187 protein-coding genes, 1 tRNA gene and 1 pseudogene (2 of these 189 running past the window's edge) are annotated in these 230686 nt (G+C 66.6%); 98 read left to right on the top strand and 91 right to left on the bottom strand.

The window, feature by feature from the left end:
• The 5 genes from CAL28_RS12035 to CAL28_RS12015 form a co-directional block, all read left to right on the top strand.
• Positions 1 to 51: the end of a lysine N(6)-hydroxylase/L-ornithine N(5)-oxygenase family protein gene (locus tag CAL28_RS12035; protein ID WP_094841600.1), read on the top strand. It extends 1251 nt beyond the left edge of the window; only the last 51 of its 1302 coding nucleotides appear in the window; its start codon lies beyond the left edge, outside the window; its stop codon occupies positions 49 to 51.
• 20 nt (positions 52 to 71) lie between these two features.
• The gene (locus CAL28_RS12030; protein WP_094841599.1) at positions 72 to 1613 is read left to right on the top strand and encodes a diaminobutyrate--2-oxoglutarate transaminase; all 1542 of its coding nucleotides are present in this window, start codon (positions 72 to 74) and stop codon (positions 1611 to 1613) included.
• A gap of 55 nt (positions 1614 to 1668) precedes the next feature.
• Complete coding sequence (locus CAL28_RS12025; RefSeq protein WP_254926101.1) at positions 1669 to 3903, top strand: TonB-dependent siderophore receptor; 2235 nt, start codon at positions 1669 to 1671, stop codon at positions 3901 to 3903.
• A 7-nt stretch (positions 3904 to 3910) separates the two neighbouring features.
• Positions 3911 to 4891, top strand: a complete 981-nt coding sequence (locus tag CAL28_RS12020; RefSeq protein WP_094841598.1) for an alpha/beta hydrolase — start codon at positions 3911 to 3913, stop codon at positions 4889 to 4891.
• A 192-nt stretch (positions 4892 to 5083) separates the two neighbouring features.
• Entirely contained in the window at positions 5084 to 5809 is a 726-nt protein-coding gene (locus CAL28_RS12015; protein WP_141218181.1) for a putative adhesin, read from the top strand.
• Between the two features lie 64 nt (positions 5810 to 5873).
• Here the strand turns inward: CAL28_RS12015 and CAL28_RS12010 are convergent, their stop codons facing one another.
• The 8 genes from CAL28_RS12010 to CAL28_RS11975 all read right to left on the bottom strand — a co-directional run bounded on the left by CAL28_RS12010 (position 5874) and on the right by CAL28_RS11975 (position 49145).
• A complete protein-coding gene (locus tag CAL28_RS12010; protein ID WP_094841596.1) occupies positions 5874 to 22040 on the bottom strand; it encodes a non-ribosomal peptide synthetase in 16167 nt (5388 codons plus the stop codon).
• 4 nt (positions 22041 to 22044) lie between these two features.
• A complete protein-coding gene (locus CAL28_RS30000) occupies positions 22045 to 31131 on the bottom strand; it encodes a non-ribosomal peptide synthetase (RefSeq protein WP_254926100.1) in 9087 nt (3028 codons plus the stop codon).
• Positions 31131 to 39083 carry a non-ribosomal peptide synthetase gene (locus CAL28_RS12000; protein WP_094841594.1) on the bottom strand — a complete coding sequence of 2651 codons (7953 nt, stop codon included), beginning with the start codon at positions 39081 to 39083 and terminating at the stop codon, positions 31131 to 31133. The genes CAL28_RS30000 and CAL28_RS12000 overlap by 1 nt, the downstream gene beginning before the upstream one ends.
• A 76-nt stretch (positions 39084 to 39159) precedes the next feature.
• The gene (locus CAL28_RS11995) at positions 39160 to 42561 is read right to left on the bottom strand and encodes an amino acid adenylation domain-containing protein (RefSeq protein ID WP_176463970.1); all 3402 of its coding nucleotides are present in this window, start codon (positions 42559 to 42561) and stop codon (positions 39160 to 39162) included.
• A 17-nt stretch (positions 42562 to 42578) separates the two neighbouring features.
• Positions 42579 to 47120 carry a condensation domain-containing protein gene (locus tag CAL28_RS11990; RefSeq protein WP_094841592.1) on the bottom strand — a complete coding sequence of 1514 codons (4542 nt, stop codon included), beginning with the start codon at positions 47118 to 47120 and terminating at the stop codon, positions 42579 to 42581.
• On the bottom strand, positions 47117 to 48109 hold the full coding sequence (locus tag CAL28_RS11985) for a TauD/TfdA family dioxygenase (RefSeq protein WP_094844572.1): 993 nt from the start codon (positions 48107 to 48109) through the stop codon (positions 47117 to 47119). The genes CAL28_RS11990 and CAL28_RS11985 overlap by 4 nt, the downstream gene beginning before the upstream one ends.
• Before the next feature lie 71 nt (positions 48110 to 48180).
• Positions 48181 to 48921 (bottom strand): thioesterase II family protein, encoded by a 741-nt coding sequence (locus CAL28_RS11980; RefSeq protein WP_094841591.1) that lies wholly within the window; start codon positions 48919 to 48921, stop codon positions 48181 to 48183.
• Positions 48921 to 49145: an MbtH family protein gene (locus CAL28_RS11975; protein ID WP_094841590.1), complete on the bottom strand. Its 225-nt coding sequence runs from the start codon at positions 49143 to 49145 to the stop codon at positions 48921 to 48923. The genes CAL28_RS11980 and CAL28_RS11975 overlap by 1 nt, the downstream gene beginning before the upstream one ends.
• A gap of 196 nt (positions 49146 to 49341) precedes the next feature.
• Here CAL28_RS11975 and CAL28_RS11970 point away from each other — a divergent pair, with 196 nt between their 5' ends.
• The 6 genes from CAL28_RS11970 to CAL28_RS11945 all read left to right on the top strand — a co-directional run bounded on the left by CAL28_RS11970 (position 49342) and on the right by CAL28_RS11945 (position 54971).
• Positions 49342 to 49857, top strand: coding sequence for a sigma-70 family RNA polymerase sigma factor (locus tag CAL28_RS11970; protein ID WP_094841589.1), 516 nt, complete (start codon positions 49342 to 49344; stop codon positions 49855 to 49857).
• Positions 49854 to 50858, top strand: a complete 1005-nt coding sequence (locus CAL28_RS11965) for a FecR family protein (protein ID WP_094841588.1) — start codon at positions 49854 to 49856, stop codon at positions 50856 to 50858. Before CAL28_RS11970 ends, CAL28_RS11965 begins: the two co-directional genes overlap by 4 nt.
• A gap of 270 nt (positions 50859 to 51128) precedes the next feature.
• Complete coding sequence (locus CAL28_RS11960) at positions 51129 to 53546, top strand: TonB-dependent siderophore receptor (protein WP_254926098.1); 2418 nt, start codon at positions 51129 to 51131, stop codon at positions 53544 to 53546.
• A 46-nt stretch (positions 53547 to 53592) separates the two neighbouring features.
• Entirely contained in the window at positions 53593 to 54114 is a 522-nt protein-coding gene (locus CAL28_RS11955; RefSeq protein ID WP_094841586.1) for a sigma-70 family RNA polymerase sigma factor, read from the top strand.
• An 88-nt stretch (positions 54115 to 54202) separates the two neighbouring features.
• Positions 54203 to 54508, top strand: a complete 306-nt coding sequence (locus tag CAL28_RS11950) for a DUF2513 domain-containing protein (protein WP_094841585.1) — start codon at positions 54203 to 54205, stop codon at positions 54506 to 54508.
• A complete protein-coding gene (locus tag CAL28_RS11945; protein WP_094841584.1) occupies positions 54486 to 54971 on the top strand; it encodes a GNAT family N-acetyltransferase in 486 nt (161 codons plus the stop codon). The genes CAL28_RS11950 and CAL28_RS11945 overlap by 23 nt, the downstream gene beginning before the upstream one ends.
• Before the next feature lie 66 nt (positions 54972 to 55037).
• Here CAL28_RS11945 and CAL28_RS11940 read toward each other — a convergent pair whose 3' ends face one another.
• The 3 genes from CAL28_RS11940 to CAL28_RS11930 form a co-directional block, all read right to left on the bottom strand.
• On the bottom strand, positions 55038 to 56894 hold the full coding sequence (locus tag CAL28_RS11940; RefSeq protein WP_094841583.1) for a phosphoenolpyruvate carboxykinase (GTP): 1857 nt from the start codon (positions 56892 to 56894) through the stop codon (positions 55038 to 55040).
• A 367-nt stretch (positions 56895 to 57261) separates the two neighbouring features.
• Positions 57262 to 59799, bottom strand: coding sequence for an arylsulfatase (locus CAL28_RS11935; RefSeq protein ID WP_217906563.1), 2538 nt, complete (start codon positions 59797 to 59799; stop codon positions 57262 to 57264).
• Positions 59800 to 59860: 61 nt separating this feature from the next.
• Complete coding sequence (locus CAL28_RS11930) at positions 59861 to 60640, bottom strand: hypothetical protein (RefSeq protein WP_094841582.1); 780 nt, start codon at positions 60638 to 60640, stop codon at positions 59861 to 59863.
• A gap of 266 nt (positions 60641 to 60906) precedes the next feature.
• Between CAL28_RS11930 and CAL28_RS11925 the strand changes: the two genes are divergently transcribed.
• The 6 genes from CAL28_RS11925 to CAL28_RS11900 all read left to right on the top strand — a co-directional run bounded on the left by CAL28_RS11925 (position 60907) and on the right by CAL28_RS11900 (position 66508).
• Positions 60907 to 61752 (top strand): DeoR/GlpR family DNA-binding transcription regulator, encoded by an 846-nt coding sequence (locus CAL28_RS11925; RefSeq protein WP_440588380.1) that lies wholly within the window; start codon positions 60907 to 60909, stop codon positions 61750 to 61752.
• Positions 61749 to 63347 (top strand): glycerol-3-phosphate dehydrogenase/oxidase, encoded by a 1599-nt coding sequence (locus tag CAL28_RS11920; RefSeq protein WP_094841581.1) that lies wholly within the window; start codon positions 61749 to 61751, stop codon positions 63345 to 63347. Before CAL28_RS11925 ends, CAL28_RS11920 begins: the two co-directional genes overlap by 4 nt.
• A gap of 139 nt (positions 63348 to 63486) precedes the next feature.
• Positions 63487 to 64485 carry an aldo/keto reductase gene (locus CAL28_RS11915; protein WP_094841580.1) on the top strand — a complete coding sequence of 333 codons (999 nt, stop codon included), beginning with the start codon at positions 63487 to 63489 and terminating at the stop codon, positions 64483 to 64485.
• Positions 64454 to 65035: a YbaK/EbsC family protein gene (locus CAL28_RS11910; protein WP_094841579.1), complete on the top strand. Its 582-nt coding sequence runs from the start codon at positions 64454 to 64456 to the stop codon at positions 65033 to 65035. Before CAL28_RS11915 ends, CAL28_RS11910 begins: the two co-directional genes overlap by 32 nt.
• Before the next feature lie 8 nt (positions 65036 to 65043).
• On the top strand, positions 65044 to 65808 hold the full coding sequence (locus CAL28_RS11905; protein WP_094841578.1) for an NRDE family protein: 765 nt from the start codon (positions 65044 to 65046) through the stop codon (positions 65806 to 65808).
• Positions 65809 to 66085: 277 nt separating this feature from the next.
• Positions 66086 to 66508 carry a carboxypeptidase-like regulatory domain-containing protein gene (locus tag CAL28_RS11900; protein WP_094841577.1) on the top strand — a complete coding sequence of 141 codons (423 nt, stop codon included), beginning with the start codon at positions 66086 to 66088 and terminating at the stop codon, positions 66506 to 66508.
• Positions 66509 to 66579: 71 nt separating this feature from the next.
• On the opposite strand, the gene arfB is transcribed toward CAL28_RS11900, so the two are convergent.
• Positions 66580 to 67002 (bottom strand): alternative ribosome rescue aminoacyl-tRNA hydrolase ArfB, encoded by a 423-nt coding sequence (gene arfB, locus CAL28_RS11895; RefSeq protein ID WP_094841576.1) that lies wholly within the window; start codon positions 67000 to 67002, stop codon positions 66580 to 66582.
• Between the two features lie 184 nt (positions 67003 to 67186).
• Here arfB and CAL28_RS11890 point away from each other — a divergent pair, with 184 nt between their 5' ends.
• Complete coding sequence (locus CAL28_RS11890; protein ID WP_094841575.1) at positions 67187 to 68224, top strand: LLM class flavin-dependent oxidoreductase; 1038 nt, start codon at positions 67187 to 67189, stop codon at positions 68222 to 68224.
• A gap of 123 nt (positions 68225 to 68347) precedes the next feature.
• Positions 68348 to 68737, top strand: coding sequence for a thioredoxin (trxA, locus tag CAL28_RS11885; protein WP_094841574.1), 390 nt, complete (start codon positions 68348 to 68350; stop codon positions 68735 to 68737).
• Positions 68738 to 68742: 5 nt separating this feature from the next.
• On the opposite strand, the gene CAL28_RS11880 is transcribed toward trxA, so the two are convergent.
• The 3 genes from CAL28_RS11880 to CAL28_RS11870 all read right to left on the bottom strand — a co-directional run bounded on the left by CAL28_RS11880 (position 68743) and on the right by CAL28_RS11870 (position 72430).
• Positions 68743 to 69345, bottom strand: a complete 603-nt coding sequence (locus tag CAL28_RS11880; protein WP_094841573.1) for an IMPACT family protein — start codon at positions 69343 to 69345, stop codon at positions 68743 to 68745.
• A gap of 1 nt (position 69346) precedes the next feature.
• Complete coding sequence (locus CAL28_RS11875; RefSeq protein WP_094841572.1) at positions 69347 to 70663, bottom strand: MFS transporter; 1317 nt, start codon at positions 70661 to 70663, stop codon at positions 69347 to 69349.
• A gap of 162 nt (positions 70664 to 70825) precedes the next feature.
• Positions 70826 to 72430: an ABC-F family ATPase gene (locus CAL28_RS11870; RefSeq protein WP_094841571.1), complete on the bottom strand. Its 1605-nt coding sequence runs from the start codon at positions 72428 to 72430 to the stop codon at positions 70826 to 70828.
• Between the two features lie 407 nt (positions 72431 to 72837).
• Here CAL28_RS11870 and CAL28_RS11865 point away from each other — a divergent pair, with 407 nt between their 5' ends.
• A complete protein-coding gene (locus CAL28_RS11865) occupies positions 72838 to 73629 on the top strand; it encodes an enoyl-CoA hydratase-related protein (RefSeq protein ID WP_094841570.1) in 792 nt (263 codons plus the stop codon).
• A gap of 20 nt (positions 73630 to 73649) precedes the next feature.
• Here CAL28_RS11865 and CAL28_RS11860 read toward each other — a convergent pair whose 3' ends face one another.
• The 5 genes from CAL28_RS11860 to CAL28_RS11840 all read right to left on the bottom strand — a co-directional run bounded on the left by CAL28_RS11860 (position 73650) and on the right by CAL28_RS11840 (position 78510).
• Entirely contained in the window at positions 73650 to 74882 is a 1233-nt protein-coding gene (locus CAL28_RS11860; protein ID WP_094841569.1) for a cation:proton antiporter domain-containing protein, read from the bottom strand.
• A 105-nt stretch (positions 74883 to 74987) separates the two neighbouring features.
• Positions 74988 to 75887: an LD-carboxypeptidase gene (locus tag CAL28_RS11855; RefSeq protein WP_094841568.1), complete on the bottom strand. Its 900-nt coding sequence runs from the start codon at positions 75885 to 75887 to the stop codon at positions 74988 to 74990.
• Positions 75884 to 76333 carry a tRNA adenosine(34) deaminase TadA gene (tadA, locus tag CAL28_RS11850; protein ID WP_217906610.1) on the bottom strand — a complete coding sequence of 150 codons (450 nt, stop codon included), beginning with the start codon at positions 76331 to 76333 and terminating at the stop codon, positions 75884 to 75886. Before tadA ends, CAL28_RS11855 begins: the two co-directional genes overlap by 4 nt.
• Before the next feature lie 52 nt (positions 76334 to 76385).
• A complete protein-coding gene (locus tag CAL28_RS11845; protein ID WP_094841566.1) occupies positions 76386 to 77234 on the bottom strand; it encodes an HAD family hydrolase in 849 nt (282 codons plus the stop codon).
• A 163-nt stretch (positions 77235 to 77397) separates the two neighbouring features.
• Positions 77398 to 78510, bottom strand: a complete 1113-nt coding sequence (locus tag CAL28_RS11840) for an extracellular catalytic domain type 1 short-chain-length polyhydroxyalkanoate depolymerase (RefSeq protein ID WP_094841565.1) — start codon at positions 78508 to 78510, stop codon at positions 77398 to 77400.
• A gap of 176 nt (positions 78511 to 78686) precedes the next feature.
• On the opposite strand from CAL28_RS11840, the gene CAL28_RS11835 reads away from it, so the two are divergent.
• Entirely contained in the window at positions 78687 to 79769 is a 1083-nt protein-coding gene (locus CAL28_RS11835; protein WP_094841564.1) for a flavodoxin family protein, read from the top strand.
• A gap of 58 nt (positions 79770 to 79827) precedes the next feature.
• On the opposite strand, the gene CAL28_RS11830 is transcribed toward CAL28_RS11835, so the two are convergent.
• Together CAL28_RS11830 and mdtD are read right to left on the bottom strand one after the other, a co-directional pair.
• Positions 79828 to 80364 carry a hypothetical protein gene (locus CAL28_RS11830; RefSeq protein ID WP_094841563.1) on the bottom strand — a complete coding sequence of 179 codons (537 nt, stop codon included), beginning with the start codon at positions 80362 to 80364 and terminating at the stop codon, positions 79828 to 79830.
• A 91-nt stretch (positions 80365 to 80455) separates the two neighbouring features.
• The gene (gene mdtD / locus CAL28_RS11825) at positions 80456 to 81826 is read right to left on the bottom strand and encodes a multidrug transporter subunit MdtD (protein WP_094841562.1); all 1371 of its coding nucleotides are present in this window, start codon (positions 81824 to 81826) and stop codon (positions 80456 to 80458) included.
• A gap of 194 nt (positions 81827 to 82020) precedes the next feature.
• Here mdtD and CAL28_RS11820 point away from each other — a divergent pair, with 194 nt between their 5' ends.
• Entirely contained in the window at positions 82021 to 83169 is a 1149-nt protein-coding gene (locus CAL28_RS11820) for a hypothetical protein (protein WP_369597667.1), read from the top strand.
• 19 nt (positions 83170 to 83188) lie between these two features.
• Here CAL28_RS11820 and CAL28_RS11815 read toward each other — a convergent pair whose 3' ends face one another.
• The 5 genes from CAL28_RS11815 to CAL28_RS11795 form a co-directional block, all read right to left on the bottom strand.
• A complete protein-coding gene (locus tag CAL28_RS11815) occupies positions 83189 to 84613 on the bottom strand; it encodes a lytic murein transglycosylase (protein WP_094841561.1) in 1425 nt (474 codons plus the stop codon).
• A gap of 99 nt (positions 84614 to 84712) precedes the next feature.
• Positions 84713 to 85246, bottom strand: coding sequence for a cupin domain-containing protein (locus CAL28_RS11810; RefSeq protein ID WP_094841560.1), 534 nt, complete (start codon positions 85244 to 85246; stop codon positions 84713 to 84715).
• Positions 85243 to 85953: a GNAT family N-acetyltransferase gene (locus CAL28_RS11805; RefSeq protein ID WP_094841559.1), complete on the bottom strand. Its 711-nt coding sequence runs from the start codon at positions 85951 to 85953 to the stop codon at positions 85243 to 85245. Before CAL28_RS11805 ends, CAL28_RS11810 begins: the two co-directional genes overlap by 4 nt.
• A gap of 52 nt (positions 85954 to 86005) precedes the next feature.
• Positions 86006 to 86809: a DUF72 domain-containing protein gene (locus CAL28_RS11800; protein WP_094841558.1), complete on the bottom strand. Its 804-nt coding sequence runs from the start codon at positions 86807 to 86809 to the stop codon at positions 86006 to 86008.
• An 18-nt stretch (positions 86810 to 86827) separates the two neighbouring features.
• A complete protein-coding gene (locus tag CAL28_RS11795; RefSeq protein WP_094841557.1) occupies positions 86828 to 87121 on the bottom strand; it encodes a hypothetical protein in 294 nt (97 codons plus the stop codon).
• Between the two features lie 172 nt (positions 87122 to 87293).
• Here CAL28_RS11795 and CAL28_RS11790 point away from each other — a divergent pair, with 172 nt between their 5' ends.
• Positions 87294 to 87629, top strand: coding sequence for a thioredoxin family protein (locus tag CAL28_RS11790; RefSeq protein WP_094841556.1), 336 nt, complete (start codon positions 87294 to 87296; stop codon positions 87627 to 87629).
• A gap of 18 nt (positions 87630 to 87647) precedes the next feature.
• On the opposite strand, the gene CAL28_RS11785 is transcribed toward CAL28_RS11790, so the two are convergent.
• The 3 genes from CAL28_RS11785 to CAL28_RS29500 all read right to left on the bottom strand — a co-directional run bounded on the left by CAL28_RS11785 (position 87648) and on the right by CAL28_RS29500 (position 90716).
• On the bottom strand, positions 87648 to 88631 hold the full coding sequence (locus CAL28_RS11785) for a tripartite tricarboxylate transporter substrate binding protein (RefSeq protein ID WP_254926097.1): 984 nt from the start codon (positions 88629 to 88631) through the stop codon (positions 87648 to 87650).
• A gap of 83 nt (positions 88632 to 88714) precedes the next feature.
• Positions 88715 to 89671, bottom strand: a complete 957-nt coding sequence (locus CAL28_RS11780; RefSeq protein ID WP_094841555.1) for an alpha/beta hydrolase — start codon at positions 89669 to 89671, stop codon at positions 88715 to 88717.
• Between the two features lie 130 nt (positions 89672 to 89801).
• On the bottom strand, positions 89802 to 90716 hold the full coding sequence (locus CAL28_RS29500) for a LysR family transcriptional regulator (protein WP_176463969.1): 915 nt from the start codon (positions 90714 to 90716) through the stop codon (positions 89802 to 89804).
• Between the two features lie 130 nt (positions 90717 to 90846).
• Here CAL28_RS29500 and CAL28_RS11765 point away from each other — a divergent pair, with 130 nt between their 5' ends.
• The 3 genes from CAL28_RS11765 to CAL28_RS11755 all read left to right on the top strand — a co-directional run bounded on the left by CAL28_RS11765 (position 90847) and on the right by CAL28_RS11755 (position 93666).
• Entirely contained in the window at positions 90847 to 92313 is a 1467-nt protein-coding gene (locus CAL28_RS11765; protein WP_094841554.1) for an MFS transporter, read from the top strand.
• A 61-nt stretch (positions 92314 to 92374) separates the two neighbouring features.
• Positions 92375 to 92773, top strand: a complete 399-nt coding sequence (locus tag CAL28_RS11760) for an I78 family peptidase inhibitor (RefSeq protein ID WP_094841553.1) — start codon at positions 92375 to 92377, stop codon at positions 92771 to 92773.
• A gap of 47 nt (positions 92774 to 92820) precedes the next feature.
• On the top strand, positions 92821 to 93666 hold the full coding sequence (locus CAL28_RS11755; protein ID WP_094841552.1) for an aldo/keto reductase: 846 nt from the start codon (positions 92821 to 92823) through the stop codon (positions 93664 to 93666).
• A gap of 9 nt (positions 93667 to 93675) precedes the next feature.
• On the opposite strand, the gene yddG is transcribed toward CAL28_RS11755, so the two are convergent.
• The 5 genes from yddG to CAL28_RS11730 all read right to left on the bottom strand — a co-directional run bounded on the left by yddG (position 93676) and on the right by CAL28_RS11730 (position 97732).
• Positions 93676 to 94569, bottom strand: coding sequence for an aromatic amino acid exporter YddG (yddG, locus tag CAL28_RS11750; protein WP_094841551.1), 894 nt, complete (start codon positions 94567 to 94569; stop codon positions 93676 to 93678).
• A 189-nt stretch (positions 94570 to 94758) separates the two neighbouring features.
• Positions 94759 to 95556, bottom strand: a complete 798-nt coding sequence (locus CAL28_RS11745) for a transporter substrate-binding domain-containing protein (protein WP_094841550.1) — start codon at positions 95554 to 95556, stop codon at positions 94759 to 94761.
• Positions 95557 to 95620: 64 nt separating this feature from the next.
• Positions 95621 to 96349, bottom strand: coding sequence for an amino acid ABC transporter ATP-binding protein (locus CAL28_RS11740; protein WP_094841549.1), 729 nt, complete (start codon positions 96347 to 96349; stop codon positions 95621 to 95623).
• Positions 96333 to 96983 (bottom strand): amino acid ABC transporter permease, encoded by a 651-nt coding sequence (locus CAL28_RS11735; protein WP_440588379.1) that lies wholly within the window; start codon positions 96981 to 96983, stop codon positions 96333 to 96335. The genes CAL28_RS11740 and CAL28_RS11735 overlap by 17 nt, the downstream gene beginning before the upstream one ends.
• On the bottom strand, positions 96983 to 97732 hold the full coding sequence (locus CAL28_RS11730) for an amino acid ABC transporter permease (RefSeq protein WP_094841547.1): 750 nt from the start codon (positions 97730 to 97732) through the stop codon (positions 96983 to 96985). The genes CAL28_RS11735 and CAL28_RS11730 overlap by 1 nt, the downstream gene beginning before the upstream one ends.
• A gap of 461 nt (positions 97733 to 98193) precedes the next feature.
• On the opposite strand from CAL28_RS11730, the gene CAL28_RS11725 reads away from it, so the two are divergent.
• Both CAL28_RS11725 and umoC read left to right on the top strand, forming a co-directional pair.
• On the top strand, positions 98194 to 99003 hold the full coding sequence (locus tag CAL28_RS11725) for a 2OG-Fe(II) oxygenase (RefSeq protein ID WP_094841546.1): 810 nt from the start codon (positions 98194 to 98196) through the stop codon (positions 99001 to 99003).
• Positions 99004 to 99261: 258 nt separating this feature from the next.
• A complete protein-coding gene (gene umoC / locus CAL28_RS11720; protein WP_094841545.1) occupies positions 99262 to 99696 on the top strand; it encodes a lysozyme inhibitor LprI family protein in 435 nt (144 codons plus the stop codon).
• Between the two features lie 6 nt (positions 99697 to 99702).
• Here umoC and CAL28_RS11715 read toward each other — a convergent pair whose 3' ends face one another.
• Positions 99703 to 100599 carry a LysR family transcriptional regulator gene (locus CAL28_RS11715; protein ID WP_094841544.1) on the bottom strand — a complete coding sequence of 299 codons (897 nt, stop codon included), beginning with the start codon at positions 100597 to 100599 and terminating at the stop codon, positions 99703 to 99705.
• Between the two features lie 51 nt (positions 100600 to 100650).
• Here CAL28_RS11715 and CAL28_RS11710 point away from each other — a divergent pair, with 51 nt between their 5' ends.
• From CAL28_RS11710 to CAL28_RS30190, 5 genes and pseudogenes are all read left to right on the top strand, one after another.
• Positions 100651 to 105210, top strand: a complete 4560-nt coding sequence (locus tag CAL28_RS11710; RefSeq protein WP_094841543.1) for a DEAD/DEAH box helicase — start codon at positions 100651 to 100653, stop codon at positions 105208 to 105210.
• Positions 105211 to 105316: 106 nt separating this feature from the next.
• Positions 105317 to 106576 (top strand): ABC transporter substrate-binding protein, encoded by a 1260-nt coding sequence (locus CAL28_RS11705; protein WP_094841542.1) that lies wholly within the window; start codon positions 105317 to 105319, stop codon positions 106574 to 106576.
• 105 nt (positions 106577 to 106681) lie between these two features.
• Positions 106682 to 108616, top strand: coding sequence for an ABC transporter permease (locus CAL28_RS11700; RefSeq protein ID WP_094841541.1), 1935 nt, complete (start codon positions 106682 to 106684; stop codon positions 108614 to 108616).
• Positions 108613 to 109365: pseudogene (locus tag CAL28_RS30195) on the top strand (ABC transporter ATP-binding protein); the annotation flags it as partial. The gene CAL28_RS11700 and the pseudogene CAL28_RS30195, both read left to right, overlap by 4 nt.
• 75 nt (positions 109366 to 109440) lie before the next feature.
• Positions 109441 to 110100: an ABC transporter ATP-binding protein gene (locus CAL28_RS30190; protein ID WP_369597693.1), complete on the top strand. Its 660-nt coding sequence runs from the start codon at positions 109441 to 109443 to the stop codon at positions 110098 to 110100.
• Between the two features lie 60 nt (positions 110101 to 110160).
• Here CAL28_RS30190 and CAL28_RS11690 read toward each other — a convergent pair whose 3' ends face one another.
• The 6 genes from CAL28_RS11690 to CAL28_RS11665 all read right to left on the bottom strand — a co-directional run bounded on the left by CAL28_RS11690 (position 110161) and on the right by CAL28_RS11665 (position 118285).
• Positions 110161 to 111435, bottom strand: a complete 1275-nt coding sequence (locus CAL28_RS11690; RefSeq protein ID WP_094841540.1) for a cation:proton antiporter — start codon at positions 111433 to 111435, stop codon at positions 110161 to 110163.
• 125 nt (positions 111436 to 111560) lie between these two features.
• Positions 111561 to 113675 (bottom strand): acetate--CoA ligase family protein, encoded by a 2115-nt coding sequence (locus CAL28_RS11685; protein WP_094841539.1) that lies wholly within the window; start codon positions 113673 to 113675, stop codon positions 111561 to 111563.
• An 81-nt stretch (positions 113676 to 113756) separates the two neighbouring features.
• Complete coding sequence (locus CAL28_RS11680) at positions 113757 to 114752, bottom strand: acrylyl-CoA reductase family protein (protein WP_094841538.1); 996 nt, start codon at positions 114750 to 114752, stop codon at positions 113757 to 113759.
• Complete coding sequence (locus CAL28_RS11675) at positions 114739 to 115941, bottom strand: acyl-CoA dehydrogenase family protein (protein WP_094841537.1); 1203 nt, start codon at positions 115939 to 115941, stop codon at positions 114739 to 114741. The genes CAL28_RS11680 and CAL28_RS11675 overlap by 14 nt, the downstream gene beginning before the upstream one ends.
• A 78-nt stretch (positions 115942 to 116019) precedes the next feature.
• Complete coding sequence (locus tag CAL28_RS11670) at positions 116020 to 117003, bottom strand: Bug family tripartite tricarboxylate transporter substrate binding protein (protein ID WP_094841536.1); 984 nt, start codon at positions 117001 to 117003, stop codon at positions 116020 to 116022.
• 115 nt (positions 117004 to 117118) lie between these two features.
• The gene (locus CAL28_RS11665; protein WP_094841535.1) at positions 117119 to 118285 is read right to left on the bottom strand and encodes an acyl-CoA dehydrogenase family protein; all 1167 of its coding nucleotides are present in this window, start codon (positions 118283 to 118285) and stop codon (positions 117119 to 117121) included.
• Positions 118286 to 118487: 202 nt separating this feature from the next.
• Between CAL28_RS11665 and CAL28_RS11660 the strand changes: the two genes are divergently transcribed.
• The 4 genes from CAL28_RS11660 (at position 118488) to CAL28_RS11645 (ending at position 122271) form a co-directional block, all read left to right on the top strand.
• On the top strand, positions 118488 to 119282 hold the full coding sequence (locus tag CAL28_RS11660) for an IclR family transcriptional regulator (RefSeq protein WP_094841534.1): 795 nt from the start codon (positions 118488 to 118490) through the stop codon (positions 119280 to 119282).
• Positions 119275 to 120057, top strand: a complete 783-nt coding sequence (locus CAL28_RS11655) for an IclR family transcriptional regulator (protein WP_094841533.1) — start codon at positions 119275 to 119277, stop codon at positions 120055 to 120057. Before CAL28_RS11660 ends, CAL28_RS11655 begins: the two co-directional genes overlap by 8 nt.
• Positions 120058 to 120287: 230 nt before the next feature.
• Entirely contained in the window at positions 120288 to 120704 is a 417-nt protein-coding gene (locus tag CAL28_RS11650) for a DUF1398 domain-containing protein (RefSeq protein ID WP_094841532.1), read from the top strand.
• Positions 120705 to 120777: 73 nt separating this feature from the next.
• The gene (locus tag CAL28_RS11645) at positions 120778 to 122271 is read left to right on the top strand and encodes a carotenoid oxygenase family protein (protein WP_176463968.1); all 1494 of its coding nucleotides are present in this window, start codon (positions 120778 to 120780) and stop codon (positions 122269 to 122271) included.
• Between the two features lie 124 nt (positions 122272 to 122395).
• On the opposite strand, the gene CAL28_RS11640 is transcribed toward CAL28_RS11645, so the two are convergent.
• On the bottom strand, positions 122396 to 122785 hold the full coding sequence (locus CAL28_RS11640; protein ID WP_094841530.1) for a DUF4260 domain-containing protein: 390 nt from the start codon (positions 122783 to 122785) through the stop codon (positions 122396 to 122398).
• Positions 122786 to 123015: 230 nt separating this feature from the next.
• Entirely contained in the window at positions 123016 to 124020 is a 1005-nt protein-coding gene (locus tag CAL28_RS11635; protein WP_141218178.1) for a hypothetical protein, read from the bottom strand.
• A 527-nt stretch (positions 124021 to 124547) separates the two neighbouring features.
• On the opposite strand from CAL28_RS11635, the gene CAL28_RS29495 reads away from it, so the two are divergent.
• Both CAL28_RS29495 and CAL28_RS30305 read left to right on the top strand, forming a co-directional pair.
• Positions 124548 to 125558, top strand: a complete 1011-nt coding sequence (locus tag CAL28_RS29495) for a hypothetical protein (protein ID WP_141218177.1) — start codon at positions 124548 to 124550, stop codon at positions 125556 to 125558.
• A gap of 369 nt (positions 125559 to 125927) precedes the next feature.
• Positions 125928 to 126197 carry a hypothetical protein gene (locus tag CAL28_RS30305; RefSeq protein WP_440588378.1) on the top strand — a complete coding sequence of 90 codons (270 nt, stop codon included), beginning with the start codon at positions 125928 to 125930 and terminating at the stop codon, positions 126195 to 126197.
• A 28-nt stretch (positions 126198 to 126225) separates the two neighbouring features.
• Here CAL28_RS30305 and CAL28_RS11630 read toward each other — a convergent pair whose 3' ends face one another.
• Both CAL28_RS11630 and CAL28_RS11625 read right to left on the bottom strand, forming a co-directional pair.
• Complete coding sequence (locus tag CAL28_RS11630; protein ID WP_141218176.1) at positions 126226 to 126582, bottom strand: hypothetical protein; 357 nt, start codon at positions 126580 to 126582, stop codon at positions 126226 to 126228.
• A 173-nt stretch (positions 126583 to 126755) separates the two neighbouring features.
• A complete protein-coding gene (locus tag CAL28_RS11625) occupies positions 126756 to 127175 on the bottom strand; it encodes a hypothetical protein (RefSeq protein WP_094841527.1) in 420 nt (139 codons plus the stop codon).
• A gap of 290 nt (positions 127176 to 127465) precedes the next feature.
• Between CAL28_RS11625 and CAL28_RS11620 the strand changes: the two genes are divergently transcribed.
• Entirely contained in the window at positions 127466 to 127648 is a 183-nt protein-coding gene (locus tag CAL28_RS11620; RefSeq protein WP_094841526.1) for a hypothetical protein, read from the top strand.
• A gap of 315 nt (positions 127649 to 127963) precedes the next feature.
• Here CAL28_RS11620 and CAL28_RS11615 read toward each other — a convergent pair whose 3' ends face one another.
• The 7 genes from CAL28_RS11615 to CAL28_RS11585 all read right to left on the bottom strand — a co-directional run bounded on the left by CAL28_RS11615 (position 127964) and on the right by CAL28_RS11585 (position 136025).
• Positions 127964 to 128494 (bottom strand): hypothetical protein, encoded by a 531-nt coding sequence (locus CAL28_RS11615; RefSeq protein ID WP_094841525.1) that lies wholly within the window; start codon positions 128492 to 128494, stop codon positions 127964 to 127966.
• 339 nt (positions 128495 to 128833) lie between these two features.
• Positions 128834 to 129304, bottom strand: a complete 471-nt coding sequence (locus CAL28_RS11610; RefSeq protein ID WP_176463967.1) for a DUF6527 family protein — start codon at positions 129302 to 129304, stop codon at positions 128834 to 128836.
• Complete coding sequence (locus tag CAL28_RS11605; RefSeq protein ID WP_094841524.1) at positions 129304 to 130485, bottom strand: ThiF family adenylyltransferase; 1182 nt, start codon at positions 130483 to 130485, stop codon at positions 129304 to 129306. Before CAL28_RS11605 ends, CAL28_RS11610 begins: the two co-directional genes overlap by 1 nt.
• The gene (locus CAL28_RS11600; protein WP_094841523.1) at positions 130460 to 131209 is read right to left on the bottom strand and encodes a multiubiquitin domain-containing protein; all 750 of its coding nucleotides are present in this window, start codon (positions 131207 to 131209) and stop codon (positions 130460 to 130462) included. The genes CAL28_RS11605 and CAL28_RS11600 overlap by 26 nt, the downstream gene beginning before the upstream one ends.
• Before the next feature lie 84 nt (positions 131210 to 131293).
• Positions 131294 to 134680 (bottom strand): UvrD-helicase domain-containing protein, encoded by a 3387-nt coding sequence (locus CAL28_RS11595; RefSeq protein WP_094841522.1) that lies wholly within the window; start codon positions 134678 to 134680, stop codon positions 131294 to 131296.
• Between the two features lie 2 nt (positions 134681 to 134682).
• Positions 134683 to 135249, bottom strand: a complete 567-nt coding sequence (locus tag CAL28_RS11590) for a hypothetical protein (RefSeq protein WP_094841521.1) — start codon at positions 135247 to 135249, stop codon at positions 134683 to 134685.
• Entirely contained in the window at positions 135249 to 136025 is a 777-nt protein-coding gene (locus CAL28_RS11585) for an RNA polymerase sigma factor (RefSeq protein WP_094841520.1), read from the bottom strand. Before CAL28_RS11585 ends, CAL28_RS11590 begins: the two co-directional genes overlap by 1 nt.
• Positions 136026 to 136510: 485 nt before the next feature.
• On the opposite strand from CAL28_RS11585, the gene CAL28_RS11580 reads away from it, so the two are divergent.
• Genes CAL28_RS11580 through CAL28_RS11575 form a run of 3 tightly spaced genes read left to right on the top strand, consistent with a single transcriptional unit; the run spans position 136511 to position 138116 of the window.
• Positions 136511 to 137140, top strand: a complete 630-nt coding sequence (locus CAL28_RS11580; RefSeq protein WP_094841519.1) for a nucleotide-binding protein — start codon at positions 136511 to 136513, stop codon at positions 137138 to 137140.
• Positions 137137 to 137580 (top strand): hypothetical protein, encoded by a 444-nt coding sequence (locus tag CAL28_RS29490; RefSeq protein ID WP_141218175.1) that lies wholly within the window; start codon positions 137137 to 137139, stop codon positions 137578 to 137580. Before CAL28_RS11580 ends, CAL28_RS29490 begins: the two co-directional genes overlap by 4 nt.
• Positions 137580 to 138116: a restriction endonuclease gene (locus CAL28_RS11575; protein WP_094841518.1), complete on the top strand. Its 537-nt coding sequence runs from the start codon at positions 137580 to 137582 to the stop codon at positions 138114 to 138116. Before CAL28_RS29490 ends, CAL28_RS11575 begins: the two co-directional genes overlap by 1 nt.
• A gap of 311 nt (positions 138117 to 138427) precedes the next feature.
• Here the strand turns inward: CAL28_RS11575 and CAL28_RS11570 are convergent, their stop codons facing one another.
• From CAL28_RS11570 to CAL28_RS11560, 3 genes are all read right to left on the bottom strand, one after another.
• Entirely contained in the window at positions 138428 to 138718 is a 291-nt protein-coding gene (locus CAL28_RS11570) for a HigA family addiction module antitoxin (RefSeq protein ID WP_094841517.1), read from the bottom strand.
• Positions 138719 to 138860: 142 nt separating this feature from the next.
• Positions 138861 to 139562, bottom strand: a complete 702-nt coding sequence (locus CAL28_RS11565) for a potassium channel family protein (RefSeq protein ID WP_176463966.1) — start codon at positions 139560 to 139562, stop codon at positions 138861 to 138863.
• 69 nt (positions 139563 to 139631) lie between these two features.
• Positions 139632 to 139952 (bottom strand): thioredoxin family protein, encoded by a 321-nt coding sequence (locus tag CAL28_RS11560; RefSeq protein ID WP_094841515.1) that lies wholly within the window; start codon positions 139950 to 139952, stop codon positions 139632 to 139634.
• A gap of 249 nt (positions 139953 to 140201) precedes the next feature.
• Here CAL28_RS11560 and CAL28_RS11555 point away from each other — a divergent pair, with 249 nt between their 5' ends.
• Complete coding sequence (locus CAL28_RS11555) at positions 140202 to 141206, top strand: Bug family tripartite tricarboxylate transporter substrate binding protein (protein ID WP_094841514.1); 1005 nt, start codon at positions 140202 to 140204, stop codon at positions 141204 to 141206.
• 28 nt (positions 141207 to 141234) lie between these two features.
• Here CAL28_RS11555 and CAL28_RS11550 read toward each other — a convergent pair whose 3' ends face one another.
• Complete coding sequence (locus CAL28_RS11550) at positions 141235 to 141972, bottom strand: GntR family transcriptional regulator (RefSeq protein ID WP_094841513.1); 738 nt, start codon at positions 141970 to 141972, stop codon at positions 141235 to 141237.
• 152 nt (positions 141973 to 142124) lie between these two features.
• Here CAL28_RS11550 and CAL28_RS11545 point away from each other — a divergent pair, with 152 nt between their 5' ends.
• The 3 genes from CAL28_RS11545 (at position 142125) to CAL28_RS11535 (ending at position 144503) form a co-directional block, all read left to right on the top strand.
• Positions 142125 to 142562, top strand: coding sequence for a carboxymuconolactone decarboxylase family protein (locus CAL28_RS11545; RefSeq protein WP_094841512.1), 438 nt, complete (start codon positions 142125 to 142127; stop codon positions 142560 to 142562).
• Between the two features lie 10 nt (positions 142563 to 142572).
• On the top strand, positions 142573 to 143433 hold the full coding sequence (locus tag CAL28_RS11540) for an amidohydrolase family protein (protein ID WP_094841511.1): 861 nt from the start codon (positions 142573 to 142575) through the stop codon (positions 143431 to 143433).
• Between the two features lie 92 nt (positions 143434 to 143525).
• Positions 143526 to 144503 (top strand): Bug family tripartite tricarboxylate transporter substrate binding protein, encoded by a 978-nt coding sequence (locus tag CAL28_RS11535; RefSeq protein WP_094841510.1) that lies wholly within the window; start codon positions 143526 to 143528, stop codon positions 144501 to 144503.
• Between the two features lie 59 nt (positions 144504 to 144562).
• Here the strand turns inward: CAL28_RS11535 and CAL28_RS11530 are convergent, their stop codons facing one another.
• A complete protein-coding gene (locus CAL28_RS11530) occupies positions 144563 to 145378 on the bottom strand; it encodes a siderophore-interacting protein (RefSeq protein WP_094841509.1) in 816 nt (271 codons plus the stop codon).
• 23 nt (positions 145379 to 145401) lie between these two features.
• On the bottom strand, positions 145402 to 146091 hold the full coding sequence (locus tag CAL28_RS11525; RefSeq protein ID WP_254926096.1) for a PadR family transcriptional regulator: 690 nt from the start codon (positions 146089 to 146091) through the stop codon (positions 145402 to 145404).
• A gap of 181 nt (positions 146092 to 146272) precedes the next feature.
• On the opposite strand from CAL28_RS11525, the gene CAL28_RS11520 reads away from it, so the two are divergent.
• Positions 146273 to 146695 (top strand): VOC family protein, encoded by a 423-nt coding sequence (locus tag CAL28_RS11520; protein WP_094841508.1) that lies wholly within the window; start codon positions 146273 to 146275, stop codon positions 146693 to 146695.
• Between the two features lie 4 nt (positions 146696 to 146699).
• Here CAL28_RS11520 and CAL28_RS11515 read toward each other — a convergent pair whose 3' ends face one another.
• A complete protein-coding gene (locus tag CAL28_RS11515) occupies positions 146700 to 147665 on the bottom strand; it encodes a tetratricopeptide repeat protein (RefSeq protein ID WP_094844564.1) in 966 nt (321 codons plus the stop codon).
• A gap of 308 nt (positions 147666 to 147973) precedes the next feature.
• On the opposite strand from CAL28_RS11515, the gene imuA reads away from it, so the two are divergent.
• The 3 genes from imuA to CAL28_RS11500 are packed head-to-tail and all read left to right on the top strand — an operon-like array spanning position 147974 to position 153404.
• Positions 147974 to 148732: a translesion DNA synthesis-associated protein ImuA gene (gene imuA / locus CAL28_RS11510; protein ID WP_094841507.1), complete on the top strand. Its 759-nt coding sequence runs from the start codon at positions 147974 to 147976 to the stop codon at positions 148730 to 148732.
• Entirely contained in the window at positions 148662 to 150122 is a 1461-nt protein-coding gene (locus CAL28_RS11505) for a Y-family DNA polymerase (protein ID WP_094841506.1), read from the top strand. Before imuA ends, CAL28_RS11505 begins: the two co-directional genes overlap by 71 nt.
• A gap of 30 nt (positions 150123 to 150152) precedes the next feature.
• On the top strand, positions 150153 to 153404 hold the full coding sequence (locus CAL28_RS11500) for an error-prone DNA polymerase (protein WP_254926095.1): 3252 nt from the start codon (positions 150153 to 150155) through the stop codon (positions 153402 to 153404).
• A gap of 13 nt (positions 153405 to 153417) precedes the next feature.
• Here the strand turns inward: CAL28_RS11500 and CAL28_RS11495 are convergent, their stop codons facing one another.
• Positions 153418 to 154740 (bottom strand): tetratricopeptide repeat protein, encoded by a 1323-nt coding sequence (locus CAL28_RS11495; RefSeq protein ID WP_094844563.1) that lies wholly within the window; start codon positions 154738 to 154740, stop codon positions 153418 to 153420.
• Between the two features lie 223 nt (positions 154741 to 154963).
• Here CAL28_RS11495 and CAL28_RS11490 point away from each other — a divergent pair, with 223 nt between their 5' ends.
• Complete coding sequence (locus CAL28_RS11490) at positions 154964 to 155158, top strand: hypothetical protein (protein ID WP_094841504.1); 195 nt, start codon at positions 154964 to 154966, stop codon at positions 155156 to 155158.
• A 171-nt stretch (positions 155159 to 155329) separates the two neighbouring features.
• Here CAL28_RS11490 and CAL28_RS11485 read toward each other — a convergent pair whose 3' ends face one another.
• Positions 155330 to 156577, bottom strand: coding sequence for a D-amino acid dehydrogenase (locus CAL28_RS11485; RefSeq protein ID WP_094844562.1), 1248 nt, complete (start codon positions 156575 to 156577; stop codon positions 155330 to 155332).
• A 245-nt stretch (positions 156578 to 156822) separates the two neighbouring features.
• Here CAL28_RS11485 and CAL28_RS11480 point away from each other — a divergent pair, with 245 nt between their 5' ends.
• A complete protein-coding gene (locus CAL28_RS11480) occupies positions 156823 to 157713 on the top strand; it encodes a LysR family transcriptional regulator (RefSeq protein ID WP_094841503.1) in 891 nt (296 codons plus the stop codon).
• Here CAL28_RS11480 and CAL28_RS11475 read toward each other — a convergent pair whose 3' ends face one another.
• On the bottom strand, positions 157714 to 158430 hold the full coding sequence (locus tag CAL28_RS11475) for a 4'-phosphopantetheinyl transferase family protein (RefSeq protein ID WP_094841502.1): 717 nt from the start codon (positions 158428 to 158430) through the stop codon (positions 157714 to 157716).
• A gap of 131 nt (positions 158431 to 158561) precedes the next feature.
• Here CAL28_RS11475 and CAL28_RS11470 point away from each other — a divergent pair, with 131 nt between their 5' ends.
• The 19 genes from CAL28_RS11470 to CAL28_RS11380 all read left to right on the top strand — a co-directional run bounded on the left by CAL28_RS11470 (position 158562) and on the right by CAL28_RS11380 (position 174762).
• Positions 158562 to 159338, top strand: a complete 777-nt coding sequence (locus CAL28_RS11470; protein ID WP_094841501.1) for a beta-ketoacyl synthase chain length factor — start codon at positions 158562 to 158564, stop codon at positions 159336 to 159338.
• Positions 159335 to 160138, top strand: a complete 804-nt coding sequence (locus CAL28_RS11465; protein ID WP_094844561.1) for a lysophospholipid acyltransferase family protein — start codon at positions 159335 to 159337, stop codon at positions 160136 to 160138. The genes CAL28_RS11470 and CAL28_RS11465 overlap by 4 nt, the downstream gene beginning before the upstream one ends.
• Positions 160119 to 160379: a phosphopantetheine-binding protein gene (locus CAL28_RS11460; protein ID WP_094841500.1), complete on the top strand. Its 261-nt coding sequence runs from the start codon at positions 160119 to 160121 to the stop codon at positions 160377 to 160379. The genes CAL28_RS11465 and CAL28_RS11460 overlap by 20 nt, the downstream gene beginning before the upstream one ends.
• 18 nt (positions 160380 to 160397) lie before the next feature.
• Positions 160398 to 160670 carry an acyl carrier protein gene (locus CAL28_RS11455; protein ID WP_094841499.1) on the top strand — a complete coding sequence of 91 codons (273 nt, stop codon included), beginning with the start codon at positions 160398 to 160400 and terminating at the stop codon, positions 160668 to 160670.
• Complete coding sequence (locus CAL28_RS11450) at positions 160667 to 161305, top strand: hypothetical protein (RefSeq protein ID WP_217906562.1); 639 nt, start codon at positions 160667 to 160669, stop codon at positions 161303 to 161305. Before CAL28_RS11455 ends, CAL28_RS11450 begins: the two co-directional genes overlap by 4 nt.
• Positions 161306 to 161316: 11 nt before the next feature.
• On the top strand, positions 161317 to 163035 hold the full coding sequence (locus CAL28_RS11445) for an AMP-binding protein (RefSeq protein WP_094841498.1): 1719 nt from the start codon (positions 161317 to 161319) through the stop codon (positions 163033 to 163035).
• The gene (locus CAL28_RS11440; protein ID WP_094841497.1) at positions 163032 to 163787 is read left to right on the top strand and encodes a glycosyltransferase family 2 protein; all 756 of its coding nucleotides are present in this window, start codon (positions 163032 to 163034) and stop codon (positions 163785 to 163787) included. Before CAL28_RS11445 ends, CAL28_RS11440 begins: the two co-directional genes overlap by 4 nt.
• The gene (locus tag CAL28_RS11435; RefSeq protein WP_094841496.1) at positions 163784 to 164713 is read left to right on the top strand and encodes an LpxL/LpxP family acyltransferase; all 930 of its coding nucleotides are present in this window, start codon (positions 163784 to 163786) and stop codon (positions 164711 to 164713) included. The genes CAL28_RS11440 and CAL28_RS11435 overlap by 4 nt, the downstream gene beginning before the upstream one ends.
• A complete protein-coding gene (locus tag CAL28_RS11430; RefSeq protein ID WP_094841495.1) occupies positions 164706 to 165131 on the top strand; it encodes an acyl-CoA thioesterase in 426 nt (141 codons plus the stop codon). Before CAL28_RS11435 ends, CAL28_RS11430 begins: the two co-directional genes overlap by 8 nt.
• A complete protein-coding gene (locus tag CAL28_RS11425; RefSeq protein WP_094841494.1) occupies positions 165128 to 165748 on the top strand; it encodes a LolA family protein in 621 nt (206 codons plus the stop codon). Before CAL28_RS11430 ends, CAL28_RS11425 begins: the two co-directional genes overlap by 4 nt.
• Positions 165732 to 168113, top strand: coding sequence for an MMPL family transporter (locus CAL28_RS11420; protein WP_254926094.1), 2382 nt, complete (start codon positions 165732 to 165734; stop codon positions 168111 to 168113). Before CAL28_RS11425 ends, CAL28_RS11420 begins: the two co-directional genes overlap by 17 nt.
• 4 nt (positions 168114 to 168117) lie before the next feature.
• Positions 168118 to 169395, top strand: coding sequence for an NAD(P)/FAD-dependent oxidoreductase (locus CAL28_RS11415; RefSeq protein WP_094841492.1), 1278 nt, complete (start codon positions 168118 to 168120; stop codon positions 169393 to 169395).
• A gap of 48 nt (positions 169396 to 169443) precedes the next feature.
• Positions 169444 to 170001: a hypothetical protein gene (locus tag CAL28_RS11410; RefSeq protein ID WP_141218174.1), complete on the top strand. Its 558-nt coding sequence runs from the start codon at positions 169444 to 169446 to the stop codon at positions 169999 to 170001.
• Complete coding sequence (locus tag CAL28_RS11405; RefSeq protein ID WP_094841490.1) at positions 169998 to 171197, top strand: beta-ketoacyl-ACP synthase; 1200 nt, start codon at positions 169998 to 170000, stop codon at positions 171195 to 171197. Before CAL28_RS11410 ends, CAL28_RS11405 begins: the two co-directional genes overlap by 4 nt.
• Positions 171194 to 171712, top strand: a complete 519-nt coding sequence (locus CAL28_RS11400; RefSeq protein ID WP_094841489.1) for an ApeP family dehydratase — start codon at positions 171194 to 171196, stop codon at positions 171710 to 171712. The genes CAL28_RS11405 and CAL28_RS11400 overlap by 4 nt, the downstream gene beginning before the upstream one ends.
• Positions 171709 to 172476, top strand: a complete 768-nt coding sequence (fabG, locus tag CAL28_RS11395) for a 3-oxoacyl-ACP reductase FabG (RefSeq protein ID WP_254926093.1) — start codon at positions 171709 to 171711, stop codon at positions 172474 to 172476. The genes CAL28_RS11400 and fabG overlap by 4 nt, the downstream gene beginning before the upstream one ends.
• Positions 172476 to 173702 (top strand): beta-ketoacyl-ACP synthase, encoded by a 1227-nt coding sequence (locus tag CAL28_RS11390; protein ID WP_094841488.1) that lies wholly within the window; start codon positions 172476 to 172478, stop codon positions 173700 to 173702. The genes fabG and CAL28_RS11390 overlap by 1 nt, the downstream gene beginning before the upstream one ends.
• 32 nt (positions 173703 to 173734) lie before the next feature.
• Positions 173735 to 174175: an excinuclease gene (locus tag CAL28_RS11385; protein WP_094841487.1), complete on the top strand. Its 441-nt coding sequence runs from the start codon at positions 173735 to 173737 to the stop codon at positions 174173 to 174175.
• Positions 174176 to 174300: 125 nt separating this feature from the next.
• Positions 174301 to 174762 (top strand): GatB/YqeY domain-containing protein, encoded by a 462-nt coding sequence (locus tag CAL28_RS11380; RefSeq protein ID WP_094841486.1) that lies wholly within the window; start codon positions 174301 to 174303, stop codon positions 174760 to 174762.
• Positions 174763 to 175427: 665 nt separating this feature from the next.
• On the opposite strand, the gene CAL28_RS11375 is transcribed toward CAL28_RS11380, so the two are convergent.
• Positions 175428 to 176483 carry a LacI family DNA-binding transcriptional regulator gene (locus tag CAL28_RS11375; protein ID WP_094841485.1) on the bottom strand — a complete coding sequence of 352 codons (1056 nt, stop codon included), beginning with the start codon at positions 176481 to 176483 and terminating at the stop codon, positions 175428 to 175430.
• Between the two features lie 230 nt (positions 176484 to 176713).
• On the opposite strand from CAL28_RS11375, the gene CAL28_RS11370 reads away from it, so the two are divergent.
• The 8 genes from CAL28_RS11370 to CAL28_RS11335 are packed head-to-tail and all read left to right on the top strand — an operon-like array spanning position 176714 to position 184567.
• Positions 176714 to 178015, top strand: a complete 1302-nt coding sequence (locus CAL28_RS11370; RefSeq protein WP_094841484.1) for an ABC transporter substrate-binding protein — start codon at positions 176714 to 176716, stop codon at positions 178013 to 178015.
• A gap of 2 nt (positions 178016 to 178017) precedes the next feature.
• Positions 178018 to 178749, top strand: a complete 732-nt coding sequence (locus tag CAL28_RS11365; RefSeq protein ID WP_094841483.1) for an SDR family NAD(P)-dependent oxidoreductase — start codon at positions 178018 to 178020, stop codon at positions 178747 to 178749.
• Between the two features lie 4 nt (positions 178750 to 178753).
• Complete coding sequence (locus CAL28_RS11360) at positions 178754 to 179623, top strand: carbohydrate ABC transporter permease (RefSeq protein WP_094841482.1); 870 nt, start codon at positions 178754 to 178756, stop codon at positions 179621 to 179623.
• 8 nt (positions 179624 to 179631) lie between these two features.
• Complete coding sequence (locus CAL28_RS11355) at positions 179632 to 180444, top strand: carbohydrate ABC transporter permease (protein ID WP_094841481.1); 813 nt, start codon at positions 179632 to 179634, stop codon at positions 180442 to 180444.
• Positions 180445 to 180501: 57 nt separating this feature from the next.
• Positions 180502 to 181476, top strand: a complete 975-nt coding sequence (locus CAL28_RS11350) for an alcohol dehydrogenase catalytic domain-containing protein (protein WP_094841480.1) — start codon at positions 180502 to 180504, stop codon at positions 181474 to 181476.
• A 6-nt stretch (positions 181477 to 181482) separates the two neighbouring features.
• Positions 181483 to 182577: an ABC transporter ATP-binding protein gene (locus tag CAL28_RS11345; RefSeq protein WP_094841479.1), complete on the top strand. Its 1095-nt coding sequence runs from the start codon at positions 181483 to 181485 to the stop codon at positions 182575 to 182577.
• Positions 182574 to 183518 carry a PfkB family carbohydrate kinase gene (locus CAL28_RS11340; protein WP_094841478.1) on the top strand — a complete coding sequence of 315 codons (945 nt, stop codon included), beginning with the start codon at positions 182574 to 182576 and terminating at the stop codon, positions 183516 to 183518. Before CAL28_RS11345 ends, CAL28_RS11340 begins: the two co-directional genes overlap by 4 nt.
• 2 nt (positions 183519 to 183520) lie before the next feature.
• A complete protein-coding gene (locus CAL28_RS11335) occupies positions 183521 to 184567 on the top strand; it encodes a tagatose 1,6-diphosphate aldolase (RefSeq protein WP_094841477.1) in 1047 nt (348 codons plus the stop codon).
• Here CAL28_RS11335 and dinB read toward each other — a convergent pair.
• Positions 184558 to 185652, bottom strand: coding sequence for a DNA polymerase IV (dinB, locus tag CAL28_RS11330; protein WP_440588377.1), 1095 nt, complete (start codon positions 185650 to 185652; stop codon positions 184558 to 184560). The genes CAL28_RS11335 and dinB overlap by 10 nt on opposite strands.
• A 76-nt stretch (positions 185653 to 185728) precedes the next feature.
• On the opposite strand from dinB, the gene CAL28_RS11325 reads away from it, so the two are divergent.
• The gene (locus tag CAL28_RS11325; protein WP_254926092.1) at positions 185729 to 186169 is read left to right on the top strand and encodes a PaaI family thioesterase; all 441 of its coding nucleotides are present in this window, start codon (positions 185729 to 185731) and stop codon (positions 186167 to 186169) included.
• A gap of 34 nt (positions 186170 to 186203) precedes the next feature.
• Here CAL28_RS11325 and CAL28_RS11320 read toward each other — a convergent pair whose 3' ends face one another.
• Positions 186204 to 186644, bottom strand: coding sequence for a BPTD_2524 family lipoprotein (locus CAL28_RS11320; RefSeq protein ID WP_094841475.1), 441 nt, complete (start codon positions 186642 to 186644; stop codon positions 186204 to 186206).
• A gap of 169 nt (positions 186645 to 186813) precedes the next feature.
• Between CAL28_RS11320 and CAL28_RS11315 the strand changes: the two genes are divergently transcribed.
• Positions 186814 to 188715, top strand: a complete 1902-nt coding sequence (locus CAL28_RS11315; RefSeq protein WP_440588431.1) for an alpha/beta hydrolase family protein — start codon at positions 186814 to 186816, stop codon at positions 188713 to 188715.
• Between the two features lie 59 nt (positions 188716 to 188774).
• On the opposite strand, the gene CAL28_RS11310 is transcribed toward CAL28_RS11315, so the two are convergent.
• Positions 188775 to 190019 carry an MFS transporter gene (locus CAL28_RS11310; RefSeq protein WP_094841473.1) on the bottom strand — a complete coding sequence of 415 codons (1245 nt, stop codon included), beginning with the start codon at positions 190017 to 190019 and terminating at the stop codon, positions 188775 to 188777.
• A gap of 127 nt (positions 190020 to 190146) precedes the next feature.
• Here CAL28_RS11310 and CAL28_RS11305 point away from each other — a divergent pair, with 127 nt between their 5' ends.
• Positions 190147 to 190956, top strand: coding sequence for an AraC family transcriptional regulator (locus tag CAL28_RS11305; protein WP_094841472.1), 810 nt, complete (start codon positions 190147 to 190149; stop codon positions 190954 to 190956).
• 139 nt (positions 190957 to 191095) lie between these two features.
• Complete coding sequence (locus CAL28_RS11300; protein ID WP_094841471.1) at positions 191096 to 193708, top strand: penicillin-binding protein 1A; 2613 nt, start codon at positions 191096 to 191098, stop codon at positions 193706 to 193708.
• Positions 193709 to 193782: 74 nt separating this feature from the next.
• On the opposite strand, the gene CAL28_RS11295 is transcribed toward CAL28_RS11300, so the two are convergent.
• Entirely contained in the window at positions 193783 to 194496 is a 714-nt protein-coding gene (locus CAL28_RS11295) for a metallophosphoesterase (protein ID WP_094844558.1), read from the bottom strand.
• 145 nt (positions 194497 to 194641) lie between these two features.
• On the opposite strand from CAL28_RS11295, the gene CAL28_RS11290 reads away from it, so the two are divergent.
• On the top strand, positions 194642 to 195505 hold the full coding sequence (locus CAL28_RS11290) for an NAD(P)-dependent oxidoreductase (protein WP_094841470.1): 864 nt from the start codon (positions 194642 to 194644) through the stop codon (positions 195503 to 195505).
• Positions 195506 to 195517: 12 nt separating this feature from the next.
• On the opposite strand, the gene CAL28_RS11285 is transcribed toward CAL28_RS11290, so the two are convergent.
• Positions 195518 to 196819, bottom strand: a complete 1302-nt coding sequence (locus tag CAL28_RS11285) for an amidase (RefSeq protein WP_094841469.1) — start codon at positions 196817 to 196819, stop codon at positions 195518 to 195520.
• Between the two features lie 218 nt (positions 196820 to 197037).
• On the opposite strand from CAL28_RS11285, the gene CAL28_RS11280 reads away from it, so the two are divergent.
• On the top strand, positions 197038 to 197928 hold the full coding sequence (locus CAL28_RS11280) for a LysR family transcriptional regulator (protein ID WP_176463965.1): 891 nt from the start codon (positions 197038 to 197040) through the stop codon (positions 197926 to 197928).
• Here CAL28_RS11280 and CAL28_RS11275 read toward each other — a convergent pair.
• On the bottom strand, positions 197925 to 198905 hold the full coding sequence (locus tag CAL28_RS11275) for an aldo/keto reductase (protein WP_094841467.1): 981 nt from the start codon (positions 198903 to 198905) through the stop codon (positions 197925 to 197927). The two genes, CAL28_RS11280 and CAL28_RS11275, sit on opposite strands and share 4 nt — an antisense overlap.
• Positions 198906 to 199044: 139 nt before the next feature.
• On the opposite strand from CAL28_RS11275, the gene CAL28_RS11270 reads away from it, so the two are divergent.
• A complete protein-coding gene (locus CAL28_RS11270; RefSeq protein WP_176463964.1) occupies positions 199045 to 200892 on the top strand; it encodes an ABCB family ABC transporter ATP-binding protein/permease in 1848 nt (615 codons plus the stop codon).
• 12 nt (positions 200893 to 200904) lie between these two features.
• Here CAL28_RS11270 and CAL28_RS11265 read toward each other — a convergent pair whose 3' ends face one another.
• Entirely contained in the window at positions 200905 to 201576 is a 672-nt protein-coding gene (locus CAL28_RS11265; protein WP_440588376.1) for a nucleotidyltransferase family protein, read from the bottom strand.
• A 117-nt stretch (positions 201577 to 201693) separates the two neighbouring features.
• Here CAL28_RS11265 and CAL28_RS11260 point away from each other — a divergent pair, with 117 nt between their 5' ends.
• Complete coding sequence (locus tag CAL28_RS11260; RefSeq protein ID WP_094841465.1) at positions 201694 to 202239, top strand: (2Fe-2S)-binding protein; 546 nt, start codon at positions 201694 to 201696, stop codon at positions 202237 to 202239.
• Entirely contained in the window at positions 202236 to 204551 is a 2316-nt protein-coding gene (locus CAL28_RS11255) for a xanthine dehydrogenase family protein molybdopterin-binding subunit (RefSeq protein WP_094841464.1), read from the top strand. The genes CAL28_RS11260 and CAL28_RS11255 overlap by 4 nt, the downstream gene beginning before the upstream one ends.
• Before the next feature lie 40 nt (positions 204552 to 204591).
• Here CAL28_RS11255 and CAL28_RS11250 read toward each other — a convergent pair whose 3' ends face one another.
• The 3 genes from CAL28_RS11250 to CAL28_RS11240 all read right to left on the bottom strand — a co-directional run bounded on the left by CAL28_RS11250 (position 204592) and on the right by CAL28_RS11240 (position 206306).
• Entirely contained in the window at positions 204592 to 204837 is a 246-nt protein-coding gene (locus tag CAL28_RS11250; protein WP_094841463.1) for a hypothetical protein, read from the bottom strand.
• A 126-nt stretch (positions 204838 to 204963) separates the two neighbouring features.
• Positions 204964 to 206088 (bottom strand): AGE family epimerase/isomerase, encoded by a 1125-nt coding sequence (locus tag CAL28_RS11245; RefSeq protein WP_094841462.1) that lies wholly within the window; start codon positions 206086 to 206088, stop codon positions 204964 to 204966.
• Positions 206085 to 206306 carry a hypothetical protein gene (locus CAL28_RS11240; protein ID WP_094841461.1) on the bottom strand — a complete coding sequence of 74 codons (222 nt, stop codon included), beginning with the start codon at positions 206304 to 206306 and terminating at the stop codon, positions 206085 to 206087. Before CAL28_RS11240 ends, CAL28_RS11245 begins: the two co-directional genes overlap by 4 nt.
• 90 nt (positions 206307 to 206396) lie before the next feature.
• On the opposite strand from CAL28_RS11240, the gene hpaI reads away from it, so the two are divergent.
• Together hpaI and CAL28_RS11230 are read left to right on the top strand one after the other, a co-directional pair.
• Positions 206397 to 207206 (top strand): 4-hydroxy-2-oxoheptanedioate aldolase, encoded by an 810-nt coding sequence (gene hpaI / locus CAL28_RS11235; protein WP_094841460.1) that lies wholly within the window; start codon positions 206397 to 206399, stop codon positions 207204 to 207206.
• A 39-nt stretch (positions 207207 to 207245) separates the two neighbouring features.
• Positions 207246 to 207626, top strand: a complete 381-nt coding sequence (locus CAL28_RS11230; protein ID WP_094841459.1) for a hypothetical protein — start codon at positions 207246 to 207248, stop codon at positions 207624 to 207626.
• On the opposite strand, the gene CAL28_RS11225 is transcribed toward CAL28_RS11230, so the two are convergent.
• Together CAL28_RS11225 and CAL28_RS11220 are read right to left on the bottom strand one after the other, a co-directional pair.
• Entirely contained in the window at positions 207623 to 207838 is a 216-nt protein-coding gene (locus CAL28_RS11225) for a hypothetical protein (protein ID WP_094841458.1), read from the bottom strand. The genes CAL28_RS11230 and CAL28_RS11225 overlap by 4 nt on opposite strands.
• Positions 207839 to 208415: 577 nt before the next feature.
• The gene (locus tag CAL28_RS11220; protein WP_254926275.1) at positions 208416 to 208562 is read right to left on the bottom strand and encodes a glycine zipper 2TM domain-containing protein; all 147 of its coding nucleotides are present in this window, start codon (positions 208560 to 208562) and stop codon (positions 208416 to 208418) included.
• Positions 208563 to 208913: 351 nt separating this feature from the next.
• Here CAL28_RS11220 and CAL28_RS11215 point away from each other — a divergent pair, with 351 nt between their 5' ends.
• The 4 genes from CAL28_RS11215 to CAL28_RS11200 all read left to right on the top strand — a co-directional run bounded on the left by CAL28_RS11215 (position 208914) and on the right by CAL28_RS11200 (position 212980).
• On the top strand, positions 208914 to 210341 hold the full coding sequence (locus CAL28_RS11215; protein ID WP_094841456.1) for an ATPase domain-containing protein: 1428 nt from the start codon (positions 208914 to 208916) through the stop codon (positions 210339 to 210341).
• A 34-nt stretch (positions 210342 to 210375) separates the two neighbouring features.
• Positions 210376 to 210738 carry a response regulator gene (locus CAL28_RS11210; protein ID WP_094841455.1) on the top strand — a complete coding sequence of 121 codons (363 nt, stop codon included), beginning with the start codon at positions 210376 to 210378 and terminating at the stop codon, positions 210736 to 210738.
• A 320-nt stretch (positions 210739 to 211058) separates the two neighbouring features.
• Positions 211059 to 212153 (top strand): porin, encoded by a 1095-nt coding sequence (locus CAL28_RS11205; protein WP_254926091.1) that lies wholly within the window; start codon positions 211059 to 211061, stop codon positions 212151 to 212153.
• 227 nt (positions 212154 to 212380) lie between these two features.
• Positions 212381 to 212980 carry a hypothetical protein gene (locus CAL28_RS11200; protein WP_094841454.1) on the top strand — a complete coding sequence of 200 codons (600 nt, stop codon included), beginning with the start codon at positions 212381 to 212383 and terminating at the stop codon, positions 212978 to 212980.
• A gap of 169 nt (positions 212981 to 213149) precedes the next feature.
• Here the strand turns inward: CAL28_RS11200 and CAL28_RS11195 are convergent.
• From CAL28_RS11195 to rpmI, 7 genes are all read right to left on the bottom strand, one after another.
• Positions 213150 to 213226: transfer RNA gene (locus tag CAL28_RS11195), tRNA-Pro, on the bottom strand.
• 42 nt (positions 213227 to 213268) lie between these two features.
• Entirely contained in the window at positions 213269 to 213751 is a 483-nt protein-coding gene (locus tag CAL28_RS11190; protein ID WP_094841453.1) for a MerR family transcriptional regulator, read from the bottom strand.
• A 59-nt stretch (positions 213752 to 213810) separates the two neighbouring features.
• The gene (locus CAL28_RS11185) at positions 213811 to 214140 is read right to left on the bottom strand and encodes an integration host factor subunit alpha (RefSeq protein ID WP_094841452.1); all 330 of its coding nucleotides are present in this window, start codon (positions 214138 to 214140) and stop codon (positions 213811 to 213813) included.
• A gap of 33 nt (positions 214141 to 214173) precedes the next feature.
• On the bottom strand, positions 214174 to 216591 hold the full coding sequence (pheT, locus tag CAL28_RS11180; RefSeq protein WP_094841451.1) for a phenylalanine--tRNA ligase subunit beta: 2418 nt from the start codon (positions 216589 to 216591) through the stop codon (positions 214174 to 214176).
• 13 nt (positions 216592 to 216604) lie between these two features.
• Entirely contained in the window at positions 216605 to 217627 is a 1023-nt protein-coding gene (pheS, locus tag CAL28_RS11175; protein ID WP_094841450.1) for a phenylalanine--tRNA ligase subunit alpha, read from the bottom strand.
• Positions 217628 to 217728: 101 nt separating this feature from the next.
• The gene (gene rplT, locus CAL28_RS11170; RefSeq protein ID WP_066634744.1) at positions 217729 to 218088 is read right to left on the bottom strand and encodes a 50S ribosomal protein L20; all 360 of its coding nucleotides are present in this window, start codon (positions 218086 to 218088) and stop codon (positions 217729 to 217731) included.
• A 19-nt stretch (positions 218089 to 218107) separates the two neighbouring features.
• Entirely contained in the window at positions 218108 to 218305 is a 198-nt protein-coding gene (gene rpmI / locus CAL28_RS11165; protein ID WP_006387997.1) for a 50S ribosomal protein L35, read from the bottom strand.
• A gap of 890 nt (positions 218306 to 219195) precedes the next feature.
• On the opposite strand from rpmI, the gene CAL28_RS11160 reads away from it, so the two are divergent.
• Positions 219196 to 221493 carry a phosphocholine-specific phospholipase C gene (locus tag CAL28_RS11160; protein WP_094841449.1) on the top strand — a complete coding sequence of 766 codons (2298 nt, stop codon included), beginning with the start codon at positions 219196 to 219198 and terminating at the stop codon, positions 221491 to 221493.
• Positions 221494 to 221591: 98 nt separating this feature from the next.
• On the opposite strand, the gene hpaH is transcribed toward CAL28_RS11160, so the two are convergent.
• The 5 genes from hpaH to CAL28_RS11135 are packed head-to-tail and all read right to left on the bottom strand — an operon-like array spanning position 221592 to position 225518.
• Positions 221592 to 222374, bottom strand: a complete 783-nt coding sequence (hpaH, locus tag CAL28_RS11155) for a 2-oxo-hept-4-ene-1,7-dioate hydratase (RefSeq protein WP_094841448.1) — start codon at positions 222372 to 222374, stop codon at positions 221592 to 221594.
• 10 nt (positions 222375 to 222384) lie between these two features.
• Positions 222385 to 223251: a fumarylacetoacetate hydrolase family protein gene (locus tag CAL28_RS11150; RefSeq protein WP_094841447.1), complete on the bottom strand. Its 867-nt coding sequence runs from the start codon at positions 223249 to 223251 to the stop codon at positions 222385 to 222387.
• Positions 223248 to 224120 (bottom strand): amidohydrolase family protein, encoded by an 873-nt coding sequence (locus CAL28_RS11145; protein ID WP_094841446.1) that lies wholly within the window; start codon positions 224118 to 224120, stop codon positions 223248 to 223250. Before CAL28_RS11145 ends, CAL28_RS11150 begins: the two co-directional genes overlap by 4 nt.
• A 5-nt stretch (positions 224121 to 224125) precedes the next feature.
• A complete protein-coding gene (locus CAL28_RS11140) occupies positions 224126 to 224512 on the bottom strand; it encodes a RidA family protein (RefSeq protein ID WP_094841445.1) in 387 nt (128 codons plus the stop codon).
• A 34-nt stretch (positions 224513 to 224546) separates the two neighbouring features.
• Positions 224547 to 225518, bottom strand: a complete 972-nt coding sequence (locus tag CAL28_RS11135) for a Bug family tripartite tricarboxylate transporter substrate binding protein (RefSeq protein ID WP_094841444.1) — start codon at positions 225516 to 225518, stop codon at positions 224547 to 224549.
• Positions 225519 to 225797: 279 nt separating this feature from the next.
• Here CAL28_RS11135 and CAL28_RS11130 point away from each other — a divergent pair, with 279 nt between their 5' ends.
• Positions 225798 to 226502, top strand: a complete 705-nt coding sequence (locus CAL28_RS11130) for a flavin reductase family protein (RefSeq protein WP_094841443.1) — start codon at positions 225798 to 225800, stop codon at positions 226500 to 226502.
• On the top strand, positions 226499 to 227371 hold the full coding sequence (locus tag CAL28_RS11125) for an IclR family transcriptional regulator (protein WP_094841442.1): 873 nt from the start codon (positions 226499 to 226501) through the stop codon (positions 227369 to 227371). The genes CAL28_RS11130 and CAL28_RS11125 overlap by 4 nt, the downstream gene beginning before the upstream one ends.
• A gap of 86 nt (positions 227372 to 227457) precedes the next feature.
• Here the strand turns inward: CAL28_RS11125 and CAL28_RS11120 are convergent, their stop codons facing one another.
• From CAL28_RS11120 to CAL28_RS11110, 3 genes are all read right to left on the bottom strand, one after another.
• On the bottom strand, positions 227458 to 228972 hold the full coding sequence (locus CAL28_RS11120; protein ID WP_094841441.1) for a YifB family Mg chelatase-like AAA ATPase: 1515 nt from the start codon (positions 228970 to 228972) through the stop codon (positions 227458 to 227460).
• Positions 228973 to 229113: 141 nt separating this feature from the next.
• Positions 229114 to 230091, bottom strand: coding sequence for a Bug family tripartite tricarboxylate transporter substrate binding protein (locus CAL28_RS11115; protein WP_094841440.1), 978 nt, complete (start codon positions 230089 to 230091; stop codon positions 229114 to 229116).
• Between the two features lie 22 nt (positions 230092 to 230113).
• Positions 230114 to 230686, bottom strand: partial view of an Ldh family oxidoreductase gene (locus CAL28_RS11110; RefSeq protein ID WP_094841439.1) — the 3' portion only. The gene runs 498 nt beyond the window's last position; 573 of the gene's 1071 nt are visible here — the last part of the coding sequence; its start codon lies off the right edge, out of view — the gene reads right to left on this strand; its stop codon occupies positions 230114 to 230116.

The following is a 230686-nucleotide window of genomic DNA, read 5'->3' as shown; positions in this document are numbered from 1 at the left end:
CCGGCCGCCCCGCCGCTTCCCCGGACGGCACGCGCCGTCTCGATCTCCTGACCTTGTGCGAGGCACAGACCATGGCTTGCCTGCCCCCGCTGGAACAGACGGAAGCAACGGAAACCGAACTGGCCCGGCGTCATGACGCCCTGTCGCAGCCCTATCAACTGACGGACAACGCGCTGCTGCGCTACCAGGCCGGCCGCGAGTCCAACGCCCGCAGCTATCCGCGGCGCCTGCCGCTGGCCCTGCGGCGCGCCAAGGGCGTCTACGTGGAAGACGTGGAAGGCCGCGTATTCATCGATTGCCTGGCCGGCGCCGGCGCGCTGGCCCTGGGCCACAACCACCCCGCCGTGCTCGAAGCCATCCACGGCGCGCTGCGCGACGACGCGCCCATGCTGACGCTGGACCTGACCACGCCCGTGAAGGACCGCTTCATGCGCGATCTGTTCGATACGCTGCCGGCGGCGTTCGCCCGCGACGCCCGCGTGCAGTTCTGCGGTCCCGCCGGCACCGATGGGGTCGAAGCCGCGCTGAAGCTGGTAAAGAGCGCGACCGGGCGCGCCGATATCCTGGCCTTCCAGGGCGCGTATCACGGCATGACGCAGGGCGCGCTGCAGTTGATGGGCAACCTGCAGCCCAAGCGCTCGCTGAACACGCCGCTGGCCGGGGTGCAGTTCCTGCCCTATCCCTACGACTATCGCTGCCCCTTCGGACTGCACGGCGACGCCGGGGTGCGCGCGGGCCTGCATTACATCGGGTCGGTACTGCGCGATCCGGAAAGCGGCGTGCCGCGGCCCGCCGGCATGATCCTGGAGGCCGTGCAAGGCGAAGGCGGCGTGATCCCCGCGCCGGCCTCATGGCTGCGCGGCGTACGCGCCCTGACGGCGGCGGCCGAGGTCCCGCTGATCGCCGACGAAATACAGAGCGGATTCGGCCGCACCGGCAAGCCCTTCGCTTTCGAACATGCGGACATCGTGCCCGATGCGGTCGTGCTGTCCAAGGCGGTGGGCGGCGGACTGCCCCTGGCCGTGGTCGTCTATCGCAAGGAGCTGGACCTCTGGAGCGGCGGTACCCATGCGGGCACCTTCCGCGGCAACCAGCTGGCCATGGCGGCGGGCTCGGCCACCATGCGGCTGCTGCGCGAAGCGGGGCTGGCCGATCACGCGGCGGCGATGGGCCTGCGCCTGCTGGGGCTATTGCGGCAGCTGCAGCGGGACGTACCGGAACTGGGCGACGTCCGCGGACGGGGGCTGATGCTGGGCGTCGAGCTGGTGCAGCCCGGCGCCGACGGCGGGCGGGCCCCACTACCGGGCATCGATATGGCCGGCGCCGAATCGGCGGGAACGGCGGGGACGGCGCTGCCGGCCAACCCCGCGCTGGCCGGCGCCGTACAGGCCGAATGCCTGCGGCGCGGACTGATCGTCGAACTAGGAGGTCGCCACGGCAGCGTGGTGCGCTTCCTGCCGCCGTTGATCATTACCGAAGCCCAGATCGATCGGGTCTTCGACATTTTCTCCCTCTCCGTACGCGCGGCGCTTTCGGCCCAAGCGGACGCGAAGGGGTCACCGGGCCCGGCGCATATCGCCGCCGGTCCTCCGGCACTCGCACCCGCGGTCTGATGCCGGCCTGTCCGGCCTCGCATTGCCCAAGGGGATTCTTCACGCTACGACCATTATGAAAAACCAAAACAACACGCTGCCTACCGGAGTTCTGCCTCACCCTTTGCCCCGGCCCTTGCTCGGTACCTTCCTGATGTTCGGCCTGGCGCTCGCGGCCGGTGCCCAGGCGCAGCAGGCCCAGTCCACGCAACAAACGCCACAAGCGCAGCCCGCGCAACAGGCGCAGCCCGGACAATCCGCGCCGTCCGATACGGCCGCCACGACGACGCTGCCCACGGTCAACGTGACGGGCACCCAGCAGAATCCCGTGACCGGTCCGACCAGCGGCTACGTCGCCACCGACGCGCTGACGGGCGCCAAGACCGACACGCCGCTGCGTGAAATCCCGCAGTCCATATCCGTGGTCACCCAGCAGGAGATGCGCGACCGCAATGACCTGAGCGTCCCGCAGGCGGTGCAGTACGTGCCCGGCGTCCAGGTCAACAATTTCGGCGGCAACGATGTGCGCAATGACTGGATCGTGCTGCGCGGCTTCGATGCCAAGCTCTCCGGCGACTATCGCGACGGCCTGAGCCAGATGCCTTACGACCAGATCCGCATGCGCATGGATCCCTACGCGCTGGAACGCATCGACGTGATCCGCGGACCGTCGTCCGTGCTGTACGGCCAGGTCGCGCCCGGCGGTATCGTCAACCGTGTCACCAAGCGGCCCACCGCCGAACCCTTCGGCGACATCGGCGTCCAGTTCGGCAGCTGGGACCGGCGGCAGGCGCAGTTCGACCTGGGCGGCCCGGTCGACAAGGACGGCAAGTACCTGTACCGCCTGACCGGCATCTGGCGCGATGCCGGTACCCAGGACAAGTATGGTTCCGGTCACCGCTACCCCGACGACCTGGCCTACATCGCGCCGGCCTTCACCTGGCAGCCGGATGCCGATACCTCTTTCACGCTGCTGCTGAACTACCAGCACGATCGCACCGGCGGCGAGTCGCGCCCGGTCTATCCCACGCATACGCTGGTGGGCGACTACGATTTCAATAAATACGATCGCGAGCAGTACTCGATCGGCTATCAGTTTTCGCACCGTTTCAATTCTTCCTTCACGGTGCGCCAGAACGCCCGCTACCAGAAAGGCTGGCTGGATCAACGCGACCTGTACGCCCTGCGCGTGCTGCCCGACGGCCATACCATCAGCCGCTATGCGCTGGTGTCCAAGGAAAGCGCCGACAGCTTCGTGATCGACAACCAGGCAGAATTCAAGTTCCAGACCGGCCTGGCCGCGCACACCCTGCTGGCCGGTATCGATTACCAGTTCCTCGACGGCCAGCAGGATTACCGCCAGGGCACCGCCCCCAACCTGGATCTGGATAACCCGCAATACGGCCTGAACATTCCCTATCCCTCCGCGGCCGGGACCATCATCGATCAGAAGCAGGTCAACCGCCAGCTGGGCGCCTATCTGCAGGACCAGATCAAACTCGACAAATGGCTGCTGACGCTGGGCGGACGGCAGGACTGGGCGCGCAGCGACAGCCGCGACCGGCTGGCCGGCGACACCACCAAGCAGAACGACGACGACTTCACCACGCGCGCGGGCCTGGCCTATCTGTTCGACAATGGCGTCACGCCCTACGTGAGCTACAGCACATCCTTTCTGCCGCAAGCCGGCGTCGCCAAGGACGGCACGCCGTTCAAGCCCACCAAGGGCGAGCAGTACGAAGTCGGGATCAAGTACCAGCCGCCGGGCGGCAAAAGCTATGTGGCCGTGTCGGTCTATGACCTGACGCAGAAGAACGTGCTGACCACCGACCCGACCGATGTCAATTTCAGCGTACAGACCGGCAAGATCCGCGCGCGCGGCATCGAACTCGAAGGCAAGGCCAACCTGACGCGGAATCTGGACGTGCTGGCGTCCTATACCTTCAACGACATTCGGGTCAAGAGCAGCAACAACCCGATCGAGGAAGGCAATATCCCCATCGTGACGCCGGAACACATGGCATCCGCCTGGCTGAACTACACGCTGCCGTCCGGCCTGCTGCGGGGTCTGGGCATGGGCGCGGGCGTGCGCTATATCGGGACGACCTACGCCAACGTCGCGAATACCATCACCAACGATTCCGCCGTCCTGTTCGATGCCGGACTGCACTACGAGATCCGCGGTTGGCGGCTGGGATTGAACGTGATCAACCTGTTCAACAAGGAGACCGTGGTATGCCGCAACAACACACTGAACTGCCGCTACGGGCAGGAACGCACGGTCGTCGGCACCTTGTCGTACAGCTGGTAGCGTGAGCATGCTGCAGCCCGATCTGGCGGCATTCCTGGACATGGTGGCGGCGGGCAACGCCCGCCCCATGCACCAGTCCACGCCGGCGCAGGCACGCGCCGACTACGATGCGGCGACGCCGGTGCTGGACGCGCCGGGATCGCGGCGCGTCCAGGCGCGTCCGCTGGAGATGCCGCGGCGCGATGGCGGGCGCCTGGCGCTGCGCCTGTACCGGCCGGCCGATGCCGCGGCGCCGCTGCCCCTGGTGGTGTTCTTTCACGGCGGCGGCTATTGCGTGGGCAGCCTGGATTCGCACGATTCCCTGTGCCGCGACCTGGCGGAGCTCGTGCCCTGCGCGGTCCTGGCGGTGGATTACCGCCTGGCGCCGGAACACCGCTTTCCCGCGGCGGTCGAGGACGCCTGGGATGCCTATCGATGGGCGCTGCGGCACGCCGCATCGTGGGGCTGCGATGCGGCGCGCGTGGCGGTCTGCGGCGATAGCGCGGGGGCGACGCTGGCCACGGGCCTGACCATCGCCGCGCGCGACGCCGGCATGCCGCAACCCATGGCGCAGGTGCTCTTGTATCCCTGCGCCAGTGCCACGGACGACTTCGAATCGCGGCGGCGCTACGCCACGGGACATCTGCTGGAGGCCGCCACGCTGCGGTGGATGGTCCGGCACTACCTGGGCGACGAGGGCAATGCGCGCGACTGGCGTTTCGCCCCTTTGGAATGTGGCGACCTGGCGGGGCTGGCGCCCGCCCATATCCTGCTGGCCGAATGCGACATGCTGACCGATGAAGGCCTGGCCTATGGCCAGCGCCTGCGCGATGCCGGCGTGTCCTGCGCATGGGCGGTCTATCCCGGGATGGTGCATGACTTCGCGCGGCTGGGCAACATCGTTCCCGACGCGATGCGGCTGCGCCGCGATATCGCGGTGCGCCTGGCGAATGCGTTCGGGATGGGCACCGGCCTCTCTCCCCATCACGCGGCATGGCCGACCCCGTGATTGACGACGGCTGACGCGGCGGCGGGCCGCGGATTCCGCGCATCAGAGTTTTCGCCTTATCGCGAGATCCGGAATTGTGTGTAATTTGAGGAGAACGCGCGCATCGACGCGCCTTCCCTGGACGCGCACGTTCGCCAGGCATCGGTCCCTTGGCCCCCGGCCCTGGCGGTAGCCCATTCTCGAGTCATCGATATGCCGAATTTCTTATCCACTCGCCGTTATTCCGATCCGTCGGCGGACGGCAGGTCGTCACGGCGGCCGCTTGAAGGCGATCACCAGTTGCCGGAACTCGAGGCGCCACCGCGGCCGTCCGAGCACTTCTCCCGCCTTACCGATATTTCTTCGCGCTTCCCACTTTTGCCGGACGAAGGGCCCTATCGGCATGATCGCCTGGTCTATGACAAATACATGCTGTGGCGGATGAAGGGAAGGAAGAGCACGGAGCTGATTATTTCGTCTCATGGCGGTCAATTGCTGGGGCGTCGAACGATGGTGCCCCCGGGAACGGCCTTCCATTTTTACGGACCGAATCACGCCCCGCTTCTGACCACGGATATCTATCTGGGCTTCGTGTACCTTGACTTGGACGAGCGCCCATACGAAATCATGCGCAGTGGGCAGTTCTGTTCGGATTTCGCGCTGGCCGAGTATCAAGATACATACGAGAATTACGACGATGTCTGGCGCTGCATGCGGGAGCGCCAGCCTTACACCGACGTCGTGACGATACGCGGGAAGGCGCACGGGAATGGCTGGCAGGACAGGGTGCTATTTTCCGAGCTTCTGGCGGACCTGCGTGCCAAGAACCACAGGTATTCCAAAATACACTGCATCTTTTGCCGGAATTTTGCCAAGGGCACGGTTGATACGTATCCCGCGCTGGAGCCGTATGTAAAGCCACCCTATGCCGCGCGTTAGCCCGCATTTGCCATCCAGCGCGGATAGGCGCCGAGATCGGCCCCCGGCGCCGCGCCTGTTTCCGCTATCCCTGCATTCCCACATCCTCGACCAGCGACGCTTCGGTTGACACTTCAGCGCGGGCGCCCTCTTCCATCGCCGATAGCGCGCCCGCCACATGCTCCAGCAGAACGCCGTCACGGATAATGGCGTAATGATCCGCGGCCAGCGTGCGATGGGTTTCGCCGGCGGCATGGCCCAGTTGCGCCGCCAACGCGCGCCGCTGGGCCTCATCGCGGCCGGCTCGCCACCAGCACCAGGGCCGCGCCCGCAGCTTGCCCATCGGCCCCGCCTGCAGCGAGAGCACCTGGAGATGGCGAGCCACCAGGAAGATGCGCGCCAGTTCGCAAACGTCCAAGCCCGCCGGGCTCGCCGTCGCGCCGCCCAGCAAGCCGGCCAGGCGGGCTTCCACCGCTTCCTGGGTCAATGCCGGTGTGTCGGGCAGCGCTTCGGTGCGCCCGGCATTCGCCGGCCGCGGGTCGACGGCGGCATACGCGGCCCGCTGGGTCTGCGCCGCCGCGTCGATGCGCGCGGATGGAATGTCCGGCGCCATCAAACGCGCATAGCCCGGCAAGTCCTCGCGCCAATCGCGCTGCGCTTCCTGCTCCAGGCCGCTGATATAAGGATCCACCAGCCCCAGGAAGCCCACCTCGCGGCCATCCGCCTCCAGGCGCTGCGCCATCATCGCGGCCAGCGTGCCGCCCAGCGACCATCCCAGCAAATGGATGGGGCCTCGCGGCTGCGCGGCCGATACCATGGCGCTGTAGTCCTCCGCCATTTGCGCCAAGGCGCGGTCTTCATGCCCGGCGTCGAGCAGCATGCGGCAAGGCAAGCCATAGACCGGCCGGATACCGTCGAACCGCCTGGCCATCGTCTGGTAGTCGTAGAGCGTGCCCATGCCCGCATGCACGCAGAACAGGGGCGCGCCGGCCCCTTGGCCGCTGTTCAAGGGCACGGGCGCGGCGGCGGCGGGTTGCTCCAGGCCCAGCAGGCCGGCGATCGTGGGACGCTGCATCAGGTCCCGCAGGGTGAATGACAGCTCCGGCCGCTCCAGCACGCGCACGCGGCTCAACATCTTCAGGCTCAGCAGCGAATCGCCGCCGAGTTCGAAGAAGTTGTCGGTTTGCCCCACGCGCGGCACGTTCAGGATTTCCTGCCAGACGGCGGCAAGCTGGCGCGCCGCATCCGTGGACGGCGCCACGAAGTCCCGCTGCGCCGCCGCGCTGGGCGCCGGCAGCGCCTGCCGGTCCAGCTTGCCGCTGATCAGGCGCGGCAGGCGCGGCAGCACGGTAATGGACGCGGGCACCATGTAGTCGGGCAGGCGCGCGGCCAGCAGCCCGCGCAAGTGCGACGCCAGGCTGATCGGGCCGCCCGGGCCGGTATCGGCGCCGGCGGCCGGTACCGCGCGCGATGCCGATCCCGCAACGGGGTAAAGCGTCGATGCCGCCTTATCGCCCACGCCGATGTACGCCGCCAATTGCGCGCCGGAAGACGCCTGGTGGAAGACCACCGCGGCCTCCTCCACGCCGGGCAAGCCCAGGACGCTGGCCTCGACTTCACCCAGTTCGATGCGGAAGCCGCGGATCTTCACCTGGCTGTCGCGCCGGCCGATGTATTCGATATTGCCATCGGCCAGCCAACGCACCAGGTCGCCGCTGCGGTACATGCGCGAGCCCGCGTCGCCGAAGGGATCGGCGACAAAGCTTGCCGACGTCAGCGCCGTGCGGCCCAGATAGCCTCGCGCCACGCCGTAGCCGCCGATGTACAACTCGCCGACGTGGCCGATGGGAACCGGGCGCAGGTCCGCATCCAGCACGTACAGCCGGCGTTCCCCCACTGCCTTGCCTATGGGCGCATAGGCGCAGTCGAAGCCCGCGTCCGCCGCGGTCTTCCATATCAGGGGAGTGACGACGGTTTCGGTGGGACCATAGCCATTGATGTAGCAACGGGCGGGAAGGTAGCTGCGCACGCGCTCGTAAACGGCGCGCGGCATCGCCTCGCCGCCGAACACATACAGATCCATCGGCGGCGGGTTGCCATGCTGGGCGGCATGGTCCGCCATCTGCGCCAGGTAGGCGGGCGGGAAAGCCGCGTTGGTGATGCCATAGCGGTGCAGGGCCGCCAGCGACTCCTGCGCGGTCCACAGCTCCGCGCCACGCACGGCCAGGCTCGCGCCGGTGGTCAGCGCGGTCAGCCAGCGTTCGTGCGCCCCGTCGAAAGAGAAGGACATGAACAGCAGTTCCCGCGATTCGCGCGTCATGCCGTAGATGCGGGCGGTTGCCTGGCAATGCATGGCCAGGGGCCCATGGGTCACCGCCACGCCCTTGGGCTTGCCGGTGGATCCGGAGGTATAGATGATGTAGGCAAGGTTGTCCGGCGACAGGCGAACGCCGGGATCGGTGGCCGGCCCGTCGTTCGCGGCCGCCTCGTCGCAGACCAGCACCGGCACGCCAAGGCGGGACAGATGCGCCGGGCCCGAAGCGGACGCCAGCAGCAGGGCCATGCCGCTGTCGCGCGCGATATACGCCAGCCGGTCCTGCGGATGGTCCAGGTCCAGCGGGACGTAGGCCCCGCCTGCCTTCAACACCGCCAGGAAGGCGACCACGGTATCGAGCGAACGCGGCATCGCCACGCCCACGCGTCGTTCCGGCCCGATGCCGGCCTCGATCAACCGATGGGCCAGGCGGTTCGCGGCCGCGTCCAGCTCGGCGTAGGAACGGCTGTCGCCGTCCATGACCAGGGCCAGCGCATCGGGCCGCTGGCGCGCATGGGCAGCGATCAGACGATGCACGTAGCCGGGCCCCGCCGCGCGGACCTGCCCCGCATCGCGCCCCCACGCGCGCAGCACGTCAAGGGCCTGTTCGTCCAGCCACCCCAGATCGCCCACCGGGGCGCGCGCATCCCGCGTGATTTCGCGCAGCAGCTGTTCCATCTGGCGCCGCAGGTCCAGGACCATCGGCTCGGGCAGATGCGCGGTGCTATAGCAGTATTCGAGTTCGATTTCATCGGTGGCGACTACCTGGATATCCATGACGTAGCCGGTCAGGCCGCCACCCTGGCTTTCCCCGAAACGCAGCCCGTAGCGTTCGCGGTCTTTCAGCGTGCGGTCCACGGGGTAGTTCTCGAACACGACGATGCTGTCGAACAACGGCCGTCCGGACGATCCGGCCCAGCGCTGGATATCGGCCAGCCCGGCATGTTCATGTTCGCGCAGACGCAGGTTCTCTGCCTGCAGGTCGCGCAGGAAATCGCCGACGGCACGCGACGGCGCGGCGCGCACGGGAACCGGAATGGTATTGATGAACAGGCCCAGGATGTCTTCCACGCCGGATAAGGTGGCGGGGCGGCCCGAAACGGTGGCGCCGAACACCACCGTATCCTTGCCCGCGCACCGCTGCAGCAGCAGGCCCCAGGCGGCCTGTATGACGGTATTGAGCGTCACGCGCTGCGACCGGGCGAACTCGCGCAGGTGGATGGTCCGGGCGGCGTCCAGGCGGGTGTAGATGCGCGCGTAGGCTTCCGTGCCCGGCGCCGCATGCGCGCCGGGACATTGCGCCAGCAAGGTGGGGCCGTCCAGCGCTTTCAGCGATTCCTTCCAGAAGCGTTCGCTGGCGGTGCGGTCCTGTCGGCCCAGCCAGCGCACGTAGTGGCCGTAGGCGGGGCCGGCGGCCGGCAATGACTCGCCGCCATACGTGCGCAACCACTCGCCGACCAGCCGCGACGCGCTCCAGCCGTCGAGCAACAGGTGGTGATGCGTCCAGATCAATTGATGGGTATCCGCATCCAGGCGGATCAAGGCCAGCCGGGACAGCGGCGCGCGCGCGACGTCGATGCCCAGGGATTGTTCTTCCGCGAAGGCCGCGAGGTGTTCGGCCTGCTTGTCCCGTCCACGCCAATCCAGGATCGTGACGCCAGGATCGACGCTGCGGTGGACCAGCTGGAGCGGCTTGTCCATGCCGGCCCGCCATAGATAGGACGTGCGCAGCGTCGCATGGCGCGCCACCATGGCCGACCACGCGCGCGCCAGCCGCGCCGCGTCCGCGCCCTGCATGCGTACGCTGATCTGATTGACATACAGCCCCTTGCCCGGCGCTTCCAGGGTGTGGAACAACATGCCTTCCTGGGTGGGCGACAAGGGGTGCACGTCTTCGATATCGCTGTCGTCCAGCGCCAGGGCCGCGGCGGCGGGGGCGTCGGGATAGTCCGCCAGGCTTTGAGGGCCGGACGCGGGGGTATCCTGTCCTCCCCGATCTTGTTCCGCACGATCCTGTCGCGTCCTATCCTGTGCGCCCGGGTCTCGCGTAGCGCTATCCGGGAACGCGCCAGAGCCCGGCTGTCCGTCCGCCTGCACGCGCGTGGCGACTTCCGCCAGGGCCGCCACGGTCTGGCGCTCGAACACCTGGCGCGGGCTGATTTGCCAGCCCGCCTGGCGCAGCCGCGCCACGATCTGCAGGCTCAGGATAGAGTCGCCACCGACTTCGAAGAAGTTATCGTGGCGGCCAATTTGCTCCACGCCCAGGACTTCGCGCCAGATGCCGGCCAGGGTTTCCTCGAGCCCGCCTTGCGGGGCTTCGTAGGTTTGCGCCGAAGCGAACTGCGCCTGCGGCAGCGCCTTGCGGTCGAGCTTGCCGTTGGCCGTGATGGGCAAGGCATCCAGTGTGACGATGGCCGACGGCACCATGTACGCCGGCAGGCTGCGTTCCAGCGCCTGGCGCAGCATCGCCGTGTCCAGGCTTGCCGGGGTTACGTAGGCGACCAGTCGCAGGCTGGCCTGCGCGCTACCGGAGGAACCTTGCGCATCCAGGCCTTGGGGGCCGCTCGATCCGTCTTGCCCTGCTCCAGCAACCGCCAGCCCCTTCTGCGCCAGCACCACGGCCTGCTTGACGCCGTCCTGCGCCAACAGCTGCGCTTCGATCTCACCCAGCTCGATGCGCTGGCCGCGCAACTTGACCTGGTAATCCAGCCGGCCCAGGTATTCCAGCTGGCCTTCTCGATTCCAACGTGCCAGATCACCGGTGCGGTACAGGCGTTCGCCCGTGCCGAATGGGTCGGCCACGAAGCGTTCCGCGCTCAGGCCCGGCCGGCTCAAGTAGCCACGCCCCAGCCCAACGCCGCCCAGGTAGAGCTCGCCGCCGACACCGGGCGGGACCTCGTTCAGTTGGGCATCCAGCACATAGGTACGCAGTCCCGCGATCGGGCGCCCGATCGGCACGCCTGTTGCGGCCGGCCGCGCGCAGTCCCAATGCGTCACGTCGATCGCCGCTTCCGTCGGGCCGTACAGATTGTGCAGTTCGATCCCCGGGAACAGCGCATAGACCCGCGCGCACAACTCTGCCGGCAAGGCCTCACCACTGCAGAAGACGCGGCGCAGCACCTTCCTGGCCGCCGACAGCGCCGCACTGTCCTTGCGCGATTCGCAGTGCGCCACGAAGGCGTGCAGCATCGAGGGCACGAAGTGCAGCGTGCTCACCTGCTGCGCCACGATGCGCCCCAGCAACCGTTCCGCGTCGCGATGCTCGCCGACCGCGGCCAGCGCCAGGCGCGCGCCCGCCATCAGCGGCCAGAAGAACTCCCAGACCGAGACATCGAAGCTGAAAGGCGTTTTCTGCAGCACCGTATCTTGCGGTCCCAGACCATACGCCTGTTGCATCCACGCCAGGCGATTGCTCAATCCGGCGTGGCGGTTGGTCGCCCCCTTCGGCTTTCCGGTCGAGCCCGATGTATAGATCACGTAGCATGCCTGTTCTGCATGGACCGGAAGGTCCGGTACGCGAACCGGGTCCGATGCGTGAACTGAAGGATCCGATGCGTGAACCGGGAGCTTCGAGACCTGGATCGCGACATTCGACCCGTCGGCCACGCCGGCCGATTCGGCAGTCACGCCAGCAGACGCATCCAGCATGTCGATCTCCAGCAGCGGCACGGCACCCTGCTGCCGTGCCCCACCCCCGATCCACTCGCGTACACGCGCCGACAGCCACGACTGGGTCAGCACCAGCGCCGGTGCGCTGTCCTCGATCATGTACGACAGGCGATCGTCCGGATACTCCGGGTCCAGCGGCACATACGCCGCCCCCGTCTTCAGCACCGCCAGCAACCCCACCACCAGCGACGGATGCCGATGCGCCGCGATCGCCACCCGACGCTCCGGACCGACGCCCAGCGCCAGCAGCCGCTGCGCCAGACGGTTCGACTGGCGTTCCAGCTGCGCATACGTCAGCGTCAGCGCCGATCCCGTCAACGGGTCGGATACCCCATCGGCCGCCAGGGCCGGATCGGTCTCCATGATCACCGCCACCGCATCGGGCGTGCGTGCCGCCTGCGCCGATATCACCGCATGCACAGGCCTGTCCCGCCATTCCGCCATCGCCTCGCCCAGCGGCGAACCGTCGGTCCAGGACCGCAGCAGGTCCTGCTCGCCGGGGATCAACAAGGACAGCGTGCCCGATCTTTCCGGCGTTTCCGCCGCCAGCCGCTGCAAACCCTGCAACAGCCGCTGGCCCAGTGTCTCGACGGTGGCCGCCTCATAGTTGGCACGGTCATAGCTGATCCTGAGATGCAGCTCGCCGCGCTGCGAAACCACCAGCGTCAACGGATAGCTGGTCGGGTCCGTCGTCGCCAGACCGCTGAACCGCGCGCCGTCCGGCAGCGATTGTCCCAGCGCCTCGTCCACCGGATAGTTTTCGAAGACCACCAGGGTGTCGAACAGCGCCCGGCCACCCTGCCCGGCCCAGCGCTGGATGTCGTACAAGGGCGTATGTTCGTGCTCGCGCGCCGCCACGTTGCTTGCCTGCAGATCGCGCAGCCAGCTTCCCACTGGCTGCGTGGCCGGCAGCCGCACCACCACCGGCAAGGTGTTGATGTACAGCCCCAGCACGCGGTGCAGGCCCGGCAGGTCCTCGGGACGTCCCGCTGTCGTCGCGCCGAATACCACCGTGTCCTGACCGGTATGCAACGCGAGCACCAGCGACCAGGCCCCCTGCATAAGCGTATTAAGGGTTACACGTTCCCGGCGCGCATACGCCATCAGCGCCTGGGTCTGGGCCGCGTCCACATCGATCGCCCACTCGCCGTAGGCGGACTCATGCGCGACACGTTCCGGCGCATCGCTTTCCCGAGCGCCAGCGGCCGGGGCGGGCATTGCCTCGGCCAACAGGGTCGGGGCTTCCAGCTCCCGCAGCCGCTCCATCCAGTAGGCCTGCGTGGCCTGCGCATCGCGCCCGGCCAGCCATTGCAGATAGTCCCGATAGCGGCCCGCCGGGCGTGTCACCGCCCCGCCCGCGTAGTCGCTCAGTACCTCTCCCAGCAACTGCGACGTGCTCCAGCCGTCCAGCAGCAGATGATGATGCGTCCAGATAAAGTGGTCATACGCGTCGTTGACCCGCACCAGCAGGCAGCGCATCAGGGGAGGCACCAACAAATCGAACCCCGCCGCGCGTTGCGCCGCGGCCAGGGCGTCCAGCCGCGCGGCCACTTCCCCGGCATCGCCCCTGACCTGTTGCCGTTCGAACGGCAGCCGCGCCTGGCGTGCCACCCATTGCAGCGGCGCGTCCGCCCGCGCGATGAATCCCGTGCGCAGCACATCGTGCCGCGCCACCGCCGATTCCCACGCAGCCTGGAAACGCCGCGCATCCAGGCCTCGCACATCCACCCGAAGTTGGTTGATGTACGGCTGGACGGCCAGACCCGCAACGTCTTCCGTGACGCCCGATACGTCCTCCCGCATAGAGGCTTCGTCCCTTTCCGTATTCGAACGAAGCCCCATCGGCGCGCCATCGCCTGCTGGCGACCCGGCGACGGCATCCTGACCGTAGATGGAATGGAACAGCATCCCTGCCTGCATGGGCGTGACGGGGTAGACATCCTGCCACTGCCCCATCGGCTGGCCGATCGGCAAGGCATCCACTTCGGATTGCGTCAAGCCGGCAAGCGGGAAGTCCGATGGCGTTACCCCCTGCGCGCCGCCGGTGCAATGCCCGATCACCGTGGACAGCGCCTCGGTCCAGCGCGCCGCCAGCTCCCGCATCGTCGCCTCGTGCCACTGCGCGCCGCTGTAGCCCAGCGACAGCGATAGCTGGCCGTCGTAGACCCGTCCGTTCACGGTCAGCGCATGCGACAGGGGCGCGTCCTCCCATTGGCCCGAGCCCACGTCTTCCTCGGCCACGCGCCAGTCCCCGCCGCCCACGCCCGCGTCGAATTGGCCCAGGTAGTTGAACAGGATCGGCGAGGCCGGCGCGCCGGACAAGGCCTGCCGCACCGAGGCATCGCCCCAGCGGCCCAGCACCCCATAGCCCAAACCGTGCCGCGGCACGGCGCGCAAGCGCTCCTTCACGTCCCGAATCAGGTCGGCGGCTTCGCCATCCGTTTGCAGTACCACCGGATAGACCGTGGTGAACCAGCCCACCGTGCGCGTGACATCCAGGCCCAGCGCATCGGCCTCGCGTCCGTGTCCTTCCAGGTCGATGCGGATCTGCCGCAGCCCGCGCCATTGCCGCAACGCCAGGGCCAGCGAGGCCAGGAGCAAGTCATTGACCTGCGTGCGATAGGCCGACGGCGCTTGCCGCAGCAAGGCCTGCGTCTGCGCGGGTGTGAGATTGACCTCGACCCGGCGCAGGTCGCCCACGCGGGCCGGCCCATCCGCCCGGTCCGGCGGCGGCAAGGCGCCGGCCGGCAAGCCTGTCCAATACGGTTGCTCCTGGGCATGCATCGCTGCCTGCCGGCGCAGACCGCGCGCCCACGCGCCATAGCTGGCCGTGCGCGCGGCCAGGCGCGGCGCTTGACGCCGGCGCGCCTGCTCGTAAGCCTGGCGCAGGTCCTCCAGCAGGATGCGCCAGGAGACCCCATCCACCGCCAGGTGGTGGATCACCAGCAGCAAGCGCCAGCTACCGTCGGCCACCCGCATGCGCGCGGCGCGCAGCAACGGGCCATGGGTAATGTCCAGGCTCGCCTGCGCGCGCGCGCAGTGTGCTTCGATCTCGGCCGCGTCTACCGCCGTCAGGTCCCAGATTCCTACGTCGGAGGAATCCGGGGCTGCCTCATCCTGAGAGGCAATACGATCCGCATCGTTTTGAACGGTATGGATATCCGAAGAAGCCTGAACGGTATGGATATCCGAAGAAGCCTGAGCGATATGGATATCCGAAGAAGCCTGAGCGGTAGGGATATCGGCAGATGCCTGAACAGGATTGACATGGGTAGATGCCGGAGCAGTATTGATATCCGCGTACGCCTGAATCCATTGACCATCCTCGCCACGCCGGTAGCGCAGCCGCAGCGCGTCGTGATGCGAAACCACCGCCGCGAGCGCCGCGCGCAAGGCCTGGATATCCACTTCCGCGTCGCTGCGCAGCAGCACCGCCTGGTTCCAGTGGTTGTGCGTGGACAAGGGCAGCGACAGGAACTGCGCCTGGATCGGCAGCAAGGGCACTTCCTGGCCTGCTGGAATGTCTTCCTCGCCCGCTTGAGTATCTTCCCGGCGCGCTACGGGGTCCTCCTGACCCGCCGCGACATCTCCTTCGCCTGCCGGCTCCTGTGCCGCAGGATTGCCCGAGGCACCCTGCGCGGATGCGCCATCGCGGAACTGGCCGTTCGCCTGCACGCGCGTGGCGACTTCCGCCAAGGCCGCCACGGTCTGGCGCTCGAACATCTGGCGCGGACTGATCCGCCAGCCGGCCTGGCGCAGCCGCGCCACGATCTGCAGGCTCAGGATCGAATCCCCGCCAACCTCGAAGAAATTATCGTGTCGCCCAATTTGCGCCACACCCAGGACTTCGCGCCAGATGCCGGCCAGGGTTTCCTCCAACTGGCCTTGCGGTGCTTCGTAACTTTGCGTCGAAGCGAACTGCGCCTGCGGCAGCGCCTTGCGGTCGAGCTTGCCGTTGGCCGTGATCGGCAAGGTATCCAGCGTGACGATGGCCGACGGCACCATGTACGCCGGCAGGCTGCGCTCCAGCGTCTGGCGCAGCAGTGCGGTGTCCAGGCTTGCCGGGGTCACGTAGGCGACCAGGCGCAGGCTGCCCTGCCCATCCTGCCCCGCCCCGGCCAGCGCCGGCCCCGCCTGCGCCAGCACCGCGGCCTGGGTCACGCCTTCCTGCCCCAACAGCTGCGCCTCGATCTCGCCCAGCTCGATGCGGAATCCCCGGATCTTCACCTGGTGGTCCAACCGGCCCAGATACTCGAGCTGGCCATCGTGGGTCCAGCGCGCCAGGTCGCCGGTGCGGTACAGCCGCGCGCCATTGCCGTCGGGATGCGCGACGAAGCGTTCGGCGCTCAGGCCGGGCCGATTCAGATACCCGCGCGCCAATCCCGCGCCGCTGACATAGAGCTCGCCAGGCACGCCTATCGGCGCGGGCGCCATCTCTTCGTCCAGCACCGCCAGGCCCAGATCGGGAATACCGATTCCTATGGGGCTGCTGCCGGAATCCAGGTCGGCTTCCGTAATGGGCCGGTAGGTCACGTGTACCGTGGTTTCGGTAATCCCATACATGTTCACCAGGCGCGGCGCCTGGTCGCCAAAGGCGGATATCCACGTCCGCAGCGCACGCGGTTCCAGCGCCTCGCCGCCGAATATCACCACGCGCAATGCGAGGCCATGGCCGTCCTGCCGCGCATGCAGCGCCGGCACCTGCATCAACTGCTGGAATGCCGACGGCGTCTGGTTCAGCACGGTGACGCGCTGGTCGCGCAACAGCGCCAGGAATTCATCGGGGGACCGGCTGACGGCATAGGGCACCACCACCAGCTTGCCGCCGGTGCACAGCGCACCGAAGATTTCCCAGACGGAAAAGTCGAACGCATACGAATGGAACAGCGTCCAGACGTCGCCCGGCCCGAAGCCGAACCAGGCGTCGGTGGACGACAGCAGGCGCAGCACCTGGCCATGGCACAGCTGGGCGCCCTTGGGACGTCCCGTCGAACCCGACGTATAGATCACATACGCCAGGTTGGCCTCGCTCAGGCGCACGTCCGGATCGTGCGTCGGCTCATCGCCACCCGGCGCGGCCGGCAGGCCGCCGGCATCGAACTCCACCACCTGGGTCCCGGCCGGCAAGGCCGCGGCCAGCCAACCCATGCGACCGGCCAACTGCGTCTGCATCATCAGTTGCGTCATGCCGCTGTCCCGCGCCGTATAGCGCAGCCGTTCCTCCGGATAATCCGGATCCAGCGGCACATAGGCGCCGCCGGCTTTCAGAATGGCGAGCATCGCGACGATCATGCCGGCGGACCGCTCCGCGACCAGGCCGACCCGGACCTCCGGCCCGACGCCCTGCGCGCGCAAGCGATGCGCGAGCCGATTGGCGCGCGCATTGAGCTCCGCGTAATCGATGACGGATGCGCCGCAGGCCAGGGCCGGCGCATGCGGATGGCGGCGGACGGCTTCCTCGAATCGGCGATGGATGCCGGACGCGCCTGGAATGGCAGGCATGGCGCGTTGCGCCCCCCAGGCGGCAAGCCGGCCGCATTCGGCGTCCGTATTCAGCGGCACCCGCCCGACGGGGACCTGCGCATCCACGGTCAACTGCTCCAGCATGGCCAGATAATGCCGGCCGAACTGCTCGATGGCGCGCGGATCGAACAGCCCGCCCGCGTACACCAGGTTCACGGAGATGCGGCCATCGGGCAGCTCGGCCGTATTGCAGGTCAACTCGAACTGCGCGGCCTGCCCGCCTATGGCGTAGTCCGCCACCTCCAGCCCCGGCAGCTCGCGCAAGGCCGCGTAGTCCGGCCGTTGATGATTGAACATGACCTGGAACAGCGGGGTCTGTCCGACCGCGCGGTCCGGCTGCAAAGCTTCGACCAGATGCTCGAAGGGCAGGTCCTGGTGCGCCTGGGCCTCGCGCGCGGCATCGCGTGTCTGCGCGAGCAGTTCCGCCAGGGTGGTGCCGGCCGCGATCGTCGCCCGCATGACTTGCGTATTGACGAAGAAACCAATGATCTGTTCGGTGCCCGCGCGATGCCGGTTGGCGATCGGCACGCCCACGCGGATATCGGATTCCCGGCAATAGCGGTGCAGCAGTGCCTGGAAGGCGGCAATCAACCCAGCATACGCGGTCGCGCCGTGCGCGCGGGCCGTTTGCCGCAAGGCTTGCGCGAGTCGCGGCGGAAGATCGAAGCCATGGGTTCGCGCCGGGTAGGCGCCGTCGGTACGGCGCGGCGCGTCCGCGGGCAGATGCAATACCGGTTGTTCGCCCGCCAGCCTGTCCACCCAATAGGCAAGCTGGCGCCGGCCTTCGCCCTGTTCCAGCCAGGCGCGCTGGCGCGCCGCGTAGTCTCCGTAATCCCCGGCAACGGGCGGCAGCGACGGCGCGCGGCCCTGTACATACGCGCGGTACAGCGTGGAGAACTCGTCGACCAGGATCTGCATGGACCAGCCATCGGACACGATATGGTGCATGACGAGCACCAGGACGTGTTCGGCATCGTCAAGCTTGATCGTGCCTACCCGCAACAAGGGGCCGGCTTCCAGATCGAAGGATTCCGCGACCCAGTCGCGGGCCACCGCGCGGGCGCGTGCATCGCGCTGTGCCCGCGCGATGCGGGTCAAGTCGCAATCGCGGATCGCGACCGGCCGCGCCGGCTGGACCTCCGGCAATGCGAGGCCGTCCGGCGTCGGCCGGAAGCAGGTCCGCAAGCCCGCGTGGCGTTGCGCCAGGGTATCGAAGCTGCGCGCCAGCGCATGCCGGTCCAGCGGGCCGCGCAGGTGCATGGCGCCCGAGACGTGATAGGCGGAACTCGCGGGGTCCATGCGCCAGAGAAACCACTGGCGCTGCTGCGCATAGGACATCCGCGGCGGCGGGGGCTCGGACGCCGCCGGACCCGGCTGCATTCCGGCCGGCGGCGCATCGTCCCCCGCCGCCGCGGCGATGGCGGCGGCCAGCGCCCGCAGCGTCTGGTGGTCGAAGATCAGGCGCGGCTCGATGCGCAGCTTGTGCCGGCGGGCCCGGGCCATCACCTTCAGGCTGAGTATGGAATCGCCGCCCAGCTCAAAGAAATTGTCCTCGCGGCCCACACGCGGCACGCCCAGCACCTCGGCCCAGATGACGGCAAGGACTTCCTCGACCGGCCCCACCGGCGCATCGTGCGCGGCGGGCGCCGAGCGCCGCGGTTCTGGCAAGGCACGGCGGTCCAGCTTGCCGTTGGCCGTTCTCGGCAGCGCGGGCATCAGGGTGAATGTGGCCGGCACCATGTATTCCGGCAGCCGGGCGGCCGCGTGGCGCCGCAGCGCCTCCACGTCCGGCGCGCCATCCCGGGACATTTCCGAGGGAGCCACATAGGCATGCAGTTGCAGGCGTCCGTCCGGTTCCGCGCGCGGCAACACCGCGGCGTCGGCGATGCCTGGCGCGGTCCGCAATACCGCTGCGACCTCGGCGGGTTCGACGCGGTAGCCGCGTATCTTTACCTGGTCATCGACACGGCCCAGGAAGGACAAGGCGCCATCGCGCAGGACCCTGACACGGTCGCCGGTGCGATACATGCGTTGCCCGGGCAGATGCGGCGACGCCACGAAACGCTCCGCCGTCTGGCCCGGGCGGCCCTGATAGCCGCGCGCCACCGCGGGGCCGGCGATGTACAGCTCGCCCTCCGCGCCGGGCGGGACCGGATCCAGATTGCCGTCGAGCACGCACAGGGACATATTCGGCAGTGGCCTGCCCACCGGCACGGTGTCCCCCTGGCGCGCCGCGTCCGGCGTCACCGCCTGGGTCACGGCGCCAACGGTGGTTTCGGTGGGACCATAATGGTTCAGGACGCGGCACGCCGGCGCCAGGCTGGCGATGCGGTCGTACAGCGCCCAGCTCGCCGCTTCGCCGCCCAGCACCAGGACGTGGCGCGGCAGGACATCGGCGGCGCGCGAGGATTGCAGCAGGGCCTGCAGATGGCCGGGAACGATCTTGAGCACGCCGATGCGATGTTCCGCCATATAGGCGGCAAAGCCGTCCGGATCGAACGCCCGAGCGGCCGCAACCATATGCAGGGTACGGCCCGCGCAGAGCGCGCCGAACAGCACCGTATGGCCCAGGTCCGCGGCGACGGTCGAGACCATGGCCATGCTGTCCGCCTCTTCCGGCAAGGCCAGCCGCCCGAGCACGCCCTGCACATAGTTGTTCAGCGCGCCACGGCTGACGATCACGCCCTTGGGCATGCCGGTGGAACCGGAGGTGTAGATCAGGTAGGCCGCCTGCGCGGGATGCATGGCAAAAGGCGGGTGGCCCGGCGCCAGGCCGCGCGCGTCGGTATCGTCCGGCCGGCCAGCGGCGGCCGCGTCGGACGCGCCGTCGACCGGCGGCGTATCGGCCTCGGCGTTCTGCATGCTCCAGGCCAGGCCGATGCGCGGCAAGCCGCCGATCCAGGCGGCCGCCCCGACAGCGTCGTCGCTGAGGACCGCGCAGGCCGCGCTGTCGCGCAACAAATGCGCCAGCCGGTCCGGCGGCAAGGCGGGGTCCATGGGGACGCACGCCGCCCCTGTCTTCAGGATGGCGAGCAGCCCCGCCACGAAGCCGCAATCGCGGCCGGCGTGCAGGGCCACGCGGGACTCCGCGCCCACGCCGGCGGCCGCCAGGCGCAGGCTCAATCGGTGCGCCGCGGCGTCCAGGTCGCGATAGCCGATGGCCCGCGCATCGTCGCGCACGGCGATGCGGTCGCCGCGCCGCGCCACCTGTTGCGCCCACAACTCAAGCACGTCGCGGGCGGCGTAGGCGGCATATTCGCCGTCGATATCCGGCACGATGCCGGGCAGCGGAAGCCGGTTCAGCGCCTGGCCGGCATCCTGCGCGACGGCTTGCGCGTAGGCTGAAAACGTGGCCGCCAGGCCATCGATCGTCGCGGCATCCCATATGTCCGTGGCATAGGTCAGCGAGCACGCGATGGTGTCGCCGTCGACGGAGTAATCCAGGCTCAGATCGAAATGCGCCGATTCGGACAATGCCGGCACACCGCGCAGGACGAGATCGCCGAAGCGGCCGCGTGCCATCGTCTCCAGCGACGCCTGTTCGGTGCACTTCACCTGGAACAAGGGATTGACGCCGGGCTCGCGCGCGCCCGCCAGTTCGGACACCAGCAGGTCGTACGGGCAATCCTGGTTCGCCTGCGCATCCAGCACCGTGCTCCGGACGGCATCCAGCAATGCGCGGAAGTTCTGCCGTGTATCCACGCGCGTGCGCAGCACGGTCATGTTGGTCAGGTAGCCGATCAGGCCGTGGGTTTCGGCGCGCATGCGGTCGGCCACCGGCGAACCCACCACGATATCGTCCTGGCCGCAGTAACGCGACAGCGTCAGCTTCAGCAAGGCCAGCATGCACATGTAGACCGACGCGCCGGCGTCGCGCGCGTGGCGGCGCAATCCGGCCGCGGTCGCCAGCGGCAATGCGAAGCGCAGGGTGGCCCCCTCGCCGGCCCGCTGCGGCGGACGCGGACGGTCCAGCGGCAATCGCAATGGTTCCATGTCGGCGCCCAACGCCGATTTCCAATAGGCCAGTTGGGCGGGCAGGCGGCTGGCGGCGTACCATTCGCGCTGCCATATCGCGTAATCGCCGAACTGGATGGGCAAGGGAGCGAGCGTGGCCGCCTCGCCCGCGACGCGGGCGGCATAGCAGTGCGCCAGGTCCTGCAGCAGGATATCCTGCGACCAGCCGTCGGCCAGGATGTGGTGGATGACGATGGACAGCCAATAGCTTTGCGCATCCAGCCGGATAAGCGCGACGCGCCATGCCGGCGCGGCGGCCAGATCGAACGGCTGTCCGGCAAAGTCCGAGGCGATTTGGCGCGCCCGCGCCTGGCGTTCGTTCGCCGGCAGACCGGAGACATCGAAGTCGCTGAACGCATCGAAAGACGGCCCGGCCGCTTGCCGGACATATTGCATGGGCTGGTCCTGCTCTTCGACGAATACGGTGCGCAGCACCGCATGGCGCGCCGCCAGATCGGACAGTGCCCGCACCAGGGCCTGGCGGTCCAACAGCCCCTCCAATGCCAGAAGGCCCGCCATGTTGTACGCGGAGGAGCCCGGCGCCATGCGCCACGTCAGCCACAAGCCCTGCTGGGCATAGGACAAGGGATAGCGGTCGGTTTGCGGAAAAGGGACGATGGGCAACGTGGCAATGTCGACGCCCTGCTCCGCCAGCCTCTTCAGCAGATCGGCGCGCGGCTGCGGGTCGAGCCTGGCGATGCGCTGGGCGAGTTCGCGCGGATCGTATGCCATGTGTCTACATCTCCAATTCGTTCAATAGGGAATCGATGGCCGCCAGGTCGTCGCGTCCGCCGCCGGACGCATGCATCGCGTTCAATAGCGGAGAACGCGCCAGGGTGGCGATGTCGCGGGCGTCGAACAGGGCACGCAGGCCCACTGCCACGCCGTGGCGCTGCCTGAGCAGGGCGGAGACCTGCATCACCGAAATCGAATCGCCGCCCAGTTCGAAGAAGTTGTCGTGCCGGCCGACCTGCGCCACACCCAGGACTTCGCGCCAGATGCCGGCCAGGGTTTCTTCCAGCTGGCCTTGCGGGGCTTCGTAGGTTTGCGCCGAGGCGAACTGCGCCTGCGGTAGTGCCTTGCGGTCGAGCTTGCCGTTGGCCGTGATCGGCAAGGTATCCAGTGTGACGATGGCCGACGGCACCATGTACGCCGGCAGGCTGCGTTCCAGCGCCTGGCGCAGCATCGCCGTGTCCAGGCTTGCCGGGGTCACGTAGGCGACCAGGCGCAGGCTGGCCTGCGATCCGGCGGACGAACCTTGCGCATCCAGGCTTTGGCGTCCGGCCGGTTCGCCCAGTCCTCTCGACACGCTGAATCCATTCTGCCCAATCGGGCCACCCAGGCCGTCCGCATCGGTCGCTTCGTTCGGTCTTGGTCCAGCAACTGCGGCAAGTGCCGGCCCCGCCTGCGCCAGCACCACGGCCTGCTTCACGCCGTCCTGTGCTAACAGCTGCGCTTCGATTTCACCCAGCTCGATGCGCTGGCCGCGCAGCTTGACCTGATGATCCAGCCGGCCGAGGTATTCCAGCTGGCCTTCCTGGTTCCAACGGGCCAGATCGCCCGTTCGGTACAGGCGTTCTCCGCTACCGTAGGGGTCGGCCACGAAGCGCTCCGCGCTCAAGCCCGGCCGGCTCAAATAGCCACGCCCCAGCCCAACGCCGCCCAGGTAGAGCTCGCCGCCGACACCGGGCGGGACCTCGTTCAACTGGGCATCCAGCACATAGGTACGCAGTCCCGCGATCGGGCGCCCGATCGGTACTCCTGTTGCGGCCGGCCGCGCGCAGTCCCAATGCGTCACATCGATCGCCGCTTCCGTCGGGCCGTACAGATTGTGCAGTTCGATCGCCGGGAACAGCGCATGGACCCGCGCGCACAACTCTGCCGGCAAGGCCTCACCACTGCAGAAGACCCGGCGCAGCACCTTCCTGGCGGCCGACAGCGTCGCGCTATCCTCCTGCGATTCGCAGTGCGCCACGAAGGCGTGCAGCATCGAGGGCACGAAGTGCAGCGTGCTCACCTGCTGCGCCACGATGCGCCCCAGCAATCGTTCCGCGTCGCGATGCTCGCCGACCGCGGCTAGCGCCAGGCGCGCGCCCGCCATCAGCGGCCAGAAGAACTCCCAGACCGAGACATCGAAGCTGAAAGGCGTTTTCTGCAGCACTGTGTCCTGCGGTCCCAGACCATAGGCCTGTTGCATCCACGCCAGGCGATTGCTCAATCCGGCGTGGCGGTTGGTCGCGCCCTTCGGCTTGCCCGTCGAGCCCGAGGTGTAGATCACATAGCACGCTTGCTCGGCATGGACAGGAAGGTCCGGCGCGGAAACCAGCGTATCCGGCGCGTGGACCGCGAAGTTCGGTGCGTGAACTGGGTCCAAGGCGTAACCTGGTTCCGATGCGTGGACTGTGCCCGATGCGCGAACGGGAAGGTCCGAGGCCAGGATCGCGACATTCGACCCGTCGGCCACGCCGGCCTGCGCATCCGGCGTGTCGATCTCCAGCAGCGGCACGGCACCCTGCTGCCGTGCCCCACCCCCGATCCACTCGCGCACACGCGCCGACAACCACGACTGGGTCAGCACCAGCGCCGGCGCACTGTCCTCGATCATGTACGACAGGCGATCGTCCGGATACTCCGGATCCAGCGGCACATACGCCGCCCCCGTCTTGAGCACCGCCAGCAACCCCACCACCAGCGACGGATGCCGATGCGCCGCGATCGCCACCAGACGCTCCGGACCGACGCCCAGCGCCAGCAGCCGCTGCGCCAGCCGGTTCGACTGGCGCTCCAGCTGCGCATACGTCAGCGTCAGTACCGATCCCGGCAACGGGTCGGATACCCCATCGGCCGCCAGGGCCGGATCGGTCTCCATGATCACCGCCACCGCATCGGGCGTGCGCGCCGCCTGTGCCGATATCACCGCATGCACAGGCCTGTCCCGCCATTCCGCCATGGCCTCGCCCAGCGGAGAACCGTCGGTCCAGGACCGCAGCAGGTCCTGCTCGCCGGGCATCAACAAGGACAACGTGCCCAGCTTTCCCTGCGCATCCAACGTCAACCGCCTCAAGACCTGCAACAGCCGGCGCGCCAAAACCTCGACCGCGGCACTTCCGTAGTGCGCGCGGTCATAGCTCATGTGCACATGCAAGCCTTCTTTGCGCGACACGACCAGCGTCAGCGGATAGCTGGTCTGCTCCCTGTTGACCAGACCGCTGAACCGCAGGCCATCCAGCCGCGATTGCCCCAGCGCCTCGTCCACCGGGTAGTTCTCGAAGACCACCAGGGTGTCGAACAGTGCCTGGCCACCCTGCCCGGCCCAGCGCTGGATGTCGTACAAGGGCGTATGTTCGTGCTCGCGCGCCGCCACGTTGCTTGCCTGCAGATCGCGCAGCCAGCTTCCCACCGGCTGCGTGGCCGGCAGCCGCACCACCACCGGCAAAGTATTGATGTACAGGCCCAGCACCTGCTGCGAACCGGCAAGCACGTCGGGACGACCCGAAGTCGTCGCGCCGAACACCACCGTGTCCCGGCCTGTGTGCAGTCCCAGTACCAGCGACCAGGCACCTTGTATCAGCGTATTGAGGGTTACGCGTTCCCTGCGCGCATACGCCACCAGTGGCTGGGTCTGGACCGCGTCCAGATCTATCGCCCACTCGCCATACGTACCGCCGTGCGCGGCGCCACCCGCCAGGTCGGGCGTCAGGCATTCATCCGCTGGCGCGCGCTGTAAGGCACTTCGATGCCTGGGATCTTCAAGCGTGGATCCCTCATGCGGATAACCTTCATGCGTAGCGCTTGCACGCAACGCAATGCCGGAGGCGGGCATCGCCTCGGCCAACAGGGTCGAGGCTTCCAGCTCCCGCAGCCGCCCCATCCAGTAAGCCTGCGTGGCCTGCGCATCGCGCCTGGCCAGCCATTGCAGGTAGTCCCGATAGCGGCCCGCCGGGCGCGCCACTGCCCCGCCCGCGTAGTCACTCAATACCTCTCCCAACAGCTGCGACGTGCTCCAGCCGTCCAGCAGCAGGTGATGATGCGTCCAGATAAAGTGGTCATACGCATCGTTGACCCGCACCAGCAGGCAGCGCATCAGAGGAGGCACCAACAGATCGAACCCTGCCGCGCGCTGCGACGCGGCCAGGGCGTCCAGCCGCGCGGCCACTTCCCCGGCATCGCCCCTGACCTGTTGCCGTTCGAACGGCAGCCGCGCCTGGCGCGCCACCCATTGCAGCGGCGCGCCCGCCCGCGCGATGAACCCCGTGCGCAGCACATCGTGCCGCGCCACCGCCGATTCCCACGCAGCCTGGAAACGCGATTCGTCCAGGCCATGGATATCGACCCGCAATTGGTTGATGTAGGGCTGATCGTCCCGCCCGGTATCCTGCCGGCCCGCATCCGGATCCTTGCCTACACGCGTGACGGCATCGGCATCATTTCCATAGATCGCGTGGAACAGCATCCCTGCCTGCATCGGCGTGACGGGGTAGACATCCTGCCACTGCCCCATCGGCTGGCCGATCGGCAAGGCATCCACTTCGGACTGCGTCAAGCCGGCAAGCGGGAAGTCCGATGGCGTCACTCCCTGCGCGCCGCTGGTGCAATGCCCGATCACCGTGGACAGCGCCTCGGTCCAGCGCGCCGCCAGCTCCCGCATCGTCGACTCGTGCCACTGCGTGCCGCTGTAGCCCAGCGACAGCGACAGCTGGCCGTCGTAGACCCGTCCGTTCACGGTCAGCGCATGCGACAGCGGCGCGGCCTCCCATTGGCCCGAACCGACGTCTTCCTCGGCCACGCGCCAGTCCCCGCCGCCCACGCCCGCGTCGAATTGGCCCAGGTAGTTGAACAGGATCGGCGAGGCCGGCGCGCCGGACAAGGCCTGCCGCACCGAGGCATCGCCCCAGCGGCCCAGCACCCCATAGCCCAAACCGTGCCGCGGCACGGCGCGCAAGCGCTCCTTCACGTCCCGAATCAGGTCGGCGGCTTCGCCATCCGTTTGCAGTACCACCGGATAGACCGTGGTGAACCAGCCCACCGTGCGCGTGACATCCAGGCCCAGCGCATCGGCCTCGCGTCCGTGTCCTTCCAGGTCGATGCGGATCTGCCGCAGCCCGCGCCATTGGCGCAACGCCAGGGCCAGCGAGGCCAGGAGCAAGTCATTGACCTGCGTGCGATAGGCCGACGGCGCTTGCCGCAGCAAGGCCTGCGTCTGCGCGGGTGTGAGATTGACCTCGACCCGGCGCAGGTCGGCGACGCGGGCCGGACCATCCACCCGGTCCGGCGGCGGCAAGGCGCCGGCCGGCAGGTTTGTCCAATACGGTTGCTCCTGGGCATGCATCGCTGCCTGCCGGCGCAGACCGCGCGCCCACGCGCCATAGCTGGCCGTACGCGCGGCCAGGCGCGGCGCTTGTTGCCGGCGCGCCTGCTCGTAAGCCTGGCGCAGGTCCTCCAGCAGGATGCGCCAGGAGACCCCATCCACCGCCAGGTGGTGGATCACCAGCAGCAAGCGCCAACTGCCGTCGGCCACCCGCATGCGCGCGGCGCGCACCAACGGGCCATGGGTAATGTCCAAGCTCGCCTGCGCGCGCGCGCAGTGCGCTTCGATCTCGGCCGCGTCGGCCGCCGTCAGGTCCCAGATGCCTGCGTCGGGGGCATCCGGGGCTGCCTCATCGTGAGAGGCAATACGATCCGCATCTCCCTGGACGGTATCGATATTTGAAGAAGCCTGGACGGCATCGATATCCGAAGAAGCTTGAACAGGGTCGATATCCGAAGAAGCCTGAACGGCATTGAAATCCGAAGATGTCGGAACAGGATCGATATCTCCATACGCCTGGATCCATTGGCCATCCTCGCCGCGCCGGTAGCGCAGCCGCAGCGCGTCGTGATGCGACACCACCGCCGCAAGCGCCGCCTTCAAGGCCTGGATATCCACTTCGGTGTCGCTGCGCAGCAGCACTGCCTGGTTCCAGTGGTTATGCGTGGACAGGGGCAGCGACAGGAACTGCGCCTGGATCGGCAGCAAGGGCACTTCCTGCCCCGCCGAGATCTCTTCCTGGCCCGCTGCGGTGTCTTCCTGGTCCGGTTCGGCATTTCCCTCGCCTGCCCGCGCCTGTCCCGCAGCATTGCCCGAGGCATCGTGCGCGGATGCGCCCTGGTAGGGCTGGCCATCCGCCGCGACGCGCACGGCCACTTGCGCCAGGGCCGCCACGGTCTGGCGCTCGAACATCTGGCGCGGACTGATCCGCCAGCCCGCCTGACGCAGCCGCGCCACGATCTGCAGGCTCAGGATCGAATCCCCGCCAACCTCGAAGAAATTATCGTGTCGCCCAATTTGCACCACACCCAGGACTTCGCGCCAGATGCCGGCCAGGGTTTCCTCCAACTGGCCTTGCGGTGCTTCGTAACTTTGCGTCGAGGCGAACTGCGCCTGCGGCAGCGCCTTGCGATCGAGCTTGCCGTTGGCCGTGATCGGCAAGGTGTCCAGCGTGACGATGGCCGACGGCACCATGTACGCCGGCAGGCTGCGTTCCAGCGCCTGGCGCAGCATCGCCGTGTCCAGGCTTGCCGGGGTTACGTAGGCGACCAGTCGCAGGCTGGCTTGCGCGCTACCGGAGGAACCTTGCGCATCCAGGCCTTGGGGGCCGGCCGGTTCGCCCGGTCCTCTCGACACGCTGAATCCATTCTGCCCAATCGGGTTACCCAGGCCGTCCGCATTGGTCGCTTCGTGCGGTCCTGATCCAGCAACTCCGGCAAGTGCCGGCCCCGTCTGCGCCAGCACCACGGCCTGCTTGACGCCGTCCTGCGCCAACAGCTGCGCTTCGATCTCGCCAAGCTCGATGCGTTGGCCGCGCAGCTTGACCTGGTGATCCAGCCGGCCCAGGTACTCCAGCTGGCCTTCCCGGTTCCAACGCGCCAGATCGCCGGTGCGGTACAGGCGTTCGCCCGTGCCGAACGGGTCGGCCACGAAGCGCTCCGCGCTCAAGCCCGGCCGGTTCAGGTAGCCACGGCCCAGGCCGATGCCGCCCAGGTAGAGTTCGCAGCCCACACCGGGCGGCACTTCGTTCAATTGGGCATCCAGCACATAGGTGCGCAGTCCCGCGATCGGGCGCCCGATCGGCACGCCTGTTGCGGCCGGCCGCGCGCAGTCCCAATGCGTCACGTCGATCGCCGCTTCCGTCGGGCCGTACAGATTGTGCAGTTCGATCCCCGGGAACAACGCATAGGTCCGCGCGCACAACTCTGCCGGCAAGGCTTCACCGCTGCAGAAGACCCGCCGCAGCACTTTCCTGGCGGCTGACAGCACCGCGCTATCCTCCTGCGATTCGCAGTGCGCCACGAAGGCGTGCAGCATCGAGGGCACGAAGTGCAGCGTGCTGACCTGCTGCGCCACGATGCGCCCCAGCAATCGTTCCGCGTCGCGATGCTCGCCTACCGCGGCCAGCGCCAGGCGCGCGCCCGCCATCAGCGGCCAGAAGAACTCCCAGACCGAGACATCGAAGCTGAAAGGCGTTTTCTGCAGCACCGTGTCCTGCGGTCCCAGACCATAGGCCTGTTGCATCCACGCCAGGCGATTGCTCAATCCGGCGTGGCGGTTGGTCGCGCCCTTCGGCTTGCCCGTCGAACCCGATGTATAGATCACGTAGCATGCCTGCTCCGGGTGGACCGGCATGTCCGGTGTATGAACAGAAACGCTCGGTTCATGAACGGCGTTCAACGCGTGATCCGGAAGCGCCGAGCTGTGAACCGAATCCGAGGCGTGAATGGGAAGGTCCAAGGCCCGCACCGCGACATTCGACTCGAAGGTCTGGCCAGTCGTTGCGTCAGCCGCGCCAGCCGGCGCATCCAGCGTGTCGATCTCCAGAAGCGGCACGGCACCCTGCTGCCGTGCCCCACCCCCGATCCACTCGCGCACACGCGCCGACAGCCACGACTGGGTCAGCACCAGCGCCGGTGCACTGTCCTCGATCATGTACGACAGGCGATCGTCCGGATACTCCGGATCCAGCGGCACATACGCCGCCCCCGTCTTGAGCACCGCCAGCAACCCCACCACCAGCGACGGATGCCGATGCGCCGCGATCGCCACCCGACGTTCCGGACCGACGCCCAGCGCCAACAGCCGCTGCGCCAGACGGTTCGACTGGCGCTCCAGCTGCGCATACGTCAGCGTCAGTACCGATCCCGGCAACGGGTCGGATACCCCATCGGCCGCCAGGGCCGGATCGGTCTCCATGATCACCGCCACCGCATCGGGCGTGCGCGCCGCCTGTGCCGATATCACCGCATGCACAGGCCTGTCCCGCCATTGCGCCATGGCCTCGCCCAGCGGCGAACCGTCGGTCCAGGACCGCAGCACTGCCCTGTCCTCCGCCGATAACAAGGGCACGTCCGCCACGCGCATGCCCGGCGTCGTCGACATCGCGTCCAGCACCGCCCCATACGCCTGCAACAGCCGCCGCATGGTCGCCGGTTCGTATCGGTCCCTCGCGTAGCGCAACGTCAGCACGATGCGTCCGTCGGCATGTTCCACCGTATCGCACTGCAGATCGACAGGCAGCGCCGCCACGCCCAGCGGATACGGGGCGCACGCCAGTCCGGGCGGCATCCTGCCGGCGGCGCCGTCGGACTGCTGATGATTGAACAGGATCTGGAACAGCGGATTCCGGTCCAGGCTGCGCTCCGGACGCAGGGCATCGACCAGGCTATCGAAGGGAAGGTCCGGATACGCCTGCGCGCCCAGCACGGCCGCGCGCGCCTGTCCCACCGCGTCCTCGAACGTGGAATCATCCTGGAAGCGCGCGCGCAATACCTGGGTATTGACGAACAGGCCCACCACGTCCTGGGTTTCGGCGCGGTGCCTGCCCGCCGCCGGCACGCCCAGGCGGATATCGTCCTGGCCCGTATACCGATACAGCAAGGACTGGAAGGCCGCCAGCAGCAGCATGAACATCGTGTCGCCGCGCCCGCGCGCCAGCGTCCGCAGGCGCGCCGCCGTGGCCGCCTCCAGATCCAGCGCCACCTGTGCCGCCACTCGGGCGCCTGGCCGCGGCGCATGGTCGCAGGCGATCTGCAGGACGGGATGCTCGTCGCCCAGCGCATTGCGCCAATAGGTCAGTTGCCTGTCATGCTCGCCCGCGTCGAGCAGGTCGCTCTGCCAGCCCGCGTAGTCCGTATACGCGATGGAGGGCGCTGGCGGCAGCTGCGCGGTGCCGCCCGCCCGCACCGCCTCGTAGGCCGCCGCGAAATCCGCCATCACCAGGCGCACGGACCACCCGTCCGCCACGATATGGTGCATGACGATCACCAGCAGATGCTCGTCGTCGGCCAACCGGACCAGGCCGGCGCGCAAGAGCGGACCGGCCGTCAAATCGAAGGGCTGCTCCAGCCATGCGCGCGCCACCTCGCCGGCCCGCCCTTCGCGTTCGTCCCCGGAATGGACACGCGCATCGTGGAAGTCGACACGCATGGAAGCATCGGCGTCGACCACCGGCATGGCCAGCCCCGCATCGTCGGCGACGAAACGCGTACGCAGCGCGGCATGCCGCGCGCGGACCGCTATAAGCGCGGCACGCACGGCCTGCACATCCAGCGCGCCTTTCAGGCGCAGCGCGCCCGGCAGGTGGTAGGTGGCATCCATGGGATCCAGCCGCCAAAGAAACCATAGCCGGCGCTGCGCGTGGGACAAGACCGGTGTCGTGGCGCGTGGCAGGATGGGCAGCTGGGCGGCCTCCATGCCGGTCTCGACCATCTGCCGGTACGCCGCGCGGCGCTGTGCCGGCGCCAGCGCCATGAATTTGGCGGCGACGCGGCGCGTCAGGGTCTGGTCCATTACATCGCCTCCAGCGTATCCAGGAAATCGTCCATGCGCCGCAGCGCCTGGTCGCGGCCGGCCGCCGCCGTCGCCGCCTCCGCCACCCGGCCGGCGAACGCGGCCAGGGTCTGTGCCTCGAACAGGGCGGTCAGCGGCACGTCCACCTGCCATTCGCGCTGGATGCGCGCGACCACCTGCATCACCATCAGCGAATGCCCGCCCAGTTCGAAGAAGCTGTCATGCCGGCCCACCCGCGGTACCCCCAGCACCTGCGACCAGATCCGCGCCAGCCGCTGCTCGTTGTCGTCGGCCGGCGCGACATACGCCTGGCTCGCGTCCTGGGGTTCCGGCGCCGGCAGGGCCTTGCGGTCCACCTTGCCGTTGCGGCTCAGCGGCAAGGCCGCCAACGCCACCCATACCGCGGGCACCATGTACGCCGGCAATGCCTGCGCCAGGGCCGCCCGGACATCCGCCAGCCAACGCACGCGCCCCTCGTCGCTATCGACCTGCGCCGGCTCCCGCGCGACAACGTAGGCGACCAGGCGATGTCCGCCCTGCCCGTCCTCCCTTACCACGGCGACAGCCTGCCGCACCGACGCGATGCGCGCCAACTGGGCATCGATCTCGCCCAGTTCGATACGGAAGCCATGCACCTTGACCTGGTGGTCCACGCGCCCCAGGTACTCCAGGATGCCGTCCTCCCGGAAACGCGCCAGATCGCCCGTGCGGTACATGCGCGCCCCCGGCGAGCCGGGCATGGGATCGGCCACGAATCTTTCCGCGGTGATCGTGGGCCGATGCAGATAGCCGCGCCCGACGCCGACACCGGCGACGCATAGTTCGCCCACCACGCCGGCAGGCAGGGGCGCCAGGTTCGCATCGACCACGTACAGGCGGTTATGGTCGGTGGCCTGGCCGATGGCCAGTATCGATCCCGATGCGTCGTCCGCCGCCATCGCGGGCAAGCGGTACAAGGCGACATCGTCGGCGCATTCGGCGGGACCGTAGGCATTCACCACCCCGATGTCCGGATAGCGCGCCTGCCAGGCCCGTGCCAGGGCCATGGACGTGGCTTCCCCGGTCGGCATCAGCCAGCGCAGGCGCGGCAGCGGCACCGGGTCGCGCAGCAGCATGCCCTGAATCAGGGTCGGCACGCATTCCAGTACGGTGATGCCATCCTGCCGCACTTGTTCCAACAGGGCGCCGGGATCGCGGGCGACCTCGTCGGGAACGATGTGCACGCACGCCCCGCACAGCAGCCCCGCCAGCAATTGCCATACGGAAATATCGAAACTCTGCGACGCGGTCTGCGCGATCGCATCGTCCGGCCCCAGTCCCAGGTAGGGAATCTTGCTCAGTTGATTGTTGAGCATGCCGCGCGCGGTCACCACGACACCCTTGGGCTCGCCGGTCGATCCGGAGGTAAAGATGACGTAGGCAGCCTGGTCCGGCCGGGCCGCGCCGCGCGGATAGGTCCTGGGTTCGTCGCCGTCGAAGGCCGGGCCGGGCACCACCCGTATCGACGCGGGCAGCGCGGCCAGGCCGTCGCCCAGGGCGGCGGCCACCGGCGCCGATACCACCAGCGTCCGCACGCCCGCCAGTTGCAGGACCTGCGCGATGCGCCGCGGCGGCAAGGACGGATCGAGCGCCAGATAGGCCGCATTCAGCTTGAACGCGCCCAGCACGCTGGCCAGCATCTCCAATCCCCGCTCGGCCAAAATAGCCACCACATCGTCGCGCCCCACGCCATGCGCGGCCAGCACATGCGCGTGGCGCTCGGCGCGCCGGTTCAACTCGCCATACGTCAGGCAGCCTTCGCGGGCACGCACGGCCGTGCGCTCCGCATGATGCGCGGCCGTCCTCTCGAAAAGGCTGGCATAGCCGGCGTCCAGCGGATACGCGGGCGCCGCGCCGCATCCCAACGCGCGCAGGCGCTCGCGTCCGGCTTCGGGCAGCAGGTTCACGTCGGCCAGCACCGCGTCGGGCCGCCCGGCCAATTCCATCACGATGTGCCGCAGGCTATGCAGCAGGCCATCGATCTCGGATCGCCTGAACAGGGTGGCGTCATAGGTGATCTGCAGGCCCAGTTCCGGGCCGGGCTTCGCCACCAGGGTCAAGGGGTAGTTGGTATGCGTGCGCGCGCCATCGGCGGACAGGCCCAGTTCCTCGGCGTCGGCCAGCATCGCGCTATCCAGCGGCGCGTTCTCGAAAACGAACAGGGTGTCGAACAGGTTCATGCCGCGCGGCAGATCGCCGGCCAGGGCCTGGATCTCCGCGAGCGACAGATGCTCGTGTTCGCGCATGACGGCGTTGACCGCCTGTATGTCGCGCAGCCACGCCGCGGCCCGCGCCGTCGCCGGCACCGCCAGGCGCAGCGGAAGCGTATTGATGAACAGGCCTACGGTATCGTGCACGCCATCCAGCTCGGTCGGCCGCCCCGCCACGGTCACGCCGAACAACACCTCGTCCATGCCGGCGCAGCGCGCCAGCAGCAAGGCCCAGGCGCCCTGCACATAGGTATTGACGGTCAGTTGCGCCCCTTGCGCCGCGTGCTGCAAGGCAGCCGTATCGGATGCCGGCAGGCGCAGCAGCGCGTCGGCGGCCTCGCCGCCGCCCGCATCGGCGTCCGCGCTGGACGTGCTCGTGCCGGACGCGTTGATGGCAGGCAGCGGCAACGGCGTCACCGTCGAATATCCCGCCAGCGCGCCGCGCCAGTAGCTTCGCGCCGCCCCTTTGTCCTGGCGTCCCAGCCACGCGATGAAATCCCGGTACGGCCGCGTGCTGCCCAGGCGCGGCTCGCCGCCGTCGCGGAAGGCCTTGTAGGCGTGGAAGAAATCCGCCAGCAGCACGGAACGGCACCAGGCGTCCATCAGGATATGGTGATAGCTCAGCACCATGCGGTCCGCATCCGCCAGGCGAAACAACCTGACCCGCCACAAGGGCGCGCGGCTCATGTCGTAGCCGGCGGCCAGTTCGCCGCGCAGCATGCCTTGCATGCGCTCCAGCGCCACCGCGGTGTCGTCCCGCCGCCAGTCCAGGATGTCGACGGGCGTGCCGACGTCGTAGTGGATAAGCTGCATGGGGGCTTCTCCGCTGCGCCAGGCAAAGCCGGCGCGCAGCGCCTCGTGGCGTTGGCCCAGCAACCGCCACGCCCGTTCCATCGCGTGAGCATCGATGCGGCGGTCGAAGCGGTAGCGATCCTGCATCAGGTATATCCCCGAAGCGGGCTTCATCAGCGTGTGCAGCAAGAGCCCCTGCTGCAAGGGCGTCGCCGGATAGATATCCGCCACCACGGCCGGATCCGGCGCCAGGCGGTCCAGCTGCGCCTGGTCCAGGCCGGCCAGCGGAAAGTCGGACGCCATCGGCGCGACGGCCGCGGAAGCCGCGCAGGCTTCCGCCAGCTCGCGCAGATGGGCCATGTAGCGGTGCGCGAGCGTCTCGATGGCCGCATCGTCGAAGATGGCGCCGCTGTAGGTCCAGGCCACATGCAGGGCACCGTCGCGCACCGATGCGCCCACGTCCAGCCAGGTGCGCCGGGGGCTGTCGGGATGCCGCTCCGCGCCCGCGGATTCCGCCGCCCAGGTCCAGCCGCGCAGCGTGCCGTCCAGCCGGCCCAGGTAATTGAACGTGAGGCGCGGCGACGCCAGCCCTTGCAGGCCCGCGCCGCCATGGCGCAGCGCGCCGTAGCCCAATCCCTTGTCGGGGATGGCGCGCAGCTGGGCCTTGACGGCGGCCAGCGCCTGCACTGGCCCCCCGCTGCCCGGGGCCAGCCGCACGGGATACAGGGCGGTAAACCAACCGACGGTACGCGAAACATCGAGGTCCGCCACCACGTCCTCGCGGCCATGGCCTTCGATTTCCACCAGGACACTGTCGCGGCCGGTCCACTCGCGCAGCGCCAACGCCAGCCCGGCCAGCAGGGTTTCGTGGGCCTGCGCGCGATGGTCCCGGGCGGCGCGCGCCAGCAGGGCTTCGGTCGTCTCCGCCTCAAGGACGGTGTGCACGGTGCGCGCCATGCGCACGGTATTGCCGCCGGCCGGATCGCGTGCCGGCAAGGGCGGTTCGTCGTGGCCGCACAGCGCGCGCCAGAGCTCGCGTTGCGCCTGCGTGGCGGCGCGATCGCGGTAGCCTTCCAGCGCGGCGGTCCAGGCGCCGTAGCTGACGCCCACGGCGCCCAGGCAGGGCGCCTGCCCCAGCCTGGCCTGCTCGTAGGCGGTCTGCAGATCGTCCAGCAATATCTGCCACGACACCGCGTCCACGACCAGGTGATGCGCCACCCAGAGCAGGCGGCCGGGCCGGCCGGCGCCCAGATCCAGCCAGGCGGCCCGCGTCACCGGGCCGGCCCCCAGATCCAGTCCCCGCTGGACTTCCTCCGCGGCGGCGCCGATGGCCTGTGGCACATCCTCGGCCCGCGACAGATCGACAACAACCCAGTCATCCGGCGGCGTGGCAGGCGGCGCATAGCGCTGTACCCACGACCCATCCCCTTGCGGCGCATAGCGCAACCGGAAGGCATCGTGATGCGCCATCACCGCGCGCACGGCGGCCTGCAATGCCGGCAGGTCGATCGCACCCGCCGGCTGCAACAGGACGGACTGGTTCCAGTGTTCGCGCGCCGGCATGGGCGTATCGAAGAACCAGCGCTGGATGGGCGCCAGCGCCGCGCGACCCGCCGCCGCCGCGCCGGATACAGCACCCGATACAGCACCCAAAGGCCGGGCGGCCGCGGCCAACGCGGCCACGGTCTGCCGTTCCATGACATCGCGCGGGCTGATGGCCCAGCCCGCCTTGCGCATGCCGGCCACCACCTTCAGGCTCAGGATGGAATCCCCGCCTATCTCGAAGAAGTTGTCCAGCCGTCCCACGCGCTGTACACCCAGCACCCCGGCCCAGACGGAGGCCAGCAGCGTTTCCAACGGCCCGTGCGGCGGCTCATGGGATGCGCCGGCCACGAAGTCCGGCGGCGGCAGCGCCTTGCGGTCTATCTTGCCGTTGGCGTTCAGGGGCAGGCCGGGCAGCACCATGATAAGGGCCGGCACCATGTAGTCCGGCAGCTGGCCGGCCAGCGCTTCCCGCAGCGAGGCGGGATCCGGCGCGCGTTCCCCCGCCGCCACATAGGCCACCAGTTGCGTGGCCGCGTGTCCGGCATGCGCCACCGCCACCGCTGCCGTCACGCCGGGCTGCGCCAGCAGGCAGGCTTCCACCTCGCCCAGTTCCACGCGCAGGCCGCGTATCTTCACTTGATGGTCGGTACGGCCCTGGTAGACGATCCGTCCTTCCGCGTCCCAACTGGCCAGATCGCCCGTCCGATACAGGCGCGTGCCCGGCGCCCCGAAGGGATCGGCGACGAAACGATCCGCGGTCAACCCCGGCCGCCGCGCGTAGCCGCGCGCCAATCCGGCGCCGCCCAGGTAGAGTTCGCCCAGAACCCCGGGCGGCACGGGCTTCAGGCCGCCGTCCAATATCCATGTCTGCAGGCCGGCGATGGGCCGCCCGATGGGGACATTGCCGGTATCCGACGCGGCGCAGGTCCAATGGGTGACGTCGATGGCGGCCTCGGTGGGCCCGTAGAGATTGTGCAGGCAGGCCCAGGGCATCTCGCGCGAAACCGCGTCGCGCGCATCGCCGGGCAACGCTTCGCCGCTGCACAGGATGCGGCGCACGCCGCGGCAATGGGCGGCTTGTCCATCGGCCAGGAATGCCCGCAGCATCGAAGGAACGAAATGCAGCGTGGTCACGCCGTGGCGCACGATGCATGCGGCCAGGCGGGCGGGATCGCGGTGATCGCCCGGCGCAGCCATGACCAGGCGCGCGCCCGTCATCAGCGGCCAGAAGAATTCCCACACGGACACGTCGAAACCGAATGGCGTCTTCTGCAGCACCGCGTCGTCCGGCGTCAGCCCGTATTCGCGCTGCATCCACGCGATGCGGTTGGCCAGGCCGCCGTGGCGATTGGCGGCCCCCTTGGGGCGGCCCGTCGAACCGGATGTGTAGATGACGTAGGCCAGGTTCTCGCCATGCAGGCGGACCGCCGGCGGCCGCGCATGCGTCGCCGCCGCGTCCCGCGCCAGATCCACCACCGCCATGCCGGGCGGAATGGACAGCGCGGCCGGCGTGGCGCCTTTCAGCAGCAGCAGGCGGCTGCCGCAGTCCTCCAGCATATAAGCCAGCCGCTGCGCCGGGTACTCCGGGTCCACGGGCACATAGGCGGCACCGGCCTTCAGGATGCCCAGCAAGCCGACCACCATCTCGACGGAACGTTCCAGCATGATGGCGACGGGCACATCCGGCCCCACCCCCAATGCGGCCAGGCGATGCGCCAATGCGTTGGCGCGGCCGTCCAGCTCCGCATAGCTCAGGACCGCATCGCCCATTTCCAGCGCGGGCGCGCGCGGCGTGCGCCGGGCCTGTTCCGCGAACGCGACGTGGACCGGCGGCAAGGGGGCCAGGGCCGGCCCTCCCCGGCTCCAGTCCCGCAACCGCTCCGCTTCATCGGGCAGGACGATGTCCACGTCGGCGACCCGCGACTGCGGGCGTTGCACCACCTCGGCCAGCACGGCCAGGAAGCGCGCGGCCAGGCGCCGCGCGGTGGCGTCCGTGAACAGCGCGGTGTTGTATTCGAGGCGGCCAAGCACGGCGCTCTCGCCGCCACGCGGGTCCGCCCACCCTGCCTCGTTCAACAGGAAGTCCAGCGACAGCTCGAATTTCGCGGCGCGCTCGGGCAAAGGCAGTCGCGTCGACGACAGGTCCTTCAGCGCGAGTTCCGGCGCGCCGTCGGTGGCCTGCACGCCGAACATCACCTGGAACAAGGGATGGCGGCCGGGCTCGCGGGCGAGATGGCGCCGTTCCAGCAAGAGTTCCAACGGCAGGTCCGCGTGATCCATCGCGCCACGCGCAAGGTCGCGTACGCGGCGGCACACCTGCTCCAGGGTTTGCGCGGCATCGATATCCGCCTTGAAGACCTGGGTCTGCACGAAGAAGCCCACCAGCTCCTGTGACATCGGCAGCGAGCGCCCGGAAGACGGTACGCCGATGGTGAAGCTCTCCTGCCCGGCATAGCGCGACAGCAGCACCTGCCACGCGGCGAACAACACGACGAAGGGTGTGCAGCGCAGGGCGGCGCAATGGGCCCGCAGCGCGCGCGCCAGGTCCGGCGGCACCTCGAAGTAATGGGATGCCCCCGCGAAACCGATGTCGGCGGGACGCGTGCGATCGGTGGGCAGGACCAGGGCCGGCGCGTCGGTGCCCAGGTGCCGGTCCCAATAGTCGATACTTTGCGCCCATGCGCCCCGCGCGGCGCGCTCCTCCTGCCATGCCGCGAAATCCACGTACTGCCGGGCCAGGGCGGGCAAGGCCACCTCGCCCTCCCGCGCCAGGGCCTGTCGATAGGCTTGCGCCAGATCCCGGGCGAAGACCGGATTGGACCAGGCATCCGACGCGATATGGTGCAGGCACCACGCCAGGACATGCGTATCCGCGTCCAGACGCATCAAGGTCGCTACCAGCGGGAAGTCCGCCTCCAGATCGAAGACATGGCCCGCCAGCGCCGCCAGCCGCGCCTCGCGCGCCAGCTCGCGATCGGCGGGCGCCAGCCCGGACAAGTCGTGCCAGGCCAGCTCGCATCGGCCATGAGGATCGACGCGCTGCATCGGCACGCCGTCGATCTCGCCGAAGCGGGTACGCAGGATGGCATGCCGCCGCACCAGGGCGTCGAAGCCCCGCCGCAGCGCATCGGCGTCCAGCGGTCCGCGCAACAGAAACGCGCGCGGCAGGTTGTAGGCGGTCGACGACGGCGCATAGCGATGCAGGAACCACAACTGGCGCTGTGCCGGCGACACCCCGGCCCAGCCCTCCGTGTCGAGCACCGCGCGAGGCATGGCATCGACGGAGGCCGCGCCAGCCGCGCGCTCGCCATCGTCCTCGTCATCGGCCAGCAGGGCCCGCAACAGATCCAGTCGGCTATCGGTCATGCCTGATCCCCGCTGCAAGGGTTCGGTCGGATACGGTCATGCTTGATCCTCGCTGCAAGGGTTCGGTCGGACACGGTCATGCGCGCTCCTCGATGCCGGCCGCCAGCGCGGCGCGTTCCCGCGGCGTCATGCGATCCAGGGCCACGCGCGATTCGGCGATACGCGCCAGGGCGGATGGATCCTCGGCACGGCGGCGCAATTCGGCCGCCAGCGCCGCCGCGGTCGGATGATCGAACACCGCGCCGGGCGGCAACTCCAGCTTCAGCGCCTTGCGCAGCCGCGTCACCAGCCTGATGACCAGCAGCGAATGCCCGCCCATCGCGAAGAAGTCGTCATCGATACCCAACGAGGGCTGCCCGAGCAACTCGGCCATGCGGCTTGCCACGACAGTCTCCAATGCGTCGCGCGGCCGCGCCTGGCCGACGTCCTGTTCGACATGGCCGCGCGCGCGCGCCGCCAGGGCCTGCCGGTCTATCTTGCCGTTGGCCAGGCGCGGGAAGGCGGGCAAGCGCAGGAACCGGGCCGGCACCATGACGTCCGGCAGCATATCGGCCAGGGCGCGGCGCCAGGCCGCGATCCGCTCGTCGCCGCCGCGGGCGGGCTCCGATCCGTCGGCCGCGATGCCCACCGCATCCGGCATTTCCGTGTCCACCACGAACGCCGTCAACGCCACGCCGCCGGCCGCCGGGACCGCGATGACCGCGGCCTGCCGTATATCCGGCAAGGCCAGCAGGCGCGCCTCGATTTCGGCGGGTTCGATGCGGTGGCCGCGTATCTTGACCTGGTGGTCCACGCGTCCCGCCAGGCGAATCGCGCCGTCCGGCAGCACGCAGGCCAGGTCGCCGGTGCGGTACAGGCGTTCGCCTGGCCGATGGGGATCGGCCACGAAGGCTTGCGCCCCTTCCCCGCCCAGATAACCGGCGCACAGCTGCGCGCCGCCCAGATAGACTTCGCCGGCCGCGCCCAGCGGCGTCGGCGACAGATCGGCGTCCAGCACATACACCCGGCAATTGCCCAGGACGCGGGTCAGCGGCAGCGTGGACCCGTAGCCGGGACCCGCCGCGCCATCGGCCGCGATAGGGGCCTCGTCCATCGGCGTATCTCCGCACCATGCGTCCACCGGGTGGATCATCACGCCGACCGTCGCTTCGGTGGGACCGTAATGGTTGTAGAGCGCGCATCGCGGCGACAGGGCGAAAATGCGGCGCACCAGCGCGGCCGACGACGCTTCGCCGCCCAGCACCACACGCGCAGGCACGCGGGCGTGCTCGTGGTCGAGCAAGGCTTCCAGATGCGAGGGAACCATCTTTATTCCGTCGATACGATGCGCCGCCAGAAAGGCGGCGAAGGTGGCGCCATCGCGCATATCGTCCTGCGCGGCAACGATCAGGGCGCTGCCCTGGGATAAAGCGCCGAACAAGGCGGTGTTCCCCAGGTCCGCCGCGACCGTGCCCGTCAAGGCCCAGCGGCGCGACTGCCCCAGGTCCATCGCGCGGGTCGCCGCGGCTACGTAGTTCAATAACTGCCGATGCGCGATAGGCACGCCTTTGGGTTCGCCCGTGGAGCCCGACGTGAACAGGACGTAAGCGACATCGTCCAGGACGGAGGAATCGACATCGTCCCGCGTCGGCATATCGCTATCGCCCCGCGCGCAAGCATCGCCGCGATCCGCGGGGGCCACCCTGCCGCCCTGCCCCGGCGTGCCGGGACGCGCGTCATCCGGCGCCACCTCCAGACGCGCCGACGCGAACAACGGCACACCCTGGGCCCACGCTTGCGCGCGTGCAGCCAACGTCTCCGAGGCGACCAGTACGCATGACGGCATCGCCGCGCGCACGATCGCGGCGCAGCGGGCATCCGGCCAGTCCTCTTCCATGGGCAGATAGGCCGCGCCGCAACGCCATGCCGCGAGCATCGCCACCACCAGGCCGGCGTCGCGCGGCAGCCGCAATGCCACGATGGCGCCCCGGCGCACGCCCAGGCGCCGCAACCCGGCCGCCGCCGCCGCCACGCGGCGCTCCAGGCCCGCGTAGGTCAATTCCTCGCGGGTGTCGCGCAGCGCCAGGGCCTCCGGCGTATCCCGCGCCCACCGCGCGATCAGGGCAGGCAGCGCCTGGGGCCCCGCGTCCAGCGCCTCGCCCTGGCGCGCCAGCAGGGACTGCCGCTCCGCCTCATCCATCACTTGCAGCTTATCCAGCGGCGTGTGGGGCGCGCGCGCGACGTTAGCCAGCAGCGCGACGTACTGTCCCAGCAAGGCCTGGGCTGCCCACAGCGGATGGCGCGCGGGCGCATACGCCAGGGTCAGCCGCGCGCCATCCGCCCGCATGCCCACCTGCATGGCCAGGGCGAACGCGCGCGCCGGCCCCGGCATTTGCCGCACGGTCCATTGCAGCGACGCCTCCGTCAACGACGCTTCGTCGACATACTGGAACCCGGCCTCCAGATGCGCCGTCGACGGCGGCGCGTCGACCTCCCAATACTCCTGCGCCTCGATATGCCGCCCCAGCGTATCGGCCAGCCGCGAGGCGCAGTCGGCAAACGCGGCCCCCGGCTCCCAGTCCAGCACGACCGGCAGGATCTTCTCGTAGACGCCCACCGCGCCGGACAACATGTCGTAATCACGGCGGCAGTCGTGCTGCCAGCCGCCCAGGAAATTCCAGCCGCCGGCAATACGTCCCAATACGGCCCACCACGCGGCCTGCAACAGCACAGGCATGGGCAGGTCCAGGCGCCGCGCGGTGTCCCGCAATGCAGACAGCCTGTCCGCCGCAAGGTCCACGGCCATATCCATCGCGGGCGGAACCGCGGATGCGCCGTCCCGCGCGGACGCCCCCAGCTGGCGCAGCGCGGGGCCGCCCCAGGCCGCATGCGGCGCCATGTATCCAGTCCAGTAGCCGCGCGCGGCCGGGGCGTCCTCGTCATCGTCCAGTTCGCGGCGCCACAGGATGTACTCGGTATACGCGAACGTCTCTTTGTCCCATGCGGACGTCGCGCCATAGCCGCGCGCCAGGTCGTCGATCATGATGCGCAGCGATCCGCCATCGGCTGCCAGCGCCGGCACGGCCAGGGCCAGCAACGCGCCGCCCGTGCCGCTACGCCACAGCGCCGCCCGCAGCGCCGGACCGGCGGCGCGCCACGACGCCAGCCGCGCCGCGATACCCCGGTCCACCACGCCGTGCGCCACGTCGTGCTCCGCATCTGCCTGCGCATCCGGATCGGCTTCTTCCCATTGCCAACCCGGTGCGGTGTCGGCAAGCAGGCGCAGGCCGCGATAACCCGGCACGGGGCCATAGGCATGGCGCAGGCTGCCATGATGCATCGCCAGCCGGTCAAGCGCCGCGCGCATCCGCGATTCGTCCACATGCCCGGCCAGCGCCACCAGGGCGATGTGCACGCTTTCCGCTTCGCCCGCCGCCACGACGGCGCGCTGCTCCGGGCTCAAGGGCAAGTGCTCCCCCACGACGCGCGTGTCGGTCATTTCGATATCCATGCGCCTCACCCCCTGTCCGGCACCGATGCCAGCGCGGCGCGCTCGAACATGGCGCCCATGGCGACCACGACCTTGCGCGGCTCCTCGTACGGGTCGCGCGCATGCGCGGCCAGCATGTTGTCCAGCATGACCACGTCGCCCTGCACCCACTCGAAGCGCACGGCGCATGCTTCATAGGTGCGGCCGACGATATCCATCATCGACGCCGGTATGGTCCCGCCATCGCCGAAATAAACCTGGCGTGGCATCCGCTCGATACCCGCGATACTGAGCAGGTCGGCGCGGACTTCCGGTTCCAGGCAGTGGATGTGATGCAGCTGGACCTGGTTGAAGAAGGCACGCTCGCCGGTGTGCGGATGCGCGATGACGGCCGGGCAGCGCGTGCGCGTCTGCAGCGTGTTGTCGTCCAGCCAACGGAATTCCGTGCCCGCGCGGCGCAGCGTGGCTTCGACGGCCTGGCGATCGTCCGTGCCGAAGAAATGCTGCCAGCTGACATCCAGGCGTTCTGTGAAAGTGCGCACGTACAGCAATCCCCGCCGCTCGAAGGCCTGCACGATGTCCGCCGGCAGCCGGCGCAGCATTTCGCGGCAATCGACGATGGGTGTCGCGCCGCCGACCCGCGCCGGCAGCTCGCAGAAGAACAGCTGCTTGCGCGGCCAGCGTTCCAGATGCGCGCTTTCGTTGTGGTACAGGATCATCTGCTTTTCGGGATAAGGCGTGGAGCGGTAGGTGTTGCGCCCGCCCTCCTTCTTCGGCAGATCGCCGTAGCCGCCGTACAGCGAGGGTTCGATCGCCTCGGCAAAGGCCTCGAACTGCTGCGGCGTGCGCAACGCGAAATCGCGGAACAGGATCCCGCCGTGCCGTTCCAGCAAGGACTCGATCTGCGCGCGCTGCGCCGCCGCCCAGGCGACCGGATCCAGGTCCGGGTCCGTGGCCTGGATCACCAGCGGGAAAGGCCGATCGGCCGTCAGGGGCGCCATGCGGATGGGCGCCTGCGCCGGGCGGCCGAGCGGGCCGGTACGGCGGGCGGATAGCCGATCCAGCTTGGCGCGCCTGGACGAAGCGGGCGCCACGGACGGCATGGATGCGGTGACGGTCGGGGCAGTCATGTCGAACTCCGATAGCGGGGGAATGTCGGCGGCGGACCAGGACCGGCCATCGTCGGCGGCGATTTGGTGCAGGACCTCCGCCCAGATCGCCGCCATCCGCTCGACCGCGGCGGGCGCGAACAGCGCGGTGTCATAGGTCCATTCGATTTCCAGTTCCCGGGCCTGCTCGTGCACGAAGACGGCCAGCTCGAAGCGGGCATGCGAGGCGGGCAGCGGCAAGGGCCGCGCGGCGATACCTGGCAGGTCCAGGGACAGGCGCAGCGTGTTCTGCATGACGAACAGGACCTGCACCAGCGGATTGCGCGCACGGTCCCGCGCCGCGCCCACGGTGTCGACGATGCGGTCGAACGGCACGGCCTGGTGTTCCAAGGCATCCAGCAGCGTCGCCCGCACGCGCGCCAGCCAGGCCGGGAAAGGCGCGCCGTCCAACGCGCGGGAACGAATGGGAAGCAGGTTGACGAAAAAGCCGATCAGCGGCGACAACGCGGGATCTTCCCTGCCCGCCGTATCCGTGCCGACGACGATATCGTCCTGGCCGGCATGGCGATGCAGGGTCATCAGGAACACCGTCATCAGCGCCTGGAACAGCGTGGCCTCGTGGCGCCGGGCCAGGTCCGACAGGCGGCGCGCGAGGCTTCCCGGCACGGTCTGCCTGAACGTCGCCGCGTTCGCGGCATGGTTTCCCGCCCGTTCGCCAGCGTCGCGGCCCGCGGCCGGCGACGACAGCGCCGGGGCATGCGCCAGGTTTTCCCGCCAGTAGTCCAGGCTGCGCGACCAGGCGCCACGCGCTTCCGCGCGGGCGCCGGCGCGGGCATAGTCCGCATACTGCAAGCGTGGCGGCGCGGATTCCCGGCCCGCGTAGTGGGCGCTAAACTCGTCCACGAACACGCCCGCCGACCAGCCGTCGAAAACGATATGGTGCACGACGAGCAGCAGCAGATGGCGATCGGCGGCCAGCCGCAGCAAGCGCGCGCGCAGCAATGGACCGGCGCTCAGATCGAAGGGCTCCTCCGCGTAGCCGGCGGCCATGCGCGCCACCGCATCGTCGGTGCCGACCAGACCGTCACCCTGCCCGGCCACGTCGACCACGGGAACATCGATCCGCAACTCGGACGCGACGCAGGCAAGTGGATTGCCGTCCTCATCGTCCGGATAGGTCGTGCGCAACACCGCATGCCGGGCGACGATGGCCTGGATCGCGGCTTGCACCCGCCCGGCATCCAGCTCGCCATCCAGGTAAAAGGCCACGCCAAGGTTGTAGCGCGCCCGCGCGTCGTCGTCGGCGGCCATGCGGTCCAGCAGCCACAAACGGCGCTGGACCGGCGCCAGCACGCCCTGCGCGGCCGGGTCCGCGCTCTCCATGGCATCCATGGCACCATCCATGCCGTCCGCCGCGCGTGACGCGTTCATCGCATCGATATGCGCGGCGCACTCGGCCAATACCGGATACGTGAACACATCCCGCATGCTCGCCGCGACCCGCCAGCGCATCCTGATGCCCGCGGCCACCCGCACCGCGGATAAAGAACTGCCGCCCAGCTCGAAGAAACGCGCCGTCCTATCGTCGACCACGCATCCCAAGGCCTCGGACCAGATCGCCGCCAAGGCCGCTTCCGTTCCATCCCTGGGCGGCATCGCGGCGGCGTCGCCCGCTTCGCCGCGCACGAAGCGGCCGTGCTCCCGTATCGCGTAGGCGCGCAAGGTCCCGTTGCGCCATCCCGCCCGGGTCGCCGCGCGCTGCAACTTGCCGCTGGATGTCTTGGGCAGGGTGCCGGGCTCCAGCAGCACCGCCACCGACAGGGGCTCGCCGCAGGCCAGCGCCACGGCGCGGCCCAGCGCGCGCGCCAGATGGCCCGGCGTATGGTGCTTGCGCTGCAAGGGCGCGATTTCCACCGCCAGCCCGATGCCCTCGCCGTCCGGCGTTTCCACCGCGAAGGCCGCGACGCGCCCCTTGCGTGCCTGGGGGACTTCCGCCTCGACAACGGCCTCGATGTCCTGCGGATACAGATTGCGCCCGCGCACGATGATCAAGTCCTTGAGGCGGCCGTTGACGTACAGTTCGCCGTCATGCAGGAAACCCAGATCGCCGGTACGCAGCCAGCGCTCGCCATCGCGCGTCGCCAGCGACCGTTCGGTCGCCGCCCGGTTGGCCCAATACCCTTGCGCGATGCTGGGACCGGACGCCCATATTTCTCCCTGGCGGCCATCCGGCATGGGACGCAGCGATTCCGGATCGACAATCGCGACGCGATGCCGGGGCGCGGGCCTGCCGCAGGCGACCAGCCGCCGGCCCTGCGCCGCGGGCCGCGCCCGCCCCGCCGCCAATGCGGCCTCATCGAACACCGTGCATATCGGCGGCTTCGCGGCTTCGCCGCCGGACACGAATAGCGTGGCCTCGGCCAACCCGTAGCACGGGTACAGCGCGGCCGCCGCCAGGCGCGCCTCCGCGCACAGGCGCGCGAATGCGGCCAGCGTGTCCGGATTCACGGGCTCGGCCCCTGAAAACGCAATGCGCCAACTGGACAGATCGAGTCCGCGCAGCTGGTCCGGGCGGATGCGCTCGACACACAGGCGGTAGGCGAAGTCCGGTCCCCCGCTGAAACTGCCCCCGTGACGCGATATCGCCTGCAGCCAGCGCAAGGGCCGTTCCAGGAAATACTTCGGCGACATCAGCACCACGCGCGTGCCCAGGTACAGGCCCTGCAGCAAGCCGCCGATCAGGCCCATGTCGTGATACAGCGGCAGCCATGACACGCACACATCGGACACGCGCGTCCCCATGCCCTCGTGCATGGCCCGCTCATTGGCCATCAGGTTGGCATGGCTGACCATGACGCCCTTGGGGTCGGCCGTCGATCCGGAGGTGTACTGGAGGAATGCGATGCGTCCGGGATCCGATCCCGGTTCCTCGGTCGCATCGAACGCAGCAGATCCATCGGGCCCGTCGATCGCCAGCAAAGGCACGCCATCGAACCACGCCAGCGCATCCGCCAGCACGGCCGCGACGTTCGCCGTGGTCAGCACGCAGCCCGCCTCGCAATCCCGCGCGATCACCTGCAGGCGCCGCAATTCCTGCTCGCGCGCCGGATCCGGCGGAAAGGCGGGCACCGCGATCATGCCGGCATACAGGCAGCCGAAGAAAGCCACCGCATAGTGCTGGTCGTTATCCAGCATCAACAACGCGCGGGCGCCGGGGGACAGCCGCGCTCGCAGCACGGCGGCCAGCCCGCGCGCCGCCGCGTCCAGTTCGGCATAGGTCAGCGATAGCGTCCCGTCGGCATGCTCCACGATCAGCGCGGTGGCATCGCCCCGCGTCCGCGCGTAGTGGCGCAGGCGCGCGTCCAGGCTCGCCGCGTCGGCGCTGCCCTCCGGGAAGGCGCAAGCCGCCATGGACACGTCCGGATGGGACACCACTGCGTTATCGGCGCTGCCGTTCATGCGGCCGCCGCGTCGGTGAACATCAGGGTGCCGTGCGGCTGGGCCATGGCGACCACCACCTTGCGTGGACCGCGGTAAGGCCTGCGCGCGTGGGCCGCCAGCATGTTGTCCAGCATCAGCACATCTCCTTCCTGCCAGGGAAACACCACGGTCTCGGCCTCAAGGGCCGCGCGTATCTCGTCGAACACGCCATCGTCGATCGCCGACCCGTCGGAGTAATAGACATTGCGGGGCATGTGATCCGGTCCCAGCAATTCCTCCAGGGATTCGCGCACATCGGCATCCAGGGCGGACACATGGAACAGATGCGCCTGGTTGAACCAGACCAGCTCCCCGGTCACCGGATGGCGCTCCACCCCCTGGCAGCGCTGCCGCGTGCGCAGACCGTCGTCCGGCAGCCATTCCAGTTCGATGCCCGCGCGGCGGCAATAGGATTCGACGCGCGCCGGGTCGTCCGTGTTGAAGACCTGCTGCCACGGCACATCGAATTCGCCGAAGTTCCGCACGTAGACCAGGCCCCGCGCGAAACGGTCCCGGATCCCGGCGGGAATGCGCCGATAGATCGCGCGGCTGTCGGCGATGGGCGTCTCGCCGCCGGACGGCGCGGCCTGCACGCAGTGGAACCAGATTTTCATCGGCCACTCGCGCGTATAGGCCTGCTCGTTGTGCAGCGGAATATGCTGGTGCGCCGGGTATTCCGTGCTCGTATAGATCCCGGACGACACCGCGCTGCGCGGCGTGGACGCGAATTCGTAGGACAGCAGGGGATGGCCGAAGGCCGCCGCGAAATGCCTGAAGGCCTCCACCGAGCCGACCTCGAAGCCGCGCAGCAGCACGCCGCCAGCGCGCGGCAAGGCCGCATCGATGCGCGCTTGCAGCCAGGGCCAGGCCTGCATCAGCGCTTCGCCTTCATGCCGGGGCGATATCACCACCGGCAATCCGCCATCCGCCGGCCCGGTACGTACGTCTCGTTCCATGATGGATTCCATCGATTCAAAGCGGCGACGCGCCGCCTCGCGGCGCGATCGCATCCGCCAGCCGCGCCGCGACGGCGGCGCGGTCAGGCAAGCGCGGCGGCAAACCCGTACCGCGTCAGCCCCGCATAAGGCCGCAAGGATTGGTCGACCAGCGCCAGGACTTCCTCTTCCCGATGCTTGACGAAGAAATGCCCGCCGTCGAACCACACCTGCCGCGCCTCGGCGTCGGTCTCCTCGCGCCATGCGGCGATCGCGGACGGCGCGATGTCATCGTCACGGCCCGCCAGCACCAGCAGGGGCAAGGCCAGCCGCGCCCGCGGCGTGTGGCGATAGGCGCGGCACATGGCATAGTCGGCCGCCAGGGTATCCAGGGCAAAGCGGCGCAGCCCGCGGCTGCCAAGGACGGCCTCCGGCGTTCCACCCTGCTTGCGCAGATCGGCGACCAGCGCCTGGTCGTTATCCATGCCATCGAAACGCGACGGATCGCGATGCGCCGGCGCGGGACTGCCGGATACGATCAGCAGGCGCGGCGACGGCCGGCCTTGTTCACCGGCGCGCACGGCCATGTGATACGCGATCAAGGCGCCCATGCTGTGGCCGAACAGCGCATAGGGCCCTGCCATATCGGCCGCATGCTCGTCGACCAGGCGGGCGGCGAGCGCCTCGACATCCGCGGCATGCGGCTCGTCCATGCGCACGCCGCGCCCGGGAAGCTCCACCGGCACGATGCGCAGCCAAGGTTCGAGCCGACGCCGCCAGCGCAGGTACATCGTGGCGCTCGCGCCCGCGCAAGGCAGGCATAACAGGGAAACCGCCGGGGACATCATTCCACCGCCGCGGCTTGTTCATCCATGAAGCGGCGCAGCGACAGCGGCCGCATATCGGTCCAGACCTTTTCGACATATGCCAGACATGTCTGCTTGTCACCCTGTATGCCGGTGTCGCGCCAGCCCGCGGGGACGGCCTTGAAATCCGGCCACAACGAGTACTGCTCCTCGTCGTTGACCAGCACGCGCAGGATTGCACCTTCACGATCGAAGCAACTCATGATTTTCCATCCGTGTCGATTGCAGGAATGAGGCGGTCCTGCCCAAGACAGGATTAGCTCTCATTTCCATTGACGAACGACGGGCCGGGGAATTTAGCGGCGGCGGTGCCTGCCGGCACAACGCATTATGAAAACTAAGTGATAAACGTTATCATTACCAAAATCAATCTTCTGATCCCCTTGCGGAGGCAGTCCCATGTCTGGCGACGAGCTGAGCGTGCATCAACGAACGGAAGCGCTGTACTCCCAGCATCAACCCTGGCTCGCGGGTTGGCTCCGGCACAGGATGGGGGGCGAGGACGCCGCCGTCGACCTGGCGCAGGACACCTTCGTGCGCATCCTCACGGCCCGCGACCTGCCGGCCTTGGCCGAACCCCGTGCGTTCCTGGCCACCATCGCGCGTCGGCTGCTGGCCAATCACTACCGGCGCAACGCCATCGAGCGGGCCTATCTGGACGCGCTGGCGCTGGTCCCCGAGGAATACGCGCCGGATCCCGAACAGCGCAAGCTTGTCCTCGAACAACTATATGCCGTCGATGCCGCGCTGGACGCCCTGCCCGCCAAGGTGCGGGAGGCCTTCCTGCTCGCGCAGCTGGAAGGCATGAAGTACGAAGAAATCGCCGCGCGCCTGGGCGTCACGACCCGCACGGTGGGCAACTATATGGTGCGCGCCGTGCAAGCCTGCTTTTTCCTGCAAGAGGGTGCGCGATGAGCCGCGGCGCGCAGCATCCCACCATTCTGTATGCCGGCGGGATACCGCTGGATCCGCGCGTCGCGGAAGAGGCCGCGCGCTGGTACGTGCTGTTCTCGTCGGGACGGGCCACGGACAAAGACCGCCAGGCCTGGGTCGCATGGTGCGCCGCCGATGCCGATCACCAGCGCGCCTGGGCCCAACTGGCCTACGTGGACGACCGTATGAATGCGATCCGCAGCAGGCCCGCCTACGAGGCCCTGAGTCGGGAGCGGCGCAAGGATGCCCGCCGCCGGCTGCTGCGCGGCGCCGCCGGGCTTGCAATCCTGGGCATTCCCACCTTGTGGCTGGTGGACCGCATGCGCCTGCTGCGGATCACGCCGGACTACACCGCGCGCATCGGCGCGCGCCGCGAGATCCTCCTGCAGGACGACAGCCGCGTCGTGCTCAACACGGGCAGCGGCATCGACGTCAATTTCAGCGAGGCCGGGCGCATCGTCACACTGCGGCGGGGCGAAGCCTTCTTCACCACCGGACACGAGCCGGCCTACAGCCGAATTCCCTTCCTGGTGCATACCGTCGCGGGCACCATCCGGGCGCTGGGCACGCGCTTCAATGTCCGCCTGGATGACGACCGCGCCACCGTGGCCGTCTACGAAGGCCAGGTCAGCGTGAACGCCGGCAACGGCGCGCAGCCCGCCTATCTGCAGGCCGGCCGCATGGCCACCTTTTCTCGTGCCGGGCTGGGCCCGGTACGCGGCGTCGCGCCGGGCACCGATGCCTGGCTGCAGGGCCGGATCGCGGCGGACAACGTCAGCCTGGCGGACTTTCTCGCCGAACTCAGCCGCTATCGCCACGGCTACATCACCTGTGATGCCGCCGCCGGGCGCATGCGCCTGTCGGGCCTTTTTCCCACGGACGATACCGACCGCGTGCTGGATGCGATCAGCGGCCTGCTGCCCATCGCCATCACGCGACGGACGCCCTACTGGATAGAAGTCTCCGCGCGCCGTCCCGCATAAGGACACGCCCCGGCCGTTCCTCGGCAAAAAGATCGCCCTCACGCGGCGCCGGCAAGCCCGCTCGCTGCCCGCCGGGGGCTTTTTTGCCGTGGGGCGGCCCGACGGCAAAAAAAAACTGCTGGCACTTTCCGGTTTTCGGATGGCCGCGTGTCCTCTATGCACGGACGGCCCGGAATCGGGTCGACAACGGAACCTGACGTCATGACGAGGAGAGGCGATGCACAGTCTCGCTACGGGAAATCCTGGCCGTATTCCGCCCTGGACCGGCTCGTGACCGCTGCCCTGATCGCCGGGCTGGCCTGGGCCGGCCCTTCCGGACGCGCGCACGCCCAGGGCCTGCCTCCGCAGGATGGCGCCCGCCCCGTGGACGGCGCATCCGCTGGACATCGTCCGGCCACGCCGGAAGCCACCGGACTTCGCCCGGCCGCCCCGGCCAGCCGGCGCTTCGATGTCGCGCCGGATCGCCTGGCGCGCGTCCTGCAGGACATCGCCAGCCAGGGCGGCGTATTGCTCTACTTCGATCCGGCACTCGTCGGCGACGCGCGCAGCGACGGCCTGCAAGGCCGCTACACCCTGGACCAGGCGTTCGCCGCGGTCTTGCTGGACCGCGGGCTGGAAGCGCGCCAGGAGCCGCCCGGCAGCTACCACATCGTCCGCATCCCGACGAACACCGCCGCGGTGCTGCCCACCGTCATCGTGCAAGCCAGCACGTCGACCGACGCCGACCCTTTCGTCGCCAGGCAGACCGCCACGGGCACGAAAACCGAGACCAGCCTGCTGGCCAACCCGCAATCCGTTTCGGTCATCACGCAACGTGAAATGCAGGCGCGCAATAGCGGTTCGGTGGTGCAGGCGCTGCAGTACACGCCGGGGGTCCAGATCAACAACTACGGCGGCAATGAAATCCGCAACGACTGGATCGTGCTGCGCGGCTTCGATGCCAAGCTCAGCGGCGATTACCGCGATGGCCTGAGCCAAATGCCGTACGACCAGATCCGGCCACGCCTGCCGGTCTACGCCCTGGAAAGCATCGAGGTGCTGCGTGGGCCGTCGTCCTCGCTCTACGGCCAGGTCTCCGCCGGCGGCCTGGTCAACCGCACGACCAAGCGTCCGCCCGACCAGCCCTTGCACGAGGTCGCCGTGGAAGTCGGGTCCTACGATTACCGCCAGGCCTACCTGGACCTGGGCGGTCCCATCGATGCGCAAGGGTCGTCCCTGTATCGCCTGACCGCCACCGGCCGCGAAGCCGGCACCCAGGACGAATACACCAGCGGCCACCGCTACCGCGACAATCTGGCCTACGTGGCGCCGGCCTACACATGGCGGTCGGCCAATACCTCCCTCACGCTGCTGCTGAACTACCAGCACGATCGCAACGACGGCGAATCGCGCGGCTATTACCCCCGGCGCACGCTGGTGGGCGACTACGCCTACGACGACTACGACCGCAACCTCGCCAGCATCGGCTATCAATTCGAACACCGCTTGAACCGCGCATGGACGGCACGCCAGAACCTGCGCTACCAGCATGGCGACATGACGCTGCGCAACCTGTACCCGCTGGCGCTGCAGCCCGACGGCAAGACCTTGTCGCGCTATCTGGTCGACGCCCGCGAATCCATGCATGGCCTGGCGGTGGACAGCCAGCTGGAAGGCCGCTTCGACGACGCGGCGCAAGGCAGCCATACCTTGCTGCTGGGCATCGATTATCGGCGGGTAGTCGGCTGGCAGACCTACAAGCAAGGCCCGGCCCCCGACCTGGACCTGGACGATCCCGTCTACGGGCTGCATTTGCCGCTGCCCGGTACGCTCGCGACCTTTCTGGACATGAAGCAGACCAGCACGCAATGGGGCCTCTACGCCCAGGACCAGATCCGCTACGGCGACTGGACGGTGACCTTGTCCGGCCGCCACGATCGCGTGGACAACGACACGATCGATCATTTCCAGGGGACCCGTACCGCCCAGAACGATAGCGCCTACACCGGCCGCGCGGGACTGGCCTACGAGATCGTCCCCGGCGTATCGCCCTACGTCAGCTACGCCACGTCCTTTTTGCCGCAGCTTGGCGCGGACTACGCCGGGACGCCCTTCACGCCGGCCAGGGCCGCGCAGGTCGAAGCGGGCGTGAAGGTTCAGCCGCCCGATATGGATGCGCTGTACACCCTGGCGGTTTTCGACCTGCGCCAGCGCGATGGGCTGACCGCCGACCCGCTGCATGACGGATTCGAGGTACAGACCGGCGAAGTCCGCTCGCGCGGCCTGGAATTGCAGGGCAAGGCGACGCTGGCGCGCCGTTGGGACGTGCTGGCCGCCTACACCTACAACGATGTCACCACCGTGCGCAGCAACGACGGCGGCCAGGGGAAGACGCCGATCGTCACTCCGCGCCACATGGCGTCACTGTGGGTGCAGCACCGCTTTACCGACGGCTACGCCAAGGGCTGGCGAGCCGCGCTGGGCGTGCGCTACGTCGGCTCCACCTGGATCGACGTGCAGAACACGATGAAGAACTCGGCCGCCACGATGCTGGATGCGTCGCTGGGCTATGAAACCGGCCGATGGCGCTTCTCTATCGATGCAACGAACCTGACGAACAAAGAAACGGTGGTCTGTCGCAACGACCGGCTCAATTGCCGATACGGCATAGACAGAACGGTCATGGCCACCGCGGCCTACCGTTACTGACCCGTATCGCGAGCCGGCAAACCGAGCCTATCCGCAAGGAGTATCCATGCAGAAAGAGACACCGGCCGCCGAATCGCTGGCGGCGCTGTACATGGTCCATCAGCCCAGGCTGCTGCGCGCCGCGCTGCGCATCCTGGGCTCGACGGAATTGGCCGATGACGTGGTCCAGGACACCTACCTGAAACTGCTCGAAGGCCCTCCCCTATCGACCATACGCGAGCCCGTCGCCTACCTGTTCCAGACCGTCCGCCACCTTGCCATCGATTACCACCGCCGCCGCGCGCTGGAACACCGCCTGTTCACCGAAGAAGGGGACGGCGAGCACGTCACCACCACCGACGGCGCCGACAACATCGTGATCAGCCAGCAGGCGCTGTCCATGGCCAGCGCCGCGCTCGCGGGCCTTTCGGCGCGCACGCGGCGCGCCTTCGAGCTATACCGCATCGAAGGACATACGCAGCGCGATATCGCCCGCGACCTGGGCGTATCGGCCACGCTGGTCAATTTCATGATCCGGGACGCGCATCTGGCACTGACATCCTGCAGGGAGTGCCTGCTGCCCGGCTGACGCGTGCCGCGTGTGACATCCCGACGACAGCGCATCTGTTAACGTTGAGGGTGCGCCGTTACGGCGCTCCAACATACGAGGTGTCGCCATGCAACGCAATTTCGATCTGGTCGTAACCATCCTGGGCGCGTTCCGCGATGCGGAAGCGTCGGCGCTGAGCGGCCGCGACGTGACGGCCGCCGTACAGGAGCTCGATATCGATGACGCCACGCCGGAGGAAGTCAGCCATCATCTGGAGCTGCTTGCCGATGCCGGCCTGATCAAGAAGCTGACGGAAAGCACCACCGGCCAGGACGCCATCTGGCGTATCACCTGGAAGGGCTACGACGCGCTGGAACAGGACGAGGAAGACGAAGAGGACGAAGAGGACGATGACGTCGACCTGGACGACTGACCTCGCGGCCATCGCTCTGGAATCGCCACGCCAGCACGATGTGCTGGCGCTGCTCGCGCAGGCCGATGCCTACCTGCACGGGCTCTACCCGCCGGAAAGCAATCACATCCTGGATCCGGGCGCGCTGGAGCAACCGGGCATCGATTTCTTCGTGGCCCGCCGCGATGGCGCCGCGCTGGGATGCTGCGCCCTGGTGCCCGCGCTGGACGGCAGCGCGGAAATCAAGCGCATGTTCGTCGCGCCGGAAGCGCGCGGCGCCAAACTGGGCCGCCGCCTCCTGCAACGCCTGGAAAGCCGGGCCCGCGAGCGCGGTATTGCAGTCCTGCGTTTGGAAACCGGCATCTACCAGCCGGAAGCCCTGGGCCTGTACCGGTCCGGCGGCTACCGCGACATCGCGCCTTTCGGCGACTACCTGCCGGACCCGCTCAGCGTCTTCATGGAAAAATCGCTGGGCCCGGACTGACAACGCACGCGGGGCCTCGCACCTTCCGGTTGCGAGGCCCCGCGTCCTGTCGATACCGCGGCCCGGTCAGGCGGCCAGACGGTTCTCGATACGCTGCTTGGTGTCCGGCAGAGACTTGGGCAGGCGATAGGCCAACTGCTTGAACAGCTCATCGTGCAGCGCCAGCTCGTCGCGCCATGCATCCGCGTCGATCGACGACACCAGCTCGTACTTGCCGGCGCCGAACTCCAGGCCGTTCCAGTCCAGGTCCTCGTAGCGCGGCGACACGCCGAAGACATGTTCCTGGCCATCGGCCTTGCCTTCGATACGCTGCAGCATCCACTTCAACACGCGCATGTTTTCGCCGAAACCCGGCCAGACGAACTTGCCGTCCGGTCCCTTGCGGAACCAGTTGACGCAGTAGAAGCGCGGCAGCGTCGCGCCGGTCTTGCGCAGCTTTTCGCCCAGGTCCAGCCAGTGCTGGAAGTAATCGCTCATGTTGTAGCCGCAGAAGGGCAGCATGGCGAAGGGATCGCGCCGTACGACGCCCTGCTGGCCGGCCGCGGCCGCGGTGGTCTCCGACCCCATGGTGGCGGCCATATAGACGCCCTCTTCCCAATTGCGGGCCTCGGTCACCAGCGGCACGGTCGTGGACCGGCGGCCGCCGAAGATGAAGGCATCGATAACCACGCCCTGCGGATTCTCCCATTCGGAATCGATGGAAGGACACTGCGAAGCCGGCGCCGTGAAACGTGCGTTCGGATGCGCCGCCTTGCGGCCGGTTTCCTTGGCGATCTGCGGGGTCCAGTCATTGCCCTGCCAGTCGATCAGGTGCGCGGGCGCCTGTTCGGTCATGCCTTCCCACCAGACGTCGCCGTCGTCGGTCAACGCGACGTTGGTGAAGATGCAGTTCGCCTTCAGCGTCGCCATGGCGTTGGGGTTGGTCTTCTCGCCCGTGCCGGGCGCCACGCCGAAATAGCCGGCTTCCGGGTTGATGGCGTGCAGCTTGCCGTCCTTGCTGGGCTTGATCCACGCGATATCGTCGCCGATGGTGGTGACCTTCCAGCCGTCCAGCCCTTGCGGGGGAATAAGCATGGCGAAGTTGGTCTTGCCGCAGGCCGACGGGAACGCCGCCGCGACGTGATGCTTCTTGCCTTCGGGCGAAGTCACGCCCAGGATCAGCATGTGCTCGGCCAGCCAGCCTTCGTCATGTCCCATGGTGGACGCGATGCGCAAAGCGAAGCACTTCTTGCCCAGCAGCGCGTTGCCGCCGTAGCCCGAGCCGTAGCTCCAGATTTCGCGGGTCGCGGGGTAATGGACAATGTATTTGGTCGGGTTGCAAGGCCAGGGCACATCGGCCTGGCCGTGGGCCAGGGGCGCGCCCACGGTATGCACGCAGGGCACGAACTCGCCGTCGTCGCCCAGGATGTCGTACACCTTGCTGCCCATGCGCGTCATGATGCGCATGCTGACCACCACGTACGGGCTGTCGGTCAGCTCGACGCCGATGTGCGAAATCGGCGATCCGAGCGGTCCCATGGAAAACGGCACGACATACAAGGTGCGGCCGCGCATCGCGCCGTCGAACAGCTTGTTCAGCGTCGCGCGCATGTCGGCGGGCGCCGCCCAGTTATTGTTGGGACCGGCATCGGCCTTGTCCTCGGTGCAGATGAAGGTGCGATCCTCCACGCGGGCAACGTCGCCGGGATCGGACCACGCCAGATAGGAGTTCGGCCGCTTCTCCGGATTCAGGCGGCGCAGCGTGCCGGCCTGGACCATCTGCTCGCACAGCCGGTCGTATTCCTCTTGCGAACCATCACACCAGACCACGCGATCGGGCTTGGCCAGCGCCACGAATTCGCCGACCCAATCGACGAGTTTACGGTGCCGCACATAAGCCGGCACATCGAGTGCGGCTACGAGTCCATCGAGCGGTCGGTTCATACTCTATCTCCTGATTTATTGATGAATCGTCAATCTTTCGCGGCGCCGTTGCACCGATAGGCGCCGTCATCGGCGCGTCATGAAAAACGCGCATGCCGGCGCTCGTTTATCCGTCGATCATACCCGCCCGGGGCATGGCCTAGTCAACCCGACCACATGGCCGAAGGAAGAAGCCAGGAAGGATACGAGGCCTGCCAGCCGGCGTTCGTCTCTGGAAGTGTCAAATTGAGGCGAGGAGTCACACAGTGACCGGACGGCAGCGTGGTCGGCCAAGCGGCGGAGGATGCGCACCGGTGCCCCCCAATGCCAGGACCAGGGGTAACACCGGGCGACGCCAATAGCGGCCTGGCCGGCCGCCCTATCCGCCCTATCGGCTGGCGGCTGCCCGCTGCTGCGCCTCCCGCAGACGCTGCTCGTCCGCGGCCGTCAGCCTGGGCGGGTCGAGGGTGACGGTCACCTTGCCGATGGTGCCGGTAAAGCGGAACGGCACCTGATAGTCCTGGTCCACCACCGGCGTGCCCGTATCGGACCCGATGTCGAAGGTTTCGTCCCAAGGCAGGGTCATGGGAACGGTTTTCTGCATCGCGTGGGTGGCGACGGTCTTCCCGTCCACGGAAAACACCCCCGTGCCGGATCGGCCGACACCGCTCAGATCGTTGAACGCCAGGGTCCCGTATCCGAGTCCGTCGTAACGGAAGTCGTATTCCAGCCTGTGCTTGCCCGGCGCAAGGACATCCGGCGCCTCCCAGCGCACCGTCTCCAGGCCGAGCAGGTTCCATACGAAAACCGGCCTGCCCCGCAGCAGGTACATCCCGTAGCCGCCGAAGCGCCCGCCGTCCGTGACGATGACGCCCTCCGCGCCGCCCGCCGGCACGTCGACCTCGGCCACGATGGTGTACGAGGTATTCAGTACGCTGGGCGCCGTGCCCCGGGGCAGGCCCGTCAGCGGCGCCGCGACGGTGAAGGAACGCCGCCCGCCGGTCACGGACGGCCGCGGCTCCACCATCCGGGTGACCACCGACGCATCGAGCGGCAATACCTGATAACGGGCGAATTCCGCGAACATCAGGTCTTTCATCTCGCTGACCTTGTCGGGATGCGCGGCGGCGACGTCATGGGCCTGCGACCAGTCCTTGCTGGTGTCGAACAGCTCGAAACGATAGGCACTGGCCGGATTCTGGATAGACGTGCCGACCAGGTTCCACGGCGGCCGCGTCGGGACCGCGCTGAGCATCCAGCCGTTGTCGTACAGCCCCTGCACCCCCATCATCTCGAAGTATTGCGTGCGGTGAGGCGACCGCGCGCCGGCGTTGGCCTTGTCGAAGGCGTACATCATGCTGACGCCTTCGATAGGCTTCTGCGCGATCCCGTCCACCATTACCGGCGCGGGAATGCCGCTGGCCTGCAGCAGTGTGGGCACCACATCGATGACGTGATGGAACTGGTTGCGGACACCGCCCTTGTCCTTGATGACGCGGGGCCAGGAAACCGCCATGCCCTGGCGCGTGCCGCCAAAGTAGGACGGTACCTGCTTGGTCCAGCGGAACGGCGTATCGAAGGCCCAGGCCCAAGGTACCGCCATGTGGTTGTACGTGTACTGCGAACCCCAGGCGTCGTAGTACTTCATCTGCTCGGCCACCGGCACCTCGACGCCATTGAACTGCAGTATTTCGTTGGGCGTGCCGTTGGGCGATCCTTCCGCCGACGCGCCGTTGTCGCCGCTGATGTAGATGATCAGCGTATTGTCCAGCCGGCCCGATTTGTCGACCGCATCGATCACCCGGCCGATTTCGTGATCGGTATAGGCCAGATAGGCCGCGTAGACCTCGGCCTGGCGGATATACAGTTTTTTCTCTTCGTCCGAGAGGCCGTCCCAGCGTTTGAGCAGATCGTCCGGCCAGTCGGTCAGCACCGTATCCGCGGGAATGACGCCGAGTTTTTTCTGGTTCTCGAAGATCTGCTCGCGCAGCGCGTTCCATCCTTTGTCGAACAGATGCATATCACGGATCCTGGCGATCCATTCCGGCGTCGGATGATGCGGGGAATGCGTGCCGCCGGGAACGTAGTAAAGGAAGAACGGCATCGCGGGATTGATGGCATCGAGCTGGGACAGCCATTGGATCGCCTCGTCGGCCATCGCGGTGGTCAGGTTCCATCCCGGATGTCCCACATAGGGATAGATCGCGGTGGTATTGCGGAACAGGTTGGGTTCCCACTGGCTGGCATCGCCGCCGACGAATCCGTAGAAATAGTCGAATCCCATGCCGATCGGCCACTGGTCGAACGGGCCGATCGCGCTGGCCGTCCAACTGGGCGTATTGTGGTCCTTGCCGAACCAGGATGTGCGATAGCCGTTGTCGCGCAGGATGCGGCCGATGGTGGCGCTGTCCCTGCCGATCACGCTGTCATAGCCTGGGTATCCCGACGCGCCCTCCGAAATGACGCCGAAACCCACCGAATGGTGATTGCGGCCCGTAATCAACGCGGCGCGCGTGGGCGAACACAGCGCGGTCGAATGGAAATTGGTGAACCGCAGGCCGTTGTTCGCGATGCGGTCCAGCGCCGGCGTGGGGATGACACCGCCGAAAGTGGACGGCGCGCCGAAGCCCACGTCGTCGGTCATGATCAGCAGGACATTGGGCGCGCCCTGCGGCGGCACGACGCGCGCCGGCCACGCGGGGGTCGACTGCGCGGCATTGAGCTCGATGCGTCCGCCGAACTTCGGCGGCGGCGGCGGCAGGTAGCGTCCATCGATGGTGGTCGTCGCGTCCGGCGAACCCGGCTCGGCGCCAGCCGCTTCCCGATTGGATTCGACCGGAGACCCGATCTGCTGGGCGCCCGGCTGTCCGGCCATGCCCGCCGCCAGAACGACGGCCGCGGCATACAGGAATTGGCGAGTTTTCATGTCAGCCTCCCGGACCATGCCGGACGCGGCCAATAAGGATCGGAACCGTATCCCCAAGGGATCAGAACCGTATCCCCAAGCCCAGGAACAACCCCGCGGTCTTCGCGTTGTACAGAAACTTGTCGGACTCGTACTTCATGCTGATGATCCGATAGCCGAACTTGCCCACCAGGGACTTGGAAAACTCGTAGTTGGTGCCGGCAAGGACCTGCCAGGAATAATCGCCGCCGCCGGTACCGGCATCCGCGTATCCCACCAGGGACCATTTGTCGGTCAGGGCATAGGACGCGCGCACGCCGACGAATCCATCGACCCAATCGACGTTGCCGCTGCGCGAAGGCCCGGCAGGCAGAAGCCGGCTTTTCGAGAAATCGAGGTCGCCGTCCAGATAGGTGTAGCGCGCGCCGGCCAGGATATCGACCGGCGTCTTCGGGCTATCGAACACCCGGTAGGCGCCAGCCGCCTGCAGTATGGTCTGCTGCAGGGTCGTATCGACGGTGCCCAGCGCGCCCCGCGCCAGCGGCTCGCTGCGCTGGCTGACTTTCACGTAGAACGCGTCGAACAGGATGCCCCAGCGTCCCTTGCGCGCCTCGAACGTGCCCATCGCGCCGAAATCCAGGTGATCCCAGATCTGCGAAAAGTCCGTATCGAAGCGCACGGTAGGGGTGCGGGCGCCGACACGGCCCCAACCGCTCATCCCCGCCGCCCAGAAATAAGGCGTCGCTTCGAACTTCCAGGTATCGGCCGACGGTGCCGCGTCGTCGGCGAAGACGGCCCCGGCGCCGGCACACAGGCAGGCGCCGGCAAGCCGGGCCGCGCGTGCGGAAGAGTTGCCCTTCATCGCTCCGCCTCCCATTGTTGCAATGTTCTTTTGCAAGGCTTGGCGCCGGGGCATGTCGATGGGTTCTCCATGCGACGCCCGTGGCGCATAAACCGGGGGACAGCTTGTCGGATGCCGGAGCGTCGTCATTGCGCTGCGGGTACGCGTGGATCCGGCAGGTAAGGCAGGCAAAAGTGTAGAAGGCCCGCCGCGGTCCAGGTAACGCGCGTTTACCCAGCTTTAGGCTTTACGGCTGAGCGGCGGTGCGCTCCGAAGCGATGACGGCCATGCGCGGATTCGTTCTTTTACTTTCGTTTAAGTTCGTTTATGATGCGTTTATGGACATGAACCCACGCCAGATCGCGCTTGTCGAAGCGGTTCGCGAGGACGGCACGGCTTCGATAGAAGCCCTGGCGCAACGCTTCGGCGTAACGCTGCAGACGGTGCGCCGCGACGTCACCCTGCTGGCGGGCGCCGGCCTGCTCGCCCGCTTCCACGGCGGCGTGCGCGTGGCCGCCTCTTCCACGACGGAAAACATCGCCTACCAGCAGCGCAAGGCGGTCAACGCCGAGGGCAAACGGCGCATCGCCCAGGCCGTGGCCGCGCAGGTCCCCGAAGGCTGCTCGCTGATCCTTAATATCGGTACCACCACCGAAGCGATCGCCCGTGCGCTGCTGAACCACCGCGGCTTGCGCGTCATTACCAACAATCTGCACGTGGCCGACATCCTGGCGGCCAATCCCGACTGCGAGGTCATCGTGGCCGGCGGCCTGATGCGCGCCAGCGATCGGGCCATCGTGGGCGACGCCGCCATCGATTTCATTCGCCGCTTCAAGGTCGATATCGGCTTGATCGGCATATCCGGCATCGAAGCCGACGGCACCCTGCGCGACTACGACCTGCGCGAAGTCAGCGTGGCGCGCACCATCATCGAACAGTCGCGCGAGGTCTGGCTGGCGGCCGACCGCAGCAAGTTCGAACGCCAGGCCATGGTGGAAGTCGCCCACGTGTCCCGCATCGACCGCCTGTTCACCGACCAGCCCATCCCCGAAACCATCGCGCGCGTGCTACGGGAGTCCGGCGTGCGCTGCGAGATCACTGCCCATCCGCCTTCCGACCAGGCCCTGCCATGACAACTTCCGCCACCGTTACGCCGCCCTCCCGCGAACGCCTGCTGACGCAACTCGATTCCGCCCAGCCGTGGGACGTGATCGTCATCGGCGGCGGCGCGACGGGATTGGGTACAGCGGTCGACGCCGCGGCCCGCGGTTATCGCACACTGTTGATCGAAGCCGCCGATTTCGCCAAAGGCACGTCCAGCCGCGCCACCAAGCTGGTGCACGGCGGCGTGCGCTACCTGGCGCAAGGCAATATCAGCCTGGTCCGCGAGGCCCTGCACGAGCGGGGACTGCTGGGACGCAATGCGCCGCACGTGGTCTGGCCGCTGGGTTTCGTCGTGCCGTCCTACAACCTGCTCGACCAACCGTTCTACGGCATCGGCCTGAAGATGTACGACATGCTGGCGGGCCGCCTGAACCTGCGGCCCAGCCGGCTGCTGTCGCGCTCGCAGGTACTGGCCGACGCCCCCACCCTGGCCACCGCCATCGACGGCCACCGGCTGCGCGGGGGCGTGCTGTATTACGACGGCCAGTTCGACGACGCGCGCCTGGCCACGACGCTGATGCGCACGTTGTTCGACCTGGGTGGCGTGGCGGTGAACTACATGAGCGTCACGGGACTGAACCAGAGCAACGGACGCATCGACGGCGTCACGGCGCGCGACGGCCTGAGCGGCACGACCTTCGTCCTGAACGCCAAATGCGTCATCAACGCGACCGGCGTGTGGGTCGACGCAATCCGCCGCATGGAGGACCGTTCCGCGATGGGTATCGTCGCACCCAGCCAGGGCGTGCACCTGACGCTGCCGCGCGATTTCCTGCCCGGCGACAAGGCCATCCTGATTCCCAAGACCGACGACGGGCGGGTCCTGTTCGTGGTGCCCTGGAACGGACACACCATCATCGGCACCACCGACACGCCGCGCGCCGACCTGCCCCTGGAACCGGATGCCGGCCGCGAGGATGTCGACTTCATTCTCGCCACGGCGGCCCGCTACCTTAGCCGCAAGCCCACGCGCGCCGATGTCACCAGCGTATGGAGCGGCCTGCGCCCGCTGGTCAAGGCCAGCGGCGTGGGAGCCACCAAAACGCTATCGCGCGAGCACACCATCCTGATGTCCAACGCGGGGTTGATTACCGTCACCGGCGGCAAATGGACCACCTATCGCCGCATGGCGCAGGACGTCATGGACCTCGCGGCGCGCGAACACATCCTGCCCCACGCGCCCTGCCGCACCGAAAGCCTGCCCTTGCACGGCGCCCCCGGCGCGCCGGCCAGCCTGGCGCAACCCGGCACGCCGGATGCCTATTACGGCAGCGACCTTCCCCAGCTGCGCGCGCTGCCGGGCGCGGACCGCATGCTGGTGGCGGCCAGCGGCCTGAGCGAAGCCCATGTGCGCTTCGCGGCCCGCTTCGAATTGGCGCGCAGCCCCGAGGACGTGCTGGCGCGCCGCAACCGCGCCCTCTTCCTGGACAGCGCCGCCGCGCTGCGGGCGGCGCCGGAAGTCGCGCGCATCCTGGCCGAGGAACTGGACCACGACGCCGCCTGGCAGCGCCGCGCCGTGGCGGACTTCGAGCACACCGCGCAGCAGTACCGCCTGGCCGCCTAGCGTCGACGCGGGCGGCGACATCGCGGTACTTCGGGCGTAGAATCGTCGCGGTTCATCAGATCCACCGGCGCCGCGAGGCGCCGCTTGCTTGCACGATTCTGAACGCGCCGGCGCGGCGCGCCTTCACGGAGAACTCGCGATGACCATTCCCAAGATCCAGTTCGGCCGCACCGGCCTGAAGGTATCCCGGCTGGCGCTGGGTACCATGACCTTCGGCCTGCAGACCGACGAAACCGTTGCCGGCCGCATCCTCGACAAAGCCAGCGACGCCGGCATCAACTTCCTCGATACGGCCGACGTCTACCCCTTGGGCGGCACGCCCGACACCGCCGGCCGCACCGAGGAAATCGTCGGCCGCTGGCTGACGGGCAAGCGCTCCAGCTTCATCCTTGCCACCAAGGCCGTGGGCGTGATGGGCCCGCAGGACTGGGACCGCGGCGCCTCGCGCAAGCACCTGCTCGATGCCATCGATGCATCGCTCAAGCGGCTGCAAACCGATTACGTCGACCTGTACCAGCTGCATTCGGATGACGACACCACGCCGCTGGACGAAACCCTGGAAGCCCTGGACGTCATCGTCAAGTCGGGACGCGCCCGCTATATCGGCGTTTCGAACTTCCTGGCCTGGCGCCTGGCGACCGCCCTGGGACGCTCGGACGTGCGCCACTTGACGCGCGTCGCGTCGGTGCAGCCGCGCTATAGCCTGCTGTTCCGCGAAATCGAACGCGAGTTGCTGCCGCTGTGCGCGGCCGAAGGCCTGGCCGTCATCCCTTACAACCCGCTGGCTGGCGGCCTGCTGACCGGCAAGCACAAGCCCAACGCCAAGCCGCCGGAAGGCACGCGCTTTACGCTGGGCACCGCGGGCAGCCGCTACCAGGACCGCTACTGGAACGAACGCTCCTTCGAAACCGTCGCGGCCCTGCGCGACATCGCGCAGGAAGCCGGCGTATCGCTGACGACGCTGGCCATGGCATGGGTGCTGGCCAATACGGTCATTACCGCGCCGCTGCTGGGCGCGAGCAAGCCGGAACAACTGGACGACACGCTGGCCGCGGTCGACTACAAGCTCACGCCGGAACTGAAATCCAGGCTGGACACGCTGACGCATGAATACCGATTCGGCGATTCCGTCCGCTGACGCCCGCACGCGCGACGACGCGGGGCCGGCCGGAGCATCCGTGCACGAGCGGTTGACGGCGCTGCTGGACGAATCCGGCATCGCCTACCGGCTGCTGCGCCACGCCGCCGAGGGCCGGTCCGAAGCGGTGGCGGCGATTCGCGGCACGGCGGTCGGCCAGGGCGCCAAGGCGCTGGTCTGCCGCGTCAAGCTATCTTCCACGCAACGCGCCCACGTGCTGGCGGTGTTCCCGGCGGACCGGCAGGCCGACCTGGAGGCCATCGCGCGCGCCGCCGGCGGCAAGAAGGCATCGCTGGCGTCGCGCGACCTGGCGCGCGAACTCACCGGCTGCGAAATCGGCGCGATCCCGCCTTTCGTGTTCGACGATGCCCTAACGCTGCTGGTCGACGAAACGCTGGGTACCCGGCATGCGGAAATCGTCTTCAATGCGGGGCGCCTCGATGCGTCGATCCTGATGAGCGCGCGCGATTACCTCGCGCTGGTGCGCCCGCGGACGGCCGCGTTCACGCGCGATGCCGGCGACTCGCCGTCCGCCGCGCCCGCGGCTTAAGGCGCACCATGTGCCTGGCCGTCCTCGCGATCGACACGCTGCCTGGCGTACCGGTGGTCATCGCCGCCAATCGGGACGAATACCATGCCCGCCCCACCGCCGCGGCCGCCCCCTGGAAGGACGATCCGCGCGTCATCGCGGGGCGCGACCTGCAATCCGGCGGCTCGTGGATGGGAATGACGCGCGGCGGCCGCTATGCGCTGGTCACCAACTACCGCGATCCCATGAGCATCCGCCCGCATGCGCCCTCCCGGGGCATGCTGGTGCAGGACTTCCTGCGCGGCGATGCGGCGCCGGCCGACTACGCCGCCCAGGTCGCCGACAAAGGCGCGGACTACAACGGTTTCAATCTTGTCGTGGGCGACCGCGAGCACGCCGCGTACTACAGCAACCGCGGCGGGCCGCCACGTTTACTGGCGCCCGGAATCTACGCGCTGTCGAACCACTTGCTGGACACGCCCTGGCCCAAGCTGGCCCGCACCAAGGCCGCCTTCACCGACATCCTGCGCGCCGCGCCCGCCCCGGACGTGGAGGCGCTGTTCGACGCGCTGGGCGACCGTTCCATCGCCCTGGACGCGGAGCTTCCCGATACCGGCATCGGCCTGGAGCGCGAACGCTTCCTGAGCAGCGCCTTCATCGTGGGCCTGACCTATGGCACGCGCTCGTCCACCGTCATGATCCTGGGCGAGCGCCATTGCTCGCTATATGAACGGCGTTTCGCGCCGGACGGCTCCCCGGCGGGCCGCTCCAGCTGGGACGTGGCATCGTCCTGACCGCGAACTGACAACACCCGAAACACAGGCGATGGCCGCCTCGGTGCGGCAAGCGAAGACGCTGCGGGGACCCCGCCCGCCGGCTTTTGATCTCCGTCATCGAGACTTCCCGTGGATAAGGTATGTTGCCGTATACAGCCGTATTTGCGGACATGCAGAACTTCAACGCCAGGCCCACGCTCAAAGCATATGCACGCGGGTATGGGGCCGGCCGCAAACCCGCTGCGCGCCCGTTCCCTCGCTAAGGGATACTTTGTCCTATGTTCATAGGAGCAGAATGATGAAAACAATCCGTTTTCGCCGCACGCTTGCCGCGATGCTGGTGTTCGGCGCCGGGCTCTCCGTCGCATATGCCGACATGCCGCCCCTGCAGCGCCAGGGCAATATCCAGTTCGTGACCGGCGGGGTCGGCCTGGATGAATCGAATTCCATGAAGGCCTCGGAAAAAGACTACTCTCTGTCCATGGTCTTCGCGCAACGCGAGGGCGGGCAGAGCGTCTACACCGCCGATGTCCCGGTCACCATCACCGACAGCAAGGGCGCGACGGTCCTGCAGACGACCACCAATGGCCCCTACCTGCTCGTCCAGCTGCCGCCCGGTTCGTACACGATCTCTTCTACCTACAACGGCAAGAAGATCGTGCGCCAGGCGACCATCGCAAAGGGATCGCACAACCGCGCCGTTTTCGAATGGCAATAAGGGCGGCCGCGCGCAGCTGTCCGATCGTCATCCGGACAGCGGCCGACCGCCCGTAAACGGGCGCGCTGTCCTCACCCGGCGTCGCCGCCTATTTTTCCTCGCATCAGCTTGATCTGGCCGTGACGGACCTTGCGCTGCACGCGGCGCTGCTGCGAGGCGCGGGTGGGCCGGGTCGGCTTGCGTGGCGTCACGGGACGCGCGGCGGACGCGATCATCGCGGCCAGGCGCTCGATCGCCTCGGCGCGGTTCTTATCCTGGCTGCGATGCGTCTGTGCCTTGATGATCGCCACGCCATCCTTGGTAATGCGCCGGTCGCCGCTGCCCAGCAAGGCATGCTTGACATCGTCCGGCAGCGACGACGCGCGGATATCGAATCGCAGATGCACCGCGCTGGACACCTTGTTGACGTTCTGTCCGCCCGCGCCTTGCGCGCGGATCATGCTGAACTCGACTTCGCGCTCGTCCAGCATCAGGTTGTGGGAAATGGGGATCATGAGCGCGAGTCTACCCGCATCGCGCCGCCCTCGTCCGGCGTCGCCGTGGCGCCGTCGCCCTGCTCTGCCGCCCCGCGCGCATCCTGGATAGCCGCCCCATACAACCCGTCCGGCGGCAAGGTTGCTCGGCTCCATGGTTGAAATCGCCGATACACTGCCCCATGTATATGGCGTGAGGAAAACCATGAAGCCCTTGTCAGAAATTCCGTTTTCGGTCCTGGACCTGGCGCCTATCGCGCAAGGCAGCACCGCGGCGGACGCTTTCCGCAATACCGTCCAGCTGGCCCGCCATGTCGAGGCACTCGGCTACAACCGGTTCTGGCTGGCCGAACATCACAACATCAACGGCATCGCCAGCAGCGCCACCGCCGTGCTCATCGGGCATGTGGCCGCGAATACCCGCACCTTGCGTGTGGGCTCCGGCGGCGTCATGCTGCCCAACCACGCGCCGCTCATCATCGCCGAACAGTTCGGCACACTGGAATCGCTGTTTCCAGGACGCATCGATCTGGGCCTGGGCCGTGCCCCCGGCAGCGACGGCGCGACACAGCGCGCGTTGGGACGCGATCCCCGAAGCGGCATGAACTTCCCGCACCAACTGGAAGAACTGCGCGCCTATTTCCAGCCGGCGCATCCCACGCAGGCCGTGCGCGCCATTCCCGGCGAAGGCTTGAACGTCCCCATCTGGCTGCTGGGATCCAGCGATTTCAGCGCGCAGCTCGCGGCGGAACTCGGCCTGCCCTTTTCCTTCGCGGGCCACTTTTCGCCGGAAGGCATGGCCGCCATGCAGCTATACCGGCGCCGTTTCAAGCCATCGGACGTGCTGGACAAGCCGTATTCCATGATAGGCGTGCCCGTCATCGCGGCGGACACCGACGAGCAGGCGCGGCGCCAGGCGACGACCCAGCAGCAGAAATTCCTGTCGCTGGTGCGCGGCCATCGCCTGCAACTGCAACCGCCGGTCGACGATATGTCCTCGGTATGGAACGAATGGGAGAAAGCGGCCGTGCAGCAGCGGTTGGGCGCATCCATCGTCGGTGGGCCGGACACGGTCAAGCGCGAACTAGAATCGCTGGTAGCCCGTACCGAAGCCGACGAGATCATGATCGTGTCGGACTTCTACGATCCCGCCGACCGCCTGCGTTCCTACGAAATCGTGGCGTCGCTCAAGCAGGCCGAAGCGCCGCGCGAGCCGCGGGCCGGTACGGCCGTCGCGCAATGAACGTGGAACGCCCGCGCCGCGCGTTTATCATGAAGGCATCACCGCGCCATCCGGTGCGGCCAAATCCACCCAGGGTCTTCACGGCCCGCAAGCGCCGCGCAAGACACGGCAAGGATGTATCGAATGAGCATCGTCGAACTGAACAAGGATTCCTTCCAGGAAGCCATCTCGCCGGAAGGGACGCTGATCGTCGACTTCTGGGCGCCATGGTGCGGCCCGTGCCGCGGCTTCGCGCCGGTCTTCGAAAAGGCCGCGGCGGAACATCCCGACGTGACTTTCGCCAAGGTCAATACGGACGTCGAGCAGGAGCTCGCGGGCGCCCTGGGCATCCGCTCGATTCCCACCTTGATGGTGTTCCGCGAACAGGTGCTGCTGTTCTCGCAGCCGGGCGCGCTGTCGGCCGGCCAGTTGAACGAACTGCTGGCCAAGGTCAAGGAACTGGACATGGAAAAAGTCCATCAGGACATCGCCGACGCGCAAGCCAAGCAGGACGCCGAAGGCGGCCAGGCTTGAGGCGGTCAGATGCCGGACGGGCCTTCGCCCGTCCGCAATGACGACCGCCCGCGGCTGAAGTTGACCAGCCACGCGTCCAGCGCTTCCAGGCTTTGCCGCGGCACCGATAAGGTCAGCACGACACCCTCGGCTTCGAACGCCTCGTGCGTGATCGTCGCCCCCGCCTGCGCCAGGCGCGCCTTCAGGTGCTGCAGCTCCGTGTAGGAACACGCGCAGGTCGCGTTGACGGTGTCGATGATCTCCACGCGCGGCGCCAGCCGCAGGCAATTCGCCGCGGCGCCGCCGTAGGCGCGCGCCAGCCCGCCGGTACCCAGGTTGATGCCGCCGTACCAGCGGGTCACCACCACCGCGACCCGGTCGCAATCCTGGCCGTCGATGGCCTGCAGCATGGGACGGCCCGCGGTACCGCCCGGTTCGCCGTCGTCGCTGAAGCGGTACGCGGCGCCGATGCGGTAGGCCCAGCAATTGTGGGTGGCGCCGGCATCCGAATGCGCCGCGATAAACGCCATTGCCGCGTCCACATCGGCCGCCGGGCCGGCATGCGCCAGGAAAACGCTTTTCTTGATCGTTTCCCGGTAGATGTTGGGCCCGGCCAGCGTACTGGCCACGTCAGTCGCCGCCCGCCGGCACAGGCGAGCCGCCGACGGCGGACTGCACGCCGGGTATCGCGGGTCCGCCGCGGGTCGACGCGGGCGCCAGGGGGGCGCCGTCGCGGGGCGTGGACCGCCCGGCCATGGATGCGGAAGCTGCCGTCCGCTGCAGCGCCCAGGCGATCGACACCGCGATCGCGGCCGCAAGCGAGGCGAACAGGAAAATCGCCGAATAGCCGAAACCGCTGACGATCAGCCCCGCGACAGGTCCGGTGATGCCCAGGGACAAGTCGAAAAAAGCCGAATACGCGCCGAGCGCGGCGCCGCGATTGGCGGCCGGCACGCGGCTTACCGCTTCCACGCCCAGCGAGGGAAATACCAGCGAGAAACCGGAGCCGGTCAGCGCCGCGCCGACCAGCGCCATCGCGGGCGAACCCGCCAGCCACAGCAGCAGCAGGCCCAGGATCTCTACGCCGATGGACAGGATGGCAACACGGAAACCGCCCAGGCGTTCGATCGTCCTGCCCAGCAGCAGGCGCGTGCCGACGAAAAAGGTGCCGAATATGCTCAGGGACAGGGCGGCGCCCGACCAGTGGTGCGACGCGTAGTAAAGCGTGACGAACGCGGCGATGGAGCCGAACCCCACCGAGGCCAGTCCCAGGGCCAGGCCGTGCGGCAGCACGCGTGCCACCACCTGCGAAAACGCCATGCGGACGCCGCCCACCACGGCGACCTTGGCGCGCGGCGCGGCCAGCGCCAAACCCAACACGCCGGCGGCCAGCACGGCAGCGCCCACGGCACCGAAACCCCAATGCGTCTGCAGTTGCACGCCCAGCGGGGCGCCGATCGCCAGCGCGCCATAGGTACAGATCCCGCTCCAGGAAATCACCTTGGCCGTATGCGCCGAACCCACGCGGCCGATTCCCCACATGATGCAGCCCGTGCCGACCCAGCTCTCACCGAAGCCCAGGACCAGGCGGCCGGCCATCAATGCGGCCAAACTGAGCGCGGGCATGTGGGACAAAAGATTGGCTACGAGCATCAAGCCGCCGCTGGCGGTGCACGCGGCCAGGCCGATCATCGCCGTCTGCTTCGGGCCGACGGTATCGGCCATGCGGCCGGCATGGGAGCGGCTGAGCAGCGTCGCAACGTACTGGATACTGATCACCAGGCCGGCCAGGACGGATCCATAACCCAGGTCGCCATGGACATAGCCGGGCAGGACCGCCATCGGCAGGCCGATCATCAGGTAGCACAGGAAGGTGAAGACCACGATGGAGATCACCTGCAAGGTAATCGCCGCGGGATGGGACGGCGCGGAACGGGAAACGGACATGAGAAAAAAAGCGACGCTTGACTAAGGGTTTTCCCTAGTGTAGCGCAGCCGGCCGAAAATCTGGTGCGGCGCACCAGATTTCACATTGTGATGTTGCCGGCATGCCGCGCCCGACGCCCTGGCGTGCCACACCGTCATCCCGGCCCCAGCGCAATCCGCGGTTCAGGCCTGGACGCCGCGCGACTCCAGGTAATCCTCGTAGCCGCCGCGGTAGTCGACGATTTCACCATCGGGCAAGATCTCGATGATGCGGGTGGCCAAGCCGGATACGAATTCCCGGTCATGCGACACGAAGAACAGCGTGCCTTCGTACTTTTCCAGCGCGAACTGCAGCGATTCGATCGACTCCATATCCAGGTGGTTGGTCGGCTCGTCCAGCAGCAGCACGTTGTGCCGGCCCAGCATCAGCCGGCCGAAGGTCATGCGGTTTTTCTCGCCGCCCGACAGCACCTTGGGCGCCTTGGGCAGGTCATCGGACGAAAACAGCAGGCGCCCCAGGGCGGAGCGGACCGACTGATCATCATCGCCCGGCTGCCGGTAGTCGGCCATCCAGTCGAACAGGTTGATATCGGTCTGCTGGAATTGATCCGACACGTCCTGCGCCATATAGCCGGCGTCGGCGTTCTCCGACCACTTGATCGAGCCGGAGTCCGGTGCCAGATCGCCCGCCAGCATGCGCAGCAGCGTGGTCTTGCCCACGCCGTTCGCGCCCACGATGGCGATTTTCTCGCCCGCATCGACCATCGCGGAAAAACCGCGGATGACCGGCGCGTCATAGGACTTGGATATGTTGTCCACGGTCACCGCAACGCGGTGCATGACCTTGTTCTGCTCGAAGCGGATATACGGGTTCTGGCGCGAGGAGGGCTTGACCTCTATCTGGTCCGCCTTGATGCGATCGATCTGCTTCATGCGCGACGTGGCCTGGCGCGCCTTGGATTTGTTGGCGGAGAAGCGGCGCACGAAGTCCTGGAGTTCCGCGATGCGTTCCTTGGCCTTGGCATTGGTGGCCGACACGCGCTCCCGCGCCTGCGTGGAGGCGAGCATGTAGTCGTCGTAATTGCCCGGATAAACGCGGATCTCGCGATAGTCCAGGTCGGCCATGTGGGTGCACACCTGGTTCAGAAAGTGCCGGTCGTGGCTGATGATGATCATCGTGCTCTGGTAGCCGTTCAGGACGTCTTCCAGCCAGCGGATCGTGTTGATGTCCAGGTTGTTGGTCGGCTCGTCCAGCAACAGCACATCGGGGTTGGAGAACAGCGCCTGCGCCAGCAGCACGCGCAGCTTCCAGCCCGGGGCGATCTCGCGCATGGGCTGGTTGTGCTGCTCGACGGCGATACCCAGGCCGAGCAGCAGCTCGCCCGCGCGGGCCTCGGCCGTATAGCCGTCGTACTCGGCGAACTTGGCCTCCAGGTCGGCCGCCCGCATGTAGTCCTCTTCGGACGCGTCGGCGTTGGCGTAGATGGCGTCGCGCTCGGTCATGGCGGCCCACATGTCGGTGTGGCCCATCATGACGACGTCCAGGACACGGTAATCCTCGAAGGCGAACTGGTCCTGGCGCAGCTTGCCCAGCCGCACGCCCGGCTCCAGCGACACGTTGCCCGAGGAGGCCTCCAGGTCGCCGCCGATGATCTTCATGAAGGTGGACTTGCCGGATCCGTTGGCCCCGATCAGTCCATACCGGTTGCCGTCCCCGAACTTGACGCTGACGTTCTCGAAAAGCGGCTTGGGGCCGAACTGGATGGTGAGATTGGCGGTGGATATCACGTTTGAGTCGAATTAGGCGAAGCGAAAACCCATCAGTGTACCCGTTGCGGTACGGATGGGCGCGGACCCGATGAAGACGCCGATGACCGGATGAAGATGGACGCGGGTCGGGCGAGACGCCGCGGAGCCGATGAAGAAGCGCGACAGCGCCCCGACAGAAAGGCGACAGCGCCCTTGCAACGGGCTCATCCGGCGGACGGTGACGTTTGGATTAGTCCGCATCCGCTGATTGTCAAGCTACGGCAACGAGGATGTAATGCGAGCAGAGCGCGACGGATCGATGCGACGCAAACCGTCCGATCGCCGCACGCCGCGAGGCCCCGGGAACGACGCCCGCAAGCGCCTCGCCCGTCCAGCTGCGAGGCCGCCGGCGCGGGGCTGCCAGGCACCGACGAGGAAAACACATCATGCTGCAAACGCTGGAAATCGAACACAAGCCACAGGCGGCGCTGGTCTGGTTGTCGAGACCCGATGTACGCAATGCCCTGGATGCGCAAATGGTCCAGGAGCTGACGGAAGCTTATGCGTCCCTGTCCAACGACAGCCAGGTCCGCGCCATCGTGCTGGCGGCCCGCGGCATCGCCTTCTGCGGCGGCGCGGACGAGACATGGCTGCGCCAGAGCGCACAGGCGGGCGAGATGTCCGTGCGGGCCGATACGGCGGCCTGCGCCGCCATGCTGGAGACCATATACCGCTGCCCCAAGCCGACCATCGTGCGGCTGCACGGCGTCTGCATGGGCCTGGGCATGGGACTGGCATCGGCCTGCGATATCGCGATCGCCTCGTCGCAAGCGACCTTCGCGCTGCCGGAAACGCGGCTGGGGCTGATCCCCTCGATCATCGCGCCCTATGTCCTGCGCGCCATGAGCGCGCGCGACGCCACGCGCTGGTTCCTGACGGGCGAAACCTTCAGTGCCGCCGAAGCCTGGCGCATCGGCTTCGTGCATGGCTTGTCCGAACCGGACTCCCTGGATATGCGCATCGCCGCGCTGGTCGACACCTTCATGCTGACCGCGCCCGACGCGGTCGCCGCCACCAAGACGCTGGTCCATGAGGTACCCGGGCGGGCGGCGGCACATTGCGATACGGATAGTCTCGCGGATTGCGGCATCCTGGCCGGCAGGAATCCGGCATCGCCGGAAAGCGACGGCGGCCCGGGCCGCGGTCCATCCTGGATGACCGGGATGCTGGGCGCCTGAAACGGCCCCCTGCCCACGCCCTACACGCCAGGATCCGGCTCTTCCGGCCGGATCCGCACCCGCTCCAGGTTGGCCCGATAGCGGTCCAGCGCGTTGAACAGCAAGGGATTCACCAGGATGGAGAGAATGGCGCCGGCCAGGATCAGGTCTTGCCCCGCCTTGGGCAGGATTTCCTGCATCACGCCCAGGCCGGCCAGGATGAAAGAGAACTCGCCGATCTGCGCCAGGCTGGCGGAAATCGTCAGGGCCGTGAGCTTGGGATGGCGGAAGGCGCGCACGATCAGGTAAGAGGCGATCGACTTGCCGACCAGGATGATCAGGAAGGTGCCCAGCACGCCCCATGGATCGCGCACCAGCACCATCGGGTCGAACAGCATCCCGACCGATACGAAAAACAATACGGAGAACGCATCGCGCATGGGCAGGGATTCGTCCGCGGCGCGCTGGCTGAATTCCGACTCGGCCATCACCATGCCGGCAAAGAAGGCGCCCAGCGCGAACGACACGCCGAACAGCGCGGTCGCGCCATAGGCGATACCCAGCGCGCAGGCCAGCACCGCCAGGCGGAAGAGTTCCCGGTTGCCGGTGTACACCACGCGTTCCAGCAGCCACGGAATGACGCGCCGCCCGATCACCAGCATCAGGGCGACGAAGGCCGCCACCTTGACGGCGGTCAGGCCCAATATCGCCCACAGCGATGCGCCGCCGTTATCCTGTTCCCGGCCGCCCAGCGCGCCGGACAGGGCGGGAATCAGCACCAGCGCGGCGACCATGGCCAGGTCCTCGACGATCAGCCAGCCGACCGCGATGCGGCCTTCGTTGGTATCGACCAGGTTGCTGTCCTCCATGGCCTTGATCAGGACGACGGTACTGGCCACCGACAGGGCCAGTCCGAACAACAGCCCCGCGCCCACGTTCCAGCCCAGCATCCATGACAGCCCCAGGCCCATCGCCGTGGCGACGGCGATCTGCGCGATGGCCCCCGGCACGGCGATGTGCTTGACCGACAGCAGGTCGCGCAGCGAAAAATGCAGCCCTACCCCGAACATCAGCAGGATGACGCCGAGTTCGGCCAGCTCGTTGGCGAGGTGGCTGTCGGCGGTGAAGCCCGGGGTATAGGGCCCACAGAGGATGCCCGCGCACAGATAACCGATCAGGGGGGGCAGCTTCAGGCGCACCGCGATGGCGGCAAGTACAAAGGCCAATACCAGACCGCCCACAATCGTCGTAATGAGCGGTGTGGAATGAGGCATGCAGGCTCCAGGAAATAAAGTTGGGGGCGCCAGGGCGCCATTCTGAATAATCGCTGAACGCGTTCAACGCTCGGAGGATATCACGGCCCCGGCGGACGACCGCGGTCAGTGATCGTGCTCGTCCAGCACCAGATGCACCATGCCCGGCTCGGTGGCCAGGCCGACTTTCTTGCCCACCGGCAGCGTCGCCTTGGAGGCGATGTGGCCATACGGCAGGCCCGTCAGCACCGGCACCTTCACGGTCTTGCGCAGCCAGGCGAGCACGGCCGGCATATCGAAGCCCGCATCATGGGGCGCCAGGCGGTAGTTGGTGAAGTATCCCAGCAGGATCGCCTTCTGCTTCTGCAGAATACCCGCCTGCCAGAGCTGCGTCAGCATGCGCTCGACGCGATACGGGTGTTCGCCGACGTCCTCCAGGAACAGGATGCCGCCCTTGATGCCGGGCATATATGGCGTCCCCACCAGCGAGGCGACCATGGCCAGCGTCCCGCCCCACAAGATACCGCGGCAATCCACCGGATCCGCATCCGGCGTTTCGAAACTGAGGATTTCCAGCTCGCCGCGCATCAGCTCGCCGAACAGGGCGGCCGTCAGGTCGTCCATGTCGTCGCCGCCGAAATCCGCGACGGCGGTCGCGCCGCTGTAGCTGATCGCCCCCGTCTGCGCCAGCAGTGCCAGGTTGAACGCGGTGAAGTCGCTGTGCCCGACGAAACGCTTGCCGCTATCGGCCACCGCCTTCCAGTCGATCATCGGCAGCAGGCGCCCCAGCCCGTAGCCGCCGCGCGTGGCCATGACGATCGGGTGCTTCTGCTTGAGCGCGCGCGACAGCGCCTTCAGGCGTTGCGCATCCGTGCCGGCAAAGCGCTGGTGCGTGGCGGCCGCGGCGCGGTCGATCGCCGTCTTGAAGCCTTCGGCCTCCAGCCGCTGCCGCGCGCGTTCCAGCGTGGCCGGATCCTGTACCGCGGAGGAAGGAGAAAACAGATAAATGCCTTGCTTGCTGCTCATTGGGGGTTTTCCTTGATGCGACGCGCGCGGAAAAACTGCCGCAGGATTTCGCCGCAGGGTTCGGCCAGGACGCCGCCATGAAACGACGTATGGTGATTCAGTTGCGCCACCGCGCCGACATCGAGCACGCTGCCGCAGGCGCCCGTCTTGGGATCGCTGGCACCATAGCAGACGCGCGCCAGCCGGGCATGCAGCATCGCGCCCATGCACATGACGCACGGCTCCAGCGTGACGTAGAGCGTCAGCCCCGGCAAACGGTAATTGGACAGCCGCCGCGCGGCCGCGCGCAGGGCGACGATTTCGGCATGCGCGGTGGGGTCGGCGTCGATGATCGTACGGTTGTAGCCGGCGCCCAGCACCTGCCCCTGGGCATCGACCACGACCGCGCCCACGGGCACTTCGCCCGCCTGCCCGGCCTCTTGGGCCTGCCCCAGCGCCAGCGCCATCATGGCCGCGTCGAACTGCGCCTGTTCGCCGGCCGTCCTGGCGGCGATCGCTTCAACCACGGTACACCCGGGACTTCAAGGCGATGCGATGCGCCAGGCTGCTCACGGCCTCTTCCAGCAGTTGATAGAGCTCTGCGTCCTCGTCGTAGCGGGCGTGGTTCAGATTGGACACGCGGCCCTGTTCGATGAACCCCCAGGCCCGGCTGCGCTTGTCGCGGTGACGCGGATCCCATACGCCGAAGGCGATGCCGCCCGCGCCGCGGATCAGCGAAAAGCAAGGGATATCGGTATAGCCATCGCCGACGAACACCATCTGGTCGAAGGGCACCCGCAGGCGGTCTTCCGGCACCTTGCGATTGACCTCGAAGGGCTTGTTGTGGAATTCGCGGCCGATGATGCCTTTCTGGATATGGAACAGATAGCGCGTCTTGTCGGTGAAGCTGACGACGCGGCGCGGGAAGTCGATGCCGCCGTCTTCGCCGTAGACGAATTCGGACGCCCAGATTTCCGTGAACTCGGGGGCGATCGCGGTGGACCGGACGACGTCGCCGATGCCGCTGGAGATCAGATAGAACTCCAGCGATACCTGGGGTTGCGCTTCGCGCACCGCATCGCGCAGGCGCTGGAACACCGTCGTCACGCCGTCATGCAAAGGCAGTTGACGCCCCCAGTCCCGCAAGCGGTCGCGCGTGATCAGGCCATGCGAGCCGCCGCGCGACAGCTGGATCATGCGATACAGGTAAGCCGGGACCGGGTCCCAGTCCTGTTCGAACAACAAGGGATCCACCTGCTCTTTCCAGAAGCCGGCCGTGTCCACGCCGATGCTCGCCAGAAAGCCCGACGTGCTGTCAGGCGCGAGCGTATCGTCGAAATCGAATATCAGGGCGATAACGTCGGACATGGAAAAAGCGTGCGCGGGAAATAGCCGCCATTTTGCCTGATTTCGCCTGGCCTACCCTGGCGCAGCCTCCGGGCTGGATTTCAACGCGCCCCCATGCGGGTCGGTTGCCGCGTATGGGTCCCCTGGCGGCCGCCGCAAACGGCAGGCCGCGGCGGATCGGTCATTACCCGGCGGCAGCGGCCACCGGAAGACGGCGGCGCGTCTTGAAGAACTGCCACATCAGGCGCGACGCGTCGGGTCCCTGGCGCGCGTGAAAGCGCACGCGGGCGTCGCCGCCGCTCCAGGCATGTCCCAGACCGGGCACTTCGCACAGGCTGACGACGGCGCCCCGCCCGGGCGGCACATCGGTGCGCAGATAGTGGCGCGGGGTGCCCTCGGCCTCAGGCTGGGGGGCGGCGGCGGCCACCTTCAGGCCGTTGGCCCATGCCAGTTGCGCCAGCAACTGCGCGCCGTTGCGCCGGTCGACGACGGTGTCGCGATCTCCCTGCAGGATGATCGCAGGCATGCCGGGAAACGCGGCGCGGTCCGGCAGCAGCGGGGCCAGGGCCGTCTCCGGCGGCTCCGAGGCCCCATGCCGCATGGCGCGCAGCCCTTCGCCGGCGCTGCGCGCACTGCCGAGCACCGCCCCGGAATGCATGGCCAGCGCGGCGAAGACGTCCGGATGTCGCAAGGCGGTCAGCGCCGCCATGCTGGCGCCGGCGGACAGTCCGGCGATATAGATCCGCGCCGGATCGGCGTGGTAGTCCTCCACGGCGGCGCGCGCGATGCCGGCGATCGCATCGGCCTCCGCATATCCGTGCGCGGCGTCGGGCTGGTACCAATGCCAGCAGCGATGCCGATGGCCGCGCAGCGGCTGTTGCGGATACACCAGCAGCAAACCCTCGCGATCGGCCAGGCGGTGCATGCGCGTGCCCACCGCGAAATCCAGGGCGCTCTGTTCGCACCCATGCAGCATGACCAGCACGGGACCACCCTTGCGCAGCTTCGGAGGCATATAGACGAAATAGGACAGGCGCACCGGCCAGGCGCCCGGCACGGGCGGCGTGCGGTAGACGCGGGCCTTCCAGGTTCCGGCGAAATCGGCGCTGTCGAACTCGGGCGCCGCGTCGGCGGCCAGGGGCTTGCGCGCCGAGGGCCCCTTCGCCGGGCGGGACCGCGGCCGTTGCGTGGCCCTTTCGTCGAAGAGCCCTGGCATACCCAGCCGCCACGCGGTCCGCTGCAGGCGCGCGACCTTGCGGGCGGTAGAAAAGAATAGCGTGGACAGCTTGCTTCGCATTGCGATTGGCCTGGCGGGTAAGTCCCGGTCTTTGCATTAAACCCCTTATGCTGCATCGCAGCAACCCAGAATGCGCGCCGGCGTGCCAACCGCAACAAGCTCCCCCTCATACGGCCGCCCTGCCTGTCGGTACAGCACTTGCGTCGAACCGGCGCGATCCGTCACCGAGGCCTGCCATGTCCTCTTCCCCTCTCCCCGTCCGCAAGGGCCAGGCGCCCGAAAAACTATCCCGCGAACAATTTCGCCAGCGCTTCATGCGCCGTTTCTACGACCCGGCCTTCCGTCCCGAACAGGCGGCGATCGATCGCCTGGAGGCGATTGCCTGGGATGGCTACCGCAACAGCCGCAAGGCGCCGGTCACGGAAAAAGCCGGCCCCGGTGCCGCCGACCCGAACTACGACGTCTCCGTCGAATGGAAGGCGGCGGCGGCGCGCCTGCGCGAGGCGGCCCGGATCCAGGCCCGGCCCGACACGCCCTCCCGCGTGCTGCTGATCGCGGGCGCATCCCGCAACGACGGCACCTGTCCCGGCGAAATGTCCAAGACCTGGCGCCTGACGAACATCGCCCGTGCCGAGCTGGATGGCGCGGGCATGGAGACCGAGGTGCTGGACCTGAGCCGGCTGACCTCCGAGTACGAGCGTGTCATCCATCCCTGCAAAGGCTGCGTCTCGACGGCCATGCCGCTTTGCCATTGGCCGTGCAGCTGCTATCCCAATCATTCGCTGGGGCAGGTCAACGATTGCATGAACGAGATCTACGAACAGTGGGTCCGCGCCCACGCCGTGATCCTGCTGACACCCACCTATTGGTATCAATCGCCCAGCCCCCTGAAGCTGATGATGGACCGGCTGGTTTGCGCGGACGGCGGCAATCCGGATCCGTCTTCCACCTCGGGCAAGGATGCCGCGAAGGCGAAGGCGCTGGAGCTGGCCGGTTGGCCCTATCCCAAGCACTTGGCGGGACGTGCCTACGGGCTGGTCGTGCACGGCGACGTGGCGGGAATCGAGGGACTACGGCGCGCGCTGAGCGACTGGCTGGACTGGATGGGGCTGGTCGATGCAGGCGCGACCGCGCGACTGGACCGCTATATCGGCTATTACCAGCCCTACGCCACCAGCCACGATGAACTGGACAGGGATCGCGCCGTGCAGGACGAAGTGCGTAACGTCGCGCGCGCGGTGGCGGCGGCGGTCGGACAAATACGCGAGGGCCGGCTGTGCCGGCCCGACGCGGGATTGAGGGACCCGCGGCCCAAATAGACTTGCCCTGGCGAAAAAGCCCGAGCGGCCCGCCCGGGCCGCTCGCTGCCGCGCGTACTTATTGGCGGGGCATCGTACCGCCGTAGGGCGCGGGCGTACCGTAGCCGCTGGGCGGAACGGCCGGCGGCGGCGCCACGGGCGTGGCGGGTTGCGAATACCCCGGTTGCGTATAGCCGGGCTGCATGGTCCCCGCCGGGGCGCTGTCGGGCGTGCCGGCCGGTACCGGGATAACGGTTTCACGCAGGACGCCGCCCCCCGAGACACTGCCCTGCACGGTGGTATTGCCCTGTCCGGACATCTGGATCATGCAATCCTGGCGCTGATTCGCCGGTAGCGCATTGCAGCGCGCCATGGCATTGCTTTGGGGATCGGCCGGCGTGCTCAGGCCATTGCGCCGGCGCTCCACCAGCGAGGCACCGGCTTCGCGCATGCAAGCCGCCTGGTCCTGCCCGCTGGCCCCGCTCTTGCATCGGGCCACGTCTTCACGGTATTGCGCGTCCGGGCCGGACGCAGACCATGCCGGCGCCGCGGCGCCCAGCACGCCCGCGGCGCAGAATGCCAATCCCATTGCCGACAATTTGATTCGATGCGTCATGCTTGACCTCCCAGTCGATGGCTGCCGTGGGGGCAGCGCGTTCGTAAAGCCATGGTCCAGCAAGTGCCGTGCCCACGGATGAGCATAACCTTCAGGCACTGCCACGCACCGTATCGACGTCCAGCCTCTTGAAGATCAGGGTCGACAGCAGCGTGACCCCGCCCACGCACAGGAAGGTCCAGCGGAATCCCCAGGCATCGGCATGGACGCCATGGGAGAACATGCCAACCAGGCCGCCGCTCAGGCTTACGCCCAGGCTGAGGGCCAGCATTTGCACCATGGAGAACAGGCTGTTCCCGCTGCCCGCGTCCTCGACGCTCAGGCCCTTCAGGGTGACGCTGTTCATCGCGGCGAACTGCATGGAATTCGCGCCGCCGAAGATCGCCAATTGCACGATCTGCAATGCCAGCGGCCATCCCGGCGCGATCAGCGCGAACGACATAATGGATACGCCCACCACGACGGTATTCACCGAGAGGAAGGTCTCATAGCCATAACGCCGCACCAGCGGCGCCACCCAGCGCTTGGTGATCAAGGCCGCCAGGGCGGTCGGGAAAATCATCATCCCCGCATAGAAAGGTTCGTAGCCCAGCTGCAATTGCAGCAGCAGGGGCAGCAGGAAGGTGACGCCGCTGCTGCCGATGCGCGAGACCAGATTGCCCACCAGGCCGATGCTGAAGGTTTCGTCGCGAAACAGGCCCAGCCTGAACAAGGGCCGCGGCCGGCGGCGGGCATGGGCGATATAGACCATCACGGTAAGCGCGCTCAAGCCCAACAGGCCCGCGGTATAGGCGGCCCGGCCGGGGCCGTCCGTGCCTTCCATGGCGAACGAGAACGCCACCATGCAGGTGGACAGGAGGGTGAAGCCGACGAAATCGAACGCGGGCGGAGACGCCGCGGATTCGGGCGGGATGTAGCGCCGCACGGCGGCCAGCCCGAGGATGCCGATGGGGATATTGATCAGGAATATCCAATGCCAGCTGAGTACCTGCACCAGCCAGCCGCCGGTCATGGGACCGATCATCGGCCCTACCTGCCCGGCGATGGAAATCAACGCCAGCGCCGCGATGTACGACTCGCCGCGCACCGAGCGCAGGATGGCCAGGCGGCCGATGGGCAGCAACATCGAGCCGCCCACGCCCTGGACCACACGAGCGATGACCAGTTGCGACAGATTGGCGGCCATGGCGCAGAACAGCGAGCCCAGGACAAAAATCAGGATGGATGTGAAATAGACGCGGCGCGTACCGAAACGGTCGGCCAGCCAGCCCGAAGCGGGCGTCAGCATCGCCATCGATAGCGAGTATGCGACGATCACCGGCCGCATCGCCAGGGGCAGCTCGTGCAGGCTGTCCGCCATGGCCGGCAAGGCCGTGTTGACGATCGTGGCATCCAGGGACTGCATAAAAAATCCCGCGGCGACGACCCAGAGCATGCCGCGGTGCGACGAACTTTCCTTCATTTCCCCTCTCTATGGGCGGGGTGGCCGCGTCATGCGCGACACCTCGTGCACCCGAACGTCGGCAATCATAGGCCGATCGCCTATGATCGCGAAATCGACCGCGAGAAGGCCGCGCAACCCGGCCATTTACGGCGTACCGTTCAGAAATTCGTCAGCATCGCGCACTGTCGCGACGGCCCCAGGGAGGCCTTTTCGTGAATCGAAATACCCCATTTTCCGCGCGTGCCCGCGCAATAGGCGTGCAGGTGTTCGGCCAGGCCGCGGATCACGGCGAAACGGCGCGCCGCATGACGGCCTACCTGGCGGATCTGGGGTTGGAAGAATCGGTCGCGATACAAGCGTGGCGGGACGAGGACGACCCCGTATCGGCGTTCCGCCTGACGGACGCCGCGGCCGAACGCTGGACGCCCGGTCACGACACCACGCGGCTGGCCGCGGCATTGGCCGAGCGCTACCCGGACGACAGCCGCAACCTGGAACGCGAAGTGGTACTGGCCATGCTGGCCGCGCCGGTGCCCTTTCGCTATCCCAGCCACGACGAATTCATTTCCGCGGTGCGCATCAAGCTGAACATCGTGCATGCCGCCAGCCTGACCGAACTGGCCTTCGATACGGAACACGCCGAACGCCCGGAAGACTACTGGACCTACGACGAAGCGCGCGGCTTCACCATCCTGCCGGGCAAGTCCCTGATCGACGGCCTGATCAAGGCAACGCAGCCGGAAGCCTCCGGCAAGCTGTATTCCTTTTCCTGCTACCGCGCCACCGAATACGTCACCCTGCTGGGCATCGCGCAAGAACTCGCGCTGTGCAATCCGGCGTTGCTGGACCAGCTACAGCGCCACTGGGAACAGCGCGCCATCATGTCCGGCCTGTTCCATGACGTCTTCCTGCGCGAGTACGGGTCGATGGAAGAGCCGTTGCCGCCGCGCTTCTACGTGCCGGGCGACCGCCTGTGGTTTCGCAACCCGGACGAACGCTCGTCCAATGTCGAAGGCTTCGAGGGCTCCTGGGTGTTCTACCTGGGCGGCGGCATGTTCAACAACTTCTGGAAGCACAAGCAACCCTTCAGCCTGACCGCCAAGTGCGTGGAGATCTACCACTGGCGCCATGGCGTTTATACCGATGACAAGGGCATGCTGCGGCTGGACGAAACGCGCGTGGACGCGCGGGTACGGGAATCGATGGCAGATCCGGCGGAGGTCGAGCGCATCCTGAAGCAGATGGTCAGGCTGCGCGAGCCGCGCGGCGTGTATATCGACGGCGGCTGCATCGATACCACGCGCGAATGCGTGCGCTGGGTCAGGCCGGGCACCGCGGACCTGGTGCTGCCCGCGCTGTAGCCGGCCCGGCCACGCATTTTTACTTGGCGCTTTGTAGCGCGCTATAGATCTTGTAGCCCACCCTGCCGTCCTGCGGCAGGCCCAGCCGCTGCTGTTCCGCCGCGACGGCCTGGCGGGTCTTGCTGCCGGGGATGCCGTCCGGTGTACCGATGTCATAGCCGCGGGCGGCAAGCAGCCCCTGCAATTCCTTGATCTGCGCGCGCGACAGGCCCGGATCGTCGGTCGGCCACGCCGCGATCAGCCCCGGGCCGTCCTTCAGCCGGTTCGTCAACAGGCTGACGGCCAGGGCATATTTGTGCGACTGGTTGTAGTGCAGGATCGCATCGAAATTGCGCGTGGCCAGGAAAGCCGGACCCTGCGCCCCGGTGGGCGCGAACAGATAGGCCTGCACGGATGCCCAGGGCTGCGACAGCGGGACGGTGGACAGCGGCGTACCGTCGGCGCGGGTCACGCCCGCGTCGCTCCATTGCGACAGCGACCGGCGGTCGTCCCGATTCATGATTTCGTTGTCCGGCGAAGGAGGCAGGGTCGCGGCCATCGCCGGCGGCAGGCGTACCTCGATGACGGCCGGCATGCCGCGCGTCCAGGTGGCCTTGCGCTTGAGCAAGTGATTCGCCGTCGACGCCAGCGCATCCGGCAGGGATCCGTACAGGTCGATACGGCCATCGCCATCGCCATCGGCGGCCAGCTCGTAGAAGGATGTCGGGATGAACTGCGTCATGCCGAAGGCGCCGCTCCACGAGCCGATGAAGCGGTCGCGCGTGACGGTACCGTCGCGCAGCAGCCGCACGGACGCATAGACGTTCTTCACCCACAATGGCTTTTGCTCGGTGCACGCGCGCGTCAGCCACGCATTCAGTACGTCCACTTTGCCTAGCTGGGAACCATAATTCGTCTCGATGCCGAAGATCGCCACCAGCGGTTCGCTGTCGATCTTGTAGCGATCGTCGATTGCCGCCAGCGCGTCATGCGATTTGGCCAGGACGGCCTTGCCGTCGGCCACGCGCTGGTCGTCCACCGTCTTGGCGATGTAGTCCCACCAGGTTTCCTGGCCTTCGGGCTGCGCCTTGGCCGCCGCCACCGTCACGGCAAGCAAACGCGTGTCCCGCGTATAAAGGTCGAAGTCCGCGACACTGACGCCATTGGCGGGTGCCGATGCGCGCAGCGTCGCCAGGCATTGCGCGGGATCGCGATCCTGTTGATCGGCCGCGCCGCCCGGGGACGACACCGGGTTCGCCATGGGTGCATTCGGCGATGGCACGGTCGTGGATGGCGTACCCGCGGCCGGCGCCATGGCCTGTGCCGAGGCGCTCGTGGACGGCTGCGCGCATCCCGCGATTCCCGCCCCCGCCAGCAAGGCCGCGGGCAACCACCGGGGAATCAGCCGGTGGCGGCGCGGAGAGCGGGACGTGAGGGACGAGCGGGCATGGCGAGACGTGAGCATATCGATATCGGCGCGGATGGAATGCGGAAGACCCGGGTATGGTACCGCGTGAACCCATCGATGCGACCGGACAGGCGCCCGGCTTGCCGGATCCCGGACTCAATCCGATCGCGGCGACAGTCTTTTCACCAGGTCCCGATGTGCCGGGTAATCCGCGGCGAGGCGGTCCGCGTCGGCCAGTTCGAACTCGCTGAACTCGAAGCCCGGCGCCACCGTGCAGCCGGCCAGGGTGTAGCGGTCCGCGCGGACGCGCTCCGCGGCGAACCAGCAGCCGGCCGGCACCACGGCCTGGAAGACGCAATCCGCGTCCTCGATGGCATTGCCCAGCCGATGCGTGGCCAGGCCCCCTCGCCCGTCCAGCACGTGCACCAGCAACGGCCCCCCGGCATAGAAATGCCAGATCTCATCGGACCTGATGCGATGCCACGCGGAAAACGCATCGCCGCTCAGCAGGTAATAGATCGCCGTGCTGGCCGCGCGATCCGCGGCCTGGCCAGTGCGATGCACGCGTTCCGGCGCACGGTAGGTCTCGCGGTAATAGCCGCCCTCGGGATGCGGCTGCAGGCTCAAGCGCCGGATCAGGCTGGCCGCTTCCGCCCGGTCGGCCGCGGCGACATCCGTACCGGCAGTCATGCCCGCCCCATGCACGCCGCCAGGGTACGCCGCTGCCGGCCCTGGGCGTCGAAGTTGTCCGGCGCCAGCCAGGCCTCGTAGCCGGCGCGCAAAGCCGGCCATTCGCCATCGATCATGGAGAACCACGCCGTATCGCGGGTGCGCCCCTTGTAGACAATCGCCTGGCGGAATATGCCTTCGAAGGTGAAGCCGTAGCGGATCGCCGCCTTGCGCGAGGGCTCGTTCAGGCTGTCGCACTTCCATTCGAAGCGGCGATAGCCCAATTCCTCGAACACACGCTTCATGAACAGGTACTGCGTCTCCGTGGCGTGCGCCGTCCGCTGCAGCAAGGGCGAATAGCTGACGTGCCCCACTTCGATCACGCCGTTGGCGGGATCGATACGCATCAGCGCGGCCGTACCGATGGCCTTGCCCGAAGCCAGGTCCACGATGGCGTGATGCATGGGGTCCGTGCTGGCCGCCGCCTTGGCCATATAGGCATCGAAGGCCGCGGCATCGGCAAAGGGCTCGCTCGACAGGTACGTCCACAGCCGCCCGTCCGGCGCCTGGCTGTAGGCGTGGAACAGGTCCGCGGCGTGGCGGGCGGGATCGAGCGGCTCGATGCGGCAGAAGCGCCCCTGCATGGACGTGGCGGGGGGGCGCTGGCGCGGCGTCCATCCCGGTAGGGGATCGCCGATGGGTTGTCCGTATTCGTTGGTGCGCGTCATGATGGTTGTCGGAGTACGAGGGTATGCAAGCCTGGGGATGTCGACGATGGGTTCAAGCCAGCTGCTCCAGCAACGCCTGCGCCGCGGCGGGCGCCTTTTCCTTATGGCCGTTGATGAAAAAGATAAACACGTCCCTGCCCTTGGCGCGCGCCTTGGTCCTGGCGGCATCGACACAGGGCAAATCGTCGGGTTGTCCGCCGGCCGCCCATGCGTGGGCGCGGGCGGCCCAGGCCCGCAAGTCCTTGGGCGGGTAGCCGGCACGGTTGTCCGGGCTGGAGCGCATCAGCCTCGCATAGGCGAAGTCGGCGGTCAGGTCGGCGAAGGACGGATACTTGTCGGAGTCGGTATAGACGGTCGCCACCTTGTACTTGCGCGCCAGCTTCAGATAGACCGGGTCCATGAAGCTGTCGTGCCGCACATCCATGACGTGGCGCAGCCGGCGGCCGTCGACGCGGTCCGGCAGCAGTGCCAGGAAGGCCTCGAAGTCCTCCGCGTCGAAGCGCTTGGTGGGCATGAACTGCCACAGGATGGGCCCCAGCTTGCCGCCCAGCTCGCTGATCCCGCTGTCGATGAAGCGGTGCACGGAATCCCCGGCCTCGGCCAGGACGCGGCGGTTGGTGGCGTAGCGCGTCGCCTTCAGGGAAAACACGAAATCGTCGGGCGTCTCGTCGCGCCAGCGCGCGAAGGACGCGGGCTTCTGGGTACTGTAGTAGGTGCCGTTTATCTCGATGGCCGTGACCTGGCGGCTGGCGTATTCCAGCTCGCGGCTGTGCGGCAGCCCTTCGGGATAAAAGGTTTTGCGCCACGGCTCGAATGTCCAGCCGCCGATGCCCGTGCGTATCCGACCTTCCGCCATGTGCGTTCTCCCGGTGCCTTAGCCGATCAAGGCGCCCAATACCAGTACGGCCAATATGGCCCAGAACAGGAATCCCAGTATGGATCGCCGCAGCAAGGCGCGTATCGCGGCGAGCAGCAGCAGTACGCCAAGGATAAGCACGGCGAAATTGAACAGATTGGGGCTCATGCCCATGGCGTGCGCCACGCCTTCCGAAAACTGGCTGATCGCCCGGCCGATGCCGCCCAGCAGGTAGCGCAGCACGCCGACGATGGATCGGATGATTTCGCCCAGGACGCTGCCCAGGGATTCAAAGAAACTGTTCGATTGCATGTCGCCTCGGGGGGATGCCGGTTCCGTGTATCTTAACCACAGTCGGCCGCCACGATGGCGGGCGCCCCGCCGCCAGGCCTTTGAAGGCCCACGACCGTCGCGGCTTTGCCGCGGCCCTACGTTGCACCGCGCTAAGATGCCCGGTATCCGCCTGCCTTCATATGCGATCCCGATGGAACAGATAGAACTGAATGACGGCACGGCCGACCGCTTCCTGCTGGATGCGCCCGGCCTGTCGCTGCTGGTGTTTCATAGCCTCACGTGCGGCAATTGCCGGCAGGCGCGCGAGCGCCTGCCCGGGATGGACTTGCCGGTGCAACGCCTGTGCTGGGTGGATGCCGGCGATAACGGCGGGCTGGTCGAACGCTACGAAGTCTTCCACCTGCCCGCCATGTTCGTCATCCGCGACGGCGCCTTCCATGGCCCGGTGCAGGCCAGGCTGGAGGAATGGGATATCCGCCAGCAGATCAGCCTGGCGCTGGACGGCTACCCGGCGATCCTGCCATAAGCGTTCCGCCCTGGCGTATCAGTTGACCGTCGCGCCCGTATCGCGCACGACCTTGCCCCACTTGGCCGATTCCGATTTCAGCAACGCTTCGAACTCGCTTTCGCTGCTCAGGCTCAGCGTCAGCCCGGCGGTGGCCAGCGCCTTGGCGGCTTCCGGTCCCTTCATGACCTTGGCCGTGGCGTCATGCAGCTTGTCCAGGATAGGCTTGGGCGTGCCGGCCGGCGCCAGCAGTCCCAGCCAGATGTTGGCTTCGTAGCCTTTCACGCCGGCCTCGTCCAGGGTCGGCACGTCGGGCAGATCCGCCGAGCGTTCGCGCGTCGTGACGGCCAGCGCGCGCAGCCGCCCGGCCGCGATCTGCGGCAAGGCCGCCGTCACGCCCAGGAAACCCATCGACACCTGGCCGCCGATGATGTCGCTCAAGGCCTGCCCGCTGCCGCGATACGGTACATGGTTGATCTTGACATCGGCCATGGTGGCGAACAGGGCCGCGGCAAGGTGCTGGCTGCTGCCGTTGCCCGACGACGCATAGTCCAGGCGGCCGGGCTTGGCCTTGGCCAGCGCGATCAGTTCACCGACGGTCTTCACCGGCACTTTGGGATTGACGACCAGGACATAGGGGCTGTCCACCAGTTTCGTGATCGGCGCGAAACTCTTGATGGCGTCGTAGGGCAGCTTCTTGTACAGCCACGGGCCGATGACATGCGTGGTGGAAACCAGCACCAGCGTATAGCCGTCCGGCGCCGCCTTGGCCACGAAATCCGTGCCTATGGTGGAGCCCGCGCCCATGCGGTTTTCCACCACGACGGGCTGGCCCAGTTCGGGGGTGAGTTTTTCCGCCAGCATGCGCGCCACCACGTCGGTGAAACCGCCGGGCGCGAAAGGCACGATCAGCTTGATCGGCGCGCTGGGATAGGTGTGGGCATCGCCCTGCGCCCAGGCGCCGGTCATGCCGGCCGTGCCCAGGGCAAGCGCCGCCATGATGCCTGCAAATCGATGTCGCATCGTTGTCTCCTCCTTTTTCTATTTATGGAAGGCGCGGCCCGGTGTTCCGGGCTCGCGCATCGCGCCGCCGGGGCGCACCGCCGTCAGCGATACACGGGGTCGGGCTGCGTAAAGAATGCGTGCAGGATGTGATAGACCATCTTGTAGTTCTTCTGCTGGAAGCTGGCGTGCGAAATACCCTGCATGACGGTGAACTGCTTGAAGGTGTTGGGCAGCCGCTTGAAGAATTCCGCCAGGTCGTCGAAGGAAGCGATGCCGTCGTATTCGCCGCGCATGACGATGGTCGGGACGCGCAGCTGTTCCGGATCGATCAGGGGCAGCTTGCTGCACATGTCGACATAGGTACCGGTGGGCATGGAGTTATCCAGCGACAGGATGGCATCGGCGAAGGCGGACACCGTCTTCTCGTCGGCGCAGCCGGGATGGTCGCGCGAGAAAATGCTTTCGACGAAGGCCCGGTCTATGGGCCGACGGTTCTTGGCCAGGAATTCCGGCAGCTTCAGCTTGCGCTGCGCCAGCGTGGGACTGCCTTCGCCGGTCCAGACGAACGCGTCCAGGGCCGCGCGGGCGACGCGCTCGGGATGCTGCTGGGCGAACAGCGCGGCCTTCAGGGCCCCCGACGAAATGCCGTAGACCATCAGCTTGTCGTCCTTGGCACGCTTCAGGATGTATTCGCTGCCGGCGGCCAGGTCGAGCGCGCCATTGGGAATGTCGAAGTTGATCGGCCGATGCTTGCTGGAGCGGCCATAGCCTTCGTTATCCATGCACCAGGTATCGAAGCCGCGCGCGGCGAACCAGTCCATGACGGAGGAATCGGGCCGGCCCGGCACGCTGAGGTCGAAGGTGGGCTGCGAGGCCATGGAAGACCCGTGCACGAACAGCACCGTGCCGGCGTGGGGAACGCCGGCGGCGGCCGGCTTATGCCACATGAAAAGCCTGATATCGCCGTCGCGCTGGATCCAGTGTTCCTGGCCTCCCTGCCAGGTGACGGCGCCCGTGCCGCTCAAGGACGGGTCCTGGGACGATGCTGCTTGAACCATGCTGTCTTCCTATGAAGTGTCATCTACAGAGGAAAACATGGTGAACGCCCGGCTCGCCCGATTCAACAGGGTTCCGTGAAAAGATTGTTCACGAAGCGGGGCCCGGATTGTTCACCGCGCTTCGGTCGACTCACCCGGCCAGCCCCTGGTCCCAGTAAGGCCGGTCGCCGAAATACTCCCCCAGGAAACCGACGAACAGGCGCGTGCTCTGTGCCATGGTCGGATTGGGCAGGTAGGCCGCGTACAGGCCGCGTTCCGGCAGCCCGTATCCCGGAAGCACACGCACCAATTGGCCGCTGCGCAGCGCGTCGCCGGCCGCGAAGGTGGGCACCACGCCGATGCCCAGGTGGCCCAGCGCGGCATTCAGGACGGCATCCGCGCTGTTGGCCTTGAAATTGCCCTTGGGCCGCACGGGATGCGCGCCGGTCGCATCGGTGAACGACCATTCGCCCTTGCTGTTGACGAAATACACCAGGCAATTGTGCGCGGCGAGGTCCGCCGGCACGCGCGGCGCGCCATGCCGGGCCAGGTACGCCGGGCTGGCGCAGGCAACCCAGCGTACCGGCGCCAGGCGCCGCGCCACCAGCGACACCAGCAAGGGTTCGTCCGCCTGGCGTATCACCACATCGGCGCCCCCGGTGATCAGGTCGGGAAACTGCTGGCTAAGGTCCAGGTCGATGGAGATATCGGGGTACTGCTCCAGAAAGCGCGTAATCGCGGGCACCAGATGGCGGCGCCCGAACGCCATGGCCGAGCTGACGCGGATCAGGCCGCCCGGCGCGCTGCGGAACTGTTCGATCTCGTGACGGGCGTCCTCCGCATGGGCCACCAGTTGGCGGCAGCGCTCGTAGAACAGCGCGCCGGCCGTGGTCAGCCCGATCTTGCGCGTGGTGCGATGCAGCAATTTGACGCCCAGGGCGTGTTCCAGGTCGGCCACATGCTTGCTGGCCAGTGCCTTGGAGATACCTAGCTTTTCCGCGGCGCGCGAAAAGCTCTTCTCTTCCGCGATCACCGAAAAGGTCAGGAACTCATTCAGGTCGAGCATCGGGCGTCTGCGCCGCGGCGCCGCGGCGTGTCTCCATTGGTATCCGTCAAAAGGATTTTGACACGCCCGCGGAACACCGCGCGCCCTCACACTCCGGGAAGAATCACTGAACCGCCCCTTTATCCGCGACATGAGCGTCATCCAGAGCGACATCCCCGGCCGGCTCGACCGCCTGCCATGGTCCGGTTGGCACACCCGCGTCGTCCTGGCGCTGGGCGTGGCGTGGGTGCTCGACGGACTGGAAGTGACGCTGGTCGGCTCGCTGGGCAGCGTGCTCGAACGCCCGGACACGCTGGGGCTGGACGCGATCCAGGTCGGCTGGTCCGGCTCGCTGTATATCGCCGGCGCGGTGGTGGGTGCCCTGGTTTTCGGCCGGCTGGCCGACCGCCTGGGACGCAAGAAACTCTTTCTGATGACGCTGGCGCTCTATATGGCCGCCACGCTGCTGACGGCGTTCTCCACGAACTTCGTTTTCTTTTCGATTTGCCGCTTCGCCACGGGGCTGGGAATCGGCGGCGAATACGCCGCCATCAACTCGGCCATCGACGAACTGATCCCGGCACGGGTGCGCGGGCGCGTCAGCCTGGCCATCAACGGCAGCTTCTGGCTGGGAGCCGCGCTGGGCGCGGCCGTCAGCCTGGTCCTGCTCGACGCGCGCGTACTGGGTCCGGAATACGGCTGGCGGGCCGGCTTCGCCCTGGGGGCGGTGCTGGCCCTGGCCATCCTGCTGGTGCGGCGCCATGTGCCGGAGAGCCCGCGCTGGCTGTTGTCGCACGGCCGCGAAGCCGAAGCCCTGCGCATCGTCGAAGACATCGAGGCCCAGGTCGCCGCCCGCGAAGGCGGCCTGCCGCCGGCGGCCGGCAGCGTGACCTTCAACCGCCAGGCCGTGCCGACGGTGCGGCAGGTGGCGCATGTCCTGCTGCGGCGGTATCGCAAGCGCAGCGTGGTCGCCCTGTCGATGATGATTTCCCAGGCCTTCTTCTACAACGCGATTTTCTTTACCTATTCGCTGGTGCTGACGCGCTTCATGGACGTCCCGCAGGGACGGGTGGCGCTATACATATTTCCCTTCGCCGCCGGCAATGTGCTGGGACCGCTGCTGCTCGGCCCGCTCTTCGACCACGTGGGCCGGCGCCGCATGATCGCGCTGACGTATGTCTCGGCCGGGATCGCGCTGGCATTGACCGGCTGGGCCTTCATGGCGGGCTGGCTGAACGCCGGCACACTGGCGCTGTGCTGGTCGGCGGTGTTCTTCCTGGCGTCGGCCGCGGCCAGTTCCGCCTACCTGACGGTCAGCGAAGTTTTCCCCCTGGAAACCCGCGCGCTGGCCATTTCCATTTTCTACGCCGTCGGCACCGGCGCCGGCGGCTTCGTCGGCCCGGTGCTGTTCGGCACGCTGATCGAAAGCGGCAGCCGCGACGCCGTCGGCGCCGGCTATGCGATCGCCGCCCTGCTCGTCATCGCGGCCGGCCTGCTGGCCCTGCGCCATGGCGTGGACGCGGAACGCAAGCCGCTGGAGGAGGTCGCCACGCCGCTGGGGGCGGAAGACAACGCGCCCGCGCCGCCGCGAACGCAAGCCGTTCGCACTGAACTATGATGTATGGGTCATTCCTGCAAGGGCGCCCAGGCGCCATATCAACGCCGTTATAGGGGTACGCATGATCAGTAAGCTCATCCCGCTCGTTCTCGTCGCCAGTCTCGCCGCCTGCGCCCCCACGGGCCGGCAGGCGTCATCGGCCGGCGCGGACGGCACGACATCATCCACGGCCTCCGGCACCACGGACAGCACGACCGCCACGGAAGGCTCCACGGATAGCGGCGGTGGCGGCTACACCCCATCCTATGCGGCCAGCCAGGACTGCGACGCCCAGCCGGTGCAAAAACTGATCGGCACCAAGCTGACCACTTCGGTGGAAAACCAGATCAAGCAGGCCTCTTCTTCCAGCAAGACCCGCGTGCTCAAGCCTGGCGAAGTCATGACGATGGAATACGACCCGCGGCGCATCAATCTGATCCTGGACGAACAGGGAGCCCTGACCGCGCTGCGCTGCGGCTGAACACCCGCCACGGCTTGCGGGCCGCGGCATACAACGGAGGGCCCGCCATGACGACCACGCGCCGAACCGTCGCTTTTCCGGATGGACGATCCCTCTGTGCCCTGGGCCAGGGCACCTGGTTCATGGGCGAATCGGCCACGCGCGCCGCGGCCGAAATCCGCGCGCTGCAAGCCGGCATCGACCATGGGCTGACCCTGATCGATACCGCCGAGATGTATGCCAATGGCGGCGCGGAAGAGATCGTCGGCCGCGCCATCCAGGGCCGGCGCGACGACGTTTTCCTGGTCAGCAAGGTATTGCCGGGCAATGCGTCGCGCCGCGGCGTGGCGCGCGCCTGCGAGGCCAGCCTGCGCCGCCTGGGCGTGGACTGCATCGATCTTTACCTGCTGCACTGGCGCGGGCCATATCCGCTGGGCGAAACGATAGAAGCCTTCGAGGCACTGGTCGAGCAAGGCAAGATCGCCGCTTGGGGCGTCAGCAACCTGGACCTCGACGAAATGAAGGAAGTCAGCGCCCTGCCCCGCGGCGATCGGGCACAAACCGATCAGGTGCTGTACAACCTGGGGCGGCGCGGCATCGAGTTCGACCTGCTGCCGTGGTGCCGCGAGCGGCGGATACCGATCATGGCCTACTCGCCGATCGAACAAGGCCGCCTGTTGCATGACCCCACGCTCAAGCAGATAGGCGAACGCCACGGCATCACCCCGGCGGCGGCGGCGCTGGCATGGGTACTGCGCGACCCCGGGGTCATCGCCATCCCCAAGAGCGCATCGCGCGAACACCTGAAGCAAAACCTGGCGTGCCTGGACGTGACGCTGACCGACCAGGACCTGGCCGAACTGGACCAGGCCTTTCCGCCGCCCAAACGCAAGCTGCCGCTGGAAGTGCTTTAGGGCATTCCGCTACCGGCGGGCGATGGTCGCCACCACGGAGCCGCCGATGATCAGCAGCGCCGCCATCAGCAGCGACAGCGTGGCGGGCGTTTCGCCCGTCAGGACCAGCAAGAGTGTCGAAAGCAGCGGTGCCAGATACGACAAGGGGCCCAGCAAGGCCAGATGCCCGTGCTTGGTGGCATAGTCCCAGGCCAGGAAGGCGAGGCCCGTCGGCCCCAGCCCCAGCAGCACGATCGCGCCCCACTGCGCGCCGCTGACCGGCACGGTGGTTTCCAGCGCGGCGTGGCAGGCGGCCCCGGCCACCGCCACCAGTCCGCAAACGCCCACCATCATGCTGCTGGGCGCATTGGCGTAGCGGCGGTTCAGCACCGAATAGCCCGACCAGATCAGCGCGCAACCGAAGGCGGCGGCAATCCCGGCGACCGGCCACGCGGCATCGGCGGCCCCCGAGCGATCCAGCGCGATCAGCGCGGTACCGGCCAGGCCCAGCACCGCGCCCAGCACATGCCGGCCTTGCAGCCGCCCGCCGGGCGCCAGCGCGGAGAACAGCACGATGAACAAGGGCCACAGGTAGGCGATCAGGCTGGCTTGCGCGGCCGGCGCGTGGGATAGCGCATAGAAGTACAGGGCGTGATAGCAGAAGATGCCGCCGAAGCTCAGCAGCCAGGGGCGCAGCGGCTGGCGCATTTCCGCCAGCGCCGCGCGCCCGCGAGGCAACAGCGCGCAAACGCCGCCCGCGAACGCCACGCCGAAACTCAGTGTCAGCAGCTGGAACGGCGGCAGCGCGCCGGCCCGGACGGTCAACAAGGCCAGCGCGGCCCACAGCAGAATGGCGAGTACGCCTATCCCGGTCGCGCGGGCGGCGCTTCCCGCGCCCTTGCCGGATTGCGTCAACGCAGACACTGCATCACCCCCCGTTTCATCCCCGCGTGCTCCCGTTCGGATCCCGGTGCGGGATGGCGCGCATCTGTCGCCTCGCCCGCATCGAAGCCGCCCAGCATAACGAAAAACCGGCGCCGGCGCGCAGGCTTTGCCTGCACGCCGCACGCCGGTGGCCTCAGCGCACGTCCGCGCTAGGTATCGGGGCGGGCCTTACCCCGCCTGCGTGATGCGCGTGGGCAAATCGCGGCCGTGATACTTCTTGTAGATCGCGTTCAGCTTGCCGTTTTTCATATTCTCGCGGATCCAGTTGTTGACCCAGTCCTTCAGCGCGGGCTGGCCCTGCTGCAGGGCGATGCCCAGGTCGAAATCCTTCTGCCCGAACTTCATTTCGATGTTGCGCTGTGGCGCGCGCTTCTGGATTTCCGCCAGATTGGAGGGCGTGCTGGAGAAGATATCGATCTGGCCGGTCACCATCGAGGTGATCAGCGTGGCATCGTCCTCGTAACGCTTGATGTCCGCGCCCTTGGCCAGTTCCGTGGTGATGCTGTCGTTCACGGTCGCGCGCGTCAGGCCGATGGTCTTGCCGTTCAAGTCGGGATAGCCGGTGATCTTGATGTTCTTGGGCCCGCCCACGATCAGGGAAATCACCGCGTAAGGCACCGAGAAATCCACCACCTTGGCGCGTTCCGGCGTGATGGACAAGTCCGCCACCACGAGGTCGGCGCGCTTGGCCTGCAGCGTCGGCACGCGCGCCGCGTTGGTGACCTGCACGATATCCAGCTTCACGCCCAGGTCCTTGGCCAGCAACTGCGCGGTCTCGACGTCGGAACCGACGGGCTTCAGATTGTCGTCCACATAGCTGTACAGCGGGGTACCCATGGCGATGGCCACGCGGATCTTGCCGGCCTTCTTGATATCGGCCAGTTCGTCCGCGACGGCCGCGTGCGCGACACCGGCCAGCAACAGCGCGGCGACGCCGCCGCGCAGGAATAGAGGTTTGAGTTTCAAGAATGTCTCCTCGTTGAGGTTTGTGTTGATCGAACTGCCTTGAAAAAAACCTGGATCGCGCGGATCAAAGCCCGTTGCTCAGAAAGGCACGCAGTTCGGGCGTGCGGGGCGCGTCCAGCATGCCGCCGTCGCCCACCTCCCAGACCTTGCCCTGGTGCATATAGATGATGCGGTCGGCCACGCGCTTGGCGAAGGCCATCTCGTGAGTGACCAGGATCATCGTCATCCCGCCGGCCGCCAGGTCTTCCATGACGCGCAGCACCTCGCCCGTCAATTGGGGATCGAGCGCGGAGGTGACCTCATCGAACAGCATGACCTTGGGCGACATGGCCAGCGACCGTGCGATCGCCACGCGCTGCTGCTGCCCGCCGGATAACTGTTCCGGATAGGCCGCCGCCTTTTGCGCCAGGCCCACCTGCTCCAGCACCGACATCGCGATGCCGCGCGCCTGTTCGCGGCTGTGCTTCTTGACATGCCGCAGCGCCAGCATGATGTTTTCTTCCACGGTCAGGTGGGCGAACAGGTTGTAGCTCTGGAACACGATGCCCACTTCCAGCCGCAACTGCCGCAGATCCACGTCCGGCCCGTCCACGCGAATGCCGCACACCTCGATACTGCCCTGGTCTATGGTTTCCAGGCGGTCGATGCAGCGTAGCGCGGTGCTCTTGCCCGAGCCGCTGGCGCCGATCACGGCGATCATCTCGCCCTTCGCCACCTCGAAGGAAACACCCTGCAGGACCTGGTTCGAGCCGAAGCGCTTATAGACATCGTCGAGCTTAACGATTGCCGACATTGAGCTTGTTCTCCATCGATTGGCTCCAGCGCGACAGCGGGTAGCACAGCACGAAATAGAAAGCGGCCACCAGGCCGAATACGAGGAAGGGTTCGAAAATGGAGTTGTTGATGATCTGGCCGGCGCGGGTCAGCTCGATGAAGCCGATCACCGACGCCAGCGAGGTCATCTTGATCAGCTGCACCAGGAAGCCGACCGTGGAAGGCAGTGCCAGCCGCACGGCCTGCGGGATGATGACCAGCCGCAGCGTCTGCCAGCGGGTCATGGCCAGGCATTCGGAGGCTTCCCATTGCGGCGTGGGCATGGCCTGCACGCAACCGCGCCAGATGTCGCCCAGGTAGGCGCTGGTGTAGACCATCAGGGCCAGGCCGGCCGCCACCAGCGACGGCACTTCGTAGCCATAGACCGACAGGCCGAAATAGACGATGAACAGCAGGATCAGCAACGGGATGCCCTGGATGATTTCGATATAGACCAGGGCCGATACCCGCAGCCAGCGGCGCGGCGAAATCCGCGCCAGCATCACACCGAACCCGCCGATGCTGCCCAGCACGAACGCCAGCGCCGACAGCACCAGCGTCCAGCCGATCGACTGCACCAGATACCAGAAGTGCGCCATCGAAAAACCGTGCATCACGCGGCCTCCCGCTTGATGGCCGCCGATACGCTGGCCCGCGCGGGCGGCGCCTTGCCGGCCCGCACCGCGGCGAGGCGGATCGCGCGACGCCGCTTGAAGGCATACTCGCCCACCGCCCATGCCAGCAGCTTGATCAGCAGGGACAGGATCAGGTACAGCGCTGCGACCACGATATAGGTCTCCAGCGAGCGGAACGTGTCGGATTGCACGGTGTTGGCGACGGCCGTCAGTTCCTCCGCCGAAATCTGCGATGCCACGGCCGAGGCCTGCATCATCAGCAGGAACTGGCCGGTCAGCGATGGATATACCTTCTCGATGGACGGCTGCAGCATCACGTGCCAGCCGATGCGCCACTTCGGTAACCCCAGGCATTCCGCGGCCTCGATCTGGCCGCGCGGCACGGCTTCGAGGCCCGCGCGGATGATCTCCGCCGCATAGGCGCCGATGTTGACGATCATGGCCAGCACCGCCGCCGTGAATGTCGGCAGATGGATGCCCGCGCTGGCCAAGCCGAAGAACAGCAGGAATATCTGGACCAGGAAAGGCGTGTTGCGCACCGCCTCGATATAAACGGCGCAGGCACGGGCCAGCAGGCGATAACGGCTGCGCTTGGCGAACGCCACCAGCGTACCGAGGATGACGCCGAAGAAAATCGCGACGGCGGTCATTTTCAGGGTCAGCCACGCGCCCTTGAGGAAGACCGGCCAGTAGGGCCAGAGACTACTGAAATCCAGGGAAAAGCTCATCGCGCGCTAGTCTCGTTCTTTATCGGGGCGGTGCTTGTGGCCCACCCCTCTTTTCTTGGATATCGCGGTGCCGGTTCGGCGGAGCGGCACCGGCCTACGCTGGCGCAGACTATATCATCGATGTACGACAACGTACATGGTGCAAATCCCTACGGGCTAGACCTGGAATTCTGTCTCATAGCTGAATGCCGGGACAGATGCGTGAAAGCTGGGGGCACGTTATATGACAACTGATGAGAACTGCATCGAAGAAGTGGCTCAATACACCACGGGCCCGCGACAGGCCACGCTGCAGGCGGTACGGGTCGCCGGCTGAGTCCCGCCATCCGGGAAGTGGCGCGCGCGCCGCTCCCGACCCATGTCCGCGCAACATCCGGAGTGCGATCGGAACGTGGACAGGCCTAGACTGGAACCGTCATTCACACAGTCCAGTTAACGCCGCGCCCGCGGCAAGGCCCCGCATGTCCTCATCCGAGCATCACGCCGCGCGCCAGACCACGGCGGGCGTCGACACCCCCAGGCGCCCGCCCGCCCGCGCCGCGCAACCGTCCACCCTCGAATTGGACACGCCGCCCGTCGGCCTGGCCGGACAGGACTGGGCCGAGGTGGCCCGGGCGCTGGACGATGAAGGCTGCGCCGTGCTGCCCGGGCTGCTGTCCGACGCCCAGTGCGACGCGTTGGCGGCCTGCTATGACGACAACGCGCGCTTTCGCAGCCGTATCGTCATGAGCCGTCATGGCTTCGGACGCGGCGAATACCAGTACTTCGCCTATCCGCTGCCCGGCCTGATCCAGGCCTTGCGCGAACAGACCTACGCTTACCTGGCCCCTATCGCCAATCGCTGGAATGCCGCCATGGGCAATCCCGTGCGCTATCCGCCGACGCATGCGGGCTTTCTGCGCCGCTGCCACCAGAGGGGCCAGGCGCGCCCCACCCCGCTGCTGCTGCGCTATGGCCCGGGGGACTACAACTGCCTGCATCAGGATTTGTACGGCGAACACGTATTCCCGCTGCAAATCGCGATATTGCTTTCCCGGCCGGGTCGCGACTACGCCGGCGGGGAGTTCGTGTTGACCGAACAACGGCCGCGGATGCAATCGCGCGTGGAAGTCGTGCCACTCGATAAGGGCGATGCCGTGGTATTCGCCGTCAACGAACGTCCGGTACAAGGCACGCGCGGCGTCTATCGCGTCAAGCTGCGCCACGGCGTCAGCCGCCTGCGCGAAGGCCGCCGCCATGTGATGGGCGTGATCTTCCACGACGCCGCGTAGGCGCGAGCGGCACGTTGGCACGGCACACGCCCACGCCCAGGCACTGCGGCACGCCGGTGCCGCATGCAGGACGATACGAGAGCCGCCGCGCCGCCCGCATCCGGGGACCGTTGTTTCCGTGCATGGTTTTTTTTGGAAGCACGCACTATCTTGCCGATTCAATGCCTATTCCATGCCCCGGACCGCTCGCCGCGCGCGTCCTGCCTACAATCGTCCGCAGTGTTATTCCGCACACGCCGTTCGATCAAGGAGTAGGCAATGAAACCGACCATCCTGCGTACCACTATCGCTTGCGCGGCGATGTCGGCCGCGCTGCTGGGCGTGGCCGCCGGCGCGCGGGCGGCCGACGCATCGACCGCGGCCAGCGTCCTGAATACCTGCGAAACCGCCATCGGCAATCAACCGCGCACCGCCATGCAGGGATGCCTGAAGACCCGGTTGAAGACCGCGCAGCAGACGATGCGCGCCGCGTATGCCCAGGTGGAATCCGGCCTGAAGAAAATCGATTCGGCCGCGACACCCGAAGCGCTGCGCACACTGAAACACTCGCAGGACAGCTTCAATAGTTTCATGCACAAGGAATGCCGGCGCCAGGGTGCCGCCATGCTGGGGGGATCCGGCGCGGGCGACATGGAGCTGGCATGCCAGGTCGCGCTGGCGCAATGGCGGACAGCGCAGTTGCGCCAGCAATAAGGCCGGTCAGTCCCGCATCTCGCCCATCTGCCCGGCGACGTAGTCCAGGAAGCACGCGATTCGCGATGCCAGCTGGGTATTGCGGTAGTACACCGCGTGCACGGGCTGGCGCGTCTCCACGGTATCGCGCGCCAGTACCTGCACCAGGTCGCCGCGGCGGCGATCCTCGCGTGTCATGAAATCCGCCAGGCAGACCAGGCCCTGCCCGGCAAGCGCCAACTGGCGCAGGGTTTCGCCACTGGACGCCGACAGCGTGGGCTGGATGGGCAGGCTGTCTCCCGAGGCGTGACGCAGCGGCCAGTGGTTCAGCGTTTCCGGCTGCGTGAAACCCAGCAGGCTGTGGCGCGCCAGGTCGTCGGGACTGCTCGGCTTTCCCCGTTCGGCCAGATACGCGGGGCTGGCCAGGATCCGCAGCGCATTGCTGCCCAACGGCCGCGCGTGCAGCGTCGAATCGCGCAAGGGGCCGATGCGGATGGCGATGTCGGTGCGCTGCTCCAGCAAATCGATGATCTGGTCGCTGGTATGCAGCTCCAGGGTAATTTCGGGGTATCGCTGGCGAAAGCCGCCGACCAGCGGTACGACGACGTGCAGCATGAAGGGCGATGCGGCATTGATGCGCAACAGGCCCGAGGGCACGTGGCGGCGCACGGCCATCTGCTCTTCCATGGTGTCCACGGATTCGACGATGCGCCGGGCGTCGGCCAGGAAGTGCCGGCCCTCCTCCGTCAATGCGAGCCGGCGCGTCGTGCGCTGCAGCAGGGTGGTGTCCAGCTTGCGTTCGAGGCGGCCCAGGGCGCGGCTGATGGCGGATACCGTCTGGCCCAGCCGCGCCGATGCCGCGGTGATGGAACCGCTATCCACCACGGCGATGAAGGTCTGCATTTCGTCGAGGGTTGTCTTCATGGGGCAATGTTAGCCGTTGACTTCGGCTTCGGCGCCCCGATATAAGAAGGCATGACCGCTTCCCGTGCCGGCGCCGATGCGCTGGACGCTTTCCATCCCGCTGTCGCCGCCTGGTTCCGTCACGCTTTTCCGTCGCCCACCCCGGCACAGGAGGCCGCGTGGCCCCTGATCGGCGAGCGCCGCCCCGTGCTGATCGCCGCGCCGACCGGTTCGGGCAAGACCTTGACCGCCTTCCTGGCCGCCATCGATGAACTGGTGCGCGCCAGCGTGGCGGCCGGCGGGACCCTGCCCGACGCAACCACGGTCGTCTACGTCTCGCCCCTGAAGGCGCTGTCCAACGATATCCAGGTCAACCTGGAGGCCCCCCTGGCCGGCATCGGCCAGGAGCTGCTGCGCCTGGGACTGCCCGATCATGGGATCCGCACGGCCGTGCGCACCGGCGATACCACCCAGCAGGACCGCGCGGCGATGCGCAAGCGCCCCCCGCACATCGTGGTGACGACGCCCGAATCCCTCTACGTCCTGCTGACCTCCGCCAGCGGCCGCGCAATGCTGGCGACCACGCGCACGGTGATCGTGGACGAAATCCATGCCGTGGCCGGCACCAAGCGCGGCAGCCATCTCGCGCTGAGCCTGGCGCGGCTGGATGCGCTGTGCGGCGAAGCGCCCGCGCGCATCGGGTTGTCGGCCACGCAAAAACCGCTGGACGCGGTGGCCCGCTTCCTGGCCGGAACGGGCCGGGGTAACGATTGCGCCATCGTCGATGTCGGCCATACCCGCCGGCGCGATCTGGCAATCGAACTGCCGCCCGTGCCGCTGGAAGCTGTCATGGCCAACGATGTATGGGAGCTGGTGTACGACCGCATGGCGGTGCTGGCGGCGCAGCACCGCACGACGCTGGTGTTCGTGAATACCCGGCGCATGGCCGAACGCGCCGCCCGGCATCTGGCGCTGCGCCTGGGCACGGAAGCGGTGGCCGCCCATCATGGCAGCCTGTCCAAGGAACACCGCCTGGACGCGGAACAGCGCCTGAAGCGCGGCCACCTGCAGGTGCTGGTGGCCACTGCCTCGCTGGAATTGGGCATCGATATCGGGGATGTGGATCTCGTCTGCCAGGTCGGTTCGCCGCGCGGGATCTCGGCGCTGTTGCAGCGTGTCGGGCGCGCGGGACACCATGTGGGCGGCGTGCCCAAAGGGCGCCTGTTCCCCACTTCGCGCGACGACCTGATCGAATGCGCGGCGCTGCTGGATTGCGTGCGGCGCGGCGAACTGGATCTGCTGCGGATTCCGCGCGCGCCGCTGGATGTACTCGCGCAGCAGATCGTCGCGGACGTCTCATGCCGCGAATGGGGCGAAGACGAACTCTTCGACATGGTGCGCCGGGCCGATCCCTATGCCGGCCTGCCACGCGAACGCTTCGACGCCGTGCTGCGCATGCTGGCCAGCGGCTACGTGGGCCGCAATGGACAGCGCGGCGTCTACCTGCACCGCGACGCGGTGGCGCGCACGGTGCGAGGCAAGCGCGGAAGCCAGCTGACCGCGATGACGTCCGGCGGCACCATCCCGGACAACGCCGATTACGCGGTGATCCTGGAGCCGCAGGGCCTGAACATTGGCACGGTGAACGAAGACTTCGCCGTCGAAAGCCTGGCCGGCGATGTCTTCCAGCTTGGCAATACCTCGTACCGCATCCTGCGCGTGGAGACCGGCAGGGTGCGCGTCGAGGATGCGCACGGCATGGCCCCCAGCATTCCCTTCTGGATGGGAGAAGCGCCGGGACGCAGCGATGAACTATCGGCCGGCGTGGCGCGGCTGCGGGAACGCGTGAACGCCCTGCTGGGCGCGACGCCCGCCCCGGACGCCGCGGCCGGCGGCGCCATGGCGTTGCGCAGCGATACGCCTGACGACCTGGACCGGGCATCGGCCGCCGGGCTGCCCGCCGGGAGCCAGGCCGTGCTGGACCATGCGGCCGAAGCGCTGGCCGACGAGACCGGCATCGATCTGTCGTCCGCCCGCCAGATCGTGGAGTACCTGGCCCGCGCGCGCACCGCCCTGGGCGAGCTGCCCACGCAGGACACGCTGATCCTGGAACGCTTCTTCGACGAATCGGGCGGCATGCAACTGGTGCTGCATGCGCCCTTCGGAAGCCGCGTGAACCGCGCGTGGGGCCTGGCCCTGCGCAAGCGTTTCTGCCGGCGTTTCAACTTCGAATTGCAGGCGGCCGCGACCGAGGACGCCATCGTGCTTTCGCTATCGGACTCGCACAGCTTCCCGCTGGAGGAAGTCTGGAGCTACCTGCGCGCGGCGACGGCCGAACATGTGCTGGTCCAGGCCCTGCTCGACGCGCCCCTGTTCAATGTGCGATGGCGCTGGACCGCCGGTGTCGCGCTGGCGCTGCCGCGGTTCTCCGGCGGCCGGAAGGTACCGCCGCAGATCCAGCGCATGCGCAGCGACGACCTGCTGGCCGCGGTGTTCCCGGACCAGGCCGCCTGCCTGGAAAACATCCAGGGCGAACGCGAGGTGCCGGACCATCCCCTGGTCGGCCAGACGCTGGACGATTGCCTGCATGAAGCCATGGACAGCGCTGGATGGCTGGACGTCCTGCGCCGCGTCGAGCAAGGCCAGTGCCGGTTGCTGGCGCGCGACCTGCCCGCGCCTTCGCCGCTGGCGATGGAGATCCTTAGCGCAAAACCCTATGCCTTCCTGGACGATGCGCCGCTGGAAGAACGCCGTACCCACGCCGTCATGGCGCGCCGCTGGACCGATCCGGCCAGCACCGACGACCTGGGCGCGCTGGATGCCGACGCCATCCAGCGCGTGCGCGACGAAGCCTGGCCCCAGCCGCGCGATGCCGATGAAATGCACGAGGCGCTGAACGAACTGGCCTTCATCACCCCCACCGAGGCGGACGCGGGGGAAAACTGGAATACCTGGCTGCAGGCATTGATGCGGGCCGGGCGCGCCTGCCGCCTGTATTTGCCGGCGGCACTGCCGGACGGGACATTGGCATCGCAACCGGCGCCGGCGTCTTCGACCGCACCGGCATCCGCTTCCGATTCCGTGCGATGGGTGCCGCTGGAGCGCCTGGGGGCCCTTCTTGCCGCCTACCCCGGTGCCCGCGCCGAACCGGTGCTAAGTCCGCTGCCCGGCGATGCGGACTGGGAAGCGGACAACGCCCAGGTAGAGGTCCTGCGCGCGCGCCTGGGGGCCGCCGGCCCCATCACGGCCGCCGCGCTTGCCAGCCTGTTATGTTGGCCCGCATCCAGCGTCGCCATTGCGCTGGCGCGGCTCGAAAGCGAAGGCAGCGTCATGCGCGGCCGCTTCAGCCCCGGCGCCCGCGAAGAAGAATGGTGCGAGCGCCACCTGCTCGCCCGCATCCATCGCTACACGCTGAAGCGCCTGCGCAGCGAAATCGAACCGGTCTCGCGCCAGGACTTCATGCGCTTCCTGTTCGACTGGCAGCACCTGTCCGCCGAGGGACGCCTGCGCGGCCCGCACGCGCTGCCCACCGTCCTCGACCAGCTGGAGGGCTACGAAGCCCCCGCCGGCGCCTGGGAAAGCGAACTGCTGGCCGCGCGCATCGCCGACTACGCGCCGGACTGGCTGGACGAACTGTCGCGGGCAGGCAAGATCGCCTGGACGCGCCTGTCCAACCCGGTCCACGGCGCCGGCGTCCGTCCGGGCGCGGGACCGGTCCGCGCCACGCCCATGGTGATTCTGCCGCGGCGGCATCTGCGCATATGGCAATCGCTGCCGCATCTGGAAGCGCCGGTAGAGATCTCTCCCCGCGCGCAGCTGGTACTCGCCGCCCTGCTGGACGGCGGCGCCATGTTCTTCGACGAGCTCGCCGCGGAAACGCGCCTGCTGCCGGGCCAGCTGGAAGAAGTGCTGGGAGAACTGGTCGCCGCCGGCCTGATCGCGGCCGACAGCTTCGCCGGCTTGCGCGCCCTGCTCGTGCCGGCGTCCAAGCGCACCGCCCACGCCGCGCGCCGGCGGCGCGGCGCCATGCCGGACCCGCTGGAAGCCGCGGGACGCTGGGCGCCCGTGCGGCGTCCCCGGGAAGCCGCGACGGCCACGATGCCGGCCGCCCCGCCCGCAAGCGGCGCGCGCGCCGCGGTCGCGCCCGACACCCTGGAACACATCGCCCGCGTGCTGCTGCGCCGCTACGGCGTGGTCTTCTGGCGCTTGCTGGACCGCGAACCGGGCTGGCTGCCGCCGTGGCGGGAATGGCTGCCCGTCCTGCACCGCATGGAAGCGCGCGGCGAAATCCGCGGCGGGCGCTTTGTCGACGGGCTGGCGGGCGAACAGTTCGCCCTGCCGGAAGCCATCCCCCTGCTGCGTGAAGTCCGCCGCCGCCCGCTGGATGGCGCCCTGGTTCGCCTGTCGGCGGTCGATCCGCTGAACCTGTGCGGCAGCCTGCTGCCGGGCGATAAAGTGCCCGCCCTGGCGGGCAACCGCATCCTGTTCCGCGATGGCGTGCCCGTCGCCAGTTGGATCGCGAAGAAGCCCCACTACGATCACGGCCTGGAAGGCGCCGAACGCGAACGCCTGCTCCGCGTGCTGATCGCCGGAGAACCGCAAAGCCTGGAGACCGCGGACACGGACGCCTGATGCCGATTGCGCCCTATGGCTGATGGCCGGCGCCTGTCGGAGCCGGGACCTGACGGGAATTCCCATTACTATTGGCGATCATCGATCTGTATTCAGAGGGGAAGTCATGGACAGTCAAGAAGCCGCGCGGAAACCAAGCGCCGCCGGTCGCCTGTTTCGCGCAGCCGCGCTCACTGGCATCGGCGTTACGTTCACGTTGACGGGCCTGTCCTTTTCAGCCCCGGCGGCCGCGCAGGGCAATACGCTGAAAATCGGCGAAATCAACAGCTATAAAGCGCAGCCGGCCTTCCTGGAGCCCTACCGCAAGGGCATGGAACTGGCCGTGGAGCAGGTCAACGCGGCGGGCGGCATCGACGGCAAAAAGCTGGAATTGATCACCCGCGACGACAACGCCAACCCGGGCGATGCCGTGCGCGCGGCCGAAGAACTGCTGTCGCGCGAACGGGTCGACGTGCTGATGGGTTCTTTCCTGTCCAACATCGGCCTGGCCTTGACGGACTTCGCCCGCCAGAAGAAAGTCTTCTTCCTGGCCAGCGAACCGCTGACGGACAAGATCGTCTGGCAGGACGGCAACCGCTATACGTTCCGGCTGCGCGTCTCCACCTATATGCAGACCGCCATGCTGGTGCCGGAAGCGGCCAAGCTGCACAAGAAGCGCTGGGCCATCGTCTATCCGAATTACGAGTACGGGCAGTCGGCCGCCGCCACCTTCAAGGCCTTGATGAAGAAGGCGCAGCCCGATGTCGAGTTCGTCAACGAGCAGGCCACGCCGCTGGGCAAGATCGATGCCGGCAGCGTCGTGCAGGCCCTGGCCGACGCCAAGCCGGACGCCATATTCAACGTCCTGTTCGCCGCTGACGTCGCCAAGCTGGTGCGCGAAGGAAATACGCGCGGCCTGTTTCCCAAGACGCCCGTCGTCAGCCTGCTGAGCGGCGAACCGGAATACCTGGATCCGCTGAAGGACGAAACCCCCGCCGGCTGGATCGTCACCGGTTATCCCTGGTATTCCATCCAGACGCCCGAACACGCGGCCTTCCTGAAGGCCTACCAGGACCGGTTCAAGGACTACCCGCGCCTGGGCTCCATCATCGGCTATAGCTCCGTGATATCGATGGCCACCGGCATGAAGAAAGCCGGCGGCGCCGATACGGAAAAGCTGATCGCGGCCTTCGAAGGCCTGAAAGTCGGCACGCCCTTCGGGCCGATCGAGTACCGTGCCATCGACCACCAGTCCACCATGGGCGCCTTCGTGGGCAAGCTCGCGCAGAAGGACGGCAAGGGCGTCATGGTCGACTACCGCTACATGAATGGCGCGGATTTCCTGCCCTCCGACGAGGAAGTCAGGAAGCTGCGCCCGGCGCGCTAGCCGACCGCGCCAAGGACAGGCGGCGGACATGCGCGCCGGTATTGCCACCCAGGCAATACCGGCGCATGCCCCGCGCGCGTCACGCCTGCTTCGCGGATTTTCCAGATGAACGTCAACGCATTACTGGTCCAGCTGCTCAACGGCCTGGCCGAAGCCTCTACCCTATTCCTGGTGGCCGCCGGCCTGTCGCTGATATTCGGCGTGACCCGCATCGTCAATTTCGCGCATGGGTCGCTGTACATGCTGGGCGTATATATCGCGTACAGCCTGACCGAAACCTTCGGCGCCACGGGCCTGGGATACTGGGGCGGCATCCTGCTGACGGCCCTGGCGGTGGGCGTCCTTGGCGCCGCCATCGAAATGCTGCTGCTGCGGCGCGTCTACCAGGCCCCGGAACTGTTCCAGCTGCTGGCGACCTTCGCGCTGGTGCTGGTCATCAGCGACGCGGCGCTCGCCCTCTGGGGACCGGAAGACCTGCTGGGCCGGCGCGCGCCCGGCCTGGGCGGGGCGGTCGACATACTGGGCCGGCAATTTCCCACCTATAGTTTGGTGCTGATCGCCATCGGCCCGGCGGTGCTGCTGCTGCTCTGGCTACTGCTGTCGCGCACCCGCTGGGGCACGCTGGTCCGCGCGGCCACGCAGGACCGGGAAATGCTCGGCGCCCTGGGCGTGAATCAGGCATGGTTGTTCACCGGCGTATTCGCCCTGGGCGCCGCGCTGGCCGGCTTGGGCGGCGCGGTGCAATTGCCACGGGAGCCAGCCAGCCTGGGGCTGGACCTGCGCACCATCGGCGACGCCTTCGTCGTCGTGGTGGTCGGCGGCATGGGCTCCATCCCGGGTGCTTATCTCGCCGCATTGTTGATCGCCGAAATCAAGGCCCTGTGCATAGCCCTGGGCACCGTCAACGTGGCCGGACTGGAAATTTCGCTCTCGTCGCTGACCCTGGTCGCGGAGTTCCTGGTCATGGCGGTCGTGCTGGCAATACGGCCCTGGGGCCTGCTGGGCCGTCCCGCCGTCACGGCGCGCGCCGCGGCCGCCATCGAATCCCCGCTACGGCCATCGTCGCGCGCGCTGCGCGGCTTCGCCCTGGCGATACTGGCCCTGCTCGTCCTGCTGCCGCTAGCCGGCGACCGTTTCCCCTATGCCACCATCCTGCTCACCGACATCCTGACCGCGGCCCTCTTCGCCACCAGCCTGCACTTCATCATGGGCCCGGCCGGCATGCACTCGTTCGGCCATGCGGCGTATTTCGGCCTGGGGGCATATGGCGCGGCCCTGCTGCTGAAGAACCTGGCGCTGCCCATGGAGGCGGCGCTGGCGCTCTCCCCGCTTGCCGCGGGCCTGGGCGCGCTGGTTTTCGGCTGGTTCTGCGTGCGGCTGTCCGGGGTCTATCTGGCCATGCTCACATTGGCCTTCTCGCAAATCGTCTGGTCCGTGGTCTATCAATGGGATGGGGTGACGGGCGGGTCCAACGGCATCACCGGCTTGTGGCCGTCGGCCTGGCTGTCGGCCGGTTATGCCTATTACTACCTGACGCTGGTCCTGGCGGTCGCGGGCGTCCTGCTGCTGCGCCGCGTGCTGTTCTCGCCCTTCGGCTACGCCATGCGGGCGGGACGGGATTCCCCCCTGCGCGCCGACGCCATCGGCATCGACGTGCGCCGCGTGCAATGGGCCGCTTTCGTCGTCGCCGGCCTGTTCGCGGGACTGGCGGGCGCGCTGTATGCGTTTTCCAAGGGCAGCATCGCGCCCGACGTCATGGCCGTCGGCAAATCGGTCGACGGGCTGGTGATGGTGCTGCTGGGCGGCATCCAGACCTTGGCCGGCCCGGTGGTCGGCGCCGCCGCCTTCACCTGGCTGCAGGACAACGTCATGCGCGCCACCGATTACTGGCGCGCCACGCTCGGGGGTGTGATCCTGCTGCTGGTGCTGGTCTTTCCGCAGGGCATCGCCGGCTTCGCCCGTCAATGGGCGGACCGCCGCCAATCGCGTGGCCGGGCCGCGAAGCCATCCAACGCCGGCGCGATCGGGAGATCCTCGTGAGCCTGCTGCAAGTCCGCAACCTCAGCAAGCACTTCGGCGGCATCGCGGCGGTCGACGGTATCGACTTCGACGTCGCGGCCGGCGAACTGCTGGCGCTGATCGGGCCCAACGGCGCGGGCAAATCCACGACCTTCAATATGGTCGGCGGACAGATCGAACCCAGTGCCGGGTCCATTACCCTCGATGGAAAAACGCTGACCGGATTGCATCCGCGCGATATCTGGCGGCTGGGTGTGGGCCGTACCTTCCAGATCACCGAAACCTTCGCGTCCCTGTCGGTGGTCGAGAACGTGCAGATGACGCTGCTATCGCACCACCGGCGGATTTTCGCGGGATGCAGGCCCGCATCGCCGCAATACCGCGCGCGGGCGCTGGACCTGCTGGAGCAGGTCGGCATGGCGGACCAGGCGCACCGTCCTTGCAGCGAACTCGCCTACGGCGACGTCAAGCGCGTCGAGCTGGCCATGGCGCTGGCGAACGACCCCAAGCTGCTGCTGATGGACGAACCCACGGCGGGCATGGCGGCGACCGAGCGCAACGCCCTGATGTCCCTGACCAAGCGGCTGGTCGTCGAACGCGGCATGGCCGTCCTGTTCACCGAACACAGCATGGACGTTGTCTTCGCGCACGCCGATCGCATCATCGTGCTGGCGCGCGGCAAAGCGATCGCCGAGGGCAGCGCCGCCGAAGTGCGGGCGGATCCGAAGGTACGAGAGGTGTACTTTGGCTCGGGGGCGACCTTCGAGCGCGAACATCGTCCGCCCGCCGAAGAACAGCCATCCATCGAACCGCAACCCGCCACGCAACCCGAAGCGCTGCTTCGCGTGCGGGACCTGAACGCCTGGTATGGCGCCGCCCACATCCTGTACGACATCAACCTGGAAGTCCGCCGTGGCGAAGTCGTCGCCCTGATGGGCCGCAATGGCGCGGGCAAATCCACGACGTTGAAAGCCATCGTCGGCTTGCTGGAAAAACGCCGCGGCCAGGTGGAGTTCATGGACCGGGACATCTCGCGCAAGGCTCCGCATCAGATCGCCAGGGCCGGCCTTGGGTTCGTCCCGGAGGACAGGCGGATTTTCGCGGACCTGACGGTGCAGGAAAACCTGGAAGTCGGCCGGCAAGCGCCAAGAGCGTGGCCCGATGGCGGGCCCGCCCCGGCGTGGACCACCGACCGGCTCTATGCCTTGTTCCCCAACCTGCGCGCCATGCAGAATCGCCCGGGAGGCCGCATGAGCGGCGGCGAGCAGCAGATGCTGACCGTCGCGCGCACCTTGATGGGCAATCCCTATCTGGTGCTGCTGGACGAACCCTCGGAAGGCGTCGCCCCCTTGATCGTCGAACAAATGGCGCGGGCGATCATCGAGCTGAAGCAGCAAGGCGCCAGCGTGCTTCTGTCCGAACAGAACCAGCGCTTCGCCGAAATGGTCGCGGACCGGCAATACGTGCTTGAAAAAGGGGAAATCACGGGTTCCGGCACGGTCTGACACCCTGGCCATTCGCACCATCGCGCGCGTGCGACGAGGCGAAGTCCAACGCAGGCCCGGTCATGGACGGACGGCACCGTGCGTCGGCCGGGATGTATCGACATCCTCGATCTCGCGTTGATGCTCCGGCGCGGAACCATCCAAGGCGCCGATCGCCTTCGCGTACCGAGCGATGCCAGGCAGTGCCGTCAGGCCATGAGCAACGATGCTGAGCAGAACCGTCGCCATGGCCGTCAGCTTGATCGTCTGCTCGCCGGGAAGATGGGTGGCCCCATCCAGGTAGACCAGTCCAAGGACGATCGACGCCAATCCTCTTGGACCGAACCATCCCATGAACAGGACGGTCGACCGGCTCATGCGCGTGCCCCGCAGCGCGATCGCCACCGGCACCATGCGGATCAGCGTCAGGCTCAGCACCGCATAGGCCACGATGGCGGCATCGAATTGCGTCCAGACACCGGCAACGAACAGGCCGAACATGAAGAACACGAAGTAGTTCAGGAATTGTCCCCAGTCCTCGGCGAATTCGACGCTGTGCCGGCCCACATCGCCGAAGCCCCGTTGCGTCGCCAGGCCAGCCACGAAGGCCGCGATGAACATGCTCGCGCCACTGGCCTCGGACGCCACGACGCACCCCAGCGGCAACGCCATAACGCCCAGCTGCGCGATGTTCTCCGCCATCCACGCCTTGCGTTGCGCCACCCCCAGTGCCCAGCCGCCCAGCAATCCGACGCCGAGTCCGACCAGTGTCCCGTAGCCGAGCTGCTCGATCAGGAAGCGCGTCAGCACCCCGCCCCCCTGGCTCGTCTCCGTCGCTTCGGCCAGTGCGATGAAAAACATCAGGAAAGGAACCGAAAGCCCGTCGTTCAGGCCCGCTTCCACGTTCAAGGCCTGCCGGATCCGTTGCGGCACCTGGGTACTGTTCACGATGACCTGTCCCAGCCCGGCGTCGGTCGGCGCCAGGATAGCGGCCAGGATGCCCGCCTCCCACCAGCTCAGGGTCCGGAACACCACCATCGCCAGCAGTACGCCCAAGGCGATAGTCAGCAGCATGCCGGTGCTCAGCAGCCGCACGGGCAGATTGGTGTCGCCCTTCAACATGCGCGGGCTGACCCGCGACGCGTCGCTGAAGAGGGTCATCACCAGGCCGAGCTCCGCAATGAGCAGCAGATCCTTGCGATCGAGCGCCAGTTCGGCCACGGCTTCATGCGAAGCGGACATCAGCGCGCCGACCGCGGTGAACACAATGGGCGCGGTCAAAACGGTCCGCTCCAGTCGCCGCGACACCAGGCTGTAGAAAAAGACCGTCGAGATAAATACCGCGATGATCAGCATCTGCCATCTCCCGCGAGCGAAGGCGGCCACCGTGCTTATCAGACTGCCGATCTTTCGCCGGGGGTTTGACGCAAATCAAACCGGTATGTCGCCCCTATTCCCGCCCGTTCGGGTGCGGCATCACGTCAGGGACGCGGCGCGATGACCGCGTCCAGGGCAACCACCCCCTGGCCGCGCGGGCGTGCCAGCAAAGGATTGATCTCGACCGACCCGATGGATGCGCGATGCCGGTACGCGAAGCGCGATAGCGCCACCAGGACATCCGCGATGGCGTCGATATCGCAAGGCGGCTCGCCGCGCGCCCCTTGAAGCAGCGTGTAGCCGCGGATCTCCCGGATCATCCCCAGCGCCTGGTCGCGGCCGAACGGGGCCAGCCGGAAACTGACGTCCTTCAGCACCTCCACGAATACCCCGCCCAAGCCGAACATGACCACGGGGCCGAAAACCGGGTCCAGGTGCGCGCCGGCGATGCATTCCACTCCGCCGCGCAGCAGCGGCGCGACGAGCACGCCGTCGATGCGCGCGTCGGGCCGCCGGCCGCGCACGGCGGCCAGGATGCCGGCATAGGCATCGCGCACGGCCGGTTCCCCCGCGACACCGACCTTCACGCCGCCGACGTCGCTCTTATGGGCGATGTCGGGCGAGACGATCTTCAGCACGGCCGGGCCTTGCAAGGCCGCGGCGGCGGCCACGGCCTGGTCGGCGCTGCCCACCAAAGCCAAGGCGGGCGCCGGAATACCGGCCTGCCGCAGGATATCCATGGCCTGCACCTCGTTGCATCCCCCCGCGGGCAGGTCCAGCGTGGCAACGGCATCATCGAGTGCCTCCGGCGCCGGGTGGGCGGACAGCGTATCCGCGAAAGCGGATGCGATGACGCCCAGGGTACGGATGGCCGCGCTGGGATCCGCGAACACCAGGCAACCCTGCTGCTCCAGCTGCCGTTGCCGTTCCACCGGGAACAGCGCGCAGATGGCGGCAGGCACCTCAGGAAATTTGTCGCGCAGCCCCTGCGCGAATGCCTCGAAGGTGGGCCAAAGCGCGGGCGACGACCCGGCCGCCGCCAGGAACACCGCCACGGCGTCATACTGTCCATCGCCCAGGACGTCCTGGGCCGTCGCCCAAAGCAGGCCCGGCTCGGTCACGGCCTGCCCGGTAACGTCGATGGGATTGCGCGCGCTGGCGAACGGCACATGCTGCAGCAGTCTGGCCTGGGCCGCGGGTGCGGGCTCGGGCAACCCCAGGCCGGCATCGCTGGCCTCGTCCGCCATCAAGGCACCCACACCGCCCGAAATGGAAAGGATCGCCAGCCGCTTGCCGCGCGGGTAGTGGCGCAGGGTATCCAACGCGTAGCCCAGGTTGAAGAACTCCTCGATGGTGCGCGCGCGCAGTGCCCCATGCTGACGGAAAAGCGCGTCATAGACGGCATCGTCGCCCGCCAGCGCGGCCGTATGCGAGGCCGCCGCCCGCGCGCCGGCCTGGGTGCGGCCGATCTTGGTCACGACCACCGGCTTGCCCGCGTCCCGCGCCGCGTCCAGCGCCCGACGTAGCTTCCCGCCGTCGCGGCACCCTTCCATGTAGGTCATGATGACCCGGGTACGCGGGTCCCCTGCCAGCCAGGCGATGCAGTCGGCAACGTCGATATCGGCTTCGTTGCCGGTACTGATCCAATACGACAGGCCCAGGCCGCGCGCCTGCGCCATGCTGTAGGCGTAGGCGCCGAAGGCGCCGCTCTGGGACACCATGCCGATACCGCCTTCGCGCGCGGCATCGCGTGCCGCGGCAGGCGTGAACGTCGCATACACGCGGTCGCGCACATTCATGAAGCCCAGGCAGTTGGGCCCCAGCAGCCGGATGCCGAGGGAACGGGCCACGTCCACCAGGCGCTGCTGCGCCGCCCTGCCCGGCTCGCCCGCCTCCGCAAACCCGGATGTAAAGACGACGGCGCCCGCCGCCTGGCCGGGGCGTGCGTGGGCCAGCGCGTCGGCCGCGTGCTCGGCCGGCACCGCAAGCACGATCAGGTCCGTTTCGCCGTCCAGGGCCGCCAGATCGGGATAGGCCGGCAGGCCCTGCACGGTGTCCGCGCGCGGATTGATGGGGATGATCCCGCCGTCGTAGCCATGCTGGCGCAGCAGCGTAATCGGCATGGCGCCTATCTTCCCCGGCGTGGCCGATGCGCCCACGACGGCGATGCTGCGCGGATGGAACAGGCGCGATAGCGAGGATTCGGAATTTGCGGACATGGTGTGTGCTCGAAGCGTAGTAAGCCCGAAAGCGACGCCAACAGGCGGCGGGCAGATGCCCGACCGCGCTATGGACGGCGATCAGGAAAAGCGCACGACCGTGCGGCCGATATGGCCCCGATCGAGCAGGGATTGCAGTGTCGCGGGAAGCTGCGGCAGGTCGATGACCCGTGCCATGCGGTCGCTATGCCGCGGCCGGTATTCGCGCGCCAGCTTGCCCCATACCTCGCGGCGCAGCGGCATGGGACTGTTGGCATTGATACCGAGCAGCTTGACCCCGCGCAGGATGAAGGGCATGACGGTGGTCGGCAGTTCGCCGCCGCCGGCGTTACCCAATGCCGCCACCACGCCTTCGGGCTTCACCGCGGCCAACGCGTGCGCCAGCATGGCGCCGCCCACCGAATCGATCACGCCGGCCCAGCGCGCGCTCGCCAGGGGACGGCTGGCGCCGGCCAGGTCGGGCGGCGCTTCCACAACATGAGCGCCGATCCCGCGCAGATAATCGTGCGCGGCGGGTTTTCCGCTCATCGCGCACACCGTGTATCCGCGCCCGTCGAGTATGTCGATGGCGACGCCGGCCACGCCGCCGGTGGCGCCCGTGACCAGCACCGGCCCTCGATCCGGGGCCAGTCCGCAATGCTCCATCCAGTGCAGCGACAAGGCGGCGGAATAGCCGGCCGCGCCGATTGCCGCGGCTTCGCGCAGGCCGATGCCCTCCGGCAGGGGCATGACCCACTCGTGGCGCACCCGCGCGTAGTGGGCGTAGCCGCCGTCGTGGTCCACGCCGATGCCGAAGCCATGCACGGCCACTTCCTGGCCGGGCCGCAGGCCGGGGTCCGCCGAATGCACCACCGTGCCGCTCAGGTCGATTCCACCGATACGCGGATAGTCGCGAACGATGCGGCCGATGCCGGCCATGGCCAGCGCGTCCTTGTAGTTCAGGCCCGCGTAGGCCACTTTCACCAGGGTGTCGCCGGGCGACAGGTCCTCGACCCTGATCTGTTCGACGCGGCCCTCCGGCCGCCCGCCGTCCACGCCGGCATGCAGCCGGTAGGCCGGGAATTCATTGATCGTCATGGGCGTTCTCTCGTGCGGCACGATGCCGGGACAGCAGGCGGCGCGCCAGCGTCGCGCGGTGCAACTCATTGGCGCCGTCGTAGATGCGAAACGCGCGCAGCTCCTGCCAGATCTGGCCGACGGGGGTATCGTCGGATACGCCGAGTGCGCCCATCATCTGCACGGCACGGTCGGCCACCCGGCCCACGGCTTCCGACACGAAAACCTTGGCCATGGCGCTGCTCTCCTTGACCGGCTGTCCCAGGTCCATGCGCGCCGCGCAATCCAGCGTCAGCAGCCGGCTGGCATGCAGGTCGATATGCGAATCGGCCACCATCGCTTGTATCTGCTGCAGGTCGGCCAGCCGCGCGCCGAAGGACTCCCGATGCAATACGTGCGCCTGCGCGGTTTCCAACGCACGGCGGGCGCGGCCGATGTAGCGCATGCAATGGAGCAGCCGCGCCGGTTCCAGGCGCAACTGGGCGTGCGCCATGCCTAGTCCCGGTTCGCCGACGACGGCGCTGTCATCGACCACGCAATCGCGCAGGCGGATTTCGGCATGGCCGCCGATCTGGTAGACCGTGACCATGCCGATGTCGCGCACGACCTCGTAGCCGGGATTGTCCGCGTCCACCAGAAAGAGCGTGGCACCGGCGTCCGTCATGGCCAGCACCAGCGCGAAATCGGCGCCGACGCCGCCGCTGATGAACATCTTGTGGCCGTTCAGCACCCATTTGCCGGCATGCCGCTCGGCGCGCGTGCGCAGCATGGCGGGATCGGAGCCCGCGCCGGGCGGAGGCTCCGTCATCGCGAAGCAGGCGCGCCGCTCGCCACGGGTCAGCGGCGCCAGGTAGCGAGCCTGTTGCGCCGGGGTCCCCAGGCGCAGCAATGTCAGCATATTGGGCTGGTCGGGCGCCGCGCAGTTCAATGCCGCGGGCCCCAGAAAACTTCGGCCTGCGGACTCCAGCACCCGTGCCAATGCCCGCCATCCCAAGCCCAGGCCGCCCCATTCCGGCGGCAGCTGCGGCGCGTACAGGCCCGCCGCGCGCGCCTGCTGGCGCAAGGCCGTGACCCGGCGGTCCAGCTGCGCGACATCGCGCGCGATGGCCGGGGACTCCGCCGGAATGGCCACTTCATCGACGAAGCGGTCGACGCGCGCGCACAGCGCCTGCACGCCGGCATCCTGGATGTTGTCGTCTTCGGCAACCATCTCGTCTACTCCTTGAATTCCACGCCGGCCCGCGGGCGCGGCGACCGCGGGCCGGTCCTTGCCCCGCCGGCGCCGTGGCTATTGCACGCTGGCCCCGGTGGAGGCCACCAGCTTGCCCCACCACGCGGTTTCCTCGGTGATCTGGCGAGCGAATTCCGCGGGCGTGTTGCCCAGGGGCTCCGCGCCCAGTTCCTGGAAACGGGTGCGCAGCTTCGGATCCGCCAAGGCCTGCAGCACGGCGGCATGCAGGCGCTCGATGATCGCGGGGTCGGTCTTGGCCGGCGCCATCAGCCCCTTCCAGGCCATGACCACGAAACCGTCCAGCCCCGCCTCGGAGAACGTCGGAATATCCGGAGCGGCCGTCGCGCGCTTATCGCTGGGCACGGCCAGCGCCCGCAGATTGCCCGCCTTGACCTGCGGCAGCAGTGCCGGCATGTTGTCGATGATCATGTCGATGTGGCCGGCGACCAGGTCGGTGATGGCCGGCCCGGTCCCTTTGTAGGGCACGTGCTGCATCTTCAAGCCGGCCTTCTGGTTCAGCAGTTCGCCGGCAAGATGGGCGGGCGAACCATTACCCGGCGAACCGAAAGAAAGCTTGCCAGGGTGGGCCCGCGCATACGCCAGGAACTCCTGCAAGGTCTTCGCCGGCATGGACTTCCCCACCACCATCAGGTTGTGTTCGCGCTCCAGGCACGAGATGGGGGCCAGGTCCTTCGCCGGGTCGTACGGCATATTGCGGTACAGGCTGGGGTTGATCACCGTGGGGCCTGCCGCGGCCAGCAGCAGCGTATAGCCATCGGGCGCCGCGCGGGCGACGAAGTCGCCGCCGATGTTGCCGCCCGCGCCGGGCCGGTTCTCCACGATGATGGGCTGGCCCAGTATGGGGTGCAGCGTATCGGCCAGGATGCGGCCCAGGATGTCGGTGGATCCGCCGGGCGCGAACGGCACGATCAAGCGTATCGGCCTGTCGGGATAGGCGGCCGACGCGCCATGCGGCGCGATGCACGATAAGGCGGCAATGGCGATGGCGGTCAACCATCCGTGAAGGCGTTGGGCAAGCATGGCGAAGTCTCCTTTGGCGGTGCGATGCGGGCTTCTGGCGGCCCGGCTGTGGGAAAGGCTGTGTACCTGGCGTCGGGCTTGCGCGCGACGCCGTGGCTCCGGCGTGCGCGGCTGGCTAGCGGCCGGGCGTATGGCCCGCCTGCGTCAAGGTATGGCGGGCAATCGTCAATTGGTGGATCTGGCTGGTGCCCTCGTACAGGCGGAACAGCCGCACGTCGCGGTAGAAGCGCTCGATGCCGTAGTCCGCGATATAGCCATAGCCGCCGTGCATCTGCACGCAGCGGTCGGCCACGCGGCCGCACATTTCCGACGCGAAGTACTTGCACATCGACGCGTCCAGCGTCACATCCCTGCCCTCGTCCCGGGCGCGCGCGGTTTGCAGCACGAGCGCGCGCGCGGCCTGGATCTCGGTATTGCAGTCGGCGATCATCGCCTGCACCAGTTGGAAATCCATCAGCGGCTTGCCGAACTGGCGGCGTTGCGCCACAAAGCGCATCGTGTCGTCCAGCATGCGGATGGCCGGGCCGATGCACAGCGCGGCCAGATGGATGCGCTGCTTATTCAGCACCTTCATCGCCGTCTTGAACCCCTGGCCCTCGCGACCGCCGATGATGTTGGCGGCCGGCACGCGGCAATCCTGGAAGTACACCGCGGAGACCGGCGAGCCAGCCTGTCCCATCTTGTCGTACGCCTGCCCGGTGGACAGGCCCTGCGCGCCACGCTCCACGATGAATGCCGTGATCCCGCGCGCGCCCGCCTCGTTGGGGTCGGTACGCGCCATCACGGTGAACACGTCGGCCAGGGGCGCATTGGTGATGAAGCATTTCTCGCCGTTCAGCACATACTCGTCACCGTCGCGCACCGCCGTCGTGCGCAAGGCCGTGGCGTCCGAACCCGCTTCCGGCTCCGTCAGGGCGAAGCAGCCCGTCAACTCGCCGCTGGCCAATCCCGGCAGGTAGCGCCGCTTCTGTGCCTCGGTGCCATCGGCCACCAAGGCTTCGGAACCGATCCCGGTATTCGTCCCGACACGCGCCCGGAACGCCACGGAACACTGAGAAAGCTCCAGCGCCGCCAGGATCAGCTCCTCGGTCGTCATGCCGGCGCCGCCGTAGGCTTGCGGTATCGAATAGCCGAACATGCCCTGCGCGGCCATGGCCGCCACGATATCGCCAGGCACCTCATCCCGCGCGGCGACTTCCGCCTCGCGCGGTATTAGACGTTCCCGGACGAATCGGCGCAGGCTATCGATGAATCCCGCGTAGCCTTCGGCATCCCTGATCATGTCTTTGTCTCCATTTCCTGGCGGCCGCGTTCGGTATGGGTGCGCGGGCTCGTGGATCCAGCTGGAAGCAGCCTAGCAAAACCCTGGAATCCGCGAGACAACTGTTTCGATATCTTGAACGCGGGGCACGCCGCGCCGCCCGCGGCTGTTCTATGATCGGACCACCCGCGCGGCCAGGCCATGCCGCATCCGGATGCCTCCCATGCCCGCCACATCCCGTCAGCGCCATCCCGATCCCGCCTTCGCCACCACGCTGGCGCACGGCCTGTCGGTGCTCCAGGCCTTCCGTCACGGAGAGCCCGCGCTAAGCAACGGCGAGCTGTCCGCGCGCACGGCCTTGTCCAAGGCGACCATCTCGCGGTTGACCAACACCCTGGTGCAGCGCGGCCTGCTTTCGTACGACGCCGGCCTGCGGCGGTATCGGCTGGGCCCGGCTGTCCTGTCGCTGAGCTACCCCCTGCTTGCCAACGTGCGCGTGCGCCAGCTTGCACGGCCGATAATGCAGCGCCTGGCGGAATTCGCCGGCGGATCGGTATCCCTGGGCATGCAGCATGGCCTGCACATGGTGTATCTGGAAACGTGCCGCGGCCACGACGCCATTGCCTTCCGGCCCGGCATCGGTGCCTTGCTTCCCTTGCTGCCCTGCGCCATGGGTCGCGCGTGGCTGGCGCAGGCCCCGGCGGACCAGGCCGGGCCGATCCTGGAAACCCTGCGCCGGCAGGACACGCCCGCATGGACCCAGCACCAGGCAGCGTGGCTGCAAGCCCAGAACGATTTCGCGCGGCATGGGTACTGCGTCTCGGAGGGCGACTGGCTATCGGACATCCATGCGGTCGCCGTGCCCATGCGCAAGCCCGTCGAGGGCCGCGTGCTGGTCTTCAATTGCGGCGTGCCCCTGTCCCGCCTGCGTCCCGGCGCGCTGCGCACGCGCATCGCGCCGCGCCTGTGCAAACTGGTCGCGCGCGTCGAAAAAATGCTGGACGCCCAAGATGCCTGAGCGCCACGACCCCGACTTCGCCACCACCCTGGCGCACGGCATCGACATCCTGGCGTGCTTCAGCGCGGAACGCCCCCTCCTGGCCAACAAGGACTTTGCGCTGCGCACCGGACTGTCCCGAAGCGCGGTGGCGCGCCTGACGCATACGCTGGTGCAACTGGGCTACCTGCAAGCGATCGGGAAGCCGCCGCGCTACAGATTAGGCGCGGCAGTACTGGCGCTTAGCCATCCCCTGCTGGCCAGCATGCACATCCGCCAGGTCGCCCGGCCCTTGATGAAAATGGTGGCCAACCACATACGCGGCGCCGTGTCGCTGGTGGTGCGGGACCGGCTGCAGATGGTCTATGTGGATACGGCAAGGTCCAACGAGGCACTGCAAACGCGCCCGGACATCGGCGCGGCCCTGCCCCTGCTATCCAGCGCGGCGGGCAAGGCGTGGCTGGCGCGAACGTCCGACGCCGATCGCGCGGCCGTCCTGAACCAACTGAAACTGGCCGACCCCGGCCACTACGCCGCGCATATCGGCACATTGCCGGCCGCCCGCAGGGATCTGGAGCGCAAGGGGTACTGCGGCAACAACGTGCAGTGGCGCCCAGATGCGTACGGTTTCGCCGCACCGCTCTGCCGTCCCTATCAGTCGCTTTTGTATGTGTTCAATTGCGGCGTGCCATCCAGCGATGGACCATACCGGGAACGGGCGGCGGACATCGGTCCACGGCTGGTGGCGCTGGCGCGGGAAGTCGAGCGCATGCTGGGGATGCGGGATGGGGTTTAGCGCGTAGCCAGCCGTACACATACATTCGGAAGGACGGGTCGTCACCAAAAAACAGTAATCCGCTGCGGGCATTCACCTCACATGTGAGATCTCCCATTCTTTTGTCCACGTGATGACCTCGACAATCAACCTTGACAATCCTTTCCATGGAAACGACAGTAGTTTCCATGGAAAGCCATGCCTCCTCCACACGTTCTCGCACCAACGCTTCCGCAATAGGAGGAATGGCAATGAGCAAAGCGATAGAGAATCTAAAGTCCGCGCAGCAGCGGGCCGTGATCGACGGACCTAAAGTGGGCGGGTTTCCATACCTGGCCGATACCCTTCGTCGAGCGGGCGTCGTGCGGAATATATGGTTCTTACCGGCATGCCAGAGCCTGTATCTGACCCAGGATGGGCCGGTGGTCATGCAGGGAACGCCGCTGGTGACAGGCGCGGCAGACGTACCGGCGTTCGATAGGCATGCGCTCGTAAAGGCGCTGCAGACCGACCAGGCTGGAGACAGCACGTTTCCGGAATTTCTCCAGGCTGCGTGGCGCGCAGGTGTCGTCCGCTACGACGTGGACCTGGTTGCTCGAACCGTTAAGTACTACGGTTGCCTGGATGAGGAATACGTCGAGCAGTATCCCGCTTTGGAAGGCCAATAGCCGATTCGTACACGCTGCCATGCGCCCGCGGTGCCGAGCGCGAGAGGACTGTGTCCATTTCTTGGGGACCATCATGTCGCCACCACTCACACGCCGTGCGTTTCACCATCTGGCCGCCAGCGGGGCCACGCTTATCGGCAGCCATGCCCTATGGCCTCTGGCCCGGGCTGACGAGGGAGTCGATGTGCCCTGGACTTACGACGATCCGCATCTTAGCGGGAACTTCCTTCCGGTGCAGCGCGAGGTCGACGTACCCGATCTTCGGGTGAGTTCGGGGAAGATTCCCGCCGACTTGCGCGGCGTCTACATGCGCAACGGACCCAACCCGGAGTTCAAGCCTATCGGCTACACCTACCCGCTGGACGGCGATGGCATGATCCATGCCGTCTATATCGAAGACGGAAAGGCCCGTTATTGCAACCGTTTCGTGAAGACGGAAAGCCTGATGGTGGAGCGCCGGGCCGGCAGGGCCGTCTTTGGAAGCTTCGCACATCCTGTGCCTGTCGATCGCGGCCTATTCCTACCGGGAGAAGCGCCATCGTTCTTGAAGAACGGCGCGTTCGTGAACATTATCCAGCATGGCGGCCGCTTTATCGCGCTCAACGAAGCGACGACCAGCTACGAGATAAGCGCGGAACTGGATACCTTGGGCCAGTGGACCGCCGGCGGCTCCGAACCGTTGCGCCTGGGCGCTCACAATCGGCATCATCCGCGCACGGGCGATCTCTACGCACTGGAATACAGCTGGCGCACGCCGACGGTGAAGTTTCATCGCATCGATGCTTCCGGAATGTTGGTGAACACCAGTTCGGTGGAACTTCCAATGCCCACAATGATCCACGATTTCATCCTGACGGAGCACTACGTTGTCCTTATCGCCGGACCGGCGGTGTTCGATGTCCAGGCAGCGAAGGCCGGCCAATCGATGCTGCAATGGCGTCCCGATCTGGGCATGCGTATCGCATTGCTCCCGTTGGACGGCGGTGTTCCCATCTGGATCGAAGGCGAGCCCTTTTTTGTCTTCCACTTCGCCAACGGATTCGAGCGCGGCCAGCAGATCGTCGTGGACTACGTGCAGCACGACAAATTTGCCTTGGCGTACGGCCCTACCCCCACATTCAAGCGCATGACCATCGACCCGGCGAGCCGCAGCTTCAAGGTCGCCGGCTTCTCGAACGAGGTTACCGAATTTCCGCGAGTAAACCATCTACGCGAGGCGCTACCCACTCGCTTCGTCTACATGCCCACCTTGACCTCCTCGCTGAAAGAAGCCAACCCGCCTTCGGCGGTGTTCAATACCGTGCTCAAGCTCGATACCGAGACCGGCCGATACACGCGCCATGACCTGGGTAACCAGATCGTTGGCGAGGCTGCGTTCGTGCCCAAGCCGGGCGGTGGTGCGGAGGACGACGGTTATCTGGCGGCCTTCACCTACGATCCGGTGCGCCAGGGCAGCAACCTGGTTTTGCTGGACGCGACCCGGATCGAAGAGTCCCCCGTCGCCGTCATCGAGATGCCGCAGCGCGTGCCGCAGGGACTACACGGCAATTGGATTTCCAGGACTTGATGCGCCCGTCGCGTCGATTGCATCGTGTCGCGGTCCATTCAGGGAAGACATTTGCCAACGCTCTTGGGTTGTGGCCGCGCCGCGCGGATAAGCGCGCTTTGGGCAGGCTGTCTTGAATGAACGGTCAGGCGCCAGTGCGCCCCTGACCAATGACGCCCAAGTGGGTGAACTTGAACCCCGCCGAATACTTGAGGCCATAGCCCAGCGCACGGTCTAGACCGATATGCGCTACCCAAATGATGCCGGCCGTGACCGCGACGGGTGCGGACAGAAGAATTCCCGTAAGCAGCACTGCCAACGGGCCGACAAGAGAGTGCGCCAGGTTGTACGCGATAGCTCCCGCCTTCGATCCAGCAAGATAGCCCGCGAAGGAAAGGTCTGGGGCAAGAAAGAACAAAGCGAATGTTCCCCAACCACTGCCGAATTTTGCGTAGCCCAGAACACCAGCCACAAGAATGCACAGCCCTTCAAGTCGGAGCACAACCCGAACACCACCTGCCACTGCGTTTGCCATGGACCTCGTCCAGATACCTGATTGGATTTAAACGACAAACCGAGCGTGCCTGTCGCGTGGATAGAGAATACGCTAGTCGTCGCTATGGGCCGACAATCGTGACGGTTCTTGGCCGTGAGCCGGCGTGCAACATCTATGCAGGAAGGGCACTCGCTCTGGAGACGCGCAGGCTGCCACGGAACAATAGATCAAAGCTCATGTTGAGCTGGACCCGCCCTTTGCTGGAAGCACTACAGTTGCTGCAGCATATAACGGGCAGCATGGTGATTATGATAGCCAGTGGCATCGGTACCCAGCACGCCGAGAGGCCCATCAAGCCGTACCTCCACGAGCACTCCAGTGTAACCACGGTCAACCAGCATTTCTTTTATCTTAGCTACCTCTTCAATCGGCTGAGTTACTACCTGCTCGTTGAATCCCTTCTCCTTAAAGAAGTGCTTGATAAGCGCAGCCTCTGTAATCACGCTCACCGCATCTCGGTCGAGTTCGTCATCGTCTATCGCACCGACCACTCTCAATATCTGGAAAGGTGTAACTTTCGCCATCGGACTGTGCGCGATGTTCATGAAATATACGAGCACCATCTCGTCTTCTTTTACCGCGCTCGTAATGCCTCCCCATTTATTGTGGTTCATGGTCCGATTGAGCACGCTACCCTTGCTCTTGCCGATATACAGAACCTCGATGTCGTCGAACACATTCCAATCAAACATATGAGCAAGCTGAATAGGATTTACGACAGTGCGGGCCCTCAGGTCACCTCCCTTCACGCCTTGCAAGAACTTGCAATCAATGTACAAGTAGGCGCCGCTGGAGAGTTCAAAGTCGATTGCGATGAACCTTCGATACATCTCGCCCGCCGACAGATTTTGAGCGTCCTTTAGGCCCCATCCCGACATTACCTCCGTTGCCCAATGCTCCCAGGAAGCAAAGTGCGTCTTAACGCCGCTCGCCTCAAAAAGCATCTTTGCAACATTGAATCGCACTGCCTCTACACGATTTCCTATTTTTATCTTTCCGTTCAAACAAAAATCCGCTTCGATACCGAATGTTTTGGGAATAAATGCCACTCGGCGTGTTTTGGCAAGAAAATACACACTCGCTTTTTTTCGATGAAAGTCCGTAAACGCGCCTTTAGATAATTCATTGAACATTGTGTCCTTGTCGACAACGTGGAATTCATCAATGTGCGCGTTAAACAGCAATTCCGTACGGCCAGAGTCTAGGTTGAACATAAATTGACTTCGTGTAATGGCATGAAGTTGACGCCCCGCTGAGCGTCGCCGAGGTCGTCCGTATTCTGCCAAGAAGGTTGAGTCCTCTGAAACGTTCCAACACCAGGTATGTCTCCCGTTTTAGGGTGACCACGAGGAATGACTTGAGAGTTGCCTCGTGGAAACTATCGATCAAGCGACCCAGTGGACTCGATTTCATTGCGCATGATTCGTCCACTTCTGCCCTACAACATTGCAGCTTGCAGGGAGCTCCAATACATACTAAAGTTAGCAAATGATACTTAGTTAATCAAATTAATAATGAACAGCGTGTGCCAACTTTCGGGGTTCGCCATAGTGGCCCTATTAGGATGCCTGACCGGATGCGCCTTGAATTCAAAGCACTTGACTCCGCCGTCTAACCCGAGCCAAGTCGTGTGACTCAAGGATCCCGTTCCATTTGAATATCGCTACGCTGGCAGCTCAGTCGCCGCATTCCGCCTTGCAGCCGGAGACTATCGACCCCGACGATAAGGGGCGAGACAGACATGGTCCTGCAGAACCTATCGATCACTATGCCAACGCAAATGGCGCTCAACCCTCCAGCCGGCGGCTCTGCTGCCGGGGGAACTGTGAGAGGGGCGATCGGCGTAGTGGTTGTTTCCGCAATCATGGCGATGGATAGCGGAGACGTGAGCTTTCTCAACGCCCAACCAACTGGAGATACGTTGCGGCGTGCAATAAAAACGGCGGACAGCGCTGAGCTTCGTGCGTCCGCCGTTTCGACCACACAGCCAGAACGTTGCAGCACGAAAACAACGATGAAATCGGCTTTATCTGCTCGACGACTCGCCACCCACCCGCAGCTCACTGCATATCAATTGATGATGTCCCTGCTGAACAAAGTCAGAACGATCGCGCGACCGGCATTCAGGTTGATCAACATTTCCGCTTGTGCTGCGTTGGTCGGCGTCGTCGCAGGATGTGCATCATCTGCGCCTCCGGTCGCTGTTGATGCAACGCCTGCCGCCGACCACGCGTATGTCGCAGGCCGCTACGAGCAGAACGCCGGTTTTCAAACGATGGCGTTTCTTTTGAGAAATGTGGAAACCGAAGACACGTACTTGATTCCGTTTTCACATGAAAGCAGTACGAGCGTCGCTACCACGGAAACGAGTCTGATTGAGGTGCCGCCAGGAACGTATGCGCTGGTCTCGTGGAGGGGGATAGCACGCCTCACTAATGCAACAACCTTCCCCAGGCCCATCGACCCGAACCTAGTTTCATTCGAAGCCAAAGCTGGCGAAGTAGCCTTCCTGGGGAAATTTTCCGGCGAATATCTTCGCAACAACATGTTCGACATTGGAGTCTGGCAGTGGCACGAAGCCCCCATTTCCAACACCGAGGCGCGTAGACTCCTGGACGTGGCATATCCCAAGTTCGCGTCTGCGCGTTTGCACTGTATTCGTTGCGTGGACGCCGAAAGCACATCTCGCGCTCTACTGTGGGACAAGAACGCACCCGTTATTACCGTAGTTCCGACGTACCTTCCTCGCTAACGCTAGCAATAGAAAGTCCTTACGCAAAATGGAAGTCCACAAGATACTGGTCAGCGGAATCAACTGTGGATTACGTTAGGCGTTGAACGCCCGCTTTTGGCCGTTCGCAGACATTGACGTCTTGGACCGCAAAATTCCAAGTTGAGCGAAATTTTGCTCGCAGAATTCCAATTTCAATGAAACGCCGGTTCCAAGTTGGCTGACCCGCTTTCTCTAAGTCGTTGATTTGTATAAACGCGGAATTTCGGGTCGGGTGAACTTCGACACCGGTATCACGCCCCGCAGGACCGTATAGGCGAGCCACAGCGGCGCCGTGACCCGTAGCCAGCGCAGTTCCGGGGGGTCACCGCGGCGCGCGGTTGAGCATTCGTGCGCCGTGTTTCGGGGCCGCGGCAACTCGCGTGGTCAGGACGTCTGGCGCGTGACCCTACGGGGAAGGCGCCTGGCTATCGGACCCTGAGCCTCACATTTGACGTGCGCTTGATTGGACGGGCGCTCCCGGATCGAACGTACCGGATCAACCTGCGCCTTCGGCCACAGGACGGGGGACCATCGTGTCGCACATCCTGCAAGTGCATTGCTTCGGGTGGCGGCCAGGTCCCCTGCCGCTGGACGCTGCCAAACGTTGGCGCAGAGTGAAGCACCTATGGCCAGTGTTGCCCCCCTTCTATCCGTTCAAGGTACAGTTGAACCGCCGGATTGCCTGTCGCTCCGCTTCGTTGATGTCTTCACCCAAGGGCACGTTGCGAAGCAAGGTTAGCGTGATCCGATCGCCTTTAATCACCGCATCTGCCAGTGCCCGGTGCACGCGCCTGAAGCCGTCCGGTTTGTTCCTCCGGTATGGCAAACCGGCCAATAGATTCAGCACGTTCCGCCGGTATTGGCTCAACGGCCGCCCGCTTCCGCGAACGGCCTTTCCGATGTATCGGCCCTTGAGTTCGCCGGTGCGTACGTCGTGGATTTCCCACTGGTAGAGCAAAGGCTTGCTCTCATCAATACCCAGCGCGATTAATCGGAACTTCATGGAGACTGCCGTATATGAGTCTGCTGCCCTCGCCTCCCAAGCGTGCATATCGACAGGACCTGGACTATGCGCCTCATAGCGCTCCTACGCCTACGTCGCGAAAATCAGCCTCAAGCATATCTGGGGGGCGCCATCGAAAAACGCGTGGTGACGAGCTGCGCCGTCCCGAGCCGCTACTCCATCCGCACGAAACCCAGTTTGAAATTGGAGTCCGTCATGACCCGGTAGACGCGCCGTTCCCCCGATTTCAGCTCGAAGCTCTCTGAAATCTGGATGTTTGCGCACAGCCCCACGCCCATTTCAATGCGCATGAAATGTGGGCCCGGCGACAGCCCTAGGTCTATCGCTTCGCCTGGATCGAGCGCCGCGACCTTAACGTTGTCTACCCACAGGCGATGCAGACAGCCGGAGCCGACAAACCCGCTATCACGAATGACGCTGATCTCAGCTTTTTCCTGTCCGCCGCGATATACGAACGTGGGCTCATAGAGCCGGTCCGCAGGGATAACCTTTGCTTTGTCGCGCGAAACTAGGTTTGTAGCGCAGCCCGTCAAGACGCAGCTTAGGGCGATGCCAATGCACAGAGCCTTCATCTGCTCCTCCGCTAAAGGAAGAGCGGAACGGTAACACAATATTTCTCCACTGTCCCCCTACGGTTGTCGGCGTCAGGGGTTGCACGCTGCAGGGCCATGGACGCGTTGCCGCACGGCGCGGTGCCAGTACCGAGCGGGCGACTGCCCGCGACGCGCCGCACCCGGTGCATGGGCGGCCGGCTCGGCCCCCGGGGCGCGGCCGGCGGCTCAGGCGCCGGCGACAAGGGACTAGGTGCCCGACGCTCCCGTAGCCCCAGCATCCGCGGGGCACGCCCTTGAGATAGACAGCCATGCTCGCCCTTCTTTCCTTCGCTCTCTGCGCCGACCTGGTGCCGACCGCCCCGGCCGGGGCCGATAACCGCCCATCCCTGTGGGGCCTCGTCATCGTGGCGTGGGCCATCACCTGCGGGGTGGCGGGTGCTTGCGCCGGCGACCTGGTGGCGGCCGCCTGGTCCGCAGTCGCCGGCGTCTGAACGGCAGTCTGGCCGGCGTTAGGCAAGCCGCGGCGGCTCGCGGCGGCCCGCGCCCGGCAAATTCCTTGCTCTGCGCCGGCGACAGGACTACCAGTGGCGGGGATTCTCAATCGAGGACGAATCCGAATCTTGCCGTCACGACCAGGCGCGGATGGAGAAAAGTTTCCGAACGGCGCGGCGGCCGGGTTCTTTCATTCGGGTGTGCGCGCAACCCGCATCGTTGTTGAGCGTCCCAAATGAAAGCCCGAGCGATAGGGCACCCGTAGCAAATGGTAGGGCCGCAGGTGGCGTGGACATGAAAGCCCGCCAATGCGCTTATTGCTTGCTCCGCCACGCGCGATAGCGGCGAACCAAGCTCTCTAAGGTCATTTGCTCAGGCGAGTGATTCGCCTCGCCAAAGGCTAGTGCAATGCCATGTTCAATCGTGGTCACAGCGTCGGAAGGGAACTCCCGTTGTACCGCCGCCGCCGCGTCACGGATCAGCTTGATTGCGGCCTCGCGTCCACCTTTTGCGCCGAAATGGCTCAGGTCGTCTGCCGCCGGCGGCTCGTCTTTCGGATGCGTTTCCCAGATCCCGTCGGGACGACGCCGAAAAATGACCTCCTCGGTGTTGTCGCTTATAGGAAGGCTCACGACTTTTCCTTGCGCATCGTCGGAAAGCTTCCTTGGTCTGGAGAGCCCGGCGCTGTCATATTTCCCGGCCTCAATGTCCACCAAAATTTTGTCTAACTGCTGCGCTGAGTACGGCATGCACACTCCCCTTTTCTTTTGAGCGTTGGCAGGCATAGCAACGGAAGTCAGGATACGGAAGAGCAAGTAATCGAACGCCACCCAGGCTAATCCCATTGATGCGCCTATTCAAGCCATCTCGCGCGAGCGAGCTTGCGAGATCGACCGCCGCCCTCGCTCTGATTTCTGAACGTGCTGAGCACCCGGTAAAGCTCATAGCAAAATCGGCTGACCGGGTGGGTGAAATTTGATGACATAACAGCGGCTGTTTTGGGATGATGGCACTTGGCCGTTCGTTACCGACCTGAAGCGGAAGCTCGACCAGCAAAGGTATGACTGCTAAGCAGCGATTGCAGTCAGTGATCATTTCCAGACATGTTCACGCTCATGCCAGGAAGCAGTCGCTGACCGCCGCGTATTCCGGCGATGTTGCGAGCGTTGAGGAAGGCATTGGAGTCAATGGCCCAGCCAAGTCTTTAACCGAGACCAAAAACTTTGGGGGCGTGGCCCCCCTTCTTGATAGGTTACTTCGGGCTCGGGTGCTAGTACGGTCAACTGTCGAACCGCCGAGCGCATCTTGCCGCTGCCACCGTAGTGTGATGCTTTGGCCTTCTTGTCACGACGTCGCTCCGCTTCAACCTGCGCATCTGACCAGGGGCCGGCCTCCAGCACGCGATTGCGCTGGATCACATAGTGCGACCGGCACTTCTGGTTCCAGTTTCCCACGGAGGGGAAAAGCGAAATGGATTCGCCGTCGAAGCTCATGCGCCAGTCGGTCGGTGTGAACGGCGTCACCACACGGTCGCCGCAGCCGCAGCAACACGAATGAACCGAAGTCGCGTAGTCAACCGAGATGTACAACACGCCCGGCTCCAGCTCGCGTGGCACGTTCCGGACGAACCGGTGTTGCAGGGTGTGGTGCCTCATCACGATTGGTCTCCGTTCAGCAGCATGCTGCCGTCCGTGGTGTAAGTGCAGTGGTGTTCGTGCTCCAGGTCCCTGTAGAAACCGCGCAACTTCTTCCACTTCACCACTGACAGGCACGCGTTCAGAGCATTCAGGTCAGCCACCTGAATGTTGGACGCGTACAGGTCCTGGCCACCGCCTCCAGCGAAGGAGATGCGGCCCTGGTGAACGTGTTCGCGTTTGTCAGGAGTGCTCGTGGTGACGCGCAGGATGCCACCAAGGCTGCCGTTCGTGAGTTCCAGGCCCATGCCGACGTCGATGAAGGGAACGCCCAGCGCTTCGAGCTTGGTCACGACGGCGCGCTTCTCCTCGCCGGCATCCATGCTGAGGAACGCGAAGGTGATGCCGTCTAGCAGACCGAGCGTCTCCGTCTTCATCTTCACTGGGTGTGCTTCGATGAAGCGGTGCATGCGCCCATAGATGCTTTTCAGGTAGCACACCTTCATCGGGGCATCCCGCAGCTCCTCCAGGGTCGCTGCGCCAGGTGCACGGAAGGCGTTGTGCGACAGGAAGACATCGGGGTCGAACAGGCGAATCTGCTTGACGGGAGTCTTCGCTACAAAGTCCAGGATGTAGCCACCGGTGCCGCCTAGGCCGATGATGGCCACAACTTCCTGCCCCAGCTTGGCGACCAGCGCGCCGATCCCAACGCGGCTGGAAGCCGTGTCGAGGTAGTTGAAAACGCTAGCCTCGTCTTCCTCGTCGCCGCCGCGGAACACGCGCGGGCTAAGGCCCGGCTGCAGCACCGCAGCCGGCCCGGACACGATGGTCGCGTAGGTCGACATCTTGGCGTAGTAGTCCGGGTAGCCCTGATCGCTCGGCTTGCTGGAGAAGGTGAACCGCGCCTTGAGCCCGTGGCCAAGGTCGGTGTTCGGTTCGGCATGCGAGATGCCTTGCAAGCGCGTCCCGTCGGCATTGCATGGGAAGTCGCCATCCCAGTTCATGACGTGCGTTTCAGGCTTGCGGGTGCGGTCGCCGGCCAAGTCAAGGGCCGACGACAGCGTGCCGAAGCGAACCTGGCGCTGTGCGTCGACGTAGGGCACCTCCAGCATCACCAGGAAGCTCCCCTGGATGCGCATGAAGTAACCCTCCGAACGAAGGCGGGCCAGGTCGGGATTAAGACTGAACAGTGCGCGTGACATTGAAGATGGTCCCTTTCTTCTTGACTTCGACGGAGCCGCCTTCGCCGAGCTCGCCGGCGTGGGGGAGCGAGGCCGCATTGCGGTAGGTCATCGAGAACTTCACATCGGTCTCGCCGGCCGCGTTCGGGTAGTACAGCTTAACGACCTGCTCGAAGGTGACGTGCTTGTCCGGCACAGTCTTCTCTTCAGAATTGACCAAGATGACGTAGCCCGTGTCCGGCTTAGGTGCGGTGATGAAGCGCTCGATGCCCGGCGCGTCGAGGTTGATGCGGTCGTCCGGGTCGATCATGCGGTCTTCACCGCCGCGAACCTCCACGAACACGGCCTCGTCCGGCGACGTGTCCGCGAGGTCGTACAGGACGCTACCCAGCATGTCGGCGCGACCCCAGGCCAACTGGCGGTCGTTCAGCGTGAACTTGAAGTCGCGGTCGGACTTGAACGCGATGAAGCGCTCAGCGCCCTTGCCGCGCAGATCGAAAGTCTCGTCGAGGCGGACGTCCTCGAAGTCACCCGTGTCCAGGTAGGCGAACAGGATGTAGTCGGTGCGATGGTCCAGGCCTGCGCTGGCCAGGATTTGCCGGCCTGTGGGAACCGGGTCCGGCACGTCGATGTGGCGGAAGGTCAGGCCTTCCAAGCCAAAGCGGATACGGTAGGCGGCAGCCTCCCGCAGAGGACGGTCCTCACGGATCGCGTCGCCAACGTCGTCAAAATCAGGGTGTTTCATAAGGTCCTTGTGGTTGCTGTAGCGAGGCTTTTCTCGCCTACAACCCTCTAATCGGACCTACCGGACATCGCCGGTAAACTTTCTTCAGAAATTTTTCGAGAGCGTGCCTGGCGGCACGGCGCCGCACACGAAGAAGGCTGGGCAGTTAGGACAGCTAGCGTCCGATGCCTCGGTCTTGAACAGGCCGGCACGGATACCACGGAAGATGTCCCCCAGCTTGTCCTGGCGGTTGCTCAGTTCCCTGGGGGAGAGAGTCAACGGCTTGGATTCAGCGTCTGCCAAGTAGACAAGCTCGACACTGGCATCGGGGAATGGCGCCCTGGAGGCCAGCACGAAGGCTGCGGCTCCAACGTCCTTGCCGTCACCACTGGACGCGTGACCCGTCTTCACCCGGCGCAAGGTTCTGACGCCGTTTCGCACCAGGACTTCGTCTGGGGTGACTTCTACCTCGTGGTCGCCGAACGAGACGTGGAGCGCTGTCGGTGCCTCGATAACTGCGCCCGCTCTGGAATCCAGGAAATATTGAAGCATCGTCGTTGCCATCGCCCGGTAGTCGTCGACGTAGCCGTGCTCATGCAGACCGTGGGTGACAAATGCCATCGAGAGCAGCTCATCAAGCTTTCCTGTCGGCGCCCCCCCTTGCGCCACGACGGCGCGGTAGACCTCGCGGATCGCCTCGTGCATCTGCATGAACGAGCTCGTCCGGCGACGACCGCCCACCTGTAGCAGGTGCGTGTACAGAAACCGTCGGGCGCAAGACTCGTAGAGTCCGACTGCGTCGGAACTGAAGCGCGGCGTACCGGAGAAGACGACAGGAATGATCGCCTCGTCGGGAGCCGGAGGTATGACGGTGGACGGCGTCACCGGGCGCGAATCGACAGGCCCGATCCGCTCCAGGAAGGGCGATAGCGTTCTGGCGCGCCCGGTTGCGGTCGCGGTGGCGCCGTAGAACACCAGGCGATTCCTTGCACGGGACATGGCGACGAAGAACAGACATTCCTGCTCTTCGTTATGGGCTGCCCGTGCCACCTCGTCAGCGTTCCCTTTTCCGCCAATGACCATGCCCGCTGGTGGCGGGCACCTTGAGGTCCGGAGAGAACCCGGAATCGAGTCCTTGTTGACGCCGGCAATGTGGACAACCGGGAACTCGAGCCCCTTCGAACCGTGGATCGTCATCAGGCGGACTGCGTCGATCCCCTGGGCAGCCGCTGGTAGCTGCCTCAGGTCCCTGTCATCCCTGAGACGCAGCAGCCGCCTTACGCGGTCGGAAAGCCGCTGGATCGCGAGCCCTTGAGCGTTCGGTTGCACCCGAACGAAGTTCATGAACTGCCATATTGCGATACCTTGGGCCTGCTCCAGTACGCTGGTCGACGCTGCGATGCGTGCTGCTTGCCTAGTTCGGTCTAACAGCAGCGTGGCCAGAACGGTCCAAGGCTGCGATGTTGCGTCGAAGCCAGCAAGGGCCGCATGGAGCGCAGACAGTGCCGCTTGCCCCGCTGGCGTTACCCCGACCGGGGCATCAAGCCGCCATGCGCCTGGCTCCGCATTGGTTCCCCGAAGATGCTCAAAGACTCGGACTACGTCTTCCAAGCCCATCGTGAACTCCGGCCAGCAAGCGGTCCGGATCAGCCCCATCGCGCGTCGGTCGACAAGGAGCGTCAGCATGGCGACAAGGTCCTTCACTTCCGGCCGCTCGAAAAGGCTCCCCAAGAAAAGCACCGGAATGCCTGCGCGCTCGAGTTCCCGTCCGACGTCAGACAGTCGGTCGTTCCCGCGGCACAGTACGGCTTGGTCGCGATACCGGTATCCCTCTGCGCGGAGTTCTTCAATGCCATCAACGATAGCCGATGTCAGCAAGGGCGTGGTGCCCACCGTGATGACCTCGGGCAGCTTTCCACCAGGGCCTCGATCCGCTTCGAGCGCCTTCTCGCTGTCGGCGACAGACATGCCTGTCGCGAACGTCGAAAAGGCATGGACCACTTCCGAGGTGGAGCGGTAGTTGAGCTTCAGGTTGTCGCGTACAGCGCCAGGGAAATCTTCTCGTCCGAAGCGGGACATGTTGAACGACGAGGCACCGCGGAACCGGTAGATGGATTGCTTGGCATCTCCTACCACCCACAGGTTGAGGCCCGTTGGCTTCAGCGCCGCCAGAAGCCGTATGCTGCTACGGTTCACGTCCTGGTACTCGTCAACCAGGATGTGGTCGTAGTCGCTCTGAAGCTGAGCTCGAACTACATCATCGCTCTCCAGCAGTAGCACCGGGCGCATGACCAGGTCACCGAAGTCCAGGCACTGAGAAACGGCTTTCAGTTCCTCGTAGCGCGCATAGACCTTGGCGACCTCTGCTGCCTTCTCTGCAGCTTCCACCGCGCCCGGATCGGTTGCCGCCGCATGCATAGCTGTGGCCAACATCTGATACCCATCGGCATCAACAACCTCATCCTTTGCGCGTGACACCGCAGTCAAGATTTCAGCTGCTGTCTGCGATGGATCGTAGAGGTTGCGGTAATGGGTCAGGCCGAGTCGCGGAAACTCGTTCTCAAGAAGCTCCACGGCCTCGGTTCGATCCATCAGGCGGGGATCGGCCGGCAGGCCGCACCGGTCATGGAATCGCCGCAGGATGTCCAGGCCGAAGCTGTGGAAGGTCCCGATGCAGACTGCTACCGCGTCCTTCGGCCGCTTCAATGCGATCCGCTCGATCATCTCTCCAGCGGCCTTGTTCGAGAAGGTCAGGAGAAGGATGCGTCGTGGGTCAACGCCTTCGTCCAGCAAGCTTTCAACACGTGCAACGAGTGTGCGGGTCTTCCCGGTTCCCGGCCCAGCCTGAAGCAGGAATGCCGCGCCACGATGCCGAGCCGCATCACGCTGTTTGTCGTTGAGAGGAATTTCAACGGGATCGGCTTCAGCGACGACCGGAACGGTCGGCAGGAGCAGCGCATCGAGCATCTGCTGAGCGACGACTTCGAATGGAGCACCTAGACGTCCTGCAATGTCAGAACAGGTTTGGCCCTGAACAACATGCAGGTCAACGATCCGAGACCTCGGTAGCAGAAGTTCCCTGGCGAAGAGGTCCATTTGGACTTCTCGACGCTGTCGGCGGCTGTAGTCGACGACCCGATCCATCCCGATAGGAGCAGCTTCCGAGGTGCGGGCTGGGTCAATCTGCGCAGCTGGCTCGGGCGCCTCTTCGCCATCGCCCAGTTCGGCGTGCCCGATTTCGTGTGCAACCAGGAAGGCTTGATCGAAAGGGGAGCCTTCGCGCTCATGGAGGATGAGGGGAAGTTCCGGATCGAAGGAGGCTCGGCCGCCATCGAGCATCGCGGCGCCGGGAGCGCAGGTCTCGACGGTTATCCCGAGGTCGTTCGCGATGCCAACAGCGAATTCGTACGGGGACCAGGGGTTGCCCCCGCGCTGGAGGGCCTCATCGTGTAGTCGCCGAGCGTGCTGCCGAGCCAGCTCTATCGGGTCCATGACTACTCCTCGCGGAATAGGTTCGAAATGCTCTGTTCGTCGACGCCAGCGTCTTGCAAGACTCTCTCGAACGACACTTTCTCAGGGGCGACAGGCTTGACGGCCGACTTCCTTGCACGAGCCAGAGGAGCCTCAGGAGGAAGAGCGAGGTACGAGAGCAGTGTCTCGGTTGATGTCTGAAGCGCCTCAGCCATTTTCGCCAGAACGCGCCGGGGCAAGGTTGCGACCTCTATCCGACGCTCTCGGAACGCAAGGCCAACCTGCACAGGTAAGGACAGCACTTTGATGGCGTCGGCAAACGCCTTTGCTGGGGCAACCTGCAGAGACTGAAGCGTTGTCGGGTTCTCCCGAAGACGCGCCATGCCTGCCGCGACGAGGTCGAATTCGGCAGCCCCAGGGGGAACATCGTCGTCAAACTCGCGAGTCATCTCCATGGAGAGGTCTATCAGGGCCGAGGAATGCTCGGGGTACTGGGCGAGGTATCGCTGCAGAACACCGTCTCCTGGCTCAAATTCCATGGCGAACGCTCTCAGGACATCGTCTGCGGTGATTTGTGGCCGCTTAGCCATCACTTCTTCCCCTTGCGCTCAAGGCGCAGCTTCAGAGACGCAAAGGCCTTGTCACGATGCGTGCGGACGGTCTTCTCCGATTTCCCCAGGGCTTTGCTAATGGACTCGACCGAGGGGTCGTTGGACTCAATGGGAATGTCTTGCCGCCACATCACGACGATCCTCCTTTGGAACTCAGGTAGGCTGTCAATCGCCTCATCAAGGAGGAGCCGGTAATCTTTTTTGTCGAGTTCGTCGGCGTCGAACGGGTCGTAGTCTCCAACGGCTGACTCGACCTGGACAGAGACCTCGCCATCCTCGGTCTCAATTTCAGTAGTCCGGTTCTCCTGCTTCCAGTGGCGATCGTTCGCGTCCCGACGATCCGCCGCGACCGCGCTGTTGAAGTTTACCTCGTAGTAGTCGAGGCGGTCGTCGTACTGGTTCCGGTCGCTGAGTAGCAGGTCAACGAAGTGATCGCGGACGGCCTCGCGGATATTCATCTTGGTCATCGAGACCGTTTTGCCGTCGGCGTTGGCGGCTGAGGGAACTCGGCGGGCCACTCGGAGTAGAAGTTTCTCGGTCAATTTCTCGCGGTGAGCGCCGGAGGCCGCGTTGCGCACAAAATACAGCAACGCTTCGGGGGAAACGTATCCGGGATCGCCGACCTGCCATAGGTCAGCACGACGCTCCAGTTCTGCGGCGCTGATCCCAGCGAGGGCTTGAATCTCGCTCTCAACCTTTTCTCGCCTGAAGTAAGGCGTACCGTCGAGCTTGCGTTTACGAAGAGGACGTGCCACGACTACTCCTCAGCTTGGTAGGGCCCCTATTCGGGCGACTGTGCCAAATTGTAACATAACGCTCGAGATGCACTCCGCATCGCGCGGCACGCGAACGTGATCAGTCCAATGAAGCGGCTCGCCCGTCACTGTTTGGCGAGCCCCAGAATTGTGGCCATCCACTCGATCGACGATCGCATAGCAGCTTTTGACCCATCCTTAGGCATTCGTGCCCATACCCTAACCGTCAGCATTCAGTCTTCATCGGACATTTCAACCAGCTCAGCGAACTTCCGCTCTTGGCCGTAGGCAGAAGTTCACCGCGGACCTGTGACATCAGTATCGGCAAAAGGAGCCGGTCAGCATCGAGCAAATCAGGGCGATTCGCTGCTTGGGCGTGTGAGATTACCTAGTCCACAAGGCTTTGCGGTAATCTCGCGGTTCTGCTGTGTCCGGCAAGAGTCCGAGAGCAAGCAGCCATCCTCTTAGCCAAGAGTAGAAGACCAATGATAAAGATTATGATTAATACGCCGAAAGGCGGTGTTGGAAAAACCACAACCGCCACTAATATCGCGTTGCTTTTGGCCAGGCGAGGTCAAAGGGTTCTCGCCGTGGATCTCGCAGGGGGGCTATTGATGAGCCAAGCGCTGGCCCGTACTCCCGAGTTTGCCTCAGGAACTGATAATAGGATCGACTCGAAGGAGGCTGAAAGGGTTCCGACTCGATTTCCCGGCTCCTCGAATTTTGATTATGCGGTGATCGACACTGATGACAGCTACACCGTATTTGAGGATCTATTGAAAGGAGATCAAAGCGGGTGGAGGGTTATCTCACCGATTAACCCGCTTGATCAGGTCGGCTTGATGAGAATTCCACACGAGCTGAGGGCTGTCTCCGTGGGCGCGTACCTTTCACCCAATGGACCTAAAATGAGGGTATTTGCAAACATGGCATATCCAGGCGATGTTGCGGAAGGGGCTGCAACCCTACGCGAGGCGCTCTCCTACGAAGGCATCGAAAGGTTAATGCTTGCTACCGCTGTGCCCTACGCCACTACAACTAGTGCTCCTATTCGGTTAAGCGACGCAGCATATAATATTGCGCTGAACGAACTTCTTGCGGAAATTGGCATATGAATATTTCGACGAGAGCCCAAAAAATTGGACTTGAAGCATTAAAAAATAATGCTCGACGACAAATATTTATTACTCTCAGCGCACTATCGTTGAATAAGCCGTTGATAGCAGAACTCCGGGGTTTTTACGGAGTAAGGACGACGAAGGCAGCAATCGAGCACGCTATCTCCAATGCTGCTGCAAGACTGGCCCGGACAGATCGTGACCTCCTTGAAAACGCCATCCTCGATAAACTAGAATTTGTAAAGCAGCTGCAGTCTTCGGATGCACACGAGAGACTACCGTCCCATAGTGGAAAAGTAAAAGTCAAAGCGATGAATTGGGAAATTATAATTATAGCCAGCCAAGCACCAATGTCGTTTGATAACTCTGAGGCGTTAGTTGATTTTTGCCTGGAGTACGCGTCGGAACAAATGAAAACTCTTTTTGGTGATGTGTAGTGGGTATTTTAGAAGACGCGCTTGTTAATCAGTTGCTGGATACCACGCCTAGATTCAAGCGCGACATTATGGAGGCTCGAATCCGATTTCTCCTAAGCGCCGAACCTTTTGCCAACGTAACAGGGCTTCCCGCAAGGCGGGGGGCTGCAGACGGTGGCATCGACGGAGTGGTACGTTTTTCTCAGCTTAATAATGGATTGCTTACGCCTGAGACGCGTGCGGCCTTGAATATAAAGGTACGTCGAACCGACTTCACGCGGGAGCAGCTAGGTGGGTTCATCCTAGATATGGATCGGGAAAAAATAAATACAGGTATCATTCTGACGGCAGCGGATCTTACACCGGATGCAAAAGCAGAGTTAACACGCAAAAATTTAGAGGGCACGATAGAGCTATGGCACATCCGTCTGTCCGACCTACTCGGAGGAGGTCGACGCTTTCTCAATACTTACCTTAATGGCCGCCCTCTAAACGAGCTGCTTGCAGGTAATCTCAGGGATCTTGTAGAAGAAATGCTCCTACAACATAGAATCTAATTTACAGAGCGGATAGGGTTTAGGCATGGTGAGTAAATAATCTGAGCCGCCCTGATTTTCTCGTACAAGCACCTAGCTGTCTAAGCTAGGAACGGTTGCTTATGTGAACGGCTGCTTCTGGCCGGTAGCCGTCGTTGACAATGGACCGCTTCCAAGTCAGAGCGAAACTTCGTAGTCATTGAATCCCCCTCAAACGGGGTACCGTGGCAACCAACACGACGTCGTTGTCTGGTTTTTCGCTGCTGCAAACGAAGATACGCCGGACGCATGGCGCGCTGAAGCAAGGCGAGACCGATTGTTCCCGTCCCAGCTCAATGAGGCTCCGCCTCAACGACCAGGGACCTCACAGGCGGTTGTTTATGCTGCATGGCTTGCCAAAGATCGTAGTTGGCTTGCAGCGCGACCCACGCCTGCGCAGTGCCCGTACCAGCCTGCTCAAGGCGAACGGCCAGATCGGGACTGATGCCCGCTTTTCCGTTGAGTACGCGAGACAACGCCACCCGGGACATCGCAAGCCGTTCTGCAGCCTCTGTTACCGACAAGCCCAACGGCATAATGACATCCTCCCGAAGAATCTCGCCAGGATGCGGGGGGTTATTCATTATGATTGCTCCTATAAATAGTTCTGATAGCCGACCTGCCCCCCGCTAGTCTGCGGTGAAGCGAAACGTCGCGCGCGCATATTGGCTTGGCCGCGATGTCGCGGCTATCAACACTGCGCGGCGGCTCTGCCCCGCAGGGCCGCTAGCTCTCCTCATCATCCCTCGTATCCTCCGCCGGCAAAGACACCAGCCGCGCCAGCACAATCGCCGGATACAGCTGCCCGATCAGCGCTTCCATATTCGACAAGGACCTGGCTATCCGCGCGACGGGCGTAATGTCGCCATATCCCACCGTCGTCAAGGTGGAGAAACTGAAATAGATCCATATCCACTGATAAGCCTGCCCCTTGCCGCCGGGCTCGATGCCCGTATACGCCCCCGGCATCCGCAGACTGACGAACTCGTACGCGACTGCCCAGATAACGCCCAGCAGCATATACAGCGCGATGGCGCCCCACAGCCGGTCTCGTACTTTGGCGCCCTTGCCGAATACCTTGATGGCGATCACCAGGGCCAGTATCGCCAGCGCGAACAGCAAGGCGGCGGCGCGTATGGTGGGGGTCATCTCCGCTTGCGCGAATCCCCCGGTCCAGCGCACCGCCGTGAAGACGACGGCGACTATGCCCAGAGGAATCACCGCATAACGCCGATCGGATACCGCGATGGCGCCGCTGACCAGCATCAGGGAGATCAGGAAATCTTCGACGATCTGGCCAAGCGCCGATTCAGGCGGGATGACGACCGGCGCGACGAATACGCTCAGGATCAGGACAAAAAGCAAAAACGCCATACTGCCCAAACGCAGCAGGGCGGCGGCTTCGAGCACTCGCCTCGATGGTGCCATGGTGATGCCCTCCCCGGTGTCGCGTATGGCTATCTTACGCCGGCAGGGCATCATTGGGGGACAGACGAATTACAACTCCGCCAAGGCCTTGGCGATAGCGCCACCGTTATCGGGGCGAACGAGGCGGGCGACCTCCTGGCCGTCTTTCAGGAAAATCAGCGTCGGCCAGAGCTTGACCTTATAAGACCGGCCGAGCGGTTTGCCTTTTCCGTCCTCGACCTTGATGTGTTCGATCTCGGGATGCTTGTCCAGGGCGGCCTTGATAAGCGGCTGGGCGCCCTGACAGATCGGGCACCAGTTGGCGCCGAACTCCAGAACGGCCGGGCCTTTCATGGCGTCGACGGATTCGCGGGCGGGTTCGGGGCGGTGCGGGTCAAAATCCTGGAACATGGCGGCGTGTCTCCGGCAATAGGTAGCGCTTCATCATTATCGCGTGGTTGACCCGCAGCAAATGACGAACCGGGGCGGCAAACAAGGACCGGGCGGCGGAGCCGCGCACAACCGGATTGATGCGTTACACGCATTAGTTGGTCGATTCTTTGCGCTTTACGGGTGTTCAGCTTCTTGCGCATCATTGCGCCCTGCCGCCCAGCGAGGCGGCGATACGAACGCGCATCGCCCAAAAAAGGAGACAGATTTATGTTGCGTACCGCCCTTTCCGGCGGCAGGCATGGCGCCCGCCTGCTCGCTCTGGCCGCCACCGTTCTGATCGCGATAGGCCCGCGCGCGGCCACCGCGGAGGACTGGACCCCTGCCCGCCCCATCCGCCTGCTGGTGCCCTACGGACCGGGCGGCAGTTCGGACGTCATCGCCCGCGCGGTGGCCGTGGAGATGTCGCGCGACCTTGGCCAGCAGGTCGTGGTCGAGAACAAAGGCGGCGGCCAGGGCACCATCGCGACCGTGGAAGCGGCGCGCGCCAGGGCCGACGGCTATACGCTGATCCTGGGCCACGTCGGCACGCTGGCGGTGAATCCCGCGATGATGCCCAAGCTGCCCTATAGCCCGACCAAGGATTTCGCGCCCATCATCCTGCTGGCCAAGCTGCCGATGGTGTTCGCCCTGAATGCACGGGTGGCAGCCAAAGACCTGCCCTCATTCATCGCGCTGGCGAAGAAGGAGCCAGGCAAGCTGAACTACGGTTCGGCCGGCAATGGGAGCGCCGGCCACCTGGCCTTCGAGATGCTGAAGACGGCCACGGGCATCGATGTGGTCCATGTTCCCTATAAGGGCACGGGCGCGCAATTGCAGGATCTGCTGGCCGGCAATATCGATGCGGCGGCGGCCGGCCTGCCCGGGCTGTTGCCGCAGGCCGAGAGCGGCCGGGTGAAGATCATCGCGGTGGGGTCTGCCCAACGCCTGGATGCAATTCCCAACGTGCCGACCGTGGCGGAATCGGGCTATCCCGGCTTTGAAAGTTCGCAATGGTTCGGGCTGCTGGCGCCCGCCGGCACGCCGGCACCGGTTATCGCGCGCCTGAACAAGGCGGCTCATGCCGCGCTCGCTTCCGAATCGGTACGCCAACGCCTGGCACAGGATTCCAGTCAGATTTCCGGCGCCGGGCCGGCGGCATTCGAGGCGTTCATCGTCGCAGAAGAAAAGCGCTGGGGTGAAGTCGTGCGGCAGGCCAATCTGCACGCGGAATAGCCGGTTAGGATCGCTGGCGAGTAGTGATTCAGGAGATGGCGGCCGATCCATCCGCCGCGGCGTCGGTGTCCGCGGCGGCCGCCTCGCTCAGTATCGCCATCACATTGCGCCCGGTACGCTCCAGATGGCGGGTCAGGATTTCCGCCGCGCGCTGCGCATCGCGCGCCATCGCTGCCTCGAAGATTGCCTGGTGTTCTCCGGGCACATTGGCATCGGGCGCATGCCGCACCAGGAACAGGCGCCGGTAGCGGTCGCTAAGGTCGTGCAGGGTGCCGCAAAAACGCAGCAGCAAGGGCATGCCGCAGGCGGCGAATAGCGTCAGGTGGAAGGCACGATGCGCTTTTTCCCACGCTTCGCCGCGCGTGCCTTCGCGTTCCAGGCGGCTCAGGCGGTGATAGGCCGCCACCAGACTGTCTTCCCAGCGGTCGTCGCCGCGCGCCAGGGACTCGGTCAACGCCATGACTTCCAGTTGCGTGCGCAACCGGGTCACTTCCATCAGGTTTTCCGCCGAGACGGGCGCCACGCGGTAGCCGCGCTGGTCGGTGATCTGCACCAGGCCTTCGGCGGTCAGGCGGGTCAGCGCTTCGCGTAAGGGACTCAGGCTGACGCCGTACTCGCGGCGCAGGTCGTCCAGGCGCAGCTTGGCGCCGGGCGCGTACACGCCCTGCAGGATGGCCGCGCGTACCTGGATGGCGACGGAGGCGGTCAGGGAGGATCCGGTTTCGGCGGCGGGGTCGGCCGCGAGCGCTTCCAGGGCGGTTTTCATGCGATGGCAGGACAGGACATGGCGAGGATTCTACCGCGCCCGGCCACACAATCGATCAACTGTATAAAAATCGATTTTCCTGTTGACTTCGATTATTTATCGGACAAAGATAGCCGCTTCCGGCGCATCCCGCCGCCGTCAAGGAAGCCATCATGTCCGCAGCACGTATCGACAAAGACATCGCCAGCAAGGCCATGGGCAAGCCGCACGACGGCATGGCCCAGTTGGCGGACTCCTACCGCGCCCTGCTCGGCTACCTGCCGCCGCGCGTGGAATCGCGCCTGCTGGTAACCGGGGCACTGGATCCCAAGCTGGTGCGCCTGCAGGAGGAAATCCGCGCCCACGCCATGAACCCGCCCTGCTTCGATACCAAGACCGCGCAGTTGATGATCTTCGGCATGCTGGTGGTGGAATTGAGCGATGCGGCCATGATTCACGGCATCGCCGCCCGCCGCGCCGGCGCGACGTGGGAAGAGATGCAGGCAGTGGTCAGCATGGCCTATATCTTCCGTGGGGTGTCCGCGGCCAATCGTGGCGCGGAAATCCTGGCGCGCATCGCGGAACGCGAGGCGCAATCCGCATCGGAATAGCGCGACCGACATGCACGCCTGCCCCGCACCCGACCGCAACACCCGCGCGCCGCGCTTTCGCATGCCGGCCAACGCCTGCGATTGCCACGCCCATATCTTCGGGCCCGTCGCGCGCTTTCCGTATTCCCCGGACCGCAGCTATACGCCGGAAGACTGCACGGTGGAAGACTATGAAAAGCTGCTCGCGACCTTGGGCATCGATCGCGCCGTGATCGTACATGGCGGCGCGCACGGCACCGACAATTCCGCCACGCTGGATGCCTTGCGCCGCATGGGTCCGCGCGCCCGCGGCGTGGCGGTCATCCCGCCCGGCCGCCCCAACGCCGAACGCGAGGCAATGCATGCGTTGGGCATGCGCGGCTACCGCATGTCGACGGTGGTGGGCGGCGGCGTGGGATTCGACGCCTTCGACGCGCTGGCCGGCGAGGCCCGCGAAATGGGTTGGCATCTGGTATTGCACTTCAAGAAATCCACCGAACTGGTCGATCTGGCGCCGCTGCTGCGCGCATGCCAGGCCGATGTGGTGCTGGATCATCTGGCGCGCATCCGCGCGGAGGAAGGAGTAAACAGCCCGGCCTTTCGCGTCCTGGCCGGGCTGATGGACACCGGCCGCGTGTGGATCAAGCTGGCCAGCCTGTATCGCCTGTCCAACGAACCCTATCCGCACGCGGACATGCTGCCCATGATCCAAGAGGCCGCGCAACGCTGGCCCGACCGCCTGATCTGGGGCAGCAACTGGCCGCATCCGATCTGCGATGTGCCGATGCCGAACGATGGCGACCTGGTGGACCTGATCCCGCTATGGATACCGGATCCGGCCGTGCAGCAAAAAATGCTGGTGGAGAACCCAGCCGCGCTTTACGGGTTCTGACGTGATTTCGAAGCAAATGCCGGTGGCCATCGCATCGGCAACGGCGGTAACAGAAAGACCTACAACAATATCGATCATGACGGAGACAAACCATGTTCAAGCAGTTGCGGCGCGCCGCGGCAGCCGCGGTGATCGCGTGCGCCCTGCCCGCCACGGCGGCCCTTGCCGCTGATGCCTGGCCGGCACAAACGATCAACATCGTCGTTCCTTTCCCGCCTGGCGGCACCACCGACGTGGTGGCCCGCGTGCTGGCCGAAAAACTCGGCCCCATCCTGAAGCAGTCGGTGATCGTGGAAAACCGCCAGGGCGCGGGGGGCAATGTAGGCGCCGCCTATGTGGCGCGCGCCAAGCCGGACGGCTATACGCTGCTGGTTTCCAGCGCCGGCCCTTTAAGCATCAACCAGCAGTTGTATGCCAGCCCCGGCTACGATCCCATCAAGGACTTCGCGCCCATATCGATGCTGGCCTCGGTGCCTATCATGCTGGTATCGAATATCCACGCGCCCTTCAAGACGGTGGCCGAACTGATCGCCTACGCCAAGGCCCATCCGGGCCGGGTCGCCTACGGCTCGCAAGGCAGCGGCACCACCAGCCATCTCACCATGGAGCTGCTGAAGCTGGATGCGGGCATCGATCTGCAGCATATTCCGTATCGCGGCAGCGCCCCCGCCGCCACGGATTTGATCGGCGGACAGATCCAGGTGATGTTCGACAATTCACCCACGACCTACCCGCAGGTCAAGGCCGGAACCATGCATCCCCTGGGCGTGGCATCCAGCCATCGCGTGGCCAGCCTGGAAGGGATCCCGGCCATCGCCGAGACCGTGCCGGGCTTCGAATCGGACGCGTGGTTCGGGCTGGTCGCGCCGGCGCGCACGCCGGCGGACATCGTGAACAAATTGAACGCCGCGGTGCGCCAGGTGCTGGCCGACCCGGCGGTCATCGCGAAGTTCAAGGCCACCGGCGTCGAGCTGGTCAGCGATACCCCGCAGGAATTCCAGCGCTTCATCCTTTCTGAGAAAGAGAAGTGGGGCAAGATCATCAAGGCGACGAACCTGAAGCTGGGGTAGAAGCCCGGTGCCCACGCATCCGTGGGCACCGTTTTGCCGCGCACACCGTGCCGGCGCGTTCAATCGTCGTGGGTTTCATGCACGGCCGACGCGCCGCGCTTCCAATAGCTGGACGCCCGAATGCGCGTCTTGGCAATGCCGCGCTCCTCGACCAGCACGCGGCGCACGGCCTTGGCGGCGGCGGATTCCGCTGCCGCCCAGACATAGCCCTCGCCTGCCGGTAGCGCCACTTGGCGCACGGCCCTTTCCAGCGCGACGGGATCGCCGGCGGGTGCGCCGTCGCGGTGCAGCCAGCGCACGGACAAACCATCGCGGACGGGCAAAGGAATCTGCGCGCCGGCATCGGCCACTTCGATCAACGCGATCACACGCGCCGAAGCGGGCAGTTCCTCGATGCGCCGGGCAATAGCCGGCAAGGCGGTGTCATCGCCGATAAGCAGGTGCCAGTCGAACGCCGTCGGCACGACGAAAGAACCGCGCGGCCCGCCCACGCCGATGAACTGGCCGGGGCGCGCCCGCGCTGCCCACGTCGATGCGGGGCCGTCGCCGTGCAGCACGAATTCGATATCGAGTTCGTTGACATGCGCGTCGTAACGGCGCGGCGTGTAGTCGCGCGCGGCGGGACGCGGCACGCCAGGGGGCATGGAAATGCCTTCGGGGCCGACTGTGGGAAGCACGGGCCTGTCCTGGCCTGGTTCGGGAAAGAACACCTTGACGTGATCGTCGAACGAGGCCGACACGAAGCCGCGAAGGTCTTCGCCGGACAGGGTCACCCGCAATAATTGCGGCGATACCGCTTGCGTGCGAACGACTTGCAGCAGTCGCATTTTCAGTTCATGGCGCACGCGCCGAACGGCAAGATCTGGTTGGGTCATGGAAATGGTCGGGTGATGGGTTGTCAGGCCTTGGCGTCGCCGCAGATTTCATTGACGGCGCGCATCAGGATGGCCGCGATACGGCGCTGTTCCGCGGGGTCGGCATCGTCGCGGCGAAACAGGGCTTGCTTCAATGCCTGGCGGGCCTGGACCAGTTCCGGCACCCAGCCCGTGGCGACGTCCTCGCCGTTCGGGCCGGCTTCCATGGGCTGGCCCGTCCAGGCGCGGCGCATCCATTCCATTTTGCGGGCGATGTGCTTGAGCTTGCCGAACAGCAGGGCCAGGCGTTCGCGGTTGGCGTCCAGATGGGCGCGCCCGGGGTCGGCCAGGCGATAGCGCTTCTTGCTGCCTTCGAGTTCGACGGTGGCGTAGCCGATCTCTTCCAGGTAAGTCAGCGCGGGGTAAATCATGCCGGGACTGGGCGTGTAGTAGCCGCTGCTCATCGCGTCCAGCGCCTTGATCAGTTCATAGCCGTGGCTGGGATTCTGTTCCAGGATGCCCAGCAGCATGAGTTGCAGTTCGTCGCCGCCGAACTTGCGGCCGCGTACCCAGCCGCGGTCGCCGCCGCCGCCGTCGGCGTCGTCGCCGTGGTCATGATGACCATGGCCGCCGCGATGGCCACCGCCTGCCCGGCCGGCCATCGCGCGATGATGCATGGCCCGGCCGACCCAAGCGTGGCGGCCGGAGAAGAAATGATGGAAGGGGAAGTGCATGGAGGACCTCTCTATATCTTAAGATATATATCGTACGATATAGATGCCGGGTATGCGTGTCAATACCCGCCTGGGAATCGTTCGAAGAGAGGGAGTGCCGCCACCCCGAGGAGGCACCGCGCCGCCCTGTCGCCGGCAATCGACGCTACGCTATGCAATTGGCCGAACAGGAGAAGCGGATATGGAAGCGCGTGTCTCATTCATCACGCTTGGGGTCGAGGACCTGGAACGGGCCGTCGGTTTCTATCGGGATGGCCTGGGCCTGCCGACCAAGGGCATCGTCGGCCAGGAGTTCGAAAATGGCGCCGTGGCCTTTTTCGATATGCAGCCGGGGCTGAAGCTGGCGCTATGGGGACGCGAGGATCTGGCCGCCGATACGGGACTTCCCGTCGCGGCAGGCGCCGCGACGGGTTTTGCGTTGGCGCACAACGTGCGCAGCGAAGAGGAAGTGGATCGGACCCTGGAACAGGCCCGCCAGGCCGGGGGCCGCATCGTGAAGCCGGGGGCAAAAACCTTTTGGGGCGGTTATGCCGGCTATTTCCAGGATCCTGACGGATATCTTTGGGAAGTGGCGTGGAATCCCGCCCTGCCCCTGGATCGATGAGTCTTCAGGTCCAATCGTCGGACCCGCCTCCACCGCCGTCGTCCCAGGAACCGCCGCTGTCGCTGGAAGACCCGTCATCGTCCCAGGGATTGCCGACATTCCAGGAGTTATCCCCGCCGTCATTGCTGGCGACCTTGCGGGTGTCGTCGCCATCCCATGAGCTCGCATCGCGCAGGCCGAAATCGGTGCCGCCCATGTCGTAGCCGGCCTCCTGGGAATTCGCGGTACCCGCGTCCGGGACGGCCCCCGTGTCGACGACATTGCCGGTATTGGCGGATCCCGACCCGCCATGCAGTACGCGATTCATCAAGGCCTCGCCGGCCACCACGCCTGCGCCAACCGCCGCGCCCGTGGCCAGGCCGCCCATGATGCTGGAGCCCATGCCGCCGCCAGCGGCTTGCCCGGGGGCCGCGCCGCCGGGATACCCGTAGCCGCCCTGCGGGCCGGCCGGCGGACCGCCGTAGGGCGCCGGTCCGCGGCCGGCACCATAGCCGTAAGGGCCATTGGGCCCCTGCGAATACGCGGCGCGCCGGCGCGCGCGCATGACCATCGACACGATGATCAGCACCGCGACGATGCCCAGCACCAGGCCCCACGGGTTACCCCCGAAAGTGCCTTTGCCCGCGGAGTGCGAGGCATTGCCCGACGCGATCAGCGTGCGCAATTCGTCCACCGCGCCAGGACGGGCGAAGTTCTGGCTGGGATCCAGGCGCAGGGCGGTATTCAACTCTTCCTGCGCCTGCGGCAGCTTGCCTTGCTTGCCCAGCAATTCCGCTTCCACGAAATGCGCCTTGGCACTGTTCGGATGATCGCGCAGGATCTGGTCCATCATGGTCTGGGCCTCGCGGTAGTGTCCGGCCTGCGCGGCCTGGTACACCTGGTCGGGCGTCGCATCCGCCGCCATGGCGTTGCCGCCGAAAAGCAGGCAGGCCGCCACCAGTATCGAACCGGCGAATGACTTTGAATTCATGGAGTACATAGGGAACCCTCCCATCACAGTGGCATGTCAGATGGAGGCGAAGCGTGGAAAGTTCAATCCTGACGGCAATGGCACGCCGCACTCGACTGTAAAACTTGCCAATGGCAGTGGAACGGGGGTGGTACCTCGAACCGTCGGAAAGGGCCGTTCCCGCGCCTGCTCTACCGTGGCGTGGCACCTGGTAACGGAAGCGATGCGGGATCGTTTTTACTGTATATTTGTCCAGTGAAAATCCAGCGCCCCGGCCCTATCCGCCAGGGCGTTTCCGCCTTTGTCCCGCCACCATGTCCAGGCTTTCCATGCCGCCTCCCGAACAGATCCATCCCGCCTTATGGCGGGGGACGCAGCTCGCGCGGGCGGCGCGCGCGGCGGTACCCACGGGGTACCCGGAGCTGGCGCGGGAACTTCCCGGCGGCGGCTGGCCTGCGGGGGCGTTGAACGAACTTTTGCTGCCACGCGCCGGGATAGGAGAAATGCGGCTGCTGCGGCCGGCGCTGCGGGGCCTGGGTCAGGAAGGCAGCATCGTTCTGGTACAGCCGCCCTGCGTGCCGCATATCGCGGCATGGACCAGTTGGGGATTGGACCCCGCCCGGCTCCTGTGGGTGAATCCCGCCCGGCCGGCCGATGCGCTGTGGGCGGCGGAACAAATCCTGAAGAACGGCGGCTGCGCCGCCCTGCTCTGCTGGCTGCCGCAGGCAAGGCCGGAATCCCTGCGCCGGCTGCATCTGGCGGCACAGGCTGGCGCCACGCTGTTTTTCTGCCTGAGGCCGGCGCGCGCGGTGGCCCAGGCATCGCCCGCGCCGTTGCGGCTGGCCCTGGCGCCGGCCGGCGACGGACTGCGGGTGGATATCGTCAAGCGTCGCGGACCGGTATGCAGCCATTCCTTGTTCATCGCGCTGGAAGGATCTTCCACGCCATCGCGCGAAACGCCACACCTCACACCGATCGATACGCCGCATCCCGCGCACGATCTTGTCTCGAATACCCATGCAACTCTGGATCGCCATTCACCTGCCGAGGCTGGCGCTGGACGCCCTGCATCCGCCGTGGCCGCTTGACGCCACGGCATGCGCGGTGATCGAGCACGAATGCGTCATGACGCTGACGCCGGCCGCGGCTGCCCATGGCATCCGCCTGGGCATGCGCCGCGCGGGCGCCAACGCGCTGGCGCCGCACGCCATCCTGCTGGATCGCGACGTCGCGGCCGAAAATACCGCGCTGGAAGGCGCCGCGCTGGCGCTGCTGCAATACACGCCGGACGTCGCGCTGGGCACCCAGGGCAGTTTGCTGCTGAACGTGGGCGCCAGCCTGCGCGTATTCAGCGGGCCTCGCGCCTTGGCGCGCCGCGTCGCCCATACCCTGCGTATCCTGGGCCTGCAGGCGCGCCTGGGCATGGCGCCCACAGCCGGCGGCGCCTGGCTGCTGGCGTGCCGCAACGATGCCGGACCGCGCCATGCGTTGGTTGCGGCACGGCTGGCGCGACGCCTGGACGCGCTGCCTTGCGCCCTGCTGCCGCAAGCCCAGCCCCATCTGGAATGGCTGCATGGCATCGGTTGCCGGCACTTCGGCTTCCTGCGCCGCCTGCCCCGTGCCGGCTTGCAGCGACGCTGTGGGACCGCGCTGTTGAAAGCCCTGGATGCCGCCTACGGCGACGCGCCGCAGGCTTATGCATGGATATCCCCACCGCCTGCTTTCAAGCGCCGCTACGAATTGATCGAACGCATCGAGCATACCGATGCCGTGCTTGCGGTGGCGCGCATCCTGGTGGAACAGATGAGCGGCTGGCTGGCTGCCCGGCAGCGTGCCGTACCCCGGTTGACCCTGGTGCTGGAACACGAACGCGGCCGCCATGCGCGGCCGCCCAGCCTGCTGGAATTGACCCTGGCCGAACCTGCCTGGCAGCCCGCTCACCTGCTGGGCCTGCTGCGCGAACGCCTGGGACGCATGACACTGCAGGCGCCGGTGATCGCGGTCGCGCTGGACGCGCCGCGGACGGTGCCGCAACCGGCGGCCAATACCACGCTGTTTCCCGAACCCGCCCAAGTCGCGAGCGAGCGCGCTCGCCTGCTGGATATGCTGACCGCCCGCCTCGGCGCCGATCGGGTGCTGCGGCCCAGCCCCGCCGCGGATCATCGGCCCGAGCTCGCCAATCGCTGGAAGCCCGTGCAGGATGCAAGCGACGCACACGCGGCCGCGCCAGTGCTGGATCGCCCCTTCTGGCTGCTCGATCCGCCCCAGCCGCTGCAAGTGCGGCGCAACCGTCCCGTGCACGGCACGCCCCTGACACTGGTGCGCGGCCCCGAACGCATCGAAAGCGGCTGGTGGGACGAAGCTGCCGCGGTACGTGATTATTTCGTGGCGGAAGACGCGCACGCCGCCCGCTTCTGGATCTACCGCGAACGCGGCATGACCGATGCACGCTGGTATCTGCACGGGCTGTACGCCTGAACCGCCATGCACGCGCCCGATGACGATCCAATGCCAGACGAATATGGCAATGCGCCGGTACCCGGCATCCCGCGGCATACGCTTCCCGCCTATGCCGAACTGGGCTGCATGACCAACTTCACCTTCCTGCGTGGCGCGTCGCACGCGGAAGAACTGGTCAGCCGCGCCGCCGAGCTGGGTTACGCCGCCCTGGCCATCACCGACGAATGCTCGGTGGCGGGCGTGGTGCGCGCGCATACCGAAGCCAAGGCGCACAAGCTGCCCTTGATCATCGGCAGCTATTTCGAACTCGCCGGCCACGCCGAACCCGTGCGCCTGATCCTGCTGGCGCAAACCCGCGAAGGCTACGGCAACCTGTGCGAACTGATCACGCTGGCGCGCACCGGCGCGAGCAAAAAAGGCTCGTACCATCTTGCCGCCTCCCATCTGGAACACCCGCCGGCGAATTCCCGGCATCTGGCCGGCCTGCCCGAATGCCTGGCCATCCTGGCGCCGGCGCACGGCATCGCCGCCGATCGGCTGGCGGACCAGGCGCGCTGGCTGGCGCGTGTCTTTCCCGGCCGGGCATGGATCGGCCTGACGCTCAGGCACCAATCCCGCGATGACCTGCATCGCGATGCCGTGGAAAGCGCCGCCCAATCCTGCGGATTGCCCATCGCCGCGCTGGGGCTGGCCGAAATGCATGTGCGCTCGCGCAAGCCCCTGCATGACACGCTGACGGCCATCCGCCTGGGCAAGCCGGTCGGCGAATGCGGCTATGCGCTGGCCGCCAATGCCGAACGCCATTTGCGTTCGCGCCTGCAGCTGGCCCGGCTCCATGACGCGGAGGCGCTGCGCCAGACGCTGGAGATCGCACGCCGCTGCACCTTCAACCTGGACGAGCTGCGCTACGAATATCCGGACGAAATCGTGCCGGCCGGCGCCACTCCCGCTTCGTACCTGCGCGCCGAGACCTATGCCGGCGCGCGCCGCCGCTTCGGCGAACGCACGCCGGATATCGTCGTCGAACAGATCGAAAAGGAATTGGCGCTGATCCAGGACCTGCGCTACGAAGCCTACTTCCTGACGGTCTACGACATCGTCAAGTTCGCCCGTACCAAGGGCATCCTGTGCCAGGGACGAGGCTCCGCCGCCAATTCCGCGGTGTGCTACTGCCTGGGCATCACGGAGGTCGACCCGGCGCGCGGCAACTCGCTGTTCGAACGCTTCATCAGCAAGGAACGCAACGAGCCGCCCGATATCGACGTCGATTTCGAACACCAGCGGCGCGAAGAGGTCATCCAGTACATCTACGAAAAATACGGGCGCGCGCGCGCCGCGCTGACGGCCGTGGTCATTACCTACCGCCCCCGCAGCGTGCTGCGCGACACCGGCAAGGCCCTGGGCGTGGACCCGGCCATCGTCGACGCGGTCGCCAAGGCGCACCAGTGGTGGGACGATCGCGCGGAATTGCTGCGCGGCTTCCAGGGCTGCGGGCTGGACCCCGAATCCGTCGTCGCCAGGCAGTGGGCGGCGCTGGCCACGCTGCTGATGGGATTCCCGCGGCATCTGTCGCAGCATCCGGGGGGCTTTGTCATGTCGCGCGGAAAACTGTCGCGGCTGGTGCCCATCGAAAACGCCGCGATGGAAGGCCGCAGCGTGGTGCAATGGGACAAGGACGACCTGGACGCCATGCGCCTGCTCAAGGTGGATGTGCTGGCCCTGGGCATGCTTTCGGTGATCCGCCGCGCGCTGGAGCTGGTATCGCTGCGGCGCGGCCAGCCGTTCGCCATGCAGGATATCCCGCCGGACGACGCGCCCACCTACGACATGATTTGCGAGGCCGATACGATAGGCGTGTTCCAGATCGAATCGCGCGCCCAGATGACCATGCTGCCGCGCCTGCGCCCGCGCGAATACTACGACCTGGTGGTGGAGGTGGCCATCGTGCGCCCCGGCCCCATCCAGGGCGGCATGGTGCATCCCTACCTGCGGCGGCGCCAGGGCATGGAGCCTGTCACCTACCCCAGCGATAAAGTGCGCACGGTGCTGGAACGCACCATGGGCGTCCCCATCTTCCAGGAGCAGGTCATGCAGATCGCCATGGTGGCGGCGGGTTTCACGGGCGGGGAAGCCGATGAACTGCGCCGCTCGATGGCGGCCTGGCGGCGCAAGGGCGGCGTGGACAAGTTCCACGCCAAGCTGGTCGGCGGCATGCTGGCGCATGGCTATACCAAGGAATTCGCCGAAGCCATCTTCCGGCAGGTCGAGGGGTTCGGGGAATACGGTTTTCCGGAAAGCCATGCCGCCAGCTTCGCCCTGCTGGCCTATGCCAGCTCCTGGCTCAAGCGCCACGAACCGGAAGCCTTCCTGGCGGCCCTGTTGAATTCGCAACCCATGGGGTTCTATGCGCCGGCCCAACTGATCCAGGATGCGCGCCGCCACGGCGTGCGGGTGCTGCCGGTGGACGTTCGCGCCAGTGATTGGGACAGCCGCCTGGACTTCGGCCAAGAGGGCGGCACTGCCCATGAAGATCCTGGCGGACATGGCGCGGCGGGCCGCCATGCCGGCCATCGGGGCGGGCCGGACGCACGTCCCGCGGTGCGGCTGGGCATGAGCCTGGTCAAGGGCATGTCCGAAGCGGCCGCCGGGCGCATCGCCGCCGCGCGCGCGCAGCAGCCTTTCGCGGATACGGGGGACCTGGCGCGACGCGCCGACCTCGGCCGCCACGATCTGGACGCGCTGGCCGCGGCCGATGCCCTGCTCAACCTGGCCGGCCACCGCCGCCAGGCACGCTGGGAAGCCGCCGCCGGCCCTCCGGCCAAAGGGCTGCTACGCGATGCCGCCATCGTTGAAGCCCGGACGCCCGACCTGCCCATGCCGACCGAAGGACAAACCATCGCCGACGATTACCGTTCACTGCGCTTCACCCTGCATCGCCATCCGCTGGCCTTGCTGCGCGGCAAGCTCCAGGCGCGCCGGTTCGAAACGGCCGAGACCCTGAACGGCTATCCCGATAAGCGCCTGGCGCGCGCCTGCGGCCTGGTGACGGTGCGGCAGCGGCCCGGCACCGCCAACGGCACGATCTTCGTTTCCATCGAGGATGAAACCGGCGCGGTCAACGTCGTGGTGCGGCCCGAACTGATCGAACGCCAGCGCCAGGAATTGCTGGCCTCCACGCTGCTGGGCGTGTACGGCGTTTGGCAGAACGTCAACAAGGTGCGCCATTTGATCGCGCACCGCCTGGTCGACCTGACGCCGCTGTTGGGAGACCTATCGGTCGGCAGCCGGAATTTCCATTGAAAGCCGGCAACGCCTACAACGCCGCCGCGCGCGCCGCCAGGCGCTGGTTGCCCACGCTGGCCGGCTTCAATGCCAGACGTTCGGCGGCCAGCACCTTGGCCAGACCGCGCGCGCCCTCGCGCAACGCGGCCTCCACCAGCGTCAGCCCCAGCACGTCGCGCTGCGCGTGGCTGCCTCCGAAGCGATGCGCGATCAGCCGTACATCGCGCAGCAGCGCGATGGCGCGGTCATAGTCCTCGCGCACGAAAGCCACCAGCGCATGCGCGACGGGCAAGCCGACATCGCGCGTCATCATGGCATTGGTGCCCGAGCCGGCAGCCGCGCTTTCCATGCTCTCGATCAGCGCCTGCGCCGCCGCGCCGTCGCCGGCGCCCAGATACGCCATCAGGGCATGCACGTCGTTGAAGGCGTAATAGCCGGCGCCGCCATGCGCCTGCCAGGCATCGGCAAGCTCCCGCCAACGCCGCCCGACATCCACGCCGCGCAGCCATAAGCGCCATAACATGGCGGACCCATCGATCAGATCCAGCACCTGCCCGGAGGACTCCTCGCGTATCCGCCGGTCATACAGCGCGAGCACCCGGTCCATCTGGTCATGGTCCAGGTGGAACAACGCCAGGTGCCACCAGTTGTGCACGGCCAGCATATTCTCGGCGGCCCAATCGTCGCGACGGCCATCCAGCCACGCAATGCCCTCCTCGACCCGGCCTTGCATTTCCATCACATGGGCCACGGCATGGACGGCCCACGGATCGCGCCGGTTCATATCGAGCGCGCGGCGTCCTTGCGCTTCGGCCTCGTCATAGAGATTGGTTTCCTCCAGTCCGAAGGCATACATGCCCAGCACGTATCCGAAATCCGGCATATGGGTATCCCAGGCCGGCAGAATGCCGGCGACGCGATCGCGCAGCATGACGGACCGGCCGAGGAGAAAATCGCCGATGTGGCCGACCTGCAGCGCCAGCGTGTCGCGGGGATGGTCCAGCAGGATATCGGCGTAGCGTGCCAGCGACTCCTCCAACCGGCCATCCAGCCACGCGCGCGCCGCCGCCGTGTGCCTGCGTTCGCGTTCGTTGGCGGCGGCATGCAGGCTTTCTGCCGCCTGGACGCTGTCGCGCAGCATGGATTGCACGCATTGGTCGCTGGCAGTGATGAGCATGCCGGCCCGCAGCGCATGGCCCATGACGAACTCGGGATCGCGCGCCAGAACGGCGTCGATGACACCCAACGGGTCGCCGTAATAGCCGTGGAACAACGATTGCGCCGTCTCGTAGCCTTCCAGCGTTTCGTCGTCGCGGGTGGAAACGGGATTGCCCCGTATATCGGTCAGCGCCATGGCGATCCCCCTGGCACGCATCGCCCGCCCCGGAATCGATAGGCGGGTCTTTTTCCCGATCTGACTACGATCGCGCGCCCGCGGCAATGCGTGAAAACCTTGTGCCATCCGACGACCGGACTAAGCAACCGAGGCACAGCATTTGCTGCGCAATCCACGCGGATCCGGTCCGCATTCCCCCGCCGTCCGTCTCGGTGGGGGCAATCATGCAAAGGAGCCAGCAATGAAGCAGCAATCCAACCAGCAGAACCAGCAAAACCAACAAGGCCAGCGCCAGCAGTCGCAAGAAGGCCAGCAGGGACAACAGCACAACCAGAACCCGCAACGTTCGCAACAACAACAGCAAGAGAACCGCTCCGGCCAGCAGCAGGGGCAGCAGCACCCCAGCCGCAGCTCGGGGTCCGACCAGAAACGCTAATCCGTCCGCATGGCGGGAGGGCAGCATCCAGGCGCGCCTTCCCGCAACTTGATAGGGTCGCGCACGGCCGGCCGGGTGGGCATCTCCCACCCGGCCGGCCGTGTCCCTATCCGCGTTGATTCCCCTACGGCGTTGCCCCGCTGCCGCTTCGGCGCGGCATCTCCTGCCGTATCACCCCGGCAAAAAGGGGCCCGGTTCTATCGGTGCCTGAATCCCGGCCATCTGCGCTGTCAGCAGCGCGGCGCTGCCACAGGCAAGCGTGAATCCCAGCGCTCCCTGCCCCAGGTTCATCCACAGATTGCAGGCCGCGCGGCTGGGGCCGATCCACGGTTTGCCCGACGGCATGGCCGGACGCAGGCCCGCCCAGGATTGGGCGTTTTGCAGGCGCAGCGCCGGAAAGGTATCGGCGGCCTGGCGCTTGAGCAACGCGACACGTCGCTCGTCGATACCGGCGTCGCCGCCGATATCCACCATGGCGGCCATGCGCAACACCGACCCGATGGGCGCGTACACGATGCGCCGTTCGTAGTCCGTCACGCTGATCGCCGGACCGGCGGCCTCATCGCCGTTCATCGGCACGCTCAGGCTATAGCCCTTCAGGCCATAGAGCGGCACGTCCTGGCCCAGCGGCCGCAGCAGCGGGCGGCTGCCCATTCCCGCCGCCACCACATAGGCGTCCGCCTCGATGTCGCCCGCGGGGGTGCGGGCGGCGACAATGCGCGCGCCGTCGCGCCGCAGGGCCGACACCGGCGTACTCATCAGGACACGGACGTTGGACTGGTGCAATAGCCGGCCGAACAGCCCTTCGGTGAAGCGCAGGCAATCGCCCACCTCTTCTCCCGGCGTATAGACGGCGCCGGCCAGGTGCGAGCGCATGCCGGCCAGCGCGGGCTCCATCTCCACCGTCCGCGCGGCGCTCAGCACCTGCTGGTCGGCGCCATGGCTGGCCTGGTAGTCCACCAGGGCGCGGGCCTTTTCCAGCAGCGCGCCGCTGCGATAGACGATCAGCTTGCCGTTGCGCAAATGGTTGAAGGACAGGGGCTCCTGCTCGAGCAGCGCGTGCAGGACATCGCGGCTGAGATACGACAAGGTCAGCATCTCGGCCGTGACGCGGCGCGACACCGACGCACGGCACGCCAGCGCGAATTGCACGCACCACTTCCATTGATGAGGATCCAGCCGGGGACGGAAGCGCAGGGGTGAATCGTCGCGCAGCAACCACGCGGGAACACTGGGCAGCACGCCCGGCCCCGCCAGGGGCGCCACATAGCTATAGCTGAGCTGCCCGCCATTGGCGTAGCTGGTTTCTTCCCCCGGACCGTCCCGTCCGTCCACCAGTGTGACGTCGTAGCCCTGCCGCGCAAGAAAATAGGCGGAGGTCACGCCGACCACCCCCGCGCCGATCACGCATACGCGCATGGCACCACCCTGAAGTCGTTCATAGGCGAAATTCTGGGCACCCGCCGCCAGCCGGGCAAATACCAAAGCAGCCAGAATACATAACCTTTGGCTATGGCCGGTTCCACATTCTCGTTACCTCTGGCTAACCACCAGGTGCGGCGCCCTGAATAACAAATATAAATGCGATGCCACCGATGTTACATCGTGCATAAGGCCCAGATCCGATATAACCTTTTGCTATCCAAGTCGCGCGACCCCACACCATGCGCCTGCGCCATATCGAACTCTTCGAAGCCATCCGGGCCACAGGCTCCCTGAGCCGCGCCGCCCAGGCCCTGCATATCTCCCAGCCGGCCGCCAGCAAAATGCTGGCGCACGCGGAAGCGCAGGTGGGGTTCCGGCTGTTCGAGCGGGTGAAGGGCCGGCTGCGCGCCACGCGCGAAGCCGACATCCTGGCGCCGGATATCGCGCGCCTGTCGCGCGACCTGGAAAGCGTGCGCAAGCTGGCCGCCAACCTGCGCCACCATCCCCGCGGCCACCTGCGCATAGGTTGCGCGCCCAGCCTGGGATTGGGCGTGGTTCCGCGCGCGGCGGGCATCAGCCGCGCCCGCCAGCCGGACATCACCTTCAGCCTGCAGACGCACCATACCGGCGAGCTTATCGCCGGCCTGCTGGCCCGGGAGATCGATATGGCCGTCACCTACGAGCCGCCAGCGCACCCGGGCATCGCGCGTATCGATCTGGACCGGTCCGAGATGGTCTACGTCAGCCGCGAACCGGGGAACCAGCCCGTCCCGCTGGCCAGTGTCCGCCCCGACAACCTGATCGCCATGGATCCGCGCGACCCCTTGGGCAGCCTGCTGCAGACCGCGCTGGCCGAGCATGGCGTCGGCATGAGCACGGCATTGCAGGTGCAGACGCACTATATGGCGTGCGCCATGGTGGAAGCCGGCTGCGGTGACGCCATCGTGGACGCCTACAGCGCCCACGGCATCTCGCGCCCAGGCCTGTCGATTCGCCGCCTGGATCCGCCGGTGCATTTCCATATCGGCGCGCTGGTGCATGCGGACGATCCCATGTCGGCCCTGCATCACGGTTTCGTCCATTGCCTGCGGCTGGCTTGCGCGGAAGTGGCCCAGGCCCTGACGCCCTGATCAGGGCCATTGCCCGGCCGGCACGATGCGCGGCGACGCGGCCCCGCGCGCGGCTCGCCAGACAGGAATGACGGCGCCGTCGGCGCGATCGCGGCGATGATCCGCGCCCCGCGCCGGCAGCCAGACGGCCGAAACCGACCAGGCGTCGTCCACCACCGCCGACCAGGCGTGCCAGCCGGGGGCCGGCGCGCGCAGGCGCCAGCCTTGCCAAGGCGAGCTGGCACACGGCAAGCCGGAAGACGACTGCCCCGGCGCCAAGCCTATCGACCGCATATCCGCCGGGAAATCCAGGTTCGCGGCCTTGATGAAGGATTCCTTCAAGGTCCACAGCTGGTAAAAGGCGCGCAGGCGCGCGGCGGCGCTGCCGCACGCCGCCAGCGCCGCGCGTTCTTCTTCGGTACAGCACCATTGCGCCACGCCGTCGGTATCGCGCGGGCGGATGGCCTCCAGGTCCACGCCGAGATGCCAGCCGGACGGCGCCGTGCCGACGACCGCATAACCGCGGGAATGACTGAGGGATAGCGCGGGGCTGGCGTCCGCCGGCCAGTCCGACCGCACCTGCTGCAACAATGCCCGGCTGACCCGCCAATCCTGCTCGGCCCGCGGCGAACGGGCGTGGCCGGCGCGCGCCCTGTCGGCCGCATGCAACATGTCGGCGCGATACCGATCGGCCAGTTCAGGGCCGCCCCACCACAGCGTCAAGGCGGCGGTCATCATTGAATCCCTGGGCGCATTCTTACAACCCGCTGAAAAAAAGTTGGATCCGGACCAGCTCCGGCCGCGATCCGGGTGCGAAACAATAACAACAAACCCCCTATCGGCTGCGGTGGACCGGTACACTTTCGCGCATGTTCAACTTTGAAATATCCGCATGGCGCGCCTGGGCGCCGGGCTTGGAGGACCTTCCCGCCTGGGAAACATGGGCACGCGGACCATACTGCCCCGCCGTCGCCGCCGCCGCGTCCCCCGACGTCGGCTTCCTGCCCCCGCTGCAACGCCGCCGGCTCAGCCCGCTGGCGCGGATGGCCGTCGCCTGTGCCTGGCCGCTGGCGGATAGCCGCCCCGCCATGCCGGTCGTCTATGCCTCGCACCATGGCGAGACCTCGCGCAGCTTCGAGCTGCTGCAATGCCTGGCGCGCGACGAGGCGCTGTCACCGACATCCTTCAGCCTGTCCGTGCACAATGCAACGGCCGGCATGTGGTCGATCCTGCGCAAGGAAACCGTCGAGTCCGTCGCGCTATCGGCAACCGGCGACGGGCTGGAAAGCGCGATCGCGGAAGCCTGCCTGCTGCTGGACGCGGGGCACAGCGACGCCCTGGTGATTCTGGCTGAAGAAACGCCGCCCGCGGCCTATCGGCGGTGGATCGACGACGTCCCGTTTTCCTACGCGCTGGCGCTCAGGCTTACCCGCGGCGATGCGTTCGAACTGTCCCTGCGCGAGGATGCCGGCGACACAGGCGCGGCCCCCAGCCCGGCCGATAACGCCGGCGATGCCGTCGCGGCGCCGGACGTCCCGCGGCGCTGGCCCCATCCGCTAAACCTGTTGCGTCACCTGGTGCTGGGCACGCCGCAGTGGCGACATCCCGCCCGCGCGGCGCACTGGCAATGGCGGCGCGCATCATGAACACCGTATCCGCCCGCGCCGACCGCCAGGATGCGTGGTTATTGCGCCTGATCGCCACGGCCGTGGCATTCGCCCTCTTCGGCATGGGCGGCCTCTTCCTGCGGCTGGTCGTCTTTCCCGCGCAGCGCCTGTGGCTGATGAATCCGACGCAACGCCGCCGCCGATCGCGTGCCGTCATCAACTGGACGTTCTACCGCTTCGTGCGGCTGATGGTCCGCATGGGCATCCTGACCTACGAGTTCCGCGGCGTCGAACGACTGGGGCGGCCGCACCAGATGATCGTGGCCAACCACCCTTCCCTGCTGGACGTGGTCTTCCTGATCGCGCATGTGCGCGATGCGAACTGCGTGGTCAAGCACAGCCTGGTGAAGAACCCCTTCACCGCCGGCCCCATCCGGAATGCCGGCTACATCACCAACGACGAAAGCCTGGACATGCTGGAACGCGCAGCCCAGGTCCTGCGCGAAGGCCAGACGCTGATCGTCTTCCCCGAAGGCACGCGCACGCCGGTCGATGCGCCGCCGCGGTTCCATCGCGGCGCCTGCGCCATCGCCGTCCGGGGCGCGCGGGTCGTCACGCCGGTGGTCATCACCATGAATACGCGCAGCCTTACCAAAGGCGAACCCTGGTACCGCATCCCCCATCGCCGCATGCATTACGTCTTCGAGGTGGGCGACGACATCGATCCCCGCCAATGGACCGAGCGGCATCCCGCGCCCATCGCCGGCCGGCGCATGAACGATCATCTACATCACTATTTCAGAATGGAGCTAGGGCTGGATGGAACAGTTGGAAAGTGAAATCAAGCAACTCATCATCGATGCGCTAGGCCTGGAGGACATCGCGCCCGAAGATATCGCCAGCGATGCGGACCTTTTCGGCGACGGGCTGGGGCTGGACTCCGTCGATGCGCTGGAACTCGGTCTTGCCTTGCAGAAGCGCTACGGCATCGCCATCGATCCCGAAACGCGTAATATGCGCGACCACTTCGCCACCGTCACCAATCTGAGCAAATTTGTATCCGCCCAGCGGGTCGCCTGAGCAACTGGAGCTAGTGTTATGCAAACCCGGGAAGACATCTTCAGCGTCCTGCGCGAAGCCCTGGTGGAATTGTTCGAGATTCCGGCGGATCGCGTCGTACCCGCCGCGCACCTTTACACCGACCTGGAGATCGACAGCATCGACGCCATCGACCTGCTCGATCACATCAAGCGCGAAACCGGATACAAACTGGCGGCGGAAAACTTCCGCACGGTGCGCACGGTGCAGGACGTGGTCGATGCCGTGTGGGAACAACAACAGCAACTGCAGCAGCGGGAATCGGCCGCATGACGCGGGCCGTCCTCGCGATCGCCCTGCTGCTGGCCGGTATGGCCTATCCCTTCGTGGCGCATGCAAGCCTGGAAAACGGCACGGCACGATGGATACTGCTGCCGCTGGCGGGATTGTGGCTGGCGCGCGCGCTGGTCGACAGGAAGCGGGCGGCGGGAGGATGGATGCTGCCGGCGATCGTGGTGGCGTTCTGCGCCTTTATCGCATGGTCGGATGACGCGCGCTGGCTGCGCGGCTATCCGGTGCTGGTCAACGGTGCGATGCTGGCGGTATTCGCGTCCAGCCTGTGGCGCGGCATGCCCATCGTCGAACGTTTCGCGCGGCTGCGCCATCCCGACCTGCCGCCGCGCGCGGTCGCGTATACCCGCCGGGTCACGCAAGTCTGGGCGGTTTTTTTCGCGATCAATGGACTGGTGTCCGCGGCGCTATCGCTGTGGGCGCCCTGGCATTGGTGGACGCTGTACAACGGCGTCATCAGCTACGTCCTGATCGGCGCATTGATGGCCGGGGAATGGCTGGTGCGTCCGTCGCCCGGCAAACCGGCCGGGGAAGCACACGCATCCGCCGGACACGCGCAGCGCGCGGGCCCGGCATCCGGCGTCGGTGAACGCGCGATGGCGCGCGACGGCGGTTGAAAGGGCGCGCCATGGCCTGGATGGACCTTGCCGGACTGCTGGCGGGCGAACGCCCTGACGTGCGCTACGCGCACGATCCCATGATGTCTCACGACGATTTCGTGCGCGATGCGCTGTCGGCCGCCGGGGCGCTGCGCGCGCGCGGCGTGCGCCATGCCGGCCTGTGGTTCGAGGACGCGGCCCTGCTGGCGGTGGCGCTGTTCGCCTGCTGGCGCGCCGGCATCGTCGCCGTCCTTGCCGGCGATGCGCGGCCGGCTTCCTGCGCTGCGATCGACCGCGACGTGGGCCTCTGGCTGAGCGACCAGCCGGCCCTTCCCGTCCCGCCCGGCCGCCACCATACCCTGGCCGGCCTGGCCGGCAGCGCGCCCCCGCTGGCGCCATGCATGCTGGACCCGCGCGACGGCGGCGTCGTGCTGTGCACGTCCGGCTCCAGCGGACAGCCCAAGCGCATCCGCAAGCAGTGGACGCAGCTCATCGCCGAAATCACCGCCCTCGAAAGCGTGTGGGCGTGGTCGGCGGCGCCCGCCTGCGTGCTGGGCAGCGTCAGCCCGCAACACATGTACGGCCTGCCTTTTCGCGTGCTGTGGCCGCTGGCTTCGGGCCGCGCGATCGGCCGTCGACAGCTTGCCTTTCCCGAAGCCTTGCAGCAGGCCAGCCTGCCGCACGGGACTTTCGCATGGATCGCCAGCCCGGCACTGCTCAAGCGCCTGGGCACGCAGTTGGACTGGGATGCGCTGGCCGGTGGCATCGCGCAGATTTTTTCCGCGGGCGGCCCGCTGCCCGGCACGGTGTCGGATCTGCTGGACAGCCGGCTCGGCTGCCGCCCGACGGAAATCTACGGCAGCTCGGAAACCGGCGCCGTCGCATGGCGACGCGGCGACGGTGCCTGGACGCCCCTGCCGGGCGCTGCTGCCGGCGTGCAGGATGGCGCGCTGTGGGTGCGGTCCGCGTGGCTGGAAAGCGGCGACCGCTTCCAGACGGCCGACGCCGCGACGCTGGATGGCCCGGGTTTCCGCCTGCAAGGACGATTGGACCGCATCGTCAAGCTCGAGGAAAAGCGCATCGCGCTGCCCGGGCTGGAAGAGCGCTTGATGGAGCACCCCCATGTCCGCGAAGCGCGCCTGGGAATGGCCGGCACGCCGCGCCTGACCGCGCTGGTGGCACTGGCGCCGTCCGGCATCCACGCGCTGCGCAACCAGGGCCGCAAGGCCGTCATCGACGCGTTGCGCGCCCATATGGCGGCCACGGTTGAACCGCTGGGCGTGCCGCGCCACTGGCGTCTGATGCGCGAGCTGCCCTGGAACGCCCAGGGCAAGCTGCCGCAGGACAGCTTCGCGGCGGCGGCGACGCGGCCCCGCGCGCCGGTCGCGCAATTGCGCTCGGCGACCGAATCCGCCGATGGCGTGCGCGAATTGCGCTTGGGCATGGAAGTCCCCCTGGATCTGGCGCATTTCAACGGCCATTTCGCCGGCATGCCGGTCGTGCCGGGTGTGGCGCAGATCGAATGGGCCATGGATCTCGCGCGCCGCCACCTGGACGCCGCCCTCGGCTTTCACGGCATGGAAGCCCTGAAATTCCAGCGGCTGACACGGCCCGGCGACACGCTGGACCTGACGCTGACCTGGCATCCCGCGCGGGCCAAGCTGTATTTCGAGTACCGCTCCGACGGCCAGCCCTGCTCGTCCGGCCGCATCCTGGCCGCGGCCGCCGCGGCGGGGGCCGCATCATGACGACGCACCGGCTCTGCGCCGTCATCCCCGTCTACAACCACGGCGACACGGTCGGCGACGTGGTCGAACGCGTACTCGCCCATGGCATCCCTTGCATCCTGGTGGATGACGGATCGGCGCAGCCGTGCGCCGAACGCCTGGATGCCCTGGCGGCAGCGGGCCGCGCCACGCTGGTGCGCCGGCCGCGCAACGGCGGCAAGGGCCGCGCCGTGCAGGACGGCCTGCGCCACGCCGCCGGCCTGGGCTATACGCATGCATTACAGATCGATGCCGATGGCCAGCATGCGCTGGACGACATACCCGGGATGGCACGAGCTTCCCGCGCGCATCCCGCCGCACTGGTGGGCGGTGCGCCGGCCTATGGCGCGGACGCACCGCGCAGCCGGCTGTACGGGCGCTGGCTGACGCGCCTGTGGGTGTGGATCAACACGCTATCCACGGATATCCCGGATGCGATGTGCGGCTTTCGCGTGTACCCGCTGGCACCCGTCCTGGCCCTGCTGGAACGCCGGGATCCCGGCGATCGCATGGATTTCGATATCGCCGTGCTGGTCCTGCTGCATTGGCGCGGCGTGCCCATGATATGGTGCCCGACGCGGGTCATCTACCCGGCCGGCGGCGTGTCGCACTTCCAGGGCCTGCGCGACAATGCGCGTATCAGCGCCATGCATGCGCGTCTCTTTTTCGGCATGCTGCCGCGCGCGCCCGGCCTGATCGCCCGCAAGTTCAGAAAGCAAAAGACCCCAGCATGACGCATCCCCCGCCAACCCGCCATTGGGCCGCCCAGCGCGAACGCGGCGCCCCCTTTCTGATGCGCCTGACGGCGCGGGCGGCGCGCGTGTTCGGCCGCGGCGCCATGCGCCCGGTGGTGGCGATGATCGTGTTCTATTTCTATTGCTTCAGCCCGCGCGCGCGCCGCAGTATCGCCGAATACCAGCAGCGCCTGCGCCACGCCGGGGCCGCGCACGCGCTGCCGGCGCGGCGCCCGGTCTACGGCCAGTTCCGCGCCTTCGCGGACGCCATCCTGGACAAGCTCGATGTATGGCAGGGTCGCCTGACGGCCCGCGACGTCGTCATTCAAGACCCGCACGACCTGCACGCGCAGATGCGCGCGGGCCGGGGGCAGATCCTGGTGGGCTCGCACCTGGGCAATCTGGAAGTCTGCCGCGCGCTGGTGGAGCGCGGCGGCCAATTGACGCTGAATGTGCTGGTGCATACGCGCCACGCCGAGGCTTTCAACCAGCTCCTGGCCCAGGCCGGCGCCAGCCGCTTGCGCCTGATCCAGGTCACCGAACTCGATGCCGCCATCATGCTGCAATTGAACGACCGCATCGAGCGCGGCGAATGGCTGGCCATCGCGGGCGACCGCGTGCCGGTGCGTGGCGGGCGCGTCGTCGACGTCGATTTCCTGGGCGCGCCGGCTGCCTTCCCGCAAGGGCCCTGGCTGCTGGCGGCCCTGCTTAAATGTCCGGCCAACGTGCTGTTCTGCACCAAGATCGACGGCCGCTACCGCATCGCGCTGGAACGCCTGGCCGATCGCGTCGAGCTGCCGCGCGGGCGGCGCGAGGAAGGCGTGCGCCAGTGGGCGCAGCGCTATGCCGACCGCCTGGCGCGGGAATGCCGCGATGCGCCGCAGCAGTGGTTCAATTTCTATCCGTTCTGGAGCCGTCATGCGTAAACGCGGTGTATTCGCCGTCGAAACCGCCGTGACGGTCCCCTTCTTCGATGTGGACTCGATGAACGTGGTGTGGCACGGCCACTACGTGAAGTACCTGGAACAGGCGCGCTGCGAACTGCTGGACGCGCTCGGCTACGGGTATGACGCCATGTTCGCCTCCGGCTATGCATGGCCCGTCATCGACCTGCAATTACGCTATATGAACCCCGCCGTATTCGGCCAGCGCGTGATCGTGCGCGCCGAACTGGTGGAGTGGGAGAATCGCTTGAAAATCCATTATCTGATTACCGATGCCGGCAGCGGCACGCGCCTGACCCGGGGCAGCTCCGTGCAGGTGGCCGTGCGCATGGACAACCGCGAGATGCAGCTGGTGTCGCCGCCCGCGCTGCTGGACGCCGTGCGCAAGGTGCTGGCATGACCGCGCGGCGCCAGGGATGGATCCGCCGCATCGCCGCCGCCGTGCTGCTGGCCGCGAGCGCCGCGCCGGCGTGGGCCTTCGACCTGAACGATCTGCAGGCCCAATTGCGCGAAGCGCCCGTGGTGCGCGGGCAGTTCGTCCAACAGAAGTTCCTGCGCTCGCTGCCGCAGCCCTTGACGAGCACCGGGCTGTTCACCCTGTCCGCGCAGGACGGCTTGCTGTGGGAGCTGCGCGCACCGCTGCACCAGGACCTGCTGCTGACCTCCAGCGCCATCTTCCGGCGCGACGACGGCGGCAAATGGCAGGCCTTGCCGCAAGCCGTGGGCGCCGGTCGCGAGACCCGCATGTTCCTGACGGTGCTGAGCGGCGATACGCGCTCGCTGCAGGACAACTTCGATATTTCGCTGAGCGGCTCGGCCGGCGACTGGCAACTGGTCATGACGCCCAAGGCGGCGCTGCTCAAGCAGATCTTCACCGATATCCGCATTTCCGGCGGCAAACTGGTCCAGCGCATCGAATTGCGGGAGACCCAGGGCGACAAGACCGTCATGGAAATGAAGAACACGCGAGCCGACACCAAGCTGAACGATGATGAGCGCCGTGATTTCGAGTCCTGACCGCCGCATGGCGCGGGAACGGCGCCTGACCGTCCTGTTCCGCATCGCGCTGGCCCTGGTGATCTGCCTGGGGCTGTGGGAATGCCGTCACGGCTGGCCGGTGTCGTCCAGTCTGCTGGACCTGGTTCCCGTCGCGCAGGGCGACGCGCTGCGCCAGCGCGCGGACGACCGCATACAGGAACCCCTGCAACGCCAGGTGATCGCCCTGGTCAGTGCCGACGATCGCGAACGCGCCGTCGAGCTGGCGCGCGGGATGGGCCATGCATGGCGGCACAGCGGCCTGTTCGCCGACGTTCAGGTGGACGTCGATGTCGACGTCGATGGCGTGCGCAAGCAATTGCTCTCCCAGCCCCTGGCCCTGCTGCCACCGCGCGCCCGCGACACGCTGATCCGCGATCCGGCCTCCTATGCCGCGCGGCGGGTGCGCGAGCTGGCCAATCCGTTTTCGTCGACCGGCCTGGTGCCCGCCGACGATGATCTGCTCGGTCTGTCGCATGCCGCGGAACGCGCGCTGCGCACGCCAGGCGCGGTGCAGCTGGACCTGGTCAGCGGTACGCTCATCGCCCATGACGGCACCAGGGACTGGGTACTGGTGCGCGCGCAGACCAGCGGCGACGCCTTCGACGGCGCATCGCCCGGCCAGGTGGCGCGCCTGGTCGACGAAACGCGGGCCTCGGTCGTCAAGGATGGCGGCCGCATGCTGGTGGCCGGCGGGCCGCTGTACGCGGCGGAGGGCCGCGCGCGCGCCGCGGGTGAAAGCACCTGGATCAGCGCCATGGCCGTACTGGGCATTATCGCGCTGCTGCTGCTGACCATGCGCGGCTGGCGTTCGCTGCTGGCCTTCGTGCCGGTGGCCGTCGGCCTGCTGTGCGGCGCGGTGGCTTGCGTCGCGCTGTTCGGCACCATCCATATCCTGACGCTGGTGGTCGGCGCCAGCCTGATCGGCATCGCCATCGATTTCCCGATGCACCTGCTGGCCAAGCGGTACGGCATGCCCGATTGGCAGGCATGGCCCGCCCTGCATCGCGTGCTGCCGGGATTGACTATCAGCCTCGCGGTGACGATGGTCGGTTATCTGGCGCTGGTCTTCACGCCCTTCCCGGCGCTAACCCAGACGGCCGTCTTTTCCGCCGCGGGCCTGTTCGGCGCCTATGCCTGCACAGTGTGCGAACTGCCGAACTGGCTGCGCGGCTGGCAGCCGCGGCCTTTCACGCCGCTGCTGTCGCTGGCGCAGGCCCTGCTGCGCCGGCTGGCGCTGTGGAGCGGCCGGCGGCCCACGCTGCCCTGGCTGGCGGCCGGCATCGCGCTGGTGTCGATCGCCGGCATCTCGCACCTGCGCGTGCAGGACGATTTGCGCCAATGGCTGGCGCTGCCCGCCCCGCTGCTGCAACAGGCGCAGCAGATCGGCCGCATCACCGGTATCCAGCCCACCAGCCAGTACTACCTGGTGCGCGCCGCCGATACCAACGCGTTATGGGAACGCCAGAACGCGCTGGACACTCGCCTGGACGCCCTGGTCAAGGCCAAGGCGCTGGACAGCTACCTTTCCCTGAACCAGCTGGTCGCGCCCGAGGGCGCGCAGCGGGCCCTGCTGGACGCCCTGCGCGATCCCAACTGGCGCGCCCGCCTGGTGCCGTCTTTCGAAGCGGTCGGCATCCCCGCCCAGGCCGTCATCCAGCAGGTCGACGCCCTGGCGGCGCAGGAACCCGTCACCGTGGACAAGGTGCTGCAGGGTCCGCTGGGGCAAAGCCGGCGCATGCTGTGGCTGGGACAGGATCATGGGCAGGTAGCCGCGATGGTGGTGTTGCAGGGCCTGCATGACCCGGCGGCGGCCCAGGCCGCGGCGCAAGGGCTGGAGGGCGTATCCTTCGTCGACCGCAGCGGACAGTTGAACGAAACGTTCACGCAGACCCGCATCCGCGCCGCCGAATTGAAGCTGCTGTCGTACGTGGCGGCCGGCGCGCTGCTGTGGCTGACCCTGGGCCGCTCGGCGACCTGGCGCCTGCTGGCCGTGCCGCTGACCGCGACGGCATGCACGCTGGCCACCCTGGGCCTGCTCGGACAGCCTCTGACGCTCTTCAGCCTGTTCGGCCTGCTGCTGGTATCGGCCATCGGGCTGGACTACGCCATCGTCATGTACGAACGCGTGGCCGGCGCCGCGGCCAGCTTCGTCGGCATCGTACTGGCCGCCGCCACGACCGTCCTTTCCTTCGGATTGCTGGCCTTCAGCAGCACGCCGGCCATCTCCAACTTCGGCATGTCCGTCGGCATCGGCGTGGCGTTCTGCGTGCTGTGGGCGCCGTGGGTCCGTCCTGCCGGCGACGCCATGCCGGCCGTTTCCGCTAACCACATCAAAAAGGCATAACAACGTGGAGAAGCACGAAGTCGTCATCATCGGCGCCGGCCCCGCCGGCGCGGTCGCCGCCGGCCTGCTGCGCCGGCACGGCCACGATGTCCTGGTATTGGAGCGGCAGCGCTTCCCGCGCTTCTCCATCGGTGAAAGCCTGCTGGCGCATTGCATCGAATTCATCGAAGAGGCCGGCATGCTGCCGGCCGTGCAGGCGGCGGGTTTCCAGGAAAAGAACGGCGCGGCCTTCGCCTGGGGCGAACGCTACACGGCATTCGATTTCCGCGACAAGTTCTCGCCCGGGCCGGGCACGACCTTCCAGGTGCTGCGCTCGCGCTTCGACCAGATCCTGGCGGACGAAGCCGCGCGCCAGGGCGCGGAAGTACGCTACGAGCAGGAAGTGGTGGCGGCGGATTTTTCCGGCGACCAGCCCCTGCTGTCGGTGCGCGCCGCCGGCGCGCAGGATGCGCCGGTGCGCAAGATCGCCGCACGGTTCGTACTGGACGCCAGCGGCTACGGCCGGGTCCTGGCGCGGCTGCTGGATCTCGAACGGCCCAGCGGCCTGCCGCCGCGCAAGGCCCTGTTCACGCATATCGAGGACCGTATCGACGACCCTGGCTTCGACCGCGGGAAGATCCTGATCAGCGTGCATCCGGATCATCCCGGCGTGTGGTTCTGGACCATTCCGTTTTCCGGCGGGCGCTGCTCCCTGGGCGTGGTGGGCGGCGACGACCTGATCGGCGATACGCCGGACCACATGGCCCGGCTGCGTGAACTGGTCGAGGGCGCGCCCAACCTGAAGCGCTTGCTGGCGCGTGCCGTCTGGGATACGCCGGCGAATGCGATAGGCGGCTATTCGGCCAGCGTCACCACACTGCACGGCCCGGGCTTTGCCTTGCTGGGCAACGCGGCGGAATTCCTGGATCCGGTGTTTTCGTCGGGCGTGACCATCGCCCTGCACTCGTCCAAGCTCGCCGCCGACGCCCTGCACCGCCAGTTGGGCGGCGCCACGGTGGACTGGCAGCGCGAATTCGCCGAACCCCTGATGGCCGGCGTCGAAACCTTCCGCACCTATGTCGAAGGCTGGTATACCGGGGCCTTCCGCGATGTCGTCTTCTACGAGCGCGCGCAGCCGGACATCCGGCGCATGATTTCCTCCATCCTGGCCGGCTATGCCTGGGACAGGAAAAACCCCTTCGTCGCCGAACACGCCCGCCGTTTGCGCACCCTGGCTGAAATCTGCGCCATGTCCGGTCCGTCCGCCGGCGGCGCCGCGCATAGCCTGGAACCCACGGCCTGAGTCCGACACCACGCCCCGACCCAACCCGTTTTGCCTTTCCGCCTTCCCATGACGCATCCTTCCTCGCCCATCCGCCGCCTGCTTGCCGCTCTTCCCCTTCTGGGTGCGCTGTGGCTGGGCGGTTGCGCGGGCGTACCGCCGACACCCGTCGCCCAGGCGGACCTGGGGCTGCCGCGACGTGTCCACGTCAGCCTGCAGGCTCCCGGCCAGCCAAGGCAGGACGCGCTGCTCGTCGTACAGTCCGAAGGACCCGATGCCACGCGCTGGTCGATGTTCGATCCGCTGGGGATGCCCATGGCGCGGCAGATCCTGCAGGACGGCAAATGGCGCAACGACGGATTCATGCGGCCGAACGCCCAGGCCAGCGACATGTTCTCCGCCATCCTGTTCGCCTGGACACCCGCGCCGTCCCTGTCTTCGGCGTATGCCGGCAAGGATTGGTACCAGGGCGCCACCGCGAACGGCGGACGCGAGCGCGTGATGAACCAGGATTGCAATGTGCGCTGGCGCGTCCTCTGGCAGCCCGGCGCCCCCGCGGACACCTTCGCCATCGCGACGGGCGGCGGCACGACCTGGCGTGTCGAACCGCTGAAGGAGTCGCCATGACCGCGTGGCTGGGCACGCCCGGTATCGTCTGCGCGCTGGGCCGCGGCATCGATGCCGTCGCGGCGGCGGCGCTGCGCGCGGACACGGCGGGCATGCAGGCCCGCGAAGGCTGGGTCCAGGGCCGGCGCATCGTGCTGGGCGTCGCGCAGGCCGAGCTACCCGCCTTGCCGGCCGGGATGCCGCGGCACTACGACAGCCGCAACAACCGCTTGCTGCTGGACGCGGCATTGCAGATCGAAAGCGCCTTGCGCGCGGCCGTCGAAGGCTATGGGCGGCTGCGTGTCGGCATCGTGCTCGGCACGAGCACCTCCGGCGTGAACGAGAACGTGCATGCCTATCGCGTGCTGGAACAGGACGGCGCGTGGCCGGCCGATTACGATTACCGCCGCCAGGCCCTGGCCTCGCCGGCGTCCTTCCTGGCCGATTGGCTGGGCGTGGCGGGACCGGCCTACACGGTGTCCACCGCCTGCACCTCCGGCGCGCGTGCCCTGCTGACCGCCCGTCGCCTGCTGGCGCGGGGCGCGTGCGACGCCGTGATCTGCGGCGGCGTGGATACCCTGTGCTCGCTTACGATCAACGGTTTCGCCGCGCTGGAAGCCTTGTCCCACGGACTGTGCAATCCCTTTTCCGCGCATCGCGACGGCATCAACATCGGCGAAGGCGCCGCCCTGTTCCTGATGCAGCGCGAACGCCCCGAAGGCTCGGCCGCTGTCCTGCTGGGCGGCGCGGGCAGCAGCGACGCCTGGCATATGTCGGCGCCCGATCCCACCGGCGCCGGCGCGGCGCAGGCCATGCGCGCGGCGCTTGCCGATGCCGGCCTGTCCGCCGCCGACATCGGCTGGCTGAACCTGCACGGTACGGCCACGCAGCACAACGATGCGATGGAAAGCCACGCGGTGCACGCCGTATTCCCGCAAGGGGTCTCCTGCGCGTCCACCAAGCCCCTGACCGGCCACACCCTGGCCGCGGCGGGCGCCATCGAGGCCGCGCTGTGCTGGGCCGTGATCGACGACGCCTGCCTGGCCGGCCGCCTGCCGCCACAGCGGTGGGACGGCGCGGCCGATCCCGCCCTGCCGCCGCTGGACCTGACGGCACCCGGCCGCTGCCTGCCCGCCGACGCGCCGCGCGCCGTCATGAGTAACTCCTTTGCCTTCGGCGGCAGCAATGCCAGCCTGGTCTTCGGAGCCTGCCCATGACGGCCTGCCCCTGGCCCGTGGCGGGCCTGCTGCCCCATTCCGGCGACGCCATCCTGATCGATACGGTGGACGACTGGGACGCCGAATCGCTGCGTGCCACCGCGGTCGTCAAGCCGGACGGCCTGTACAACAGCCCCGACGGCAGCCTGCCGCCCTGGATGGGGCTGGAAATCATGGCGCAGGCCGTCGGCGCCTGGGCCGGCTGCCAGGCACGCCACCAGCAACAAGAGGTCGGTCTCGGCTTCCTGCTGGGCACGCGGCGCTACGAATGCCACGTGCCCTATTTCGCCGCCGGTACCCGCCTGTCCGTCCGCGTCGCGCAGTCGCTGCGCGACGCCGCCGGCATGGGTGTCTTCGAATGCGAATTGCGTGCCGGCGACGCACTGCTCGCCTTTGCGCGGCTGAACGTCTACAGCCCCGCCGATGCCACCGCTTTCACGCGCGAGGATCCGCCCGCCGACGCCGCCGGGTCCGACCAAACCACCGATATGAAGACCCGCCAGGTCTCGCCATGACAGAAGCCGAACACATGCAAGCCGCCAACGCCTCCTCTTCCCTGCCGGTCCTTGTGACCGGATCCAGCCGGGGCATCGGCCGCGCCATTGCCTTGATGCTGGCGCGCGAGGGCTATACGCCCGTCATCCACTGCCGCGCGCGACGCGAAGAGGCCGATGCCGTATGCGACGCCGCGCGGGCCCTGGGCCAAGCCGCCCGCGTCCTGCAATTCGACGTCCGCGACCGCGCCGCCGCGGCCGCGGCATTGAACGCCGATATGGACGCGAACGGCGCCTACTACGGCGTGGTGCTGAACGCCGGCCTGACGCGCGACGGCGCCTTCCCGGCGCTGAGCGGCGACGACTGGGACGACGTGCTGCGCACCAACCTGGACGGCTTCTACAACGTCATGCATCCCGTGGTCATGCCCATGATCCGCCGCCGTGCCCCTGGCCGTATCGTCTGCCTGACGTCCGTATCCGGGGTGATAGGCAACCGCGGGCAGGTCAACTACAGCGCGTCGAAGGCCGGCCTGATCGGCGCCGCCAAGGCGCTGGCCGTGGAGCTGGCCAAACGGCGCATCACCGTCAATTGCGTGGCACCGGGCCTGATCGATACCGACATGGTCGACGGCGATGTCCCCGTGGAGGAAATCCTGAAGTCCGTTCCCGCCGCGCGCATGGGAATGCCCGACGAGGTCGCCGCCGCGGTCGCCTTCCTGCTGTCGCCGGGCGCCGCCTACATTACCCGCCAGGTATTGGGCGTGAACGGAGGACTGTGCTGATGAAACGCGTCGTCGTCACCGGCATGGCCGGCATCTGCGCGCTGGGCCGGGACTGGGCCACCATACGCGCGGGGTTCGAAAAGCGCCGCAACGCGATCCAGTACATGCCGGAATGGGAACGCTACGCCGAAATGGGCACGCGGCTGGCCGGCCCGGTGCACGATTTCGCGCCACCGGCGCACTGGACCCGCAAGCAATTGCGCAGCATGGGGCGGGTATCGCAGCTATCCGTGCGCAGCGCGGAAATGGCGCTGGCCGACGCCGGCCTGCTGGACGATCCCGATATCGCCGACGGCCGCATGGGCGTGGCCTGCGGGTCGTCCACCGGCAGCACCGCCGAAATCAAGGCCTTCGGCAACATGCTGCTGAACGGCGTCACCGATGACCTCAGCGCCAATTCCTACGTGCGCATGATGCCGCACACCACCGCCGCCAACATCGGAATCTTCTTCGGCCTGAAGGGCCGCATCATCCCGACATCCAGCGCCTGCACCTCGGGCAGCCAGGGCATAGGCTATGCCTTCGAGGCCATCCGCTACGGGCGCCAGGCGCTGATGCTGGCCGGCGGCGCGGAAGAACTCTGCCCCAGCGAAGCCCTGGTATTCGATGCCCTCTACGCCACCAGCCAGCGCAACGATGCGCCGGAAAGCTCGCCGCGCCCCTACGACAGCGCCCGCGACGGCCTGGTGGTGGGCGAAGGCGCCGGCATGCTGGTGCTGGAAGACCTGGACCACGCCCTGGCGCGCGGTGCGCGCATCCATACCGAAGTGGTGGGATTCGGCTGCAACTCCGATGGTACCCACATCACCCGTCCGGAGGCGGCCACCATGCAAGTGGCCATGGAAATGGCGCTGCGCGACGCCGGCCTGCCGGCGTCCGCGATCGGCTACGTGAACGGGCATGGCACCGCCACCGAACAAGGCGACATCGCCGAAACCCAGGCCACCGAAGCGGTTTTCGGCACCGGCATGGCCATCAGTTCGCAAAAAAGCTACCTGGGCCACACGCTGGGCGCCTGCGGCGCGCTGGAATCCTGGTTCAGCATCGAGATGCTGAACAGCGACTGGTATGTGCCCACCCTCAATCTGGAAAACGTCGATCCGCGCTGCGGCCAACTGGACTACCTGCGCGACGAAGCGCGGCCCCTGGTCAACGAATATGTCATGAACAATAACTTTGCCTTCGGCGGCATCAACACATCGCTGATCTTCCGCCGTTGGCGCTGATTTTTTCCTCAACCCGCAAAGGAGCTTTGCCGATGTCCCCGAGCCTGAAATCCCTGGCCGTCCTTGCCCTGGCCCTTGCCGGCGCCCAGGCGGCGCACGCGGCCGACCGCACGGTCATGCAATCGTTCCAGGAAGCAGTCAAGAACGCCAAGGAAGGCGGAAAAATCGACGGCAGCGTGAAGTTCTACCTGGCAGGCGCCGGCCCGTCCGGCAAAGTGCTCCAGGCCAACGTCGTCACCAACCGCAAAACCAATGCCTTCGGCAAGAGCGACGAAAAGGCCTGCGACTGGGCCGCGCAATCCGCGCTGGTCTCGCTGCAGGAAGCCGCCAAGAAAGCCGGCGCCAACGCGGTGATCAACATCGTCAGCTACTACAAAAAGAACGAAACCCGCGACCCCGCCAACTACGAGTGCCACGCCGGGGCCGTAATCGCCGGCGTCGCCCTCAAAGGCGACCTCGCCACCGTCAAGTAAGCCGCCGGGACGACGTTTACACTAGGGCCTGCAAAGCCGGATATCAATCGCGCGTCGACGCCCGCTGCGTCGGCAGGCCCTGGCACCCTACACTCGTATTTCCCGTCACGCATGAGGTTCCCCCCATGAGCAACTCCACGCTCAAAGACACCCTGGCCTCCGCCATCAAGGACGCCATGCGCGCCAAGGCTGCGGCGCGCCTGGGCACGCTGCGCTTCCTGTCCGCCGCGGTCAAGCAAAAAGAAGTCGACGAACGCCGCGAACTCAGCGACGCCGAAATCACCGCCATCGTCGAAAAGCAGGTCAAGCAGCGGCGCGAATCCATCGCAGCCTTCGAGCAGGCCGGCCGCACCGAGACCGCCGAACAGGAAAAGGCCGAACTGGCCGTGCTGCAGGAATTCCTGCCCCAGGCCGCCACGCAGGAAGAAATCGACACCGCCGTCGACGCCGCCATCGCGCAGGTCACCGGCCAGGGAGTCACCGGCCCCGCCGCCATGGGCAAAATCATGGCCATCCTGAAACCCGCGCTCGCCGGCAAGGCCGACATGTCCGCGGTATCCCAGCAGGTAAAACGCAAACTGGGCTAAGCCCTATGGCGCCACCGGCCCCATAGGGCCGTCCACCCCATAGTGCTATCGAACCCACGGCACCATCGAACCCATCGCATCATCAAACCAATAACGTCAAAGCCCACCGCCTCAACACAAGCTCTTCCTATCTCAACAAGTCGCTGCAAACAACACCCGTGGCACCCCCCCACCACGTAGGCGATTCGTGGCCGCGCTGGGCGGCCACGAATCGACGGCAGCAAAAATCTTCCATCAGCCGCCCCCCTACCCACGTAGCGCAAGAACCCAACCCGCCCCAGCACCCGTGCCTGCAAGACACCGTAGTCCGGCGGGGGTGGTGCGTGCCGGCGCCGGCCCGTTGAGGGCGGACGAGCGGAAGTCGAAGGCAGGCGTGCCGCGGACGCCCTCCGGAAGAAAACTTGCAGTGAGCGGCCGCCGAACGAGACGAGCGATGTCGCAGTCCGGGGCGGCGGCCCCGGACCGCCCGATCGGGCCGGCGCCGGCACGCACCACCCCCGCCGGACGGCCCCAGCAAAAAGCCGCGGCAAAAAACGCCAACAGCCCAATAGAACCAAAAAAAGCGCATTTCGACATCAGAAGCAACTAAAGCGCAAGCCCAGATAGAACCGCCCCGTCATGCGCTCTCCAAACCGACCAGCGCGGACCACGCCAACTTCGCCGACTCAGCGCGTCGGCGCCTTGACGGATCGCCCGGAGGGCTCCTTCGGCGCCTTTCCTGTCGACTCGCGCACCACCAGCGTCGCATCCACCTCATGATGCAAAGGAGGATTCTCCCCCGCCAACGTACGCACCAGGAACTCCCCCGCCCGCGTCCACACCTCGTCCGTCGGAAGATGCATCGTCGTCAGGCTGGGCCGCAGGTGCCGGCTCCACTCCAGATCGTCGAAACCCATCACGGAAAGATCGCGCGGCAACCGCAACCCCTGACGTTCCGCCTCCAGCAGCACCCCATAGGCCAGCACGTCATTGCCGCAAATCACCGCCGTCGGATGCGGCGTCCTCGCCAGCAGCGCGCGCGCCGCCTGCCGTGCATCGTCCAGCTTGTACGGCACCTCGATATACCACTCCGGACGCAGCGCCAGTCCGGCCGCCTCCAGCGCCCGCCGTATCCCCTGCACGCGCGCCGAAGCGCGGTCGTTATGCCGCGCCAGCGCCGCAACCACCCCGATCTGCGTATGGCCCAGGCCGATCAGGTACTCGCAGGCGCGCCGCGCCGCATCTTCGTTATCCGCGCCCACCGACGCATACGGCTTGCCGGGGTGATACACCCCCACGTTCACGAAGGGAATACGCTGCATCTCCAGCAACCGCCGCAGTCCCGGCGTATGGACATCGCCGCGCAGGATCAGGCCGTCGATCCCCCGGCTGATCATATTTTGCGCCTGCTGCTGCTCCACCTCCGGGTCGTAGCCGCTGGTCGCGAGCAGCAAAAGATAGTTCTGCGACGACAGGTAGCGCTGCAGGGCTTCGATGCCCCGCGCGAACATCGCGTTGTCCACCGTCGGAATAATCGCGCCTATCGTGCGCGTGCGGCGCGACGCCAGGGCGCGCGCCGCCGCGTCGGGGATATAGCCCAGTTCTTCGATGGCGGCATCGATGCGGGCGCGCAGCTCCGCGCTGACGCTGGCCGGATTGTTCAACGCGCGCGAAATGGAAGCGGTGGAAACGCCCGCAAGCCTGGCCACCTCCCGTATCCCGACCGCTCGATCGATTTTCATGAAACAGTTTTCATAACGCGGCTTATTGGAAGAATACCTTCACGGCACTTTACCAGAAGGCGAACCGCCTGCGCATTCGTAAGCACCGGTAAAACGCGGCTGACACGGGGAAGAGTGGTATTGACATGACGTCCTCGACGCACTCATACTTCTGAAAACGGTTACATACGAAGGCATCGGCGCAGCGGCTCGCACCGTCCGCGCCATGACCTGACCGAGGAGACAGAGGCATGCACTTCCCTATCCGGGCGCTGGCCGCCGGCATTTCCTGCGCATTGGCGCTGACCGCTTCGCCGTGGGCGGCAGCGCAGGCATACGACGTCCGCGCGCACCAGGGCGCGCGCATCAACTTCCTGGCGAACAACAACCCGGTCGCCAACGCGCTCATCAAGCACAAGGCCGAATTCGAAAAGCTCACGGGTATCGAACTGAAGGTGGACGCCTACCAGGAGCAGCAGATGCGCCAGCGCCTGGTCACCACCATGAATGCCCATAGCAGCGAGGTCGATGTCTTCATGTCGCTGCCCTCGCGCGAAGGGCTGCAATTCGCCCGCGCCGGCTGGTATGCCGACCTGACGCCCTATGTCAGGAACGCCGTGGCGCCGGACTACGACTTCCAGGATTTCAGCCCGGGCCTCATCAAGGATGCCACCGTGGACGGCAAACTCACGGGCATACCGCTGAACCTGGAAGGACCGGTCCTGTACTACCGCACGGACATCTTCAAGAAATGCGGCGTCTCCCTGCCGGCGGACCTGAAAGACCTGCCCGCCGTCGCGAACCGCATCAAGCAGTGCGAACCGGACATCACGCCCTTCGTATCGCGCGGACAGAAACCGGCATTGCCGTTCACCTACAGCGTCTTCCTGCACAACATGGGCGGCGAATACATGCGCGACGGCAAATCGGCCTTGTGCTCGCCGGCCGGGCTGGCCGCGATGGGACTGTACGCGGGACTGCTGAAGGACTACGGGCCGCCCGGGGTCGTGAACTACAACTTCTACCAGATCTCCTCGCTGTACAAGGCGGGCCGCGCGGCCATGGCCTTCGAGTCGTCCAACGAACTCAGCACCGTCCTGCAGGGCGGCGCGCGCGAATCCGACACCGGCGTCGCGGTCCTGCCCGCCGGCGCGGGCGGCTCGCATCCCACGATGATCGGCTGGACCATGTCCATCTCGGCCTACAGCAAGAACAAGGATGCCGCCTGGGCCTTCCTGCAGTGGGCCAGCAGCCCGGCGATGCAGAAGCGGCTGGCGCTGGAAGGCATCGCGCCGCCGCGCGTATCGGCCTTGCAGGACGCGCAATTCAAGGACTGGGCGGGGCAGAAGCCGGTACGCCAGCAATGGGTCGCGGCGCTGGACCAGATCAGCCGCACCGGCACCGCGGAGGTGGGCTACCCCATCGTCGCCAACCCGGCCTCGCGGGAATTCGTGGGGCAGGCCGTGGACGATGTCCTGCTGGGCACCAAGCCCGCGGACAAGGCCTGCGCCGATGCCGACACCGCATTGAACGCCCTGATCGCCAAGGAATAAGGATGTTCGACTTCGAACGCGGGCACCGCGTCCTGATCGTGGGCGGCGCCGGTGACATCGGCTCGGCCATGGCGCGCATATTCCTGGACCAGGGCTGCGAGGTCATCGCGACGGGGGTGGACCAGCCGGCCGTGGATGCCTGCGCCCTGCCGCCGCACGCGGGCCTGACGCTGGCGACGCTGGACGTCACGGACGACGATGCCGTCGCGCGGTTCGCCGCGAACCTGGACCGCCTGGACACGCTGGTCAACTGCGCGGGCATCCTCGCGCGCGGCAAGGAATTCGAAATCGAAACCTTCCAGCGCGTGATAGACGTCAACCTGACCGGCACATACCGCCTGTGCGCCGCCTGCAAGCCGCTGCTCGCGGCCAGCAGGCGTGACCCCGGCATCATCAACACCGCATCGATGAATGCCTATGCGGCGCTCCCTTTGATCCCGGCCTACTGCGCCAGCAAGGGCGCGGTGGTCATGCTGACGAAATCCCTGGCGCTGGCCTGGGCGGGCGACGGCGTGCGCGTGAACGCCGTCGCCCCGGGCTATGTGGAAACCGCCCTGAACGCGGAGGGTCGGCGCGACGCCGCCCATTACGCCCGCATACGGGACCGCATTCCGCAAGGCCGCTGGGCGCAGCCGGACGATATCGCCGGCGGCGCGCTTTTCCTGGCATCGCGCGCGGCGCGCTACATCACGGGCACCGTGCTGCCCATCGACGGCGGCTTCCTGGCGGGATAGGAATATGACGCGCACCATTGGAACCAAGGGCAAGCTCGCGGCGCTGTCCGCGCCCGCGCTGTGCTTCACCCTGCTGCTGATCGCCTTCCCCTTCGGCTACACGCTGTGGCTCAGCCTGAATCAATTCAGCACCGGCGGGGGCATGCACTTCATCGGCGGCCATAACTACGTGCAAATGGTGCGCGACGCGGAATTCTGGCACGGCCTGAAGATCACACTCGGCCTGTACCTGCTGTCGCTGGCGCTGCAATTGGTGCTGGGCACCTATATGGCCATGTTGCTGCATGGCAGCCGCCGGTTGTCCGGCATCATGCGCACGCTGCTGATTTCGCCGTTCGTCCTGCCGCCGGTGGTGGTGGGCATGATGTTCGTGGTGGTGCTGGACCCCGCCATCGGCGTGGCCAACTGGATGCTGCAGCAGGTAGGCTTGCCGCCTTCGGACTGGCTGGCCTCGCCGACCTGGGTGATCCCCACCGTCGCGCTGATCGACACCTGGCAATGGACGCCCTATGTGGCCCTGATCGTGCTGGGCGGCCTGCAGGCGCTACCGCCCAACGTCTACGAGGCCGCGCAGATCGATGGGGCATCGCGCGCGCGCATCTTCTTCCGCATCACGCTGCCGCTGCTGATGCCCACGCTGGTGACCGCCGCCATCCTGCGCAGCGTCGACCTGCTGCGGTTCTTCGACATCATCTACATCACGACCCAGGGCGGCCCCGGCAATGCCTCCAACACGCTGAACATCTACGGCTTCCGCAAGGGCTTCGAGTTCTTCGAAATGGGATATGCCAGCGCGCTGATGGTCACCCTGTCGACCATCGTCCTGATGGCCGTCATCGTCCTGGTACGCGCGCGCCAGCGCGCCGCCTGGTAGGAGTCCCCATGCACGACCGACTGCTGCATCGTTTGAACGCCGTGCAACTGGCCGTGGTGGCCATCGTCATCCTGGCCCCGGTGGCGTGGATGGTCGCCGCCTCATTCAAGGGGCCGGCGGACGTCATCGCCTATCCGCCCGTCCTGCGCTTCGTGCCCACGTTGGACAACTATCGCCAGCTGTTCCAGACCACGCCGTTCGCCCAATACACCTGGAACAGCGTGGTCGTCACCGTCGGATCGACCCTGATCGGCATCGTCCTGGGCGTGCCGGCCGCCTTCGCCGCGTCGTGGACCCGCATCACCTGGCCGGCGACGATTACGCTGATGGCACGGATGGCGCCGGGGACGCTGTTCCTGCTGCCCTGGTATGTGATGTTCCGCCATTTCGGCCTGATCGGTTCGTACACCGCGCTGATCCTCACCCATGCCGTCATCACCATGCCGATCGTGATCTGGGTGCTGCTGCCCTTCTTCGACGCCATTCCGCGCAGCGTGCTGGAAAGCGCGCAGGTCGACGGCTGCGGCGTGCTGCGCACGCTGTGGCGCATCGCCTTGCCGCTCGTCATGCCGGGCCTGACCGTCGCCGCCATCCTGGCATTCGTCTTCTCCTGGAACTACTTCCTGTTCGCGCTCGTGCTGTCTGACGGCGATACCAAGACGCTGATCGCGGCCTCGTTCAACTTCATCGGCGAAGGCTCGACCAATTGGGGCGGCCTGATGGCCGCGGCCACCCTGATCGCCTTGCCGCCCCTGCTGCTGGCTTTCGCCGTGCAGCGCCGCCTGGTCGGCGGGCTGGCGCTGGGCGCGGTGAAGGGCTAGGACAAATCCGCGAGCGGCGTGAAGCCGTGCCGCATTCGCATCGGAAAGGAGTCTTGCATGAAAGCAGCTGTATTCCATGGGGACCGCCGGGTCACCATCGAGGATGTCGAAAGGCCCGAGCCGGCCCCCGGCGAGGTCCTGCTGAAAGTCCGCCGCACGGCCCTGTGCGGCTCCGACACCAAGCTGTGGATCAAGGGCGCCGCGTATACGCCGGGCCACGAGATATTCGGCGTGGTCGAACAGCCCGGCCATCCCATGCACGGCCGCCGCTGCCTGGTCTATATCCCCGTGCATTGCGGCCACTGCGAGAGCTGCCTGCGCGGCGACACGCAGATGTGCTTGAACGAATCGGTACTGGTCGGCTGGAACCGGCCCGGCGGCTACGCGGAATACCTGGCCGTCCCGCAGCGTTGCCTGCTGCCCGTACCGGACGATATCGAGGACGACCTGGCGCCGCTGCTGCTGGACACGATAGGCACGGCCGCGCACGGCATCCGTTTCGTCCAGCCGCTGGTGCCTCCCGGCGACACCGGGCGGGTGCTCGTCACCGGCGCCGGCCCGGTAGGCATGGGCGCGCTGGTCGCGCTGCAGAACATGGGCTATGACGACATCTATGTGTCCGACCCCAAGGAAGAACGCCTGCGGCTGGCGGAATCCTTCGGCGCCCGCCGCCTGCCTGTGGACGACGACACCATGCGCTTCAAGCTGATCGTCGAATGCAGCGGCGCGCACGCGGCCCGCAGCCGCGGCATGGAAATCGTCCTGCCGCGCGGGGTCCTGATCCTGATAGGCGAAAACGACCATCCCTGGCCGGTGCAGGAAAACAAGGCCATCCGGCGCAAGGACTTCTACATGGTCCGCACCTTCTACTTCCCGGTATCCGACTTTTCCCTGAACGTCGAGCTGCTGCGCAAGGAGAAGGCGCGCTACCGGCGCCTGGTGGACGCGCAGTTCGGCCTGGACCGCCTGCCCGACATGTTCGGCCGCTTCGTTGCCGGCGAACTGGTCAAACCCCTGCTCTCCTTCGCGTGAGGCGTCATGGCATCGATACGCTTGAGCGGACTCGTCAAGAAGTACGGCGGCAGTACCGTGATACCGGCACTGGACCTGGAAGTGCGCGATCGCGAATTCATGGTCTTCGTCGGCCCATCGGGCTGCGGCAAGTCGACCTTGCTGCGCATCATCGCCGGCCTGGAAAACATCGACGCCGGCCAGGTCCACATCGGCGAGCGCTGCGTCAACGACGTGCCCCCGGCGCAGCGGGATATCAGCATGGTGTTCCAGGACTACGCGCTCTATCCCCATATGACGGTGCGCCAGAACATGGCCTTCAGCCTGGAAATGCGCGGCCTGGCCCGCGACGAGATCGAGCGCCGCGTGCAGCGCGCGGCAGCGACGCTGCGCATCCGCGACTACCTGGACCGCAAGCCCCGCGATCTGTCGGGCGGCCAGCGCCAGCGGGTGGCAATGGGCCGCGCCATGGTGCGCGACCCCAAGGTCTTCCTGTTCGACGAACCGCTGTCCAATCTGGACGCCAAGCTGCGCGGCGAAGTCCGCACCGAGATCAAGGCGCTGGCGCAGACGCTGCGGACCACCATGGTCTTCGTCACGCACGACCAGGTAGAGGCCATGACCATGGCCGACCGCATCGTCGTCCTGAAAGCCGGCGTCATCCAGCAGATCGGTACGCCTGAAGAGGTCTACGCCCATCCCGTGAACCAGTTCGTCGCCGGCTTCATCGGCTCGCCCGCCATGAATTTTTTCGACGTGACCCTGGACAGCGAAGGGATCGTGCTGGGCGACGGCGCCCGTATCGCGCTGCCTGCGCCCATCCTGGCGCCGCTGCGCGCGGCGCAGGTCCGCCAGGCCACCATGGGGTTGCGGCCCGAGCATCTGCAGGTCGTCCCGGAAGGCACGGGCAGCCTGCGCGTGGAGGTTTGCGTGGTCGAACCCCTGGGCGCCGATACGCTGGTGCATTTCGACGGCTGCGACGGCCGGCACGTCATTCGCGTGGATCCCCAGCTTCGCGTGCGCCCAGGCGACACGCTGCATCTCGGCTTCCGACCGGAGTGCGCGCACTTCTTCCACGGCCCCGAAGGACGCAATGCGCGGACGGCGGAGTCCGTGCAATGACCGCCGTCGCCATGCCGGCCGATCTGGCCAGTATCCGTCCGCCCGCGCTGGCCTGCCTGGGCTTGTCGGCCTTCGACCTAACCTGGGTGGTGGAGCGCCTGGTGCCGGGAGGCAAGGCGCGCGCGGCGGAGCATCACGAAGGGGGTGGCGGCATGGCCGCCAACGCCGCCGTGGCGGCGGCACGGCTGGGCGCGCGCGTGCGCTTCCTGGGCCGGGCCGGCGACGACATGGCGGGCCGCGCGATGCACCGGGAACTGGCGTCGCAGGGCATCGACGTCACCGGGTTTCGCCTGTTCGACGGCGCGCGTTCGTCGGTCTCCGGCATCGTCGTCGAGGCCTCCGGCGAACGCACCATCGTCAACTTCCGCGGCGAGAACCTGCCCGAGGACGCTTCCTGGCTGCCGCTGGACGACGTGGCCGGCATGGATGCCGTGCTGGCCGATCCGCGCTGGCCGCAAGGCGCGGCCGCGCTGTTCGAGCGGGCGCGCGCCCACGGCGTACCCAGCGTACTGGACGGCGACATCGCGGAGGCCGCGGTCTTCGACCGCCTGCTGCCGCTGACCGATTACGCGGTCTTCTCCGAACCCGGACTGGCGGGATACGCGCGGGCAAGCGACGACCTTGGCGCCAGCCTGTCATACGCCCGCGCGCGCGGCTGCCGCGTCGCCGCCGTCACCCTGGGCGAGCGAGGCCTGGCCTGGGATGCCGGCGAAGGCCCGCGCCACCTGCCGGCTTTCCCGGTGCAAGCCGTGGATACCACCGGCGCGGGCGACGTCTTCCACGGCGCCCTCGCTTATGCGCTGGGCCTGCGCTGGCCGGCCGAAGACGCATTCCGCTTCTCCGCGGCCGTCGCCGCATGCAAATGCCTGTACCGCGGCGGCAGGTCGGGAGCCCCCGACCTGGCCACCGCCTGGGCCTTCCTACATCGATCCAAGGAGTAAACATGCCTGCCGAACTGCACCTGGGCAAAACCTGGGGCCTGCGCCGCATGGCGACGCCTGACGGCCACTTCGCCATGGTGGCGCTGGACCAGCGCCCGCCCATCATCAACCTGGTGGCGGCCCGGCGCGGCATCGCGCCGCAGGAAGTCGCCTTTACCGACGTCATCGATATCAAGCGGCTGCTGGTGGGCGCGCTGGGCAGCCATGCCAGCGCCATGCTGTTCGATCCCAACTACGCCTTTCCCGCGGCGCTGCCCTGCCTGCCGGCACACACCGGCCTGGTTGTGACGCTGGAAGACCACCGCTTCCAGGACACGCCCGGCGGGCGCCTGTCGCATTCGATCCGCGACTGGAGCGTGGAAAAAATCAAGCGCATCGGCGGCGATGGCGTCAAGGTGCTGGCCTGGTATCGCCCCGATGCCTCGCCTGAAGTGCGGTCGCACCAGCAGCGGTACGTCGAAGAAATCGGCCGGGAATGCCGCAAATGGGACATCCCCCTGGTGCTGGAACTGCTGGTCTACCCCTTTGCGCGCAGCGCGGGGCATACCACCGACTACGTGGAAGCCGCCGAAAAGCTGCCCGAGCTGGTCATCGAAAGCGTGCGCGAGTTCGCCGACCCCCGCTATGGCGTGGACCTGTTCAAGCTGGAAAGCCCGCTTCCCGGCGCCAGCCTGCCGGCGCGCGACGGCGGCGCGGGCCATCTGGCCGCGCAGGCGTGGTTCGACCGCATGGGCGACATCTGCGCGCAAGCCGCCATCCCCTGGGTCATGCTGTCGGCGGGCGTGACGGGCGCCCAATTCGTGCGCGTCATGGAATACGCGTACGCCGCCGGCGCGAATGGGTTCCTGGCCGGGCGCGCCATCTGGGGCGAGGCCCTGCAAAGCTTCCCGGACCTGGCGCGCTGCGATACCGGGCTGCGGGAACAGGGACAGGCGACCTTGCGCGAACTGGGCGCGCTGACCGTCCGCAGCGGTCGTCCCTGGACGCCCGACTACGCGTCGCTGTCCGGCATCTCGGCCGAAGGGGAATTCTGCGCCGCCTACGCCTGAAGACCGTCTTGCGCGGCGGGTTCGGCGCCGAACAGCTCTACCTGGCGCAGGAAGTCCTCTCCATCCGGGAAGTTGCTCATTCCCACTCCCACCAGCCGATAGCGTGTGCCGGCCGGCAGATCGACCCGGCCGCGCAGCTGCCGCGCCACTTCGGCCAGCGCCGCCGCCGAACCGGGCGCCGACCCCAGCGTATGGCTGCGCGTCAACAAGCGAAAGCGGTCGGTCTTCAGCTTCAGCGTGATGGTGCGGCCAATGCCGCGTTTGCGCGAGGCCTGCTCCCATACCCGCTCGGCCAGCCTGCCGATGGCCTCGCCCAGTTCGTCCAGCCGCAGATCCGTCTCGAAGGTGGTCTCGGCGCTGACCTGCTGGGCCACCTGGTCCGCCTCCACGGCGCGATCGTCGATGCCATGCGCCAACTCGTGCAGGCGTCTTCCATAGCGCCCGAAGTGGTGCTCCAGCTCGTCGACCGGACGCAGCTCCAGGTCGCCCACCGTCAGGATGCCCAGTTCCTCCAGCCTGGCCTGCGTCACTTTGCCGACGCCGGGCACCTTGCGTACCGGCAAGGGGCGCAGGAAGGCCATGACGTCGCGCGGCCGCACCACGAAAATGCCGTCCGGCTTGTTCCAGTCCGACGCGATCTTGGCCAGGAATTTATTGGGCGCCACGCCGGCCGAGGCCGTCAGGCCGGTCTCTTCACGAATCTGCCGCCGGATGGTCTGCGCGACCTCGGTCGCCGACGGCAGCGCCGTCTTGTTGGACGTGACATCCAGGTAGGCTTCGTCCAGCGACAGCGGCTCGACGACGTCCGTGTGGCGGACGAAGATCTGGCGCACCTGCCGCGACACTTCGCGATACCGCGTAAAATCCGGCGCGACGTAGATAGCCTGCGGGCACAGACGCAGGGCCCGCGCCACCGACATCGCCGAATGCACACCGTACCGTCGCGCCTCGTACGATGCCGCGCACACCACCGAGCGCGGCCCCTTCCAGGCGACCACGACAGGCAGGCCCCGCAGCGCGGGATCGTCGCGCTGCTCGACCGACGCATAGAACGCGTCCATGTCGATGTGTACGATTTTGCGCATGGTGATGGTCAACGCGGCATCCGCCGCCCGTACATATCCTGAAAAACCCCTGGCGCCCGCTCCACCCCGATCGCACATGGACACGATGCACCACGATACCCCGCCGGCCCCAACCGATTACTTCGGCGCCCATATCCCGCTGATGGACTACCTGGGCCTAGTCCCCGAACACATCGAACCCGGCCTGGCGCGGACCCGGCTGCCCTGGCGGGTGCAGCTTACCAATAGCCGCGGCGACGTGCACGGCGGCACGCTGATGAGCGTCCTGGACTTCACCCTGAGCGCCTCCGCCCGCGCCGACATGGACGCCGGCGTCAGCATGGCCACCATCGACATGACCACCAGCTTCTTCGCGCCCGCCAACGGCGATCTGGTCATCGAGGCGCGTTGCCTGAAGCGCGGCCGCTCCATCGCTTTCTGCGAAGGCGAGATCCGCAACGCCCATGGCGACGTGGTCTGCAAGGCGTCCGGCACATTCCGCATCGTCCGGCCCAAACCCGCCGCCGGGGCGGAATAGCCCGGCGGCAACAGGACTGGCGCAGCCCCGGCGCCTAGCGCGAGGGCTTGGTCTTGGGTACGGAATCGCTGGGCATATAGGACGCGCAGGCCGGAATCTGGAACTGGATGGCATCGCGCATCGCGATGACGGCATCCATGTTCCAGATCCCTTCGCCCCACATCTCGATGTGGACATCGGTATTCCGGTCGTCGATGGCCGACAGGTTGACCAGGGCGATATCGTTGGAGGTAAAGGGCGCCAGCACTTTCACCTGCGCCTTGCGCGACGCGGCATCCAGGTTGCCGACCACGCGGTAGGCGGACTTGCCGGTCAGGCATTGCTCCGCCTGGGCCCGGGCGACGTTGTAAGCCGATTGATAGTTGACCGCGATTTTGTAATCGCCGGACGGCGATACGCGGCCAGGCGCGATACCGAACGTGCATCCGGCCAGGCCGAGGGCCAACGTGGCGGCCGCGGCGAATATCCTGAACATAGATCCTCCGATCAAGGAGGCGCAATTATCCCCCAATCCCGCGCCGGCTGGCGATCCCGCGTCCCGGTTCGACACTGGCGACAGCGCGTGGCATTATCGGATGGACCCCGCGCCCACCGCGCGACCGCATCAAACGGCGACTCAAAAGGAGACCGCATTGTTCAAATTCATGACGCGCACCATGCTCGCGGCAGCCCTGATCGGGGCATCCCCCGGGGCCCCGGCCGCGACCCCGCGCCAATATCCCCTGAAAGACTTCTTCCGCAATCCCGACCGCGGCTTCTTCCGCCTTTCGGATGACGGCAACATGCTGGCCTTCATGCGGCCGGTCAGCGTGGACGGCCAGCCGCCGCGCATGAACATCTTCGTCCAGCCCCTCCAGGGCGCGACGCCGGTCGGAGAACCGCGCAAGCTCACCAGCGAAACCGCGCGCGACATCAGCAACTATGTCTGGAAGGGTTCGGACACCATCCTGTACGCCAAGGACTTCGGCGGCGATGAAAACTTCCATGTCCTGGCGGTCAACGTGCACAGCGGCAAGGTCGTCGACCTGACGCCCTACCCGCAGGTGCGCGCCGGCATCGAGGACGACCTGGAAGACGATCCGGAACACATCCTGATCGGCCACAACCAGCGCGACCCGCAGGTGTTCGACGTCTATCGCGTCAACGTGCATACGGGCGAATCCCTGCAGGTGGCGCAGAACCCCGGCAACGTCGTGGGCTGGCAGACGGACCACGCCGGCAAGGTGCGCGCGGCCATCACCAGCGACGGCCTGAACACCACCCTGCTGTACCGCGACGACGAGGACCAGCCGTTCCGGCCGCTGATCACCACCGACTACCGCACCCACGTCAGCCCGGTCCTGTTCACGTTCGACGACAAGCAGCTGTACGCGCTGAGCAACCGCGGGCGGGACACGCTCGCGCTGGTCCGCATCGATCCGGCGCGGCCCGACGCCGAGGAAATGCTATTCGACCCGCGCAAGGCGGACCTGGGCGGCGTCGGCTATTCGCGCCGCCGCAAGGTGCTGACCGTCGCCACCTACGAGACCGACAAGCCGCAGCGCAAGTTCTTCGACATGCAGGTCGAAGCCATCTACCGCAAGCTGGCGGATCGCCTGCAAGGCTACGAGTTCGCGCTGCAGGGCGAAACGCGCAACGAAGACAAGTTCATCGTCGCGGCGTACAACGACCGCACGCCGGGCGCGCGCTACCTGTACGACCTGAAAAGCGACACGCTGGTCAAGCTGGCAGACATCAACCCGGCCCTGCCGGAAGCGGACATGGCGCCGGTCCAGCCGATCAGCTTCCAGAGCCGCGACGGCCTGACGCTGCATGGCTATCTGACGCTGCCGCTGGGACGCGCGTCGCGCAACCTGCCCGTCATCGTGAACCCGCACGGCGGCCCGTGGGCACGCGACAGCTGGGGCTATAACGCAGAGGCGCAGTTCCTGGCGAACCGGGGCTTCGGCGTGCTGCAGATCAATTTCCGCGGGTCGACCGGGTACGGGCGCAAATTCTGGGAAGCCAGCTTCGGCCAATGGGGGCTGGCGATGCAGGACGACATCACCGACGGCGTGCAATGGCTGATCTCGCAAGGCATCGCGGATCCCAAACGCATCGGTATCTACGGCGGCAGCTACGGCGGCTACGCGACCCTGGCGGGCATCACCTTTACGCCCGACCTTTACGCGGCGGCGGTCGATTACGTCGGCGTGTCGAACCTGTTCACGTTCATGAACACGATTCCGCCCTACTGGAAGCCCTTCCTGGAAAAAATGTACGACATGGTCGGCCATCCCGAGAAAGACAAGGACAGGCTGGCCGCGACGTCTCCGGCCTTGCATGTGGACCGCATCAAGACGCCGCTGCTTATCGCGCAGGGCGCCAAGGATCCCCGCGTGAACAAGGCGGAAAGCGATCAAGTGGTGCAGGCCCTGCGGGCGCGCGGCGTCGAAGTCGAATACATGGTGAAAGACAACGAAGGGCACGGCTTCCATAACGACGAGAACAAATTCGAGTTCTACGAGGCCATGGAGAAATTCTTCGTACAGCACCTGAAGCCCTAGATGCCGCTGCGCGGGTCCCGCGCTTCGCTTTTACCTTGCCGCGGGCCGCTCGCGCGGCCTCACCGCTTCGCGGCCCGCGTGCCCTCCATATTGGGCAGGAAGACCGCCATCATGCCCAGGAACGGCAGGAAGGAACACAGCTTGTAGACGAAGCCGATACTGGTGATATCGGCGATATGCCCCAGCACGGCGGCGCCCACGCCGCCCATGCCGAACGCGAAGCCGAAGAACAGCCCGGCGATGGTCCCTACCTTGCCCGGCACGAGTTCCTGCGCATACACCACGATGGCCGCGAAAGCCGACGCCAGCACCAGGCCGATAATGGCGACCAGCACGCCGGTCCAGAACAGGTTGGCGTACGGCAGGACCAGCGTGAACGGGGTTACCCCCAGGATGGACGTCCAGATCACCGCCTTGCGCCCGATGCGGTCGCCGACCGGGCCGCCCACTACGGTGCCCACCGCCACCGCCGCCAGGAAGATGAACAGATACAGCTGCGCGCTGCGCACCGGCAGGTCGAATTTATCCATCAGGTAGAAGGTGAAGTAGCTGTTCAGGCTGGCCAGGTAGAAGTACTTGGAAAATATCAACACGGCCAGCACGCCCAGCGTCGCGCTCACGCGGGCCCGGCTCAGGGTCGGCCGGTCCGCGGCGGCGCGGGCCTTCGGCTTCAGGCGCCAGCGGTTGCCCGCGTACCAGCGCCCCACGCCGATCAGCACCAGCATGCCGAACAGCGCCGCCAGCGAAAACCACGCCACGCTGCCCTGGCCGTGGGGAATGATGACCAGCGCCGCCAGCAGCGGCCCCAAGGCCGAACCGACATTGCCGCCCACCTGGAACAGCGACTGCGCCAGGCCATGCCGCCCGCCGGAAGCCATGCGCGCCACGCGCGAGGACTCGGGATGGAATACCGAGGAACCCGTGCCCACCAGGATCGCCGCGAGCAGGATGAAGGGATACGACGGCGCCACCGACAGCAGCAGCAGGCCCACCAGCGTGAAGCCCATGCCCACCGGCAAGGAATACGGCAGGGGCCGCTTGTCCGTATACAGGCCCACGCAGGGCTGCAGCAGCGAGGCGGCGATCTGGTAGGTAAGCGTAATGAAGCCGATCTGGCTGAAACTGAGCGAGAACGAATCCTTCAGCATCGGATAGATGGCGAGCAGGATCGATTGGATCATGTCGTTCATCAAATGCGCCACGCTGATAGCGCCGAGCACCTTGAAGGCGGTGGAATCGGATGCGGCGGCAGGGGCGGCCGCCGCAGAGGCGGCCGGCGCGGCATTGGACAGGGGAGCGTTCATGACCAGGACGATAAGAAAAATAAAGAAAACGGAATAAACTTGCGCAAGTGTAATTAGTCATGCACACGCCGGAGTGACAACCTTCGTCGAATAAGTGACACTGCACTGTCATTGCGGATTGCCTTCCATGCCTGCTCATCCCTCCTCCGCCTTTCCCGGGCGCAGCATCGATGTCGATGACTATCAGGGCGTGCCCCGCGCCATCACCGCCATGGCCAAGGAATTCACGCCCGGCACCACCACCGGGCCCCACAGCCACCCGCGCGGGCAGTTGCTGTACGCGGTCGAAGGCGTAATGCGCGTGACCACGGCGCAGGGTATGTGGGCGCTTCCCCCGCAGCGCGCGTTCTGGGTGCCGGCGGGCATCGTGCATCAGGTGGAGATGGTCGGCCCGGTCGCCATGCGCACGCTATACGTCGCGGCCGATGCCGCCGGCCACCTGTGGCCGGATTGCTGCGTCATCGAAGTCAGCGGACTGCTGCGCGAACTGATCCTGGCGCTGATGGCGCTGCCCATCGAGTATCCCTTGTCCGGCCGAGCCGGACAGATCGCCGCCCTGACGCTGGCCGAGCTGGCGCAGGCCAAGGTGCTGCCCATCCATATCCCCTGGCCCGCCGATCGACGGCTGCAGGCGGTCTGCCGTGCCATCCTGGCGCAACCGGGCCTGGAGCGAACGGTGGATGAGTGGGGCGAGGAAGTCGGCGCCAGCGGCCGCACGCTGATCCGCCTGTTCCGCTCCGAACTGGGCCTGAACTTCCGACAATGGGTGCAGCAGGTCCGCCTGGCCGACGCCGTCGGCCGTCTGTCGCTGGGCCAGCCGGTGGCCCGCATCGCCGCCGAACTCGGCTATCGCAGCCCGAGCGCCTTCGCCGCCATGTTCCGGCGCGCGATGGGCACCGCGCCCAATGTTTATCTGGACCGGCCTTTTTCAGGTTGATGTCAGCGCAGGCCGGCCCTCGCGCGCTACCCGTCCCCCATTGAGCGGCACGACGCGCCAGCCTGCGATAATGCATGTTTGTTGAAACCTTCATCCCAGAGGCCGGGTCTATGCAGCTCTGCCCCAGATTCGCCCGCGAATGACCAATCACCCGCAACCCAAGCAAGCCCAGCCCCGCGACAATTCCGGCTTCAGCCTGTCCCGGCTCGCCATCAAGGCCGCCATCGTCGTGGGCGGCCTCGGAGCCTGCGGCGTGATCGCCCTGTGCCTGGCGATCGCGCTGGCGTGGCCCAGCCTGCCGGACCTGCACGCGATGACGGACTACCGGCCCCGCATCCCCCTGCGCGTGTACACGTCGGACAACGTGCTGATCGGCGAATTCGGCGAAGAGCACCGCAACGTGCTGCGCTTCGATGAAATCCCCGACGTGATGAAGCACGCGGTGCTGGCGGCGGAGGACGACCGCTTCTACCAGCACGGCGGCGTCGATTGGACCGGGGTCCTGCGGGCGATGCTGACCAACGCGCTGAGCCTGTCGAAATCGCAGGGCGCCAGTACGATCACCATGCAGGTGGCGCGCAACTTCTACCTGTCTTCCGAGAAGACCTACACCCGCAAGCTGTACGAACTGCTGCTGACCTTCAAGATCGAATCCGCGCTGACCAAGGACCAGATCCTGGAGCTCTACATGAACCAGATCTATCTGGGTCATCGGGCCTATGGCTTCGCGGCGGCCGCGCGCACCTATTTCGGCAAGCCGCTGGCCGACGTCACGCCGGCCGAAGCCGCCATCCTGGCCGGCATACCGAAGGCACCGTCCCGCTACAACCCCATCACCAACCTGCCGCGCGCGCAGATCCGCCAGCATTACGTGCTGGGGCGCATGCGCGCGCTGAACTACCTGGACGAAGCCCAGTACCAGGCGGCCCTGGCGCAACCGCTGACCATACGCGGGATGTCCGACACGGGCGGCGGTGGATTCCGCGTGCATGGCGAATACCCCGCCGAACTGACGCGCCAGCTGATGTACGGGATATTCGGCGACCAGACCTACTCGCGCGGCCTGAACGTCTACACGACCATCAATTCCAAGGACCAGGAAGCGGCCTACCAGGCCGTGCGCGCCGGCATCCTGGATTACACGCGGCGCGCCCGCTATCCCGGTCCCGAAGACCAGATCGATCTGCCCGACGATATCGAAAAGGATCCCCAGGCACTGGACGACCTGATCGACGGCCTGCAGGACAAATACCCCGACAGCGGCGATCTGTACATGGGCGTCGTACTGTCCGCCAGCCCGACCGCCATCACGGTGGCGCGCGGCTCGCACGACATCATCACCGTCGACGACAAGAAAGCCCTGTCCATCGTCGCGCGCGCCCTTAACCCCAAGGCCAAGGACGACGAACGCCTGCGGCGCGGTTCGGTGGTCTACCTGCACAAGAACGGCGACACCTGGGAAGTCCTGAACATGCCGACGCTGCAAGGGGCGCTGGTGTCGGAAGCCCCGGACGACGGCGCCATCCGCGCCATGATCGGCGGTTTCGACTTCTATCGCGGCAGCTTCAATCGCGCGGTACAGGCATGGCGCCAACCCGGCTCCAACATCAAGCCCTTCATCTATTCCGCGGCCCTGGAACGCGGCTTGACGCCCGCCACCCAGATCTCGGACATGCCATTCTCGCTGACCGCGGAACAGACCGGTTCCAAGGCATGGGCGCCGAAAAACGACGGCAACGCCTACGAACCGATGATCACTTTGCGGCAGGCGCTGTACAAGTCCAAGAACATGGTGTCCATCCGCATCCTGCAGGCCATCACGCCGGCCTATGGACAGGAATTCCTGACGCGGTTCGGCTTCGAGAAAAGCCGCTGGCCGGCGGTGCTGCCCATCGCCCTGGGCGCGGGATCGGCCACGCCGCTGCAAGTGGTCAATGCCTATTCGGTATGGGCGAATGGCGGCTATCGCGTCGCGCCTTTCCTGATCGACAAGGTCACCGACAGCAGCGGCAAGGTGCTGATGCAGGCGCAGCCCCAGCAAGCCGGCGACGAAGCCGAACGCGTGGTCGACCCGCGCGTGGCCTGGATCATGGACGACCTGCTGCGTGGCGTGGCGACCTACGGCACGGCCGCGCGCGCGCATCAGGTGCTCAAGCGCGATGACGTCGCGGGCAAGACCGGCACCACCAACGATTCGGTGGACGTCTGGTTTTCCGGCTATACGCCCGCCCTCGCCACGACCGTATGGATGGGCTTCGACCAGCCCAAGTCCCTGGGCTCCAACGAGTTCGGCGCCGGCCTTACGCTGTCCGCCTGGCTGCAGTACATGCAGACGGCCCTTAAAGGCGTTCCCGTGGCGCCCCGGCGCCCGATGCCGCCCAATATCCTGACCGCCAACGGCGAGTACTACCTGTCGGAATTCCCGCCGGGGCAGGCGGTCGCGTCGCTGGACCTGCCGACGGAAGATCCCCTGGGCGACTTCCTGAATCGCGGAAGCACGGGCGGCGTTCCCATGATGAACAACCCGTCGCAGCCCGACGGCCAGCCTTCGGGCACCCCGCAATCCGGGCCGCCCCCGTCCAATTCGGCCTTCCCGCCGATTCCGGTCCCGCAAGTGGATAGCGGGCGCCCGCCGCGCCCCACGCCCGCCCTCGGCACGGCCCCTTCCGGCTCGCCCGCCACGATTCCGCCCATCCCCGTGCCACGCGCCGACATCCCGCAGCCCGCCACCGCGATGGCCGTACGTCCGTAGCGCCAAGGTGCCGCCCCGGGCGCTGCGCCGGGCGGATGCCGCAATGGGCGCGAACCGCGTCCTGCGGCGCCTGGCTATGCGGCGGGCGTCCCCTCGATGGGCGGGCGCGGCGTCGTATGCAGGCTGGCCAGGTCCAGCAGGGTGAAATACCCGTCGTTCGTCCAGCCGCCCGTATCGATGTGGTAGACGTTGCCCAATATCGTGGGCGACCGCAGCGGCGTATGCCCGACCACTACCGCGCGCACGCCGCGCACGCCCGACGCATCGCCGCGTGACAGCCTTTCGCGCGACCATTGGCAGATGCCGCGTGCCCGCTTGAAGCGATCCTGCAGGTAGCGCGGCAGTTTGTCCCAGTCGCTTACCGGGCAATCCGCGTGCACGATGCCGACCACGCCGCCCGCCGTTTCCACCTCCATCACCAGCGGCATGCGCGCATAGGCCTCCGAGTGGGTGCGCTGGTCTTCCGGCGACATTTCCAGGAACCATCCGCCGCCGTTGATACGCCAGTTTTCCGGGTCCACCAGCCCGGTGCGCACATAGCGCACCGCGTAGTCCTCGTGGTTGCCCTGGACGGCATGAAACCACGGCTGCGCCAGCCAGCGCGGCGCTTCGTGACATTCCGGCCCGCGGTCGGTCAGGTCGCCCACGGAGAACAGGCGATCGCGCTCCGGATCGAAACCCACCGCGTCCAACGCCGAACGCAGGCGCGAAAAATGGCCATGGATGTCCCCGACGGCCCAATCCCGGCCGACGATATTCCTGGCGTAATGTTCGACGTCGATAGGCATGACCATATTCCGTACCGCGAAATGCCGTGGTTCGCGCATCCCGACACAATAATCCCGCGCGCGCGGCCATCCCGACACGGCCATCTTACCGGCGGGGCGTGTAAAGTGGTCGCTTCACGCGCATTTCCCCAACAGGAGACCCGTTATGAAGCCACGCGTCGCAATCGTCGCGCCCGGCGCCATGGGCAGCGCCATCGGGCACCGGCTGGACAGCCACGGATTCCAGGTGCTGACATCCTTGACCGGCCGCAGCGACGCCAGCGTGCGACGGGCGCGCCAATGCGGCATGCACCATCGCACCGATGTGGAATTGGCGCATGCCGACATTTTCCTGTCCATCGTCCCGCCGGCCGAGGCCATCGGTCTGGCCCGCCGCTTCGCGCCGCTGTTCAAGGAACATGGACGGGCGCCCGTCTACGTCGATTGCAACGCGGTCAATCCGCGCACCGCCGAAGAGATCGCGCGCATCGTATTGGATAGCGGCGCGGCATTCGTGGACGGCGGCATCATCGGTGGACCGCCGCGTCCGGCGACACCCGGTCCCGCCGTGTATTGTTCGGGCCCGGCCGCGCCTGCCGTCACGGCCCTGCGCGAAGGCAGCCTTCGCATCCGCGTGCTGTCCGAGGACCTGGGCGCCGCCTCGGCGCTGAAGATGTCCTATGCCGGCATTACCAAAGGGCTGGTGGCGCTGGCATCGACCATGATGCTGGGCGCCTCGCGAAACGGCGTCGCGCAGGCGCTGTACGAGGAACTGGCCGAGAGCCAGCCGCATCTGCTCAAGCACTTCTCGCGCAGCGTTCCCGACATGTTCGGCAAAGCCTATCGCTGGGTGGCGGAAATGGAAGAGATCGCCGAATTCCTCGCGCCCGACGAAAGCGGCCAGCGCTTCTTCGAAAGCGCGGCGCGCCTGTACGAACGGCTGGCCCGGGACAATGCCGCGGACCGGGTGGAAATCGATGCCCTGGGCGCCTTTCTGGCGCGGGAATCGGGATCGCCGCCGGCGGCGTAGGCCCGCGCGGCCTCAACAGGCCGCGCGCGTATCCACATGCGGGTGCAGCGCCGCCGCCCACTGCAGCAAGGCCCCGTCCGTATCCGGCCGCCCTATCCATTGCACCCCCACGGGCAGCCCGAGTTCGCCGGCGGCAGTGGGCAGATGGATGCAGGGCCAGCCCAACAGCGACCATATCCGGTTGAAGACCGACGACCCCGTGCTCGCCAGCCCTTGCGGCGCTTCGCCCGGCGCGCTGGGCGCGACGATGAAATCGACCTGCCCGAATTCGTCGAGCCAGCGCGACGCCAGCTGCGCGCGCAGGCCTTGCTGGCGTAGGTAGGTATCGCGATCGATGGCCAGCCCGGCCCGGACGGCATCGCGCGTCGCCTCGCCGACCAGATGCTCGCGTGTCCGGACGATGGGCAACATGCCGCGTGCCAGCTCGTAGCGCATGATCGTGCCGTGCGCTTCGACCAGCGCGCGGATGTCGGCGTCCAGCGCCGGACGCACGATGCTCGCGCCCCGGCGCTCCAGGCGGTCGACACAGTCGCGCAAGGCATCGTGCGCGGCCGGGCTCAGGCGCCCCAGCGTTTCGCAGCCCAACAGCGCCACTTTCGGGGCGCGTACCGGTGCCGGCGCTTCGTGCGCCCCGATCAGCACCGAGGCGACGGAAACCGACTCCGCGACGGTCCGCGTGAACCACCCTATCGTATCGAGCGATTCGCAAAGCACCTGCATGCCGGCGCGATGCACGCGTCCGAACGTAGGCTTGTAGCCGATCACGCCGCAAAACGCGGCCGGACGAATGACGGACCCGCCGGTTTGCGTACCCAACGCCATGTCGACCATGCCGGCGGCAACCGCGGCGGCCGATCCACTGGAGGATCCGCCCGGCGTATGGGAAAGCCGGTGCGGATTGCGCGTGGCGCCAGGCGATGTGTAGGCAAATTCGGCCGTTACCGTTTTGCCGACGGGAATCGCGCCGGCCTCGCGCAGCTGCGCCACGCAAGCGGCGTCGAATACCTTGGGATCGCCGTCCATCGCCCGGGCACCGCACCGCGTCGGCATGCCGGCGACGTCGATGATGTCCTTGACGCCGAACGGCATGCCGCGCAGGCTGCCCCCGCTGTCTTCGCCGATGCCCGAATCGCCGCCCAGGGCGTCGCCATTGCGGCTTCCTTCGCCATGAGCCTTGGCGCCATCAGGCAGCGACGCGGCATCCGCCTGGCAAACAAAGGCCTGGATTTCGCCATCCCGTTCGGCGATGGCGCGCAGGGCATGCAGCGCCCGGCTGGGGTCGATGCGGCAAACCGGATTGTGAGCGTGAGTCATGGCGGCAAGAGAATGGATATTCAAAAGCCGGGCGCCGCGTCGATACACGGCGCCCGGCCCGCGATCACTGGATGGTGATGTGTTTGTCTTCGATGAGCTTGCGCCAGCGCACGGACTCGCTGGCGATGAACGCCTTGAACCGGGAAAATTCTAGGCAGTGTGTATTGTGTTGTCTAATACTCAATAAATTCAAGATTGATATCTTCAACGACATAATCATGCTGGACAGCCGCCTGCTCCATGTCTTTTCCGTGGTCGCCGAGGAACTGCACTTTGGCCGGGCCGCGCAACGCCTGCACATCAGCCAGCCGCCGCTCAGCCAGAGCATACGCAAGCTGGAAGAAACGCTGGGCACCCGTTTGTTGATCAGGTCTACCCGGTCTGTGCGGCTGACCGCGGCCGGCGCCGAGCTGCATCGCCGCGTGCGGCTGCTCGCCGCGGACTCGGACGCCATGGTGCGGGCCGTGCAACAGACCGCCAAGGGCGAGGCGGGGCACCTGGCCATCGGGCTGACGCCCAGCGCGGCCTATTCGAATCTCTCCCAGGTACTTTACGAATTCCGCCGGCGCTACCCCGCCGTGCGCCTGGACCTGCGCGAAATGAATTCCAACGCCATGCCGGATGCGTTGCACATGCGCCTGCTGGATCTGGCCTTGCTGCGGCCACCTTTCGCCGATCCGGATCTGGCGCCGCTGCGCGTGTATGACGAGCCCATGCTGGTCGCCATGCGCAAGGACCATCCGCTGGCCCGTAAGCGCTGGGTCACCATGAGCCAGGTCCTGGACCATGACATGATCGGCTACTCCAGGGAACACTCCCGCTACTTCAGCCAGGTCCAGCAATTGATGACGGGCGCGGTGGCCAAGCCGGCGCGTATCACCATGGACAGCATGATCCCCACCATCCTGACCCTGGTGGAAGCCGGCTTCGGCCTCGCGCTCGTGCCGGCAGCGCTATCGCGCATGCGCGCGGATACCCTGGTCTATGTCGGCGTGCGCGGCCCGGGGGCCATGCGGGCGGAATTGCTGGCGGCGCGGCAGCCTGCCGGCATCAATCCGGCCATCGACCGGTTCATGGCCATCATGCGTGAGGTCGGCCGCGCCGGCTAGCCGAAATTCGCCGCGCGATGCGGAACGTAGGCCTCTTCCAGGCGGCGCGTTTCCTCCGCGGAAAGCTTCAGTTCCAGCGCCGCGGCCGCATCGACCAGGTGCTGCGCGCGGGACGCCCCGATAATGGGCGCGGTCACCGCCGGGCGCTGCAGGAGCCACGCCAGCGCGACCTGCGCACGCGGCACCCCGCGGCCGGCGGCCACTTCCCCCACCGCCTGTACCACGCGGCGATCCGCATCGTGCGTATCGCCGTACAGCCGGGCCATGGTCTTGTCGCTCTGGGTGCGCCGGGTGCTCTCGTCCCAATCGCGCGTCAGCAGCCCGCGCGCCATCGGGCTCCACGGCACCACGCCGATGCCTTCGGCCGCGCAAAGCCGCAGCATCTCGTTTTCTTCCTCGCGGTACAGCAGGTTGTAGTGGTTCTGCATGCTGGCGAAGCGCGTCCAGCCGTGCAGATCCGCGGTGTACAGCGCCTTGGCGAACTGCCAGGCATGCATCGACGATGCCCCGATGTATCGGGCCTTGCCGGCCTTGACGATATCGTGAAGCGCCTCCAGCGTTTCTTCGATGGGCGTGTGCTCGTCCCAACGGTGGATCTGGTACAGGTCGACGTAATCCGTGCCGAGCCGCCGCAGGCTGGCATCGATTTCCCGCATCAGGTTCTTGCGCGACAGCCCTCCGCCATTGGGGCCTTTGCGCATCGGGTAGTACACCTTCGTCGCGATGACCACATCGTCGCGGTCGGCGAATTCGCGCAAGGCACGGCCGACGATTTCCTCGCTGGTGCCGTCGGAATAGCTATTGGCCGTGTCGAAGAAATTGATGCCGGCATCCAGGGCCTGGCGGATCAGCGGGCGCGCCTCGGCTTCGTCCAGCGTCCACGGATGCGCGCCGCGGTCCGGCACACCGTAGGTCATGCACCCCAGGCACAGGCGCGACACCTGCAGGCCGGTCTTGCCCAAACGCACGTATTCCATCGCTTCACTCCAATCGCGGCGCCGCCACCCGCATATACCTGCGAGGCGCACAGGGTTATCCGTCGTACGGGAACGAATCGCATCATAGTGCCGTTGGACGATAATGGCAGCTTCCTCATCGCTGCCTTGCCGGCATCCCATGCCTTCCCCGACCTCGCCCCCCGCCCTCACACCGCGCGGCAGCATCGCCACGCTGCGCGCGCTCGGCCCCTACCTGTGGCCCGAGGGCCGCAAAGACCTGAAGCTGCGCGTCATTCTGGCTGTCATCTGCCTATTCCTCGCCAAGGCCGCCACGGTCTATATCCCCATTCTCTACAAATCGGCCATCGATGCGCTCAACCACGGCACCGCGAACGGCGCCGCCGCGCTGCCGGTCGGGTTGATCCTGGCCTATGGGGCGGCACGCATTCTGTCGCTGCTGTTCTCCGAACTGCGCGACGCCGTCTTCGCGCGGGTCGGCCAGCATGCCGTGCGCGAAGTCGGCCTGCAGGTCTTCCGCCACCTGCACGCGCTGGCGCTGCGCTTTCATCTGGGCCGCCACACCGGCGGCCTGACGCGCGCGATCGAACGCGGCACGCGCGGCATCCAGACGCTGCTGCAGTACCTGCTGTTCAATGTGTTGCCGACGCTGTTCGAAATCGCGCTGGTGTGCGTGCTGCTTTGGCGCATGTTCGACGTGTGGCTGGCGCTGGCGACGGCGGTGACCGTGGTGTTGTACCTGGCGTATACGCTAGCGATCACGGAGTGGCGCACGAAGTTCCGCCGGCGCATGAACGAAACCGACTCCGAGGCCAACACCAAGGCCGTCGAAAGCCTGCTGAACTACGAAACGGTCAAGTACTTCGGCAACGAGGAGCACGAAGCGCGGCGCTATGACGTCTCGCTCAAGCAGTACCAGCGCGCGGCCGTCAGCAGCCAGGTCAGCCTGTCGCTGCTCAATATCGGCCAGGCGGTGATTATCTCGGTCGGCCTGACGCTGGTCATGTGGATGGCGGCGCGCGGCATCACGCTCGGCAAATACACGCTCGGAGACTTCGTTCTCGTCAACACCTACCTGCTGCAGCTGTACGATCCGCTCAGTTTCTTCGGCTTCATTTATCGCGAGGTCAAGCAATCGCTGATCGATATGGAGCGCATGTTCGAACTGATGGGCGAGGACCGCGAAATCCAGGACCCGCCGGGCGCCCTGCCCTTGCGGGTGCAGGGAGGACAGGTGGAGTTTCGTGGCGTGACCTTCGGCTACGACCAGCGGCGCGCCATCCTGAAAGGCGTGGACTTCACCATCCCCGCCGGCAAAACGCTGGCGGTGGTGGGCCCGTCGGGCGCCGGCAAGTCGACGCTGGCCCGGCTGCTGTTCCGCTTCTACGACGTCGGCGGCGGCGCCATCCTGATCGACGGGCAGGACATCCGCCAGGTCACGCAGGCCAGCGTGCGCGCCGCCATCGGCATCGTGCCGCAGGACACCGTGCTTTTCAACGACACCATCCGCTACAACATCGCATACGGACGTCCGGGCGCCAGCGACGCCGAAGTCGAAGCGGCCGCGCGCATGGCGCATGTCCATACCCTGGTGATGCATATGCCGGACGGCTACGACACCGTGGTGGGCGAGCGCGGCCTGAAGCTGTCCGGTGGCGAAAAGCAGCGCGTCGCCATCGCCCGCACCCTGCTGAAGCGGCCCGCGCTGTTCGTGTTCGACGAAGCGACCAGCGCGCTGGACACGCATACCGAACGCGAAATCCAGGCCAATCTGCGCGAAGTCAGCCTGGGCCGCACCACGCTGATCATCGCGCATCGGCTATCCACCATCGTGGACGCGGACGAAATCATCGTGCTGGACGACGGGCGTGTCGTCGAGCGCGGCACGCATGCCGCGCTGCTGGCGCGTGACGGTATCTATGCCGGCATGTGGCATCGACAGCAGCGCAGTGCCGCGCGCGCGGAAAGCGACCAGGACGCGGACGCCGATACGCAGCCCGCCGCCTGACGGACTGCCTGCCTAGGGCAGATCGTCGATGGTATCGACGTCGCGCAGCACCCCGGGATCCGCGCATGGCATCTCGTACACGCCATGGCGCCGCAGCAGCGCGCGCGCGCCTTCGTCGCCGTCCAGTGCCGCCAGCTCCGGCAGCAAGTCCCACGCGAAAGCCACGGGATGGCCACGGCGACCGCCGTATACCGGCGCCGCGATGCGATGCGACAGTGCCGCATCGCGCAGCGCCAGCAATGTATCGGACATGATCCAAGGCATATCGGCCAGTGCGACCACGCAGCCGTGCGGGGCCGGCGCATCCTGGGCAGTACCGGCCGCCGTCACCCTGGCATCGTCGGCCTGTTCGCCAGCGCCGGAATGGCCATCCATCGCGGCGCCCGCACCGCCCCCCGTCCGCATCAATTCGCGCGCCGCGCAGGCCAGGCTGGCGCCCATGCCGCGCGCGGCATCGGCTGCCTCCAGCACGACGCAACCCGCGGACTGCAGGGTACGCGCCAGCGCCGGCGCGCCCGGCCGCACCACCGCGACGACCACGGGAAAGACCTGTCGCAGCGCCTGCGCCGATGCCTGCGCCACGGTGCGCCCATCGGGCAACACCGACAGCAGTTTGTCAGCCTCGCCATGTCCCGAGGACGCACGGAACCGCTCACCCCGGCCCGCCGCCAGCAAAATTCCCAAACACCGGTTTCCACGGCGATCGATCGGTACTATGCTCATCCGGCTAGTGTACTCATCCAGTTCGTTCATCCACGCGCCTCTATCGAGGTGCGTCACACATCGTGAGGCCCATCATCCATGGCAACACTGACGATCAACGGCAAACAGCATAACGTCGATGTCCCCGACGACACGCCCATCCTCTGGACCCTGCGCGACGTCGTGGGCCTGACCGGCACCAAATTCGGCTGCGGCATGGCGTTGTGCGGCGCCTGTACGGTGCACCTGGACGGCACGCCCATCCGCTCCTGTGTCACGCCGATCTCATCGGCCGTCGGCAAGCAGATCACCACCATCGAAGGCATAGGCGCCGACGCCGTCGGCAAGAAGGTCCAGGATGCCTGGGTCGCCATCGGCGTGCCGCAATGCGGCTACTGCCAGAGCGGCCAGATCATGTCGGCCACCGCCCTGCTGAAGACCACCCCGGCGCCCAGCGATGCCGATATCGACAGCGCCATGAGCGGCAACATCTGCCGCTGCGGCACCTACACCCGCATCCGCGCCGCGATCAAGCAGGCCGCCGGCGGCCCGGCGGCGCACGCCCATGCGTCCGCGCAGTCCGTCGAAGACCGTGCGCTGGCCCTTGCGGACCAGGAACCGGCTGCAGGGAGGGACGTCCTATGAGCGCGCATCCCCGCTTCGCCGTCCCGCAGGCAACGCCTTTGTCGCCGCAGCGCCGCGCGCTGCTGAAGGCCGCCGGCATGGCCGCCGGCCTTGCCTTGATAGGCGGCTGGTCCGGCGACGTACTGGCAGCCGACGCCGGCAAGTACGGCGTGGACGGCTTCCCCGGCGGCGCCGTCGACGACCCCACTGTTTTCGTTCACGTGGGCACCGACGGCATCGTCACCATCATGGCGCTGCGCCCCGAAATGGGCCAGGGCGTGCGCACCGGCCTGCCGGTGGTCATCGCCGACGAGATGGAGGCGGACTGGGCCCATGTCCGCGTCGTGCAGGCTCCCGGCGACCAGCAGAAATACGGCAACCAGAATACCGACGGCTCGCGCAGCACACGTCATTTCTTCACGCCCATGCGGCGCGTCGGCGCGGCCGCGCGCGGCATGCTGGAAGCGGCCGCCGCCAAACAGTGGAACGTTCCGGTAAGCGAAGTCCACGCGCGCGGTCATCAGGTCGAGCACGCGAAGACCGGCCGCAAACTGGGATACGGCGAACTGGCGCAGGCCGCCGCCGGCATGCCCGTGCCCAAGGGTGATGCGGTGCGCCTGAAATCGCCGGCGCAGTTCCGCTATATCGGCAAGCCCGACGTGCGCAACGTCGATGGCCGCGATATCGCCACGGGCAACACGCACTATGGCATCGACACGCGGCTGGACGGCATGATGTACGCCGTCATCGCGCGGCCGGGCGTGCTGGGCGGCAAGGTCAGGCACTACAACGCCGACGCCACCCTGAAGGTACCGGGCGTGGTCAAGGTCGTGGAGATCGCCCCTACGCCGCTGCCCGCCCAATTCCATCCGCTGGGCGGCATTGCCGTCATCGCCACCAACACCTGGGCCGCCATCAAGGGCCGCCAGGCCCTGCAGATCGAGTGGGACGACGGCCCCAACGGCAGCTACGATTCCGATGCCTACAAGGCCCAGCTGCGCGATCTGGTCCAAAAGCCCGGCAAGGTGGCGCGCAACGACGGCGACGCGATGGCGGCGCTGGCCTCCGCCGCCAAGCGGGTGCGAGCCGAGTACTACCTGCCCCATCTGGCGCACGCCACCATGGAGCCGCCCGCCGCCGTGGCGCGCATCCAGGACGGCAAATGCGAGGTCTGGGCCTGTGTGCAGGCCCCGCAGGCCACCGCCGAGATCGTCGCCGAGCACCTGAAGGTCAAGCCCGCGGACGTCATGGTCAATGTCACCCTGCTGGGCGGCGGCTTCGGCCGCAAGTCCAAGCCGGACTTCGCCGCCGAAGCCGCCCTGCTGTCGCAAGCCATGGACGGCAAACCGGTGAAGGTCACCTGGACCCGCGAAGACGACATTCGCAACGACTACTTCCACACGGTCTCGTACGAACACCTGGAAGGCGGCCTGGATGCCAGCGGCAAGGTGGTGGCCTGGCTGCATCGCAGCGCCGCGCCGCCCATCGCCTCGACTTTCTCACTGCAGGCGAAGGGCGAGCAGCCTTCCGAGCTGAACATGTCCGCCGTCAACCAGCCCTTCGATATCCGCAACATGCGGGTCGAGGCGCCGGCAACGGAGGCCCATACGCGCATCGGCTGGTTTCGCTCCGTATCGAACATTCCGCACGCCTTCGCCGTGCAGTCCTTTATCGCCGAGATGGCGCATGAGGCCGGGCGGGACCACCGCGACTTCCTGCTGGAACTGATCGGCCCGCCACGCAAGGTGTCGCCGCGGGCGCTTTCGGACAACACCAACTATGGGGAGTCGCCCGATCTTTACCCCGTGGATACGGGCCGTCTCCGCCGGGTGATCGAACTGGCGGCCCGCGAAGCCGGCTGGGGCAGCCGCAAGCTCCCGCCCGGCCATGGCCTGGGCCTGGCCTATGCCTATAGCTTCGTCACCTACGTCGCCATGGTGGTGGAGGTGGCCGTGGGCAAGGATGGCCAGGTCAGCGTCAAGCGCGTGGACATCGCCGGGGACTGCGGACCGCAGGTCCAGCCCGACCGTATCCGCTCGCAAGCCGAAGGCGCCTGCATCATGGGCTTGAGCCTGGCCACGCAAGGAGCCATTACGTTCAAGCAAGGGCAAACGGAGCAGACCAATTTCCACCAATACCAGGTCGCCCGCATGCCGGAGGCCAACATGGATATCCGCGTCCATCTGGTCCCTCATGGCTATGACATGCCCCTGGGCGGGGTCGGCGAACCCTTCCTGCCACCCTTCGCCCCGGCGCTGTGCAATGCCATTTTCGCGGCCACCGGCACGCGCATCCGCACGCTGCCCATTGGCGATCAACTGCATTCAGCCTGATCCGTGACGCACCGGCGGCGCCCGACAGGGCGCCGCTTTTTTATTCAGGCAAATGGTCGGGAATCCCGTTTTCGTCCACGGCTCGCACGGCCGCCAGCGCATTGCGCGCGGCGGACATCGCTTCCACGCCGCTGCGGAAACGGCGTGACAGGTAGATTTCAAAAGTTTGGGGTTCTTCCTCGGCGCCTTCCCTGCGCGTTTCCATGAAGGCCCGCGCCGGCTCGCGCCCCTGCGGCGGAATGGAATACGCGTATACGGTGTAGCCGTCGATGGATTTGGGACTCATCGCTGCGCTCCTCTATGGAGACCGGGCCGTCCGGCGTTGGCGCGCAGCATCGCAGAAATCCAAATATTTCGCAAGAAAACCGAATAAAATGATACATAAAGGGACGCATAGACCCTGCCGAAGGGCCTACGTCGCCCCTGGCAGCGCCGCGTAGCATGCGGCCAGATGGTACGGGGTGGTCGACGGCATGTCCGCGCGGGCCACGCCGCCGCCCGCGTCCAGGCATTCGTACCACCCGCCGGCATGCAGGAATCGGTCGCGGAACCGGCGCAACTGCCGCTCCAGATCGTGCAGGGACGCATCGTCCCCACGCATCGCCAGGGAGCGGGCGTATTCCGTCTGTGCCCATATCCGCTGGGTCGCATCGGTGACCGTCCCGCGCAAGTCCAGGCTGGCACACACGGCCTGGACTTCGGGCTCGACCCCATGGCGCCTTGCGTAGTCCATCGCCTGCGGGACCGATCCGGCCAGCCTGGTGTCCGGGAAGACGTCCGGCGCGCCCTGCACCAGCGCATACCATTCGAACTGATGCCCGGGCTCGATGCGGTTGCCCGTCTCGCGCGCGGGCAGCTCACAGATGCATTGCGTGGCGGCGTCCATGAAGTGCATGGAGACGCCATCGGCGATGCGGCGCAGCGCATCCTCGTACCACGCCGTGTCTGCCAGTCCGCGCGCCGCCAGATAAGCTTCGGTCAGGTGCATGATCGGATTCTGCAGCGGTCCTTGCCGCGGGGTCACCCCGTCGCCGTCCAACTGCGCAAGATAAAGTCCCCCTGCCTTGCCGAAGCGCGATTCCACCAGCGATACCGTTTCAGCCAGCGTCTGCAAGGCGCGCGGATCGCCCGAACGACGGTAATACGCCGCACAGGCAAAGACCACGAAGGCATAGGTGTACAAATCGTGGTGGGTTTCCAGCGGCGCCGCGTCCGGGCCGATGCTGTAGACCCAGCCGCCCGCCGGATGGCGAAAGCGGTGCCGCAAGGATTCGAACAGCCGTTCGGCATGCGCCGACAGCGCTGCCGCGCCGCCCAGGGAAAACACGAACAGCTGGCGCGCGCATGCCATCGTGCGATAGCGCTGCGGCGGCAAGGGTTGGCCGTCGACGCTGCTCAGGGATTCGAAAGGCAGCCCTAGCGCGGCGTTGAACCCCCGGGTCAGCCACAGCGGCAGCACGACCTCGTCATAGTGCGTCCGCAATTGAGCGACGATGCCCGCCAGCGCGCCGCCCTGCCCGTTTCGGGCGGTCGTCATGATGCGGAATACGGCCCCGCCGGGGCCGATTCCATGTGCAGCGAGAGCCGCCCCTTGTCCGTCAGGACAGGGGCCCCGGATCCGTCGATTTCGATGCAGCGCAGGATCAGCAACGCGTCGATGAAACGCTGCGGGACCGGTTCGGCCGCGCCGCCCTTGTCCGCGATGACCCCCAGCCAGTAAGCCAGCTCGCCCTGTTTGAATTGATGCAAAGCCATGCGGCTGCCTCCATACCGCCATGCCGGCGGAATGCCCTATTATCGTCCATCTCTTCCCTCCCCCACATGGACGACATACCAAGGCCACGCATGGATATCCTGACCAATTCCTTCAAGCGGGCGCTGCGCGCGGGCAAGCCTCAGATTGCCCTGTGGGCCGCGCTGACCCACCCGTACACGGCCGAGATCTGCGCCGGCGCCGGCTTCGACTGCCTGGTCATCGACGGCGAACACGCGCCCAACGAACTGCGGACCATGCTCGCCCAGTTGCAATCCGTGGCGGCCTATCCTGTGGCGCCGGTCGTCCGCCCTCCTTGGAATGATTTCGTTCGCATCAAGCAGATCCTGGACATAGGCGCCCAGAATCTGCTGATTCCGATGATCCAGTCGGCCGAGGAAGCCGCCGCCGCCGTTGCCGCGGTCCGTTATCCGCCGGCGGGCATCCGTGGCGTGGGCAGCGCGCTGGCCCGCTCGTCCCGCTGGAATCGCATACCGCGTTACCTCGCGCGCGCCAACGACGAAATGTGCGTCCTGCTGCAGATAGAAACGCCCGCCGGCCTGGCCGAACTCGACCGGATACTCGAAATCGACGGTGTGGATGGCGTGTTCATCGGGCCGGCCGATCTGTCGGCCAACATGGGCCATCTCGACAACCCTGGGCATCCCGACGTCACATCGGCCATCGACGACGCCATTCGCCGTATCGTCGCCTCGGGCAAATCAGCCGGTATTCTGCATACCGATCCCGTCCGGGCCAAGCATTACCTGGCCCTGGGCGCGACCTTCGTCGCCGTCGGGATCGATGCCACCCTGCTCGCGCGCGCCGCCGAATCGCTTGCCGCGCAATTCGATCGCGGAAGGCCGGCCGTGCCCGCCGGCGCGCAGCAAGGTCCTTATTGAATGCATAAAATAGCGCCCACACGCAGCAGCGGAGGATTCATGCCTTTTCGTATTTCCCCCTGGGGATGGCGCGCCATGGGCGCCGCCCTCGTCTCGGGCGGCCTTGCCATGCTGGCGGGATGCGCCGCCACGACCGGCCCGATCATTCCCACGGGGCAACCCGGCCAATACACCGTGACGGCCCGTTCCGGCGGCCTGACGACTTCATGGGTCCAGCTCAAAAGCCAGACGCTGGATCACGCCAGGGACTATTGCACGTCGCAGGGCCTGAAAATGACCCACCCCGACGTCTCGTCCAATCATGCGACCGGCTTGATGCGCGCGGAAACCTACGTCACCTTCAACTGCGACCCCATCCCTCAGCCCAAGAACAACGAGCAGGGACAGGACGGCAAGAGCGGCCAGACGCCAGCCCGCTAAAAGTTTTCATCGATCCACTCGCGCGCCCATTGTTCGGCGTCTTTGCGCGCCAGGCTTTCGGTCGGTATGGAAGCGCCTGGGTATGGGGGGAAGGCAAAGCCGTTCACCGGGTCTCCGCCTTCCAGCATGGAGATGAAGATACGCGCCTGATAGCACCCGTTCTTCGACGCTTCCACCCCGCATTCGATAACAAAGTTCTTGTACTGGATCATGGGCTCGCTCCGAACATCTTAAGGGGCAAGCGGCATGGCGCAGGAATGCGTGGGCGACCTGCTGAGCCCTTCCCCTACCCATGCCAGAAATACCGACGCCTACCCCGTCCAGTGCGCCGGTCCCGCCAAAAACTGAATGCGCCAAACACGCGACCGTAAATATCGCACCGCAGGAGGAGCTTCGCCAAGGCTGCGAAAGCTTTCAAATGCAAGCAGTCTTGACGCGCGAACGAAAGCCGCGCGACACGCTCGCGCAGGCGTGACCGCCCCGGATGGCACCTTTTGCATAAGCGCAGCGCCCGCTTCAACATCGCGGCGGGCAGCTGGCAAGCAAGGAACGCATGGGTGAGCATTACTTCCGGCCGGGTCGGGCGCCGGCCTCCCGGCCATCGGCCGTATCCGAAGCCAACCAAAAGCGCACGTATCGATGTCCTAGCACCGGCGCGCCTTCCGTCCCCCGCGACTCGTGCGTTGGTGGGAGTCCCGGCCGCCGGGCGGCGAATATATCGCCCGTTTGACCGGGACACCGCCACGGCACATAACCCGTATGCACCCCGGCGGGATGTGCCTGTAAGTATTAGTCCTTGCCGATTTCGTGGCCAATCACACCGCCGACCACCGCGCCGCCCACCGTACCGGCCGTGCTATGCGTGGTTTCATGGCCTATCACGCCCCCGGCCGCCGCTCCGCCCAGGGTGCAGCCGCCCATCATGGGTAGACACATGGCCAGTGCCAGCGCCGCGATTCTACGAAGTCGAGTCATGGCAAGCTCCTTGTCGTTCGTGGAGCCCCTGCCGATGCAAACGCCGTACCCGTGTCCGGCTCCCGCCCTTCCCGGAACCGCCCGCCCACGCTCCCGGGCACGGCCCGTGCTGACCAAGTCATTCGTGACGCGAGCGGAGCCTCTTCCCTGCCGGATGGGCATCCATGCGGAGCCACCCGCCGCGGCCCGATATCGCTACCCCGGTTACATCGGTAATCGGTATTAGTGTTTTCGCTTGACGCCCAAATCGAACATGCGGGACACTTTCGCGCGACCGTCACAAGTGCGACGGCAGGAACGGAGGAATCGGTGGTGCAGCATCTCGCACGCATGGCGAGTGGTATCGAGGGACTCGACCGCATATTGAACGGCGGATTCATCGAAGGCGCTTCCTATATCATCCAGGGCCGCCCCGGGGCCGGCAAAACCATTCTCTCCAACCAGATTGCATTTGCGCACGCTGCCAACGGCGGCAAAGTGCTTTATGTGACCTTGCTGGCCGAGAGCCACGAACGGCTGTTCCATGCGATGTCCACCCTGGACTTTTTCGAAGAGGAAAAGCTGGGACAGGAGATCGCCTACGTCAGCGTTTTTCACGCCCTGCGCGAAGAAGGGCTGGGCGCGGTGGTCAAACTGCTGCGGCAGGAAACCAAACGGCACAACGCCACGCTGCTGGTCTTCGACGGCCTGCTCAACGCACGGGAACGTGCCGAGACGGACCTGGACGTCAAAACGTTCGTGGCAGAGGTACAGGGTCAGGCCGGCTTCGTCGGTTGCACCGTGCTGTTTTTGACCAGCACCCGGCTGGACGACAGCAGCCCGGAACACACCATGGTCGATGGTGTCATCGACCTGAGCGACGAGATCTTCGGCGTCCGTACCGTTCGCCAGCTTCAGGTGCGCAAATCGCGCGGCAGCGCCGCGGTCGGGGGATTGCACCAGTACGAGATTACCCAGTCCGGGGTCACGATCTATCCGCGCCTGGAAGCCGTTTCGTGGTCGCAGATCCCGCCCTCGCCCGCGATACTGGCGCAACGGGTCACCAGCGGCAATGAAGGCATGGATGTCCTGACGGGCGGCGGCCTGCCGCGCGGTTCCGTCACGCTGCTCGCCGGCCCCACGGGCACCGGCAAGACCACGCTGGGCCTGCACTTCCTCAGCGGCGCCACCGAAGAAGAACCCGCGTTGCACTTCGGTTTCTTCGAGACCTCCACCCTGCTGCAACGCAAAGCGACGACGCTGGGCATTACGCTTCCGATGGACCACGTCCAGCTGATGTGGACGCCCATGTCGGAAAACCTGCTGGACAAGCTGGGACATGAATTGCTGGGCCTGGTCGCGCGCCATCGCGTGACACGTCTATTCGTCGACGGCATCGGCGGATTCGAACGGGCCGCCACGCACCGCGCCAGGCTGGTGGAGTTCTTCACCACCCTGACGAACCGCCTGCGCGCCATGGGGGTGACGACGCTGTTTACCTGGGAAATGCGCCAGATCATCGATGAAGACGTCACCGCGCCGACGGACCAGTTGTCCGCGATGTTCGATAACATCATCCTGCTGCGACAAGTCGTCCAGGATCAGGACCTGAATCGCACGATCGCCATCCAGAAAATGCGCGATAGTGCTTTCGTGGGCAACACGCGCCTGCTGGAAATCACCAGCAACGGGCTACGCGTCGGTCCCAAGCTGGGAGCGCCCGCCGGCAGCAAGCTGGCGGAACACCTTGGCGGATCCTGACGATGAACGTGATAGCGTCAGGAGGCCGCTCGCCATGGCATTGATCCTCGTCGCGGACGACGAGATCCTGCTTGCCGAGATGCTGGCCGATCTCCTTGAGGACGCCGGGTACGATGTACTCACGGCACCCCACGGCCGCGCCGCGCTGGAGATCATGAAAAACCGCCGGCCGGATCTGGTCATCACCGACTTCATGATGCCGCTGATGACGGGGCTGGAATTGGCGGAAGCCATACGCGCAGACGGCGACATGCACGCCCTGCCCGTCATTCTGGTGACCGGCGCGCAAGGCCTGCTCGCCCGGCAAAGGCCGGGCCTGTTCAACCTCGTGGTGGACAAGCCCTACGACCCGCGGATGCTGCTCGCCGAAGTCGAGCGCCTGGTGCAAAATCCCTGATCTCCAGCCTCGGGGAAGGCGTTGAATTTTCCTCGAAAAAGCAGCCAGGTTTGCATCGATAACGGCACAAAGCAGGATTATCCCTAAAGGGTGATCTACATCGTTTCACCTATACTGCGCCGGCCCCCTGTTGGGTTTTGTCCCGCACGCCGCGGCAAGACCGACCGGGTGGCACACCGTTCATCCGGCGCAATCGCCTCACCCCTCGCGCGACAGCCGGATAACGCACATTGCTGATGCCGCGGTTATCCACCGCACGGCGTCACGGTTCTGGAGATCGGCACAACCTGTGCCGCAGCCTGGGAGAGGAGATGAAGTCGATGAGTGGATTCCCACTGAAAAAAACCGCGCTGGGACTGGCCATGGCCGGCATGGCAACCGCGACCGCGCAAGCCGCCGAAACCAATGTGCAGCTCTATGGCATAGCGGATGTCAGCGTCCGTTACCTGAGCACCGGCGCAGGCTACCAGCCGGACAACAGCCGCATCTCGATGGAGAACGGCGCCGTCACCAACAGCCGCTGGGGTTTGAAGGGCACGGAGGACCTGGGCAACGGCAATTCCGCGTTCTTCCGCCTGGAAAGCGGCTTCAACATGCAGGACGGCAACGAAAACGATCCCGGCCGCATGTTCAACCGGCAATCCTACGTCGGCCTGGATGGCGGCGACATTGGCGCGATTTCGCTGGGGCGGCAGGACACGCCGCTATTCACCATCCTCGGCGATACCTTCGACCCGCTGACAGTCGGCAACTACGAGCAAAACTCCTGGCTTCCGGTCGCCATGTCGCGGGCGCGCAGCTCCGAATCGGTGCGCTATCGCAATAACAAGCTGGGCGGCTTCGATTTGATCCTGTCGTATGCCTTCGGCGACTCCTTCGACGACCACAAGCTGGGGCAGCAATACGGTGGCACGCTGACCTACACGACCGGCCCGCTGACCGTCGGCGGCGGCTATCAGTTCACCCGCGCCGACACCAACTCGGCCTATACCCAGCGGGTGTGGAACCTGAACGCCGCCTACCGCCTATTCGACAATACCCGATTGTTCGTCGGTTACTTCAACGGACGCGACCAGACGGGCTTCGTGAATGCCGTCATGGGCATCGCCAATCCCCCGGACAACGGGCTGCAACGCAAGGACAACGGCTACTACGCCGGCGTGACATGGCAGCCAATGGCCACGCCGTGGACTTTCACGGGTGCCGCCTACTTCGACACCAGCAAGAATGTGATCGAGGAAGGAGACAAGGGCAAACGCTATGCGCTGGTCGCCCTGGCTGAATATGCCCTATCGAAACGCACGCAGCTTTACGGCACCGTGGACTTCAACCGCGTCTACGACGCGGCGTCGGCGGAAATCGCCAGCGGCTCGACCCAACTGGGCGTGGGTACCGGAATCAGGCACATCTTCTGATACGACGACAGGAACCGGCAAGTACACAGCCGCACCCAGGAGGGCAATGCACACGGCACGCGTGTGCGTTCGCGGCAACGGATGCCTGACGCTTGACATACGACGGTATCCCTTACAGGGGATACCGTCGCTTCCCCAATCCGATGGGAACAGTTCCCCAGGCGATGGAACACACCGTCCCGACATCGCCAGCGCTATCCGCGCCGGCCCATTCCTCGGAGACATTCATGATCCCATCCCTGAATATCGGCACCCCCACCTCGCCAGGCCATTTCAGCGACACCGCGCCGGCACTGGACCAGCAGCGTGCAAAGATCGCCGCGATGTATGCCCGCGAACCGCTCTATCAACTCCCGGCCAAGCCCAGCGTGATAGGCACCTCCATCGAGCGAGAGATCCAGGATCAATTGGCCGTCCTGTTCGACAAGGCCAAATCGTTCCTCGCGCACTGCGGGCCGGACATCGCGCTGATCCCCGCGGAGGGAAACCTCGATCCCCGCCAGAAGTTCACACTGGAGTGCATGCTGGATTTCACGGCATCGGTTGCCCCCGAAAATTTCGATGGCTTCATGCGTCATCTGCGCATGCGCGGAACACCGGATTCGGTGCTATCCGCCGACGTGGCTGGCAAGTTCTATGAACCGCTATTCAAGCAGTTCCTGGAAGCATTGATCGTAAATTGCCAGGAAGCGACAGCGGAAGACTTGCCCAGGCTGAAGACCACGCTTCTGTATTTGGCTCACGCGCTGATCCGTCCGGTGGATTTCATATCCGTGCAGCATAGGCTCGCCTTTCTCGCCGCTGCCATGCCCACCGATATCACCTGATTCCGGCCCGGCGATGCCGACGTCCTTGCGCATGAAAAGCTTTTGAAGAAAGGCTCGCGCATGGAAGAAGGCGGCGCATGAGAAAAGGCCGCATGAAAAAAGGCCGGATGAAAAAAGGCCGGATGAAAAAAGGCGTTAGTGAATTATCACTAACGCCTTTTTGAACTGCTGGTCGGGACGGCGGGATTCGAACTCGCGACCCCTTGCACCCCATGCAAGTGCGCTACCAGGCTGCGCTACGCCCCGAAAGACCGAAAGTATATCAGATGTCTTGAACCTTTGCGCTGCTCAATGCATGTCGTCGTTGGAAGCAGGCCCGGAGTTGTTCGTGTTCCCCGCGCCCGTCTTCGAGACGTCGCCGTTCGCGTCGCTTGCACCTTGCCGGATACTGCCCAAGGCTTCGGCCAGCACGGTCGATACGCCGTTCAGTTCCGCGCGCAGGGCCTGCATTTCCGCACCGGTAAACCGCACGGCCGCGTCATGGTCATGGGGCGGCGCCTCGCGCGCATCGCCCAGGCGGTTGCGCGCGCCGCTGATCGTAAAGCCCTGCTCATAAAGCAGCGAGCGGATGCGGCGTATCAACAGCACTTCGTGGTGCTGGTAATAGCGTCGGTTTCCGCGCCGCTTGACGGGTTTCAATTGGGTGAATTCCTGCTCCCAGTACCGCAGCACATGCGGTTTGACGCCGCACAGCTCGCTGACTTCGCCTATCGTGAAGTAACGCTTGGCCGGGATCGGAGGCAGGACAACGGCAGGTTCTGGTCGAGTCATGGTAGGAACGTTAGCGGCATGGCCCATGCGGCCCGGGACACATCGATGGCGAAGCCGGCCTAGTCGGCCGAAGACGGCTCGGCAGGCGTCGCGGTGCTTTCGACGATGCTCTTCAGCTTCTGGCTGGCGTGGAAAGTCACCACGCGCCGTGCCGCGATCGGAATGGTTTCTCCGGTCTTGGGATTGCGTCCGGGCCGGGGCGGTTTGTCGCGTACCTGGAAATTGCCAAAACCGGACAGCTTCACGGAGTCCCCCCGCGCAAGCGCATCGCGGATCTCCTCGAAGAAGGTATCGACAATGTCCTTGGCCTCGCGCTTGTTCAAACCTACCCGTTCGAACAATAGCTCCGCGAGTTCGGCCTTGGTCAATGTGCGTGGCTCGGAAAGCATGGTCTGTAATCCCCTTTCTTATCGCTGCGCGTGTCAGGCGCGTTGGCGCGCGCCGTGGGCCTGGACCAGCCTGTCCTTGAGTCTTTCCAGGCAGTCGGCGACACGCGCCTCGTCCAGCGTTGCGTCAGTGTCCTGTAGCCAGAAGCGGAAAGCAAGGCTTTTTTCCCTAGTGGAATCATCGACTTGCGTCTGTTCCCGCCACACGTCGAAGAGCCGGACATCCTGCACGATGCTGAGTTTCGGGTCCTGGGCAATGGCTTGCGCGATAGTGTCCAGCATGGCCTGCGCGGGTAGCGCGGCGTCCACCCACAGCGCCAGGTCGCGTACCACCACGGGCTGCCGCGACAACTCGCGCACCCGCGGCAGGCGTCCTTCCAGCACGGCCTGCACATCCAGTTCGAACACCACGGGGGCATGGGCGAGCTCCGCCTTTTGCGCCCAGCGCGGGTGCAGCTCGCCGATCCAGCCGATGGGCTTGCCGTCCAGCGCAATGCGGGCGCCGCGTCCGGGATGCAGCGCCGGATGCGGCGCCGCCTCGAAACGCAGCTCGGTACCGCGCGCGCCGAACAGCGCCTGCACATCCATCTTGACGTCGTAGAAGTCGACGTGGCGCGTCGGCATGCCCCATTGCTCTTCGACGTGCGGCCCCCAGGCCGCGCCGGCCAGCATCAAGGGTTGCCGCACCCCGGCGACAGCCAGTTCGCCATCGGCGATCGTCGCGTCGCGGAAGAACACGCGGCCCAGCTCGAACACCCGCACCCGCGACTGCTTGCGATTGGCGTTATGGACGATGTTCGCTACCAGTCCCCCCAGGAGACTGGAACGCATCACGGCCAGTTGGCTGGCGATGGGGTTGAGCAGCTTGATGGGATCGGCATTGCCCGCGTAGTCGCGTTCCCAGTCCGCTTCGACAAAGCTGAAGTTGACGACTTCCTGGTAGTCCAGCGCGGCCATATGGCGACGCACCGCATGCGGGCTGCGGCGCGCTTCCGGCGGCACGCGCATCTTGGCCAGTGCCATGGGCGGCTGGTCGGGGATGCGTTCGAAACCGTGGATGCGCGCGATTTCCTCGATCAGGTCTTCCTCGATGAACAGATCGAAGCGATAGGACGGCGGCTCCACCACCACGGTGTCGTCCTGGATGCTGTGCGCCAGCCCCAGGCGGGTGAAAATTCCGGCAATCTCCTCGCGCGGGATCTTCACGCCCAGTACGCGTTCGCAGCGGGACAGGCGCATGCGCACCGGCTCGCGGCGCGGCACGTTGACGATCTTGTCTTCGATGGGGCCGCATTCGCCGCCGCAGATTTCCAGGATCAGCCGCGTGATGATTTCCAGATGCTCGGGGATATCCTGGTAATCCACGCCACGCTCGAATCGATGGCTGGCCTCGGAACTGAACTTGTAGCGCCGCGCGCGCCCGGCAATGGCCTCGGGCCACCAGAAGGCTGCCTCGACGTAGATATTCCGGGTATCCAGCGTGACGGCCGTCGCATCGCCGCCCATGATGCCGGCCAGGCTTTCCACGGCATCGCCGGCGGCGATCACGCCGACGTCCTGGTCCAGCGCGACGGTCTGGCCGTTCAGCAGGACCAGCGATTCGCCGGGTTTGGCCCAGCGCACCGTCAGGCCGCCGGAGATCTTGTCCAGGTCGAAAACGTGCGTGGGCCGGCCAAGCTCCAGCATGACATAGTTCGAGATATCCACGAGGGCCGACACCGAGCGCTGCCCGGCCCGCTCCAGGCGGGTCTTCATCCACTGCGGGGTCGCCGCGCGGGCGTTCACGCCGCGGATGATGCGGCCTGCGAAGCGGCCGCACAGATCCGGGGCCTGGATGTCGACCGGCAGCACGTCGCCGAGGGTGGCCCGGACGGGCTCGGCGGCCGGCACCTTCAGGGCGGCACCCGTCAGCGCCGCGACCTCGCGCCCCACGCCCAGGATGGAGAGGCAGTCCGCGCGATTAGGCGTCAGCTTCAGCGTGAACAGCGTATCGTCCAGGTCCAGCAGGTCGCGCAGCGAGGCGCCCGGGGTGCTATCGGAAGGCAACTCCAGCAGACCGGCATGGTCCTGCGACAGGCCCAGTTCGCGCGCCGAGCACAGCATGCCGGCGGATTCGACACCGCGCATCTTGGCCTTGCCGATGTTGATGTCGCCCGGCAGCCGCGCGCCGATGCGCGCCAGCGGCACTTTCAGGCCGGCCGCCGCGTTGGGCGCGCCGCAGACGATCTGCAAGCGCTCGCCCGAGCCGTCGTCGACCTGGCACACACGCAGTTTGTCGGCGTTCGGATGCGGGGCGATCTCGACGATGTGGCCCACGACCACGCCGGAGAACGGCGGCGCGGCGGGTTGCAGGTCTTCGACTTCCAGACCGGCCATCGTCAGGCGATGCGCCAATTCTTCGGTATCGATGGCAGGGTTGACCAGCGCGCGCAGCCAGGATTCGGGAAATTGCATGATCAGCCGTAGATTATTCGTTGAACTGGCGAAGGAAACGCAGATCGCCTTCGTAGAATTGGCGCAGGTCGTTTACCCCGTAGCGCAGCATCGTCAGGCGCTCCAGGCCCGAGCCGAATGCGAAACCGATGTAGCGTTCCGGGTCGAGCCCGAAGTTGCGCACGACCACGGGATGCACCTGGCCCGCCCCGGAGATCTCCAGCCAGCGTCCGCGGTTGGGACCGCTGGTGAACATCATGTCGATCTCGGCCGACGGTTCCGTAAACGGGAAGAAGGATGGACGGAAGCGTACCGCCAGGTCGTCGCTTTCGAAGAAGCAGCGCAGGAAGTCCGTATAGACGCCCTTGAGGTCGGCGAACGATACGTCTTCGCCGATCCACAGCCCTTCGACCTGATGGAACATGGGCGAATGCGTGGCATCGCTGTCGACGCGGTAGGTACGTCCCGGCGCGATCACCTTGATGGGCGGCTTGTTCATGCGCGCGTAGCGCACCTGCATCGGGCTGGTATGCGTGCGCAGCAGCAGCGGCAGGCCCTGCGCATCCTTCATGTCCACGTAGAACGTGTCCTGCATGGACCGGGCCGGATGGTTTTCCGGATTGTTCAGCGCGGTGAAGTTGGTCCAGTCATTTTCGATTTCCGGGCCGTCGGCGACATCGAAGCCGATGGAGCGGAAGATGGCTTCAACGCGTTCCCAGGTACGGATCACCGGATGGATGCCGCCCACGCCGCGGCCACGGCCGGCCAGGGTGACATCGATGGTTTCGGAGGCCAGGCGCTGCTCCAGCTCGGCCTGCGCCAGTTCGGCGCGGCGCTGGTTCAGCAGCTCCTCGATCTGCTGCTTGGCACGGTTCACCCGTGCGCCCATCTCGCGTTTCTGCTCCGCGTCCAGCTGGGCCAGCCCGCGCAGCATGACGGTCAGCGCGCCTTCCTTGCCAAGGAATCGTGCTTTGATGTTTTCCAGGGCAACCGCGTCGGGCGCGGCCGCGAATCGTTCTTTCGCCTGAGCGATCAGGTCATCGACCAACTGTGTCATGGCATCAGCCTAGGAAGCGCGGCGCGAAACGCAGCCGTCAAAAACGCAAACAGGGCCATGACAGCCCCGTTTGCAGCAATGCGCGATACGTCGAAAAACGATCAGGCGGACAGGGCAGCCTTGGCCTGTTGGACAACGGCGGCAAAGCCGGCCTTGTCGCGCACGGCCAGGTCGGCCAGCACCTTGCGGTCCAGATCGATGGACGCCTTCTTCAGGCCGGCCATGAACACGCTGTACGTAACGCCGTGCTCGCGCACCGCGGCATTGATACGCGTGATCCACAGGGCGCGGAAGGTGCGCTTCTTGTTGCGACGGTCGCGATAGGCATATTGCCCGGCGCGCATGACCGCCTGCTTGGCGATGCGGAATACATTACCGCGGCGGCCGCGATAACCCTTGGCGGCGTTGAGGACTTTCTTGTGACGGGCGCGGGCGGTAACGCCGCGTTTGACGCGAGGCATAGTGGATCTCCGTAATCTATCAAGCGAAAGGCATCATGGCCTTGACCGAGGCGACATTCGTCTCGTGAACCGCGGCCGAACCGCGCAGCTGGCGCTTGTTCTTGGTGGTCTTCTTGGTCAGGATGTGGCGCTTGAACGCCTGACCCCGCTTGATCGATCCGCTGCCGCGAACCTGAAAGCGCTTGGCAGCGCTTTTCTTGGTCTTCATCTTGGGCATGATAGTCCCTTACTTCCTTTCGGAGTGCGGTCCGTCGCCGGACGCAGGTTGATTAACATCATGGTCACGCAGGTGCTTGCCCGCAGGCGCCGCGATACGGGCCGCGACACCAACACACGCAAGGCTTCGAGGGCCTGAGGCCACCCGGACCACTTATGGGTACTGCCTGGCACGGCTAACATAAACCTGCCGGGACTACTGGTTTTCCGTCGCGCACGTGCACACGTACTGCACACACGTACTACACACACGCACTGTATGCACAGATACGCAATGTGCGCACAGAGCGCACACCAACGGCATGCGCTTTAGCCGGAAAGCCTTTGATTATATGGCATTTTCGCCACGCTTGTCGAACCGCCGGACACACGCGTGCCGGCCGGCCCGCCATGCGTGCGTCCCCCTATTCCGGTTGCGCCTGATCCGCGCATGCGGACCCGGCAGCGGCACCCGCCTGCCGGGCCACTGCCCTATCGCCGGCGGCTGGGTGCCAAGAACCGCCCTCTCTCCTACGGGCCTCGATAGCGGGCACTGCCTGTCCACCTGCGATGCCGCCCTGCTGCCGCGAACAGCCCGGCGCGACCCGCATCCCGCCCAAATGAAGTGTCGCTTCGCCGCGACGCACCGGGAACCTCTCATCCGCTTTGCGCTTTCGTAACAATTATTACGTTCTCAGCCGTAGAGCAGGCATTCCGGATCCAAGACGTTATGACTGGATGAGCGCGGCCCCCATCACGAGCCGTTACAGAAGTTGCGCTTCCGCTCAAATTGCCCTCTCGATCGTGGCCCGGACTTCCCCCCATCAATTCGCCGTCACATGCGGTCTCTAGCCTTCTGTGCGTCGCCGATCCAGGCGGCCTCGCCTCCCCTACGCCAAGGACACGCATACGATGACTTCCCGCCGTAAATTCCTCCAGAGCGTTGCCGGCTCCGGCCTGTCGGCCGCCGCGTTGGCCACGTTCCCGCCCGGCATCCGGCGCGCGCTGGCGATTCCCGCGCACCACGACACCGGCACCATCCAGGACGTCAAGCACGTCGTCCTGCTGATGATGGAGAACCGCTCGTTCGACAGCTACTTCGGCACGTTCAAGGGCGTACGGGGTTACGGCGACCGCTTCGCGGCTCCCGCGGCCAACGGCCAGAACGTCTTCTTCCAGACCTATACCAAGACCAGCCCGCCAACGACCTACACGCCGTACCACCTGGATGAAACCCAGGGCAATGCGCAGCGCGCGGGCAGTACCCCCCATTCCTGGGCCGATACGCAGGCAGCCTGGGACCAGGGCCGCATGGCCCATTGGCCCGACGCCAAGAACCCGCTTTCCATGGGCTATTACGAGGAAGCCGAAGTGCCATTCCAGCGCGCGCTGGCCGAGGCCTTCACCCTCTGCGACCACTACCACTGCGGCATGCATACCGGCACCATCGCCAACCGCCTGTTCTATTGGACCGGCACCAACGGCCCGAACGGCCGCGACCCATCCGAAGGCGGACCGGTCAATGTGGCGGTGCTGAACAACCAGTACAACGGCGGCAACGACATCGGCCCGTCCACCGAAGGCTGGACCTGGACGACCTACGCCGACCGGCTGCAAAAAGCCGGCGTGAAGTGGAAGGTCTACCAGAGCCTGATCGACAACTACGGCTGCAACGAGATGATGAGCTTCCGCCACTGGCGCGCGGAAATCGAAAAAATGCCCGCCTCGCGGCGCCCGGTCTATGTGCCCAAGACCGACATCACCCAGGATGCCAGCCTGGCGGGCCCGGTCTACGACCCCTTGACCGACGATGCCCTGAGCCCGCTTGCCAAGGGCTTCGCCAACACCATGCCCCAGGGCTTCCTGGAAACCTTCCGCGCCGACATCCAGGCCGGCCAGCTGCCGGAAGTCTCCTGGATCATCGCGCCGTCGGCGTACAGCGAACACCCCGGACCGTCCAGCCCGGCCAAGGGTGGCTGGTACGTGCAGGAAGTGCTGGATGCGCTGACCGCCAATCCCGATGTCTGGAGCAAGACGGTCCTGCTGATCAACTACGACGAAAACGACGGCTTCTTCGACCACCTGCCGCCGCCCACCGCCCCGTCGCACAACCCGGACGGCACCCTGGCCGGCGGCTACACGCTGCCGGACAGCGACATGGCCGTCGAGTATCACAACTACACGCCAGCCACGGCCAGCCAGCCGGCCCAGGACGGCCGCCCTTATGGTCCCGGCCCGCGCGTGCCGATGTGGGTCGTGTCGCCGTGGAGCCGCGGCGGCTGGGTGAATTCGCAAGTGTTCGATCACACCTCCACGCTGATGTTCCTGGAGAAGCGTTTCGGCGTGCGCGAGCCGCAGATCAGCAAGTACCGCCGCGCCGTCTGCGGCGATCTGACCAGCGCGTTCAACTTCGAGAACCCCAACAGCGAACCGCTGCCCACGCTGAACGGCAGTTCGACCAAGGACCAGGTCGACGCCCTGACCGCGGCGCAGCAGAGCGCGCCGAAGATCACGCCGCCCACGACTGCGCGGATGCCCTCGCAGACTACCGGCGTTCGGCCATCGCGCGCGCTGCCTTACGAATTGGACACCGCCATCGACACGGATGCGCGGCATGGAACCGTGAAACTGAAGTTCTCCAATACGGGCGACGCCGGCGCCGTCTTCCACGTCTATGACAGGCTGCATCTGGACCGCGTCCCGCGCCGCTATGTCGTCGAGCCCCGCCGGTCCCTTAAGGGCAGTTGGGCCGCCGGTGCGGACGATGGCGGCAAGTACGACCTGTGGGTGCTGGGTCCCAACGGTTTCCACCGCCGTTTCGCCGGCGACCTCAACGTCCTGGACGAGCGGGATGCGGCGGCGCCGGAAGTGGAATTCGAGCCGGACGGCAAGAGCGGCCACGTCCGCCTGACCGTGCGGAACGAAGGCCGGCGCGCGGTCGCATGCACGGTCAGGTCGAACCAGGCCTACGGCCCGCTGCAGGCGCGGGGCGGCGATTTCGACGCCGACCGCGACGGCTCCTGGACAGCGCACGTGCGTCCCGGCCATCAGGCCCGGATGACGCTTTCCTTGCGCGACAGCGGCAACTGGTACGACCTGATGGTGACGGCGGATTCGGACCCCGGCTTTATGCGCCGCCTGGCCGGCCGCATCGAGACCGGCCGCCATTCGGTGAGCGATCCGGCGCTGGGCTTGCCGGACGGCTTCTAAGGCGCGCGCCGGAAGGCGCGGCCATCGGCGCGCGAGATCGCGATACCTTGCGCGCCGATGGTTGTCGCCCGGACGACGGCCGGCGCTTATTGCCGGATTCAGGAAAAATGAACGGAGATGCCGCCCAGCGGCCCATAATCGGCATGCAAGGTGTCTCCGGGCCCCACCGCCACGGTGCGTGTGAAGGACCCCGCCAGAACGATATGGCCGGCCTCCAGTCCCGTGCCATGCGGCGCGAGCTTGTTGGCCAGCCAGGCGACGCCCAGTGCCGGATGGCCCAGTACCGCCGCCGACACGCCCGACTCTTCGATGACGCCGTTCTTCAGCAGAATGGCCGCGACCCAGCGCAGGTCGATGTCCATGGGCCGAACCGGACGGCCACCCAGGACGATCCCCGCGCAGGCGGCGTTATCGGCGATGTTGTCGACGATCGTACGCGGATATCTGCTGCGGCCGTCGATGATCTCCAGCGCCGGGACGACGTAGTCCGTGGCGTCCAGCACGTCGAACAGTGTGGCATCCGGACCTTGCAATGCCTTGCCCAGCACGAAGGCCAGCTCGACCTCCACGCGCGGCACGATCATTTTTTCCGTGGAGATGGTCTGGCCATCCTGGAAGAACATGGTATCGAGCAAATGCCCGTAATCGGGTTCGTCTATCCCGACCGTGCTTTGCATGGCCTTGGACGTCAGGCCGATCTTGTGCCCGCGCAGGCGCGCGCCCCGGGCGATCTTGAGGTCGATGATGCGCTTCTGGATGGCGTAGGAATCGGCAATCTCCATGCCGGGGAACGTCAGTGCCAGCTGCGCGGCCGGCTGGCCGGTACGCTCGGCCTCCATCAGCATATCGGCGGCGCGGGCACGGTCCTCGTCGTTGAGCATTGCGGTACCTTCAGGCGATCGTGGCCGGGTCGTCGGCCACCGGGTTGGACAGAACGCCGATGCCCGGCACCTCGACTTCGACGACGTCGCCCGGCTTCAGGAAACGCGGCGGATCGAAGCGCACGCCGGCGCCCACCGGCGTACCCGTGGAGATGATGTCGCCGGGCTCCAGCGTGGTCCAGATCGAGATGTAGCGGATCAGCTCGGCGAACGGGAACATCAGGTTCGCGGTGGTGTCGTGCTGCCGCTGTTCGCCATTGACGCGCGTGGTGACGGTCAGCGGCGCGGCCGGATCGAAGGCATCCGCGGTAACCATCCAGGGGCCCATCGAGCCGCTCGCATCGAAGTTCTTGCCCTGGGTGACATTGAACTTGCCATGGCGCAGCCAGTCGCGCACCGTACCCTCGTTGGCGCATGTCAGCCCGGCCACATGAGACCAGGCATGCGCGGCGGCGATGCGCCGGCCGCGCTTGCCGATGACGATGGCGATCTCGCCCTCGTAGTCCAGCTGCTCGGACTCGGCGGGACGCAGAAGCGGTTGGCCGTGGCCGACGAAGGAGCCGGGAAAGCGCGGGAACACGCTGGGATAGGCGGGTGGCGCGCTGCCGTCCTTGTACTCCTCGTTGCGTTTGCCGTAGTTCACGCCGACGCAGATGATTTTCTCCGGCGACGGAATGGGCGGCAGCAGGCGCACGTCGGCCAGACGCAGCGTGGCGTGCATGCCTTCGGCGCGCCGCGCCAGTTCGGGCAGCGCCTGCGCCGCCAGCGCGGCCCGCAGGCTGGCATGGCCCAGGCCGCTAAGATCGACGATATCGGCATCGCCACGCAGCAGGCCGAAACCGGCCCGGCCCCGATGTTCGAAGGAAAGCAGTTTCATGGCTCGAATCCAAAAAGGCGGGCGGGGTTGTCCACCATGATCTTGTGCAGCGTGGCGGCATCGCCGGCGTAGCGCGCCAACTGGTCCACCAGGCGGCCTTCGTCCGGCGTCGCTTTGACGGAAACCGGATGAGGCCAGTCGCTTCCCCAGACGACGCGATCGGGATTGGCCGCGATCAGGGCCTGCGCCAGCGGCACCACATCGTCCCAGGGCTCGCCCGCTTTCGATAGTTTTTCCGTCAGGGACAGCATCACCCAGAAATTGCCGCGCCCGAGCAGCTCGACCAGCTTGCAGCGGCTGGGATCGCGCGGCCCCTGCGCCGGGTCGGCACGTCCCATGTGGTCGATCAGCACCGGGATATCCAGGTCCTCGAACTGGGCCGCCTGGGCCATGATGCCATCAGGCTCCGGCTGGAACTTCGCATACCAGCCCAGTTCCCGCAGGCGCGCGATGGAGCGCCGGAACGCCGCCGGCTCCATGCTGATTCCCAGGCCTTGCCGGGTATAGCGCGCGCCGCGCACACCGGCATCGTGCAGGCGGGCAATGTAGGCATCGTCGCGTTCGGCCAGGACGGCCGCATTGGCGCAGCCGCGATAGTTGGGGCCCGCGGCGGCCAGCCCATCCAGGACGACCTGGTGATCGGCACCGTAGGTCGTCGCCTGCACGATGACCCCGCGTTCGATGCCCAGCAGGCGATGCAGGCGCAAGGCCACTTCGATGGTGGCGCCGGGCATCTCATAGGCCGCTCCCGGACGCACCGGGTAGCGGTCGGCGGGCCCGAATACGTGGAACTGGCTGTCGCAGGATCCCGCGGGCAGGCGTGTGCGGGGCGCGGTGGGATGGGGATGGAAGGATTGGTATTGCGCCATGCCGCTTACTCCTGTCCCAGCACCGCGATGAAATCGCATTCGACCAACTTGTCGCCATCCAGGTCCGCCTTCATCGTATGGCGCGCCGGACGGTCGTCGGGATCCGGAAAAGCGCGCAGCCAGGCGGCGTTCAGGGCCGCGCGCTGGCCGCGGTCGCGCATCCAGACGGTCATCTTGGCGATGTGGCCCAGCGAACCTCCGCCAGCCTCGACGATGCGGCGCACGTGGTCGAACATCAACTCGCACTGGCGCTCCAGCGTCTCGCCATAGGCTCCCGTGGCGGGATCGGTGCCCTGGATGCTGCCCGAATAAAGCATGTTGCCGATCCGGCAGGCGGCGGGGATGGGATTCTTGTGGCTGAAGCCTTCGGCGTAGATGCTGCGTCTGGTCATGGCGATATTCCGGTTGGGTAAAGCGCGATGCGCCTTAATTGGCGGTAATGCCGGCACGCTGGATGATGGGCGTCCAGCGGGCGTCCTCGGCGGCCAGGTAGCGGGTGAACTCCTCAGGCGTGCTGCCGCGCGCCTGCGCGCCAAGGTCGTCGAAGCGCTTGATGATCTCCGGCTGTGCCAGGATGCCGGATAGCGCCTGGCTCAACCGCGACAGGATTTGCGGCGGCGTTCCCTTGGGTGCCAGCAGGCCCGTAAAGGTGGACGCCTCCATGCCTTGCACGCCCGCTTCCGCGAACGTCGGGACGTCGGGCATGGACGGCAGGCGCTGCGCCGTGGTCACGGCCAGGGCCCGCAGCCGGCCCTCCTTGATAAAGGGCAGGGCCACCGAGATCTGGTCGAACTGGAAGTCCACCTGGCCGCCCAGCAGATCGGTGTTCGCCGGCGCATTGCCCTTGTACTGCGCGGTGGTCCAGCGCGCTCCCGTCACATGCTGCAGCAGTTCGCTGACCAGGTGATTGGTGGTGCCCGCGCCCGGCGACGCCATGGTCAGCTTGCCCGGCTCCTTCTTGGCCAGCGCGATCAGCTCGCCCACCGTCTTCACCGGCAGGGACGGCTTCACCTCCAGCACCAGCGGGGTGTACGAGATCGAACTGATCGGCGCGAAATCATGATCCCATTTGTAGGCCGCCCGCTTGAAGATCAGCGGGCTGAACAGCAGCGGCCCATTGGCGGCCATGAACAGCGTATAGCCGTCCGGATCGGCGCGCGCCACGAACTCGCCGGCGATCATGCCGCCCGCGCCGGGCTTGTTGTCGACGATGAACGGCTGCCCCAGCGCGGCCTGCAATCCCGGCGCGATAAGCCTGGCGGCCACATCGACGTTTCCACCGGGCGGATAGGGCACGACAATGCGCACGGGCCGGTCCGGCCAGGCGGCTTGCGCGTATGAGGTCAGGCCGGCCAGCGCAATCGCTGCGCAGGCCCGGGCCAGCAGGCGTCGGTTCATGAGGTTGTCTCCAGGCGTTCGTCGAGGTTGTGTCGATCTTGTGGTTGGTCGACCTTGCGGTTCATCGACCTTGTAGGCAGAACTCTAGAAACTTGCATGCGGACCGACAATGCGGAAGTCCGAACAAAGTCCAAATAATGGAACAAAATGCACAACCCACAGGCAGCCGGCCCGGATGATCTCAAAGAAAATATCGAAAATAACGTGACAGAGTTTCCGCCCGTCATTGTGCGGCACCGATAAATGGTTCAATAATTGGACGCCAAATCGAAATCCACCATGCGCATCGCCACACCCGAACTCACGCCTGAACAGATCTACAAGCTCATGACCGGCATCGTGGTGCCGCGTCCCATTGCGTGGATCAGCAGCCTGGGGCCGGGCGGCAAGGTCAACCTCGCGCCCTTCAGCTGCTTCACCTTTGTCTCGAACATGCCGCCGATGGTGGGCATCAGCATCGGACGCAAGGCCGGACAGCGCAAGGACACCGCGAACAACATCCTGGCGCATCGCCATTTCGTGGTGAACATCGGGGACGAGACACTGCTCGATGCCATACACGCCAGCGCGGAAGAGCATCCTCCGGAAATCAGCGAGGTCGAACTCCTTGGCCTGGACACCCTGCCCGGCGAAACGATAGCCACTCCGCGCCTGGCCGCCGCCCCCATCAGCCTGGAATGCCGCTTCCACAGCGTCACGCCGTTCGGCGACACCGGCGCGGAGTTCTTCGTCGGCGAAGTGCTGGTCTTTCACATCCGCGACGGACTGGCACGCGACGGCAAGATCGAAACGGAACTCCTGCGGCCGGTGTGCCGCCTGGGTGGGCCCAACTATGCGTCGCTCGGGCCGATCGTCACCAAAAAAGCCGTACGCCAGACGCCGAAGTCCATCATGCCGCGCGACGCCACGCCGGCAGCCGGGTCGGCCGGCGACGCGGCGGCGCCCACATCCGCGCAAGCCCCCGCGTCGAAAGAAGTGCCATGATCGAAACATCCGCCGACGACACCCCCGCCGGCGCGCAAACCGTTCGCCGCGCGATGGCCATACTGCGCCTGGTGGCCTGTGGGCAGGAGCGCGGCGTCCGCCTGATCGATCTCGTGCGGATGTCGGGCCTGAACCGGCCGACGGTGCATCGCCTGCTGAAGACGCTGGTGCAGGAAGGCGCCATCGAACAGGATCCGGAAACGCGGCGATATCTGGTCGGCCCGGAGATCAACCTGCTGGGCCTGGCCCGCACCCGGCGCTTCCCCTTGCTGACCCTCGCGGATCCCTACCTGATCGAACTCGCGCATCAGGTCGGCGACACCGTGTTCCTGAGCATACGCCACGGCCACGACTCCATCTGCATCGGCCGGCGTACGGGACATCATCCCATCCAGGTCTTGTCCATCGAAGTCGGGGTGCGGCGACCGCTGGGCGTGGGCGTATCCGGCGTGGCGCTGCTGGCCAGTCTGCCGCCGCGCGAAAGCACCGCCCTTGTGGCGGCCAATGCGGCACGGCTGTCGGTGCTGGGCGAAAAGCAGGAAGACATCCTCGCCCGCGTGGCGACCGCTCGCGCCACCGGCGTGGCCCATGCGCCCGCGGGCTTGATGCCGGGGACGAGCGCCGTGGCGATTCCTGTCCCGGGACCGGACGGCAACGCCCTGGGTGCGGTCACCGTCACCGCCATGGCCAACCGGCTGATGCAGGACCGCTACACGGAAGTCGTTCGACAGATGCGCCTGGCCGCGGAGTCCATCGCGCGGCGATATGGGGAAACCTCGGACAAGCGGAATCCGGTCGCCGGCAAGGGCAGCCGCGTCGACGGCAGCGGCCGGGCAAGGCAAGCCAAGGGGCGTGCAAAAACCCCGTAGCACGGGCGCATGGATCGCGACGCGTTGTGTGCGAGCGCGGACCGCGTACCGGAGCCGGTGGACGCCCGCGTCCGGATGGCCCTCGATCAAAGCGGTTGCCGCAGCTGAACGCCCTCCGCAATATGGCAGGCATCTACCTGCCGCGCGGCTTGCAGATCCGCCGCCGTCCGCGCGACCCTGAGTACGCGGTGCGCCGCCCGGCCGGACGCATTCATGCTGACCATCGCGCGCCTGAACAACCCGCGTGCCTCGTCGGACAGCGCGCAATGCATATCCAGTTCGCGCGCGTCCAGGCATGCGTTCAGTTTTCCCTGTCGGCCGAGCTGCAGCTCGCGGCACGCCAGCACGCGTGTCCGCACCGCGGCGGAGCCCTCGCCCGCCGGCGCGTCCATCCAGTCCGGGTCCGGTGGCGGCAATTCGATCTGCAGGTCGATACGGTCCAGCAAGGGACCGGATAACCGGGATCGATAGCGGTCCGCCTGCTCCGGCGTGCAGCGGCACGGGATGCGCGGATGGCCGCGCCAGCCGCACGGGCAGGGATTCATGGCCGCGATCAGCTGGAAGCGGGCCGGATACTCCAGGGCATGCGCGGCGCGGGCGATCGATACCCGTCCCGATTCCAGTGGTTCGCGCAATGCCTCCAGGGCGCGCCGGTCGAACTCCGGCAGCTCGTCCAGGAACAGCACGCCGTGATGGGCGAGACTGATTTCGCCCGGACGCGGCCGTGCCCCGCCGCCCACAAGGGCAGCGGCAGTCGCGCAATGATGCGGTGCCCGGAACGGCGGCCGCGCGCTGAACAGGGCGTCGCCGGCCGCCAGCCCCGCGATGGCGGCTACCTCCAGGGCCTGGCGATGCGACAACCGCGGCAGCAGTCCCGGAAGCCGATGCGCGAGCATGCTTTTCCCGGCGCCCGGCGGCCCCACCATCAACAGGCTGTGGCCACCGGCTGCGGCGAGCTCCAGCGCGCGGCGGGCCCCGCCCTGCCCGCGCACGTCGGACAGGCAAGGCCCGTCGGGCGCCGACGGCCAAGGGGCGGGTTCGGGGCGTGGCAGGGCCGCGGTGCCGCCCAGATGTGCGACCACATCAGCGAGCGTGCGGGCCGACAACACGCGCAGGCCTTCCACATGGGCGGCCTGGGCCGCGCTGGCGGACGGCAGCACCAATGTCGCGTCGGGCTGCTCGCCGGCCACGCCCAAGGCGATGGCCAGGGGCGCCGCGACCGGCACCAGCACACCGGTCAGGGAAAGCTCGCCGGCCAGGACCAGACCGGACAGGCATGGCGGCCCGGACCGGTCCAGCAGTTCCGGCATGGCGATCTGCCCGGACGCCAGCAGAACGCCCAGCGCGATCGGCAGATCGAAACGCGCGGACTCCTTGCGCAGATCCGCCGGCGACAGGCTGACGGTCAGGCGGCCGGCGGGGAATTCGAAACCGCTGTTCTGGATGGCGGCGCGCACCCGTTCACGGCTTTCGCGTACCGCCACGTCGGCCAGTCCCACCACCGTGAACGACGGCAAGCCAGACGCCAGATGGGTTTCCACGCGCACGGGCACCGCGCGCAGCCCGATCAACGCCCGGCTGTTCAAAACGGCAAGACTCATGGGCGCGCTTTCCTCGAAACAAAAGCGCAGTATGCATGGAACCCATGGGGCGGATCGCACGGGCGGGATGAATCTGGCACTGCCCCGGGCCCCGCGACATGCAGCCGGCGGCCCACAGCTGGCAGCCGCATCCCACGGCGCTCAATCCACCTTCAGGCCGCGCTCGCGCACGATGGTCGCCCAGCGCTCGACCTCCGCGTTGGTGAACGCCTGGAATTGCGCCGGCGAACTGCCCACCACATCGATGCCGGCGCCATTCAGCTTTTCCTTCACGTCGGGCATCTGCAAAGCCTTTGCGATGTCGGCGGAAATCCGCTTCACGGTGGCGTCGGACATGGATGCGGGCGCGTATATCCCGTACCACAGCACGGTCTCGTACCCGGGCAATCCGGCCTCTTGCATGGTGGGCACGTCCGGCAAGGCGGGCGACCGCGTCTTGCTGGTCACGGCCAGGGCGCGCACCTTGCCGGCCTTCACCAGCGGCAGGCTGACCGGCAGCCCAGGGAAGTACAGCTGCACGTCGCCCGCCGCGGCCGCGGTCAGGGCCTGCGAGCCGCCCGTGTACGGGACGTGCATCATTTGCAGGTGTGCCATCGTCGCGAATAGTTCGGCCGCCATATCGTCGGCGTTGCCGATACCGGCGCTGCTGAAATTCAACTGGTTCGGCCTGGACTTGGCCAGGCCGATGAAGTCCTGCAGCGTCTTCACCGGCAGCGTCGGCGTGACGACCACCACATGGGGCATGGCGGTGACCTGCGATACCGCCTTCAGGTCCTTGCGCAAGTCGTACTTCAGGCGCGGATACAGCGATGCGCTGACAGTGATGGCGTTCTGCGCGATCAGCAGCGTGTGCCCATCATCGGCGCGCGCGACGTGCTCGGCCGCGATATTGCCCGCGGCACCCGCACGGTTTTCGACAATGACGGCCTGGCCCCACAGCTCCGCCAGCTTCGGGCTGATGGTGCGCGCGACCAGGTCCATGCTGCTGCCGGCCGCCAGGCCGGAAACTATGCGCACCGTCCTGGTTGGAAAGTCCGGCGCGGCCTGCGCCGATGCCGTGGCGATCCACGCCTGGGCGCACAGCGCGATACCGGCCTGGATGACGAATCTGCGGTTCATGATGTCTCCTCCTTTTTCTGGGTCAAAACGGGAACGGCACGCCGGCCTCGCGCGCGACGCGTTCGACGTCGGCCAGCGTATCGGCGGGAAGCGCCAGGCCGCGCGCGCGGTTCTCCGCGTCAGCCTGTACCTCCATTTCGCCGGGGTAATAGACCTGGCGATGTCCCGGCGCCACCGGGACATCCTTCAGCGATGCGATATAGGCGTCGATGCGGCGGTTGAACTCCTCCATGGGCTGGAAGGCCGCCACGTTCAAGGCAATCATCAGGTGGCCCGCGCCGCTGCGGTTGACGGGGTCATAGGGGCCGTGGACACGGTCCAGGAATTCGCTGCCGGACAGCACGCCGGACAATACGTCGACCATGACGCCCATCACATAGCCCTTGTGTCCGGCCATGGGCAGAATGAATCCTTCCAGCGCCGCCTTCGGATCGGTAGTCGGATTGCCTTGGGCATCTATCGCCCAATGCGCGGGAATCGGTTCGCGCCGCTTGTTGGCGAGGTAGATCTTGCCGCGCGCGACCCCGGAATTGGCCATATCCATGACCACCGGCGGATGGCTGCCGCCCGGCGCGGCGATGGACCACGGGTTGGT

Source organism: Bordetella genomosp. 11 (assembly GCF_002261215.1).
Lineage (GTDB): Bacteria > Pseudomonadota > Gammaproteobacteria > Burkholderiales > Burkholderiaceae_B > Bordetella_C.
The sequence above is the reverse complement of the archived record's forward strand: the minus strand, read 5'-3'. Positions and strand labels throughout refer to the sequence as shown.

What these genes read in the sequence shown, in the direction of transcription:
- CAL28_RS12030 (WP_094841599.1), top strand. Translation starts at nt 72, where the DNA reads ATGGCTTGCCTGCCCCCGCTGGAACAGACGGAAGCAACGGAAACCGAA.
- CAL28_RS12025 (WP_254926101.1), top strand. Translation starts at nt 1,669, where the DNA reads ATGAAAAACCAAAACAACACGCTGCCTACCGGAGTTCTGCCTCACCCT.
- CAL28_RS12020 (WP_094841598.1), top strand. Translation starts at nt 3,911, where the DNA reads ATGCTGCAGCCCGATCTGGCGGCATTCCTGGACATGGTGGCGGCGGGC.
- CAL28_RS12015 (WP_141218181.1), top strand. Translation starts at nt 5,084, where the DNA reads ATGCCGAATTTCTTATCCACTCGCCGTTATTCCGATCCGTCGGCGGAC.
- CAL28_RS12010 (WP_094841596.1), bottom strand. Translation starts at nt 22,040, where the DNA reads ATGGCATACGATCCGCGCGAACTCGCCCAGCGCATCGCCAGGCTCGAC.
- CAL28_RS30000 (WP_254926100.1), bottom strand. Translation starts at nt 31,131, where the DNA reads ATGGACCAGACCCTGACGCGCCGCGTCGCCGCCAAATTCATGGCGCTG.
- CAL28_RS12000 (WP_094841594.1), bottom strand. Translation starts at nt 39,083, where the DNA reads ATGACCGATAGCCGACTGGATCTGTTGCGGGCCCTGCTGGCCGATGAC.
- CAL28_RS11995 (WP_176463970.1), bottom strand. Translation starts at nt 42,561, where the DNA reads ATGACCGACACGCGCGTCGTGGGGGAGCACTTGCCCTTGAGCCCGGAG.
- CAL28_RS11990 (WP_094841592.1), bottom strand. Translation starts at nt 47,120, where the DNA reads ATGAACGGCAGCGCCGATAACGCAGTGGTGTCCCATCCGGACGTGTCC.
- CAL28_RS11985 (WP_094844572.1), bottom strand. Translation starts at nt 48,109, where the DNA reads ATGGAATCCATCATGGAACGAGACGTACGTACCGGGCCGGCGGATGGC.
- CAL28_RS11980 (WP_094841591.1), bottom strand. Translation starts at nt 48,921, where the DNA reads ATGTCCCCGGCGGTTTCCCTGTTATGCCTGCCTTGCGCGGGCGCGAGC.
- CAL28_RS11975 (WP_094841590.1), bottom strand. Translation starts at nt 49,145, where the DNA reads ATGAGTTGCTTCGATCGTGAAGGTGCAATCCTGCGCGTGCTGGTCAAC.
- CAL28_RS11970 (WP_094841589.1), top strand. Translation starts at nt 49,342, where the DNA reads ATGTCTGGCGACGAGCTGAGCGTGCATCAACGAACGGAAGCGCTGTAC.
- CAL28_RS11965 (WP_094841588.1), top strand. Translation starts at nt 49,854, where the DNA reads ATGAGCCGCGGCGCGCAGCATCCCACCATTCTGTATGCCGGCGGGATA.
- CAL28_RS11955 (WP_094841586.1), top strand. Translation starts at nt 53,593, where the DNA reads ATGCAGAAAGAGACACCGGCCGCCGAATCGCTGGCGGCGCTGTACATG.
- CAL28_RS11950 (WP_094841585.1), top strand. Translation starts at nt 54,203, where the DNA reads ATGCAACGCAATTTCGATCTGGTCGTAACCATCCTGGGCGCGTTCCGC.
- CAL28_RS11945 (WP_094841584.1), top strand. Translation starts at nt 54,486, where the DNA reads ATGACGTCGACCTGGACGACTGACCTCGCGGCCATCGCTCTGGAATCG.
- CAL28_RS11940 (WP_094841583.1), bottom strand. Translation starts at nt 56,894, where the DNA reads ATGAACCGACCGCTCGATGGACTCGTAGCCGCACTCGATGTGCCGGCT.
- CAL28_RS11935 (WP_217906563.1), bottom strand. Translation starts at nt 59,799, where the DNA reads ATGAAAACTCGCCAATTCCTGTATGCCGCGGCCGTCGTTCTGGCGGCG.
- CAL28_RS11930 (WP_094841582.1), bottom strand. Translation starts at nt 60,640, where the DNA reads ATGAAGGGCAACTCTTCCGCACGCGCGGCCCGGCTTGCCGGCGCCTGC.
- CAL28_RS11925 (WP_440588380.1), top strand. Translation starts at nt 60,907, where the DNA reads ATGCGCGGATTCGTTCTTTTACTTTCGTTTAAGTTCGTTTATGATGCG.
- CAL28_RS11920 (WP_094841581.1), top strand. Translation starts at nt 61,749, where the DNA reads ATGACAACTTCCGCCACCGTTACGCCGCCCTCCCGCGAACGCCTGCTG.
- CAL28_RS11915 (WP_094841580.1), top strand. Translation starts at nt 63,487, where the DNA reads ATGACCATTCCCAAGATCCAGTTCGGCCGCACCGGCCTGAAGGTATCC.
- CAL28_RS11910 (WP_094841579.1), top strand. Translation starts at nt 64,454, where the DNA reads ATGAATACCGATTCGGCGATTCCGTCCGCTGACGCCCGCACGCGCGAC.
- CAL28_RS11905 (WP_094841578.1), top strand. Translation starts at nt 65,044, where the DNA reads ATGTGCCTGGCCGTCCTCGCGATCGACACGCTGCCTGGCGTACCGGTG.
- CAL28_RS11900 (WP_094841577.1), top strand. Translation starts at nt 66,086, where the DNA reads ATGATGAAAACAATCCGTTTTCGCCGCACGCTTGCCGCGATGCTGGTG.
- arfB (WP_094841576.1), bottom strand. Translation starts at nt 67,002, where the DNA reads ATGATCCCCATTTCCCACAACCTGATGCTGGACGAGCGCGAAGTCGAG.
- CAL28_RS11890 (WP_094841575.1), top strand. Translation starts at nt 67,187, where the DNA reads ATGAAGCCCTTGTCAGAAATTCCGTTTTCGGTCCTGGACCTGGCGCCT.
- trxA (WP_094841574.1), top strand. Translation starts at nt 68,348, where the DNA reads ATGAGCATCGTCGAACTGAACAAGGATTCCTTCCAGGAAGCCATCTCG.
- CAL28_RS11875 (WP_094841572.1), bottom strand. Translation starts at nt 70,663, where the DNA reads ATGTCCGTTTCCCGTTCCGCGCCGTCCCATCCCGCGGCGATTACCTTG.
- CAL28_RS11865 (WP_094841570.1), top strand. Translation starts at nt 72,838, where the DNA reads ATGCTGCAAACGCTGGAAATCGAACACAAGCCACAGGCGGCGCTGGTC.
- CAL28_RS11860 (WP_094841569.1), bottom strand. Translation starts at nt 74,882, where the DNA reads ATGCCTCATTCCACACCGCTCATTACGACGATTGTGGGCGGTCTGGTA.
- CAL28_RS11855 (WP_094841568.1), bottom strand. Translation starts at nt 75,887, where the DNA reads ATGAGCAGCAAGCAAGGCATTTATCTGTTTTCTCCTTCCTCCGCGGTA.
- tadA (WP_217906610.1), bottom strand. Translation starts at nt 76,333, where the DNA reads ATGGCGCTGGCGCTGGGGCAGGCCCAAGAGGCCGGGCAGGCGGGCGAA.
- CAL28_RS11845 (WP_094841566.1), bottom strand. Translation starts at nt 77,234, where the DNA reads ATGTCCGACGTTATCGCCCTGATATTCGATTTCGACGATACGCTCGCG.
- CAL28_RS11840 (WP_094841565.1), bottom strand. Translation starts at nt 78,510, where the DNA reads ATGCGAAGCAAGCTGTCCACGCTATTCTTTTCTACCGCCCGCAAGGTC.
- CAL28_RS11835 (WP_094841564.1), top strand. Translation starts at nt 78,687, where the DNA reads ATGTCCTCTTCCCCTCTCCCCGTCCGCAAGGGCCAGGCGCCCGAAAAA.
- CAL28_RS11830 (WP_094841563.1), bottom strand. Translation starts at nt 80,364, where the DNA reads ATGACGCATCGAATCAAATTGTCGGCAATGGGATTGGCATTCTGCGCC.
- mdtD (WP_094841562.1), bottom strand. Translation starts at nt 81,826, where the DNA reads ATGAAGGAAAGTTCGTCGCACCGCGGCATGCTCTGGGTCGTCGCCGCG.
- CAL28_RS11815 (WP_094841561.1), bottom strand. Translation starts at nt 84,613, where the DNA reads ATGCTCACGTCTCGCCATGCCCGCTCGTCCCTCACGTCCCGCTCTCCG.
- CAL28_RS11810 (WP_094841560.1), bottom strand. Translation starts at nt 85,246, where the DNA reads ATGACTGCCGGTACGGATGTCGCCGCGGCCGACCGGGCGGAAGCGGCC.
- CAL28_RS11805 (WP_094841559.1), bottom strand. Translation starts at nt 85,953, where the DNA reads ATGACGCGCACCAACGAATACGGACAACCCATCGGCGATCCCCTACCG.
- CAL28_RS11800 (WP_094841558.1), bottom strand. Translation starts at nt 86,809, where the DNA reads ATGGCGGAAGGTCGGATACGCACGGGCATCGGCGGCTGGACATTCGAG.
- CAL28_RS11795 (WP_094841557.1), bottom strand. Translation starts at nt 87,121, where the DNA reads ATGCAATCGAACAGTTTCTTTGAATCCCTGGGCAGCGTCCTGGGCGAA.
- CAL28_RS11790 (WP_094841556.1), top strand. Translation starts at nt 87,294, where the DNA reads ATGGAACAGATAGAACTGAATGACGGCACGGCCGACCGCTTCCTGCTG.
- CAL28_RS11785 (WP_254926097.1), bottom strand. Translation starts at nt 88,631, where the DNA reads ATGCGACATCGATTTGCAGGCATCATGGCGGCGCTTGCCCTGGGCACG.
- CAL28_RS11780 (WP_094841555.1), bottom strand. Translation starts at nt 89,671, where the DNA reads ATGGTTCAAGCAGCATCGTCCCAGGACCCGTCCTTGAGCGGCACGGGC.
- CAL28_RS29500 (WP_176463969.1), bottom strand. Translation starts at nt 90,716, where the DNA reads ATGCTCGACCTGAATGAGTTCCTGACCTTTTCGGTGATCGCGGAAGAG.
- CAL28_RS11765 (WP_094841554.1), top strand. Translation starts at nt 90,847, where the DNA reads ATGAGCGTCATCCAGAGCGACATCCCCGGCCGGCTCGACCGCCTGCCA.
- CAL28_RS11760 (WP_094841553.1), top strand. Translation starts at nt 92,375, where the DNA reads ATGATCAGTAAGCTCATCCCGCTCGTTCTCGTCGCCAGTCTCGCCGCC.
- CAL28_RS11755 (WP_094841552.1), top strand. Translation starts at nt 92,821, where the DNA reads ATGACGACCACGCGCCGAACCGTCGCTTTTCCGGATGGACGATCCCTC.
- CAL28_RS11740 (WP_094841549.1), bottom strand. Translation starts at nt 96,349, where the DNA reads ATGTCGGCAATCGTTAAGCTCGACGATGTCTATAAGCGCTTCGGCTCG.
- CAL28_RS11735 (WP_440588379.1), bottom strand. Translation starts at nt 96,983, where the DNA reads ATGCACGGTTTTTCGATGGCGCACTTCTGGTATCTGGTGCAGTCGATC.
- CAL28_RS11730 (WP_094841547.1), bottom strand. Translation starts at nt 97,732, where the DNA reads ATGAGCTTTTCCCTGGATTTCAGTAGTCTCTGGCCCTACTGGCCGGTC.
- CAL28_RS11725 (WP_094841546.1), top strand. Translation starts at nt 98,194, where the DNA reads ATGTCCTCATCCGAGCATCACGCCGCGCGCCAGACCACGGCGGGCGTC.
- umoC (WP_094841545.1), top strand. Translation starts at nt 99,262, where the DNA reads ATGAAACCGACCATCCTGCGTACCACTATCGCTTGCGCGGCGATGTCG.
- CAL28_RS11715 (WP_094841544.1), bottom strand. Translation starts at nt 100,599, where the DNA reads ATGAAGACAACCCTCGACGAAATGCAGACCTTCATCGCCGTGGTGGAT.
- CAL28_RS11710 (WP_094841543.1), top strand. Translation starts at nt 100,651, where the DNA reads ATGACCGCTTCCCGTGCCGGCGCCGATGCGCTGGACGCTTTCCATCCC.
- CAL28_RS11705 (WP_094841542.1), top strand. Translation starts at nt 105,317, where the DNA reads ATGGACAGTCAAGAAGCCGCGCGGAAACCAAGCGCCGCCGGTCGCCTG.
- CAL28_RS11700 (WP_094841541.1), top strand. Translation starts at nt 106,682, where the DNA reads ATGAACGTCAACGCATTACTGGTCCAGCTGCTCAACGGCCTGGCCGAA.
- CAL28_RS11690 (WP_094841540.1), bottom strand. Translation starts at nt 111,435, where the DNA reads ATGCTGATCATCGCGGTATTTATCTCGACGGTCTTTTTCTACAGCCTG.
- CAL28_RS11685 (WP_094841539.1), bottom strand. Translation starts at nt 113,675, where the DNA reads ATGTCCGCAAATTCCGAATCCTCGCTATCGCGCCTGTTCCATCCGCGC.
- CAL28_RS11680 (WP_094841538.1), bottom strand. Translation starts at nt 114,752, where the DNA reads ATGACGATCAATGAATTCCCGGCCTACCGGCTGCATGCCGGCGTGGAC.
- CAL28_RS11675 (WP_094841537.1), bottom strand. Translation starts at nt 115,941, where the DNA reads ATGGTTGCCGAAGACGACAACATCCAGGATGCCGGCGTGCAGGCGCTG.
- CAL28_RS11670 (WP_094841536.1), bottom strand. Translation starts at nt 117,003, where the DNA reads ATGCTTGCCCAACGCCTTCACGGATGGTTGACCGCCATCGCCATTGCC.
- CAL28_RS11665 (WP_094841535.1), bottom strand. Translation starts at nt 118,285, where the DNA reads ATGATCAGGGATGCCGAAGGCTACGCGGGATTCATCGATAGCCTGCGC.
- CAL28_RS11660 (WP_094841534.1), top strand. Translation starts at nt 118,488, where the DNA reads ATGCCCGCCACATCCCGTCAGCGCCATCCCGATCCCGCCTTCGCCACC.
- CAL28_RS11655 (WP_094841533.1), top strand. Translation starts at nt 119,275, where the DNA reads ATGCCTGAGCGCCACGACCCCGACTTCGCCACCACCCTGGCGCACGGC.
- CAL28_RS11650 (WP_094841532.1), top strand. Translation starts at nt 120,288, where the DNA reads ATGAGCAAAGCGATAGAGAATCTAAAGTCCGCGCAGCAGCGGGCCGTG.
- CAL28_RS11645 (WP_176463968.1), top strand. Translation starts at nt 120,778, where the DNA reads ATGTCGCCACCACTCACACGCCGTGCGTTTCACCATCTGGCCGCCAGC.
- CAL28_RS11640 (WP_094841530.1), bottom strand. Translation starts at nt 122,785, where the DNA reads ATGGCAAACGCAGTGGCAGGTGGTGTTCGGGTTGTGCTCCGACTTGAA.
- CAL28_RS11635 (WP_141218178.1), bottom strand. Translation starts at nt 124,020, where the DNA reads ATGTTCAACCTAGACTCTGGCCGTACGGAATTGCTGTTTAACGCGCAC.
- CAL28_RS29495 (WP_141218177.1), top strand. Translation starts at nt 124,548, where the DNA reads ATGGTCCTGCAGAACCTATCGATCACTATGCCAACGCAAATGGCGCTC.
- CAL28_RS11630 (WP_141218176.1), bottom strand. Translation starts at nt 126,582, where the DNA reads ATGAAGTTCCGATTAATCGCGCTGGGTATTGATGAGAGCAAGCCTTTG.
- CAL28_RS11625 (WP_094841527.1), bottom strand. Translation starts at nt 127,175, where the DNA reads ATGAAGGCTCTGTGCATTGGCATCGCCCTAAGCTGCGTCTTGACGGGC.
- CAL28_RS11620 (WP_094841526.1), top strand. Translation starts at nt 127,466, where the DNA reads ATGCTCGCCCTTCTTTCCTTCGCTCTCTGCGCCGACCTGGTGCCGACC.
- CAL28_RS11615 (WP_094841525.1), bottom strand. Translation starts at nt 128,494, where the DNA reads ATGGGATTAGCCTGGGTGGCGTTCGATTACTTGCTCTTCCGTATCCTG.
- CAL28_RS11610 (WP_176463967.1), bottom strand. Translation starts at nt 129,304, where the DNA reads ATGAGGCACCACACCCTGCAACACCGGTTCGTCCGGAACGTGCCACGC.
- CAL28_RS11605 (WP_094841524.1), bottom strand. Translation starts at nt 130,485, where the DNA reads ATGTCACGCGCACTGTTCAGTCTTAATCCCGACCTGGCCCGCCTTCGT.
- CAL28_RS11600 (WP_094841523.1), bottom strand. Translation starts at nt 131,209, where the DNA reads ATGAAACACCCTGATTTTGACGACGTTGGCGACGCGATCCGTGAGGAC.
- CAL28_RS11595 (WP_094841522.1), bottom strand. Translation starts at nt 134,680, where the DNA reads ATGGACCCGATAGAGCTGGCTCGGCAGCACGCTCGGCGACTACACGAT.
- CAL28_RS11590 (WP_094841521.1), bottom strand. Translation starts at nt 135,249, where the DNA reads ATGGCTAAGCGGCCACAAATCACCGCAGACGATGTCCTGAGAGCGTTC.
- CAL28_RS11580 (WP_094841519.1), top strand. Translation starts at nt 136,511, where the DNA reads ATGATAAAGATTATGATTAATACGCCGAAAGGCGGTGTTGGAAAAACC.
- CAL28_RS29490 (WP_141218175.1), top strand. Translation starts at nt 137,137, where the DNA reads ATGAATATTTCGACGAGAGCCCAAAAAATTGGACTTGAAGCATTAAAA.
- CAL28_RS11570 (WP_094841517.1), bottom strand. Translation starts at nt 138,718, where the DNA reads ATGAATAACCCCCCGCATCCTGGCGAGATTCTTCGGGAGGATGTCATT.
- CAL28_RS11565 (WP_176463966.1), bottom strand. Translation starts at nt 139,562, where the DNA reads ATGGCACCATCGAGGCGAGTGCTCGAAGCCGCCGCCCTGCTGCGTTTG.
- CAL28_RS11560 (WP_094841515.1), bottom strand. Translation starts at nt 139,952, where the DNA reads ATGTTCCAGGATTTTGACCCGCACCGCCCCGAACCCGCCCGCGAATCC.
- CAL28_RS11555 (WP_094841514.1), top strand. Translation starts at nt 140,202, where the DNA reads ATGTTGCGTACCGCCCTTTCCGGCGGCAGGCATGGCGCCCGCCTGCTC.
- CAL28_RS11550 (WP_094841513.1), bottom strand. Translation starts at nt 141,972, where the DNA reads ATGAAAACCGCCCTGGAAGCGCTCGCGGCCGACCCCGCCGCCGAAACC.
- CAL28_RS11545 (WP_094841512.1), top strand. Translation starts at nt 142,125, where the DNA reads ATGTCCGCAGCACGTATCGACAAAGACATCGCCAGCAAGGCCATGGGC.
- CAL28_RS11540 (WP_094841511.1), top strand. Translation starts at nt 142,573, where the DNA reads ATGCACGCCTGCCCCGCACCCGACCGCAACACCCGCGCGCCGCGCTTT.
- CAL28_RS11535 (WP_094841510.1), top strand. Translation starts at nt 143,526, where the DNA reads ATGTTCAAGCAGTTGCGGCGCGCCGCGGCAGCCGCGGTGATCGCGTGC.
- CAL28_RS11530 (WP_094841509.1), bottom strand. Translation starts at nt 145,378, where the DNA reads ATGACCCAACCAGATCTTGCCGTTCGGCGCGTGCGCCATGAACTGAAA.
- CAL28_RS11525 (WP_254926096.1), bottom strand. Translation starts at nt 146,091, where the DNA reads ATGCACTTCCCCTTCCATCATTTCTTCTCCGGCCGCCACGCTTGGGTC.
- CAL28_RS11520 (WP_094841508.1), top strand. Translation starts at nt 146,273, where the DNA reads ATGGAAGCGCGTGTCTCATTCATCACGCTTGGGGTCGAGGACCTGGAA.
- CAL28_RS11515 (WP_094844564.1), bottom strand. Translation starts at nt 147,665, where the DNA reads ATGAATTCAAAGTCATTCGCCGGTTCGATACTGGTGGCGGCCTGCCTG.
- imuA (WP_094841507.1), top strand. Translation starts at nt 147,974, where the DNA reads ATGCCGCCTCCCGAACAGATCCATCCCGCCTTATGGCGGGGGACGCAG.
- CAL28_RS11505 (WP_094841506.1), top strand. Translation starts at nt 148,662, where the DNA reads ATGCAACTCTGGATCGCCATTCACCTGCCGAGGCTGGCGCTGGACGCC.
- CAL28_RS11500 (WP_254926095.1), top strand. Translation starts at nt 150,153, where the DNA reads ATGCCAGACGAATATGGCAATGCGCCGGTACCCGGCATCCCGCGGCAT.
- CAL28_RS11495 (WP_094844563.1), bottom strand. Translation starts at nt 154,740, where the DNA reads ATGGCGCTGACCGATATACGGGGCAATCCCGTTTCCACCCGCGACGAC.
- CAL28_RS11490 (WP_094841504.1), top strand. Translation starts at nt 154,964, where the DNA reads ATGAAGCAGCAATCCAACCAGCAGAACCAGCAAAACCAACAAGGCCAG.
- CAL28_RS11485 (WP_094844562.1), bottom strand. Translation starts at nt 156,577, where the DNA reads ATGCGCGTATGCGTGATCGGCGCGGGGGTGGTCGGCGTGACCTCCGCC.
- CAL28_RS11480 (WP_094841503.1), top strand. Translation starts at nt 156,823, where the DNA reads ATGCGCCTGCGCCATATCGAACTCTTCGAAGCCATCCGGGCCACAGGC.
- CAL28_RS11475 (WP_094841502.1), bottom strand. Translation starts at nt 158,430, where the DNA reads ATGATGACCGCCGCCTTGACGCTGTGGTGGGGCGGCCCTGAACTGGCC.
- CAL28_RS11470 (WP_094841501.1), top strand. Translation starts at nt 158,562, where the DNA reads ATGTTCAACTTTGAAATATCCGCATGGCGCGCCTGGGCGCCGGGCTTG.
- CAL28_RS11465 (WP_094844561.1), top strand. Translation starts at nt 159,335, where the DNA reads ATGAACACCGTATCCGCCCGCGCCGACCGCCAGGATGCGTGGTTATTG.
- CAL28_RS11460 (WP_094841500.1), top strand. Translation starts at nt 160,119, where the DNA reads ATGGAACAGTTGGAAAGTGAAATCAAGCAACTCATCATCGATGCGCTA.
- CAL28_RS11455 (WP_094841499.1), top strand. Translation starts at nt 160,398, where the DNA reads ATGCAAACCCGGGAAGACATCTTCAGCGTCCTGCGCGAAGCCCTGGTG.
- CAL28_RS11450 (WP_217906562.1), top strand. Translation starts at nt 160,667, where the DNA reads ATGACGCGGGCCGTCCTCGCGATCGCCCTGCTGCTGGCCGGTATGGCC.
- CAL28_RS11445 (WP_094841498.1), top strand. Translation starts at nt 161,317, where the DNA reads ATGGCCTGGATGGACCTTGCCGGACTGCTGGCGGGCGAACGCCCTGAC.
- CAL28_RS11440 (WP_094841497.1), top strand. Translation starts at nt 163,032, where the DNA reads ATGACGACGCACCGGCTCTGCGCCGTCATCCCCGTCTACAACCACGGC.
- CAL28_RS11435 (WP_094841496.1), top strand. Translation starts at nt 163,784, where the DNA reads ATGACGCATCCCCCGCCAACCCGCCATTGGGCCGCCCAGCGCGAACGC.
- CAL28_RS11430 (WP_094841495.1), top strand. Translation starts at nt 164,706, where the DNA reads ATGCGTAAACGCGGTGTATTCGCCGTCGAAACCGCCGTGACGGTCCCC.
- CAL28_RS11425 (WP_094841494.1), top strand. Translation starts at nt 165,128, where the DNA reads ATGACCGCGCGGCGCCAGGGATGGATCCGCCGCATCGCCGCCGCCGTG.
- CAL28_RS11410 (WP_141218174.1), top strand. Translation starts at nt 169,444, where the DNA reads ATGACGCATCCTTCCTCGCCCATCCGCCGCCTGCTTGCCGCTCTTCCC.
- CAL28_RS11405 (WP_094841490.1), top strand. Translation starts at nt 169,998, where the DNA reads ATGACCGCGTGGCTGGGCACGCCCGGTATCGTCTGCGCGCTGGGCCGC.
- CAL28_RS11400 (WP_094841489.1), top strand. Translation starts at nt 171,194, where the DNA reads ATGACGGCCTGCCCCTGGCCCGTGGCGGGCCTGCTGCCCCATTCCGGC.
- fabG (WP_254926093.1), top strand. Translation starts at nt 171,709, where the DNA reads ATGACAGAAGCCGAACACATGCAAGCCGCCAACGCCTCCTCTTCCCTG.
- CAL28_RS11390 (WP_094841488.1), top strand. Translation starts at nt 172,476, where the DNA reads ATGAAACGCGTCGTCGTCACCGGCATGGCCGGCATCTGCGCGCTGGGC.
- CAL28_RS11385 (WP_094841487.1), top strand. Translation starts at nt 173,735, where the DNA reads ATGTCCCCGAGCCTGAAATCCCTGGCCGTCCTTGCCCTGGCCCTTGCC.
- CAL28_RS11380 (WP_094841486.1), top strand. Translation starts at nt 174,301, where the DNA reads ATGAGCAACTCCACGCTCAAAGACACCCTGGCCTCCGCCATCAAGGAC.
- CAL28_RS11375 (WP_094841485.1), bottom strand. Translation starts at nt 176,483, where the DNA reads ATGAAAATCGATCGAGCGGTCGGGATACGGGAGGTGGCCAGGCTTGCG.
- CAL28_RS11370 (WP_094841484.1), top strand. Translation starts at nt 176,714, where the DNA reads ATGCACTTCCCTATCCGGGCGCTGGCCGCCGGCATTTCCTGCGCATTG.
- CAL28_RS11365 (WP_094841483.1), top strand. Translation starts at nt 178,018, where the DNA reads ATGTTCGACTTCGAACGCGGGCACCGCGTCCTGATCGTGGGCGGCGCC.
- CAL28_RS11360 (WP_094841482.1), top strand. Translation starts at nt 178,754, where the DNA reads ATGACGCGCACCATTGGAACCAAGGGCAAGCTCGCGGCGCTGTCCGCG.
- CAL28_RS11355 (WP_094841481.1), top strand. Translation starts at nt 179,632, where the DNA reads ATGCACGACCGACTGCTGCATCGTTTGAACGCCGTGCAACTGGCCGTG.
- CAL28_RS11350 (WP_094841480.1), top strand. Translation starts at nt 180,502, where the DNA reads ATGAAAGCAGCTGTATTCCATGGGGACCGCCGGGTCACCATCGAGGAT.
- CAL28_RS11345 (WP_094841479.1), top strand. Translation starts at nt 181,483, where the DNA reads ATGGCATCGATACGCTTGAGCGGACTCGTCAAGAAGTACGGCGGCAGT.
- CAL28_RS11340 (WP_094841478.1), top strand. Translation starts at nt 182,574, where the DNA reads ATGACCGCCGTCGCCATGCCGGCCGATCTGGCCAGTATCCGTCCGCCC.
- CAL28_RS11335 (WP_094841477.1), top strand. Translation starts at nt 183,521, where the DNA reads ATGCCTGCCGAACTGCACCTGGGCAAAACCTGGGGCCTGCGCCGCATG.
- dinB (WP_440588377.1), bottom strand. Translation starts at nt 185,652, where the DNA reads ATGCGCAAAATCGTACACATCGACATGGACGCGTTCTATGCGTCGGTC.
- CAL28_RS11325 (WP_254926092.1), top strand. Translation starts at nt 185,729, where the DNA reads ATGGACACGATGCACCACGATACCCCGCCGGCCCCAACCGATTACTTC.
- CAL28_RS11320 (WP_094841475.1), bottom strand. Translation starts at nt 186,644, where the DNA reads ATGTTCAGGATATTCGCCGCGGCCGCCACGTTGGCCCTCGGCCTGGCC.
- CAL28_RS11315 (WP_440588431.1), top strand. Translation starts at nt 186,814, where the DNA reads ATGACGCGCACCATGCTCGCGGCAGCCCTGATCGGGGCATCCCCCGGG.
- CAL28_RS11310 (WP_094841473.1), bottom strand. Translation starts at nt 190,019, where the DNA reads ATGAACGCTCCCCTGTCCAATGCCGCGCCGGCCGCCTCTGCGGCGGCC.
- CAL28_RS11305 (WP_094841472.1), top strand. Translation starts at nt 190,147, where the DNA reads ATGCCTGCTCATCCCTCCTCCGCCTTTCCCGGGCGCAGCATCGATGTC.
- CAL28_RS11300 (WP_094841471.1), top strand. Translation starts at nt 191,096, where the DNA reads ATGACCAATCACCCGCAACCCAAGCAAGCCCAGCCCCGCGACAATTCC.
- CAL28_RS11295 (WP_094844558.1), bottom strand. Translation starts at nt 194,496, where the DNA reads ATGCCTATCGACGTCGAACATTACGCCAGGAATATCGTCGGCCGGGAT.
- CAL28_RS11290 (WP_094841470.1), top strand. Translation starts at nt 194,642, where the DNA reads ATGAAGCCACGCGTCGCAATCGTCGCGCCCGGCGCCATGGGCAGCGCC.
- CAL28_RS11285 (WP_094841469.1), bottom strand. Translation starts at nt 196,819, where the DNA reads ATGACTCACGCTCACAATCCGGTTTGCCGCATCGACCCCAGCCGGGCG.
- CAL28_RS11280 (WP_176463965.1), top strand. Translation starts at nt 197,038, where the DNA reads ATGCTGGACAGCCGCCTGCTCCATGTCTTTTCCGTGGTCGCCGAGGAA.
- CAL28_RS11275 (WP_094841467.1), bottom strand. Translation starts at nt 198,905, where the DNA reads ATGGAATACGTGCGTTTGGGCAAGACCGGCCTGCAGGTGTCGCGCCTG.
- CAL28_RS11270 (WP_176463964.1), top strand. Translation starts at nt 199,045, where the DNA reads ATGCCTTCCCCGACCTCGCCCCCCGCCCTCACACCGCGCGGCAGCATC.
- CAL28_RS11260 (WP_094841465.1), top strand. Translation starts at nt 201,694, where the DNA reads ATGGCAACACTGACGATCAACGGCAAACAGCATAACGTCGATGTCCCC.
- CAL28_RS11255 (WP_094841464.1), top strand. Translation starts at nt 202,236, where the DNA reads ATGAGCGCGCATCCCCGCTTCGCCGTCCCGCAGGCAACGCCTTTGTCG.
- CAL28_RS11250 (WP_094841463.1), bottom strand. Translation starts at nt 204,837, where the DNA reads ATGAGTCCCAAATCCATCGACGGCTACACCGTATACGCGTATTCCATT.
- CAL28_RS11245 (WP_094841462.1), bottom strand. Translation starts at nt 206,088, where the DNA reads ATGACGACCGCCCGAAACGGGCAGGGCGGCGCGCTGGCGGGCATCGTC.
- CAL28_RS11240 (WP_094841461.1), bottom strand. Translation starts at nt 206,306, where the DNA reads ATGGCTTTGCATCAATTCAAACAGGGCGAGCTGGCTTACTGGCTGGGG.
- hpaI (WP_094841460.1), top strand. Translation starts at nt 206,397, where the DNA reads ATGGATATCCTGACCAATTCCTTCAAGCGGGCGCTGCGCGCGGGCAAG.
- CAL28_RS11230 (WP_094841459.1), top strand. Translation starts at nt 207,246, where the DNA reads ATGCCTTTTCGTATTTCCCCCTGGGGATGGCGCGCCATGGGCGCCGCC.
- CAL28_RS11225 (WP_094841458.1), bottom strand. Translation starts at nt 207,838, where the DNA reads ATGATCCAGTACAAGAACTTTGTTATCGAATGCGGGGTGGAAGCGTCG.
- CAL28_RS11220 (WP_254926275.1), bottom strand. Translation starts at nt 208,562, where the DNA reads ATGTGTCTACCCATGATGGGCGGCTGCACCCTGGGCGGAGCGGCGGCC.
- CAL28_RS11210 (WP_094841455.1), top strand. Translation starts at nt 210,376, where the DNA reads ATGGCATTGATCCTCGTCGCGGACGACGAGATCCTGCTTGCCGAGATG.
- CAL28_RS11205 (WP_254926091.1), top strand. Translation starts at nt 211,059, where the DNA reads ATGAGTGGATTCCCACTGAAAAAAACCGCGCTGGGACTGGCCATGGCC.
- CAL28_RS11200 (WP_094841454.1), top strand. Translation starts at nt 212,381, where the DNA reads ATGATCCCATCCCTGAATATCGGCACCCCCACCTCGCCAGGCCATTTC.
- CAL28_RS11190 (WP_094841453.1), bottom strand. Translation starts at nt 213,751, where the DNA reads ATGACTCGACCAGAACCTGCCGTTGTCCTGCCTCCGATCCCGGCCAAG.
- CAL28_RS11185 (WP_094841452.1), bottom strand. Translation starts at nt 214,140, where the DNA reads ATGCTTTCCGAGCCACGCACATTGACCAAGGCCGAACTCGCGGAGCTA.
- pheT (WP_094841451.1), bottom strand. Translation starts at nt 216,591, where the DNA reads ATGCAATTTCCCGAATCCTGGCTGCGCGCGCTGGTCAACCCTGCCATC.
- pheS (WP_094841450.1), bottom strand. Translation starts at nt 217,627, where the DNA reads ATGACACAGTTGGTCGATGACCTGATCGCTCAGGCGAAAGAACGATTC.
- rplT (WP_066634744.1), bottom strand. Translation starts at nt 218,088, where the DNA reads ATGCCTCGCGTCAAACGCGGCGTTACCGCCCGCGCCCGTCACAAGAAA.
- rpmI (WP_006387997.1), bottom strand. Translation starts at nt 218,305, where the DNA reads ATGCCCAAGATGAAGACCAAGAAAAGCGCTGCCAAGCGCTTTCAGGTT.
- CAL28_RS11160 (WP_094841449.1), top strand. Translation starts at nt 219,196, where the DNA reads ATGACTTCCCGCCGTAAATTCCTCCAGAGCGTTGCCGGCTCCGGCCTG.
- hpaH (WP_094841448.1), bottom strand. Translation starts at nt 222,374, where the DNA reads ATGCTCAACGACGAGGACCGTGCCCGCGCCGCCGATATGCTGATGGAG.
- CAL28_RS11150 (WP_094841447.1), bottom strand. Translation starts at nt 223,251, where the DNA reads ATGAAACTGCTTTCCTTCGAACATCGGGGCCGGGCCGGTTTCGGCCTG.
- CAL28_RS11145 (WP_094841446.1), bottom strand. Translation starts at nt 224,120, where the DNA reads ATGGCGCAATACCAATCCTTCCATCCCCATCCCACCGCGCCCCGCACA.
- CAL28_RS11140 (WP_094841445.1), bottom strand. Translation starts at nt 224,512, where the DNA reads ATGACCAGACGCAGCATCTACGCCGAAGGCTTCAGCCACAAGAATCCC.
- CAL28_RS11135 (WP_094841444.1), bottom strand. Translation starts at nt 225,518, where the DNA reads ATGAACCGACGCCTGCTGGCCCGGGCCTGCGCAGCGATTGCGCTGGCC.
- CAL28_RS11130 (WP_094841443.1), top strand. Translation starts at nt 225,798, where the DNA reads ATGCGCATCGCCACACCCGAACTCACGCCTGAACAGATCTACAAGCTC.
- CAL28_RS11125 (WP_094841442.1), top strand. Translation starts at nt 226,499, where the DNA reads ATGATCGAAACATCCGCCGACGACACCCCCGCCGGCGCGCAAACCGTT.
- CAL28_RS11120 (WP_094841441.1), bottom strand. Translation starts at nt 228,972, where the DNA reads ATGAGTCTTGCCGTTTTGAACAGCCGGGCGTTGATCGGGCTGCGCGCG.
- CAL28_RS11115 (WP_094841440.1), bottom strand. Translation starts at nt 230,091, where the DNA reads ATGAACCGCAGATTCGTCATCCAGGCCGGTATCGCGCTGTGCGCCCAG.